The sequence below is a fragment of the Nocardia coffeae genome (assembly GCF_019890715.1).
GTDB classification, from domain to species: domain Bacteria; phylum Actinomycetota; class Actinomycetes; order Mycobacteriales; family Mycobacteriaceae; genus Nocardia; species Nocardia jiangxiensis.
The window spans coordinates 1-230,686 of record NZ_JAINZY010000016.1 but is presented as its reverse complement, the minus strand read 5'-3'; the positions used below and the strand labels follow the sequence as shown (position 1 = coordinate 230,686).

General features: G+C 67.8%; 205 protein-coding genes and 5 pseudogenes (1 of these 210 cut by a window edge). 111 read left to right on the top strand and 99 right to left on the bottom strand.

Annotated elements, in window-relative coordinates:
* The 3 genes and pseudogenes from cofG to dapC all read left to right on the top strand — a co-directional run.
* A pseudogene (cofG, locus tag K7711_RS39745) lies at window positions 1-661 on the top strand (7,8-didemethyl-8-hydroxy-5-deazariboflavin synthase CofG) (its annotated part extends 665 nt beyond the left edge of the window); the annotation flags it as partial.
* A gap of 324 nt (window positions 662-985) precedes the next feature.
* Window positions 986-1,309, top strand: a complete 324-nt coding sequence (fdxA, locus tag K7711_RS39740; protein WP_040827607.1) for a ferredoxin — start codon at window positions 986-988, stop codon at window positions 1,307-1,309.
* Between the two features lie 50 nt (window positions 1,310-1,359).
* Window positions 1,360-2,499, top strand: a complete 1,140-nt coding sequence (dapC, locus tag K7711_RS39735) for a succinyldiaminopimelate transaminase (protein ID WP_222976698.1) — start codon at window positions 1,360-1,362, stop codon at window positions 2,497-2,499.
* Between the two features lie 13 nt (window positions 2,500-2,512).
* On the opposite strand, the gene K7711_RS39730 is transcribed toward dapC, so the two are convergent.
* The 3 genes from K7711_RS39730 to K7711_RS39720 all read right to left on the bottom strand — a co-directional run bounded on the left by K7711_RS39730 (window position 2,513) and on the right by K7711_RS39720 (window position 5,167).
* Window positions 2,513-2,755: a hypothetical protein gene (locus tag K7711_RS39730; RefSeq protein ID WP_040827808.1), complete on the bottom strand. Its 243-nt coding sequence runs from the start codon at window positions 2,753-2,755 to the stop codon at window positions 2,513-2,515.
* Between the two features lie 85 nt (window positions 2,756-2,840).
* Window positions 2,841-4,175 carry a S8 family serine peptidase gene (locus tag K7711_RS39725; RefSeq protein ID WP_222976696.1) on the bottom strand — a complete coding sequence of 445 codons (1,335 nt, stop codon included), beginning with the start codon at window positions 4,173-4,175 and terminating at the stop codon, window positions 2,841-2,843.
* A 125-nt stretch (window positions 4,176-4,300) separates the two neighbouring features.
* Window positions 4,301-5,167: an oxygenase MpaB family protein gene (locus tag K7711_RS39720; protein ID WP_222976695.1), complete on the bottom strand. Its 867-nt coding sequence runs from the start codon at window positions 5,165-5,167 to the stop codon at window positions 4,301-4,303.
* 173 nt (window positions 5,168-5,340) lie between these two features.
* On the opposite strand from K7711_RS39720, the gene K7711_RS39715 reads away from it, so the two are divergent.
* The gene (locus K7711_RS39715) at window positions 5,341-5,973 is read left to right on the top strand and encodes a TetR/AcrR family transcriptional regulator (protein WP_222976694.1); all 633 of its coding nucleotides are present in this window, start codon (window positions 5,341-5,343) and stop codon (window positions 5,971-5,973) included.
* 71 nt (window positions 5,974-6,044) lie between these two features.
* A complete protein-coding gene (locus K7711_RS39710; RefSeq protein ID WP_222976693.1) occupies window positions 6,045-7,472 on the top strand; it encodes an acyl-CoA synthetase in 1,428 nt (475 codons plus the stop codon).
* A gap of 71 nt (window positions 7,473-7,543) precedes the next feature.
* On the opposite strand, the gene dapD is transcribed toward K7711_RS39710, so the two are convergent.
* A complete protein-coding gene (dapD, locus tag K7711_RS39705) occupies window positions 7,544-8,497 on the bottom strand; it encodes a 2,3,4,5-tetrahydropyridine-2,6-dicarboxylate N-succinyltransferase (RefSeq protein ID WP_222976692.1) in 954 nt (317 codons plus the stop codon).
* A 93-nt stretch (window positions 8,498-8,590) separates the two neighbouring features.
* Here dapD and dapE point away from each other — a divergent pair, with 93 nt between their 5' ends.
* The 4 genes from dapE (at window position 8,591) to K7711_RS39685 (ending at window position 13,054) form a co-directional block, all read left to right on the top strand.
* Window positions 8,591-9,718 carry a succinyl-diaminopimelate desuccinylase gene (dapE, locus tag K7711_RS39700; protein WP_308015156.1) on the top strand — a complete coding sequence of 376 codons (1,128 nt, stop codon included), beginning with the start codon at window positions 8,591-8,593 and terminating at the stop codon, window positions 9,716-9,718.
* 186 nt (window positions 9,719-9,904) lie between these two features.
* A complete protein-coding gene (locus K7711_RS39695; protein ID WP_222976690.1) occupies window positions 9,905-10,708 on the top strand; it encodes an LOG family protein in 804 nt (267 codons plus the stop codon).
* On the top strand, window positions 10,705-11,259 hold the full coding sequence (locus K7711_RS39690; protein WP_372460236.1) for an LOG family protein: 555 nt from the start codon (window positions 10,705-10,707) through the stop codon (window positions 11,257-11,259). The genes K7711_RS39695 and K7711_RS39690 overlap by 4 nt, the downstream gene beginning before the upstream one ends.
* 25 nt (window positions 11,260-11,284) lie before the next feature.
* Window positions 11,285-13,054: a long-chain-acyl-CoA synthetase gene (locus K7711_RS39685; protein ID WP_222976688.1), complete on the top strand. Its 1,770-nt coding sequence runs from the start codon at window positions 11,285-11,287 to the stop codon at window positions 13,052-13,054.
* Between the two features lie 239 nt (window positions 13,055-13,293).
* Here the strand turns inward: K7711_RS39685 and K7711_RS39680 are convergent, their stop codons facing one another.
* The 3 genes from K7711_RS39680 to K7711_RS39670 are packed head-to-tail and all read right to left on the bottom strand — an operon-like array spanning window position 13,294 to window position 16,215.
* Entirely contained in the window at window positions 13,294-14,307 is a 1,014-nt protein-coding gene (locus K7711_RS39680; protein ID WP_222976687.1) for a hypothetical protein, read from the bottom strand.
* 16 nt (window positions 14,308-14,323) lie between these two features.
* Window positions 14,324-15,658, bottom strand: a complete 1,335-nt coding sequence (locus K7711_RS39675) for a Dyp-type peroxidase (RefSeq protein ID WP_222976686.1) — start codon at window positions 15,656-15,658, stop codon at window positions 14,324-14,326.
* Window positions 15,655-16,215 carry a hypothetical protein gene (locus tag K7711_RS39670; protein WP_222976685.1) on the bottom strand — a complete coding sequence of 187 codons (561 nt, stop codon included), beginning with the start codon at window positions 16,213-16,215 and terminating at the stop codon, window positions 15,655-15,657. Before K7711_RS39670 ends, K7711_RS39675 begins: the two co-directional genes overlap by 4 nt.
* 78 nt (window positions 16,216-16,293) lie before the next feature.
* Between K7711_RS39670 and K7711_RS39665 the strand changes: the two genes are divergently transcribed.
* From K7711_RS39665 to K7711_RS39655, 3 genes and pseudogenes are all read left to right on the top strand, one after another.
* The gene (locus K7711_RS39665; protein ID WP_222976683.1) at window positions 16,294-16,977 is read left to right on the top strand and encodes a hypothetical protein; all 684 of its coding nucleotides are present in this window, start codon (window positions 16,294-16,296) and stop codon (window positions 16,975-16,977) included.
* Between the two features lie 121 nt (window positions 16,978-17,098).
* Window positions 17,099-17,977 carry a dihydropteroate synthase gene (gene folP / locus K7711_RS39660; protein WP_222976681.1) on the top strand — a complete coding sequence of 293 codons (879 nt, stop codon included), beginning with the start codon at window positions 17,099-17,101 and terminating at the stop codon, window positions 17,975-17,977.
* Window positions 17,974-18,903 (top strand): annotated as a pseudogene (locus K7711_RS39655) (glucosyl-3-phosphoglycerate synthase); the annotation flags it as partial. The gene folP and the pseudogene K7711_RS39655, both read left to right, overlap by 4 nt.
* Before the next feature lie 196 nt (window positions 18,904-19,099).
* On the opposite strand, the gene K7711_RS39650 reads toward K7711_RS39655, so the two are convergent.
* From K7711_RS39650 to sigE, 5 genes are all read right to left on the bottom strand, one after another.
* Window positions 19,100-19,936: a hypothetical protein gene (locus K7711_RS39650; RefSeq protein WP_040827593.1), complete on the bottom strand. Its 837-nt coding sequence runs from the start codon at window positions 19,934-19,936 to the stop codon at window positions 19,100-19,102.
* Between the two features lie 132 nt (window positions 19,937-20,068).
* Window positions 20,069-20,494 (bottom strand): Sec-independent protein translocase protein TatB, encoded by a 426-nt coding sequence (gene tatB, locus K7711_RS39645; protein ID WP_222976677.1) that lies wholly within the window; start codon window positions 20,492-20,494, stop codon window positions 20,069-20,071.
* Between the two features lie 9 nt (window positions 20,495-20,503).
* Window positions 20,504-22,093, bottom strand: coding sequence for a S1C family serine protease (locus K7711_RS39640; protein ID WP_222976675.1), 1,590 nt, complete (start codon window positions 22,091-22,093; stop codon window positions 20,504-20,506).
* Between the two features lie 10 nt (window positions 22,094-22,103).
* Entirely contained in the window at window positions 22,104-22,538 is a 435-nt protein-coding gene (locus K7711_RS39635; RefSeq protein ID WP_222976673.1) for a zf-HC2 domain-containing protein, read from the bottom strand.
* Window positions 22,539-22,611: 73 nt separating this feature from the next.
* A complete protein-coding gene (sigE, locus tag K7711_RS39630) occupies window positions 22,612-23,358 on the bottom strand; it encodes an RNA polymerase sigma factor SigE (RefSeq protein ID WP_372460240.1) in 747 nt (248 codons plus the stop codon).
* A gap of 251 nt (window positions 23,359-23,609) precedes the next feature.
* On the opposite strand from sigE, the gene K7711_RS39625 reads away from it, so the two are divergent.
* The 6 genes from K7711_RS39625 to K7711_RS39600 all read left to right on the top strand — a co-directional run bounded on the left by K7711_RS39625 (window position 23,610) and on the right by K7711_RS39600 (window position 28,434).
* A complete protein-coding gene (locus K7711_RS39625) occupies window positions 23,610-24,248 on the top strand; it encodes an O-methyltransferase (RefSeq protein WP_222976774.1) in 639 nt (212 codons plus the stop codon).
* A 116-nt stretch (window positions 24,249-24,364) separates the two neighbouring features.
* A complete protein-coding gene (locus K7711_RS39620) occupies window positions 24,365-25,072 on the top strand; it encodes a TetR/AcrR family transcriptional regulator (RefSeq protein WP_308015155.1) in 708 nt (235 codons plus the stop codon).
* A gap of 54 nt (window positions 25,073-25,126) precedes the next feature.
* Window positions 25,127-26,062, top strand: a complete 936-nt coding sequence (locus K7711_RS39615; protein ID WP_222976671.1) for an ABC transporter ATP-binding protein — start codon at window positions 25,127-25,129, stop codon at window positions 26,060-26,062.
* Window positions 26,059-27,717, top strand: a complete 1,659-nt coding sequence (locus K7711_RS39610) for an ABC transporter permease (protein WP_222976669.1) — start codon at window positions 26,059-26,061, stop codon at window positions 27,715-27,717. The genes K7711_RS39615 and K7711_RS39610 overlap by 4 nt, the downstream gene beginning before the upstream one ends.
* A 155-nt stretch (window positions 27,718-27,872) precedes the next feature.
* Window positions 27,873-28,109, top strand: coding sequence for a hypothetical protein (locus K7711_RS39605; RefSeq protein WP_235748474.1), 237 nt, complete (start codon window positions 27,873-27,875; stop codon window positions 28,107-28,109).
* Window positions 28,110-28,206: 97 nt separating this feature from the next.
* Window positions 28,207-28,434, top strand: a complete 228-nt coding sequence (locus K7711_RS39600) for a hypothetical protein (RefSeq protein ID WP_040827585.1) — start codon at window positions 28,207-28,209, stop codon at window positions 28,432-28,434.
* Here the strand turns inward: K7711_RS39600 and K7711_RS39595 are convergent.
* Window positions 28,431-28,901: a winged helix-turn-helix transcriptional regulator gene (locus K7711_RS39595; RefSeq protein WP_222976667.1), complete on the bottom strand. Its 471-nt coding sequence runs from the start codon at window positions 28,899-28,901 to the stop codon at window positions 28,431-28,433. The two genes, K7711_RS39600 and K7711_RS39595, sit on opposite strands and share 4 nt — an antisense overlap.
* A gap of 134 nt (window positions 28,902-29,035) precedes the next feature.
* On the opposite strand from K7711_RS39595, the gene K7711_RS39590 reads away from it, so the two are divergent.
* The 3 genes from K7711_RS39590 to K7711_RS39580 are packed head-to-tail and all read left to right on the top strand — an operon-like array spanning window position 29,036 to window position 31,857.
* Window positions 29,036-29,266 (top strand): ferredoxin, encoded by a 231-nt coding sequence (locus K7711_RS39590; RefSeq protein WP_222976665.1) that lies wholly within the window; start codon window positions 29,036-29,038, stop codon window positions 29,264-29,266.
* Window positions 29,256-30,617, top strand: coding sequence for an NAD(P)/FAD-dependent oxidoreductase (locus K7711_RS39585; protein WP_235748473.1), 1,362 nt, complete (start codon window positions 29,256-29,258; stop codon window positions 30,615-30,617). Before K7711_RS39590 ends, K7711_RS39585 begins: the two co-directional genes overlap by 11 nt.
* A 34-nt stretch (window positions 30,618-30,651) precedes the next feature.
* On the top strand, window positions 30,652-31,857 hold the full coding sequence (locus K7711_RS39580; protein ID WP_222976663.1) for a cytochrome P450: 1,206 nt from the start codon (window positions 30,652-30,654) through the stop codon (window positions 31,855-31,857).
* 36 nt (window positions 31,858-31,893) lie between these two features.
* On the opposite strand, the gene K7711_RS39575 is transcribed toward K7711_RS39580, so the two are convergent.
* Together K7711_RS39575 and K7711_RS39570 are read right to left on the bottom strand one after the other, a co-directional pair.
* Window positions 31,894-32,685, bottom strand: a complete 792-nt coding sequence (locus tag K7711_RS39575) for an SAM-dependent methyltransferase (protein WP_222976661.1) — start codon at window positions 32,683-32,685, stop codon at window positions 31,894-31,896.
* A gap of 229 nt (window positions 32,686-32,914) precedes the next feature.
* Entirely contained in the window at window positions 32,915-33,235 is a 321-nt protein-coding gene (locus tag K7711_RS39570; protein WP_222976659.1) for a hypothetical protein, read from the bottom strand.
* Window positions 33,236-33,487: 252 nt separating this feature from the next.
* Here K7711_RS39570 and K7711_RS39565 point away from each other — a divergent pair, with 252 nt between their 5' ends.
* Entirely contained in the window at window positions 33,488-34,633 is a 1,146-nt protein-coding gene (locus tag K7711_RS39565) for an NsdA family TPR-like regulatory protein (RefSeq protein WP_222976657.1), read from the top strand.
* 32 nt (window positions 34,634-34,665) lie between these two features.
* Here the strand turns inward: K7711_RS39565 and glgC are convergent, their stop codons facing one another.
* Window positions 34,666-35,880 (bottom strand): glucose-1-phosphate adenylyltransferase, encoded by a 1,215-nt coding sequence (gene glgC, locus K7711_RS39560; protein WP_222976655.1) that lies wholly within the window; start codon window positions 35,878-35,880, stop codon window positions 34,666-34,668.
* Window positions 35,881-36,084: 204 nt separating this feature from the next.
* Between glgC and glgA the strand changes: the two genes are divergently transcribed.
* Window positions 36,085-37,239, top strand: a complete 1,155-nt coding sequence (gene glgA, locus K7711_RS39555) for a glycogen synthase (protein ID WP_222976768.1) — start codon at window positions 36,085-36,087, stop codon at window positions 37,237-37,239.
* A 6-nt stretch (window positions 37,240-37,245) separates the two neighbouring features.
* Here the strand turns inward: glgA and K7711_RS39550 are convergent, their stop codons facing one another.
* The 5 genes and pseudogenes from K7711_RS39550 to K7711_RS39530 form a co-directional block, all read right to left on the bottom strand.
* Window positions 37,246-38,097, bottom strand: coding sequence for a putative RNA methyltransferase (locus tag K7711_RS39550; protein WP_222976766.1), 852 nt, complete (start codon window positions 38,095-38,097; stop codon window positions 37,246-37,248).
* A 21-nt stretch (window positions 38,098-38,118) separates the two neighbouring features.
* A complete protein-coding gene (locus K7711_RS39545) occupies window positions 38,119-38,286 on the bottom strand; it encodes a DUF3117 domain-containing protein (RefSeq protein ID WP_083895957.1) in 168 nt (55 codons plus the stop codon).
* Between the two features lie 180 nt (window positions 38,287-38,466).
* Complete coding sequence (locus tag K7711_RS39540) at window positions 38,467-39,042, bottom strand: DNA-3-methyladenine glycosylase I (RefSeq protein WP_308015154.1); 576 nt, start codon at window positions 39,040-39,042, stop codon at window positions 38,467-38,469.
* 737 nt (window positions 39,043-39,779) lie between these two features.
* Window positions 39,780-40,046, bottom strand: a pseudogene (locus K7711_RS39535) (DivIVA domain-containing protein); the annotation flags it as partial.
* A gap of 156 nt (window positions 40,047-40,202) precedes the next feature.
* Window positions 40,203-40,391 (bottom strand): hypothetical protein, encoded by a 189-nt coding sequence (locus K7711_RS39530; RefSeq protein ID WP_157186432.1) that lies wholly within the window; start codon window positions 40,389-40,391, stop codon window positions 40,203-40,205.
* Between the two features lie 240 nt (window positions 40,392-40,631).
* Here K7711_RS39530 and K7711_RS39525 point away from each other — a divergent pair, with 240 nt between their 5' ends.
* On the top strand, window positions 40,632-41,918 hold the full coding sequence (locus tag K7711_RS39525; RefSeq protein ID WP_222976653.1) for an NsdA family TPR-like regulatory protein: 1,287 nt from the start codon (window positions 40,632-40,634) through the stop codon (window positions 41,916-41,918).
* 82 nt (window positions 41,919-42,000) lie between these two features.
* On the top strand, window positions 42,001-42,927 hold the full coding sequence (locus K7711_RS39520) for an aminoglycoside phosphotransferase family protein (RefSeq protein ID WP_222976651.1): 927 nt from the start codon (window positions 42,001-42,003) through the stop codon (window positions 42,925-42,927).
* A 34-nt stretch (window positions 42,928-42,961) separates the two neighbouring features.
* Here K7711_RS39520 and K7711_RS39515 read toward each other — a convergent pair whose 3' ends face one another.
* The 5 genes from K7711_RS39515 to K7711_RS39495 form a co-directional block, all read right to left on the bottom strand.
* Window positions 42,962-44,098: an Mrp/NBP35 family ATP-binding protein gene (locus K7711_RS39515; RefSeq protein ID WP_222976649.1), complete on the bottom strand. Its 1,137-nt coding sequence runs from the start codon at window positions 44,096-44,098 to the stop codon at window positions 42,962-42,964.
* Between the two features lie 231 nt (window positions 44,099-44,329).
* Window positions 44,330-45,175, bottom strand: a complete 846-nt coding sequence (locus K7711_RS39510; RefSeq protein ID WP_222976647.1) for a lytic transglycosylase domain-containing protein — start codon at window positions 45,173-45,175, stop codon at window positions 44,330-44,332.
* Window positions 45,176-45,287: 112 nt separating this feature from the next.
* The gene (locus K7711_RS39505; protein ID WP_308015153.1) at window positions 45,288-46,652 is read right to left on the bottom strand and encodes a lytic transglycosylase domain-containing protein; all 1,365 of its coding nucleotides are present in this window, start codon (window positions 46,650-46,652) and stop codon (window positions 45,288-45,290) included.
* A 212-nt stretch (window positions 46,653-46,864) separates the two neighbouring features.
* Window positions 46,865-47,449, bottom strand: a complete 585-nt coding sequence (locus tag K7711_RS39500) for a DUF1003 domain-containing protein (RefSeq protein ID WP_222976645.1) — start codon at window positions 47,447-47,449, stop codon at window positions 46,865-46,867.
* The gene (locus K7711_RS39495) at window positions 47,446-48,786 is read right to left on the bottom strand and encodes a magnesium transporter MgtE N-terminal domain-containing protein (protein WP_222976643.1); all 1,341 of its coding nucleotides are present in this window, start codon (window positions 48,784-48,786) and stop codon (window positions 47,446-47,448) included. The genes K7711_RS39500 and K7711_RS39495 overlap by 4 nt, the downstream gene beginning before the upstream one ends.
* Window positions 48,787-48,863: 77 nt before the next feature.
* Here K7711_RS39495 and K7711_RS39490 point away from each other — a divergent pair, with 77 nt between their 5' ends.
* From K7711_RS39490 to K7711_RS39455, 8 genes are all read left to right on the top strand, one after another.
* Window positions 48,864-49,820 (top strand): HpcH/HpaI aldolase/citrate lyase family protein, encoded by a 957-nt coding sequence (locus K7711_RS39490; protein ID WP_222976641.1) that lies wholly within the window; start codon window positions 48,864-48,866, stop codon window positions 49,818-49,820.
* Between the two features lie 12 nt (window positions 49,821-49,832).
* Window positions 49,833-50,324 carry a YflT domain-containing protein gene (locus K7711_RS39485; protein WP_040827443.1) on the top strand — a complete coding sequence of 164 codons (492 nt, stop codon included), beginning with the start codon at window positions 49,833-49,835 and terminating at the stop codon, window positions 50,322-50,324.
* A gap of 79 nt (window positions 50,325-50,403) precedes the next feature.
* Window positions 50,404-50,976: a suppressor of fused domain protein gene (locus tag K7711_RS39480; RefSeq protein WP_222976639.1), complete on the top strand. Its 573-nt coding sequence runs from the start codon at window positions 50,404-50,406 to the stop codon at window positions 50,974-50,976.
* A gap of 291 nt (window positions 50,977-51,267) precedes the next feature.
* The gene (locus K7711_RS39475; RefSeq protein WP_222976637.1) at window positions 51,268-52,122 is read left to right on the top strand and encodes a PHP domain-containing protein; all 855 of its coding nucleotides are present in this window, start codon (window positions 51,268-51,270) and stop codon (window positions 52,120-52,122) included.
* A gap of 477 nt (window positions 52,123-52,599) precedes the next feature.
* The gene (locus K7711_RS39470) at window positions 52,600-52,866 is read left to right on the top strand and encodes a hypothetical protein (protein WP_222976635.1); all 267 of its coding nucleotides are present in this window, start codon (window positions 52,600-52,602) and stop codon (window positions 52,864-52,866) included.
* A gap of 140 nt (window positions 52,867-53,006) precedes the next feature.
* Window positions 53,007-54,605, top strand: coding sequence for an FAD-dependent oxidoreductase (locus K7711_RS39465; RefSeq protein ID WP_222976633.1), 1,599 nt, complete (start codon window positions 53,007-53,009; stop codon window positions 54,603-54,605).
* Between the two features lie 521 nt (window positions 54,606-55,126).
* Complete coding sequence (locus K7711_RS39460; RefSeq protein ID WP_372460234.1) at window positions 55,127-56,323, top strand: NAD(P)-dependent malic enzyme; 1,197 nt, start codon at window positions 55,127-55,129, stop codon at window positions 56,321-56,323.
* Between the two features lie 39 nt (window positions 56,324-56,362).
* A complete protein-coding gene (locus K7711_RS39455; protein ID WP_308015152.1) occupies window positions 56,363-57,712 on the top strand; it encodes a glycoside hydrolase family 27 protein in 1,350 nt (449 codons plus the stop codon).
* Window positions 57,713-57,738: 26 nt separating this feature from the next.
* Here the strand turns inward: K7711_RS39455 and K7711_RS39450 are convergent, their stop codons facing one another.
* The 4 genes from K7711_RS39450 to K7711_RS39435 form a co-directional block, all read right to left on the bottom strand.
* The gene (locus K7711_RS39450; RefSeq protein WP_222976631.1) at window positions 57,739-58,098 is read right to left on the bottom strand and encodes a hypothetical protein; all 360 of its coding nucleotides are present in this window, start codon (window positions 58,096-58,098) and stop codon (window positions 57,739-57,741) included.
* 126 nt (window positions 58,099-58,224) lie between these two features.
* A complete protein-coding gene (locus K7711_RS39445) occupies window positions 58,225-58,551 on the bottom strand; it encodes a hemophore-related protein (RefSeq protein WP_222976629.1) in 327 nt (108 codons plus the stop codon).
* A 95-nt stretch (window positions 58,552-58,646) separates the two neighbouring features.
* Window positions 58,647-59,966, bottom strand: coding sequence for a sensor histidine kinase (locus K7711_RS39440; protein ID WP_222976627.1), 1,320 nt, complete (start codon window positions 59,964-59,966; stop codon window positions 58,647-58,649).
* A 34-nt stretch (window positions 59,967-60,000) separates the two neighbouring features.
* Complete coding sequence (locus K7711_RS39435; RefSeq protein WP_222976625.1) at window positions 60,001-60,684, bottom strand: response regulator transcription factor; 684 nt, start codon at window positions 60,682-60,684, stop codon at window positions 60,001-60,003.
* Window positions 60,685-60,767: 83 nt separating this feature from the next.
* Between K7711_RS39435 and K7711_RS39430 the strand changes: the two genes are divergently transcribed.
* The 6 genes from K7711_RS39430 to K7711_RS39405 all read left to right on the top strand — a co-directional run bounded on the left by K7711_RS39430 (window position 60,768) and on the right by K7711_RS39405 (window position 66,199).
* Window positions 60,768-62,075, top strand: a complete 1,308-nt coding sequence (locus tag K7711_RS39430; protein WP_222976623.1) for a DUF1800 domain-containing protein — start codon at window positions 60,768-60,770, stop codon at window positions 62,073-62,075.
* Between the two features lie 15 nt (window positions 62,076-62,090).
* Entirely contained in the window at window positions 62,091-63,299 is a 1,209-nt protein-coding gene (locus tag K7711_RS39425) for a DUF1501 domain-containing protein (protein WP_222976621.1), read from the top strand.
* Window positions 63,300-63,540: 241 nt separating this feature from the next.
* Window positions 63,541-64,029 (top strand): hypothetical protein, encoded by a 489-nt coding sequence (locus K7711_RS39420; protein ID WP_222976620.1) that lies wholly within the window; start codon window positions 63,541-63,543, stop codon window positions 64,027-64,029.
* Window positions 64,030-64,034: 5 nt separating this feature from the next.
* Window positions 64,035-65,156: a sensor histidine kinase gene (locus tag K7711_RS39415; RefSeq protein ID WP_222976618.1), complete on the top strand. Its 1,122-nt coding sequence runs from the start codon at window positions 64,035-64,037 to the stop codon at window positions 65,154-65,156.
* The gene (locus K7711_RS39410; RefSeq protein ID WP_308015151.1) at window positions 65,123-65,782 is read left to right on the top strand and encodes a response regulator transcription factor; all 660 of its coding nucleotides are present in this window, start codon (window positions 65,123-65,125) and stop codon (window positions 65,780-65,782) included. Before K7711_RS39415 ends, K7711_RS39410 begins: the two co-directional genes overlap by 34 nt.
* An 18-nt stretch (window positions 65,783-65,800) precedes the next feature.
* A complete protein-coding gene (locus tag K7711_RS39405; protein ID WP_235748471.1) occupies window positions 65,801-66,199 on the top strand; it encodes a VOC family protein in 399 nt (132 codons plus the stop codon).
* Between the two features lie 26 nt (window positions 66,200-66,225).
* Here the strand turns inward: K7711_RS39405 and K7711_RS39400 are convergent, their stop codons facing one another.
* The 4 genes from K7711_RS39400 to K7711_RS39385 are packed head-to-tail and all read right to left on the bottom strand — an operon-like array spanning window position 66,226 to window position 69,720.
* Window positions 66,226-66,918: an ABC transporter permease gene (locus K7711_RS39400; protein ID WP_222976616.1), complete on the bottom strand. Its 693-nt coding sequence runs from the start codon at window positions 66,916-66,918 to the stop codon at window positions 66,226-66,228.
* Entirely contained in the window at window positions 66,915-67,598 is a 684-nt protein-coding gene (locus K7711_RS39395) for an ABC transporter permease (RefSeq protein WP_222976614.1), read from the bottom strand. The genes K7711_RS39400 and K7711_RS39395 overlap by 4 nt, the downstream gene beginning before the upstream one ends.
* 16 nt (window positions 67,599-67,614) lie before the next feature.
* Window positions 67,615-68,766, bottom strand: a complete 1,152-nt coding sequence (locus tag K7711_RS39390; protein ID WP_222976612.1) for an ABC transporter ATP-binding protein — start codon at window positions 68,764-68,766, stop codon at window positions 67,615-67,617.
* 57 nt (window positions 68,767-68,823) lie between these two features.
* On the bottom strand, window positions 68,824-69,720 hold the full coding sequence (locus K7711_RS39385; RefSeq protein WP_235748501.1) for an ABC transporter substrate-binding protein: 897 nt from the start codon (window positions 69,718-69,720) through the stop codon (window positions 68,824-68,826).
* A gap of 243 nt (window positions 69,721-69,963) precedes the next feature.
* On the opposite strand from K7711_RS39385, the gene K7711_RS39380 reads away from it, so the two are divergent.
* From K7711_RS39380 to K7711_RS39370, 3 genes are all read left to right on the top strand, one after another.
* The gene (locus K7711_RS39380) at window positions 69,964-70,956 is read left to right on the top strand and encodes a glycine betaine ABC transporter substrate-binding protein (protein ID WP_222976608.1); all 993 of its coding nucleotides are present in this window, start codon (window positions 69,964-69,966) and stop codon (window positions 70,954-70,956) included.
* 80 nt (window positions 70,957-71,036) lie between these two features.
* Complete coding sequence (locus K7711_RS39375) at window positions 71,037-71,540, top strand: MTB12 C-terminal domain-containing protein (protein ID WP_222976606.1); 504 nt, start codon at window positions 71,037-71,039, stop codon at window positions 71,538-71,540.
* 7 nt (window positions 71,541-71,547) lie between these two features.
* The gene (locus K7711_RS39370; protein ID WP_222976604.1) at window positions 71,548-73,152 is read left to right on the top strand and encodes an MFS transporter; all 1,605 of its coding nucleotides are present in this window, start codon (window positions 71,548-71,550) and stop codon (window positions 73,150-73,152) included.
* A 39-nt stretch (window positions 73,153-73,191) separates the two neighbouring features.
* Here the strand turns inward: K7711_RS39370 and K7711_RS39365 are convergent, their stop codons facing one another.
* Window positions 73,192-73,824, bottom strand: coding sequence for a TetR/AcrR family transcriptional regulator (locus K7711_RS39365; RefSeq protein WP_222976602.1), 633 nt, complete (start codon window positions 73,822-73,824; stop codon window positions 73,192-73,194).
* A 60-nt stretch (window positions 73,825-73,884) separates the two neighbouring features.
* Here K7711_RS39365 and K7711_RS39360 point away from each other — a divergent pair, with 60 nt between their 5' ends.
* The 4 genes from K7711_RS39360 (at window position 73,885) to K7711_RS39345 (ending at window position 79,123) form a co-directional block, all read left to right on the top strand.
* The gene (locus K7711_RS39360; RefSeq protein ID WP_222976600.1) at window positions 73,885-75,453 is read left to right on the top strand and encodes a flavin-containing monooxygenase; all 1,569 of its coding nucleotides are present in this window, start codon (window positions 73,885-73,887) and stop codon (window positions 75,451-75,453) included.
* Window positions 75,450-76,280 carry an SDR family NAD(P)-dependent oxidoreductase gene (locus K7711_RS39355; RefSeq protein WP_222976598.1) on the top strand — a complete coding sequence of 277 codons (831 nt, stop codon included), beginning with the start codon at window positions 75,450-75,452 and terminating at the stop codon, window positions 76,278-76,280. Before K7711_RS39360 ends, K7711_RS39355 begins: the two co-directional genes overlap by 4 nt.
* A gap of 19 nt (window positions 76,281-76,299) precedes the next feature.
* Window positions 76,300-77,208, top strand: coding sequence for an alpha/beta hydrolase (locus K7711_RS39350; protein ID WP_222976596.1), 909 nt, complete (start codon window positions 76,300-76,302; stop codon window positions 77,206-77,208).
* Between the two features lie 124 nt (window positions 77,209-77,332).
* The gene (locus K7711_RS39345; protein WP_222976594.1) at window positions 77,333-79,123 is read left to right on the top strand and encodes an AMP-dependent synthetase/ligase; all 1,791 of its coding nucleotides are present in this window, start codon (window positions 77,333-77,335) and stop codon (window positions 79,121-79,123) included.
* A 74-nt stretch (window positions 79,124-79,197) separates the two neighbouring features.
* On the opposite strand, the gene K7711_RS39340 is transcribed toward K7711_RS39345, so the two are convergent.
* The 3 genes from K7711_RS39340 to K7711_RS39330 form a co-directional block, all read right to left on the bottom strand.
* A complete protein-coding gene (locus K7711_RS39340) occupies window positions 79,198-81,213 on the bottom strand; it encodes a hypothetical protein (RefSeq protein WP_222976592.1) in 2,016 nt (671 codons plus the stop codon).
* Between the two features lie 38 nt (window positions 81,214-81,251).
* Window positions 81,252-82,292, bottom strand: coding sequence for an ATP-grasp domain-containing protein (locus K7711_RS39335; RefSeq protein WP_235748499.1), 1,041 nt, complete (start codon window positions 82,290-82,292; stop codon window positions 81,252-81,254).
* A 674-nt stretch (window positions 82,293-82,966) separates the two neighbouring features.
* The gene (locus tag K7711_RS39330) at window positions 82,967-84,043 is read right to left on the bottom strand and encodes a S1C family serine protease (protein WP_308015149.1); all 1,077 of its coding nucleotides are present in this window, start codon (window positions 84,041-84,043) and stop codon (window positions 82,967-82,969) included.
* A gap of 349 nt (window positions 84,044-84,392) precedes the next feature.
* Here K7711_RS39330 and K7711_RS39325 point away from each other — a divergent pair, with 349 nt between their 5' ends.
* The gene (locus K7711_RS39325; RefSeq protein WP_222976588.1) at window positions 84,393-86,135 is read left to right on the top strand and encodes a molybdopterin-dependent oxidoreductase; all 1,743 of its coding nucleotides are present in this window, start codon (window positions 84,393-84,395) and stop codon (window positions 86,133-86,135) included.
* Between the two features lie 49 nt (window positions 86,136-86,184).
* Here K7711_RS39325 and K7711_RS49450 read toward each other — a convergent pair whose 3' ends face one another.
* The 7 genes from K7711_RS49450 to K7711_RS39290 all read right to left on the bottom strand — a co-directional run bounded on the left by K7711_RS49450 (window position 86,185) and on the right by K7711_RS39290 (window position 100,186).
* Window positions 86,185-88,563, bottom strand: a complete 2,379-nt coding sequence (locus tag K7711_RS49450) for a DHA2 family efflux MFS transporter permease subunit (protein ID WP_222976586.1) — start codon at window positions 88,561-88,563, stop codon at window positions 86,185-86,187.
* 85 nt (window positions 88,564-88,648) lie between these two features.
* Complete coding sequence (locus K7711_RS39315) at window positions 88,649-89,353, bottom strand: PadR family transcriptional regulator (RefSeq protein WP_222976584.1); 705 nt, start codon at window positions 89,351-89,353, stop codon at window positions 88,649-88,651.
* 224 nt (window positions 89,354-89,577) lie between these two features.
* Window positions 89,578-93,399 carry a multifunctional oxoglutarate decarboxylase/oxoglutarate dehydrogenase thiamine pyrophosphate-binding subunit/dihydrolipoyllysine-residue succinyltransferase subunit gene (locus tag K7711_RS39310; RefSeq protein WP_222976582.1) on the bottom strand — a complete coding sequence of 1,274 codons (3,822 nt, stop codon included), beginning with the start codon at window positions 93,397-93,399 and terminating at the stop codon, window positions 89,578-89,580.
* 243 nt (window positions 93,400-93,642) lie between these two features.
* Entirely contained in the window at window positions 93,643-97,506 is a 3,864-nt protein-coding gene (locus tag K7711_RS39305) for an ABC transporter ATP-binding protein (RefSeq protein WP_372460239.1), read from the bottom strand.
* A gap of 178 nt (window positions 97,507-97,684) precedes the next feature.
* Window positions 97,685-98,503: an ABC transporter permease gene (locus K7711_RS39300; RefSeq protein WP_235748470.1), complete on the bottom strand. Its 819-nt coding sequence runs from the start codon at window positions 98,501-98,503 to the stop codon at window positions 97,685-97,687.
* Complete coding sequence (locus tag K7711_RS39295; RefSeq protein ID WP_222976578.1) at window positions 98,500-99,423, bottom strand: ABC transporter ATP-binding protein; 924 nt, start codon at window positions 99,421-99,423, stop codon at window positions 98,500-98,502. The genes K7711_RS39300 and K7711_RS39295 overlap by 4 nt, the downstream gene beginning before the upstream one ends.
* A gap of 43 nt (window positions 99,424-99,466) precedes the next feature.
* Window positions 99,467-100,186 carry a hypothetical protein gene (locus tag K7711_RS39290; RefSeq protein ID WP_222976576.1) on the bottom strand — a complete coding sequence of 240 codons (720 nt, stop codon included), beginning with the start codon at window positions 100,184-100,186 and terminating at the stop codon, window positions 99,467-99,469.
* Window positions 100,187-100,519: 333 nt separating this feature from the next.
* On the opposite strand from K7711_RS39290, the gene K7711_RS39285 reads away from it, so the two are divergent.
* Complete coding sequence (locus tag K7711_RS39285; RefSeq protein ID WP_222976748.1) at window positions 100,520-101,428, top strand: helix-turn-helix domain-containing protein; 909 nt, start codon at window positions 100,520-100,522, stop codon at window positions 101,426-101,428.
* A gap of 4 nt (window positions 101,429-101,432) precedes the next feature.
* Window positions 101,433-101,858, top strand: a complete 426-nt coding sequence (locus K7711_RS39280; RefSeq protein WP_222976574.1) for a VOC family protein — start codon at window positions 101,433-101,435, stop codon at window positions 101,856-101,858.
* Here K7711_RS39280 and K7711_RS39275 read toward each other — a convergent pair whose 3' ends face one another.
* Together K7711_RS39275 and K7711_RS39270 are read right to left on the bottom strand one after the other, a co-directional pair.
* Window positions 101,859-103,127 carry a class I adenylate-forming enzyme family protein gene (locus tag K7711_RS39275; protein ID WP_222976572.1) on the bottom strand — a complete coding sequence of 423 codons (1,269 nt, stop codon included), beginning with the start codon at window positions 103,125-103,127 and terminating at the stop codon, window positions 101,859-101,861.
* 95 nt (window positions 103,128-103,222) lie between these two features.
* Complete coding sequence (locus K7711_RS39270) at window positions 103,223-104,020, bottom strand: enoyl-CoA hydratase/isomerase family protein (protein WP_222976570.1); 798 nt, start codon at window positions 104,018-104,020, stop codon at window positions 103,223-103,225.
* A gap of 68 nt (window positions 104,021-104,088) precedes the next feature.
* Between K7711_RS39270 and K7711_RS39265 the strand changes: the two genes are divergently transcribed.
* On the top strand, window positions 104,089-105,108 hold the full coding sequence (locus K7711_RS39265) for a glutathione S-transferase family protein (RefSeq protein ID WP_222976568.1): 1,020 nt from the start codon (window positions 104,089-104,091) through the stop codon (window positions 105,106-105,108).
* A gap of 13 nt (window positions 105,109-105,121) precedes the next feature.
* Here the strand turns inward: K7711_RS39265 and K7711_RS39260 are convergent, their stop codons facing one another.
* On the bottom strand, window positions 105,122-105,868 hold the full coding sequence (locus K7711_RS39260) for a tyrosine-protein phosphatase (protein ID WP_222976566.1): 747 nt from the start codon (window positions 105,866-105,868) through the stop codon (window positions 105,122-105,124).
* Between the two features lie 396 nt (window positions 105,869-106,264).
* Between K7711_RS39260 and K7711_RS39255 the strand changes: the two genes are divergently transcribed.
* Window positions 106,265-106,744: a TetR family transcriptional regulator gene (locus tag K7711_RS39255; RefSeq protein WP_235748469.1), complete on the top strand. Its 480-nt coding sequence runs from the start codon at window positions 106,265-106,267 to the stop codon at window positions 106,742-106,744.
* 76 nt (window positions 106,745-106,820) lie between these two features.
* Window positions 106,821-107,996, top strand: a complete 1,176-nt coding sequence (locus K7711_RS39250; protein ID WP_372460233.1) for an alanine racemase — start codon at window positions 106,821-106,823, stop codon at window positions 107,994-107,996.
* 39 nt (window positions 107,997-108,035) lie between these two features.
* Here the strand turns inward: K7711_RS39250 and K7711_RS39245 are convergent, their stop codons facing one another.
* Complete coding sequence (locus K7711_RS39245) at window positions 108,036-111,575, bottom strand: bifunctional RecB family nuclease/DEAD/DEAH box helicase (protein WP_222976562.1); 3,540 nt, start codon at window positions 111,573-111,575, stop codon at window positions 108,036-108,038.
* A gap of 288 nt (window positions 111,576-111,863) precedes the next feature.
* On the opposite strand from K7711_RS39245, the gene K7711_RS39240 reads away from it, so the two are divergent.
* The 4 genes from K7711_RS39240 to K7711_RS39225 are packed head-to-tail and all read left to right on the top strand — an operon-like array spanning window position 111,864 to window position 115,060.
* On the top strand, window positions 111,864-112,499 hold the full coding sequence (locus tag K7711_RS39240) for an alpha/beta hydrolase (RefSeq protein WP_222976560.1): 636 nt from the start codon (window positions 111,864-111,866) through the stop codon (window positions 112,497-112,499).
* A gap of 19 nt (window positions 112,500-112,518) precedes the next feature.
* Window positions 112,519-112,929, top strand: a complete 411-nt coding sequence (locus K7711_RS39235; RefSeq protein WP_308015147.1) for a hypothetical protein — start codon at window positions 112,519-112,521, stop codon at window positions 112,927-112,929.
* Window positions 112,922-114,256 (top strand): WXG100 family type VII secretion target, encoded by a 1,335-nt coding sequence (locus K7711_RS39230; RefSeq protein ID WP_222976558.1) that lies wholly within the window; start codon window positions 112,922-112,924, stop codon window positions 114,254-114,256. Before K7711_RS39235 ends, K7711_RS39230 begins: the two co-directional genes overlap by 8 nt.
* Before the next feature lie 45 nt (window positions 114,257-114,301).
* Window positions 114,302-115,060: an ESX secretion-associated protein EspG gene (locus tag K7711_RS39225; RefSeq protein ID WP_222976556.1), complete on the top strand. Its 759-nt coding sequence runs from the start codon at window positions 114,302-114,304 to the stop codon at window positions 115,058-115,060.
* Here K7711_RS39225 and K7711_RS39220 read toward each other — a convergent pair.
* The gene (locus K7711_RS39220) at window positions 115,004-115,702 is read right to left on the bottom strand and encodes a phosphoribosyltransferase (RefSeq protein WP_222976554.1); all 699 of its coding nucleotides are present in this window, start codon (window positions 115,700-115,702) and stop codon (window positions 115,004-115,006) included. The two genes, K7711_RS39225 and K7711_RS39220, sit on opposite strands and share 57 nt — an antisense overlap.
* An 8-nt stretch (window positions 115,703-115,710) precedes the next feature.
* Window positions 115,711-116,610, bottom strand: coding sequence for a carbon-nitrogen hydrolase family protein (locus tag K7711_RS39215; RefSeq protein ID WP_222976552.1), 900 nt, complete (start codon window positions 116,608-116,610; stop codon window positions 115,711-115,713).
* Window positions 116,611-116,672: 62 nt separating this feature from the next.
* Here K7711_RS39215 and K7711_RS39210 point away from each other — a divergent pair, with 62 nt between their 5' ends.
* The gene (locus K7711_RS39210) at window positions 116,673-118,460 is read left to right on the top strand and encodes a DEAD/DEAH box helicase (RefSeq protein WP_222976550.1); all 1,788 of its coding nucleotides are present in this window, start codon (window positions 116,673-116,675) and stop codon (window positions 118,458-118,460) included.
* Between the two features lie 46 nt (window positions 118,461-118,506).
* On the opposite strand, the gene K7711_RS39205 is transcribed toward K7711_RS39210, so the two are convergent.
* The gene (locus K7711_RS39205; protein ID WP_222976549.1) at window positions 118,507-119,235 is read right to left on the bottom strand and encodes a hypothetical protein; all 729 of its coding nucleotides are present in this window, start codon (window positions 119,233-119,235) and stop codon (window positions 118,507-118,509) included.
* Between the two features lie 226 nt (window positions 119,236-119,461).
* On the opposite strand from K7711_RS39205, the gene K7711_RS39200 reads away from it, so the two are divergent.
* Window positions 119,462-120,634 (top strand): acyl-CoA dehydrogenase family protein, encoded by a 1,173-nt coding sequence (locus K7711_RS39200; RefSeq protein WP_222976547.1) that lies wholly within the window; start codon window positions 119,462-119,464, stop codon window positions 120,632-120,634.
* 9 nt (window positions 120,635-120,643) lie between these two features.
* On the top strand, window positions 120,644-121,765 hold the full coding sequence (locus K7711_RS39195) for an acyl-CoA dehydrogenase family protein (RefSeq protein ID WP_222976545.1): 1,122 nt from the start codon (window positions 120,644-120,646) through the stop codon (window positions 121,763-121,765).
* A 27-nt stretch (window positions 121,766-121,792) separates the two neighbouring features.
* Here K7711_RS39195 and K7711_RS39190 read toward each other — a convergent pair whose 3' ends face one another.
* Window positions 121,793-122,302 (bottom strand): hypothetical protein, encoded by a 510-nt coding sequence (locus K7711_RS39190; protein WP_222976543.1) that lies wholly within the window; start codon window positions 122,300-122,302, stop codon window positions 121,793-121,795.
* A gap of 279 nt (window positions 122,303-122,581) precedes the next feature.
* On the opposite strand from K7711_RS39190, the gene K7711_RS39185 reads away from it, so the two are divergent.
* Entirely contained in the window at window positions 122,582-122,833 is a 252-nt protein-coding gene (locus K7711_RS39185; RefSeq protein WP_157186430.1) for a hypothetical protein, read from the top strand.
* Between the two features lie 269 nt (window positions 122,834-123,102).
* Here the strand turns inward: K7711_RS39185 and K7711_RS39180 are convergent, their stop codons facing one another.
* A complete protein-coding gene (locus K7711_RS39180) occupies window positions 123,103-124,725 on the bottom strand; it encodes an FAD-dependent monooxygenase (protein ID WP_235748468.1) in 1,623 nt (540 codons plus the stop codon).
* Window positions 124,726-124,785: 60 nt separating this feature from the next.
* Here K7711_RS39180 and K7711_RS39175 point away from each other — a divergent pair, with 60 nt between their 5' ends.
* Window positions 124,786-125,511: a TetR/AcrR family transcriptional regulator gene (locus K7711_RS39175; RefSeq protein ID WP_222976541.1), complete on the top strand. Its 726-nt coding sequence runs from the start codon at window positions 124,786-124,788 to the stop codon at window positions 125,509-125,511.
* Between the two features lie 28 nt (window positions 125,512-125,539).
* Here K7711_RS39175 and K7711_RS39170 read toward each other — a convergent pair whose 3' ends face one another.
* From K7711_RS39170 to K7711_RS39155, 4 genes are all read right to left on the bottom strand, one after another.
* Entirely contained in the window at window positions 125,540-126,451 is a 912-nt protein-coding gene (locus K7711_RS39170; RefSeq protein WP_222976539.1) for a hydroxymethylglutaryl-CoA lyase, read from the bottom strand.
* Window positions 126,451-127,662: a CaiB/BaiF CoA transferase family protein gene (locus K7711_RS39165; RefSeq protein ID WP_222976537.1), complete on the bottom strand. Its 1,212-nt coding sequence runs from the start codon at window positions 127,660-127,662 to the stop codon at window positions 126,451-126,453. The genes K7711_RS39170 and K7711_RS39165 overlap by 1 nt, the downstream gene beginning before the upstream one ends.
* Window positions 127,663-127,888: 226 nt before the next feature.
* On the bottom strand, window positions 127,889-128,821 hold the full coding sequence (locus K7711_RS39160; protein ID WP_222976535.1) for a TauD/TfdA dioxygenase family protein: 933 nt from the start codon (window positions 128,819-128,821) through the stop codon (window positions 127,889-127,891).
* 97 nt (window positions 128,822-128,918) lie between these two features.
* Window positions 128,919-129,689, bottom strand: a complete 771-nt coding sequence (locus K7711_RS39155) for a deoxyribonuclease IV (protein WP_222976533.1) — start codon at window positions 129,687-129,689, stop codon at window positions 128,919-128,921.
* A 268-nt stretch (window positions 129,690-129,957) separates the two neighbouring features.
* Between K7711_RS39155 and K7711_RS39150 the strand changes: the two genes are divergently transcribed.
* The 3 genes from K7711_RS39150 to K7711_RS39140 all read left to right on the top strand — a co-directional run bounded on the left by K7711_RS39150 (window position 129,958) and on the right by K7711_RS39140 (window position 134,578).
* On the top strand, window positions 129,958-131,214 hold the full coding sequence (locus K7711_RS39150; protein ID WP_222976531.1) for a serine/threonine-protein kinase: 1,257 nt from the start codon (window positions 129,958-129,960) through the stop codon (window positions 131,212-131,214).
* Between the two features lie 77 nt (window positions 131,215-131,291).
* On the top strand, window positions 131,292-132,059 hold the full coding sequence (locus K7711_RS39145) for an ABC transporter ATP-binding protein (RefSeq protein ID WP_222976529.1): 768 nt from the start codon (window positions 131,292-131,294) through the stop codon (window positions 132,057-132,059).
* Entirely contained in the window at window positions 132,059-134,578 is a 2,520-nt protein-coding gene (locus tag K7711_RS39140) for an ABC transporter permease (protein ID WP_222976528.1), read from the top strand. The genes K7711_RS39145 and K7711_RS39140 overlap by 1 nt, the downstream gene beginning before the upstream one ends.
* Before the next feature lie 293 nt (window positions 134,579-134,871).
* Here the strand turns inward: K7711_RS39140 and K7711_RS39135 are convergent, their stop codons facing one another.
* The 4 genes from K7711_RS39135 to K7711_RS39120 all read right to left on the bottom strand — a co-directional run bounded on the left by K7711_RS39135 (window position 134,872) and on the right by K7711_RS39120 (window position 142,442).
* Window positions 134,872-136,029 carry a VWA domain-containing protein gene (locus tag K7711_RS39135; protein ID WP_222976526.1) on the bottom strand — a complete coding sequence of 386 codons (1,158 nt, stop codon included), beginning with the start codon at window positions 136,027-136,029 and terminating at the stop codon, window positions 134,872-134,874.
* A 103-nt stretch (window positions 136,030-136,132) separates the two neighbouring features.
* A complete protein-coding gene (locus K7711_RS39130) occupies window positions 136,133-138,490 on the bottom strand; it encodes a DUF5682 family protein (RefSeq protein ID WP_222976524.1) in 2,358 nt (785 codons plus the stop codon).
* On the bottom strand, window positions 138,487-139,599 hold the full coding sequence (locus K7711_RS39125; RefSeq protein ID WP_040827348.1) for an ATP-binding protein: 1,113 nt from the start codon (window positions 139,597-139,599) through the stop codon (window positions 138,487-138,489). Before K7711_RS39125 ends, K7711_RS39130 begins: the two co-directional genes overlap by 4 nt.
* A complete protein-coding gene (locus tag K7711_RS39120; protein WP_222976522.1) occupies window positions 139,596-142,442 on the bottom strand; it encodes an SWIM zinc finger family protein in 2,847 nt (948 codons plus the stop codon). Before K7711_RS39120 ends, K7711_RS39125 begins: the two co-directional genes overlap by 4 nt.
* 438 nt (window positions 142,443-142,880) lie before the next feature.
* Here K7711_RS39120 and K7711_RS39115 point away from each other — a divergent pair, with 438 nt between their 5' ends.
* From K7711_RS39115 to K7711_RS39095, 5 genes are all read left to right on the top strand, one after another.
* On the top strand, window positions 142,881-145,286 hold the full coding sequence (locus K7711_RS39115) for an AAA family ATPase (RefSeq protein ID WP_308015159.1): 2,406 nt from the start codon (window positions 142,881-142,883) through the stop codon (window positions 145,284-145,286).
* The gene (locus K7711_RS39110; RefSeq protein ID WP_222976520.1) at window positions 145,271-145,711 is read left to right on the top strand and encodes a hypothetical protein; all 441 of its coding nucleotides are present in this window, start codon (window positions 145,271-145,273) and stop codon (window positions 145,709-145,711) included. Before K7711_RS39115 ends, K7711_RS39110 begins: the two co-directional genes overlap by 16 nt.
* Before the next feature lie 364 nt (window positions 145,712-146,075).
* Window positions 146,076-146,480 carry a YchJ family protein gene (locus K7711_RS39105; RefSeq protein WP_222976518.1) on the top strand — a complete coding sequence of 135 codons (405 nt, stop codon included), beginning with the start codon at window positions 146,076-146,078 and terminating at the stop codon, window positions 146,478-146,480.
* Window positions 146,481-146,620: 140 nt separating this feature from the next.
* Complete coding sequence (locus tag K7711_RS39100) at window positions 146,621-146,893, top strand: Rdx family protein (RefSeq protein ID WP_040827341.1); 273 nt, start codon at window positions 146,621-146,623, stop codon at window positions 146,891-146,893.
* A 147-nt stretch (window positions 146,894-147,040) separates the two neighbouring features.
* Window positions 147,041-148,615 (top strand): carboxylesterase/lipase family protein, encoded by a 1,575-nt coding sequence (locus tag K7711_RS39095; RefSeq protein ID WP_222976516.1) that lies wholly within the window; start codon window positions 147,041-147,043, stop codon window positions 148,613-148,615.
* 13 nt (window positions 148,616-148,628) lie between these two features.
* Here K7711_RS39095 and K7711_RS39090 read toward each other — a convergent pair whose 3' ends face one another.
* From K7711_RS39090 to K7711_RS39080, 3 genes are all read right to left on the bottom strand, one after another.
* Complete coding sequence (locus tag K7711_RS39090) at window positions 148,629-149,933, bottom strand: cytochrome P450 (RefSeq protein ID WP_222976514.1); 1,305 nt, start codon at window positions 149,931-149,933, stop codon at window positions 148,629-148,631.
* A gap of 288 nt (window positions 149,934-150,221) precedes the next feature.
* Window positions 150,222-150,938, bottom strand: a complete 717-nt coding sequence (locus tag K7711_RS39085) for a TIGR03089 family protein (RefSeq protein WP_222976512.1) — start codon at window positions 150,936-150,938, stop codon at window positions 150,222-150,224.
* Window positions 150,926-152,395, bottom strand: coding sequence for an LCP family protein (locus K7711_RS39080; protein WP_308015146.1), 1,470 nt, complete (start codon window positions 152,393-152,395; stop codon window positions 150,926-150,928). The genes K7711_RS39085 and K7711_RS39080 overlap by 13 nt, the downstream gene beginning before the upstream one ends.
* A gap of 164 nt (window positions 152,396-152,559) precedes the next feature.
* Between K7711_RS39080 and rfbD the strand changes: the two genes are divergently transcribed.
* The 5 genes from rfbD to K7711_RS39055 all read left to right on the top strand — a co-directional run bounded on the left by rfbD (window position 152,560) and on the right by K7711_RS39055 (window position 157,884).
* Window positions 152,560-153,402 (top strand): dTDP-4-dehydrorhamnose reductase, encoded by an 843-nt coding sequence (gene rfbD / locus K7711_RS39075; protein ID WP_308015158.1) that lies wholly within the window; start codon window positions 152,560-152,562, stop codon window positions 153,400-153,402.
* Window positions 153,403-153,411: 9 nt separating this feature from the next.
* On the top strand, window positions 153,412-154,329 hold the full coding sequence (locus K7711_RS39070; protein WP_308015145.1) for a glycosyltransferase family 2 protein: 918 nt from the start codon (window positions 153,412-153,414) through the stop codon (window positions 154,327-154,329).
* Between the two features lie 194 nt (window positions 154,330-154,523).
* A complete protein-coding gene (gene manB, locus K7711_RS39065) occupies window positions 154,524-155,576 on the top strand; it encodes a mannose-1-phosphate guanylyltransferase (protein WP_372460238.1) in 1,053 nt (350 codons plus the stop codon).
* A gap of 245 nt (window positions 155,577-155,821) precedes the next feature.
* Entirely contained in the window at window positions 155,822-156,394 is a 573-nt protein-coding gene (locus K7711_RS39060) for a TetR/AcrR family transcriptional regulator (RefSeq protein WP_222976506.1), read from the top strand.
* A 23-nt stretch (window positions 156,395-156,417) separates the two neighbouring features.
* A complete protein-coding gene (locus K7711_RS39055; protein ID WP_222976504.1) occupies window positions 156,418-157,884 on the top strand; it encodes a phytoene desaturase family protein in 1,467 nt (488 codons plus the stop codon).
* A gap of 116 nt (window positions 157,885-158,000) precedes the next feature.
* Here K7711_RS39055 and K7711_RS39050 read toward each other — a convergent pair whose 3' ends face one another.
* The 5 genes from K7711_RS39050 to K7711_RS39030 all read right to left on the bottom strand — a co-directional run bounded on the left by K7711_RS39050 (window position 158,001) and on the right by K7711_RS39030 (window position 163,340).
* Window positions 158,001-158,921 carry a cation diffusion facilitator family transporter gene (locus K7711_RS39050; protein ID WP_222976502.1) on the bottom strand — a complete coding sequence of 307 codons (921 nt, stop codon included), beginning with the start codon at window positions 158,919-158,921 and terminating at the stop codon, window positions 158,001-158,003.
* Between the two features lie 93 nt (window positions 158,922-159,014).
* Entirely contained in the window at window positions 159,015-160,229 is a 1,215-nt protein-coding gene (gene manA, locus K7711_RS39045; RefSeq protein ID WP_222976500.1) for a mannose-6-phosphate isomerase, class I, read from the bottom strand.
* Window positions 160,229-161,407 (bottom strand): tobH protein, encoded by a 1,179-nt coding sequence (locus K7711_RS39040; protein WP_222976498.1) that lies wholly within the window; start codon window positions 161,405-161,407, stop codon window positions 160,229-160,231. The genes manA and K7711_RS39040 overlap by 1 nt, the downstream gene beginning before the upstream one ends.
* Window positions 161,408-161,513: 106 nt before the next feature.
* Window positions 161,514-162,890, bottom strand: a complete 1,377-nt coding sequence (locus K7711_RS39035; RefSeq protein WP_222976496.1) for a phosphomannomutase/phosphoglucomutase — start codon at window positions 162,888-162,890, stop codon at window positions 161,514-161,516.
* 57 nt (window positions 162,891-162,947) lie between these two features.
* On the bottom strand, window positions 162,948-163,340 hold the full coding sequence (locus tag K7711_RS39030) for a DUF3499 domain-containing protein (protein ID WP_222976734.1): 393 nt from the start codon (window positions 163,338-163,340) through the stop codon (window positions 162,948-162,950).
* A gap of 130 nt (window positions 163,341-163,470) precedes the next feature.
* On the opposite strand from K7711_RS39030, the gene K7711_RS39025 reads away from it, so the two are divergent.
* Window positions 163,471-163,947, top strand: a complete 477-nt coding sequence (locus K7711_RS39025) for a metallopeptidase family protein (RefSeq protein WP_169541908.1) — start codon at window positions 163,471-163,473, stop codon at window positions 163,945-163,947.
* Between the two features lie 170 nt (window positions 163,948-164,117).
* On the opposite strand, the gene K7711_RS39020 is transcribed toward K7711_RS39025, so the two are convergent.
* On the bottom strand, window positions 164,118-164,351 hold the full coding sequence (locus tag K7711_RS39020) for a WhiB family transcriptional regulator (protein ID WP_040827503.1): 234 nt from the start codon (window positions 164,349-164,351) through the stop codon (window positions 164,118-164,120).
* 597 nt (window positions 164,352-164,948) lie between these two features.
* On the opposite strand from K7711_RS39020, the gene cofD reads away from it, so the two are divergent.
* From cofD to K7711_RS39005, 3 genes are read left to right on the top strand one after another with little or no spacing between them, the layout of a single operon-like run.
* Window positions 164,949-165,962 (top strand): 2-phospho-L-lactate transferase, encoded by a 1,014-nt coding sequence (gene cofD, locus K7711_RS39015; protein WP_308015144.1) that lies wholly within the window; start codon window positions 164,949-164,951, stop codon window positions 165,960-165,962.
* 26 nt (window positions 165,963-165,988) lie between these two features.
* Window positions 165,989-167,341 (top strand): coenzyme F420-0:L-glutamate ligase, encoded by a 1,353-nt coding sequence (locus K7711_RS39010; RefSeq protein ID WP_372460237.1) that lies wholly within the window; start codon window positions 165,989-165,991, stop codon window positions 167,339-167,341.
* Window positions 167,338-167,856, top strand: coding sequence for an NUDIX hydrolase (locus tag K7711_RS39005; RefSeq protein WP_222976494.1), 519 nt, complete (start codon window positions 167,338-167,340; stop codon window positions 167,854-167,856). Before K7711_RS39010 ends, K7711_RS39005 begins: the two co-directional genes overlap by 4 nt.
* A 28-nt stretch (window positions 167,857-167,884) precedes the next feature.
* Here K7711_RS39005 and K7711_RS39000 read toward each other — a convergent pair whose 3' ends face one another.
* On the bottom strand, window positions 167,885-169,246 hold the full coding sequence (locus K7711_RS39000) for a cation:dicarboxylate symporter family transporter (protein WP_222976492.1): 1,362 nt from the start codon (window positions 169,244-169,246) through the stop codon (window positions 167,885-167,887).
* Window positions 169,247-169,372: 126 nt separating this feature from the next.
* Between K7711_RS39000 and K7711_RS38995 the strand changes: the two genes are divergently transcribed.
* The 12 genes and pseudogenes from K7711_RS38995 to K7711_RS38945 all read left to right on the top strand — a co-directional run.
* A complete protein-coding gene (locus tag K7711_RS38995; RefSeq protein WP_222976490.1) occupies window positions 169,373-170,944 on the top strand; it encodes a sensor histidine kinase in 1,572 nt (523 codons plus the stop codon).
* On the top strand, window positions 170,941-171,633 hold the full coding sequence (locus tag K7711_RS38990) for a response regulator (RefSeq protein ID WP_222976488.1): 693 nt from the start codon (window positions 170,941-170,943) through the stop codon (window positions 171,631-171,633). The genes K7711_RS38995 and K7711_RS38990 overlap by 4 nt, the downstream gene beginning before the upstream one ends.
* A 703-nt stretch (window positions 171,634-172,336) precedes the next feature.
* On the top strand, window positions 172,337-173,449 hold the full coding sequence (locus tag K7711_RS38985; protein WP_372460232.1) for an alkane 1-monooxygenase: 1,113 nt from the start codon (window positions 172,337-172,339) through the stop codon (window positions 173,447-173,449).
* Window positions 173,450-173,550: 101 nt separating this feature from the next.
* Window positions 173,551-175,026 (top strand): adenosylhomocysteinase, encoded by a 1,476-nt coding sequence (gene ahcY, locus K7711_RS38980; protein ID WP_222976486.1) that lies wholly within the window; start codon window positions 173,551-173,553, stop codon window positions 175,024-175,026.
* Between the two features lie 300 nt (window positions 175,027-175,326).
* Window positions 175,327-175,974: a dTMP kinase gene (locus tag K7711_RS38975; RefSeq protein ID WP_222976484.1), complete on the top strand. Its 648-nt coding sequence runs from the start codon at window positions 175,327-175,329 to the stop codon at window positions 175,972-175,974.
* Window positions 175,975-176,052: 78 nt separating this feature from the next.
* The gene (gene mtrA, locus K7711_RS38970) at window positions 176,053-176,730 is read left to right on the top strand and encodes an MtrAB system response regulator MtrA (protein WP_040827309.1); all 678 of its coding nucleotides are present in this window, start codon (window positions 176,053-176,055) and stop codon (window positions 176,728-176,730) included.
* 44 nt (window positions 176,731-176,774) lie between these two features.
* A pseudogene (gene mtrB, locus K7711_RS38965) lies at window positions 176,775-178,316 on the top strand (MtrAB system histidine kinase MtrB); the annotation flags it as partial.
* A 608-nt stretch (window positions 178,317-178,924) separates the two neighbouring features.
* Window positions 178,925-180,766: an MtrAB system accessory lipoprotein LpqB gene (lpqB, locus tag K7711_RS38960; RefSeq protein WP_235748465.1), complete on the top strand. Its 1,842-nt coding sequence runs from the start codon at window positions 178,925-178,927 to the stop codon at window positions 180,764-180,766.
* Window positions 180,767-180,861: 95 nt separating this feature from the next.
* Window positions 180,862-181,506 (top strand): ComF family protein, encoded by a 645-nt coding sequence (locus tag K7711_RS48085; protein WP_235748464.1) that lies wholly within the window; start codon window positions 180,862-180,864, stop codon window positions 181,504-181,506.
* A gap of 377 nt (window positions 181,507-181,883) precedes the next feature.
* Window positions 181,884-182,486, top strand: coding sequence for a ribosome hibernation-promoting factor, HPF/YfiA family (hpf, locus tag K7711_RS38955; RefSeq protein ID WP_308015157.1), 603 nt, complete (start codon window positions 181,884-181,886; stop codon window positions 182,484-182,486).
* 159 nt (window positions 182,487-182,645) lie between these two features.
* The gene (locus K7711_RS38950; protein WP_222976780.1) at window positions 182,646-182,789 is read left to right on the top strand and encodes a hypothetical protein; all 144 of its coding nucleotides are present in this window, start codon (window positions 182,646-182,648) and stop codon (window positions 182,787-182,789) included.
* Window positions 182,771-183,151: pseudogene (locus K7711_RS38945) on the top strand (thiolase C-terminal domain-containing protein); the annotation flags it as partial. The gene K7711_RS38950 and the pseudogene K7711_RS38945, both read left to right, overlap by 19 nt.
* 16 nt (window positions 183,152-183,167) lie before the next feature.
* Here K7711_RS38945 and bluB read toward each other — a convergent pair.
* From bluB to K7711_RS38915, 6 genes are all read right to left on the bottom strand, one after another.
* Window positions 183,168-183,827 (bottom strand): 5,6-dimethylbenzimidazole synthase, encoded by a 660-nt coding sequence (gene bluB / locus K7711_RS38940; protein WP_222976722.1) that lies wholly within the window; start codon window positions 183,825-183,827, stop codon window positions 183,168-183,170.
* Between the two features lie 134 nt (window positions 183,828-183,961).
* Window positions 183,962-185,218, bottom strand: a complete 1,257-nt coding sequence (locus K7711_RS38935; RefSeq protein WP_222976482.1) for a fatty acid desaturase family protein — start codon at window positions 185,216-185,218, stop codon at window positions 183,962-183,964.
* A gap of 97 nt (window positions 185,219-185,315) precedes the next feature.
* Window positions 185,316-186,812, bottom strand: coding sequence for a fatty acid desaturase family protein (locus K7711_RS38930; protein WP_222976480.1), 1,497 nt, complete (start codon window positions 186,810-186,812; stop codon window positions 185,316-185,318).
* Between the two features lie 99 nt (window positions 186,813-186,911).
* A complete protein-coding gene (locus tag K7711_RS38925; RefSeq protein WP_372460231.1) occupies window positions 186,912-188,087 on the bottom strand; it encodes a ferredoxin reductase in 1,176 nt (391 codons plus the stop codon).
* A gap of 338 nt (window positions 188,088-188,425) precedes the next feature.
* Entirely contained in the window at window positions 188,426-189,010 is a 585-nt protein-coding gene (locus tag K7711_RS38920) for a DUF6912 family protein (protein ID WP_443678115.1), read from the bottom strand.
* Between the two features lie 22 nt (window positions 189,011-189,032).
* Window positions 189,033-190,445: a WS/DGAT/MGAT family O-acyltransferase gene (locus K7711_RS38915; RefSeq protein ID WP_222976478.1), complete on the bottom strand. Its 1,413-nt coding sequence runs from the start codon at window positions 190,443-190,445 to the stop codon at window positions 189,033-189,035.
* Between the two features lie 171 nt (window positions 190,446-190,616).
* On the opposite strand from K7711_RS38915, the gene K7711_RS38910 reads away from it, so the two are divergent.
* From K7711_RS38910 to K7711_RS38900, 3 genes are all read left to right on the top strand, one after another.
* Window positions 190,617-191,162: an Rv3235 family protein gene (locus K7711_RS38910; RefSeq protein ID WP_222976476.1), complete on the top strand. Its 546-nt coding sequence runs from the start codon at window positions 190,617-190,619 to the stop codon at window positions 191,160-191,162.
* Window positions 191,163-191,353: 191 nt separating this feature from the next.
* Window positions 191,354-194,314: a preprotein translocase subunit SecA gene (gene secA / locus K7711_RS38905; RefSeq protein ID WP_222976474.1), complete on the top strand. Its 2,961-nt coding sequence runs from the start codon at window positions 191,354-191,356 to the stop codon at window positions 194,312-194,314.
* 224 nt (window positions 194,315-194,538) lie between these two features.
* Complete coding sequence (locus K7711_RS38900; RefSeq protein ID WP_222976472.1) at window positions 194,539-195,984, top strand: alpha/beta hydrolase; 1,446 nt, start codon at window positions 194,539-194,541, stop codon at window positions 195,982-195,984.
* Between the two features lie 137 nt (window positions 195,985-196,121).
* Here the strand turns inward: K7711_RS38900 and rsgA are convergent, their stop codons facing one another.
* The 3 genes from rsgA to K7711_RS38885 all read right to left on the bottom strand — a co-directional run bounded on the left by rsgA (window position 196,122) and on the right by K7711_RS38885 (window position 200,077).
* On the bottom strand, window positions 196,122-197,123 hold the full coding sequence (gene rsgA, locus K7711_RS38895) for a ribosome small subunit-dependent GTPase A (RefSeq protein WP_222976716.1): 1,002 nt from the start codon (window positions 197,121-197,123) through the stop codon (window positions 196,122-196,124).
* The gene (gene aroA / locus K7711_RS38890) at window positions 197,120-198,466 is read right to left on the bottom strand and encodes a 3-phosphoshikimate 1-carboxyvinyltransferase (RefSeq protein WP_222976714.1); all 1,347 of its coding nucleotides are present in this window, start codon (window positions 198,464-198,466) and stop codon (window positions 197,120-197,122) included. Before aroA ends, rsgA begins: the two co-directional genes overlap by 4 nt.
* Window positions 198,467-198,571: 105 nt before the next feature.
* On the bottom strand, window positions 198,572-200,077 hold the full coding sequence (locus K7711_RS38885) for an aldehyde dehydrogenase family protein (protein WP_222976470.1): 1,506 nt from the start codon (window positions 200,075-200,077) through the stop codon (window positions 198,572-198,574).
* Window positions 200,078-200,222: 145 nt separating this feature from the next.
* Between K7711_RS38885 and K7711_RS38880 the strand changes: the two genes are divergently transcribed.
* Window positions 200,223-200,993, top strand: a complete 771-nt coding sequence (locus K7711_RS38880; protein ID WP_222976468.1) for an SOS response-associated peptidase — start codon at window positions 200,223-200,225, stop codon at window positions 200,991-200,993.
* Window positions 200,994-201,105: 112 nt separating this feature from the next.
* On the opposite strand, the gene K7711_RS38875 is transcribed toward K7711_RS38880, so the two are convergent.
* The 3 genes from K7711_RS38875 to ybaK form a co-directional block, all read right to left on the bottom strand.
* Entirely contained in the window at window positions 201,106-201,390 is a 285-nt protein-coding gene (locus K7711_RS38875; RefSeq protein ID WP_222976467.1) for a hypothetical protein, read from the bottom strand.
* 121 nt (window positions 201,391-201,511) lie between these two features.
* Window positions 201,512-202,024, bottom strand: coding sequence for a MarR family winged helix-turn-helix transcriptional regulator (locus K7711_RS38870; protein WP_222976464.1), 513 nt, complete (start codon window positions 202,022-202,024; stop codon window positions 201,512-201,514).
* Between the two features lie 178 nt (window positions 202,025-202,202).
* Window positions 202,203-202,706: a Cys-tRNA(Pro) deacylase gene (gene ybaK / locus K7711_RS38865; protein WP_222976462.1), complete on the bottom strand. Its 504-nt coding sequence runs from the start codon at window positions 202,704-202,706 to the stop codon at window positions 202,203-202,205.
* 272 nt (window positions 202,707-202,978) lie between these two features.
* Between ybaK and K7711_RS38860 the strand changes: the two genes are divergently transcribed.
* The gene (locus K7711_RS38860; RefSeq protein WP_222976712.1) at window positions 202,979-203,686 is read left to right on the top strand and encodes a sigma-70 family RNA polymerase sigma factor; all 708 of its coding nucleotides are present in this window, start codon (window positions 202,979-202,981) and stop codon (window positions 203,684-203,686) included.
* A gap of 44 nt (window positions 203,687-203,730) precedes the next feature.
* Window positions 203,731-203,994: a mycothiol system anti-sigma-R factor gene (gene rsrA / locus K7711_RS38855; RefSeq protein ID WP_040827280.1), complete on the top strand. Its 264-nt coding sequence runs from the start codon at window positions 203,731-203,733 to the stop codon at window positions 203,992-203,994.
* Window positions 203,995-204,094: 100 nt separating this feature from the next.
* Here rsrA and K7711_RS49445 read toward each other — a convergent pair whose 3' ends face one another.
* Window positions 204,095-204,169, bottom strand: a complete 75-nt coding sequence (locus tag K7711_RS49445; protein WP_110293457.1) for a 50S ribosomal protein bL37 — start codon at window positions 204,167-204,169, stop codon at window positions 204,095-204,097.
* A gap of 89 nt (window positions 204,170-204,258) precedes the next feature.
* Here K7711_RS49445 and K7711_RS38850 point away from each other — a divergent pair, with 89 nt between their 5' ends.
* On the top strand, window positions 204,259-204,474 hold the full coding sequence (locus K7711_RS38850) for a biotin/lipoyl-binding carrier protein (RefSeq protein ID WP_222976460.1): 216 nt from the start codon (window positions 204,259-204,261) through the stop codon (window positions 204,472-204,474).
* A gap of 7 nt (window positions 204,475-204,481) precedes the next feature.
* On the top strand, window positions 204,482-205,993 hold the full coding sequence (locus K7711_RS38845; RefSeq protein ID WP_040827276.1) for a sensor histidine kinase: 1,512 nt from the start codon (window positions 204,482-204,484) through the stop codon (window positions 205,991-205,993).
* 689 nt (window positions 205,994-206,682) lie between these two features.
* Here K7711_RS38845 and K7711_RS38840 read toward each other — a convergent pair.
* Together K7711_RS38840 and K7711_RS38835 are read right to left on the bottom strand one after the other, a co-directional pair.
* Complete coding sequence (locus K7711_RS38840; protein WP_040827274.1) at window positions 206,683-206,937, bottom strand: WhiB family transcriptional regulator; 255 nt, start codon at window positions 206,935-206,937, stop codon at window positions 206,683-206,685.
* 231 nt (window positions 206,938-207,168) lie between these two features.
* Window positions 207,169-208,128 (bottom strand): diacylglycerol/lipid kinase family protein, encoded by a 960-nt coding sequence (locus K7711_RS38835; RefSeq protein WP_222976458.1) that lies wholly within the window; start codon window positions 208,126-208,128, stop codon window positions 207,169-207,171.
* 172 nt (window positions 208,129-208,300) lie between these two features.
* Between K7711_RS38835 and K7711_RS38830 the strand changes: the two genes are divergently transcribed.
* The gene (locus K7711_RS38830) at window positions 208,301-208,696 is read left to right on the top strand and encodes a hypothetical protein (protein ID WP_222976710.1); all 396 of its coding nucleotides are present in this window, start codon (window positions 208,301-208,303) and stop codon (window positions 208,694-208,696) included.
* Between the two features lie 7 nt (window positions 208,697-208,703).
* Here the strand turns inward: K7711_RS38830 and K7711_RS38825 are convergent, their stop codons facing one another.
* The 6 genes from K7711_RS38825 to K7711_RS38800 all read right to left on the bottom strand — a co-directional run bounded on the left by K7711_RS38825 (window position 208,704) and on the right by K7711_RS38800 (window position 212,460).
* Window positions 208,704-209,312, bottom strand: a complete 609-nt coding sequence (locus tag K7711_RS38825) for a GNAT family N-acetyltransferase (protein WP_222976456.1) — start codon at window positions 209,310-209,312, stop codon at window positions 208,704-208,706.
* 72 nt (window positions 209,313-209,384) lie between these two features.
* Window positions 209,385-210,698, bottom strand: a complete 1,314-nt coding sequence (locus K7711_RS38820) for an RNA polymerase sigma factor (RefSeq protein ID WP_222976454.1) — start codon at window positions 210,696-210,698, stop codon at window positions 209,385-209,387.
* A 78-nt stretch (window positions 210,699-210,776) separates the two neighbouring features.
* Window positions 210,777-211,118: a YciI family protein gene (locus tag K7711_RS38815; RefSeq protein WP_222976452.1), complete on the bottom strand. Its 342-nt coding sequence runs from the start codon at window positions 211,116-211,118 to the stop codon at window positions 210,777-210,779.
* Between the two features lie 96 nt (window positions 211,119-211,214).
* Entirely contained in the window at window positions 211,215-211,691 is a 477-nt protein-coding gene (locus tag K7711_RS38810; protein WP_222976450.1) for a GNAT family N-acetyltransferase, read from the bottom strand.
* Complete coding sequence (locus tag K7711_RS38805; RefSeq protein WP_235748462.1) at window positions 211,688-212,302, bottom strand: acid phosphatase; 615 nt, start codon at window positions 212,300-212,302, stop codon at window positions 211,688-211,690. The genes K7711_RS38810 and K7711_RS38805 overlap by 4 nt, the downstream gene beginning before the upstream one ends.
* A gap of 8 nt (window positions 212,303-212,310) precedes the next feature.
* The gene (locus tag K7711_RS38800) at window positions 212,311-212,460 is read right to left on the bottom strand and encodes a hypothetical protein (protein WP_222976446.1); all 150 of its coding nucleotides are present in this window, start codon (window positions 212,458-212,460) and stop codon (window positions 212,311-212,313) included.
* Between the two features lie 115 nt (window positions 212,461-212,575).
* Here K7711_RS38800 and K7711_RS38795 point away from each other — a divergent pair, with 115 nt between their 5' ends.
* From K7711_RS38795 to K7711_RS38785, 3 genes are all read left to right on the top strand, one after another.
* Window positions 212,576-213,133 (top strand): hypothetical protein, encoded by a 558-nt coding sequence (locus K7711_RS38795; protein WP_222976444.1) that lies wholly within the window; start codon window positions 212,576-212,578, stop codon window positions 213,131-213,133.
* Between the two features lie 92 nt (window positions 213,134-213,225).
* Complete coding sequence (locus K7711_RS38790) at window positions 213,226-215,217, top strand: UvrD-helicase domain-containing protein (protein WP_222976443.1); 1,992 nt, start codon at window positions 213,226-213,228, stop codon at window positions 215,215-215,217.
* A gap of 204 nt (window positions 215,218-215,421) precedes the next feature.
* Entirely contained in the window at window positions 215,422-215,616 is a 195-nt protein-coding gene (locus K7711_RS38785) for a hypothetical protein (RefSeq protein ID WP_222976441.1), read from the top strand.
* Between the two features lie 51 nt (window positions 215,617-215,667).
* Here K7711_RS38785 and K7711_RS38780 read toward each other — a convergent pair whose 3' ends face one another.
* Window positions 215,668-215,931, bottom strand: coding sequence for a hypothetical protein (locus tag K7711_RS38780; RefSeq protein ID WP_222976439.1), 264 nt, complete (start codon window positions 215,929-215,931; stop codon window positions 215,668-215,670).
* A 224-nt stretch (window positions 215,932-216,155) separates the two neighbouring features.
* Window positions 216,156-216,572, bottom strand: coding sequence for a MarR family winged helix-turn-helix transcriptional regulator (locus K7711_RS38775; RefSeq protein ID WP_222976437.1), 417 nt, complete (start codon window positions 216,570-216,572; stop codon window positions 216,156-216,158).
* Window positions 216,573-216,619: 47 nt separating this feature from the next.
* Between K7711_RS38775 and K7711_RS38770 the strand changes: the two genes are divergently transcribed.
* Window positions 216,620-217,306 (top strand): class I SAM-dependent methyltransferase, encoded by a 687-nt coding sequence (locus K7711_RS38770; RefSeq protein WP_222976435.1) that lies wholly within the window; start codon window positions 216,620-216,622, stop codon window positions 217,304-217,306.
* Window positions 217,307-217,474: 168 nt separating this feature from the next.
* Here the strand turns inward: K7711_RS38770 and K7711_RS38765 are convergent, their stop codons facing one another.
* Complete coding sequence (locus K7711_RS38765; protein WP_222976433.1) at window positions 217,475-218,695, bottom strand: Rv3212 family protein; 1,221 nt, start codon at window positions 218,693-218,695, stop codon at window positions 217,475-217,477.
* A gap of 222 nt (window positions 218,696-218,917) precedes the next feature.
* The gene (locus K7711_RS38760; RefSeq protein ID WP_222976430.1) at window positions 218,918-220,660 is read right to left on the bottom strand and encodes a DEAD/DEAH box helicase; all 1,743 of its coding nucleotides are present in this window, start codon (window positions 220,658-220,660) and stop codon (window positions 218,918-218,920) included.
* 453 nt (window positions 220,661-221,113) lie between these two features.
* Here K7711_RS38760 and K7711_RS38755 point away from each other — a divergent pair, with 453 nt between their 5' ends.
* The 3 genes from K7711_RS38755 to K7711_RS38745 all read left to right on the top strand — a co-directional run bounded on the left by K7711_RS38755 (window position 221,114) and on the right by K7711_RS38745 (window position 223,331).
* Complete coding sequence (locus tag K7711_RS38755; RefSeq protein ID WP_235748461.1) at window positions 221,114-222,181, top strand: alpha/beta fold hydrolase; 1,068 nt, start codon at window positions 221,114-221,116, stop codon at window positions 222,179-222,181.
* Between the two features lie 65 nt (window positions 222,182-222,246).
* Complete coding sequence (locus K7711_RS38750; protein WP_222976426.1) at window positions 222,247-222,945, top strand: ferritin-like fold-containing protein; 699 nt, start codon at window positions 222,247-222,249, stop codon at window positions 222,943-222,945.
* Window positions 222,946-223,103: 158 nt separating this feature from the next.
* Complete coding sequence (locus K7711_RS38745) at window positions 223,104-223,331, top strand: DUF3107 domain-containing protein (RefSeq protein ID WP_040827460.1); 228 nt, start codon at window positions 223,104-223,106, stop codon at window positions 223,329-223,331.
* A 69-nt stretch (window positions 223,332-223,400) separates the two neighbouring features.
* On the opposite strand, the gene fasR is transcribed toward K7711_RS38745, so the two are convergent.
* A complete protein-coding gene (gene fasR / locus K7711_RS38740) occupies window positions 223,401-224,072 on the bottom strand; it encodes an HTH-type transcriptional activator FasR (protein ID WP_040827247.1) in 672 nt (223 codons plus the stop codon).
* A 249-nt stretch (window positions 224,073-224,321) separates the two neighbouring features.
* Between fasR and K7711_RS38735 the strand changes: the two genes are divergently transcribed.
* From K7711_RS38735 to K7711_RS38725, 3 genes are all read left to right on the top strand, one after another.
* Window positions 224,322-225,422 carry a DUF3152 domain-containing protein gene (locus tag K7711_RS38735; RefSeq protein WP_222976424.1) on the top strand — a complete coding sequence of 367 codons (1,101 nt, stop codon included), beginning with the start codon at window positions 224,322-224,324 and terminating at the stop codon, window positions 225,420-225,422.
* An 81-nt stretch (window positions 225,423-225,503) separates the two neighbouring features.
* Window positions 225,504-226,688, top strand: coding sequence for an adenylyltransferase/sulfurtransferase MoeZ (moeZ, locus tag K7711_RS38730; RefSeq protein ID WP_222976421.1), 1,185 nt, complete (start codon window positions 225,504-225,506; stop codon window positions 226,686-226,688).
* A 140-nt stretch (window positions 226,689-226,828) separates the two neighbouring features.
* The gene (locus tag K7711_RS38725; protein WP_222976419.1) at window positions 226,829-227,680 is read left to right on the top strand and encodes a TIGR02569 family protein; all 852 of its coding nucleotides are present in this window, start codon (window positions 226,829-226,831) and stop codon (window positions 227,678-227,680) included.
* A gap of 19 nt (window positions 227,681-227,699) precedes the next feature.
* Here the strand turns inward: K7711_RS38725 and K7711_RS38720 are convergent, their stop codons facing one another.
* A complete protein-coding gene (locus K7711_RS38720) occupies window positions 227,700-228,368 on the bottom strand; it encodes a FadR/GntR family transcriptional regulator (RefSeq protein ID WP_222976417.1) in 669 nt (222 codons plus the stop codon).
* 66 nt (window positions 228,369-228,434) lie between these two features.
* Here K7711_RS38720 and K7711_RS38715 point away from each other — a divergent pair, with 66 nt between their 5' ends.
* Together K7711_RS38715 and K7711_RS38710 are read left to right on the top strand one after the other, a co-directional pair.
* Entirely contained in the window at window positions 228,435-229,721 is a 1,287-nt protein-coding gene (locus K7711_RS38715) for a CynX/NimT family MFS transporter (RefSeq protein WP_308015141.1), read from the top strand.
* Between the two features lie 236 nt (window positions 229,722-229,957).
* On the top strand, window positions 229,958-230,686 hold a 729-nt coding region (locus K7711_RS38710), incomplete at its 3' end, for an NAD(P)/FAD-dependent oxidoreductase (protein WP_222976708.1).

The window sequence follows — 230,686 nt, the reverse complement described above, 5'->3', positions numbered from 1 at the left end:
CGGTCAGGCCCACTACGGCAGTCCGGACAAGGATCCGGCGGTCCGGCTGCAAGCGCTGACCGATGCGGGCAGCCTGTCGGTGCCGTTCACCACCGGCATTCTGGTCGGCATCGGCGAGACCCTCACCGAGCGCGCCGAATCGATCCTGGCGATCGGCCGGTTGCAGCGGACCTTCGGGCACGTGCAGGAGGTGATCGTGCAGAACTTCCTGGCCAAACAGGGCACCGCCATGCGCAACACCCCCGACGCCGGTCTCGAGGAGTTCCGCGCCGCCATCGCCGTGACCAGGCTGGTACTCGGGGCGCAGATGCGCATCCAGGCGCCGCCGAATCTGGTCTCGCTGGAAGAGTGCCGCGCGCTGGTCGACGCCGGTATCGACGATTGGGGCGGGGTTTCCCCGCTGACGCCCGATCACGTCAATCCCGAACGGCCCTGGCCGAATCTGGACACTCTCGCCGAACTCACCGCGCAGTGCGGCTATGTGCTCACCGAGCGGCTCACCGCCCATCCGCGATACGTGCTGGCCGGCGAGCCGTGGATCGATCCGCGCGTGGCGGGACATGTTGCGGCCCTTGCCGATCCGGAGACCGGCCTGGCGTTGTCGGTGAATCCGCAGGGCAGCCCGTGGCAGGGAGCGGACGAGTCGTGGGAGTCCGCGGGAGGATCGTCGAGCCCGCAGCACGCGGCGGCCGGAGCCTTCGCGACCGGCTCCCGGCTCTGAAGGAGACCGGAAACCGCCGCCGAACCGGCTGGGATCGGTCATTCGATGTGTGTTCGGACACCATCCTCGGCGAGTCGCAGGACACGATCCGCGTGGTGCCGGTGGCGGTCGAATGAGGCTCGCGCGGTGGCTACGATGTCCCGTGGCGCCGCGTGCGGTAGGCGGCCGAAGTTAGGCAAGGCTGACCAGTAGTAATGTGTAATGCCGGGATACTGTTGCGCGGGCGGAGTATCCCGCAGGCAAGGACAGACTAGGAGAGCGGCAGTGCCGTACATCATCGCTGAACCGTGCGTTGACGTGAAGGACAAGGCGTGCATCGAGGAATGCCCCGTGGATTGCATCTACGAGGGTGGTCGCATGCTGTACATCCATCCCGACGAGTGCGTGGACTGTGGTGCATGTGAGCCGGTGTGCCCGGTGGAAGCGATCTTCTACGAGGACGACACCCCGGATCAGTGGAGCGGGTACGTGAACGCCAATGTCGACTTCTTCGACGACCTGGGCTCCCCGGGCGGTGCGACGAAGGTCGGCAAGGTGGACTTCGACCCGCCGTTCATCGCGGCGCTACCGCCGATGGCGAGCGAGTAACGACGTTGTCGCAGCCCAGCGTCGGGATCGACGGCCCCGGAGAAGGCAGCTTGCGTAACCGCGGAGGGGACCGATCCCGTCGCCATCAGCTCCGCCCTGTCAGCAGTCTGCTACCTGATTTTCCTTGGGACACCATCGCTTCCGCGAAGGCGCGAGCGGCGGAACATCCCGGCGGCATCGTCGATCTGTCGGTGGGAACGCCGGTCGATCCGGTGGATCCCCTGATCCGTTCGGCTCTGGCCGCGGTCGCGGAGGTGCCCGGATATCCGGCCACTCACGGCACGCCGGAACTGCGTGCCGCGGCGGTGCAGGCGCTGGTCCGGCGGTTCGGCATCACGGGTGTGGCGGCCGACGCGGTGCTGCCCGCGATCGGCACGAAGGAACTGATCGCCGGGCTGCCGCGGTTGCTGGGGCTGGGCGCGTCCGATCTGGTGGTCATTCCCGAGGTGGCGTATCCGACCTATGAGGTGGGTGCGCTGCTGGCCGGCACGCGGGTGCTGCGCGCGGACGGCGTGACCCGGCTCGGCCCCGAATCCCCAGCGTTGATCTACCTGAACTCGCCGTCAAATCCGACCGGCAAGGTCCTGGGTGTGGACCATCTGCGCAAGGTGGTGGACTTCGCCCGCCGGCGCGGTGCGATCGTGGCTTCCGACGAGTGCTATCTGGGCCTGGCCTGGGACGAGTCCGCAGTCTCGATTCTGGATCCGCGGGTCTGCGACGGCGACCACACCGGTCTGCTGGCCATTCATTCGCTGTCCAAGACCTCGAATCTGGCCGGATATCGCGCCGGATTCGTCACCGGTGATCCGGCGCTGGTGCACGAACTGCTCGAGGTGCGCAAACACGCCGGAATGATCATGCCGTTCCCGGTGCAGTCGGCCATGACCGCCGCGCTCAGCGACGACGCGCACGAGGCGCAGCAGCGCGAACGTTATCGCGCGCGTCGGGAGATCCTGCGAAAGGCGTTGCAGGAGGCGGGTTTCCGGATTGATCATTCGGCGGCGGGCCTGTATCTGTGGTCCACGCGCGGGGAGAACGGACGCGTCACGCTGGACTGGCTGGCCGAACGCGGCATCCTGGCCGCTCCGGGCGATTTCTACGGCCCCACCGGTGTGGACCACGTCCGCGTCGCACTGACCGCGACCGACGAGCGGATCGCCGCGGCGGCCGAACGGCTCACCGCGGAGTGATCGGATTCCTCTGTCACGCAGGGGAATCCGGGCCAGCGGGTTCGATGCGCGGATCCGCGTAGACCGTGGCCTCGGTATCGGATTCGCTCATCCGCTGCGCTGCCCCGTCGGTGACGCGCAACGTGTACAGCCCCTCGTCGGGATCCAGGCAGATCAGTCCGTAGCCGAGGTCGGCATCGGCCTGGCTCAGGTGCAATTCCCGCAGAGCGTCGTCGAGGGTCGCGCCCTCGGGCAGCCGGACGGTGAGTAGCGGCATGAGTCCACGGTACTGGATTTCCGTGCGGGAAGAAGGGCCCGAGTTCACCGAACTCGGGCCCTGCTCCGAACGATTTGCTTCCGAATCAGGCGCGCGCGGCGTTCGCCTTCTGGAGTTCGGCGAGGATCGCCGACGCGTCGAGCGTGCCGTAACCGTAGTCGTAGTCGAAACCGGACTTGTCGTGGTGGGTTGCGGTGCGCTGCAACAGGGCTCGCAGCTGGGCCGGGGGCAGCGCGGTGGCCGAATGGGTGGTGCGGATGGCCGCGACCAGGCCCGCGGCGACCGGGCAGGCCGCGGAGGTGCCGGTATCGGGATCGTTCGCGCCGAAGACCGTGGAACCCAGGAAGTGGGTGTAGGCGCAGACGTCGGGCTTGCGGTCGCTGAGGCGGCCGGGCCCCTGCGAGGAGTAGCCGACGCGCTGTCCCTTGGTGTCGACGCCGCCGATGCTCAGCACGTTCGGGCTGGAGTTGGCCCCGCCGATCGGGTGGTCGGCGAAACCACACCGCTGGTCCGGGCAGTCCTTACCGCAGTTTCCGGCGGCGAACAGGATGTCCGCGCCCGCGGCGTCGAGCGATCGGACGATCACGTTGAACGGATGGTTGGGGTTGTCGGAGTAGTTCCCGGGCTGGCCGACCGGGAAGTCCCACTGCGGGGAGAACGAGCCCCAGCTGTTGCTGATCACCAGTGCGCGAGTGGCTTCGGGCTGATCGGACAGCACGGTGCGCAGATGGGCGTAGGCGGCCACGGCATCCGACAGCAGCCCGTCCATGGTGGAGCCACCCTGGCGGGTGCTCTTCATGACCGGAATGTCGAGGTACGCGGCCTGCGGTGCGGCGATCAGCGCGTCGAAGGCGCACATGCTGCCGTGGTCCACCGGGAACTGGCCCGCGGTTCCGGTGACGCCCTGGGGATTCCAGCTGCGCTTGGTGTCGATGGTGAACGTCCCGCCGCGCGCCTGGTTGACCCGGTCGGCGTTGATTCCGGTGTCCACGATGGCCAGCGCGACGCCGTTGCCGGTCAGCCCGGCGGCGGTGAGATCGCCGGAGCGCAGCAGGGTTTCGACGTCGTGCCAGGTGCCCACGGCCGGATCGCCGCCGCAGGTGAGTACCGACTCGATGACGGGATCGGCGAAAACCCCTGCGACGGTGGACGAACCGTGCAGGGCCGACAGGACGCTCCGGTCGTCGTCGGGAATCTCCCCGCGCACCACGACCGAACCGTCGGCCGGATGGGCGGAGAAGGTTTCCGCACCGCCGGCGGCGCCCGGGGTGAATCCGGGAATGTGGATCGGATCGTAGGTGTTCTCGAGGGCGAAACCGGGCAGATCCCCGACCACATCGGTCGCCGCGACCTGTGTGCCGGGATCGGCAACGGCGGCAAGAAGTTCGGTGGCGGGGTGAAGCTGGATCACTACGCGCATGGCACCATCCTGCCGCCTGGGCCGGAAGTTCGCTCGGTGGATGCGGAGATTGGTCCGTCCGGTCCGGAAATGCCTGTGCCGCACGAGGAACGTGCGGCACAGTATCCGGGCGACAGCTCGCCGGCTCAGACCAGGGGACGACCGAATCGGCGCTGTAGTCGCATGTAGGACAGGCAGGTGTTGAGCGGAGCGGCGCGGATGACCGCGGGCATCCGGGTCCACACCACCGAGATCGAACGCAGCAGCAGGGTGAAGCGACGTTCGTCCCCGGCGGTCCAGCTCATGCCCATCTGATCGCGAAGGTGTTGCGGCAGCAGGGCTGTCACGCCGAATCGGTGTACACGGGCGAACAGCAGCCGGGGCACGGGGGAGAGCCACTTCAGGTCGATCATCTCGTTGAAGTAGTCCCGCACCGTGTCGTCGATGGTGCGCTTGGCGATGTTCTCCTCCCAATACTGTTGGAAGGCAACACGATCGGCGGGCCACATCTCCGGACGCATCTGCAGGGTGGTGCCCAGCCGCGCGCTGTAGCGATAGAACTCGTCGGCCAGTGTGGGTTCCATCGGACCGCGCATCCGGGTGTACAGGTCGTCGACGCCCCAGTACAGGCAGGCGGCCACCCAGAGCTGCAGATTCGGGTCGAAGGCGTTGTACTTGACCGCGGCGCCCGGCTTCGAATGCACGGCGCGGTGCGAGCCGTTGACGGCCTCGCGGTACGCTGCGCAGTCCTCCTCGGTGCCCATCCAGGCGACCGCGAGGTAGGTCAGCGTGGTGCGCAGTCGCTTGACCGGGTGCAGCGAGGCCTTGCCGCTGTCCACGGTGCTCTCCACGACGCCGTAGCCGACCGGCGGGTGGCTCAGCTGCATGACGACGTTGGCGGCTCCGCCGATGAACGCGGCGATGCCATCGATGTGTTCACGGACCGTTTCCGGGGTAAGTGTCACCGGCGGGGTCGGCTCGGGCTCGGCCCATTGCCGGGCAGCGGCGGTCATCGTTGACTCGACTCCTCGATCTCTCTTCGCGCCACCCGGCGGAAGAAGTGTGAGAAACTTTCCTTCTCACCTTCTCATCGAGATCTGGACCTGTCAAACGCTACGGTCGTAGAGTTGCATGTGAGCGATGATTTTCTTGTCATCGTCTCTTGGCGCAGAGAGAGGATACGGTCGTGACCAAGCTGGCCAAACTGCTGCCGCTCGTGCGTGACGCGGCTCCCGAGGATCGCAACCAGGCGACGGTACTCGACGCCGCGCTGCTGGCCTTCCTCGATTTCGGGATCAAGCGCACCAGCATGGTGGAGGTCGCGCGGCGCGGCGGACTCTCGCTGGCCACCCTGTACCGGCGGTTCGCCGGGAAGTCCGATCTGATCCAGGCGGTCGGCCTGCGGCAGGCGCGGGAGTTCATCGTCCAGGTGGATACGGTCGTGCAGCGGCAGATCGACTCCGAGGCCGATGCCGAGGAGCAGATCGTCGAACTGTTCGTGGCCTTCCAGGATGGACTGCGCAGCAATCGGCTGCTGGATCGGCTGCTGACCACCGAACCGGAGATGGTGCTGCCCTACCTGACCGTGCGCGGTGCGCCGGTCATCGAACTCGGCCGCGACTACCTGGCCGAATTCATCGAACGGCTGCAGCGGGAAGGCAAACTGGCGCAGTACGATCCGCTGCCGCTGGCGGAGATGATCGCGCGTACCGCGCTGTCCATGGCGTTGACTCCGCAGACGGTCATCCCGCTGGACGACGACGCCGCGGTCCGCCGCTTCGCCCGCGATCACGTGGTGCCCGGCTTCCGGATCCCCTGAGTCGCATCGTTTTCCTCGCCGTACCGGCGGAAGGGCGAAACCGCGGGGCGGCGGCTTGATAGGTTGAACCCGTGTCGTATGGGTCGTTACCGCTGCTGAAGTCGTTGAATCCGGCCGCTGTTGCCGCAGGTGCGGATATTCCCGATGCCGTCACGATCGACGGGCATACGCTCTCTCGCAGCGATCTGATCGGTGCGGCCACCTCGGTGGCCGAACGGGTCGCGCAGGCCGAGCGGGTCGCGGTGCTGGCGCGGCCCAGCGCCACGACGGTGCTGGCCATCCTGGGCTGCCTGATCGCCGGGGTCACGGTGGTTCCGGTGCCGCCGGATTCCGGACCGGCCGAGATCGCGCACATCCTGACCGATTCCGGGGCGCAGGCGTGGCTCGGTGAGGCGCCCGAGGGTACCGAACTTCCGGTGATCCCGGTGCGCGCGCACGCGCGATCCTGGCACACCTATCCCGAACCCGGGCCGGGCACAACGGCTTTCATCCTCTACACCTCCGGCACCACCGGTGCGCCCAAAGGCGTGGTGCTGAGCCGTGGCGCGATCGCCGCCGGACTCGACGCGCTCGCGCAGGCCTGGGCTTGGACCTCGAACGACGTTCTGGTGCACGGACTTCCGCTGTTCCACGTGCACGGCCTCATTCTGGGCGTACTGGGCCCGCTGCGGGTGGGCAGTCCGCTGGTGCACACCGGCAAGCCGACGCCCGCCGCCTATGCCGCGGCGAAGGGCACGATGTACTTCGGGGTGCCGACGGTGTGGTCGCGGGTTGTCGAAGATCCCTCCGCCGCACGGGAACTGGCGAATGCGCGACTGCTGATATCCGGTAGCGCACCGCTGCCGGTACCGGTGTTCGAGCGGCTGCGCGAGCTCACCGGTCAGGCTCCGGTGGAGCGCTACGGGATGAGCGAGACCATGATCACCCTGTCCACCCGCGTGGACTCCGAACGCCGTCCCGGCTGGGTCGGCACCCCGGTCGAGGGCGTGCAGACCAGGCTGCGCGACGAATCCGGCGAACCGGTCCCGCACGACGGCGAGAGTATAGGCGGACTACAGGTGCGCGGGCCGATGCTGTTCGGCGGCTATCTGAACCGGCCCGAGGCCACGGCCGAATGCTGGACCGAGGACGGCTGGTTCCGCACCGGCGACGTCGCGGCGATCGGCGCGGACGGCTTCCACCGCATCGTCGGGCGCGAATCGGTGGACCTGATCAAATCCGGCGGCTTCCGCATCGGCGCGGGTGAGATCGAGACCGCCCTGCTCGGACATGCCGCGGTCGCCGAGGCCGCCGTGGTGGGCGTCGCGGACGACGATCTGGGCCAGCGCATCGTCGCCTTCGTGGTACCCCGCGAGGGCGCCCCCCAGGATCTGGAGCCCGCCCTGATCGAGCATGTGGCGCAACAGCTCTCGGTGCACAAGCGGCCGCGCGAGGTGCGTCTGGTGGAATCGCTGCCGCGTAACGCCATGGGCAAGGTGCAGAAGAAGCTGCTCGGTTGAGCGCCGAGTCCCGCGGATCGTCGACGGGTTGAGGAAATGCCTTGGTATTCAAGGCATTTCCCCGAACGACCTCAGTTGGCGTGCAGCGCAGCGTTGAGTTCGATACCGGTGCCCTTGCGGGCGACGACCTCCACCGCGCCGGTCAGCGAATTGCGCCGGAACAGCAGGTTCGAGCGGCCGGTCAGGTCGGCGGCCTTGACGGTGCCGCCGTCGGGCAGTGCGACCTTGGTGCCCGCGGTGAGGTAGAGCCCCGCCTCGACGATGCAGTCGTCGCCGAGGGAGATGCCCAGACCTGCGTTCGCGCCCAGCAGGCAGCGCTCGCCGATCGAGATGACCTGCTTGCCGCCGCCGGACAGCGTGCCCATGATCGAGGCGCCGCCGCCGACGTCCGAGCCGTCGCCGACCACCACACCGGCGGAGATCCGACCCTCCACCATCGACGCGCCCAGCGTCCCGGCGTTGAAGTTCACGAAACCCTCGTGCATGACCGTGCTGCCCTCGGCCAGATGCGCACCCAGGCGCACCCGATCCGCATCGCCGATCCGCACGCCCGAGGGCAGCACGTAGTCGACCATCCGGGGGAACTTGTCCAGGCTGTACACGGTGACCGGGCCGCGGGCGCGCAACCGGGCGCGCACCAGCTCGAACTCCTCCACCGCGCACGGACCGTGGTTGGTCCACACGACGTTGGCCAGCAGGCCGAACTGGCCCTCCAGGCTCAGCCCGTGCGGGCGCACCAGGCGATGCGAGAGCAGGTGCAACCGCAGGTAGACGTCGTGGGCGTCGGCCGGGGCGGCGGCCAGGTCGGCGATGGTGGTGCGCACCGCGACCACCTCCACCCGGCGGGCCTCGTCGACGCCGACGAGATCGGCGAAACGCGCGTATTCGGGATCGGCCGGGTCCAGCTTCTCGGTGCCACCGGTACCGAACTCACCCAGTTCGGGGTACGGGTACCAGGTGTCCAGCACCGTCCCGTTCACGGTGACGGTCGCCAGGCCGACTGCGGATGCTCCCTGAATGCTCACGGTCCCGAGTGTATGGGCAGGCCGGGCGATGCAGGGCCGGTGGGTGCGCCGCGGGCCGGGAGTGCGCGTGCGCGAACAATTAGGCTGGTACGGGTGACCATCGATCTGCGCGCCGACCCCATCACCCTCACCGCCGCCCTCGTGGACATCCCGAGCGTCTCCAAGGACGAGGCGGCGATCGTCGACACGGTGACGTGGGCGCTGCGCGAGCAGACCAGTGGTTTCGAGGTGCTGCGCTGCGGCAACACCGTGCTGGCCCGCACCGATCGCGGCCGGGACACCCGCGTCATCCTGGCCGGGCACCTGGACACCGTGCCGATCGCGGGCAACGTCCCGAGCCGGTTCGAGACGCTCGAGGGTCAGGAGACGCTCTACGGATGCGGCACCGTCGACATGAAATCCGGTGACGCGGTATTCCTGCACCTGGCCGCCACGGTCGCCGATCCGGTGTGCGATCTGACCCTGATCTTCTACGACTGCGAGGAGATCTCCGCGGAGTTCAACGGCCTGGGCCGCATCGAACGCGAACTGCCCGAATGGCTGGACGGCGATCTGGCGATCCTGGGCGAGCCGTCCGGCGGCTGGATCGAGGCGGGATGTCAGGGCACACTGCGGGTCCGGCTCACCGTCCGCGGCACCCGCGCGCACACCGCGCGAGCCTGGAAGGGCGACAACGCGATTCACGGCCTCGCCCCGATCCTGCAGCGGCTGAGCGAATATCGCCCGCGCGAGGTGGACATCGACGGCTGCGTCTATCGCGAGGGTCTGTCGGCGGTGCGGATCGGCGGCGGCGTGGCCGGCAACGTGGTGCCGGACGAGGCGACGGTCGAGGTGAATTTCCGGTTCGCCCCGGACCGTTCGCTCGAACAGGCGACCGAGCATGTGCGCCAGGTGTTCTCGGGCCTGGATCTGACCCTCGAACGCACCGACGGCGCATCCGGCGCGCTACCCGGCCTGACCGCCCCCGCGGCGAAGAACCTTGTCGAGCAGGTGCATTCGCACGGTGGCGGTGGCGTCCGCGCCAAATACGGCTGGACCGACGTCTCGCGCTTCGCCGCCCGCGGCATCCCGGCGGTCAACTTCGGCCCCGGCGATCCCAACCTCGCGCACACCGTCGACGAACACGTCCCGACCGCCCAGATCACCACCGTCACGGACATCCTGCGCGGTTATCTGTGTCCTCGGCCTCCGGTTCGCTCCGGCGGGCCGGGGCCCTACTAACCCCGCTCCCTCCCTCCGCCGCTCAGCCGCTGCGCTCCTTCCCTCGGTCAGTCCAGACCGGGGCGGGCCCCGGCCGGGAGCCGGCGTGTCTCGGGGTGAGCGGAACTCAGGTGACTCGAGGTGTTCTGCCTGCGTTCGGATCCGGGGTGTCAGCGTGGGGGTCGAATGCATGGATAGAGTTGGCTCATGTCCAGCGAATCCGAGCCCGTTGTGCCCCGATCGACACGTTCGGCGCCGAAGTACCAGGGGCCGATCATGTTGCGGGGGGATCGTAAGCAGGGGACCGGTACCACCGATCAACATCTGCTCGACGGGCGCGGGCCGACCGATTGGGTGCACACCGATCCGTGGCGGGTGCTGCGGATTCAGAGTGAATTCGTGGAGGGGTTCGGCGCCCTGGCCGAGATCCCCCGGGCCGTCACGGTTTTCGGGTCCGCGCGCACGCCGGTGGATCATCCGGAGTACCAGGCCGCGCAGGCGATCGGCGGTGCGCTCTCGCGGGCCGGATTCGCGGTGATCACCGGTGGCGGTCCGGGCGTGATGGAGGCGGCCAATCGGGGTGCGCACGAGGCGGGCGGCTATTCGATCGGCCTGGGCATCGAACTGCCGATGGAACAGGGGTTGAACGAGTGGGTGGATCTGGGTATCAACTTCCGCTACTTCTTCGCCCGCAAAACGATGTTCGTCAAGTATTCACAGGCGTTCATCTGCCTGCCGGGCGGATTCGGCACGCTGGACGAGTTGTTCGAGGCGCTGACCCTGGTGCAGACGCACAAGATCACCCGCTTCCCGATCATCCTGTTCGGTACGCGGTACTGGTCGGGTCTGGTCGACTGGCTGCACGATTCGCTGCTGGGATCGGGCAAGATCTCGCCCGGGGACCTGAGCCTGGTGGAGGTCACCGACGACGTGGAAAGAGTCGTCGACATCGTGGTTCGCGCTGCCGAGAGCCGCGGTGAGGATTCGATAGGGACGGAGGACCAGTGGTGAGTGAGCGGCCGTTCGCGGTGTGCGTCTACTGTTCGGCCAGTGCGGGAGATGCGGCGCATCTGCGGCTGGCAGGCCAGGTCGGCACCGAGATCGCCCGGCGGGGTTGGCAATTGGTTTCCGGCGGCGGAAACGTATCGATGATGGGCGCGGTCGCCACCGCGGCGCGCGCCGGTGGTGCGCGCACGATCGGCGTCATCCCGAAACAGCTCGTGCACCACGAGGTTGCCGATGTCGACGCCGATGAGCTGATCGTCACCGACACCATGCGCGAGCGCAAACAGGTGATGGAGGATCGCGCCGACGCCTTCCTCACCCTGCCCGGCGGCATCGGCACGCTGGAGGAGTTCTTCGAGACCTGGACCGGCGGATATCTCGGTATGCACGACAAGCCGGTGGTGGTGCTCGATCCGCTGGGGCACTATCAGGGTCTGTTCGCCTGGATCGAGCAGTTGCTCGAGAGCGGTTTCGTCACCCGGGCCTCGCTCGACCGGATCCGGGTCACACCGGATCTTCCGCAGGCGTTCGACACCCTGGCACCCCTGTCGACCTGAACCCTGAAACCCGTTGGAGGACACCGTGACCGCGGACTTCTCGACGAACGTCACCCTGCTCGATCTGGTGCGCACACTGCCCGCCATGGCCGTGGACGCACCCGGCATGCTGCGCGGCGCCACCGGGATGCTGGTGCGTTCCGGCGACCGGGCCTCGATCGGGTCGTACTTCCAGCGGGCCGCCGAACGCGTGCCGGATCGGCCGTTCCTGCGCTTCGAGGAACGCGAATACACCTACGGCGCAGCGAATCTCGAGGTGAACCGCTATGCGGCGGTGCTGGCCGAGTGCGGCGTCTCGCGCGGTGATGTGGTCGGAGTGTTGATGACCAATCGGCCCGAGACGTTGTTCGTGGTGCTGGCGACGGTGAAGCTGGGCGCGACGGTCGGGCTGCTCAATCATCATCAGCGCGACCGGGTTCTGGCGCACAGCGTCGGACTGCTCGGCAGTGTGGTGAACGTGATCGGCGCGGAGTGCCGCGAAGCGCTGGACTCGCTGTCCGAGCCGCCCGCGAATCTGCTGTTCGCCGAGGAGCTCGCCGACCGCGCGAGCACCGCGCCGACTGCGAATCCGGCTGCGTGCCAGGATGTTCGGGCCAGCGAGCGAGCCTTCCTGATCTTCACCTCCGGAACCACCGGCCTGCCGAAGGCCAGCGTGATGACGCATCTGCGGTGGATCAAGGGGATGGCCGGACTCGGCGGTCTTGGTATTCGCCTGCGCGGCAAGGACACGCTGTACTGCTGCCTGCCGCTCTATCACAACAACGCGCTGACCGTAGCCCTGGGCGCGGTGCTCGGATCGCGGGCGACATTCGCGCTGGGGCGCAAGTTCTCCGCGTCCGGCTTCTGGGACGAGGTGGTCGCGAACCGCGCCACGGCGTTCATCTACATCGGTGAACTGTGCCGCTATCTGCTCAATCAGCCCGAAAAGCCCCAGGAGCGAACGCATTCGGTGCGGCTGGCGGTCGGCAACGGGTTGCGCCCGGAGTTGTGGGACGAGTTCCGGCGACGTTTCGGCATCGGCCGGATCGTGGAGTTCTATGCCGCCAGCGAGGGAAATATCGGCTTCATCAACGCATTCGGCGTGGACCGCACCGCCGGATTTGGGCCGCTGCCGTACGCGATCGTCGAGGTGGACGACGCCACCGGCAAGGCGCGACGTTTCGAGAACGGCCGGGCCCGGCGCGTGCGGTCCGGCGGCACCGGCCTGCTGCTGGCCAAGGTGACCGGACGCTCACCGTTCGACGGTTACACCGACCAGGCCGCGACCGAGGCGAAGTTGGTGCGCAACGCATTTCGCGACGGCGACTGCTGGTTCGACACCGGTGATCTCGTGCGCGACCAGCATTGGCATCACATCGCCTTCGTCGACCGTCTCGGCGACACCTTCCGCTGGAAGGGCGAGAACGTCGCGACCACCGAGGTCGAGGGCGCCTTCGACGGCGTCGAGTGGATCACCCAGGCGGTGGTCTACGGCGTCGACGTCCCCGGAGCCGACGGCAAGGCCGGAATGGCCGCGGTGACCCTGCGCCCCGGCGCGCAGCTCGACGGCACATCCCTGGCCGCCCACCTCTACGATCGTCTGCCGGGTTACGCGGTCCCCCTGTTCATTCGGGTGGTCGACGAACTCGAGACCACAAGCACCTTCAAGAGCCGCAAGGTGGACCTGCGCAAACAGGGCTTCGCCGCCGACGAAACCACCACCCGCTACGTCCTCACCAGCCGCACCGACGGCTACATCCCGTTCTACGAGACCTTCCCGGACGAGGTCGCCGCGGGCGTCAAGCCCGGATCGTGATCATGCGGCACGGCGGGTGGCGCGTACCGCGCGGTCGATCTCCTCGGTCGGCGTAGCGGCGTCGGATTCGTCCGAGGCCCAGGCGATGTAGCCGTCCGGTGCCCAAGAGGGATCGCAGGGCCGTTCCCTGCGGGGTGAAGTTCGTCCAGGAGTTCGTCAGGGCCCAACGGGCATCCACCAGATCCTCGGCCCGGCTTCGCGATAACGCTCAACGGCCAGCGGTATCCGTGGGCAAACCCTCATCTCATGACGGCGAGATTGCGCCAGAGGTTCTCCAGGCTGTCGGTGCCACCGAAGAGGGTGGTGAAGTTGGTGGAATCGATGAGCACGATATCCCCGGCGCGGGCGCCGTCGGGCGGCATCCAGATCAGTGCGTTGAATTCGGTGTTGCCGGCCGCCGTGAACGGGTGCGGCCGAGTCGGATCGACGCGTTGACGGCCGAGGACCCGCAGGGATTCGCTCTCCGGCGCGGTGAGTTCGTAGTGCGGCAGGTGGGGGTGGAAATTGAAGGTGGTGACCTGGTCGAGCAGGTGGGGGCCGTCCAGGTCGGGGAAACGGGTGAGCGGCGCGATCTGGGTGGTGCCGTCGACGACCGCGGGCCGCAGTCCCCACGTGTTGTGCACCGGCACTTCGAGTCCGGTCATCAGCGAGCGGGTGTATCGGCCGAATCGCTGTTGCCGGGGTACCAGCGGGTCGCCGTGATGCTGGTACTCGGTCTGCCGCTGGGTGAAGTCGTCGGTGAAGCCGACGTCGTGATGCGGCGCGAGCAGCAGGCAGGTGCCTTCGCGGCGTAGCCAGTCCTGGATGGCCTCGATCTCCTCGGGCGCGGCCTCCTGTTGGGACAGCAGATGGTCGAGCCCGAAGACCATCAGCGTGTCGGTGTCGGCGAGGATGCGCTCGTCGATCGGCAGCCGGTATCCGGCCTGGTCGATGCGTTGGAACACCGCGACCTGGTGACCGGTCGCCTCGCCGGCGAGGCGCTGGAACGCCAGCGTCGAGCGATGGAACAACTCGAGCGTGCCGGCGATGCCCTGCAGGAAGTGCTCCGGAGCGTACTCGGTGGTCTCGTAGGCGGGCCATGCGACGTTCCGGACTTCGGTGATGGTGGAGAACCGGTTGTAGATCTCGGCGGGATCGCGTTGGGCTTCCCACGGATAACTCCAGGTCCAGTAGATGCTGATCCGCCGCCGCCCGTTCCGCGCGCGGGGGATGTGGTCCTGGTTGTAGGTGCGTGCCGAGGGTGCAGTGTTCACGGCCTCGAACCGCCTTTCACTCGTCGAGTGTGGCCAGGTAGCGCAGTGCCCTGATGCCGGGGAGGAAGAAATACGCGCCGCCTTCGAGGGTGGTGAAAGCGGGCAGGCCCTTGTGCACGGTGCGGATGGGGCGTCGGGGGACGGTGAAGTCCAGGGTGCCGTCCTGCGCGCCGCAGATGGGATCGTGTTCGTTGCCGAGTTCGTGGAAGGTCTCGTCGTTGATCCAGACGTTCTGCGCGAACTCGAATTGCCGGATCAGACTGGCGCAGATGATGAATGCGGCGATGCCGCGGTCGACGCCGTCGTCGGGCGCACCCGCCGGGAGTGCGGGTCCGTAGGTGGCGCCGCGTCGAATCATTCTGCGCCGGTTCATGTTCACGGCCGTGTCACGCGGGTTGAGGCGTCGGGCGTGCGAGCCCAGTGGCGTCGCGTAACCGTGCGGATCCATCTGTCCGTAGTCGAAATCGTTGTTGCGCATGGGATCCGCGCCCAACTCCGGATCGTCGGCATCCGGGGACAGCACCAGCGGCGCACCGCTGCGCCAGCGCCCCATCAGCTTCGCGGCGAGCAGTTCCTGCCCGTCGGGGTCGCCGGCGCTCTCGCGCAGGAAATCCCGGAACGCGCCCACATGCTCCCGCAGCCGCCGGTAGGCCAGATAACTTCCGTTGCGGGACAACACTTCCGGCTGCGGCAGCCCGTGGGGCGGTCCCGCCTCGTCGGGATAGCCGAGGATGAATTCACCGGCTTTGAGCGGCGCTCCCGAACCCGGCGTGGGGACTTCGCCGGACCCCTCGATGACGGGCTGGGACAACCGGTCCCGGAACCCGAAGTGGTCGTGGGCGTAGTCGAACGGCGGTGAGGCGTTGAGATCCAGATACGACAACACCCGCACCCCGGGACAGCGGGCGAGGTGTGCGCGATGTGCGTCGGTGGCGCGCCGGTGTTCGGCGTCGGTGCGCGCGAACAGGATTGCGATGGCGTGCAGGTCCTCGCCCGCGAGTTCGCCGAGCCAGTTGTCGGGGTGATTGGCGCCGGTGTCGCCGAGGATGTCGGCGCGGGCGGCCATTCCTTCGCGGAACTCGTTGGGGAAGCTGTCCAGCGCGGCCGGGGGCACTCCGAGCGCGCGCAGGCCCTGCCAGGTGAAGGCCAGGGTGATCCAGCGCTCGGAGCTGTCCATCGTGGCGCGTGCGTCCGCGGCCGACTGGACCCGGTCCAGCAGACCGGTCAACCAGGCCCGGCCACCGGCGGGGTCGTCGAAGGACAGGAACTCGTAGCGACCGGTCATCGCCGGGGTGCGGGTCAGCAGGATGTGCTGGATGTCGTCGAGTTCCAGTGTCGCGGTGGGGCTCATTGCATCTGGTCGAGCATGTCGGAGAACGCCGACTTCAACCGCAGTGCCTTCTTGATCTCGTCGGCGGTGACGTAGGGGTATTCACCGTATTCGAGAAAGCTCGGGCACTGGTGCGCCCGGACGAACTCGATGAACGCTTCGGGGTTCTCCTTCCAATCCTCCGGGAACCCTTCGAGATTCGTGAATACGGTCGTGATGCCGGTCTGGCTGAACAGCGTCACCGCATCTTCGGTGTACTTGTCGAAATCGGTGTCGAAGATCCCCTGGTATTGGAAATGCAGGCCGGATCCGACATCGAAGAGCACCCATCGCAGGTAGTGCAGACGTAGCGGCGCAAGCACATTCGGACTGTTCGCGACCGCGTCTTCGATCTGCTTGCCGTAGGCCCGAATCGCTTCCTCCCGTCCGGGTTTCACCTTCGCGATGATCGAGAATCCGTAACATGCCGGCGTCCGCGGGTAGAGCGGACCGTACCGGCCCCGCTGCAACTCGAAGTAGCCCTCCTCCGGAATGGCTACCGCCGCTGGTTCGGCCCAGTCGGTATCAGAATCGGACATATCGACGCCCTCCTCGACCGCAGAAGTAAGCCGTACATTAGCCATAATAAGCTTCGGTCCCGTCGACAGGATGCCGTAATGCCCACATCGCCGCACGCCGTCTCTGCGCCGCCGCATCGGCTCTCGACCCCGCGCGCTGCCGCCGTGGCCGGAGTGGTCTTCGCGGTCCTGTTCGCCATCACGCTGATCCTGGTTCGCGTCAGGATGCCCGGCAATGCCGCGGATTCGGCTCGCTGGCTGCAGAGTCAGCACGGGACGATCACGACGGCGACGGTGCTGATGCCGTTCGCGGGCATCAGTTTCCTGTGGTTCATCGGCGTCGTGCGCGATGGGTTCGGGCGGAGCGAGGACCGATTCTTCCTCTCGATATTCCTCGGCAGCGGGCTGCTGTTCCTGGCCATGATGTTCGTCGCCACTGTTGTTGCCGCAGGATTGCTGTCAATTGGGAGCGGCGCCGCGGACCCGGCCGCACATGCCGAGGTCCTCACCTTCGGCAGGGCGATCGTCATCTCTGCGAGCCAGACCTACGCACTGCGGATGGCCGCGGTGTTCATGACTTCGCTGGGGACGATCTGGCTGAAGACGGGACTGATGCCGCGTTGGCTGGCCGCCCTCACATACCTGCTGGCCGTGGCTCTGCTGATCGCCGGGGATACGAGCAGGTGGACGACGCTTGCGTTCCCCGCTTGGGTGTTCGTCGTCAGCATTCTGATCCTGGTCCGCTCCGGCCGCGGCGACGAATTCGAACCGCACACGCCGTAGCACCCGCAGGACCGAGTCGGCCCGCCGACCGTTCGCGGTTCGCTCCCGAGCACGGGTATGTGGAAACCGGGGACCCGATCAGCCCGGAGAGCGGGGGATGCTGGTCCAGTACAGTCTGAGTATGAGTTCCACGCCGCCGTTGCCCACTTTGTGCGGGAAAACGGTGGCGGAGGATCGGGCGCTGGTGATGGCGATCGTGAATCGCACGCCGGATTCGTTCTACGACCGGGGGGCCACCTTCTCGGACGACGCGGCGTTGTCGGCGGTGGATCGGGCGGTCGCGGAGGGCGCCGATCTGGTCGATATCGGCGGGGTGAAGGCCGGGCCGGGGGATGTGGTGGATGCGGCCGAGGAGACGCGGCGGGTGGTGCCGTTCGTCGCGGCGATCCGGGAGCGGTATCCCGAGCTGTTGATCAGTGTGGACACCTGGCGGGGCGAGGTGGCGCGGGCCGCGGTCGCCGAAGGGGCGGATCTGATCAACGACACGTGGGCGGGGGCGGATCCCGATCTGGCCGGTGTGGCCGCCGAGTTGGGCGCGGGGATCGTGTGCAGCCATACCGGGGGCGCTGTGCCGCGTACGCGGCCGCATCGAGTGCGTTATACCGACGTGGTGGCGCAGGTCACCGAAACGGTCGTGCGGGCCGCGGAGAACGCCGCGGCGGCGGGTGTGGCGAAGGATTCGATCCTCATCGACCCGACCCACGATTTCGGCAAGAACACTTACCACGGGCTCGAACTGTTGCGTGCCGTGGACATTCTTGTAAATACCGGATGGCCGGTCTTGATGGCGCTGAGCAATAAGGATTTCATCGGGGAGACTCTGGGTGTCGGCCTGTCCGAGCGATTGGAGGGCACATTGGCAGCAACGGCATGGGCAGCCGCGGCCGGCGCCCGCGTCTTCCGAGTCCACGAGGTCGCCGCGACCCGGCGAGTGGTGGACATGATCGCGGCCATTCAGGGCATCCGTCCTCCCGCACGAACTCTGCGAGGTCTGGTATGACAACCAACCCCGACCGTATTCCCGACAACACCTGGGCCACCAGCAACACCTGGGACCGCCCGGACTGGACCGTCGACGAACTCGTCGCCGCCAAAGCGGGCCGCACCGTCTCCGTGGTGCTGCCCGCACTGAACGAGGAGAACACCGTCGCCGACGTGGTGGCGAGCATCCTGCCGCTGCTGGGCACCCTGGTGGACGAATTGGTGGTGCTGGATTCCGGTTCCACCGACGCCACCGTCGAACGCGCTCGCGCCGCCGGAGCACGCGTGGTCAGCCGCGAACAGGCTGTGCCGGAACTGGATCCGGTACCCGGCAAGGGTGAGGTGCTGTGGCGTTCGCTGGCGGTCACCTCCGGTGATCTGATCGCGTTCGTCGACTCCGATCTGATCGACCCGGATCCGTCCTTCGTGCCCCGGCTGCTCGGCCCGCTGCTGACCGTGCCGGATATGCATCTGGTGAAGGCGTACTACCGTCGTCCGCTCCGGCAGGGCCAGACGGTCGACCACAACGGCGGCGGCCGGGTCACCGAACTCGTGGCCCGCCCCCTGCTGTCGGCGCTGCGCCCGGACCTGTCCGCGGTGCTGCAACCGCTCGGCGGCGAATACGCCGGAACCCGGGAACTGCTCACCGCGGTGCCGTTCGCACCCGGCTACGGCGTCGAGATCGGCCTGCTGCTGGACACCTACGATCTGCTCGGCATGTCCGCCATCGGCCAGGTCAACCTGGGCGTGCGCACCCACCGCAACCGCCCGCTGTCCGACCTGGGCGTGATGAGCCGACAGATCATGGGAACCATGCTGGGCCGCACCGGAATTCGTGATTCGGGTGCCGCCTTGACCCAGTTTCCGCTGGTAGGCGACGAATTCACGGCGTTGACCACCGACGTGTCCCTGGCAGACCGTCCCCCGATGAATACGCTGCGTGCTTGCCCGCCTCCCCGAGACTTCAGCGTGCCTGTGGGTGCCGCGAGGCTCGGTCGTCGGGCTGTCGGCGAGGTGGCTGGTCACCTTCTGGACGTACCCGGTGAGTTACCCGTGTGCTCACGAGATCAGTTGTTGCGCGCCGAGGCCAGTTGAAACCACCGGGTGGGTTGCAGGATCGGTTGTCAGTGCGCGTTCGCCGCTAGCGCTCGTGGCGGTAGATGGGCGTCAGCAGATCCGCCTCGAGCGGTTCGCCCGTGTTGCGGTCGTAGCGGACGCCGACCACGGCCGAGAACGGGTGGGTGCCCGCGCGTTCGTGCAGGGTGGCCAGACGGGTGGCAAGCAGGCGGATCGCGCCGAGCGATCCGGGCGGGTGCAGGCCGTCGATGAGCAGCACCGTGCCGTGGCTGTCGGGGCGGTGCAGGCGGGCCAGATAGGCGATGTCGTAGGGTTCGGTGCCGCCCGGGCGGTAGACGCGGCGGGCGGCGCGGTCCTCGATGCCGCGGCGCACCCGCCCGGCGCGGGCGATGGTGCGGCGTAGTCGCGGATCGGCGGCGGTCAGATAGCGCAGGCTCGGCGAGAGTTCCGGACCGCCCAGGATGATGAGTCCGTCGCGTTCCAGATCCAGCGCCCGGCCGGGGAGGAAACGTTCCACGGTCACCGAGAAGCCCAGTTCACGCAGCAATTCCTCGAGGCGGTGCGGCGCCGTGGCATCGGGTGCGCCGACCAGCGGCGCGGCGCGGGTGGTGCTGCGCACCTCGGGCGTGACGATGGTCAGCGGACCGTGCCCGAAGAACAGCCCCTCCGGCACCGGCCCCTGGGTACTCACCTGATGGATCCGGGCACGCGAAAGCCCTGCGGCCGCACCGATTCTGGCGAAGGTCCACCCTTCGGCATGCAGATCTCGGATGACTGCTCGCCGGATGCGCGTGAGCTCGTTGATGGTCTGCTGCGCCTGGGCGACTCCGTCGGTGGCCGCCTTGAGGCGTTCGACCTTGTCATCGATCGCGAACACCCGTGCCACCTCATCGGCCGACATGTGCGCAGTCTAGATACCTCGACAGTGGTATGTGTCTAGCCCGCTTGACGTGGTATTTCCGATTGAGAACACGCGTCGGCCCGCTACCTTGCCGAACGCTGCTGGGCGACCGGCCGGTCCGGGCCGAAATCGTTATGTTGCGTCGAAATCGATGGGCGGCTTCTCGTTGTGCCCCAGCGGTTTCGGAGCGGGAGTGTCCGTCGGGGTGTACGGCCCCGTCGACTCCGGCGACGTACCGCCCGGCTTGTCGAAATTGCCGGTGAAAATCGAGTCGTCACCGTTCAACAGATGTTTGGTCACCATCGAACGCGGCGACATCCCGCGCAATTCGTCGAGTGGCTTACGCAGCTCGTTGAATTCGTCGAGCGGTTTGCGCAGCTCGTCGAACTCCGGACCGAGTTCACTGCGCAGCTGGCTGGTGGCGCCACTCGCGTAATCGCGTACCTGGCGCAGACTCTGCGCGGTCCAGCGAATAGCCCCGGGCAACCGTTCCGGCCCGAGCACGACCAAGGCGGCAACCACCAGGATCATCATCTCGGGCCAGCCGATATCGAACATGAGACCAGGTTACTGGGGTGGCTTGGGTGCGTTCCGGTCGGATTCCAGCGTCACCGGAATCGTGACCTGCCGACCATCGCGCACAATCTGGAAATCGACCTTCTGCCCGATCTGCTGGGACATCACCGCGACGGTGAGTTCGGCCTGTTCGGTGACCTCGCGATCGCCGACCTTCACCACCACATCGCCCTCTGTCAGACCGGCCTTGGCCGCCGGGCTGTTGGCCACGACGTCGGCGATGGCCGCGCCGCTGAGCGTGTCGTTCTCGACCTGTTTGGTCTTGGCGCTCACGCCCAGCCACGGGTGTTCGATCACGCCGTGGTGAATGATCGTCTGCGCGACCCGCTTGACCAGGTCGACCGGAATCGCGAAACCGAGTCCGACCGAACCGCCGCTCTCACTGCGGATGGCCGTGTTGATGCCGATGAGCCTGCCCTGACCGTCGACCAGCGCGCCACCGGAGTTGCCGTGGTTGATCGCCGCATCGGTCTGCACCGCGTCGAACGCGCCGGCGGTGTCGTCTCCGGCCTCCGGGGTCTCCACCATCGCGCGATGCAGCGCGCTCACGATGCCCGCGGTGACGGTCTTCTGCAGACCCAGCGGGGAACCGATCGCGAGGGTGGCGTCGCCGACCTGCACATCGGCGGATTTGCCGAGGCGGGCGACAGTGAGGTTCTTGACGTTGTCGACCTTCAGGACCGCCAGGTCGGTCTTGGGGTCGCGGCCGACCAGCGAGGCCGGTACCCGGGAGCCGTCGGAGAAGGTCACCTGGATCTTGCCGTGGTTGGTCTTGTCCATCGCGACCATCGAGATCACGTGATTGTTGGTGACGATGTAGCCGCCGCCGTCGATGACCACGCCCGAGCCGAGCGCGCCGTTGTCGCCGACGGTCTCGCGGATCTGCACCACCGAGGGCATCACGGAGTCGACGACCCCGGATACCGAGCCCTGCGGTTTCCCCGATACGGCGTCCTGGGCCAGCGTGACCTTCTTGGAGGTCAGTACCGAGGTGGCCTCGGCGGTGAGCCGGCCGACCAGACCACCGGCCAGACCGATGACCAACGCGATCACGCCGAGAATGACCAGAGCCTTGGGCGCGACGCGGCTGCCGAACAGGACCTCGCGGGCGCTGAGTTTGATGCCCGGACGCAGCCGCGTGGACTGCGGGGTGCCGACCGCGGGTGCGCCGAGCCGGGCACTGGCGGCCGGATCGCGCCACGGGTCGGCGGGCGGGGCGGGGGTGGCGGAGCCTGCGGTGTCGTCCGGATCGCGCTGGAGTAGCTCGTCCGAGCCCTCGGGACGGCCGAACGCCTCGGCCAGTACTGCATCGGGCGGCCGGTTCACCAGTTCGGGTGCGGCGGCCTGCTGCTGCGGTGTCGCGGTGTGGGGAGCGAAGGATCCGCTCTGCCCGTCAGGGCGGCGGAACGCACGTGCGGTGTGCTTGTCGATATCCGGCCGGTAGACCGGCCGCGGGCCCAATACCGGTGCGTCCGACGGCCTCAGGTTCCCCCGATTGGCCGCCGAATCCGACGCGGACGACTGCCCAGCAGCCCCGTCCGCCGCGGATTGTGATCCGGTGTTCGTCGATTCGGTGGTCACGGCTCAAACTCTACTTGCGCCACCAACCGGTCCATCGCCTACTGTCGGAACTCAATTCGCGGTCCGCCGACGAGGCGAAACGGAACGAATCCGTGCGCAGGCCCAGGAAACTCGGGCCGCGGGACATATCTTCGACGCCATTTCCGGTGAGGTCCGCGAGCGGGATCCGGCTCAGCGTGTCGTGTAGATCGTGCGGTGCGGAAATCTGCATCTCGGCGGCCTGGCGCAGGGCGATGCGGGCCTGCTGCTGCGCCTCGACCTCCGCCGCGCATTCGGGGCACCGGGCCAGATGCTCGGCAGCGCGTAGGTAGGGGTTCATCCGTAGCTCGCCGTCGACGTAGGCGGCGATGGCCTCGCTGGCCAGATGTTCGGTCGGAGCGAAGCTGGGTCGGCGTTGGGGCGCTCTACCGGCCGCATTACCCGAATCGCGCTCCTGGCCACTCATACGGTGTACACACCCTTCCGACCTGACAACAGCTGGCACCAACAGAATTTCCGCCGTCGGCGACGGCCGTAAATTACCCGACCTTCTCCGTGGCGGCGAACCGCGGCTGAGATCCATTATGCGCAAGGTACTCCCGCAGCGCTTGACGCCCGCGGTGGATGCGACTGCGCACAGTGCCCAATTTGACGCCGAGCGTGGCGCCGATCTCCTCGTAGGACAGGCCCTCGATATCGCACAGGACGACCGCGGCGCGGAATTCGGGCGCGAGTGCGTCGAGTGCGGATTGCAGGTCGGGATCCAGGCGGGAGTCGTGGTAGGCCTGCTCGGGATCGGGGCCCTCGGACGGCACGCGATCGTAGTCCTCGGGCAGTGCCTCCATCCGGATCCGATTGCGGCGCCGCACCATGTCCAGGAACAGGTTCGTGGTGATGCGGTGCAACCAGCCCTCGAACGTGCCGGGCTGATAGCTCTGCAGCGACCGGAAGACGCGGATGAACGTCTCCTGGGTGAGATCCTCGGCGTCCTGCGGATCGCCGGTGAGACGGTATGCCAATCGGTAGACCCGGTCGGCATGTTCCCGGACCAGCTCGTCCCAGGTGGGCATCATGGTGCGGTCGCCGGTGGCGTCGAAGGCCGCGGTGCCCGACAACGGATCGGACTCGGCGAGTTCGGCCTCGACGGCCTCGTCGGGGTGGGCGGGGAGCGCGGCAGGGTCGCTGCCGTCCGCCGCGGGCAGGGGGTATTCGGCCGAGGTGCCATCGATCGGCACACTCGACTCGGGCAGGGTGGCGAACTCACGCGCCGCATCGACCTTGTGGATGGGGTTACCTCCTACTCGGGACCGCGCCCGGCGCTGCTACGACTCGTGTCGTATATCGGTTACAACCGTCGATGCGTATCAGGTTGTTCCCCGGCGCCGGTCGACGGTCGGTCGGCCTTTGCGTAGTGCTTACTAAACGTGGTCCCGATGTGGCCGTGGTATGGGGAGCCTGAGCGACACCTGAGAAAAACTGCGCTCGCGTCGCCGGGCCGTCCAGGTGATCCGCGATTAGCCTCATACGCGTGAGCGTCATACCCACCGCATCGGCCCTGCAGCGCAACCTCGCGTACGTCGAGGATTCCGTGGTCGAGGACGAGGTTCTCCTCGCCGCCCGGGAACGCGCCACCGAACTGGGCGCCGCGCCCGTCCCGCCGTCGGTGGGTGCGCTGCTGAGTATGTACGCGCAACTGCTGGGCGCGCGGGCGGTGGTCGAGGTGGGCACCGGTGCCGGGATCAGCGGTTTGTGGCTGCTGGACGGTATGCGCGAGGACGGCACGCTGACCACGATCGATTCCGAGCCCGAACATCAGCGCGCGGCCCGCGACGCGTTCCGGACCGCCGAGATCGCCCCCGCGCGCACCCGCTTGATCAACGGCCGTGCCCTGGACGTGCTGCCCCGGCTCGCCGACGGCGCCTACGACCTGGTGTTCATCGATGCCGCCCCGCTCGAACATGCGCAGTACGTGGAACAGGGGGTGCGGCTGCTGCGCGAGGGTGGCGCGATCATGCTGCACAACGCCCTGCTCGGCGGACGGGTGCCCGATCCGGCCCAGCGCGATGCGGGTACCCAGGCGGTGCGCGCGGCCACTCGCGCGATCGCCGAGGATCCACGGCTGACGAGTGTGCTGATCCCGCTGGGCGACGGATTGCTCTGCGCCTCGCGCGGATAATCGCGCAGGTCACGGCCTTGATCGGCAGCCGTGGCGCGAAGGTGTGAATACGACACGCCGGAAGTTCGGGCGAACTCTTGCGTGACGATTGAACGCGTGTTTAGTATATTAAACATGTGTTCAAAGGAGTCGCCGTACCGGAAGGATCCCCCGAGGATCTGAATACTCGCGCCCGCATTCGTGAGGCCGCGATGACAATTTTCGGAGAGCAGGGTTTCGGGGTCGGGGTTCGTGCCATCGCCGCTGCGGCGGGCGTGTCACCCGGCCTGGTCAATCACCATTTCGGCTCGAAGGACGGGCTGCGGCAGGCATGTGACGACAATGTCCGCGAGTTCATCCGCAAGGCCAAGATGGAGTACATGAGCAACCCTTCTCCGAAGGGGCTGCTGCAGGCGATGGCCGAGGTCGAGGAGTTCGCGCCGTACCTGGCCTACCTGATGCGCAGCCTGCAGGCGGGCGGACCGCTCGCGGTCGAGATGTTCGACCACATGGTCGCCGACATGGAGTCCTATCTGAAGGTCGGCATCGAGAACGGCTCGTTGCGGGCGCCGCTGGACGTTAAGGCGACCGCTCGCTACATGGGTCTGCAGAACGGCGGGGGATTCCTGTTGTTCATGCAGCTCTACCTGGCCCAACACGACGGCGTGCCGGACTATCCGAAGATGCTGCGGGAGTACACCGAGGTGATGATGCTGCCCGCGATCGACCTCTACACCAACGGCCTGCTCACCGATTCGATGGCGCTGGACACGCTGCTGTCCGGGCGCGAAAACACTGACGCACAACATATTCCACCCATGAACCCATCCGGCGCGGAGGGCTGATTCCGGGGACGATCCCGCGGAGTCGCGGTCCGTGCCACGAATACAGGAGATCCGATGTCATCGGCAATCGTCGTCCGACAGTTGCACAAGCATTTCGGACAGGTACGTGCCCTCGACGGCCTCGATCTGGACGTCGCCGAGGGGGAGGTGCACGGCTTCCTGGGCCCCAACGGCGCGGGCAAGTCGACCACCATCCGGATCCTGCTGGGAATTCTGGCCCGCACGTCCGGCACCGCGGAGGTCCTGGGCCGCGATCCGTGGACCGACGCGGTCGCGCTGCATCGCGATATCGCTTATGTCCCGGGCGATGTCACGCTGTGGCCGTCGTTGTCCGGCGGGGAGACCATCGATCTGCTCGCCCGGATGCGCGGCGGCCTGGACGCCGATCGCCGGGCCGAGCTGATCGAGCGTTTCGAACTCGATCCGCGCAAGAAGGCGCGCACCTATTCCAAGGGCAATCGGCAGAAGGTCGCTCTGGTCTCGGCCTTCTCCTCACAGGCGCGGCTGCTGCTGCTGGACGAGCCCACCTCGGGCCTGGATCCGTTGATGGAGCAGATATTTCGCGATTGTGCCCGCGAGGCGGCCGAGCGCGGTGTGACGGTGCTGCTGTCCAGTCACATCCTGTCCGAGGTCGAGGCGCTGTGCGATCGGGTCACCATCATCCGCGCCGGAAAGACCGTGGAGAGCGGCTCGCTGGCGGAGATGCGGCATCTGAGCCGCACCTCGATCAAGGCCGAATTGATCGGTGACCCAGGTGATCTGAGCCGGATCGCCGGTGTGGAGGACATCGATATCAGCGATCACACGTTGAGCTGCCAGGTCGACAGCGAACATCTCGGTGAGCTGATCCGGGTGCTCGGCGATGCCGGTGTGCGGAGTCTGGTCAGCCAGCCGCCGACGCTGGAAGAGCTGTTCCTGCGCCACTATTCGCTCGGCGCCGACGGTTCCACCGGCGCGGGTGATCGCGATATGGCGGAGGTGTCGAAATGACCACCGCGACTCTGGCCGGACCGGTCGGCCGCGCCGAAACATCCGGTGGCGCCTCGGAATTCACCGGTACCTGGCGGCTGCTGCGGCTGTATCTGCGGCGCGATCGGATCGTGTTGCCGCTGTGGGTGCTGCTGTTGTCGCTGCCGCTGGGCAGCGTGTACGTCAAGAGCACCGAGAAGGTGTATTCGACCCCGGATCAGTTGGCGCACTTCGCGCATACGGTCAACACCAGTCCCGCCCAGCTGGCCATGTACGGGCCGGTCTACAACACTACCTCCGGTGCGGCGGCCGGGTTGTGGAAGGCCGGGATGTTCTTCACCATCATCGGCATCGCGACCATCCTGACCGTCATCCGGCACACCCGCGCGGAGGAGGAGACCGGTCGCGAGGAACTGCTTGCCTCGACCAGGGTCGGCCGGTTGGCCAATCTCACTGCCGCGCTGCTGGTTTCGTGCATCGGCGCTCTGGCGACCGGGTTGCTCGCGGTGGTCAGCATCAAGGGTGCGGGCGTGGATGGGCACGGGGCCTTGGCATTCGGGCTTGCGCTGGCCGGATCGGGCATGGTGTTCGCCGCCGTCGGCGCGGTGGCCGCGCAGCTGTCCGCGAGCGCTCGCACCGCCCGCGGGATCGCGTTCGCCGTACTCGCGGTGACCTATGTGCTGCGCGCGGTCGGCGATGCGCGCGCTGCCGACGGACCCGCCGATCCGTTCAGCTGGTTCTCCCCGCAGGGCTGGTCGATCCAGGTGCGGGCGCTGTCGGGGGATCACTGGTGGATCCTGCTGCTGCACGTGGCGACCACGATCGTGCTGATCGCGGTGTCCTATTCGCTGTTGCGGCGGCGGGATATCGGGGCCGGGCTGATCGCCGAACGTCCCGGTGTGCCGGTGGCCGCGCCCGCGCTGTCCGGACCGTTCGGGCTGGCCTGGCGGTTGCAGCGCGGCGCCCTCGTGGCGTGGGCCGTCGGGCTCGGGTTGTACGGGCTGGTCATCGGGAGTGTCGTCAACGGCATCGCGAACGAGGTCGGCGGCAGTAAATCGGTGCAGGACATCATCGCTCGCATGGGCGGGGCCAATGTGCTCGAGGACGCCTTCATCACCACCGCGTTCACCCTGCTGGGTCTGGCCGCGGCCGCCTACGCGATATCGGCGACGTTGCGGCTGAATGCGGAGGAATCGGCCGACCGCGCGGAGATCGTGCTGACCGGGGCGGTCGGCCGGATCCGCTGGGTCGCCTCGCATCTGGTGTTCGCGATTGTGGGACCGGTTGTGCTGCTGCTGATCTCGGGTGTTCTGGCCGGTCTGGCGTACGGGATCGCCGCGCACGACGTCGGCGGGAAGTTGCCGCGGGTGCTGAGTGCGGCGCTGGTGCAATTGCCCGCCGTCTGGTTGTTCGCCGGTGCGGCGGTACTGCTGTTCGGAGTGCTGCCGCGCTGGGCCTCGGTGGCCTGGGGCGTGTTCACCGCCGGGGTGGCGCTGTTCCTGCTCGGCTCGATCGCCGGTATGCCGCAATGGGTTCTGGACATCGACCCGTACAGCCATCTGCCGAAACTGCCCGCGGAGCCGTTCGCGTGGACACCGGTCGTCATCCTGGTGGTGATCGCCGCGGCGCTGACCGGCTCGGGACTGTACGCCTTCCGTCGACGCGATCTTCGCTGAGAGTTCGTCCGCCGATTCCACCTGATACGTCCCCGGCCTGCGCCGGGGGCGTATTCTTCGGCGGATCGCTCGGAGTCCTGCGCACCATCCGCCCTATCGCTACCAGTCGAAAACCGCCGCGCAGCCGGTCGAGTGGTCGCGAGGGGTGCTGCAGCATGACCAAATTCGTGGATATCCAGGACGAACTCGGCGAGCACATGCCCGGCGGATTCATCGGCCCACTCCTGATCGCCTTCTGCCTGGTGATAGCCGCCGCGCTCGTGGTCCTGCTGCTGGTCAGCGGCGCCCATTTCAAGGACCAACGATCCTCGGTCCTGACCACCCCCGGCACCTGCGCCCCCTTCTGCGCGGCCGACCCCACCGCCACCCCCACACCCGTACACCCGAGCTGACCAGCATCGTCGATCGATCTCGAGCTGCCGCCCACCCGATTCGCCCCGAACCGATATCATTGGGGCAGTGTGCGATTCGGTTGTGGGGTGATGAGCAGTGGTGATCCAGCGTGCGATTCTCATCGAGGTGTTGCCGCGCGGGTGGATCGTGCTCGTCGGCGTGGTCCTCGGGTTCGCCGTTTTCGTTGCTCTGCTGGTCATGCTTCTGGTGACCGGTGGGTTCGGTGGGCGTCACTCCACGACTCCGACGCCCACCCCGACTCCCGGCACGTGCTATCCGTTCTGCACCGCCGGGCCGAACACGCCTCCGCCGGGCTGGAATTAGCGCCGGGTTCGGGCGGTCGTGGCCGCTTTCTCGTCGGACAGCTCGATGGGCTCGAGGTCGTGGCCGGTGAGGACCTCTCCGCAGTGGTCGCAGGTCAGTTGTGGGTTCACCAGTTCGCCGCAGCCGGTGTGCCGGATGCGGCGGCGGTCGGATCCGCCGGGGTGCAGGTGGGTGCGGCCCCATTGGGTCAGCGCGATCCAGGCGGGCACGAGTTGCCGCGCGCTGTCGGTGAGCCGGTAGTCGTACCAGTCCTTGTCCGGCCGGTAGCGGTGACGCTCGAGTAGGCCGAGCTCGACCAGCGTTGCCAAGCGGCTGGTCAGCGTATTGGGGCCGATTCCCAGGCTGCGCTGCAACGCGCCGAACCGGTGCACGCCCCAGTAGACCTCACGCAGGATCGCGTTGTTCCATCGCTCGCCCAGGAGGTTGAACACCTCCTCGGCCGGGTGTGGTTCGCAGCTGTCCGACATGGCGACCACGATACCTCATACTCTTCTCAGAGAAGTACTCCTAGACAAGATGTACTTCATGATTGATAGTAGTTCTGGGCGTCGCGATGGATCGCGAAGTGCCTCATTCCATTTCGGGGAAAGGAGGGGCGGCGATGAGGGTGATGGTCGATCTGGCGCGCTGCCAGAGCTACGGGCAGTGCGTGTTCGCCGCGCCGGAGGTGTTCGAGCTGACCGGACAGGAGGTTCTGGAGTACGACAGCGCGCCGTCGGACGAGTGGCGGCTGCATCTGGAGCGAGCGCGTGCCGCGTGCCCGGTGCAGGCGATCGTGCTCGGGCCTGCCGCGGGCCCGGTCGAGACCGTCGGAGGCGGACATGGCCGCTGAGATGAAAAGCGAACGCGCACAAAGACTCTTCGGCAACAAGTGCGATGACAGCCCGGCGGACACGGAACACGTCGTGATCGCCGGCGCGTCCCTGGCCGGGCTGCATGCGGCGGAAGCGTTGCGGGAGAACGGATTCGATGGCCGTATCACGCTCGTCGGCGCGGAGCCGCATCCGCCCTACGATCGGCCCGCCCTGTCCAAACGGGTGTTGTCCGGGCGGCTGTCCGCCGACGACACCGGCCTGCCCGGATCGCGAGATCTGCACGCGCAGTGGCGACTCGGCGTCGCGGCACAGAGCCTGGACCGGCGGACCCGGACGGTGCGACTGGCCGACGGCGCCTCGCTGGAATACGACAAGCTGCTGATCGCCACCGGCGCGCGCGCCCGGTCCTGGCCCGACGCCGGCGAGGCCGCCCTCGACGGAGTGTTCGGGATCCGCACCCGCGACGACGCCCGGGAACTGGCGGTCCGGCTGGCCGCGCGGCCCCGGCGGGTGCTGGTGATCGGCTCGGGTTTCGTGGGTTCGGAGACCGCGTCCGTCTGCCGGGAACTGGGTCTGGAGGTCACCGTCGTCGAGCGGTCCTCAGCCCCGTTGACCGGCGCGCTGGGCGTTCCGGCCGGAATCGCGGCCGCCGAGTTGCACCGTCGGCACGGCGTGGACCTGCGCACCGGCACGTCGGTGTTGGCGCTGGAGGGCGATGACGCCGGGCGACTCTGCCGCGCCCGCCTGTCCGACGGGACTGCGCTGGACGTCGAGGTCGCCGTCGTCGCACTGGGCGCGGTCCGCAACGTCGAATGGCTGGACGGCTCCGGCCTCGCGGTCACCGACCGTGGCGTGCACTGCGATCAGTACTGTCGCGCGGTCGATATCCACGGCTGCCCCGACGACGACGTCCTGGTCGCCGGGGACGTCGCCTGCTGGCCGCATCCGCTGTTCGACGACGCTCCGCTGGCGGTGGAGCACTGGGACAACGCGGTCCGGCAGGCCCGCGTCGCGGCCGCGACGATGCTGCACGGACCGGTCCGCGCACACACCGCGCTGCCGACGTTCTGGTCCAACCAGTTCGGCGTGAACATCAAGGTGGTGGGCGTGCCGAGTCGAGCCGATCAGGTTGCCGTCGTGCAGGGTTCGGTGGCTGATGGGGCGTTTGTCGCCGCCTACGGTCGCGGTGGCCGGATCGTCGGCGCGCTGGCGGTCGATACGCCCCGCGCGCTGGACGCCTATGCCGCGATGATCGCCGCCCGAGCGAGCTTCCCGCCCCGGCTCAACGCCTCCGACGGCCCGGATCCGGTCCGGGTCGTCGAGCTGCGGGCTTCCGATGATGACAGTAATTCCCTTGTACTCCAATAATTTTCGCGGAAATTCGTATTCGAGAAGGTGAAAGATGTCCGCACCGACGACAGCACGAACCGAGTTGTTCGCCCGGGTCCTGGCTCCCGAGAACCGCGCGAACCCCTATCCGCTCTACGCCGAGCTGCGTGCGCAGCCGGTATCCCAGCAGGCCGACGGCACCTGGGTGGTCAGTGGTTTCGACGAGATCTCCGCGCTGCTGCACGATCCGCGCATCAGCTCCGATATGGACAACGCGGACCACGCGACGCGCATGGACGTCCAGAAGTCGTTGCTCACGCGAGATCCGCCGAATCACGACCGTCTGCGCCGCGCGGTCATGACCACGTTCACCCCGGCGGTGGTCGAATCGCTGCGTGCGGATGTGCGCCGGATGACCGACCGGCTGCTGGACGCCGTCGGATCCAGGACCAGGGTGGATGTGGTCGACGAGATCGCCTATCCGCTCCCGGTCGCCGTGATCTGCGCCCTGCTGGGCATCCCGGAGCGGGACGAGGCGCGGTTCCACGGCTGGGCCGACACGATCGCCCGCGGCCTCGATCTGGACCCGACGATGTCGCAGTCCGAGCGCGACGCCATCGCGCACGCCTCGACCGAGCTGACCGCGTACCTCGCGGAGCTGACCGCGCAGCGAGCGCAACGCCCCGGATCCGACCTGATCTCCGGCCTGATCTCCGGCGGCGCGCGCAGTGAGTCGCTGACCGGCGAGGATCTGGTGATCACCACGCGCCTGCTGCTGATCGCCGGTCACGAGACCACGGTCAACCTCCTCACCAACGGAATGCTCACCCTGCTACGTCACCCGGATGTCCTGGCGCGCTTCCGCAACGATCCCGAACTGGTCGTGCCGATGATCGAGGAGATCGTGCGCTACGAGCCGTCGGTCCAGTTCCGCTACCGTGCCACCCTGGCCGATATCGAGATCGGCGGCGCCACCATCCCCCGCGGCGCGACTGTGGTCCTGCTGCTGGCCGCAGGCAACCGCGATCCCCGCCATTTCACCGACCCGGACAGCTTCATCCCCGACCGAATCCCCAACGAGCACTTCGGTTTCGGTGGCGGCATCCACTACTGCATCGGTGCCCCTCTCGCCCGCATGGAAGCCCAGATAGTCCTCCCGGAACTGGTCCGCCGCCTCGACAACCCCCGCCTGGTAGTCGACCCGCCGCCCTACCGACCCGCCGCAACCCTGCGCGGTCCCCGGCACCTGTGGGTCGAGGTCGATCGAATCCTGCACTGACCGTGTGACATTCGGTTCGGGAGCCGGAGGGCGGCGCTACGGTTTGCGCGCCACACCCGCGTAGAACGACACCTGCGCGTCCAGATCGTCGCCTTCCGCGCTCGGTGTCTCCGGGTGCCATCGGTGCGGCACTTCGATACCGGGGTCCGCCAGCTCCAACCCGGTGAAGAATCCCTCGAACTCGGCCCGTGTCCGGAATCGGGCGTCGATGCCACCGGACGCGTAGATCTGCTCGATTCTGGCGAAGGCGTCCGGATCGAAGTCCGCTGTCGCCTGGGTCAGCACCAGGTAACTGCCGGACGGGACCGCGTCCATCAGAGTTCCGAGGATCTCGTTCGGATGCTGGCCGTCGGGGATGAAGTGCAGCAACGCCGTCAGGCTTACCGCCACCGGGCTGGACAGGTCCAGCGTGGTGCGCAGGGCGTCGGCGTCCAGGATCGCCTGCGGTGCCCTGACATCGGCGTCGACAAATGCGGTGCGGCCCTCCTGACTGCTGATCAGCAACGTTCGAGCGTGTGTCAGCACCGTCGGATCATTGTCGACGTACACAACCCGCGACTCGGCCGCTGCGGCTTGTGCGACCTGGTGGAGATTCGGCTCGGTCGGAATCCCGCTGCCGAGATCGAGAAACTGGCGGATTCCCCGAGAGGCCAGCCAGCGCGTCGCGCGATGCATGAACGCGCGATTCACCCGTGCGGCGAGACCGACCGATGGGAAGGCCGTCTCCACCCGCGCGGCGTGTTCCCGGTCGGCCTCGTAGTTGTTCTCGCCGCCGAGATACCAGTCGTACATGCGCGCGATGTGCGGCTTGCTCCTATCGATATCCACAGTCGTCAATCTTGGCAGCCGCAGGGTAACTCGGCCAGTGCGACGCCACTTCGCAACAGCGCCAATTGATTCCGTGACACCTGTAGACGCACTGGAATTCCGATGCGGGTACCGACTATTCGATCAACCACAGCCGATGCGGTGGAATCTGTTGCGGGCGTGGCCTGTTCGCTCCAGCGGCGCTCGACGTTCCGGAGCGTCGGTGGCGCTCGATGACGGAATCGGCCGGTCACTCGGGACTATTTCCGCGGCGGAGGTTGTGGGAGCGGGGTTCTCGGCTGTCGAGCTGGTGGGTGAACAGGGGATTCCAGGTGATGATGCTGTGGATGCCCGATTGAGCGGCGTCGGCCAGGAGGGTGTCGAGGTCGGTGACGTCCAGGTGAGCGAGAGTCGGGGTGAAGATCGCTTCCGCGTCGGCGCGGTGGGCCTCGTGTAGGAGGCGTGCCATGCGGTCCGGATCGGCATGACCGAAGACGATCGTTTTCGAATGTACGTAGCCGAATCGTTTTGCCAGCGACCGCAACTGATTCTCGTGCCAGGTCTGGTTCAACTTCGATATATCACGCCTCAGGTACGAAATAGCAATGGGGACAGTCCAATCTCGGTTCTTCGGGAACATGTCGGTGACGTCCTTTCACGTGTCGGATGTGTGACGACGAGAAGAAATACGGTGTGCCGCGCCGCCGGACACCGCTTCAAGGCTGTCGCACAAGGGTTTCCGCATGTGATGGCATAGTGGTGGGATACCGTAGGGGAAGCGTGCGTATGTGCCGGTTCGTGAGCTGGAAACGTAGGTAGGGGAATGGTCAGAGGGCGGGCCTGGACCGGTTTCGAAGCGGTGGCGCTACAGGAGGCCATGCGCAAGTCGATCCGTGAGTACGCGGCTCTGTTGGGGATCGATACGACGACGATCGCCAACTGGCGTAGTGGACTCGGTGCTGTCCATCCCCGGCCCCGGATGCAGGAGATTCTCGATACGACGCTGGATCAGCGAGCCACGCCGGACGACCGAATTCGATTCGAGCAGATCCTTGCCGAGGGGGAACAGGTCTGGCGGCGGCGTCATCCGGGGAACTCACGACGACCCGTGAAAACCGATATCTGCTCGGCTATTTCGTCGGTCGGGATCGGCGACCGGCTTCGGAACGATCGCGAGGGCATTGATGCCGACCGATTGGCCTACGTTGCCGCACATCCGAGGCAGGTCGATCGGACGGCGTTGGACGAACTGTCCGTTGTGTTGGCGGCCATACGTAAGCTCGATGATTCGCTGGGGTCGGAATCGGTTCTTCCCGCCGTGAACGGGACCGTGATCACCGTCGAGCGGCTCGTAAGGGAAGCGCGCGGTTCGATTCGGCCCGCTGTGCTGAATATCGGCGCGCAGTGGTTGCAGATGTCGGGCTGGCTGAACACGACGACCAAGCGGCATACGATCGCGCGGACCGTGCAGGATCGGATGCTGGAATGGTCCGTCGAGTTGGACGATCCGGACCTGATCTCGACAACGCTCGGTGTGAAAGGGCATCGGGCTTGGACTCAGGACGAATTCGGTCCGATGATCGGCCTGTCGGAAGCGGCCGGTCGGTACGGGCGGGCATCCCCGGCGGTGCTGGCGGTGGCGGCGCAGCAGCAAGCGCGCGGTCATGCGCTCGTCGGGGAGGCCGAGGAGACCGAGCGCAAACTCGATCAGGCCGATGACTATGCGGTGTCGGCTACCGTCGATCCCGAGCGCATTCCGCCGTGGTTGTACTTCCACAGCACGGATCTGCTTGTGCTGCAACGCGGTTTGGCGTACAAATACCTCGCCGAATCCGGGCGGCGGACCTATCGGCGCAAGGCGATCGACACATTGTCCGCGGGCTTGGCGGGACTCGATCGGGAGACTCGTGAATCGGATTGGATGCGTTGGTATTTCGACCAACTGGACGAGTTGACTCGCACCTGCTGAATTCGGGTGGTTATCGGTGTGGGCGAATTCGCCTACACCCAAATACCTTTGCCGACGGTCACCACACCGCCGTGGCTCACCGCGAAACGCTGGCGGTCCCGTTCCAGGTCGACGCCGATGATCTCGCCCTCGCCCACCATGACGTTCTTGTCCAGGATCGCGCGACGTACCACCGCGCCACGGCCCACCCGGACGCCGGGTAGCAGCACGCTGCCCTCGACGGTCGCGCCGTCCTCGACGAAAACGTTCGAGCTGAGTACCGAATTGCGGACGGTGGCGGCGGACAGGATGCTGCCGGAGCCGACGATGGATTCCTGGGCCAGGCCGCCCTGAGCGAATTTGGCGGGTGGGAGATTTTCCGCGGCGCCGCGGATGGGCCAGTGGCGGTTGTAGAGGTTGAAGACGGGGTGTACCGAGACCAGGTCCATGTGGGCGTCGTAGAAGGCGTCGATGGTGCCCACGTCGCGCCAGTAACCGCGGTCGCGGTCGGTGGAGCCGGGGACGTCGTTCTCGGCGAAGTCGTAGACGCTCGCCTCGCCCTGGGAGACCAGGGTCGGGATGATGTCGCCGCCCATGTCGTGATCGGAATCCGAATCCTCGGCGTCGGCGCGGATCGCGTCCACCAGCGTCTTGGTGGTGAACACGTAATTGCCCATCGAGGCGAAGGTCATATTCGGATCGTCCGGAATGCCGGGCGGATGAGCCGGTTTCTCCAGGAATTGCGTGATCCGGCCCGATTCGTCGGAATCGATGCAGCCGAACGCACTCGCCTCACTGCGCGGCACCCGGATTCCGGCCACGGTCACCCCGGCGCCGGAATCGATGTGATGCGCCACCAACTGTTCGGGGTCCATCCGATACACGTGATCGGCGCCGAACACCACGATGTAATCGGGATCCTCGTCGTAGATCAGGTTGAGCGACTGCATGATCGCGTCGGCGCTGCCGGTGTACCAGCGCGGTCCCAGGCGCTGCTGCGCGGGCACCGGGGTGATGTACTCGCCGCCGAATCCGGACAGCCGCCAGGTCTGCGAGATGTGCCGATCCAGCGAATGCGACTTGTACTGGGTGAGAACGCATATCCGCAGATATCCGGCATTGACCAGATTGGACAGGACGAAATCGATCAGCCGGTACGCACCCCCGAACGGGACCGCGGGTTTGGCGCGGTCCTTGGTGAGCGGGAACAGGCGCTTGCCCTCACCACCGGCGAGCACGATCCCTAGTACGTGCGGCTGGCTCCTCACGAGTCCAACTTACCGCCCGAGGAGTGGACGGGTGGTGATGGCGAAGGTGAACGATTAGGTTGGACCGGTGAGTTCCCGTGTAGTGAGCGAGCTTGCGAGTGAACCATCAACACAGCGCGGCCCGCGTACGGCGGAGCCGAGCGCCAGCGAGGCGCAGCCGTGAGCGGTAGCGATCCCCAGGAACGCGACCGTCTCCGGGTCGCGATGATGACTCGTGAATATCCGCCCGAGGTGTACGGCGGCGCCGGGGTGCACGTCACGCAGCTGACCGCGAAACTGCGACGGCTGTGCGATGTGACGGTGCACTGTATGGGTATCCCGCGCGACGACGCGGTGGTGCATCAACCCGATCCCATGCTGTACGCGGCCAATTCCGCCCTGCAGATGATGTCGGCGCAACTGCGGATGGCCGATGCCGCCGACGGCGTCGACGTGGTTCACTCGCACACCTGGTACACCGGCCTGGCCGGACATCTGGCCGCCACGCTGCACGGGATTCCGCATGTGCTGACGGCACATTCGCTCGAACCGCGGCGGCCGTGGAAGGCCGAGCAGCTCGGCGGCGGATACCGGTTGTCCTCCTGGTCCGAGCGCAACGCGATGGAGTACGCCGACGCGATCATCGCCGTCAGCGCTGGCATGCGGCACGACGTGCTGGACGCCTATCCGTCCATCGATCCGGACCGGGTTCACGTGGTGCACAACGGAATCGACGCACAGGTCTGGCATCCCGGCGGTCCGGTCCCCGAGGCCCGCGACGTGCTGGACGAGCTCGGGGTGCGCAGGGATCTGCCGATCGTCTCGTTCGTCGGGCGGATCACCCGGCAGAAGGGCGTCGGCCATCTGCTCGCCGCCGCCCGCGATTTCGATCCCGGAATTCAGCTCGTCCTGTGCGCCGGTGCGCCCGACACACCGCAGCTCGAGGTCGAGGTGTCGGCGGCGGTGGCGGATCTGGCCGAACGTCGCGGGGGAGTGTTCTGGGTGCGCGAGATGCTGCCGTCCGAACAGGTGCGCCAGATCCTGGCGGCCTCGGCGGTATTCGTGTGCCCCTCGGTGTACGAGCCGCTGGGCATCGTCAATCTGGAGGCGATGGCCTGCGGTACGGCCGTCGTCGCATCGGACGTCGGCGGCATCCCGGAGGTCGTGTCCGAGGCGACCGGACGGCTCGCGCACTACGACAGCGAGAAGCCCGTGGATTTCGAACACGATCTGGCCGAGGCGGTCAATGCCGTCGCCGGTGATGCGCAACTCGCCGAATCCCTGGGCGTCGCCGGACGCGCCCGCGCTGTCGCCGAATTCGACTGGGCGCAGGTCGCCGAGCGCACCGTGCAACTCTACGAACGCATCCGCAAGAACTGATCTCGCTCACGCCCGGCCGAAGGTCGAGACCGTGACCGAGGCCGTCACCCGGACGATGTCGGGCAGCGCGGCGATCCGCTGAGCACGCTGCTCGGCGGCGTGATGGGCCGAGGGGCCCATGGCGGCGACCGCGGCGATGTCGTCGTGGGTGAGTTTCATCGAGTACTCCACGACGTCGCGGTCACGGAGGGTGAAGTGCGCCGACATCGTCTCGGCGAGGCGATCGTCCTTGGCGGTGTCCACGCCGATCATGGCCAGCGGCTCGATCAGCTCGGACAGGTGGCGCGGCGTCGGGGTGACCACCGTGACCAGACCGTTCGGGGTGAGTGTTCGGGCGATCTCGTCGGCGTTGCGGGGTGCGAACACCGACAGTGCGTGATCGATCCGGCCGGTCCCGATCGGCAGGCCGCGCCAGGCGTCGGCGAGGATCGAGGCGGCGCGGGGGTGTGCGCGGGCGCCGCGCCGGGCGGCGGGCTTGGACACGTCCAAGGCGATCCCGTACGCATCCGGCGCGGCGTCCAATGCCGCGGCGAGGTAATACCCGGTGCCGGCGCCGATCTCGAGAATCGAGAACGGGGACGGTGGGTCGTCCCGGTGAACGGCGTCGGCCACCGCATCGGCAATGGGTGCGAAATGGCGCGCATCCTGAAAGGCGGCCCGTGCGTCGAGCATGGCCGCGGTATCGCCGGACATTTTCGTCGACGCACCCGTCAGCAAGCTGACATATCCCTGCCGGGCGATATCGAAACCATGTCCGCGCGCGCAGAACAATGAACGATCGCGCACGGCCAGAACGTCACCGCATTCGGGACAGGCCAGCAAGAACGCGACCGTGGCGAGCTGTGCCGCCGGATTCACCACTTCGGGCGAGTCGAGCGACTAACTCGTGACTTGGGTGAGCTCTTTGCCCAGAGCCGCCGCCTCGTCGGGCGTGAGCTCGACGACCAAACGCCCGCCACCCTCGAGTGGAACCCGCATGACGATTCCACGCCCTTCCTTGGTTGCCTCGAGGGGACCATCCCCGGTGCGGGGCTTCATGGCCGCCATCCTCTGCTCCCTCCAGATCCGCGCGGTCTTCTGCGCACTTTCTTGGAACTCGTGTTGTTACCAACAGGTAGCCCGCCGAAGCAGCGATCGCCGCGACGAGGGGCTACACCAGGCCCATTCTTCCCTATTGCGGAACTGGGCGGGTACCGGAGTTCCAAAACCGACCAGCCGGGCGTGTACTCACGCGCGCGCGTCAACCCAGCAATCGGCCAGATGATCGTTGACCATCCCGGTCGCCTGCATCAGCGCATATGCCGTTGTCGGACCGACGAAGCGGAACCCGCGTCGCTTGAGTTCCTTTGCGAGAGCGGTCGATTCGGATGTGACGGCGGGCACATCGGATAGCGTGCGCGGGCGCTTACGCGGCGCCGGGGCGAAGGACCAGATCAACTTGTCCAGACTAGTGTCCAGCTCACGGGCAACTTTTGCGTTTGCGATGCACGACACGACCTTGGCGCGATTGCGCACGATGCCCTGATCCGCCAGCAGCCGTTCCACATCCGCGTCGCCGAATTCGGCGACCCGTTCGATCGAGAATCCGGCGAAGGCCGATCGGAAGGCCGGACGCTTGCGCAGGATCGTGATCCAGGACAGCCCCGACTGGAACGCTTCGAGACTCATCCGCTCGAACATGGCGTCGTCACCGTGCAGCGGACGACCCCATTCCTGGTCGTGATAATCCCGATAGAGCTGCGAGGATTCGGCCCAGCCGCAGCGCACCCGGCCGTCGGGTGTCACGGGCCCGTCGGTACTCACAGCTGCCCCCCTGTGGTCTGTCCGGGCTGGCCGGGCCACGGAACGGGCTGGTTGTGCGGGGGCTGGGCGGGTGTCGGGGCGACCGGTGGGAGCGACAGGCTGCCGGTTGCCGGGGCTGTCGGCGGTGGAAAGCCCGCGGACTGGTCGAATGCGGGTTGTCCGCCGGTGTACGCGCCCGGCGCGACCGGATAGCCGTCCGGTCCGGCTGTGCCAGGGGGCGATGTGGCGACGAACGGGACGCTCGGTTGCGGTGGTCCGGCGGGGGCAGCGGCCGGCGGCGCCATGAACGGGCTGCCCGGTTGCGGTGCTGCGGCGACGGCCGGTACCGCGCCGGATGCGGGTGTCGCGGTGACGGGGCTGCCCGGTGGGGGTGGTGTGGCGGGGAGCGGGCCCGTGCCGTTCCCGACGGCCGGGGGTTCCCACGGGCCGGTCTCGGCCGGGTCGTGCCAGGGAATCTGTCCTATTACGTTCCCGGGTGCGGTGGGCAGGTAGCCGATTGTCAGTCCGGCCAGCGACGATTGCATTCCGTCGTTTCGACCGGGCGTGTCGTTCGGCGTTTCGCCGCTCTGCTCGGTCGATTCGCTGCCCTGGGTATTGCCGGGGCGTTCGATCCTGGACTCGCCGTGCGGCTGCGACGTCCCGGTGGCCGGGTGGGCGCCGGTCCACGCGCCGGAGCCGGTCTGCTCCGTGGGCTCGGTTCCCTCGGGACGCTGTGGTGATTCGCTGTGCGCCTGGGCGAGCTGCGCTTCCAGTTCGTCGATGCGGGCGGCGAGCCGGGCCAGTGCCCAATCCACCTCACCCGCCTTGTATCCCCGGAAAACCTGCTGGAAGCGCAGATCTCGGACGTCGGCGCCGCTGATGTCGTGGGCCGGCAGCACGGTCTCGGTCGTTCCCTCGGGCAGCGGACCCAGTTCCTCCGCGCGCCCGAACACCGCGCTCGCGACCAGGAACAGCAGCGCGGCGACCAATCCGACGATCAGCACGTACAGCAGCATCGTGAGCATGCGTTCGAGAATAGGGGGCGGCGCCGACAGGAGCGACGCTGCCGTCGGCGGTCCGGAGCGAGTCCCGATCGCGTCGGGAGCCGCGGGCCGGTGACCGGCCCATCCGGCCGGTTCCCCGCCCAGCGGCCCGATGGACGCGGATCACGAACCGCCGGTTCACCTTTCGCCGGTGCGCCGGAAACAGTAGGCGGAAGCGGCCAGATACTGCCGGCAGCCGCCGCCGTGCCCGGCGTGTACGGCCAGGATGAATCGCGCCAGCTCGTCGGTGAGATCGACGGGCTCGTGCGAACAGTCACGGCTGTTCATCAACCACATGTCCCGGGTACCGGAAGACGGTGTGTTCATGGGAGATACCTCCTGGGCGAGTGGACGCACCCGGCGCCGCTCCGCCGTGGTTCTCAGGATCGCCGACCACGGTGCGCGATGACTCCGGCTGTGAAGGTGACGCTCGACGCCGGGTGCCCCAACTACTTTCGTCGTTTCCGTACCGATGCGAAATCGCGCAGTGTTGGCGTTGGTGTTGGCCTACTGTTGGCATGAAGGTTCGAAACACAGAATTAACACACACTCACAACAGGACTCCCCATGGTGTTGGGTCGGCCGTGGACCGGCTTCGAAGCAGTGGCGCTGCAGGAGGCTACGCGAAAGTCCGTGCGGGAGTTCGCAGCCCATCTCGGCGTCGAGATGACGACGGTCGCCAATTGGCGCGCGGGCTTGAGTGCGGTCACCCCGCGCCCGCTCACCCAGGAGCTACTCGACACCCTGCTGGTGCAGGTAGGGCCGGATGTTCGCGAGCGGTTCGAGCAGATCCTCGCCGAAGGCGAGATGACGCTCGGCGCACGCCGTCTGCCCGCCCGCCGCACCACCGCGCCGATCGTGCCCGCTCCCGGCTACGACGCGACGCTGCTCACCCGGCTCGACGACGCTCGCGCGCTGGTCGACCGGACCGTGGCCGCCTGCACGGTCGGCCCGGTGATGGTGGATCTGATGGAGGAGCGGGCCGCCGGACGCGTGCTGGCCTACACCCGCACCCCGCCCGCGCAGGTACTGGCCACGGTCCTGCCGGACGTGCTCGAGGTCCAGGCGGTCGCGACCCAACGTCAGCCCGCGGCAATCCAATCCCGGCTCTCGGAGGTCACCGCGGTCCTGGGCCTGCTGATCGCGGACGCGCTGATGAAACTCGGCCAGATCGAACGGGCGAACTTCTGGTACGGCACCGCGCGCATGGCCGCCGACGACACCGCCAACCTGCGCTTGCGGGCCCAGGTGCGCGCCCAGCACGCGATGCTGCCGTACTACTACGGCAGTCCCGAGCAGGCGGTGGTGCTCGCTCGGGCCGCGCAGGCGCAGTTGCCCGAAACCGCCGATGACGCAACGGCTCTGGCGGCCGCCGCCGAGGCGCGGGCGCTGGCCCGGCTGGGCGATACCGCAGGTGCGGACCTGGCGCTGACGCGGGCGGTGCACCGGACCGCCGAACTCGGTGACACCGCCACCGACGAGGCGTTCCGATTCGGTGAAAAGCGTTTGCTGCTCTACCAATCCGGCATTCTGACCAATCTCGGGCGTACCGATGCGGCGCGGCGGGTGCAGGAGCAGGCGTTGCAGCTGTATCGGATGAGTCCGGACGTGGTGGTCGATCCCGCGCTCATCGAACTCGACACTGCGATCGGCTATGCGGTCGACGGCGCGGTGGACGAGGCGTGCGAGCTGGCCGCGCAGGTGCTGACCACGTTGCCGCCGGAACATCGCACCACGATCGTGCTGACCCGGGCGGCCGCGGTGGTGGACGCCATCGGGGAACGCGGCCGCGGGCGTCGTCAGGTGGACGAGCTGCGGCATCTGGTTTCCGTCCGAGCGGAGGTCGCGCAGTGATCGAACGGTTCTGTCCTGCTCGCGGATTCGATTCCGTCGACGCACTGTGGCATTCGGTGGTCTTCGAAGGAAGGGGTCCGCGGTGATCACGACGTTCGAACCGGCCGAACCGGTTGCCGCCCCGGCGTTCACTCCGGAGCGGACCCTGTCGATACTCGAACACGCCTGCCGTGCGGTGGGTTTGGATCACGCTGGTGCGCAGCTGATGCGACATCACACCAATGCGGTGTACCGGTTGGTGAGCGCTCCGGTGGTGGTGAAGATCGATCGGCCCTGCCAGGGCCGATCGCCGGTCGACGTGGTCGCGCTGGTGCGCTGGTTGCAGGCCAGGCAGGTGCCGGTGGTGGGGCTCGCGCCGGCGCGGCAGCCGATGAAGATCGGCGGTTCCGCGATCACCTTCTGGCGTTACCTGCCGCAATTTCGCGAGATCGCCGCGCCGGATCTCGCCGCACCCCTGTCGATGCTGCATTCGCTGCGCACCCGCCCACCGCAATGGCTGCCCGCTCGCCATCTGGCCGGAACTTTCACCCGGATCGCGCAATCCATTGCGGCGAGCCGGATCCTGACCCCCGAGGACCGCGCCCTGCTGCGGGCCGAACGAGCCCGCCTGGCCGCCCGCGCCGCCGAAATCAGCTTCGTCCTGCCGCCGGGGCTCATCCACGGCGACGCCCATCACCGGAACATGCTGTGGGACCCGGCCACCGGCGGCGGCGTCCTGTGCGACTGGGAGAGTGCGGCATACGGGCACCCCGAATGGGATCTGGTCACCCTCGAAGTGCACTGCCGCCGCTTCGCCCACCCCGCCGCCGAATACGAGAAGTTCTGCCACGCCTACGGTTTCGACATCCGCACCTGGCCCGGCTACTCCTGGCTTCGTGACCTGCGCGAACTCCGCATGATCACCACCAACGCCTACAAATCCGCCCCCGACACCCCGTGTGCCCGAGAGGTCCTGCGCCGGATTGCAGCCCTGCGAGCAGGTGTCCCATCCCGTTGGAACATCCTGTAGCTCAGCGTCTTTCGTATCGGATATCCGAAGAAGCTCAGAGCTTACGGGTGGTGTCGATGCCCAGGGACATGCCCGCCAGGCCGCGGCGGCGGACGGCGAGCTTCTCGGCGATGTCGAGCAGGGCCTGGGCGGCCGGGTTGTCGGGGGAGCTCAGGACGATGGGGGTGCCCTCGTCGCCTGCCTCGCGGAGTTCCTGGGTGATCGGGATCTGGCCCAGGAGAGGGACGTTCGCGCCGACGGCCTGGGTGAGGCGATCGGCGACGTCCTGGCCGCCGCCGGAGCCGTACAGATCCATCCGGGAGCCGTCGGGCAGATCCAGCCAGGACATGTTCTCCACCACGCCCGCGATGCGCTGACGGGTTTGCAGGGCGATCGCCCCGGCCCGCTCGGCGACCTCCGCCGCGGCCGGTTGAGGTGTGGTCACCACCAGGATCTCGGCATTGGGGATGAGCTGGGCGATGGAGATCGCGACGTCACCGGTGCCGGGCGGCAGATCCAGCAGCAGGATGTCCAGATCGCCCCAGAACACGTCGGCGAGGAACTGCTGCAGCGCGCGATGCAACATCGGGCCGCGCCACACCACCGGCGTATTGCCCTGGGTGAACATCGCGATCGAGATGACCTTCACCTCGTGCGAGACCGGCGGCATGATCATCCGCTCGACCTGGGTGGGCCGCTGATCGGTGCCGAGCATGCGAGGTACCGAATGGCCGTAGATGTCCGCGTCCAGCACGCCCACCGACAGACCACGCGCGGCCATCGCGGCCGCGAGATTGACGGTGACACTGGACTTTCCGACCCCGCCCTTACCGGAGGCGACCGCGTAGACGCGGGTCAGCGAACCGGGCTGGGCGAACGGGATCACCGGTTCGGCGGCATCGCCGCGCAACTGCTTGCGCAGTTCGGTGCGCTGCTCGTCGTTCATCACGTCGAGCTCCACGGTGACCGCACCCGCGCCGGGCACATCGGCGACCGCGCGGGAGACCCGATCGCTGATCTCGGTGCGCAGCGGGCAGGCGGCGGTGGTCAGGTAGATCTCGACGTCGACCCTGCCGTCGTCACCGACCCGAACGTCCTTGACCATGCCCAGTTCGGTGATCGGCTTGCGAATCTCCGGGTCGATCACCTTCGCGAGGGCGCCCCGCACATCCGATTCCGTAACCACTGGCATGAGCCCGAGTCTAGCGACTGTATTTTTGGCCTCCGCTTCGCTGCTCTACCTTTGGCCTCCGCTTCGCTGCGGCGGGTTCGCGGCCCCTGGAGTCTCGCCGTTCGGCCCCGTGTCGGGCACTCGTTCCTCGCACCCGCCACGCGTCCGAACGACGAGACGGGGCGCGAGCCGTGTTGTTGGCGTCCGCGTCCGCGTCTAGACCGGCGCGGACGGCCGAACTCGTCGGCTGTGTCAGATGGTGGGCAGGTCCGCGGCGTGCGGGGTGACGCCGGTGCGGTAGGCGGTCTCCCAGGCCATGACGTTCGCGACGTAGGCCATCGAGTTGTTGTAGCGCATGATGGCCCGCGACTGCTGGGACAGATCCCGCATGTCCAGCCCGCCCTCGCACAGATACTTGCCCGCGGTCAGCGAGGCGTCGTAGATGTTCTGCGGATCGGAGATGCCGTCGCCGCGGGCATCGCCCGCGTACTTGCGGTAGGTGTCGGGCAGGAACTGCATGGGGCCGACCGCGCGGGCGTAGCTCGTCATACCGTCCAGTGCGCCGCCGTCGGTCTCCGGGACGACGTTGTTGCCGTAGAGGCTGCCGTCCAGGACCGGACCGTAGATCGGCTCGATCGGATTGCCGTCGGCGTCGAGCTTGCCGTACGCCTGATGCGATTCGATCTGACCGATACCGGCCAGCATCGACCACGGCATGTGGCAGTTCGGATCCTCCTGGGCCAGGATGTGCTCGGCGTTCTGGTAGGCGGCGTAGGCCACGCCGGGTATGCCCAGCGGACCGGCCGGACCCTGCGCCTGGGCCCGATTCTCCGGCAGCGCAACCGATTCCACGACCGGCGGCCCGGGGTGCTTCGCCAGGTGCATGGTCTCCTCGGAGACCGCTGCGGCGGTGGCGGCCTGGGCCTGCTGTGCGCCCGAATTGTGTTGCGCCGCCGACAAGGCCACGAACTCTCCGGTGTTCAGCTCCGAGGCGGAGGCGGTGCTGACCGTCACGACCCCTGCGGGGACGAGACCAGCCAACGCGATAACAGATCCGCGCCGGAATACTGGCTCCGGCTGCTTGCGGTGACGTCCCACTGTGTGGTGACCCTCCAATGCTCGCTGTGAGCTTTGCGTGACACAACGATTGAAGGTTACCGCATCCGAGATCTTTTCGTTACTCCTTCGTGATGGTCTTCTCGGTTTAGCGTTACCGAGGGGCCGGCGGCAGTGGGATGACGATGCCGAACGGCAGCGTGATTCCCGGCGGAGGCGGCGCGACGGTGGGCGCGGGCGCGGGTGCCGCGGGTTCGGGCGTCTTCGCCGGTGGCGCAGGCTGTTGCGGCGTAGTAGCCGGTGCGGGCGCCGGGGCTTGCTGGACGTCCGGCTTGCCCGGAGCCGCCTGCGGCTGGGCCGGAGTCTGCGGTTGCGTGCAGGCCGTGGGTTGTTGCGGCTGCGGGGCGTTCGGGTCCTTCGGATCGGCCTCGGGCATCACGGCCGGATCGCCGGGTATCGCCGGTGTGCCCGGATTCGCCTGGCCCGCAAGCGCTCCCGGAGCCCACCGCAGGAATCCGGCCAGCGGGTTGCGCGGATCCTGATTCTGCGCCGGGATGGGCGTCGTGGCGGGGTCGCAGGGCTGGGGCTGCTGCGGCGCGGGGCAGAAGACGCCGCACGGAATCGGCGGCAGCCCAGGGACATTGATCATCACCTGCGTCGGCGGCGTTGGCGCGGGCTGGTTGCCGCCCCCGGTGACCGGGGCCTGGGTGGCGGGGCCGGGGGTGGCGGTCACCTTCGAATTCGCCGCCGTCATATCCGATCCCGCGCCTTCGGGCATCGTGCCCGGCGGAACCAGATCAGGGGAGATCGTGACCTGAGTCGGGACGCCGCCGGTCCGGTAGGCGTTGGCCCAGCTCAACACTTCCGAGGCGTAGGCGATGGAGTTGTTGTAGCGCAGCACCGCGCGCAACTGCTGCTGCGGATCGCGCAGATTCAGCCCGCCCGAGCACAGATATTTGCCCGCGGCGAGTGCGGCGTCGAAGACGTTGTTCGGGTCGGGACGGCCGTCGCCGCGGCCGTCCGAGGCGTATTCGGCCCAGGTGCCGGGCAGGAACTGCATCGGCCCGATGGCGCGCACGTAACCGCCGTCGCCGGCTTTGAGCACCTCGTTGCCGGGCAGCGTGCCGTCCAGGGACGGACCGTAGATCACCCCGACGGTGGTGCCGTTGGCGTCGGTGCGGCCGTTACCGGCATGGTTCGACTCGATCTTGCCGATACCCGCCAGCAGACTCCAGTTCAGCCCGCAGCCGGGCTCCGAGGACGCCAGCGCCAGCTCGGCATTGCGATAGGCCGCCAACACGATCTCCGGGATGCCGAACACCCCGGCTCCGCCCGGGAGCGAGATGTCCTGCAGCGGCATCGTGCCGCCGAACAGCGGCAGACCATCGGTCGGCGCGGACATCGCGCGAAGTTTGCGGGCGGGTTCGGGCGCGGCGGGAACGATGCCGAAGGTCTCATCCGAGGGTGCGGCGGACGAATTCGCGGGGTCGGTAGCGGCCGTCAGTTGCGGTTCGGCCACGGTCTGCGAGTGCGAGTGCGCAGCGGTCTGAGCCGCCGAACTCGAAGCTACTAAACCCGCCGCCACCAGCGCCGATACGGTAACCGGTCCAGATATTCGCATCGGCACACCAATCCCCTCTGGTCGTGTGAGCGGCTCGGGCAGCACCCGCCGTTCCGTACAACGTGATCCAGGTTACCTATGGGTCACGTCGATGTTGTCGATATTTGCGGTCAGTTGCCACTCATCTGTGGCGAAATCGGTACCTGGCCCCTCTTTCGATCGGTACTCTTCCTCGTTTTGGGCCCATCTCCCGGATCTTCATCGTCCAGCGGGGCGATGGACTCGATCCGGTTCAGCATGCCCTTGATGTCCTCCAGCTCTCGGCGCAGATAGTCGCGCGTGGCCACCTCCCCGACCGCGATCCGCAACGACGCCAGTTCGCGGGCCAGGAATTCGGTGTCGGCCTTGGTCTGCGCCGAGCGGCGGCGATCCTCCTCGAGCGAGACCCGGTCCCGGTTGTCCTGCCGGTTCTGCGCCAGCAGGATCAGCGGCGCGGCATAGGCGGCCTGGGTGGAGAAGGCCAGGTTGAGCAGGATGAACGGATAGGGATCCCAGCGCAGGGCGATCGTGAAGATGTTCAGCACGATCCACACGAACACGATGACGGTCTGGATCACCAGATAGCGGCCGGTGCCCAGGAACCGGGCGATCCGCTCGCTGGTCCTGGCCATCGCCTCGGCGTCGAAATCGAATCGGAATCTGCTCTCGACCGGGGTCTCCAGGCGGGCACGTGGCTTGTCGGCGCGGTCGGTCACTGCAGTTCTCCTTCGGCCCCGGCCCCCATACCCTTGCCGGCGTGCGCGGCGGGCTGGACGTCGTGTGCCTCCTCGTCGTGTTCTCGCCAGTCCTCGGGCAACAGATGATCGAGAACGTCGTCGACGGTCACCGCGCCCACGAGGTGATTCTCCGAATCGACCACCGGCCCGCAGACCAGGTTGTAGGTGGCGAAGTAGCGGGTCACCGCCGGAAGCGAAGTTTCCGGCCGGAGCTGGGACAGATCGGTGTCGACGATACCGCCGAGCAGGGTAGCCGGTGGTTCGCGCAGTAATCGCTGCGTGTGCACGCAACCCAGATAACGTCCCGTCGGAGTGGCCGTCGGCGGCCGGACCACGAACACCATCGAGGCCATCGCCGCGGGCAGATCCGGATCGCGCACCCGCGCCAGCGCCTCGGCCACGTTGGCGGCCGGGGGCAGCACCACCGGTTCGGGGGTCATCATGCCGCCCGCGGTGTACGGGGAGTATTCGAGCAGGCGGCGCACCGGTTCGGATTCCTCCGGATCCATCTGCGCCAGCAGCGCCTCGGCCTCCCCCTCGGGCAGTTCCCCCAGCAGGTCGGCGGCGTCGTCGGGGTCCATCGCCTCGAGCACGTCGGCCGCGCGGGACACGCCCAGATTCTGTACGACATCGATCTGGTCGGTTTCGGGCAGTTCCTGGACGACGTCGGCGAGACGCTCGTTGTCCAGGGCGCGGACCAGTTCGATGCGACGTTTCTCGGGCAGTTCGCGCAGCAGATGGGCCACATCGGCGGGGCGCAGGCCCTCGAACTGTTCCAGCAGGGCGGTCACGCTCTGTCCGGGCAGGTTGAGTTGTTGCAGATTCAGGCCGCGCACCTCGGTCCAGTCCACGACGTGCACCGCGCTGCGGCGCAGGGCCCGGCCCAGTCCGCGATACCGGCGCACCGCGACGCGCGAGACCACCCAGTCGCGGGTGCGGGTCTGTTCCATACCCAGGTCGGCCACGAAGACCTCGACACCGGCGAGTTCGGGCAGATCGGGGTCCTCGACCTGGACGCGCGAGTCGAGGATCTGGGCCAGGGCGAGCATCTCGCCGGGACGTTTCTGGAACCGGCGCAGGCTGACCGTTCCGGTGTTGAGGCTGACCGAACCGGGCTCGATCGAGGTGACTCGCAGCATGGGCACGAAAATGCGTTTGCGCGTTGGCAGTTCGACGATGAGCCCGAGCACTCGGGGTTGTTGTCGGTCGTAGCGGATGGAAATGGCCGCGTCCCGGACACGGCCGATCGATTCGCCGTCCGGACCCAGGACCACCAGACCGGCGAGCCTGGCCGCGAAAACCCTCGTCGAAGCCATGACTGAAAGGTTAGAGGCACCGCTCCGAGGCCGTATCGATAGACTCACCACCGAACCCAGACGTGGAGGAGTCGCGCATGCCAACCCGCCGTTCGGTGCTCGCAGTTCCCGGCAGCAACCCCCGGATGATCGAGAAGGCCAAGGGTCTTCCGGCAGATGAGATATTCCTGGATCTCGAGGATGCGGTGGCTCCGGCCGCCAAGGCCGCGGCGCGGGGAAATATTGTCGCGGCGTTGAATTCGCCGGGCTGGGGCGATCAGATCCGGGTGGTGCGGGTCAACGACTGGACCACGCCGTGGACCTACGCCGACGTGATCGCCGTGGTCGAGGGCGCGGGCGCGCATCTGGACGCGATCCTGCTGCCCAAGGTGGTCGACGCCGGTCAGGTGCGGGCGCTGGATCTGCTGTTGACCCAGCTGGAGAAGGCGTGCGAGCTCGAGGTCGGCAGTATCGGCATCGAACCGCAGCTGGAGAACGCGCTGGGCCTGCGCAACATCGATGAGATCGCCACCGCGAGCCCGCGGGTGCGGACGCTGGTGTTCGGTCCCGCGGATTTCATGGCCAGTATCAATATGCGCACGCTGGTCGTCGGGGAGCAGCCGGAGGGCTACGACACCGGCGATGCCTACCACCACATTCTGATGACCATCCTGCTCACCGCCCGTGCGCACGGGCTGCAGGCGATCGATGGTCCCTACCTGCAGATTCGCGATCTCGACGCGTTCCGGCGGGCGGCGGCTCGCACCGCGGCGCTGGGTTTCGACGGCAAGTGGGTGCTGCATCCGACGCAGATCGAGGCCGCGAACAAGATCTTCAGTCCGCGGCAGGCCGATTACGACCGCGCCGAGGAGATTCTGGACGCGTACGCCTATCACACCTCGGCCGACGGCGGCGCGCGCGGCGCGGTCATGCTGGGTGAGGAGATGATCGATGAGGCGAGCGCGAAGATGGCGCATGTCATAGCGGAGAAGGGGCGTGCTGCGGGAATGGCGCGAACCACGCGTTTCGTACCCCCGTCGGCCGCCGAGAACTAGCATGATGGAGTTATGACCAACCCACTCGGGAATTCGAACCGCAATCGGCAGGGCCTGCCGACCCCGCCGTCGGGCTGGCCGGTCGGGTCGTATCCGACATATGCCGAGGCCCAGCGCGCGGTCGACTATCTGGCCGACAACCAGTTCCCGGTGGAGAACGTGACCATCGTCGGGGTGGACCTGATGCAGGTCGAGCGGGTGCTCTACCGGTTGACCTGGGGCAAAGTCATTGGCGGCGGCATGGTTTCGGGCGCCTGGCTGGGCCTGTTCCTCGGCCTGCTGCTGAGCCTGTTCACCAGCGGCGGCGCGGTCGGCCCGCTGATCGTCGGCCTGGTGGGCGGTGTGATCTTCGGCGTCATCTCCACCTCGATTCCGTACGCGGCCACTCGGGGCCAGCGTGATTTCGCCTCCACCATGCAGTTGGTGGCCGGTCGTTACGACGTGCTGTGTGAGCCGAAGGCCGCCGAACAGGCACGCGACATGCTGGCCCGGCTGGCGATCTGAGCGGTATGAGCTGTCCGGCACGCGCACCTCGGTGGCGCGCAATCAGACGGTGCCGCGCCGAGGTGGGAGTCGGGTCGGCATGGATGTGATCGAATCGGTCCGAGCGGCGGTGCTCGGGCATTTCGCGGTGTCGAGTGCGGATTCGGCCTCGGTGACATTTCTCGGACTCGAGCCGATCGAGATCCTGCGCATTCCCGACGGTGAGTTCGTGCACTACGTCACGCTCGGCGGCGCGCGGCATCCGATGACCGATCCCGGTGCGGCCGTTGTCGATCCGGAGCGTGGGCCGCGCGCGGAACTGGTGCTGACGCTGCGCGGTGGTGACGCGCACACCGGGTTGACCCGCGCACTGGGTGTGCTGATCGCCTCACCTGCGGTGGAAGGCGTTGTGCTGCAACCGGACGCGCTGCTGGACCTGGGAGAACCGCTGTGGCACAACGCACCGTTCACCGCCGTCCTGCTCGGCCCCGGCGACATCCCCGACCTCGCCCTCCCCGACCCCGCGGAGCCCGTGAGCTTCCTGGCGCTGTCGCCGATCACGGCCACCGAGGCCGCCTGGGTACGCCTGCGCGGCGCACCCGCGCTGCGTGAGGCATGGACCGAGGCCGGTATCGACGTGCGCGATCCAGGCCGAGGCGCCGCAAACCTCTGACAACGCCCACCCCTGACCGTCGCTCGGCAAGCCGCGGTGCCCTCGCCGCTCTCCGGCGTGAAATGGCGCAATCCGAACCAGAGACCGAATCCCAGCGGATAGAACCAGAGACCGAACCATCGCGGACACCTGAGTCTCGCCGACCCGGGAAAACGCCAGCTCCAGGGCCGCGGCCCGGGTCGATTCTGGACTGAGTGGAGCGGAGGAGCGAAGCGGGGGAGCGGAAGGAGGGAAGAATCGGCCCTTGGGGGGCCGCGGCCCGCCGGAGCGGAGCGGAGGCAAAATGACACAGTGCGCATCGACCTTCATACCCACAGCAGTGCGTCCGACGGGACCGACAGTCCCGGTGAGCTGATCCGGAGTGCCGCGGCGGCGGGGCTCGATGTGATTGCGATCACCGATCACGATACGACCGCGGGGTGGGGCGAGGCCGCTGGGGCGTTACCGGCGGGGATGAGTCTGGTGCGCGGTATGGAGATGTCGTGTCAGGGGATGGGGGAGGACGGGTGGCCGGTTCCGGTGCATCTGCTGGCCTATCTGTTCGATCCGACCGATGTCGCGTTCGCCCGGGAGCGGGAGCGGCTGCGTGGTGAGCGGGTGGCCCGGGTGCGGGCGATGGCCGAGCGGATGGCCGCGGACGGTCTGCCGGTCGATCCGGACGAGGTGCTGGCCTCGGCCGGACCCGCGGCGGGCCGACCGCATCTGGCGCGCGCTCTCGTCGCGGCCGGTGTGGTGCCGACGGTGGACGCGGCCTTCGCGGAACTGCTGGCTCCGCGTGGCCGCTACTACGCGGAGAAGGCCGACACCCCGCTGCATGCTGCGGTCGAAATGGTCACCGCGGCAGGCGGAGTCGCCGTGGTGGCTCATGCTCGCGCCCGCACGCGCGGTCGGCTGCTGGCTCTCGACGAGATCCGCGATCTGGCCACCGTCGGCCTCGGCGGCCTGGAACTCGACCACCCCGACCACAATCCGTCCGACCGCGCGGTCCTGCGCGATCTGGCCGCCGAACTCGGTCTGCTCACCACCGGCTCGTCGGACTACCACGGTGCGAACAAGGTCATCGAATTGGGTGAATGCACTACGGACCCAGTGCAATTCGAGAAGCTCGTCAGCAAGGCGACCGGCGTCCCGGTGATCACCGCATGACGCCCGGACCATGCGTCATCACACAGGGCCGCAGTTTGCACTGCCCGGAACTCGACCTCGCCCGCGTGAGATCGGGTGGCACGGGTACTCGGTGGCGGTCATATTCCTTGGATGACTGCGACATGTCATCGCATCGGCCGTATTTCGACGACAGGTCGGTGATATCGACCGGCGTGACGGCTCATGGTTGGGCGAATCCCGATGTGGGCGGCTGCTTTCGGGGAGACGCTGATGACCGCGGTACGTCATCGGAGGGCTCGGCTCTCGATCGGGGTGGTCCGAGGATGCGTGCTGTAGCCGACGGGTATCGGGTTTGTCCGATGGTGGGCAAGAACTTTCGAGCAGGGGCCCGGGGTGCGGCATGTCATCGCGCCGCACTCTTCGGGTGCTGTGGTCGAGCACGGGAGGCGATGTGAGCGTATCGGGGCAGGAGATACGGGGGCGTGCGGTGGATCGGTGTGGGACGGAGTGCGTGGCGTGAGGGTTCTGCGGGCGATCAGCGGCGCGGTGGCGGCGGGGATGGTGGTTCTGGCCTTGGTGGTGGCCGGCTCGGCGATCGTGGGCGAGGTGCGGGGGTATCCGGGGCCGGGCGGGAAAATGGTGGGCTGGCATATCGGGTTGGCGGCGGCCGCCGTGGTTGGGCAGGTGTTTGCCGACCGGCGTCGAGGTTTGCCCGCTTTTTCCGGATCGCTGGTTGTTTTTGTGGCGGCAGGTTATCTATTGGTTACGCAATGGTGGAATTGAACTCCGTGTAATGGTTGCCAACGGGTGAATTGTGCCCGAACCTTATTCTCTGTGAGCAAGATCGCGAGCGAATCTTCGAAGCAGTCCGCGGCGCTGGCAGGCCTGTACCGGGTGGAGTCGGGTAGCCGCGGGAGGCGGCCGTGATCGACCTCGAGGCCGACGTCCTGGTGCTGGGCGGCGGCCCGGCCGGAGTATGGGCGGCACTGGCCGCCGCGCGGGCCGGAGTCCGGGTGGTGCTGGTCGACAAGGCCCGCTGCGGGCACAGCGGTCCGACCGCGAAAGGCTTTGTCTCGCTGTGGAATATCCCGCCCGGCCCGCTCCGTGACGCGGCGGTGCAGCGCGGCTTGGCGGACGGCGGCTGCCTCGGCGATCCGGAATGGATGGCGCGGATGCTGGCCGAGACCCATCGGCACGCGGGCCGGCTCGCCCGCTGGGGGCGGCGCGACCCGGGGGAGCGCGCGGCGCGCGCCACCCGGGTCCGGCTGGACGGTGCGCAGTATCTCGCCCGGATGCGTCGTGCGCTGGTGCTGGCCGGGGTGCGGATCCTGGATCACCACCCGGCGCTGCAACTGGTCGTGGACACCGAGGGGGTGGTGTCGGGCGCGGCGGGCGTCGCGCTGCACGAAGGTTTCCGATCCTGGTCCGTGCGGGCCGGGTCGGTGGTGCTGGCGACGGGCGGATGCGCGTTCCGGTCCGGCGGCGCCGGGACCGACGTCGACACCGGCGACGGGATGCTGATGGCCGCCGAGGTCGGCGGCGAGCTGTCCGGTATGGAGTTCTCCAGCGCGTATTCCCTGGCTCCGGTGCTGGGGCCGCATCCGGCGGGCGCGGAACGGCGCGCGGTCGCTGCTCGGGCGGCGCTGCGAACGGCCACCCTCTGCGACGAGTCCGGCACGGTATTCGGCAGTGCGGGAGAGGGATTCGGCGCACAGGCGCTCACCGCGCTCGCGGACGGCCGACGCGTCTATGCCTGCTGGGAGGCCGATCCCCGTGACGCCGTGCCGGGGCGGCGGGTGAGTGGTGATCTCGCGCGCATGCCGGTGCGCGCGGTGCTGGAGGGCACCGTGCGCGGCGCGGGTGGTGTGCATCTGATCGGATTCGACTGCGCCACAACGGTTCCGGGATTGTTCGCGGCCGGTGAGGTGGCCGGGCGCGAACCGATCACCGGCGCGGTCGGCGGATTCGGCGGGCAGGGTGGGGGCTGGGCGATGTCCTCGGGTGCGTGGGCGGGTGCGGGTGCGGCCCGCTTCGCGACCGGACGTGGTCGCCGGGGGCCGGTGCGGCTGGTTCCGGGTGCGGGCTTGCACGGTGGTTCCGGGCTCGATCCGCGTGCGGTGATCGGTCTGGTCCAGGAGCACACCCTGCCCATGCGGCGCAGTTATCGACGCAGCGCGGACAGTCTGCGCAACAGCATCGCCGAACTCGACGCCCTGTGGCCCGCCACCGAATTCGCGCTCGGTGGCAGCGGTGCGGATCGATTGCACGCCCGTGAGGCCGCGGCGCTGCTGGCGGTGGCGCGCTGGACCAAATACAGCGCGCTGGCCAGGACCGAATCCCGCGGTATCCATCGGCGCACCGACCATCCCCAGATCGTCGACCATTGGTGCCGCCGTCTGCTCAGCGGCGGCGTGTCCACGGTCTGGGTGCGTCCACAGGCGTGCGAGCCGGTCGTCCCGGTGCCGCAGCCGCAGGCCGAGCCGGTTTCCCAACTCGAGCCGACGGATCTGGCCACCGCCTGATCGGGCGGGCCGGATCGTCCGCACCTCGCCGCCCTGATCCCGGTGCGACAGTTCACCGATCCTTCGCGCGGAAGGTCGGTCTTCGGTGACCCGGGGGTAATTTGCGCCACGTAGCCTCGGGAAATGGCACATCCCAGCGGTTCTGGACCCGCCACCGTGCGGGGGGATTTGGCAAGTCCCGGGGCTGCTGGCAGAATGTTCGGGATCCCGGCCGACGCCACCGCCCGGCCCGGGGAGGTTGGTGAACGGCGATCCGTGACGCACGGCTCCGGTCCGCGGATCACCACCGTAGTGCATTGCCCGGACAACCATCCGGCTCCGGCTCGACGGATCTGTGCAGCGATACGTGAACCGCGTCTCGTAATACCCCTTGCGGCTTGCCGCGATGTAACTACTGAACGGTATTGCGAGACATGCGTGAGCGTATTCGGCGCACCCTCGAGTAACCCGAAAAATCCCTTATTTCCATACCCGACGGTAACCGTTCCCCGGTTTAGTCCGCATCGAGCAGGAGTGAAATCGTGTCATCTGTGACTGACGCACCGAATGCAACTGCCAGCCTGTCCGAGATCACACACGAAGAGATTTTCGCCGGCCATCTCGGAGGCAAGCTCTCGGTGGAACTCAGCGCGCCGCTCGACTCGCAGCGTGATCTGTCCATCGCCTACACCCCGGGTGTGGCACAGGTGAGCCGGGCCATCGCGTCGGACGACGCATTGGCCAAGCGCTACACCTGGACCGACCGCCTGGTCGCGGTGGTCAGCGACGGCACCGCGGTGCTGGGGCTGGGCGATATCGGCCCGCGCGCCTCGCTGCCGGTGATGGAGGGCAAGGCGGCGCTGTTCAAGAAATTCGCCGATCTGAACTCGATTCCGATCGTCCTGGACACCAAGGACGTCGACGAGATCGTGGAGACCCTGGTCCGGATGCGGCACAGCTTCGGCGCGGTCAACCTCGAGGACATCTCGGCTCCCCGCTGCTTCGAGATCGAGAAGCGCGTGATCGAGGCGCTGGACTGCCCGGTCATGCACGACGATCAGCACGGCACCGCGATCGTGGTGCTGGCCGCGCTCAACGGTGCGGCAAGCGTGCAGGGCCGCGACATCAAGGACCTGAAGGTCGTGGTGTCCGGCGCCGGTGCGGCCGGTGTGGCCTGCACCAACATCATGCTCGCCGCGGGCGTGGCCGATGTGGTCGTGCTCGACTCGAAGGGCATCGTCGGCACCGATCGCGCCGACCTCAACGAGGTCAAGGCCGAACTGGCGCAGCGCAGCAACCCGCGGGGGCTCAGTGGCGGCGCGGCCGAGGCACTGGCCGGTGCGGACGTGTTCATGGGCCTGTCCGCGGGCACCATCGCCGAGGAGTTGATCGCGTCGATGGCCTCGGACGCGATCGTGTTCGCCATGTCCAACCCGGACCCGGAGATCCACCCCGACGTCGCGCAGAAGTACGCGCAGATCGTGGCCACCGGACGCAGTGACTTCCCGAACCAGATCAACAACGTGCTCGCCTTCCCGGGCGTGTTCAAGGGTGCGCTGGACGCGGGCGCGCGCCGGATCACCGAGGGGATGAAGGTGGCCGCCGCCAACGCGATCTTCGGTGTGGTGCGCGACGAACTCGCCGTGGACAAGATCATCCCGAGTCCGCTGGATCCGCGGGTCGCCCCGGCGGTGGCCGAGGCCGTGGCCGCTGCGGCGCGCGCGGAAGGCGTTGCGTAACAGGTGGTTTCGAAGGTAGGACGCCCCATCCCGGGTCGGGTGGGGCGTTCTGCGCTGTCCGGTGACGCCTACGGCGGACGGCCGGGCGCGCGGCACGGTGTGGTGGTGGCACTGGTGGCCGCGCTGACGGTGGCGCTGGTGCTGATCGGCGGTGTGGCCTCCGCGCCGTTCGCCGATACCGTGCACCTGGGTGACACCGCGATCGCGATCCCCGGTGTGGCGCGGACTCCGCCGATGGGCTGGAATTCCTGGAACGCCTACGGCTGTTCGGTGGACGAGCACACGGTGGAGCAGGCGGCCGACGCGCTGGTGGCCAGCGGAATGCGTGAGGCCGGTTATCGATACGTCGTGGTGGACGACTGCTGGTTCGCCTTACAGCGCGCGGCTTCCGGTGCGCTGCAACCGGATCCGACGCGTTTTCCGCACGGGATCGCGGCCCTGGCCGCTTATGTGCACGCGCGTGGATTGAAATTCGGTATTTACGAGAGCCCGAATTCTCGCACCTGCGCACAGATTTCCGGAACTTATCCGGGAAGTACCGGAAGTTCCGGACACGAGGCACTCGACGCGCGCACATTCGCTTCGTGGGGTGTGGATTATCTCAAATACGACTGGTGCTCACCAGATTCCAATATCGACCGCCAGGTATCCGCATTCACGAGAATGCGAGACGCGTTGCGTGCCACCGGACGTCCGATCGTGTACAGCATCAATCCGAACAGCCGGGTGTCCGGTGCGCCGCCGGGCGGGATCTACGACTGGTCCGGTATCGGCACGCTGTGGCGTACGACCAACGATCTGCTGCCCGGCTGGGCACTGCACCAGGGCCCGGCCGGTGATCAGGGGGTCAGCGAAATCCTCTCCAGCACCGTGGCGTCGGCGAAGCGAGCCGGTCCGGGGCATTGGGCCGACCCGGATATGCTCGAGGTCGGCGTCCCGGGTGTGCTCGGCACCTCCTATCCCGGGCTGACCGAGGTCGAGCAGCGAACCCAGTTCGGCATGTGGGCCATGCTGGCCGCACCACTGATCGCCGGAAATGCCCTGTCCTACATGAACGAGACGACCTGGCGGCTGCTGACCGATCCGGAGATCATCGCGGTGGACCAGGATCCGCTCGCCGCACCGGTCACCGTGGTGCCCGGGACCGACGGAAAGGTCTGGCGCAGAACGTTGTCGGACGGTTCGGTCGCGGTCGCGTTGTGGAACAACGGCGATTCGACCGCCACGATCTCGATCCCGCTGGCGAGCCTGGGCCTGCCCGCCGCCGATGGTTTCACCGCCCGCAACCTGTGGTCGGGGGCGCACGCGACCGTGCGTACCGCGGTCGGCGCGCAGGTGGCCGCACACGACACCGTGCTACTGCGGATCAGCCCGTCCCCGCTGACCTGATCGGCAGTAGCACGGCGGACCGGCTGCTAGTTGTTGTCGTTGTACTCGTTGTTCAGCAACTGCTGATAATCGGTGATGCCCGAGGAACCCCACAGAATCGGATGCGCGCCGGGACCGCAATCGCGGACCATGGTCTGCGTGGAGGTCGGGCCGATCCGCTCGGTGTGGTACCACTCGAACACCAGATTGGTGCACAGCAGTGAGTAGTTCATCGTGCCGGGTCCGAGATCGGTATTGGTGCACGTGGTTACGAGCTTGCTGCCCGTGGGGACCGAGCCGCAGTTGACGGTTCCGATCGGAGTCGCCTGTGCCGCAACCGAACCCAGTGCAGCGACGCCGCCGAGGATACCGCTCGTGAGTACTGCCGCCGTGATGATTCTCCGCATGTGTGCCACTCCCCGTTTAGATTTCGATCCGAACGAGTCAGTTCTATCGCACGGTGCGCTGGAAAACGAGGGTTGCCAGCTGATTTCGAGCAGGGAGCCAGCCGATTCTCGAGAGCGAGATGTCGGCTACCGATGGCAGGCGTGCCGGTAGTCGATCACCGGCTGGCGTGCGCCGCGCAGGCCCGCGATCAGATCCGGATGGGCCTGGCGGTAGGACTGGCGTTCGGCCTTGCGCTGATCCTTCGGCAGGGTCCTGATGTGGGCGAGTTCGGCGGAGAGGTCGGGGTGGGCGGCCAGGTAGGCGGCGACCTTCGGTGCGGCGGCGGCGTGGGCCGCGGCGCGGTTCTGCACGGTGCACTGTGCGGGATCCGCGGAGGCGGTCGCGGGCAGGGCGATCGCGAGGGTGGCCAGACCCGCGGTGGCGGTGAGCAGGGCGGCGGCGATGCGTTTCACAGGGGAACTCCGTTCGGTCGATTCGTGCTGTCGAACCGAATGTGCCCGGCGTAGCTGAGGACGCGCTGAAATTCCGGGGTTCGACCCGCGTACCTTCAGGTGATCTTCAGGGTCAGCACGAATCGTGCTCCGCGACCGTCCTCGGATTCGGTGCAGTTCAGGTCGCCGCCGTGGGCTCGGGCGATGCCGCGGGCGATGGGCAGGCCCAGGCCCGAACCACCCGAACGGGTTTCGCGGGCCTGATCCAGGCGCACCAGCCGGTCGAAGATGCGTTCGCGGTCGTCCGGTGCGATGCCGGGGCCGGTGTCGGCGATCGTGATCCTGGCCAGGTCGTCGCGGGCCTCGACACGCACGGTGACCACCCCGCCCTCGGGCATGGCCTGACACGCGTTGCTCAGGATGTTCACCAGGATCTGCCCGATGCGTTCCGGATCGGCGATCGTGCGCACCGCCCGGCCGTCGAGCCGGAATTCCACGTCGGGGTGCAGCATCCGGACGCGATCGAGCTGAATTCCGCTGAGCTCGTACAGATCCACCGGTTCGGTGTGCAGTTGCAGGCCCGCATCGATCCGGGCCATGTCGAGCAGATCGTCGACCAGCCGCCCGGCCCGCTGCGCCTCGCGGGCCAGCAGCAGATACATGCGCTGGCGTTCCTCGGGATCGGCATCGGCCGGTTGATGCAGGACGGCCTCGGCGATGGCGCGGATGCCCGCGACGGGGGTGCGCAACTCGTGCGCGGCATCGCCGACGAAGGCACGCAACTGCTGCTCGGAACCGCGGGCCCGCGATTCGGCGCCTTCGAGCGCGTCCAGCATTTCATCGAAAGCGCTTGCGGTGCGGCCGAGTTCGGTATCGGTGCGGTCCGGGGACAGTCGGCTGCCACGGTGACCGTGGGCGATGTCGCGGGCCAGGCGCGTCATCGAATCCAGGGGTGCGAGGGCGCGGCGCACTCCGAACCAGAGTCCGCCCGCGATCAGCAGCAGCGCCGCGGCGATCGCGGCGACCAACACCCAGACCAGCCGGGAGCCGATCCGGGCCAGCAGCGGCTCGTCGATCTGCACGGTGAGCCGCGAATGATTGAGCTGACCCGGTCCGGTCAGGATCACCCGTCGTGTCTTGGCGACGTTCTCGGCCTCGCGACGCGGCGTCAGGCTCCCGTAGGTCTGGCCGTCCGCGAGCACCAGGCTGGCCCGCACCGAGCGATTGTCGACCCGGGCGATCAGCACCCGCGGCGGGGTCTTCTGCATGGCGAGCTGACGGGCCAGCTGCACCCGGTCCGTCAGGGTGGTGTCCTCGCTGCGGGAGACCACGACCGCGAACAGGCCGTGCACCACGACCGCCACGACCACCAGTGCGATCCCGGAAACGATTGCGGCGGTGAGGGTTACCCGGCGGCGCAGCGATACGGTCCTCATGACGCGCTCGCCGGGACAGTCGGCCGCCGCGTGTTCATCGGTCCCCGGCCCGCAGCGCATAACCCATACCGCGCACCGTGTGCAGCAGCCGTGGCCCGTGCTCCTCGAGTTTGCGCCGGACCGCGCTGACGTACACCTCCACCAGATTCGGGTCGTAATCCTCGTACCCCCATACGGCGGTGAGGATCTGGGTCTTGGTGACCACCTGGTCGCGATGTGCGGCCAGATAGGTCAGGAGTTTGAACTCGGTGGCGGTCAGGGTGACGGTCTCGTTGCCGCGCAACACGATTCCTGATTCGATGTCCACCACCAGATCCGCGATCGTGATCTTGTTCTGCAACTTGCCCATTCGCCGCAGCAGCGCCTCCACCCGGGCCACCAGCTCGGTCAGGTCGAACGGTTTGACCACGTAGTCGTCCGATCCGGCGCGCAGTCCGCGCACCCGATCCTGCACGCCGTCCCGCGCGGTGAGCATCACCACGCCCGCCGCGCAGTGCGCGCGCACCGATTCCAGCAGGGCGAAGCCGTCGCGTCCGGGCAGCATGACGTCCAGGACCACCACGTCGGGGCGGAACTGCGCCAGATCCCGTTCCAGCTCGCCGCCGTCCGGGCGCGCGAGGGTCTCGTGACCGGCCGCGCGCAGCCCGGACGCGACCGCCGCCCGAATGGCCTCGGCGTCTTCGATGACCAGGATTCGCCCGTTCTGCACACCCGACATTGTGGCCGTTGCCGGCTGAGGATTGGCTGAAGGTAGCCCGTGCGGGTCCTGCGGAAGGGCTGTGCACCGCCGATACTCGGAATATGGCCAGCCAATCAGCACAGTGGATGCGCAGCGCTCGGGTGCTGCGCCGGTCCGGATTCGGTGCGGCGGGCCCGGAGATCGACGCGGTGAGCGATCCGGCGGCGTATCTGCGCGCGGCGCTGGCGGCCGATCCGGAGGCCGATCCGGGGGCGCGCGCCACGCCGATGCCACAGTTCGCCTTCGTCGCGGCGCCCGGTCGCAAGGCCACCGCCGACCAGCGCCACCGCTACAACACCGAGATCACCGCACAGCTGAACGAGCTCACCGTGTGGTGGTTGCGACGGATGGCCGCCGTACAGGTGCCCGTGCGGGAGAAGCTGACCCTGTTGTGGCACAACCACTTCGCCACCTCTGCGGTGAAGGTGCGCAGCGCGGCGGAGATGGCCGGACAGAATCGGACGTTGCGCGCCATGGGCGTCGGGGATTTCTCGACCCTGGCCTACGCGATGCTCACCGATCCGGCGATGCTGCGCTGGCTCGACGGCCAGACCAATACCGCCAAGGCCCCCAACGAGAATCTGTCCCGCGAATTCATGGAGCTGTTCGCGCTCGGGCACGGTAACGGCTACACCGAAACCGATGTGCGCCAAGGGGCTCGGGCGTTGACGGGGTGGACGATAAAGAACGGCGCGGCGGCATTCGATCCGAAACGCCATGACGCGGGGACGAAAACCCTTCTCGGCGTGACGGGTCCGCTGGGTGTGCGGGAATTCTGCGATGCGGTGCTCTCGCGTCCGGAGTCGGCGCGGTATGTCGCCGGGCGGATGTGGCAGCAACTGGCCTCGGACGATCCGCCCTCGCAGGCCGCGCTGGAGCGCATCACCACCGCCTACGGGCCCGATCGTGATCTGGGGGCGATGATCACCGCGATCCTCACCGATCCCGAGTTCGCCGGCGCCCGTGACACCGTCGTGCACGCGCCGGTGGAATGGCTGATCGGCGCGGTGCGGGCGTTGCGGGTGCCGCTGAGCAGCGATGCGGAGGCGCATCGGGTGATGGGGGTGCTGCGCACGCTGGGGCAGTTGCCGTTCTATCCGCCGAATGTGGGTGGTTGGTCCAGTGGGCAGGCGTGGATGTCCACCGCGGCGGCCCAGATTCGGCTGACCGCGATCACCGCACTGCTCAAAGGCGCTGACCTGTCCCCGATTTCGTCCGCGAGCAGCAACGATCGGGTGGATGCCGCCGGACATCTGCTGGGTGTGGGCGCGTGGTCCGACCGCAGCGCGAAGGTGCTGCGCACCGCGGTCGGCAATCCGGCGCGGCTGGCCGCGATCGCCGTGAACACTCCCGAATACCTGACGAGCTGAGAGACGGAAAACGCCATGCCATCTGTGAGTCGCAGACAATTCCTCGTCGGTTCCGGCGTGTTGGGTGCGCTCGGGGTGCTCGGGGCTTCGGCGATCACCTGGGACGAGTTGCACCATGCGGCGAGCACCGGTCCGCTGCCCGCCGGATCGGGAATTCTGGTGGTGCTCACCATGTACGGCGGCAACGACGGCATCAATACCGTGATTCCCTACGCGGACAACGCATATCACGACGCACGTCCCGAATTGTCCTATCGCCCGGAGGAAGTGCTGCACCTGGACGGGCAGCTCGGGCTCAATCCGGCCATGAAGGGACTGGCCCAGTTGTGGGGGCAGCACGATCTGGCGATCGTGCGCGGCGTCGGGTATCCGAAGCCGGACCACAGCCATTTCCGGTCCATGGACATCTGGCAGACCGCGGTGCCCGACGAGCCGTCGCCGACCGGTTGGGTCGGCCGCTGGCTCGACGCGACCGGCGACGATCCGCTGCGCGCGGTCAATATCGGCTCGGTCCTGCCGACGTTGGCGATCGGCGCGAAACACACTGCCTCGGCACTGGATCCGTCCTCGGCTCCGCTGTCGGCGCAGCTGAAGGCCGAACTCGCCGGGCTGGCCGCAGCCGATCCGCACGACAGCGCCGCCCAGGGTTTCGTGTGCAGCGGATATCGCTCGGAACAGACCGTCTCACAAGCCTTCTCGTCGATCGAGACGGGCAAGAAGGCCGAAGCCAAGTCCGAGTCCGGTGGCAATCCCCTCGCGACGCAACTGGATCTGGTCTCGCAGTGCATCAAAGCCGGTGTGCCCACCCGCGTCTACTCGGTCGGTCTGGGCGGCTTCGACACCCACGCCGACGAACGCCACACCCAGGAACAACCGCTCGGCAGGATGGACCAGGCGGTGTCGGCCTTCCTGCGCGATATGGCCGGACATCCGCGCGGGCGCGACGTCGTCCTGTTGGCGTACAGCGAATTCGGCCGTCGCGTGACCGCCAACGCCTCCCAGGGCACCGACCACGGCACCGCGGGCCCGATCTTCATCGCGGGCTCCCAGGTCGTCGGCGGTTTCCACGGTGAAGAACCCAGCCTCACCGACCTCGACGACGGCGACCTCAAATCCACCGTCGACTTCCGCGACGTCTATCACGAACTTCTGCACCGAGTAGTCGCCACCGACCCCACCCCCGTCCTCGGCCCCGGCCGCCGCGACCTGGGGCTGATCACCTGAGAGACAACGGATCTGCTCGGGCGTTCGACTACTGCGCTGATCTCTGCCGCGAAACGCTGATCATCGACGAGGACCCGGTTCTCGGTCCGGGCCACCATGCTGTGTCCTCGGTTCGGACCCGGTGGCCTCGGCCGGCATGTGTGAAATCCGCGTGGCGGTGGACTTCCCCGGCCGCAGATCTCCACCTCGGGTCCACCCGCGGGTGGTGGGGTGACGGGCCCGTCTGATCGACGCTGGAGGCATGAGCTTGCAGAATGCGGTACTCGAGGGTGTCCTGGTCGTCCTGGTGCTGGGGTGGATCATCTATCGGCAGACACGGTGGCAGGTAGTGGATCTCACGCGGGTGTGGCGCGGGCCGATCATTCTGGCGGTGGTCGGGGTGCTGGTGTCGCGGTCGGCGGTGGCCGGGGCCTCGATCGGGGGGTTGGCGGTGGCGCTGTTGGCGCTCGAGGCGGTGCTGAGTGTGGGGATCGGTCTCGGGATGGGGATGTTGTCGCAGGTGCGGCGGGTGGACGGGGAGTTGCAGGCGCGGACGGGACTGGTCGGGTCGCTGCTGTGGTTCGTCATGCTGGCGGTGCGCCTGGGCGTGGACGTGTGGGCATCGGCCAGCGGGGCGAAGATCGTGGCCTCCGCCGGGATCATCCTGCTGATGCTGGCGTTGAACCGGGCCGGGCGCACGGTGATGTTGCTGCGCCGGACCAAGCAGCCGCACCAGGTTGCGGCACACTGAACGCGATGATCGCTGCTGTCTCGCCGACGAGCCTGTCCAGGCTGCTTCGCCTGGTCGGGCTCGTCGCCGTGCTCTTCTCCTCGCTGCACGCGCACCTGTGGTCCCATCCCTGGATCGCGGCGGGTGCGGTGCTGTCCTGGCTCGGCTGGGCGGTGTGGATCGCCGAACCCCCGGGAACGGCGTGGCCGGGGTGGATCTGCCTGTGTGCCATGGCGATCGGCGGCGGGCTGACCGCCGCGTGGGTGGTGGGATCGGCGATCACCGCACTGGCGACGGTCTTCGCGGCGTTGTCCCTGGCGACCTCGCCCGTGACGATCGGACTCGCTATCGCGGCCCTGTCCGCGGTGTGTGGCTGTGTGTCGATGCTCGGCGTCGCGGGGCATCCGCGCGATCTGCTCGGGTTTCTGGTGGGAGCGCTGGTATTCGGGCTGCTGGGCTGGAGTCGTAGCCAGTCACGCCGGGCGGCGGACCAGAATCTGCTGCTGCTCGAGCAGAACCGGATCATCCGCGCCGAGCGGGACCGGGCCGCCGCGCTCGCCGAACGCGGCCGGCTGGCCCGCGACATCCACGACGTGCTGGCACACACCCTGGGCGGACTGGTGCGTCAGCTCGACGCCGCGGACGCGTTGCTCGAGGCGGGCGAGGTGGATCGCGCGTCCGAGCGGGTGAAGGCCTCGCACGAGCTGGCCCGGTCCGGATTCGAGGACGCCCGGCGTGTGGTGCACGCGATGCGCGCGGACGGTTTCGACCTGGGCACGCAGGTGCGCCGTCTCGCCGGCGACGAATGCGCCTCGGGCGGCCGGGTGGAGTTGCACCTCGACGCGGATCTGCGCCGGTTGGACGAGCAGACCGCCGTCGCGGTCGGCCGCGCGGTACAGGAGGCGTTCACCAACGCGCGCAAACACGCTCCCGGACAACCGATTACGCTCACCATCGAGGACCGGGACGAGGGTCTGGAGGTGGTGGTCGGCAATCCGCTCACCGCTCGGCTCGGCGCGCTGCGGCATTCCGGTGCGGGCGCGGGCCTGCTCGGCATGACCGAACGGATCGCGGCCGTGGGCGGCACGGTGCGCGCGGGAAGGGAGGAACAGCAGTGGACGGTTCGCATTCTGGTGCCGCGCAGATGATCTCGGTCGTGGTGGCCGATGATCAGACCACGGTGCGCGACGGCCTGAGCACCGTGCTGTCGCTGCTGCCCGACGTCGAGGTGGTCGGCGAGGCGCGCGACGGCGCGGAGGCGGTCGAGCTGGTGCGCACACTGTCTCCGCAGGTGGTGCTGATGGATCTGCGCATGCCCGGCGTCGACGGCGTGGCCGCGACCACCGCGATCACCGCCGCCCATCCTGGAACCGCGGTTCTGGTCCTGACCACCTACGCCGACGACGCGTCCATCGCCGGGGCCCTGCGCGCGGGCGCGCGTGGCTACCTGACCAAGGACGCCGGACGCGCCGAGATCGCCGCGGCCGTCCGCTCGGTCGCCAGCGGGCACACCACCCTCGCCGCCGACGTCGGCGCGCGCCTGGTCTCGGCACTGGGCGCGGCCACCCGGCCCGCGCGGGCCGATCTCACCGACCGCGAGCTGGACGTGCTGCGCCTGATGGCGCAGGGGCGCAACAACGCCGAGATCGCCGCGGAGCTGTACATCGGCCTGAGCACCGTCAAGAGCCATATCAATTCGCTGTTCGCCAAGCTCGACGTCCGCGACCGAGGACAGGCCATCGCCTACGCGCATCGCACCGGACTCGCTCACTGACATGTCATGATGGGCGCCATGGCGGATCAGAAAATCACCACGCAGCTGATGTTCGAGGGTGCCGCCGAGGCGGCCATGACCTTCTACACGAGTCTTTTCGAAGACGGTGCGGTGCTGGAGATCGAGCGGTTCGCCGCCGGTGAACCCGGACCGGAGGGCACCGTCAAACGTGCGGTGTTCGCGCTGGCCGGTCAGCAGTTCAGCTGCATCGACAGTTTCGTTCATCACGAATTCGGTTTCACCCCCTCGATGTCGCTGTTCGTCGAATGTTCCTCCGATGCGGAACTCGAGCGGCTCTACACGGCGCTGTCCGAGGGCGGCGGGCAGCTGATGCCGTTGGGCGAGTACGGATTCAGCAGGCGCTTCGGCTGGGTGAACGACCGGTTCGGCGTCTCCTGGCAGTTGAACCTCAAGTAGCGCAAGGCTTTTCGAGCGAACCGGGCTCACTGGGCATCGGGAATCGTTGCGCTGCGGCGCAATCGGCCCGTGCCCGGTGCGCTGGCCCATACCGCCACGGCGAGCAGCGCGTCCAGCGCCAGCGCCAGCACGGCCACCAACAGCGCCCCGACCAGCACCCGGTCGTACTTGTACAGGCTGATGCCGTCGAAGATGTAGCGGCCGAGCCCGCCCAGGTTGACGTAGGCGGCGATGGTCGCCGTCGCCACCACCTGCAGTGTGGCCGAACGCAATCCGGTGAGGATCACCGGCATCGCATTGGGCGTCTCCACGCGCAGGAGTATCCGACGTTCGGTCATCCCCATCGCGCGCGAAGCGTCCACCACGGTCGGATCGACATTCGCGATGCCCGCGTAGGTGCCCGCGAGCAGGGGCGGGATGCCGACGGTGAGCAGTGCCAGCAGCGGCGGCAGCAATCCCAGTCCCAGGCCCAGCACCACGATGGTCAGCACACCGAGCGTCGGCAGGGCGCGCATCGCGTTGGCGAAGCCGACGACCATGCCGCCGCCGCGTCGGGTGTGCCCGATCAGCAGTCCGATCGGCACCGCGATGACCGCGGAGATCGCGATCGCCAGGAAGCTGTACCACAGGTGTTGCAGCAGACGATTGCCGATTCCGGCCGGTCCGCCCCAGTTCGCCGCGGTGCTGAAGTAATGCCAGGCGTCTATGAAAAGGTTCATGCGCCAACCCCTTTCGCCGAGCGCAGCCGTTGCGCGAGCCTGGGCCTGCTCGCGCGCAGCCACGGCGTGGCCCAGCGTCCGAGGGCGAACAGCACCCGGTCGACCACCAGGGCCAGGATCAGCACCACGATGATTCCGGCGATGATCTCGTCGGGATAGTCGCGCTGATATCCCTGGGTGAACAGTTTGCCCAGCCCGCCGACGCCGATCAGTGCGCCGACGGTCACCATGGAGATGTTGGTGACCGCCACCACTCGTAGATTGGCCACGAAAACCGGTATGGCCAAGGGGAATTCGACCGTCAGTGTGCGGCGCAGCCGGGTGTGGCCGAGGGCGTCGGAGGCGTCGAGCACCTCGGCGGGCACCGAATCCAGCGCCGCGGGGACCGCGATGATCAGCAGCGCCACCGAATAGATGCTCAGCGCGATGACCACGTTCAGCGGATCGATGGTCGCGATGCCCGCCAGCGGCGGAATGATCACCAGCAGTGCCAGCGACGGAATCGTGAAGGCCAGGCTCGCCACGGTGATCGTGATCCGGCGCAACCACGGCACCCGCCGCACCGCCGCACCCGCGGGAATCGCGATCACCAGTCCGACCAGCAGCGGGACCAGCGCCAGATACAGGTGCGTGCGGGCGAATCCGGCGATCTCGGCGAAATTGTCGATCAGATATCTCATCGGGTCGTATCCGGTCTCACTGCGCCTGCTCCGGTGCGAAGAAGTGGCGATTGCGTGCGGCGTCCTCGTCCGACCGTTGCGCGGCCAGTCGATCGATGACCTCGGTGGCCAGCAGGCCGCCGGTCACCGCGCCCGAATCATCCACGGCCACACCGATTCCCGAGGGCGAGGAGATCGCGGCATCCAATGCCTGGCGCAGATCGCCGCCGGGGGAGAACAGCGAACCACCCGCGGACATGCTCTCGGCCAGTGCGTCTCCCGCTCGCACGCGCTCGACGGCGGTGACGTCGACCCAGCCGATCGGGCGGCGCGAATCGTCCACGACCAGCACCCATTCCCCGGCGTCGAGCCGCAGTTCGGGAACCTCCGATCCGGTCACGGTCCGGATCTCGTGCAGCACGACGTCGTCGGCGGTGCGGAAGGACAGCCCACGATAGCCGCGGTCCCGCCCGGCGAAATCGGCCACGAAATCGGTCGCGGGCTCGGCCAGTACCCGCTGAGGCGAATCGTATTGCTGCAGAACGCCGCCGCGGCCGAAGACCGCGATGCGATCGCCGAGTTTGATCGCCTCGTCGATATCGTGCGTCACGAACACGATCGTCTTGTGCAGATCCGCTTGCAGCCGTTGCATTTCGGCCTGCAGCTCCTCGCGCACCACCGGATCCACGGCGCTGAACGGCTCGTCCATCAGCAGGATCGGCGGATCGGCCGCCAGCGCCCGCGCCACACCCACCCGCTGCTGCTGCCCGCCGGACAGCTGCGCCGGATATCGGCTCGCCAGAGCGCGATCCAGCCCGACGCGATCGAGCACCTCGAGGGCGGCCCCGCGCGCGGCGCGCCGGGATTGCCCGCGCAGCACCGGAACCGTGGCCACGTTGTCCAGCACCGTGCGATGCGGCAGCAGCCCGGCGTGCTGGATGACGTAGCCGATACCCAGTCGCAGCTGCACCGGATCGACCGTCGAAATATCCTGGCCCGCCACGGTTATCGTGCCCGCGGTCGGCACGATCATCCGATTGATCATCCGCATGGACGTGGTCTTGCCGCAGCCCGACGGGCCCACGAATACGGTGAACGACCCGGATTCGATCCGCAGATCCAGATCGGAGACCGCGGTCGTACCACCGGGGTAGGTCTTGCTCACACCACTGAATTCGATCTCACTCACGACCGCACCCCGCCGACATTCGGTTCCCTCCGCCGATATTCGTGCTCACCGGCAAACCTATCCGATCGGCTTGTCCAGTCCCTGCGCGGCGACCCACGACTTCGCGGCGGCCGCGGGCTCGGTCTTGGTGGCCCCGGACACCTGCTCGTTGAGTGCGATCAGCTGATCGGTGGTCAATTTCGCGGAGATCGCGTCGAGCACCTTCAGCGCCTTGTCGGACTTCTTCTTCGCGTTCAGCACCGGCACGACGTTCTGTGCGGCGAAATTGTGCTGCGGATCGGCGAGCACCACCAGGTTGTTCTCCTTGATGGCGGGGGAGGTGGTGAAGATGTCGGCCGCGGTGACCTGACCGGTCGTCAGCGCGCGCACCGTCGCGGGTCCGCCCTCGTCACTGATCGGGACGTACTTGTTCGTCGGAATATCCAGGTTGTAGTGCTTCTTCAGGCCAGGCAGGCCGTCGGGGCGCTCGGCGAATTCCGGCGACCCGCCGAAGCTCACCTCGGACGAGTGCGCGGCCAGGTCCGCGATCGAATGCAGATTCCACTTCTGCACGGTTTCCTGGGTGACCACCACAGCATCGGAATCCTCACCCGATGCGGGCGTGCCGGCGACCAGATCATTGCCCAGCGCCTTGGTCAGCGCCTGATTCACCGCGTCCGCATCGGTCGCGGTCGTCGACTTGTCCAGGTACTGCAGCAGATTGCCGGTGTAATCGGGAATGACGCCGATCGAACATTCCCGCAGCGCCGGGATGTACGCCTCGCGACTGCCGATATTGAGTTTGGTGTCGACGGTGAACCCGTTGGCGCGCAACGCCTCGGCGTACACATCGGCCACGGTCTCCGATTCGGGGAAATTGGCCGAGCCGACGGTGAGCTTGTTGACGTCGCCATCGCATTTACCCGATCCCGAGGCCAGCGGATCGGAACTGCCGCCGCAGGCGGACAGGGCCATCGCCGCGGCCAGCGCGACGGCCGTGGCGACGAACCGGACGGCGGTGAATGCGGGGCGAAGTCCGCGCCGACGCGCGGAGACAGAGATCGTGGATTTCACTGCAGTCCTTCCGAGGGCCCGGCGCTGCCGGGTGAGGTGCGGCGCGGCCCGGCTACCATTCGTCGTCGGGACGGCCGCGGTCTGGCTGTCCATCCTTGCAGCCGGGTGTCGTTCTGACTATCTAACGGGAGTAGGTGTCGCCGGATGGAATTGGCAGCGTCGCTGCGAACGGCGGCTCGCGCGGTACTCGCCGTGACGGCGTTGACGCTGGTCGTCTCGTGTTCGCACAGCGAATCCGGCGGGACGATCACGGTGGGCGCGGGCAGTTCGGCGCAGTCGGATCTGATCGCCGAGATCTATGCCGGAGCGCTGGCGCGCACCGGCGCGCACACGGTGGTGAGCGCGCGGCTGGGCGGGCGTGCGGACCTGCTGGCCGCGCTGGACGCGGATCGGGTGACGCTGGTCGGCGACGACAGCGGCGATCTGCTGACCGCGCTGGATCCACGCTCGACCGCGCGCATCCCCGATCCGGAGTCGGCCGCGGCCCAGGCGAGCGAGGCGACCGGAACGACCGTCGCGCAGGCCGAACCCGGTTCCTCGGTCTCGGATGCGCTGAGCCGGGCCCTGCCCGAGGGACTGGCGATCTCCGATATCGCCGACGGGACCGATCTGCGCCCGGACTTCGTCCTGTCCGCGGCGCAGGCCGCCCGCCTGCCGCATTCGCTGAAGGATCTGGCCGCGCACTGCGGTGAGCTGACGGTGGGCATCGCCACGGGCAGCGAGCTGGATCCGCTGCGCCCCGGCCCGAACCCGCAGCGCGACGTGCTGACCCCGCTGCGACAGGTCTACGGCTGCGATATCACCCATTACACGATCTACCACAGCGATACCGCACTGCGGGACGCGTTGCGGGGCGGGCGGATTCAGGCCGGAGTGCTGACCGCCCCGGCGACGCTGCTGCCCGGCGGCCCGGGTGACCTGGTCGTGGCCGCTGATCCGGACTACGCGTTCCGGGCGCAGAACATCGTCCCGCTGTTCCGGCAGGGCTCGCTGACCGGAACCCAGATCAAGAAGCTGAACTACGTTGCGGGCGAACTCACCACCGCCGACCTGACCACGCTGACCCGTCGTCTGCGCGACGAGCACGCCTCGGCCGCGGATCTGGCGCGCGGCTGGCTGGACGAGCACGACCTCTAGGACGATCCGGGCACATCGGCCGGTTCCGGCGAGTAATCTCAGGTGGGTTGATCAAGCAGCCACCCGAGGGAGGCGCGAGCATGTTCAATCGGACGATCGCGGCCCGCACACTCACCGTCTGCACGCTGGCCGCACTGCTGAGCACCACCGCCGCATGCGGCGGGTCGGATGACAAGTCCAGCGGTACGCCCTCCAGCGCTCACCCGGCCAGCGTGACCGAGGCCGTGACGACGACCTACAAGCGCTTCTTCGACGGATCCACCACGGCCGATCAGAAGATCGCGCTGTTGGAGAACGGCCAGGCGTTCGCGGACACCATCAAGGCCCAGGCCGGCTCCTCGATGGCCAAGAGCACCACCGCGACGGTGTCCAATGTGGCCAGTTCGGCCACCGATCACGCCGATGTCACCTTCACCATCCTGCTCAACGGCAAACCGGCGCTGGCCGGGCAGTCCGGTACGGCGGTCCGGACCGACGGCACCTGGAAGGTCACCGCGGCGACGTTCTGCGCGCTGCTGACCCTCGAGGGCAACCCGCCGCCGGTGTGCGCCGCGGCGACCCCTGCGCCCGCGCCGACGCCCTGAGCCGGACATGGCCTCCTCGGACGCACCGAAATCGTTGTGGCGCACCGTGATATCGCGGGACCCGACCCGCGGCGGCGCCGAGCGGCCGCGGCTCGCGCTGACCGTCGTGACCGCGGTGCTGTTCGTGACGTTCCTGGACACCACGATCGTCAGCGTCACCCTGGGCAACATCCAGTCCGATGTGCACGCCGGGGTGGTGTCGCTGCAATGGGTGGTCAACGCCTACACGCTGGTCTTCGCCAGCCTCATGCTGACCGCGGGATCGCTGGGCGACCGGTGGGGCCGCAAACGGGTGATGATCGCCGGACTGGTGATCTTCTGTGCGGGATCGGTGCTTTCGGCGCTGGCCGGCTCGGTGGCGGTGCTGATCGCCGGGCGCGCGGTGATGGGGCTGGGCGCGGCCGCCTCGGAACCCGGGACGTTGTCGCTGATCCGGCACATCTATCCGGATCGGCGCGCACGAGCCAAGGCGCTGGGTGCGTGGGCGGCGGTGTCGGGGTTGGCGCTGGCCGCCGGACCCGTGGTCGGGGGTCTGCTGGTCGGCGCGTTCGGCTGGCGATCGGTGTTCTGGTTCAACCTGATCGTCGGCGTGGTGGTGTTGGTCGCCGCGTTGCGCTATGTCCCCGAGAGCGCCGATCCGCAGCCAGGACCGGTCGACGTGCCCGGATTCGTCCTGGGCGCAACGTTTCTCGCGTGCGTGATCTACGCGGGCATCTCCGGTGAGCAGGTCGGTTACAGCGCCGCCTCGGTGATCGCGCTGTTCGTGGTGGGCGGTATCGCCGGAGTGGGATTTCTGGTCGTGGAGACCAGGGCCCGCAATCCGATGTTCGACTTCGCCTATCTGCGTAGCCCTCTGGTGCGCAGCGCGCTGATCGTCGCGTTCGCGGTGTATTTCGGCATCTTCTCGATCTTCTTCTTCACCGCGCTGTATCTGCAGGAGGTGGTGAGCTATTCGGGCTGGCGGATCGCGGCCGTCTTCGCGCCGATGGCGGTGGCCATCATCCTGGGCTCGCTGATCTCCGGATTCTGGGTGGCCTCGCGCGGTTCGCGCACGCCGATGATCGTGGGCTGTGTACTCGGCGGTGCGGGAATTCTGCTGACCCGCCAATTCCTCGGGGTCACCGTGCATTTCACGCCGTTGGCGCTGTCGCTGATGCTCGCCGGGATCGGCTTCGGCATCGCGGTGGTGCCGCTGACCTCGGCGGTGCTGTCCGGTGTTCCCGCCGAACATTCGGGTATGGCGGCCGCGGCCACCAACACCATGCGCCAGGTCGGCGCGGTCGTCGGCGTCGCGGCCCTGGGCTCGCTGGTCAACTCGTTCCTCAACTCCGACCTGACCTCCCGGCTGAATCAGTTGCAGATCCCGGCCAACTTCCAGGCCATCGTGATCGACGCGATCGAGACCGGCAACGTTCCCGCGGGCGGTGATCAGGCCGCCTCGGCGGCCTACGGGCCCATCGTCGACAAGGTCATCACCGCCACCTATGCGGCGTTCCATCGCGGACTGGATGTGGCGCTGCTGGTTTCGGCCGTCATGATTCTGCTCGCGGCGGTGCTGACCGCGATCTCGCTGCCTCGATTCGATCGCGCGGGGTACGAGTACGACACCTGATCGACCGGACTGCCGTTCGCCGGGCCGGAAGGCTCGGATTCAGTTGCGCAGCAGAGCGATCAGCGTCGGATCGGCGGCGAGTCCGGGCAGCGATTCGACGAGCATGTCGATCAACTGCTCGCGGGCGATCGTCTCCGCGGTGAGCCAGCTCAGCGTGACCTCCTCGACGAAGGCGATCCAGCCGCGCACGGCCAGCTCCAGCCGGGGCCGGTCCGGATGGTCCGGGGGCAGCGGGATCTCGGCCATGATGCGGTCGGCCTGCGCGCCTCGGGTCGCATCGACCAAGGCCATGAGTTCGGTCCCGGCGGGACGGCGCAGCAGGGCCAGGTACGAGGTGCGGTTCTCGCTGACGTAGTCCACGTAGCGGCGCACCGCATCGCGCAACATATCGCCCAGCTCGAGGCTGCGGTCGGGTGCGGTGCGGGTGAGCAGTTCGGCATTCGCGTTGGCCACGATCGCCAGCTGGAATTCCTGCTTGGAGGAGAAGTAGTGGAACAGCAGGCCGCGGGAGATCCCGGCCTGTTCGGCGACATCGCTGATCGAGATGTCCTCCAGCGCGCGATCGCGCAGCATCCGGGTGCCCAGGGTGATCAGCTGCCGACGGCGTTCGTCGGGGCTCAGGCGCACCCGCTTCCCGTTCTTGGCGGCAGTTTTTCCGTTCACGGGAACCATCCTACTGAACGCGAGTCAATACTGTTGACTCCGGCTCAATAAGCGCTTAGGCTCGGATACATGAGTCGCAAGGTTACAGACAGTGGTGTCGGTGATCAGGGGGAACCTGCCCGCCACGTCCACGTCCTGATCGTCGGCAGTGGCTTCTCCGGACTGGGCATGGCCATCCGGCTCAGCCAGCAGGGGGTGCAGGACTATCTGGTGCTCGAGCGCGGCGGCGACGTCGGCGGCACCTGGCGGGACAACACCTATCCCGGTGCGGCCTGCGATGTGCCCTCGCACCTGTACTCGTACTCCTTCGCGCTCAACCCGGAGTGGTCGCGGTCGTTCTCCAGGCAGCCCGAGATCCAGAGCTACATCCAGGGCGTGGCACAGCGGTACGGCGTGCGCGACAAGCACCTGTTCGACTGTGAGATGACCGGCGCGAGCTGGAACGAGGAGCAGGCCCGCTGGGAGGTGCACACCAGCAAGGGCGAGTTCACCGCCGACATCCTGATCTCCGCGGTCGGCGCGCTGTGCGAGCCGAATCTGCCGGATATCAAGGGCATCAACACCTTCGAGGGGCAGATCTTCCACTCCGCGCGCTGGGATCACGATGCGGATCTGGCGGGTAAGCGCGTCGCGGTGATCGGCACGGGCGCCTCGGCGATCCAGATCGTGCCATCGATCGCGCCGAAGGTCGCGCACCTGGATCTGTACCAGCGCACCGCGCCGTGGCTGCTGCCGCGAATGGACCGGCCCTACACGCTGCCCGAGCGGCTGGCCTTCAAATACGTTCCGGGCGTACAGAAGTTGTCCCGCGCGGCCATCTACGCCGCCCGCGAGACCCAGGTCGTCGGCCTGGCCAAATTCCCGCCCGCGATGCTGGCGCTGGAGACCATCGCCCGCGCCAAGCTGCGCTTCGAGGTGCGCGATCGCGCACTGCGCGAGAAGGTCACCCCGAACTTCCGCATCGGCTGCAAGCGCATGCTGATCTCCAACGAGTACTACCCGGCGCTGGGCCGCGACAACGTCGACGTGGTCACCGACGGCATCGCCGAGATCCGGCCCGGATCGGTCGTCACCAAGGACGGCGCCGAGCGCGAGGTCGACGCGATCATCGTGGCCACCGGTTTCCACGTCACCGATTCGCCTGTGTACGAGACGATTTCGGGTCGCGACGGACGCACCCTGACCGAGGTCTTCGACGAGGGCGGTCAGCAGGCGTACAAGGGTTCGGCGATCGCCAACTTCCCCAACATGTTCTTCCTGCTCGGCCCGAACGTCGGCCTGGGGCACACCTCGATGGTGTACATGATCGAATCGCAGATCAACTACGTCGCCGACGCGGTCGCCACCTTCGATCGGATGGAGCTGCGCACCGTCGAGGTGCGCAAGGACACGCAGGACACGTTCAACAGCGCACTGCAGGACAAGCTGGTCGGCAGTGTGTGGAGCACCGGCGGCTGCGCGAGCTGGTATCTGGACAAGCACGGCAACAACACCACGCTGTGGCCCGATTTCACGTTCCGATTCCGTAGGTTGCTGGAAAACTTCGATGTCGCGGCCTATCGGACCAGCGCCGCGGCGAACTCTGAAACATCCGGGGCCCAGGGGCGGCCCGAAGCGAAAGTGGTGGCAGGACAGTGAGCAACGACGCGTACTTCACCGGCAAGGTCTGTGTGATCACCGGCGCCGGATCGGGCATCGGGCGCGCGCTGGCGGAGAATCTGGCTCGCCGCGGCGCGAAACTCGCTCTCTCCGACATCGATTCCGAGGGGCTGGCCGAAACCGTCCGCCGCTGTGAGGCATTGGGCGCGCAGGTTCGATCCGATCGGCTCAACGTCGCCGAGCGCGAGGCCGTACTGCTCTACGCCGACGAGGTGAAGAAGCACTTCGGCGTCGTCCACCAGATCTACAACAACGCCGGTATCGCCTTCCACGGCGAGGTGATCGACTCGCAGTTCAAGGACATCGAGCGGATCATGGACGTCGACTTCTGGGGAGTCGTCAACGGCACCAAGGCATTTCTGCCGCATCTGGTCGAATCCGGTGCGGGGCACGTGATCAACGTGTCCAGCCTGTTCGGGCTCATCGCGGTTCCCGGTCAAAGTGCTTACAACGCGGCGAAGTTCGCGGTGCGCGGCTTCACCGAGTCGCTGCGCCAGGAGATGATGGCGCGCAAGCAGCCGGTCAAGGTCACCTGTGTGCATCCCGGCGGCATCAAGACCGCCGTCGCGCGCAACGCCACCTACGCCGAGGGGATCGACGCCAAGCAGTTCGCCTCGTTCTTCGACAAGCAGCTGGCCCTGCACACTCCGGAGATGGCCGCGCAGACCATCACCGACGGTGTCGCCAAGGGGCACGGCCGGGTGCTGATCGGCTGGGAGGCAAAGGCTCTGGATCTGTTCGTGCGCACCACCGGCTCGTATTACCAGCGGATCGCCACTCTGGTGAACCGGCGGTTCCTGCCCTGATCGTATGAGGATTCCCGCGATGCCCGCTGTTTCGCTGCCGCTGCCGATCGCCCGCGCGGTACTGCACCCGATGTTCCGATATGCGATGCACGCCCGCCTGCCGTGGGGTGTGCAGCGCGCGCTGCTTGATGCCGGTTCGGCGCTGCAGGTGCTGCCGCCGGGCACCCGGGTGGACCGGTTGCGCCTGGGCGGCCGTCCGGCCGAGCGGATCACCTCCGGTTCGAGTACCGGTACGGGGGCGCTGCTGTATCTGCACGGCGGCGGCTACACCATCGGTTCGATCGCCACGCACCGCTCGCTGGCCGCGCACCTGGCCCGCGAACTCGGCCGTCCGGTGTATCTGCCGGACTATCGGCTCGCGCCCGAACATCCGTATCCGGCCGCCCTCGACGACGCCGAGGCTGCCTACCTGGAGTTGCTGTCCACCGGGTTGCAGCCGGAAAACCTTGCGGTAGCGGGTGATTCGGCCGGTGGCGGGCTGTCGTTGGCGCTGGCTCGCCGCCTGATCGACGAGCACGGAATCCGGCCCGCCGCACTGGGCCTGATCGCGCCGTGGTCCGATCCGAACGAATCCGCGCCGCGCGAGCGCGATCTGGTGGTCAGCCGTCCGTGGTCGCGGGCCTGCGCCGAGGCATACCTCGGCGCCGGTGACGGTCTGGATCCCGGCTACGCACCGCTGCTGGGTGAGCTGAGCGGACTGCCGCGGACCTACGTCCAGGCAGACCGGGACGAGATGCTGTACACCCAGTGCACCCGTCTGGTGGTGGCGTTGGACGAGGCCGGTGTGCCGACGAAGTTCTCGGTGACCCGCGGACTGTGGCATGTGGCCCAGCTGCAGGCTTCGCTGGTCGCCCCGGCGGCGGCCGCGGTGCGCGAGCTCGCCGACTTCCTCGACGAATCGCTGCAACCTGCGCAAACCCGACCATAGGATGAGGTGCGGACGATCCGGCGCCGCAAGACGGCCCGGTCGTGGCCGATGCGGCGGTCCCGCGTCGGCCGTTTGCGGCGGCTAGCGTAAATTACTGGTGAGTAAACCACGTGGAAGGGCACCGATGCGAGAGTTCGAAGTCCCGGCTACCTACACCATCCCCGAAGACATCAACGTCTCCGACGGCGTCTTCCGGCATGCCGAGCGCACGCCCGGCCTGGTGGTGTTCAACAGGCCGGACGGTAAGGGCGGCTGGACCGATGTGACTGCCAAGCAGTTCGCGCAGGCCGTCACCGGCGTGGCGAAGGGGCTGATCGCCACCGGCATCGAACTCGGCGATCGCGTCGCGATCCTGGCCTCGACCCAGTACGACTGGGTCGTCCTGGATTTCGCGATCTGGGCCGCGGGCGGTTGCACCGTCGCCATCTTCGACAGCTCCTCGGCCGAGCAGGCCAAGTGGATCCTGCAGGATTCGGCGACCAAACTGCTCGTCGTCGAGACGCCCAAGCAGCGCGCGACGATCGGCGAGATCGAGTCGGCGCTGCCGGATTTGAAGGAAACACTGCTGCTGAGCGAGGGCGCGGTCGAGGAATTCACCCGTCGCGGTGCGGATCTCGACGATGCGGTCGTGCACGAGCGTCGCGCACAGGTCAAGGCGGCCTCCCCGGCCACCCTGATCTACACCTCGGGCACCACCGGACGCCCCAAGGGCGTCATGCTCTCGCATTCGAATCTCTATGCCGAGTCCGCCGCGGACCGCGCGGTCATGCCGCAGGATCTGCGGCCGGGCAAGCGTTCGCTGCTGTTCCTGCCGCTGGCCCACGTCTTCGCGCGGGCGGTGGCGCTGGCCGCGTTCGACGCCGGTGTCACCGTCGCGCACACCGCGGACTGGTCCACCCTGGTCGAGCAGTTCGGCCAGTACAAGCCCGATTTCATCCTCTCGGTGCCGCGCGTATTCGAGAAGGTGTTCAACGGCGCGAAGCAGAAGGCGCACGACGGCGGCAAGGGCGGGATCTTCGACGCCGCGGCCGATACCGCCGTCGCCTACAGCCAGGCCCTGGACAACGGCGGGCCCGGTCTGGTGCTCAAACTCAAGCACGCGGTCTTCGACAAGCTGGTCTACGGCAAGCTGCGCGAGGCGATGGGCGGACGGTGCGATTCCGCGGTCTCCGGCGGCGGCCCGCTGAACGCGCGCCTCGGACATTTCTTCCGCGGCGTCGGGGTCACCATCCACGAGGGCTACGGCCTGACCGAGACCACCGCCGCGGTCGCGGTGAACACCCGCCGGCACACCCGCATCGGCACGGTCGGCCGCCCGCTGCCCGGTCACGGTGCGAAGGTCGCCGAGGACGGCGAACTGCTGCTGCGCGGCCCGGTCGTATTCTCCGGCTACTGGGGTAACGACGCGGCCACCGAGGACGCCTTCGCCGACGGCTGGTTCAAGACCGGCGATCTGGGTGCGATCGACGCCGACGGTTTCATCACCATCACCGGCCGCAAGAAGGAAATCCTGGTCACCGCGGGCGGCAAGAACGTCTCCCCGGCCATGCTCGAGGATTCGCTGCGTGCGAACCCGCTGATCAGCCAGGTCATGGTCGTCGGCGACAGCAAGCCGTTCATCGGCGCGCTGATCACCCTCGACGCCGAGGCGCTGCCCGGCTGGAAGGAACGCCACAACCTGCCGGCCGACACTCCGATCGAGAAGCTGATCGAGAACCCGGATCTGGTCGCCGAGATCGACGCCGCGGTCGCGGACACCAACAAGCTGGTCTCGCATGCCGAGGCCATCAAGAAGATCCGCATCCTGCCGATCGACTGGACCGAGGAGGGTGGCGAACTCACCCCCAAGATGTCCCTCAAGCGCGCGGTCGTGATGAAGAACTACGCCTCCGACGTGGAGGCCATCTACGGCTGAGCCCAGCTGTCGGGCAATGGATTTCCGAACGAACGGCCCATCCGCGTGTTGCGGGTGGGCCGTTCGTTCGTGAATCATGTCGCGGTCGGCGCGCCTTCGGCGACCGCGCCCGTTCCCATCCGGTCCGCGCCCCAACTGCGCTGGATGTATCCGGTGACGCGGTCGAGTTCGTCGGGGGCGACCGAGGCCGACTCGCCGTGCTCGAGCGGGTCGAAATGGAAGATGTACAGACGTGAGGCGAACTGCTCGAACGGCAGAGACGCTTCACCCGGACGCTCGCCGTGCCCGGCGGTGCCGACGACCACGCCGTCACCCCAGTCCTGTCCGCTGTCGTTGTTCGGGTTGTAGAAGTAGACCCGCATCTGTTCCTGGGGGTCGAGATTGACTCGCAGGATGGTGATCGCATGCCACCCGACGAAGCGGGCCGCGCTGTCGGTGACGGCGATACCGGCGGGCTGCGGGTGGACCAGCGGCTGGTTGCCGTTGTAGTACGGGTGATAGCTGGCGTAGAAGTGCCGCAGGAACTCCTCGAGATCGGTCAGCGCGCCGGTGGCCACATCGACGTTGATCCGGAACCCGCGGCCGGACCACCAGCCGTGGAACTCCGGGTTGATCCAGCGGTGCGGATCGCCCTCGCGGCCGATACAGCGCCGTCCCATCTCCGCGTAGATCCGATCCAGATGCGGTACCACCAGTAGCGATACCGGGTCCAGATCGAACGCCAGCGTGGCCGCGACACCCGTCGCGATCTCCTGCGAGGAGATCGGCTGCCCTTCGAAGTGCATGACGATCGCGTCGTCACGCGCCGCCCAAGCCACCGTCTGCAACAGGTAGTCGGGATCGTTGTAGGCCCACACCGATAGCGCCCGCGCGGACTGGCATGTCGGATTGTCGCCCTGCCCGACTCCCAGCGGCAGGCCCAGGATCGACAGCACACCGGACAGTAGCCAGGCTCCCGGATCCGGGCTGGGGCCGAACATCCGGTTCAGCCGGGCCTTCGAGTCGGCCGACAACTCCAGTCCGAGTTGCCGCCACATCGCGGGTGCGACCGGCGGCTGATACAGAATGCCGCGTTCGAGCAGCGACGCGAGACCGTAGACGCACTGGGCCGTCTCGGGATGTACTGCTCGATCGATCAGTGCGCGCACCAACTCGTGGTAGCAGAGCAGGCAGTCACGCCCGGTGCTGGACAATCCCATCGCCTCACCGAGGAGATATTCGCCCTTGCCGAGCAGATGGCGCAGCAGTGTCGCGTGATACGGCGAAACCAGACCGGTGTCGTGCATGGATCGCGCGAATCCCGTTGCCTCGGACTGCAATGCGGCGTCGTCCATCGCCTCCAGCCGGGCCTGGTAGATCTCGACGCCGGGGTCCTCCCGGCACGCGTCGGTGGTGCTGTAGAGGCTGCTGATCAGCCGGTCCGCGCCGAGTGCGCCCGCGCCGAGATCGATATCCGGATTGGCCCGCGCCACGGCGATCTGCGTGATCATCCGCTTGACCGAGTCGACCTGGATCGGACGCTGGCGCAGGATGCGCCAGATCTCCTCGATCAGATTCTCGAGTACCTTCTCGTACCCGATCTCCTGGACCAGCAGCCGCAGCAGTTCGCGGGAGGCCAGCGACATCCGGCCCTGCTGTGCGCGCTCGGCCTCGCCCGGTGGGGTGAACAGCAGGGACAGGTTGGTTGCCAGGACTTGCGAGAGGTGGTTGTGCGCGTACTCGGCGGACACCGTGGGGTGCACGTATTCCCCTTTCGCGACGGCCAGCAGACGCAGGTCGCTGACCGTCTCGAGGACCACGGTGTCCGGGTTCGAACTGTGCAGGGAACCGGTGCTCAGCGCCGGTATCAGGATCTCCGGACTCGCCCAGTCCGTTCCGAGGAACAGTCCGGCGGACTCGAGTCCGGCCGCGCGTGCGCGAACCGCGGCGCAACCGCCGGGGAGGGGCAGCACCCGCCGCAGTGTGCCCAGAACCCTCGTCAGCTTGACCTGCTTACCGAAGTCGGCAGCGGCCGCGAGGGATCCGGTGGCATCGTCCAGCGCAGCGAGACGTCTGTCCAACGTCGTGCTGTCGCTGCTTAGTGGACTCAATCAGGATCCTCCCCGTGAGCCGTTACCGTCGAACGGATTCAAATGTAGAAGTCGAGTTCTTCCTGGCGCTTCAACAGATTTCGGAGAGTGTACGGGTCCTCTCCGAAGAAGTACAGTACGCCCCAATGGTTTCCGAACGCAGTGCGCTTCGTCACCATTTCTTCCAGGGGCGGAGTGAGTTCGTGTGAATCGAAGTAGTCGTGCTCCTCGGTCTCTTCGGGCATCGCCAAGCGGCTTACCACGCGCCGCCGCGGATAAACCCCGAAGCAGCCCGCATGTCCTTTCGCGTCCACCACCTCCTTCGGGAAGAAGGCCTCGATCTCCTCGGCGGTGGTCTTCGGGTCGAAGGCCAGAACCAGCGCATGATACGCGTTGAATCCGTAGCATCGCTCGAGCAGTTCGAACACCTTGAATCCCGGTGGCCGGTAGGCGACCTCGCCGAAATACATCTCGCCGTCGCTGGTCACGAAATATTCGGGATGGACGAATCCGAAATCGATGTCGAACGTCTTGATCAATTTCTCGATCTGCCGGGTGATCTCCGGCCGGTACTGTTCCAGCTCCGGCGTCGCCGGAACGAATACCGAATATCCGAGAGTCACATATTCGGAGATGTTCAGGAAACAGATCTTGCCGTTGTGGATCCACGCCTCGACCGCGAATTCCCAACCGTCCAGGTGAGATTCCATCAGGACCGGGAATTCCTCGTCGGGAATCGAATCGATCTCGTCGGGTGTGCGGATGACCCGATGCCCGAGACAGCCCGCCTTGTCGAAGGCCTTGAGGTGGATCGGATCGTTCAGGTCGCCGTCGAGTTTGAGCAGAGTCTGGTTGACCCGCTTGAGGAAGCGGATGACGTCGTCGCGCTCGTGCGCCTCCTCGAAGATGCCCACCCGGATACCGCCGAGTTGCGCGCGGCGCTTCATCAGCGACTTGTCGCGCAGCAGCATCGCCTGCCCCAGCAGACGCGGATTGTCCAGCAGGACGGAGTTGATCGCCCCGGCCCACTCCACGGTCTCCTCGAAGATCGGAATGGCGACGTCGACGCCCTTGGCCTTCAGCGTCTCGGCGATCTCCATCGAGCGATCGTTGAGACGCTCGAAATCCCAGAGAATATAAGGGATCTCGTGTTCATTACAGTATTCCTCCGCCCATGCCGGAGCCACCACGACATAGCGCCGGTCGAAACGATCCACCGCTTCGACGGCGTTCAGACTCCAGCCCAGCAGGGCGATGTAACCTTTGTCCGGGTTTCGGATCGTCGATTCGGGTGTTGAAGTCGACAAGACCTGTCTCCTCTCGACCCCTGGATCCAGCGTATCGATTCGGGGCCGTCATCGCGGATATCGCTGTGCGGTCGGTGTTCTGCTATGCGCTATCCGTATCTCTTGCCGCTGGCGGAGTGTCCCGATATCCTCGTCGATACGGGTGTCCGGCGGTTACGTGATCGAAACGGCTTTCGGGCGTTGGCAATTGGAACAGACCCCGTTTTGCCGTCATTGTGTCCGAGTACCCATGCGGGCATCACGTCAAACAGAAGTGGCTCATCGGGGCCGGGATGGCGGAAATTTCGACGCACGGGGGATGACGTCGATACCGCAGTAGCTCGAAAAATGTTGCAGTAGTGGAAGATCGACTCAGCGGTCGATGTCGGGCGAACAATCGGATTGTCGACATTCTTCGAGAATCGTTCGAACGCAAACGGACCGGCACCGAATGTGCGGTGCCGGTCCGTTCGCGTGCCGGTGCTCGATCAGCCGACCGGGCCCTGGGCGAGTTTCGTCTTGGCCGACTGGGTCTGCCCGGACTGGTCGGCGAACTTCAGCGTCACCGTGTCGCCGGGGTGGTGCTGGTCCATCGCGTCGGTGAGTTCCAGAGCCGAACCGATGGTGGTGCCGTCGACGCCGGTGATCACGTCGCCCGGGGTCAGGCCCAGTTGTTCGGCGGGACCGTCGCTGACGATATTGCGGACCAGTGCACCGCCGTCGGCATCGCTCACCGTGACGCCGAGGAAGGCGGACCGACCGATGTGGACGGTGCTCGAGCCCTTACCCGCCTGAATCTGCTTGGCGATCGTCAGCGCCTTGTTGATCGGGATGGCGAAGCCCTCCCCGCCTCCCTGCGTGCTCACGGTGCCGAATCGGAAGCCCTGGGAGGCGGCGGTGTCCACGCCGACGACCTGTCCCGCACTGTTGATCAGCGGACCACCCGAATCGCCCGGCTGGATGTTCGCCGCGACCTGGATGAGTCCGGTCAGCTTCTCCGAGGCGCCGGCCGCCTCGTCACTCGCGGTGATCGACCGGTCCAACCCGGTGACCTGCCCGGCGGCCGCGGTCGGGCTGCCGGTGCCGCCCGCATTGCCCAGACCGACGATGGCGTCGCCGACCGCTACTCGATCCGAATTGCCCAGGGGCGCGGTCTGCAGGCCCGAGGCGCCGGACAACTTCACCACCGCGAGGTCGTCGGAGCGGTCGTAACCGACCACCGTCGCGGGATAGGTCCGGCCATTGCCCAGGTCGGTGACCGAGATCTTGGTGGCGCCCTCCACGACGTGGTTGTTCGTCAGGATCTCGCCGTCGGAGGTGAGCACGATTCCGGTGCCCGCGCCCGCACCGTTCTGCAGGCCCAGCTGGGTGTCGACGTTGACGATTCCGGGCACGACCTTGTTCGCCGCCGCGGTGAGATCCGCGGCACTGGTCTGCGAATCGACCGGCTGCGACACGATGCCCGGCGACTGCGCCATCGGCGATCGCGTGACCGCGCCGTTCGTGGTCAGACGTGCCGCGACCATGCCGATGGTGACCGCCAGGGCCAGCACGATCGCGGCCACGACGGTGAGACCAAGCCCGTGACGCGGCCGAGGGGCCTGCGGTGGACGGCCACCCTGCGGCGCATACGGGCCATAAGGTGCTCCGTACGGGCCCGGCTCTCCGGGCCTGCTCCCCTGATTCGGATACACGGTCATCACGTCCTTTTGGTCAGGAACCTCTCAATCAATTAAGCGCGCTGTTCCTGAGAGCGGGCTGGGGAGATGCCGTGGAACCGCCACGGTGAGCGCCGCCATATCCGAACCGGTCCCGGTGGACCGCACGCGCCGTATTTCTGACGAATCCGTGACGGTGCGGATTTCGGGCTTCTCGGCCGGTCACCAGGGCCCGAACCGGCAGTACGCTCACGATATGAGCTCTTCGGGCACGCGCGGAACCGCTTCGGATATCGGTGGGACGCAGCGCGGCGACATCCGGCCCGGGAACGATCCCGCAGCCGCCGGCTCGGGGTTGCGCACGGCCGCCGGCATCCTCACCGCAGGGTTCGCCCTGGGGGCGGCGGAGTTGGTGGCCGCCCCGATCGGATCGGGTAGTGCGCCACTGACCGCACTGGGCGGAACCGTGGTGGACCACACCCCCGACAGTGTGCGGGAGTGGGTGATCGGCCTCGTCGGGACCAACGACAAGCTGGTGCTGTTCATCCTGATGGCGGCCGTCGCGGTCATCGTGGCGGCCTTCGCCGGGCGAATCGAACAATCCCGTCGCCCGGCCGGTTCCGTGCTGTTCGCCGTATTCGGGCTGGTGGCGGCCGGGATCGCGGTGACCAGACCGGGGGCGTCCTGGACGTGGGCGCTGCCCTCGGTGATCGGGGTCGGTCTGGCGATCGTGGTGTTGCGGGGGCTGACTCGGCGGATCGAGGCGTACGAGTCGAAGGTGGCGGCCCGCGAGATGGCTTCGGGTGCAGCGGTTTCCGGTTCACCGGAAGGGGCGAGCGAGGCGGCGCGGACTGCGTCGGCAGCATCCGGCCAGGCGGCTGCGGGGGACGAGATTACCTCTGGTGCAATGACTTCCGGTTCGTCCGCCGAGATCGATCGACGAGGTCTGATGCGCGCCCTGGTCGGCGTCGGAGCGCTGGCCGCGGCGGCCGGGGTGGCGGGCCGGTTCATCGGATCCAAGCTGCACAGTGTCTCCGCCGAGCGTGCCACGGTGCAGCTGCCGGTCGCGCCGTCGCCGGAGCCGCCCATCGATCCTGCGGCCGATCTGCGGATTCCCGGCTTGACCCCGTACCTCACCGCCAACCGCAATTTCTATCGGATCGATACCGCGCTCACCGTTCCGCAGGTCAGTACCGAGACCTGGACACTGCGCGTGCACGGCATGGTCGATCGCGAAATCCGGCTCGGCTACGCCGATTTGAAGGCGCGCCGCCCGATCGAACGTCTGGTGACGTTGACCTGCGTCTCGAATCCGGTAGGTGGCGACCTGGTGGGCAACGCCCGGTGGCTCGGCTACTCCCTGGCCGATCTGCTCGCCGAGGCCGGACCCCACCCCGACGCCGATATGGTGCTCTCCCGCAGCGTCGACGGATTCACCGCGGGCAGTCCGCTGGCCACCCTCACCGACGGCCGCGACGCCATGCTGGCCATCGGGATGAACGGCGAACCGCTGCCCATCGAACACGGCTACCCGGTGCGGCTGGTGGTGCCCGGTCTGTACGGCTATGTCTCGGCGACCAAATGGGTGACCGATATCGAGATCACGAGATTCGATCGCGCCCAGGCGTATTGGACCCAACGCGGCTGGTCCGAGCGCGGCCCGATCAAGACCGGCACCCGCATCGACACCCCCAGGGACGGTGCGTCGGTGGGCGGGAACCGGATCTCGGTCGCGGGCGTCGCCTGGGCCCAGCACCGCGGCATCAACGCCGTCGAGGTCCAGATCGACGACGGCCCTTGGCAATCCGCCCGCCTGGCCGCCGAACCCACCATCGACACCTGGCGACAGTGGGTCTACGACTGGACCCCGACCGCGGGCACGCACACCCTGCGGGCCCGCGCCACCGACGGCGCCGGCCAGGTGCAGACCGATGTGGTGCAGGACGTCGTTCCGGATGGCGCCACCGGCTATCCGTCGGTCACCGTTCGGGTGGGCTGAGTTCGGGTGGCATGGCCCGGCGTACCGCGGCGGGCCATGCCACCGCGGCTCACGACCGATCCGCGCCGTTGTAGCTGATGGCGTTGCTGTACTCGGCGGGCCGCGCCTCGGGGGCGGGCTCGTACCCGAGATTCACATCGTGGGTGCGGTTCGCTCCGTCGATCCACACCCGGCTGCTGACCGCCGGATATCCACGCGCCACCACGGTGTAGTCGCCTGCGGGCAGATCCTCGATGCGGTAGTTGCCCTGGGCATCGGTGAACACCGAGCCCACCACCCGACCGGTCGAATCCAGTACCGACACCTGGGCATCGGCGACCACGTCCGAATCCGTGCGGGCCCGGCCGGTGAGTACCCCGGTCGACGACAGCTCGATGTCGTAGCGCAGCGTGCCCGACTCCGGAATGGTCAGGGTGGTGGCGTGCGGCTGCCGGCCCTCGGCCACCGCGACCAGGGTGTAGGTCCCCGCGGTCGTGCCCTGGCAGGCGTAGGCGCCGTCGCCGCCGGTCACCCCGGCCGTGGCGACCTCGCCGCGCGAATCGGTCAGGGTGATCGTGACCCCGGCCAGCGGATGCCCGTCGCTCGTGGTGACCACGCCCGACAGCTCACCGTTACCGCTCAGGGTCAGTTCCCACGGCCCGCTGCGGTCACCGGTGACGACGGTGACCGCCGCAGGCTGATGCCCGCTCGCCGCCGCGATCAGTACGTACTGCCCGGCAACCGGCGCCGCGATGCGGTAGACGCCGTTGTCGCCACCCGTGGCACGGGCGACCTGCTGTCCGCGTTGATCGATCAGCGTGAGCGCCGCGCCCGCCACCGGACGTCCGTCCTCCCGGTGCACACGAACCGACAGCGGTTGTTCGCCGCCGACGGCCGCGGTGGCGAGCTGATAGGTGCCCGCCCGGTCGACCGGGGCGACTCGTGCAGGCGTGACGACCGCGTTCGGTTCCTCGTCGACCGGCAGCTCTGTGGTCGCGTCGGTCTCGGCGGCGCCGGGTGCGGGCGCTTTGTGCTTGCCCGTGAACAGGGCCGAGGCCACGACGCCGATGAGCAGGATGGCGGCGGGCAGATACATCGACTGGCTCAGCGCGGTGCTGAACGGGTGCAGGATGAACGCCGGGAGCTTCGCCGGGCCCGAACCCTCGGAGAACTGACCGCCGCCGAGGTGCTGGGCGGTCATCCGGTTGGAGACCAGGGCGGCGATCACCGCACTGCCCAGAACCGAGCCGATCTGCCGGGTCGTGTTGTACACACCGGCGCCGGCGCCGGCCAGCTCCATCGGCAGATCGTGCGTCGCGGTCGAGGCCAGCGGCGCCCAGATGCAGGAGTTCGACAGACCGGCGACACCGCCGATCACGATGAACAGCACGATCGAGCTGTCCGGCTTCATCAACGTCGCGAATCCGAAGATCGACGCCGCGAACAGCGCGAAACCGATGGTCGGAATGATCCGCGGCGGCATCCGGTCGGAGATCTTGCCGATGAACGGTGCGGTCAAACCGGTGACGATCGCCATCGGCGCGAAGACCAGCGCCGCCCGCGTCGGCGAATACTCCCGCACCGCTTCGAGATAGAAGTAGGCGGGCACCATCAGGGCGGTGATCGCCGCACCCATCGCCGCGATCGCCACGCTCGACAACGCGAAGTTCCGGTCGCGGAACAGGCTCATCGGCACCAGCGGCTCGCCCTTGTTGAGTGCCTGATTGATCACGAACAGGACCAGTATCACCGCACCGGCGATGATCATCGTCCAGATCCAGGCGTCCCAGTTCCGGGTGTTGCCCTCCTGAATTCCGAAGACCAGCAGGAAGATTCCGATAGCCGAGAGCACGACGCCGACCAGATCGAACTTGTGCTCATGCCGCGGCAGCGACGGCACCAGCCACACCGCCAGCGCGAAGGCCACGATGCCGATCGGGACGTTGATGTAGAAGATCCAGTTCCAGCTCAACTGGTCGACCAGCACGCCGCCCAGGATCGGGCCGACCAGGGTGGCCAGTCCGGCGACGCCGCCCCACAGGCCCATCGCCGCACCGCGCTTGTCCGGCGCGAAGGTGCGGGTGATCACGGCCATGGTCTGCGGCGTCATCAGCGCCGCGCCCAGACCCTGCACCGCGCGCGCCGCGATCAGCATCTCGATGCCGCCGGACAGGCCGCACCACAGCGAGGCGAGGGTGAACACCGTCAAGCCGATCAGGTAGATGTTCTTGGGACCGAAGCGATCGCCGAGTCGCCCGGTCACCAGCAGCGGCACCGCGTAGGTGAGCAGATACGCGCTGGTCACCCAGATGACCTTGGTGATGTCGGTGTTCAGGTCGTGCATGATGGTCGGATTGGCCACCGCGACGATGGTCATATCCAGCAGAATCATGAAGAATCCCACGACCAGCGCGTAGAGCGCCAGCCATGGACTGCGTTGGGTGGTCATGGTTGCGTCCTATCCAGCAGGTGACGATCGCTGCGAACGATCGATGAAACGTCGAGTGAAGTTGGCGCGCCGCGCGGGGCGCGCCTCATTGGTCGGCAGGGATCGCACCGCCCTTCCGCAACTGAGCGAGCACGTCGTCGGTGACGGCTGCGCCCCAGCCGGGACCCAGATCCTTGTCGGTCTCGCAGGTAGCGATCCGCTCGCCCTCGGGAGTGAACTGCTCCCATTCGAGGGTGCCGTCGCGCAGTTCGGCGACGATGCGGCGCAGCCAGGTGATCTCGGCATCGGTCTGCGCGCGGATGTATTCGATCACCATCCAGTACCGGCGCGGTACCCGGTTCGTCGTGACCCATTCGTGGACCGCGTCGAGTTCGGTGAGGTCGTTGTCCAACAGGCCGATGCGTTCGGTGACCAGGTCGATCACCTCCTGTGCGGGCATATTGTGCGCCTCGGACATCGCCAGCGGGAAGATCGGATATTCGCGGATGGGCGTGCGGATGATGTCGGTGATCCGGGCGCGCAGGGCGGCGCTGCCGGATCGGGTGATGCGGTAGGTGGTGCGCTCGGGCCGGTTCCCGGCGCGGTCGGTGCCCTCGGCGTGCACGAGATCCTGCTCGGCCAGCCGGGTGACCGAGTGATACAGCGAACCGGGCCGGACCTTGAGCAGATAGTCCTCGCGGCGTTGCAGCAGTAGTTGATACATCTCGTACGGATGCATCGGCCGCTCTTCCAGCAGCGCGAGCACCGCGATCGCCAGTGGCGTCAGCGTGGCACCCGACTGCTTGGTCATCGTGATCACTCCTCTGTAGCCCCTGAGAAATATTCCACGCCGAATATACGACGCGGAACATGGATGGGACAAGGTAGATGATCACCGTCACAGCAAGAGATCCGGCCCCGTCGGGGTACAGGCCGCGGAGAAACGACCGCGCCGGGCCGGAGCCGCTCGGTGGGAGCGATTCCGGCCCGGCGCAGTGGTCGGGATTGTTCGGTTGAGCCGTAGGGCTTTTACGGCTAGGCCGTCGGCGAGAACGCCTCCGCGACGATCTCGGCCTGCTCGACGGCGTGCACCTTCGACGAACCCGAGGACGGGGCCGACATGGCGCGACGCGAGATGCGGCGCAGCTTGGTGAACCGGTCCGGCAGGATCTCCGGCAGGTTCAGCCCGAAGAACGGCCAGGCGCCCTGGTTGGCCGGCTCCTCCTGCACCCACGCGATATCGGTCGCGTTCGGGTAGGTCGAGAGCTTGTCGTTGAGCCGGTAGGACGGGATCGGGTACAGCTGCTCGATACGCACGATGGCGACGTCCTCGCGGCCCTTCTTGCCCTTCTCCGCGACCAGCTCGTGGTAGAGCTTGCCACTGGTCAGCAGGATGCGCTTGACCTTGGCGCGGTCGCCGTCGCCGCTCTCGTAGGTGGGCTCCTCGAGCACCGAGCGGAACTTGTTGTCCGTGAAGTCCTCGATGTTGGAGACCACGGCCTTGTTGCGCAGCATCGACTTCGGGGTGAAGACGATCAGCGGGCGGCGGATGCCGTCCAGCGCGTGGCGGCGCAGCAGGTGGAAGTAGTTCGACGGGGTGGAGGGCACCGCCACCGTCATCGAACCCTCGGCGCACAGCTGCAGGAACCGCTCGATGCGGCCGGAGGTGTGGTCCGGACCCTGACCCTCGTGACCGTGCGGCAGCAGCAGCACGACCTCCGAGAGCTGGCCCCACTTGGCCTCACCGGAGGAGATGAACTCGTCGATGATCGACTGCGCGCCGTTGACGAAGTCGCCGAACTGCGCCTCCCACAGCACCAGCGCGTCCGGGTTGCCCAGCGAGTAGCCGTATTCGAAGCCGACCGCGGCGTACTCCGACAGTGCGGAGTCGTGCACCGCGAACCAGCCCGGGTTCGCACTGCCGATGTTGTGCAGCGGGGTGTACTCCGCGCCGGACTTGCGGTCGATGACCACCGAATGGCGCTGGGTGAACGTGCCGCGGCGGGAGTCCTGACCGGTCAGGCGCACCGCGCGGCCCTCGTCGATCAGCGTGCCGAAGGCCAGCAACTCGGCGAACGCCCAGTCGACCTTGCCCTCGTAGGACATCTCGCGACGACGCTCCAGCACCGGCTTGACGCGCGGGTGCACGTTGAAGCCCTCGGGCACGTTGAGGAACGCGTCACCGATGCGCTGCAGCACGGTCTTGTCGACCGCCGTGACGACGGTGCCGGGAACCTGCTCCTCCTCGACCGATTCGCTCGGCTCCGGCGGATACTTCTCCAGTTCGCGCACCTCGTTGAAGACCCGCTCGAGCTGGCCCTGGAAGTCGCGTAGGGCGTCCTCGGCCTCCTTCATCGAGATGTCACCACGGCCGATCAGCGCTTCGGTGTAGGACTTGCGGACGCTGCGCTTGGTGTCGATGACGTCGTACATGTACGGCTGGGTCATCGACGGGTCGTCGCCCTCGTTGTGGCCGCGACGGCGGTAGCAGATCAGGTCGATGACCACGTCCTTGTGGAACTTCTCACGGAAGTCGGTGGCCAGTCGGGAGACCCAGGTGCAGGCCTCGGGATCGTCGCCGTTGACGTGGAAGATCGGCGCGCCGATCGACTTGGCGATATCGGTGGAGTACTCGGTCGAGCGGCTGTTCTCCGGCGCGGTGGTGAAACCGATCTGGTTGTTCACCACGATGTGCACCGTGCCGCCGACGCGGTAACCGCGCAGGCCGGACATGTTCAGCGTCTCCGCGACCACGCCCTGACCGGCGAAGGCGGCGTCACCATGCAGCATCAGCGGCACGACCGAGAAGGTGCGCGCCTCCTCGCCCTTGGTGACCAGGTCCTCCTTGGTGAGCAGGTCCTGCTTCGCGCGAACCAGACCCTCGAGCACCGGGTCGACGGCCTCGAGGTGCGACGGGTTGGCCGTCAGCGAGACCTCGATGTCGTTGTCGCCGAACATCTGGATGTAGGTGCCGTGCGCGCCGAGGTGGTACTTCACATCGCCCGAGCCATGGGTGGCGGCCGGGTTCATGTTGCCCTCGAACTCGGTGAAGATCTGCGAGTACGGCTTGCCGACGATGTTGGCCAGCACGTTCAACCGGCCGCGGTGCGGCATACCGATGACGACCTCGTCCAGGCCGTGCTCGGCGCACTGGTCGATGACCGCGTCCATCATCGGGATGGTGGACTCGGCGCCCTCGAGCGAGAACCGCTTCTGGCCCACGTACTTGGTCTGCAGGAAGGTCTCGAACGCCTCGGCCGCGTTCAACCGGGACAGGATGTACTTCTGCTGAGCGACGGTCGGCTTCTCGTGCTTCTGCTCGACCCGCTGCTGAATCCATTGCAGCTGTTCGGTTTCCAGGATGTGGGTGTACTCCACACCGACGTGGCGGCAGTACGCGTCGCGTAGCACCGAGAGCACGTCGCGTAGCTTCATCCGGTCCTGGCCGTGGAAGCCCGCGACGTTGAATTCGCGGTCCAGATCCCACAGGGTCAGCCCGTGCTGGGTGACATCGAGGTCGGAGTGGCTGCGGAACTTGTCCTTGACCAGCCGCAGCGGGTCGGTGTCGGCCATCAGATGACCGCGGTTGCGGTAGGCGGCGATGAGCTCCTGCACACGCACGCTCTTGTCGACGCCGCGCTCTTTGATGTCCTTGCGCCAGCGGACCGGCTCGTACGGCACACCCATGCCGTGGAAGATCTCGTCGAAGAACTCGTCGGAGATCAGCAGGTTGTGCACGGTGCGCAGGAAGTCGCCGGACTCCGCGCCCTGGATGATGCGGTGATCGTAGGTCGAGGTCAGGGTCATCAGCTTGCCGATGCCCATCTCGGCGAGCTGCTGATCGCTCATGCCCTGGAACTCGGCCGGGTACTCCATCGCGCCGGCACCGATGATCGCGCCCTGCCCCGGCATCAGCCGCGGCACCGAGTGCACGGTGCCGATGGTGCCCGGGTTGGTCAGCGAGATGGTGACGCCGGTGAAGTCGTCGGTGGTGAGCTTGCCGTCGCGGGCGCGGCGCACGATGTCCTCGTACGCGTTGTGGAACTGCGCGAAGTTCATCGTCTCGCAGTTCTTGATGGCTGCCACGACGAGGGTGCGCGAGCCGTTCTTGCCCGGAAGGTCGATGGCCAGGCCGAGGTTGGTGTGCGCCGGGGTGACCGAATTGGGCTTCCCGTCGACCTCGGCGAAGTGCCGGTTCATGTTCGGGAAGGCCTTGACGCCCTGCACGATCGCATAACCCAGCAGGTGGGTGAAGGAGATCTTGCCACCGCGGGTGCGGGCCAGGTGGTTGTTGATCACCAGGCGGTTGTCGACCATCAGCTTGGCCGGGATGGCGCGCACGCTGGTCGCGGTCGGGATGGTCAGCGAGGCCGACATGTTCTTGACGATCGCGGCGGCGGGACCGCGCAGCACCTGCGACGCGTCGGCTGCCTCGGCGGATTTGGGCGCGCCCGAGGTGGCGGCGGCGTTGGAGGCCGGGGCCGGGGTGGTCTGCGGGGTGCGCGCCTGCGGCGGGGCCGCCGCGGCGGAGGTTGCGACGGCGACCTTCGGGGCGACCGGGTTCGGCGCGGCGGCAGGGGTGGCGGCCGGGGCGGGTGCTACCTCGGGGGCCGGGTTCGCCGCGGGAGCGGGCGCGGGGGCTGCGGCTGTGGTCGCGGTGGCGGCGGCAGTCGGGGCCGTGGCGTTGCTGGCACCGTTGTCGGACGGACCCTCCGGCGTGTAGTCGGCGAGGAACTCGTGCCAGCTCTCATCGACCGACGACGGATCTTGCTTGTACTTCTGGTACATCTCGTCGACGAGCCACTGGTTCTGTCCGAACTGGGATGTTGAGCTGCTCACAGCAGGTGTTCGCCTCATTTCGTTCTTCGCGCTGCGACGTTTGTGACGTGCTGGCACGGGTTTCGGCTATGCGCGCCGATGCGCCCTTTCTGAGGATAGGCCCAGCCCTGAACCGGCGCTTCACGGCGGTCCCCGCGGGTCGCTGCCTGATTACACAAGCTGCCTCCTTCGGGTCCGTCCCGATCTCCGCACCCCGCTGGCGCGAATCCACGCTGCCAGGAAATCTGCCGGACGTACCGACCTCATAAATGACGACTCGTCCTAGGTCGAGAATATTCCCTCATCTGCCCCTGCCGCTTCCCATAGTCGGCTGTAGATGCCGTTCGCCGCGACGAGCTCGGCGTGGGTGCCGATCTCCGCGATCCGCCCGGCGGCCACGACGGCGATCCGATCGGCTCGCGCCGCGGTGGCGAGCCGATGCGCGACGATGACCGCGGTGCGTCCCGCGGTCATCGCGGCGCTGGCGGCCAGCACCTTCTCCTCGCTGACCGGGTCCAGTACGGCGGTCGCCTCGTCCAGCAGCAGCAGATCCGGATCGACCAGTTCGGCGCGGGCCAGCGCGATGAGCTGGCGCTGTCCGGCGGACAGGCCGCGCCCGCCCTCACCGACCGGCTGCCGCATGCCGCGCGGCATGGACGCGATCATGTCCAGTGCGCCGACGGTTTCCGCGGCCCGCTCGATCTGCGCGGTGGTCGCGGACGGTCTGCCGAAGCCGATATTGGCGGCGATATCGCCGGTGAACAGGTGTGCCTCCTGCGGGACAACGCCCAGGCGGGCGCGGAAATCCGCCAGGCGGTAGTCGCGCACGTCCGCGCCGTCGACCAGGATCGCCCCGGTGGGGGCGGCGCCGCCGTCGTGGGCCGGTTCCGGGTGCGTGGTCTGCTCGGGCGGCAGGTCGTAGAGGCGGGCGAGGAGTTTGACGATGGTCGACTTGCCCGCGCCGGTCTCGCCGACCAGCGCCAGGCTCGAACCGGCCGGGATGTGCAGGCGCAGCCCGTCCAGGGCGGGGGAGGCCGCGCCCGGATATCGGAAGTGCACCGTGTCGAATGCCACATCGGCGGCGCGGCCCGCGCCTGCCGGGGCCGGCTCGGCGGGGTCGGGCGAGATGGATGACGGTGTGCGCAAGAGTGTTTCGATGCGGCCGAGCCCGACGCGGGCCTGCTGGTACCCGTCGAACACCTGCGACAGCTGCACGATCGGGTTGATCAGCAGGCTCAGATACAGCACGAAGGCGACCAGCGTGCCGGGGGTGCTCACCCCGTGCGCGATATCGCGGGCGCCGACGTACACCACCGCGGCCTGGGCCAGATCGGCCCAGGCGACGATGAAGCCGAAATACACCGCGATCGCCTTCTGCGCCCGCATCCGGGCGGTGCGGTACGCGTCGGAGTAGCCGGTGAAGCGCAGTGCCGCATGCGGTTCGGACCGGTACGCCTGGGTGGTGCGCAGTCCGGCGATGTTCTCCTGGAAGTCCGCGTTCACCGTGGCCACGCGCTCGCGGGAGGCCGAATACGCCGAGGCGGAGATCTTGCGGAACACCAGCGTCGCGACGGCCAGCGGTGGCAGCGCCGCGAAGACCACCAGCGCGAGCCCGGCATCGCAGATCACCAGCGCCACCATGACCCCGGCGACGGTGGCGATGCCGATCAGCGCGGTACTCAGGCCGGTTTGCAGGAAGGTCGACATCGCATCGATGTCGGTGGTCATCCTGGTCATGATCCGGCCGGACAGCTCGCGCTCGTAGAAGTCGAGCCCGAGCCGCTGCAGATGCGCGTAGCTGCGAATGCGCAGTCCGTAGAGGATCCGTTCGCCGCCGCGGGCGGACAGCATCGTGCCCACCGACTCGTCCAGCCAGCTCAGTAGGGCCAGCACCAGCGCGCCCAGTGCCGCGGCCACCAGCGCCGCACCGCTGTGCGCGGCCACGCCGTGGTCCAGGGCGTAGCGGGTCAGCATCGGGAAGGCCACGCCGATGGCCCCGTCCAGGGCCAGCAGAACCACCACGGCGACGAGTAGCCAGCGCACCGGCCGCAGCAGACGCAGCAGCCGGAAGTTCGGATCGGGACGCTCGTGCTCGCTCGGATCGATACGGGGTGGTTCGTTCGCCGAGGGCAGCTGTGCGAGCGTGGCACGCAACTCCGGGGGCACGTCGACATCGGGCACTTCGATCTGCCGCGACCGGCTTGCTGCGGAATCCGCGACCGTAGAGCCTTGTTGCGAATTATTTGCCACGGATCCGGCAGGCGCTGAAATCGGCTGACTCGCTGCGGATCCGGTGAGCGCCGGAAGTTGTTGTGGCGCGGCAGGATCGATGTGCTGATCTGCGGTGGCCGTCGGGAGCGCGGCGACCGGGTCACCGGCGGAGGAGTTCGCGATCGGGTGGGTATTGCTGCCGGAATTCGTTGTGGCAGTGGCAGTCTCGACCGGATCGGGCCAGAGGTCCGTGACCTCGTGGCGGGGCGGCGCAGGTAGGCGGATGACGCGGTCGGCGTGGGCGAGGGTGGATTCGCGGTGGGCCAGGATGACGGTGGTGCGGCCGGTGTCGTCGGCGAGGCCGTCGAAGATCGCGGCCTCGGTGACGGCGTCGACGGCGGAGGTCGCGTCGTCGAGGATCAGGATGCGCGGGTCGGCCAGCAGGGCGCGGGCCAGGGCCAGGCGTTGACGCTGGCCGCCGGACAGAGTCAGGCCGCGCTCGCCGACGACGGTGTCGTAGCCCGCGGGCAGGGCCGTGATGAACTCGTGCGCCGCGGCGCGTTCGGCGGCGCGGCGGATCTCCTCGGTGGTCGCGCCGGGACGGCCGAGGGCGATATTGGCCGCGACGGTGTCGGAGTACAGGAACGGCTCGTCGAAGACGACGCCGATCGCCGCGCGCAGATCAGCGGCCCGCAACCGTTCGACATCGGTGCCACCGTTCGTGCCGTGCAGGACGATCTGCCCCGCATCGGGGTGGTAGAAGCGCGGCAGCAGCATGGCCAGGGTGGATTTACCCGAACCGGCCGGCCCGATGATCGCGACGGTCTCACCGGGACGCACGGTCAGGTCGAAATCGTGCAGCACCGGACGGTCGGCGTCGAATCCGAAAGTGAGGGAGTCGATCTGGATGCCCAGCGGTCCCTCGGGCAGCGGCTGCGGCTCGGGTTCGTCGACGGTGTCGGGTGCGTCGTCGATCACGGCGAACACTCGCTCCGCGGCCGCGCGGGTGAGCTGCGCCATCACGATGACGCTCGCCACCACACGGGTGCTGCCCGCGAGCATCGTGACGTAGGCGGCGAAGGCCAGGAAGGTGCCGACGCCGATCGTGCCGTGCAGGGCGAGCATGCCGCCGAGCGCGATCACCGCGACCATGCCGATCTGCGGGATCGCCGCCACGGTGGGCGCGAAGCGGGAGTCGATACGCGCGGCGCGCATCCGTTCGCCGAACAGCCGGCGCGCATGCCCCTCGAGCACGCCCACCATGCGGGCCTCCTGGCCGAACCCCTTGACCACCCGCACGCCGGTGACCGTCTCCTCGACGTGCTGCGCCAGATCGGCCGCGCGCTGCTGGGCCGACCAGGTGGCCGCGTGCAGGCGCGGGCGGGTTCTATACACCACCAGCATGAGCGCGGGCACGGTCAACAGTGAGACCAGCGCCAACGGCGGAGACAGCACGATCATCACGATCGCGGCCAGCACCGCGAGCAACAACTGCATCGCCGACATCGGCGCCATCGCCAGGAACCCCTGCACCAGCTGCAGATCCGAGATCGATCGGGACACCACCTGCCCGGTGCTCAGCCCGTCCTGCCCGCGCCCGTCGTATCGGTGCAGTGCCGTCAGCAGTGATACCCGCACCTCGTGCTGTACGTCCAGGGCCAGCCGACCGGCCAGCCACCGCCGCCCGGTCGCGGTGCCGAACCGCACGATCGCCAACGCCACCAGAGCCCCCGTGACGCCGGTGATGGCCCGCATATCGCCGACCCGGGCGCTGTCCAACGCCTGCTTCGCCGCCACCGGAACCGCCGCTTCGGCCACCGCGCCCAACACCAACGTGAGAACTACCGCGAGCAGCAACCGGGGCCGTGCCCAGCATGCCGCCCACAGTCGGCGTAACCACCCGATCTCGCGGTTCCGTGCCACACCCGCCCCCATTTCTACCGAGCTCCTCATCGGCCTCCGACAGTACCGACCGGAACCGACAACCCCTCCCGCCCGCAAATCCTTCCCTGGTGATGCATATGTGCAGCCCTATCGGCCGACCGAGCGCTGGAACGAGGGGGCCGGGCGAGCCCGGGACGGCCGGAGGCGGATCCCCGGGCAGTGGTGCGGTCTACAGGTCGCGCTCGCGAAGTTTCCACCAGGTCAGCGCGCCGACGGCGGCGGTCCAGATGATCAGGACGACGGCGGACACGGCGCCGGGAGCCAGGAACGGGCTGTGCGAGAAGGAACCGACGGCGGCCACACCGATGGTGGCCGAATCGGGCAGCAGGACCGCGATCCCGGCGATGCCGATACCCCGGACGATCAACCACAGCAGCGGTTCGGCGACCAGGCACCAGCCGATCATGGCGGTCACGGCCAGGCCCGTGGAGCGCAGCAGCAGACCCAGACTCGCGCCGGCCACGCCCCAGCAGACGGCCGCGAGCAGACCACCGAGCAGCACACCCGTAAGCCGCAGGCCGAACTGGACCTCCGAATGCCCCAGTATCGCCAAGCCGATGCCCGCGCCGATCTCCGCGGCCAGTCCGAGTGCCAGCGAATACAACGCTGCCACACCGAGTTTCGCGCCGAATCGCACATCGCGATCCGGGACGAACAGCGCTGTCAACGACATGCTCTCGTAACGGTATTCCGCACCGGTGGCCGATGCGCCGCTCACCGCCGCGGCCACGACCGCCACCAGTACGGCCAGATACAGCCCGACAGTGGCGGTTCCGGTGGCGATCTGCCCGCCGTCCTGCGGTCCGCTGCCGGTTCCCGCGCTCACCAGGCCGGTGACCAGGCCGATCGCCGCGCAGAACGCCGGCAGCAGCCACCCCGGACGTTCTGTGGTCACCCGCCGGATCTCCGAGTACGCGGCGCGGCGCACGGGGAGCGGAATCTGCGACAGGGTGGGCAGCTTCGGCAGCCTGGGCATGGTCAGATTCATTGCGGCATCCCGTACGGTGTCGTCGCGGTCCTGGTCAGAGCGGTCAGAACCCGGTCCGGATGCACGGGCTCGGGGATCATCTCGGTCAGGCGTACCCGCGCGCGACCGGCGGCGGCCTCGATCTCGGCGCGACCGGCCTCGGCGATCGCGAGCCGCCCGTCCGAGCGCATGACCGTATCGGTGAAGCCCTCCGCGGCCAGCATCGTGGCCAGCGCGATCGGACTCGAGGCGGCGACCACGAGGCGGTCGGGGTGGCTGCGGCGCAGCGAGCGCGGACTGCCCTGATACACCACCGAACCGGCGCTGAGTACCACCAGATTGTCCGCGACCGGCAGCACCGCCGACAGACTCTGCGAGGTCAGCAGCACGGTGCCACCGCGGCGCGCGTGCCGGTGCAGGCGGTCGAACAGCCAGGCTCGTTCGGGGCCGTCGAGTCCGGTCAGCGGATCGTCGAGGATCAGCAGCGGCGGATCGCCCAGCAGCGCGATCGCCAACGCCAGCCGCGTGGTCATATTCGGCGGCAGCGTCCGCACTCTGTTCCTGGCGACCGCATCCAGGCGGGTCAGGGCGAGAATCCCGTCCGCTTCGGCATCGGAGACACCCGCGGCCGCGGCATAGACGAGCAACTGCCCGCGCACCGTCCGCCCCGGCTGCAGCCCGTGCGGCTGCAACATCGCGCCGATGGGCCGGTTCCCGCGCACACCCGAGCCCGGTCCGCCGACCGACGCGGTTCCGGACGAGGGTTTCAACTGTCCCAGCAGGATCTGCACGAGCAGCGACTTCCCGGCTCCGGGCGGTCCGACCAGGGCGGCGGTCGTCCCGGCCGGCACCGAGAAATTCACCTCGCGCAGGACCGTGACGCCGTCGAACTTCATGGTCAGTCCGCTGACGCCGAGGGCAAGCGGTCGTGCCGCGTTCATCGTTCGCTCCTGCGGGCCGGGGTCGTCGGGCGGTGCGGGACGGTCACCGCGGCTCCTCCCGCAGCTTGTCCAGGGCAGGCAGGGGATCCGCGTCGATCACCACCGGAGTGTGCCAGACCAGCGGGGCCGGGCCGTATGCCCGGTGTGCGTTGGCGATGGTCTGTTTACCCAGCGTCCGATTGCCGAATCCGCCGATGGCCGCGCCGATTCCGGCGGGAAGTACCTTGCCGAACATCAACGGGCTGCGCTTGGCCAGGAAGCGCAGGATGAACCGTCGCATGAGCGTGTCGTTGAGGCTGCGGATCCCCGGAATCCGCTCGGTCAGCAGGCTGGCCCAGTTCTGTGCCGAGCGGCCGACGTTCTTCTCCACGATCTCCATCCCGCTCTCGCCGAGCACGACCGCCAGCACCAGCGCGCGGCGGCGTTCGGCGTCCTCGGGCGCGATGCCGTGCACGGCCGCGACCGCGAGGGTGTAGACCGCGGAGGCTTCCAGGAAGAACGTGGTTTCCGCGCTGACGGCCGCGAGCGCGGCGAGGGTGCCGACCGCGGGTACCGCGGCGGTCGCGCCGACGGCGGTGCCGCTGCCGGTGACGGTGGTGAGATACAGCGTCTCGATCCGCCCGATGATCTGTGCCGGGGATTCCTCGGGATGTGTGCGCCGGAAACGGTCCACGTACTTGGCGACCGCGGGCGCCTGCAACTGCGCGCCGTTGTCGAGTACGGCCCGGATCGCCTTCTCCACCCCGGCCTTGAATATCGGCATGTCACCCCTCTCGTCCGCGCCGAGTCTAGTGCGGCCGACCGCGATGCAGCGGTTCCGGCGAATCCGGTTCGCCCGCACGATGCCGGTCGGCCGGCGGTCACCGAAAATTGTCGGTGGTCCGGCCTACCGTGGAGGCGTGAGCGAGCTCACCGGTGAGTTCCCTGCTCCGCATCGATTCGGCTGCGGTGTGGGTGCCCGCGGTCGGAGGTCCTCACCGCACGGACACGGAACTGTTCAGGGGGTGGACGCGTGACTGCGATATCGGTGGCGGACCGGGCCGGGTTCCGGCGGGACGCGAGCGTGAGCGAGCTGGTGGACGAGTTCTCGGCGCGGCTGCGAGCCGAGGGCGCCGCGTTCGCGTCCGATGGCGGCGTTTCCGAAGGGGCTCGGGCCGCACCGGATCCGCGATTGCGGCCCTATCTGGGGGATTACGTCGGCTATCGGCTGCGTGGTTTCGCGCCGGGCGTGCACATCGGGATGCCGTCCACCGCGCTGACGGTGATCGTGACGATCGATGAGCCGATCGAGCTGCCCGTCAGCTGTCATCCCGCCCAGTGCGGCGGCCGGTGGGATGCGCTGGCCAGCGGGCTCACCGTGCGACCGTGCCTGATCGGGCATCACGGATATCAGCACGGAGTGCAGCTCGCGTTGACGCCGCTGGGCGCGCGGGTGTTGTTCGGTGTGCCGACCGCCGATCTGGGATCGTGGGTGGTCGACCTGACCGACGTGCTGGGTCCTCGGGCCGCGGAGTTGCGCGAGCGGATGGCGGCCACCGCCGACTGGTCCCGCCGGTTCGCGATCCTGGACCAGATCCTGCTCGAGCTGATGTGTGAGGCCACGATCGAACCGGAGCTGCGGCGGGCCTGGCAGTTGCTGACCGGCTCGGCCGGGCGCGCCCGCGTGGGTGCGGTGGCCGAGGAGATCGGTTGGAGCAGAAGGTATCTGGGTGCCAGATTCGCCGCGGAGTTCGGGATCACTCCCAAGGATGCCGCGCGGCTGGCGCGCTTCGAGTCCTCGCACCGGCTGCTGCGCACGGTGGCCACCGAAGCCGCGAGCGCTACCGCCGCCCAGCCGCGCGCGGGCACGACCCTCGCCGAAGTGGCCGCCGCGACCGGTTACTACGACCAGGCGCACATGGCACGGGAATGGCGGGAACTGGCCGGACTGCCGCCCTCGCGATGGCTGGCGTGCGAGGTGTTCCCATTCGTCCAAGACCCGGTACCCGACCTGTTGGAAGGCTGATGGCATGACAGAAACAACCAGTGAAATCAGCGCCCGCGTCGCGACCCCGGTGTGGCCGTGCCTCACCTACCGAGACGCCCCCGCGGCGATCGAGTTCCTCTGCCGTGCATTCGGTTTCGTCGAACGTGCCCGCTACGGCGAGGGTGATGTCGTCCAGCACGCGGAGCTCGGCGGGCCCGGTGGCGGCGGCATCATGCTCGGCTCGGTCCGTGAGGACTCGGTGCACAGCGAACTGCCCACCGCCAGCGGGTCGGTGTACGTCGTCGTCGACAACCCCGACGAGCTGTTCACCCGGGCGGAGCGAGCCGGAGCGATCATCATGCGCGGGCTGCGCGACGAGGATTACGGTTCCCGGGGGTTCACCTGCCGTGATCCCGAGGGCGTGATCTGGAGCTTCGGCACCTACGCCGGAGCGCCGGGCGGAGAGTGATCATTCGGCGCGGTGGACCAGGCCGTCCGCATCGATGTCGACCTGATTGCCGGTGTGGAACCAGCTTCCGGTGAAACGGGATTCGGTGGTCTGGGGGTCGTTCCAGTAGCGCGGGGTGACGTTCGGCCCGCGGCACAGCAGCTCGCCGTGACCGGATTCGGCGCGCGGACCCCACAGAGCCAGTTCCGTTCCGCCGAACGGCAGCCCGAGCAGGTCGTGGCGGTGTGGTTCGCCACTGTCGGCCACTGCGAGTCCGATCCCGCTGGTCTCGGTCGCACCCCAGACCGACCATTGCCGTGCCAGCGGGAACACCTCGCGCAGTGCGGCGGCGACGACCTCGCAGGTGCCGGGATCGGTTGCGGCCAGTTCGGCGCGATGTCCGGCGCTGCAGACCTGCCGCACGGCCTCGGCGTGCAGTCCGGCCAGATCGGGCAGGAGTCCGGCGAAGATGCGCGGTGTCGCGCAGACCGCGTCGATGCGTTCGGCCACAATGGTTTCCGCGATCAACGCCGGGTCCGGCGACAGTACGACGGTGCCGCCGACCGCGAAGGTCGGCAGCATCTGATCCACACACCCGCTGGCGTGGGCCAGGGGCATCAGGACCAGATTGCGAAGCCCGTCGGTGGGCAGGTCGAGTGCGCCTACCATCGAGCGAACCGCCGAGAGCAGATTCTCGTTGGTCAGCTCCACCCCTTTGGGATCGCCGTGTGCGGGCGAACCGTCCGGGCAGACCCCGCCGCTGGTGTAGCACAGCAGGGCCAGCTCACTCAGGGACGCGCCGTCGTCGATGAAGGCCGCACCGTCGGGCAGATCCGCGTAGTGCGCCTCGGCCCCGCCACCGTCCAGGACGAAATCCGCGGAACTGTCCGAGAGCAGTTGGGCAGCAAGCGCATCGGGCAGCGGATCGGGTACCAGCACCGGCACCGCGCCGGACAACAGTGCACCCAGGAAGGCTTGTACCCAGCGCGCTCCCACGGGCATGCGCACCGCGACCCGGTCGCCGTAGCCGATGCCGTGCTCCTGCAATCCGCCCGCGATCCTCGACGCGCTGTGCCACAGCTGCCGGTAGGTCAGGCGTATCTCGTGCCCGCCCGCACCGCCGATCTCCACCACGGCCTCGCGGTTGCAGAACGCGTGTACCTGGACGTCGAGTAGTTCGGTGAGGGCCGGATTGAGGTTCCCGTATCGCAGAACGCCGTCGGCGCCGCGGGCAAGAGGGTTGGTACACCACGGATTTCGTGTCTGTGGATATTCGACGAGCTGTGGCATGCGTCCCTCCGAGTGCCTCGTATCCGGCAGCCACCTGTGACTATATGACTCAGCTCACAATCGTGGGTTGATTGTCGGCAAACGTGTCTCCGACGTCATCGTCCGGAGAATTTCGCCTTGCCCGGACCGACGTCCAGGAAGCTGCGCACCGCACCGCGCAGATCCTCGGTCGCGAACAGTTCGCCCGAGACCCGCGGCGTCACCGAATCCGCGTGCGCCACACCGCCGGACCGCCACGCCTCGATGATCTGCTTGGTTGCCGCGTGTGCACGGGTCGGGCCGTCGGCCAGCCGGGCGGCCAGGGCGCGAGCTGCGGTGTCCACGTCCTCGTGCAGGGCGTTGACCACACCCCAGTCGGCCATGGTGGCCGCGTCGTACAGATCGCCGGTCATGACGAATTCGCGGGCGCGGCCCGAACCGGCGCGTTCGGCCAGCCGCTGGGGCCCGCCCATGGACGGCGTCAGCCCGACGACCGTCTCCACCAGCCCGAATTTCGCCTTCGGCGCGGCGAGGATGATGTCGCAGGCCAGAGCGATTTCGAAGGCGGCGGTGAGGGTCAGCCCGTGCGCGGCGAACAGCACGGGGCACGGCAGCGCCTCGATCGGATGGATGATGCGGCCGAACAGGTTCTCCCACAGTTCGGCGCCCTGTTCGATCGACAGCCCCTCGAAGACGTGCACGTCCACGCCCCCGGAGACGACCTTGCCCTCCGCGCGCAGCAGCACGGCGCGCGGTGGCGCGGCGGTCAGTTCGGCCACATTCGCGGCCAGCGAGTCCAACAGGGCCTGGTCGAACAAATTCAGCGGCGGATGGTCGATGGTGATGGTCGCCAGCTGTGCCCCGGCGGCCGTTTCGGTGCGGTCCAGGCGGGTGGGTTCGGGGAGCTCACTCATGGGCCGAATCTAGCCATCCGAGGCCGCGAAGGGGAGAGGGGCCCGGTGCGATCTGCCAGACTCGGGGTATGAGCGGCACTTCCGAGACGGCCGGTTATATCGAGCCCGGCGGATACGAGCGGGACACCAACTACATCACCACCCGCATCACGGCCGACGGCCGCGACGGGTATCCGGTCGAGCCGGGCCGTTATCGGCTGGTCGCGGCGCGGGCATGCCCGTGGGCGAATCGGACGTTGATCGTGCGACGACTGCTGGGCCTCGAGGATGTGCTCTCGCTGGGGTTGTGCGGTCCCACGCACGACCAGCGCAGCTGGACCTTCGATCTGGATCCGGGCGGTGTCGACCCGGTGCTGGGCGTGCACTTCCTGCGCGATGCGTATCTGGCGCGTTTCCCGGACTATCCCCGCGGTATCACGGTGCCCGCGGTGGTGGATGTGCCGACCGGGCAGGTCGCCACCAACGACTACGCGCAGATCACCCTCGACTTCTCCACCGAGTGGGCGCGGTATCACCGGCCGGGTGCGCCGCAGCTGTATCCCGAAGCACTGCGCGCCGAGATCGACGAGGTGAACCGGCGCGTCTACACCGAGGTCAACAACGGCGTCTACCGGTGCGGGTTCGCCGGTGACCAGGACTCTTACAATGCGGCCTACGACCGGCTGTTCACCGCGCTCGATTGGCTTTCCGAACGGCTGTCCGACCGGCGCTATCTGGTCGGCGAGGCCATCACCGAGGCGGATGTGCGGTTGTTCACCACACTGGCTCGCTTCGATGCGGTCTACCACGGGCATTTCAAATGCAATCGGACCAAGCTGACCGAGATGCCGGTGTTGTGGGCCTACGCCCGCGATCTGTTCCAGACCCCGGGTTTCGGCGACACCACCGACTTCACTCAGATCAAACAGCACTACTACATGGTTCACACCGACATCAATCCCACTGGGATCGTGCCCAAGGGCCCCGCGCTGTCCGGCTGGCTCACCCCGCACGGCCGCGAGAGCCTGCCCGGCACCCCGTTCGGCGACGGCACCCCACCGCCCCCGCCGCGACCCGCCGAGCAGGTTCCGGACCAGTTCGCGATCTGAGCCGATCGCCGGCTCACTCGAGCAGTCGCTCGCTCAGCCGGGTGCGCACGTCCTCGGTGAGGCCGATGGCGGTGAAGTAGCCGTTCAGGTCGGTGTGCAGGTCGTGCATCGAATCCGTGCCGGCGGCGAGGTATTCCGGTCGGACGCCCAGCACCTCGGGCGGAAGGCGAAGGCGGCCACCGGAATTGTGGTGCACATCGGCAGCCAGGGCCTCGGCCGCATGATTGCTGAGCAGGAAGTCGGCCAGGATGTCGGCTTCGGCCACACCGATCGCGCGCAGCAGGGTGGCGATCGCCCAGCCGGTGCGATCCTTGCCCGCTGCGCAGTGCACCAGCACCGCGCCGTCACCGCGCAGGATCGATTCGGCGATGGCCAGCAGGGCCAGATGCGCCTCGGACATGCCGGGGAACGATCGGTAGACCTCGAGCATCTCGGCGAGTCCGTCGCGCTCCGCGGCCGCCTCGTGCGGCGGCTGTCCGCCGATGGCCGAGTCGAACGGGGTCAGCCGCAGGCGCACGCCCTCGGGCAGGACATCGGCGCCCAGATGGTCGATCTCCTGTGGTCCGCGCAGGTCGTGGACGGTGCGGACACCGAGTTCACGCAATGTTTCCCGGCCCTGCGCGTCGACCCGGCACAGATGTGCCGAGCGCAACAGCACCCCGCTGCGTAGTTTGCGTCCGCGCGCCGTGTGAAGTCGACCCACGTCGCGGTAGTTGAAGGTACCGGAGATCAGGAAGTGGTCTGGACGCGCGGTATTCATCTGTCAAGGCTACGGTCGGGCCGGTTGCCCCTGGGTGTCGTTCATTGATCGAACCGGCGAATCTCCGGGGGCATGTGGGATCCGCCACAGAGATTCGGAGCCGAATCCGTGGTTCACTGGAACTTCGGCCCGATCACCGACTCGTCTCATTTTCCGGCGGGATGATGGGACTGATGTCCATTGGATCGCAGCCTGGTTCCAAGGGGGTAACAAAACATTCCGTCAGTCCGTAAAACCGCGCTGAACTCGGTCGCCACCCCTGGAAACCTTCTATATTGAGGAAGGTTGAACGGGTCGACCGGGCACGGGTCCGGTCCGATCAGCGAGGATCCGTAACCCGTTGAGCGGCCCGCGCAGGCGAGGCGCGTGTGTTCAATTTGCCCAAGGGAGTCTTCGTTGAGCGCTAGTGGAGAGATGATCGAGCTCCGGCCCAGGCCGGCGCTCGCCGATGCGGTGGAACGGGCGTGTGCCGAGCTCGACTTTTCCGGTACGCGTGCGCTGCGGGTGCTGTTGCATGCCGGGGTGAGTGCGTTGTGGCCCGCGATCACGGCCGCGCCGGAACGTCAGGTGCGCATCTACGAGGCCACCATCGCGGCATTGCGACGCCGGTGGGACGGGCAGGGCGAATGTGCGGTCGACCAGTCGGCGGTCGCCTTGTTCCAGAATCAGGAAGCCGAGGTCACGGCGTTTCTGCGGCTGTGCGCGGAGCGGTCCGGGACCGAGTGGATCGAGCCGGTGGAGGCGATCGCGGCCTACGCCGTCGCGGTGGTGCAGGGCACGGTGCTGCGCTGGCTCGCCGACTGTGACGACGAGACGACCGTGGTAGTGCTCGACGATCTGGTGTCGAGTCTGTCCACCAAGGCCGTGGACAAGTAGTCACTGCCGCGAGGGGTCCGGATGTGCGCTGCCACTTAACTGGACGTATGTCCAGTTTCATGGTTCAGTGGAGTATGTGACAGACGTGTCCATCGCCGGGCTGCATGCGGCCACCGCCGACCTCGATCCGCCTCTGGCCGCGCTGGATCAGGCCGCATTACAAGCGAACGCCGCGGATCTGGTCCGCCGCGCGGCGGGTGTGCCGATCCGCGTGGCCAGTAAATCGGTGCGTTGCCGCGCGATCCTGGAGGAAGTGCTCGGCTCCGGCCTGACCGCGTCCGGCGGATTCTCCGGAATCATGGGTTATTCACTGCCCGAGGCGATCTGGCTGGTCCGGCAGGGCGCCCGGGACGTTCTCCTGGGATATCCGAGCGTCCATCGCGCCGCGCTCGCCGAACTCGGCGAGGACGATCTGCTGCGCGAATCGGTCACGCTCATGGTCGACGACACCGCACAGCTCGAGCTGATCAAAACCGCCGTCGGCACCGACCGGGTGCGTCCGCGCATCTGCCTGGACGTGGACGCCTCGCTGCGGATCGGCCCGCTGCATCTCGGTGTGCGCCGCTCGCCGATCCGCACCCCGGACCAGGCCGCGCGCCTGGCTCGTGCGGCACTCGATCGCGGCTTCGAGGTCGTCGGGGTGATGACGTACGAGGCGCAGATCGCGGGCCTGCCCGATACGAATCCCGCTGTGCGCCTGGTGAAACAGCTCTCGGCCGCGGAGATCGCCACCCGCCGCGCCAAGGTGCTGGACGCGGTCCGGTCCGTGGTGGGTGATCTGCAGATCGTGAACAGCGGCGGCAGCGGTTCGATCGAGGTGAGCGTCTCCTCACCCGGCGTCACCGAGGTGACCTCCGGTTCCGGACTGTACGTGCCGACGCTGTTCGACGGATACCGCAGCTTCACTCCGCGTCCGGCCCTGTACTTCGCCGAGCCGGTGCTGCGCCGCCCCGCGCGCGATATCGCCACGGTCTTCTCCGGCGGCTACATCGCCTCCGGTCCGGCCGGTAAGTTCCGCGTGCCGAAGCCCGTGTGGCCCAGCGGATTACGCCTCATCGGCACCGAAGGTGCGGGTGAGGTCCAGACCCCGCTCGCCGGAGCCGGTGAGCTGGCGATCGGCGACCGCGTCTGGTTCCGTCACGCCAAGGCTGGCGAACTGTGCGAACGTTTCGACACCCTGCAGATCGTCGCCGCCGACGGCACTCGCACTACCGTCCCCACCTACCGAGGCGAGGGACAGAACTTCGGCTGAGGGCTACGGCCGAAATCGGTTGCCCCGGCGGTGTGCTCGCTAGGACCGGGCGAGTTCCAGGAAAGCGGCCAGATCGGTGACCTGTTCCGGAGTGTCCGGGAGGTACTCGGTGAGCAGGGCCGAGTGGACGATGACGGCGGTCCACATGGCGCGCGAGACGGCTGTGGTGATCCAGTGGCGGGACAGCAGGGTGTGGATGCCGTGCGGGGCGTCGCTGGGGGAGGAGGTGGTCATGGAGATCAGCACCACCGCGGCCTCCCGGCCGGCCAGGCGTTCGGGAGTGCCGACCAGGACGTCCTCGATGCGGGCCCGGGACAGCAGGGTGCGGATGCGCGCGACCTGCGCGTGATACGGGGTGACGACCAGGATGTCGTGCGGATGCAGGCGTCGGGTCACCGCGCCCTGATGCCACGGCAGACCCAGCAGATTCCGCACCCGGCGGACGATCTCGCGGGCCTCCTCGGCGGATTCGGTGCTGTTGCCGTGATGTTCGATCGGCTTGGTGCGCACACCCGGCGCGACGCCTTCGAGATCGCGTGCGAGAGTGACGGTTTCGCTCGAACGTAGCCGCCCGCCGTACCGCAGCCGGGATACCGGCCCGCACAGCTGCGGATGCATCCGCCAGGTGCGATCCAGGAAGTAGCCGAATTCGACCGGCAGCGTGGGCAATTCGCCGAGCAGACGCCCCAGCGTCGAATCGTGCACCGGCTCGGGATGAATGCCGTGTCCGGGCAGCGGGGCCGGATCGCCGAGTAGCAGCAGATTGTGCGCGCTGCCCGAGACCGCGATCGCATCGGCGAGCGAGAAATGCCCGGCATCGACGATCAGCAGCAGATCCAGCGCGCCGGGCGGCACCTGCGCGGCGTCGGCGAAATCGCCTGGCAGACCGCCGATCACGCAGCCGTTGACGGCGTTGTCCAGGAAACGCGGGTAACGGCCCGGCTCGATGGTCAGCCATTCCGGGGCCACCGCGTGGGTCTCGGATTTGGCGACCAGTTCCGGCAGTACGCCGACCCGCACGAGCGCGTCCAAGACCTGCTCGACCGCCCAGTGCGACCGGGCGACCACTCCGACGCGCCACTTGTACCGGGTGACCAGCCGCTCCACCACGCGGGCGGCGGTATCGGTCTTGCCGGTCCCCGACGGCCCCTGCACCGCGACATAGGAATCGTCCAGATCGAGCACCGCCGCGGTGACGGCCGCGGCGTGATCGCCGAACACCTCGGGCAGCGCCGCACCCGAACGCAGGCGCGGCCGACGCCGCAGCAGCAGGTCGAACGCGGCTGTCGCGGGCACCTCGGGCAGGCTCACCAGCAGCTCGTGCGCCGCGGATTCGAGTGCGTCCGCGATGTTCTCGTCCTGGCCGGGCGGGCCCGGCACGATCGCGACCGGGAGCTCGTCGTAGGGTTCGCAGCCCTGCGGCAGCAACTCCTCGACCCGTAGGGCGTCGTCGAAATTGGCATCCAGCGAACAGCCCAGGATGGTGGCCTGCGCGGTGGTGCGGCGGCCGGGGGAGCTGGTCATCCCGGGGACCGGCCGGTCGTAGACGGTGAGCACCGGCGTCCCGGGACGTGGTGCGGCACCGGTGCCCAGACGTCCGGTCAGCGTGAGGTAGCGACGCATCGGCAGGTCACCGGTGCTGTGCCACTTGGTGTCCACGGTGCCCCAGTCCGCGATGAGCACACCCGGAGCGTCCTCCCATTCGGCGATCGGCCGCCGCAGGCGATCCTCGTGTGCCCAGTGCAGCGGCTGCCGCTCGCGGCGGTGATAGGCCAGGGTCGCGGCGGTCAGCGCCGCGGCCCGCTGTGCGGCGCTGCGGGATTCGTCGAAGTCGAAGGCGAATTCGCGCAGGGCCGCCTCGACCGCGGGCAGCGGTTCGGTCTCCGGGCGAGGGGCCTGTGCGGCGGGGCGAACACCGTGCTCGGCGGCCAGCCCGCGCAGCCACTCGCGCAGCCGCAAAGTATGCGCGCACTCCGATTCGAGTGCCTCACAACGGATTTCGGTCCCCGCGTCGAACAACTCGGCCAGATCGGTCAGCCGATAGGAACGCTGCCCGATGATCAGCGCGGAGCGCAGGATCGGGTACAGGTCCACCAGGGATCCGAGCAGGTCATCGATGATCTGCTCATCCGCGCCGTACCGGACGCACAGTCGGGCCAGCAACTGCCGGACCGGCGAACGGTAGTGGTAGATCCGCATACCCGGGTGGTGCTCCTGGCGGTCCAGGAGATATTCCAGCAGATCGGGCGTCTCGTCGGCGGCGTCGAAACCCTCGTCGGCCGAATCCGTTCCGGCGATGGCGAAGGCGTGGAACAGCACCACCGGATCCTCGCCGCTCTCGGAGTGATGGGCCGGGGCCACGCCGACGCCCACCGCCGTGGCGGGCGTGTCCGTCACGGCCAGGAAGACGTCACCGGGCGAGGGGAGCGGCAGCGCACCCAGTGCCCCCGCATCGGTCACCGTATAGACCGCCGCGCCGGTGCGCTCGTGCTGCAGCTGTACCTCGGCCTGTCGGGACAGCGCGGAAAAGGTATGTGCCGCAACGCCGGTGACCGCGGAATCGGCGGCCGCGAGGCGATCGACGGTGGTGATACCGGCATCGCGCAACTGCGCCCGCACCCCCGGGCGCATACCGGCCACCAGCAGCAGATCGCGACCGGCCACCAGTTCCGCGGTGCAGGTCGGGCAGTGTCCGCAGGCCAGATAGCGGCGATCGCCCCACTGCACATGCAGCAGTTCGTTCTGTTTCCCGGCCAGGATCGTGGCCAGCCGTGCGCGCCGGGCCCGGAACACCGCGGCGGCGGTGTCCAGGTCGTGGATCATCTCCGAGCCGTCGGACAGTCGCAGCCGCAGGCGCGGATCCACCCGGAAACCCCGCTGCTGCATCGCATCTGCGCAGCCCGCCAGTTCGATCAGCGCGCCGATGGGGGAGTTCGAACCTGCCACGCCGTGGATCGAGTACGTGTATTCCAGCGGATCGGCTGTCGCGCCGCGCGGCGGGTCCTCGGCAGCGCGTGCGGTATTCGGGCTCACGCCTACCGGGAACTGCCCGGTGGTGGACATGTGCATGCCCGGGGAGAGTTGCGCGGACGGTCCGTTCGTGGCGATCATGTTCGCGCCCAGGGCGTCGCCGTCGACCACGGAATCGTCGTTGTCGTCGAGGACCGTCGAGGCAGGGCGGGGTTCCTCGTGTTCGCCTCGGACCAGCAGGGCACAACCGGTGGTGAACTCGCCGTCGAAGAACCGTGCGCCGGCGATCACCGGCGCGCCGGCGCGCAGGGCGGCAACCGTCCGTCGATCGGCGCGATCCAGGGCGGCGACCATCGCGGCGGGGTCGTCTCCAGCGGACGGATCGATGCGGACCCCCGCGTCGGCCAGGCGGGCCGGGAGGCTGTCGAGTTCGGCGTCCACCGCACGGATGTCGGTCAGGAACAGCGAATCGGGCGATGACCCGGTGCCCGCAACCGGCGGCACCAGGCCCAGTTCGGCATCGAGCGCGCGCAGCAGCGCGAACTCGCAGCGCGCCGCTTCCACCAGGTCACTGGTGCTGCACACGACGCGATCACCGAACAGAATCAATCGTGGCCCTCCTGTGTCTCGGGACACCCGAAGCCCCGGGCGACGCACCGTTGCGTGCCGAGTCGCGCAACAGCGTAATCATTCGAGGTCGCACGGCGTGGCGTACGCGGCGCGTGTCGTCACGTGAAGTGAAACGCAGCCAGCCGTGGGGACCGGCCCGCACCCCCGCGTGACGGAAGGCCCGGTCCCGAGTGTATGGGACGCGGGCCCTCGCGCGTGGTCAGGTGGGCTTTTCACAGGTGCAGGGGGTGCCGCGCGGACGGGTGCGACCGGTGAAAGGATTGCGGTATGCCGTTTTTCGAGGGCTCGCGCGGGCGGCTGCACTATCGGCGCTGGCCGGTGCGGCAACCGCTGGCCGTACTGGAATGGCTGCCCGGCTCGGGGCAGCACACCGGGCACTATCACCGATTCGCCCGCGCGCTGGGCGCACAGCACATCGAGGTGTGGGGGCTGGACACCGCGGGGCAGGGGCTGAGCGAGGGCGATCCGGCCGCGCCCGGCTCCATCGACGAACTCGCCGCCGACGCGCTGAGGCTGGCCGCCCTGATCCGCCGGGAACTGCCCGACGCGTCGTTGATCGTGGCGGGCCACTCGCTCGGTGCGGCCACCGCGTTGACCGCACGTGCGGCCCTGCCCGATTGCGCCGGGCTCGTGCTCACCGGCACTCCCACGCGTGCGGCGACTCCCGATGCGCTTGTGCCCGAAGGACTACCGGTTCTGGCCCTGCACGGTGTCGACGATCGTCGCGCACCCATCGATCCGATTCGCGACTGGACCGGGCGTCAACAATCTGTAGGGTTGCGTGAGTACACCGATGCCGGGCACGATTTGCTCCACGAACCGGTGCACGCGCGGGTCACCGCCGACATCGCGGAGTGGGTACGGGGTGTGGTCGCGAGCGCGGTGCGCACACCTGTGGAGTGAGCTCGAGAAAGGGGGACCGGTGCAATCACAAGAGACCGGGGACCTGCGCAGCGATGTGGCAGCCCTGACGCAAGCGGTCGACGACGGCGAACTGTGGATGGACGGTGTACTGGTCACCGAGGGCGTCCACGAACGCTGTGCGCGCCGCTACGAAACCCTGGCCGAGCAGGTGGAAGCGCAGATGAAGGTGTTGCACGCGGCCACCGCGATGCCCGGCTTCGGCGGTTTCGAATCCGGCGGCTCACTGCAGCGCGGATTCGAGGGCAAGGCCGCCGACGCACTCGAGCATCTGCGACAGTACGCCGACGCTGCCCGCCAGCTCGCGCAGACGCTGCGCACCGCGGGCGCGGCCTACACCCAGCACGACGCCGATATCGCTGCGGCCCTGGGCAAGACCAACAGCGATGTGGTGGGGGCCGGGCATGCATAAGATCAGCGGCGACGGCACCACGGTCGAAACCACGCACTCCGACCCGGATTACGCGCCGAACGTCGAAGTCTTCGACCACCTGACCTACGACGAGATCCACCGCGGCGTCATGGCGCTCAAGCCGGAGGTGCTCACCGCGGGCCGCCAGACCTGGCAGAGTTCGGGCAGCGCGATGAGCGATGCTGTGCAGCAGGCACATGCGGAGATTCGCGCGGCCATCGCCGACGGCTGGCGCGGCAGTGCCGCGCAACTGGCCGCCAATGCCGTGCAGGCGTTCGAATCGCTGGGACAGAATCTGGCCGATGTGATGTCCGAGGTCGGACATCGTCTCGGACAGGCCAACGACGCAGCCGAGACGTTGCGTTCGTCGGTATCGCACCCCGCTTCGGCTGCCATGGATCTCGATGCCGCACTGCTGGATCCGAAGCATGCCGCCGCCAATGCCGAGACGCAGAAGACCACGGAGAACGTCCGCCTGGATGTCGTGCGGGTGATGAATTCGGTCTATGTCGGGGCCTTCATCCCGACCGGCAACAACGTGCCGGGCTTCCCCGTCGGCGGCATGTACCCGACGCAGCAGCAGACCACGCCGCAGCCCGGCGTGACCGCCCCGGGCACCAGCGTGGATACCGCGAGCCCGACCACATCGCACGGGCCGAATTCGAATCTTGCCGGGACGCAGTCGGATCCGACCATCCACCAGCCGTCCCAGCAGCAGGCCGCGCAGCCCGACCAGGCTCGCACCGATGCCGCCGCCGCGGTGACACCGGCCTCGGTGACCGCCCCGGCGACAGCGCCCGCCGCGGCGACGACGCCCGCTGCCGTGCACCCCGCGTCCACCGCCACTCCGGTGAATACCGTTGCGCCGCAGGCAGATCGGGCAGCTCCCGTGACATCGGCGCCCGCTTCGGCGGTAGCGTCCGCTCCGGCTGCCGCCACGCCGCGCGGTACGTCGACCAAACCGCAGAACACCTCCACGAAACCGCAGAGCACCGACGGCGACGGCAAGCGCAAGGACCAGTCCGACGGTTCCACCAGCGGTGACGGTTCCGGCGGCGGTGACGTCTCGTCCGGGATGGGTGCCGGGATCGTCGGCGGACTCGCGGGTGGCGCATTCGCCATGGGCGACGCGACCCGGCCGGGCAACACCGTGCCGGCTCCGCCGCGGCGCTCTCCGGAGGACGAGTACGAGGACGACGAGGACTACTACCCCGAGTTCGACGATCCGACCTTCCTCGAGCCCGCCGAACCCGGCACCGAGCTGGTCGGGCATCTGGACCCGACCACGCCGCCGGTGGTCGGCGAGTGGGTCGACGATGAGGAGTGAGCCGACAATCGCGTCGGTAATCGAATCCGTGGTGGGCCGCCGCCGGTGAAATGGACGCTCACGCCCGACCAGTTCGCACTGGCCTGGGAGCGCACCGACGGCGACCGGATTCCGTATCCGCTCGCCGTTCGACTGTCCGCTCGCGACAGCGGTGAACGTGCCGCACAACTGCCCGAATTGAACGAATGGTGTTCGCGCACACTCGATCCCGATCTGGAAGGGGCGTTGCGGGTGTTGGCCCGCCCCGACGTGCGGGTGGAGGTGTTCGGCAGGCAGGGGCCCGAACCCGACGCGCCGCCGGTGCGGGTGCTCGGCGCGGGCTCCGGACATGTCACCGTGGTGGCCGCGCAGCGTGCGGGTGAGTTGCCGGACCGCGGTTCGGATATCCGGCTGTTCGTCGGTAATCCGAAATCCCTTGCACCCCGGGTGATCTCGATGCTTCCGGAGAACGTCGCGGGCACCGGGCCACGCTACAGTGCCCCGGTGGGCCGGGTCCGCGAGGACAGTCGCGATCTGGTCACCGTGCCGATCTCCGGGCCGTCCGCTCCCGCCCGCATCCGCCGCCTGCTCAAACAACCGCGCGACGGGATCGGGCAGATCATCGTCTCCGCGCGCCGCAGCAACGGTGAACTACGCCCGTTGGGCGTACTGTGCTGGATCGACGTCGCCGGGGACGGCCGCTATACCGTGCACACCCGCACCGAGGTCGACATCGTGCCCGCGAGCGCGGAGGCGTTCACCACCGCGCTACGTCCGATGCTCACCGCCGCCGAACGCATCGTCGCCGAGGCCGGAGTCTGGTGATTCGCCCGGCGCGGCGCAGGTACGCAGCAGGTCGATGACCTCCTCGTCGGTGAGCTGGTGGAAATCCCGATACGCCCCGCCGACGCCACCGAGCACGCGGGGGACCAGCGGACAGATGAGTTCGTCGGCCAGTTCGCCGACCCGGCGCAGCGCCTCGATCGAGGAGACCGGCACCGCCACCGTGAGCCGGCGCGGCGCGCAGATATCCGCGACCTGACAGGCGACCGCGACCGTGGCGCCCGTGGCCATCCCGTCGTCCACGATCACCACACAGCGGTCGGTGAGCGGCACGCGTGGCTTTCCGCCGCGCAGAATCCGTTGTCGCCGTGCGAGTTCCGTGCGTTCGCGATCCTCGATGGCGGCCAGTTGGCCGGGACCGACGCCGGTCTGGCCGATGACGTCGTCGTTGATCACCCGCGCCCCGCCCTCGCCGATCGCGCCCATCGCCAACTCCGGCTGCCACGGCACTCCGAGCTTGCGGACCAGCAGGATGTCGACCTCACCGCCGATCACCGCGTGCACGCCCGCCGCGACCGGGACTCCGCCCCGAGGAAGTCCCAGCACCAGCGGATCCGACGCTCGCAGGTGCATCAGCGACCCACCCAGCGAGCGACCGGCGGCGATCCGATCGGGATAGATCATGGTGTCTGTCAGTCTAGTTCGCCGACACCGAATCTCCGCAGGTTCAGGCTCGGGTTCGTGGCCCGCACCTTGTCCAGGTGATCGGGTTCGATGCGGGCGGTGGCGAATCCGGTGCCCTCGCCGAGTTCGGCGAGCACCATGCCCGTCGGATCGACGATCATCGACCAGCCCGCACCGCGCGGCGCGGCGTGATCGGCGGCCGCGACGTAGGCGGTGTTCTCGATGGCGCGCGCCCGCAACAGCGTCGACCACTGTTCGACCTTGTCGGGTCCCGGAATCCATTGCGCGGGCAGCAGGAGCACCTGCGCACCGGCCGCGGCCAGCCGCCGGAACCCCTCCGGAAAACGCAGATCGAAGCAGGTCTGCAGGCCGAATACGACGCCGTCCGCGGTGAACGTCGCCGGTTCGGTGATCGGGCCCGGCAGGACGATGTCCGATTCGCGGAAGCCGAATGCGTCGTAGAGGTGCACCTTGCGGTAGACGGCCGCGAATTCGGCGTCGGGTGCGGCGGCGACCAGTGTGTTGTAGACCAGGCCGGACGGTCCGCCCGCCTCGACCACACCCGCGACCAGGTGCACGCCGAATTCGGCGGCCAGTCCGCGCAGCCCGGTGACGTATCGTCCGGTGAGCGGTTCGGCCGCGTCGATCACCCGCTGATCCAGCCGGGTCACCGCGAACATCGAATACTCCGGGGCGACCACGACCCGCGCGCCGCGTTCGGCGGCGGCGCGCACGTGCTCGCGCAGCATCGCCAGATTGGCGTCCTTGTCGGTGTAGGGGTCGAACTGCACCACCGCGACGTCGAGTGCCTTCGCCGGCGGCGAGGCATCGGAGCTGCTGGTCGGTCGCGCCGCGGGGTCTGCGGCGGTGACGGTGACGGGCGGCACGGGCGGCTGCTGCGGTTGCATACGTCTCACCGTATTGGGCCGATGGTCGGGGTGACCACCAGCACGCAGTAAACTGCTGGTCAATGAATACCTCAGAGGTCGACAGCGATTCCCAGTCCGACGAGAGGGACGCCGCCGACCCGTCCTTCGCCGATCTCGGCATCGATGACCGCATTCTGTCGGCCATCGCCGACGTCGGCTATGAGTCGCCGTCGCCGATCCAGGCCGCCACGATTCCCCCGCTGATCTCGGGGGCCGATGTGGTGGGCCTGGCGCAGACCGGCACCGGTAAGACCGCCGCCTTCGCGATCCCGATCCTGATGGGTCTGGCCAACGCGGAGGGCCGCCCGTCCAAGAGCCCGCGTGCGCTGGTGCTGGCGCCGACCCGCGAGCTGGCGATCCAGGTGGCCGAGGCGTTCGGTAAGTACTCCGCGCATCTGCCGGGTGTGCACGTGCTGCCGATCTACGGCGGCCAGAACTACGCGGTGCAGTTGTCCGGGCTGCGGCGCGGCGCGCAGGTCGTCGTCGGTACGCCGGGCCGTGTCATCGATCACCTCGAGCGCGGCACGCTGGATCTGTCGCAGCTGCAGTATCTGGTGCTCGACGAGGCCGACGAGATGCTGAAGATGGGCTTCCAGGAGGATGTGGAACGCATCCTGCGCGATACGCCCGCCGAGAAGCAGGTCGCGTTGTTCTCGGCGACGATGCCGACGGCGATCCGCAAGATCTCCAAGCAGTATCTGCACGATCCGGTGGAGATCACGGTCAAGGCCAAGACGGCCACCGCCAGCAATATCACCCAGCGCTGGGTGCACGTGTCCTATCAGCGCAAGCTCGATGCGCTCACCCGCATCCTCGAGGTCGAATCCTTCGAGGCGATGATCATCTTCGTGCGCACCAAGCAGGCCACCGAGGAGTTGGCCGAGAAGCTGCGCTCGCGCGGTTATTCGGCGGCCGCGATCAACGGTGACATCGCGCAGAATCAGCGTGAGCGCACCATCGGACAGCTCAAATCCGGTGCGGTGGACATTCTGGTCGCCACCGATGTGGCCGCGCGCGGCTTGGACGTGGATCGCATCTCGCATGTGCTCAACTACGACATCCCGCACGACACCGAGTCCTATGTGCACCGCATCGGACGCACCGGTCGCGCCGGCCGCACGGGTGAGGCGTTGCTGTTCGTCGCGCCGCGCGAGCGCCGCCTGCTCGATGCGATCGAGCGCGCCACCCGCCAGCCGCTGACCGAGATGCAGCTGCCCAGCGTGGACGATGTGAACGCGCAGCGGGTGGTGAAGTTCCAGGACGCCATCACCGAGAATCTGTCCTCGGACAATCTGGCCTTGTTCCGCAAGCTGATCGAGGACTACGAGGCCGAGCACAACATCCCGCTGGTCGATATCGCCGCCGCCCTGGCGGTCGCGTCGAACGACGGTGACAACTTCTTCATGGAACCCGAGCCGGAGCCGGAAAAGCAACGGCGCGAACGGGCCCCGCGCAAGTTCGACGAGCGTGAGGACCGCCGCCCGGCCGGGCCGAGCAAGCATCGCAGCACCGGCGCGGACATGGTGACCTACCGGATCGCCGTGGGCAAGCGCCACCGCGTGGTGCCCGGTGCGATCGTCGGCGCCATCGCCAACGAGGGCGGCCTGCGCCGCAGCGATTTCGGCCACATCAGCATCCGGCCCGATCACAGCCTCGTCGAGCTACCGGCCGACCTGTCCCCGGAGACTCTGGAAGCATTGCGCCGCACCAGAATCAGCGGCATCCTCATCCAGTTACAACCCGACCAGGGCCCGCCCGGACACCGTTCCCTGACCCGCGGCCCCCGCCGCGAGCCCAAGCGCTTCGACCGCCGCAAGCCGCGTACCTAGCGACGGAAAATGCCGCCCCGGGAGAATCACTTCTCTCGGGGCGGAACTAGTGGGCGCTGCGCGGGCCCGAGGGGACGCCGCCGGGGACCGCCTGGCCGGGGGCGGGCTTCGGGGCCGCCGGGGTGGTGGGGTCGGGGATGGGGGCGTTGAAGTTGGGGCCGGGCGCGTTGTAGACGGTGAAGGCGCCGACGGTGGGTGCGATGACGCAGGTGCCGCCCGGATAGCCGATGGTGCCCCACAGGGCCGCGACGACGGTGCCGGGGCCGGTCGCGACCGTCTTGGACAGGCCGGGCAGGTGGTACTGGGTCATGTCGTCGAGCGCGCTGACGCCGCTGCGGCCGTTGCCGGTGTTGAGCCACGCGACGTTCAGGCCCGAACCGGTGGCGTAGCCCGGGGTGGCGGTGGTGGCCTGGAAACGCAGGGTGCCGTAGCCGCCGTGCAGGCCGTTGTCGGCCCCGTTGGATCCCGCGACGCCCGAAGACACCGTCATGGTGACCGGGTTGCCGGGGCAGCCGAAGGTGGGGGAGGAGAACCAGAACGGCTGGAACGCGCCCGCGATGTGATCGAGCTTGGCGGCGGTGAGCAGATGCGTGGACTTGGCCAGCTTGCTCACCGCGTTCTTCGCCGCCGCATCGGAGCCCACGGCCGTGGTGAGGTGATCGATCGCGGTGTCGGTCGCGCTCGGCGCGGCGTCTGCGGTGCCGAATGCGGTCGCGGTGCCGATTGCGGCACAGGCCGAGAGCGCGGCCAGACGCGCGAGGATCCTGCCGTTCACTCGTCGTACTCCTTGATCGTGAACCGGTCGGCCACCGAATTCGTCCGATTCGCCGGACGGCCGCAGCCTGCTTCCGGAGCAACCTACCAGTTGGCAGCCGGTCGAGTGGGGTGGACCGGGCGTGCTGCGCCGGCCGGGGCGAATGCGCTGGTGTGATCCATCCGACAGGTCCGGATTACCGGGGAGTAGGTTTGAGCCCGGAAATCCAACACGGTGGGAGACGCCCATGAAACTTGCTTTGGCACCCGATGCGGTGGCCTTCCGGGACGAACTGCGTGAGTTCTACCGGACCAAGATTCCGGCCGAGATTCGGGACAAGGTGAAATACGGCCGGGAACTCTCCCGCGACGATATCGTGACCGCGCACAAGACCCTGCACGCGAACGGTCTCGCGGTGCCGAACTGGCCCGCCGAATGGGGTGGCAAGGATTGGACGCCGCTGCAGCGTCACATCTGGGAAGACGAGATGCAGCTGGCCTGCGTGCCCGAGCCGCTGACCTTCAACGCGAACATGATCGGCCCGGTGATCGCCCAGTTCGGTTCGACCGAACTGAAGCAGCGCTTCCTGCCGCCGACCGCCTCCCTCGACATCTGGTGGTGCCAGGGCTTCTCCGAGCCCGACGCCGGTTCGGACCTGGCCTCGCTGCGCACCACCGCGGCGCGCGACGGTGACTCGTACATCGTCAACGGCCAGAAGATCTGGACCACCCTGGCTCAGTACGCCGACTGGATCTTCTGCCTGGTGCGCACGAATCCGGACGCGCCCAAGAAGCAGGCCGGCATCTCGATGCTGCTGTTCGATGTGAACACCCCCGGTGTGACGATCCGCCCGATCAAGTTGATCGACGGACATCACGAGGTCAACGAGGTCTTCTTCGAGAACGTCCGGGTGCCCGCCGATCAGCTGGTCGGCGAGGAGAACATGGGCTGGACCTACGCGAAGTTCCTGCTCGGCAACGAGCGCACCGGCATCACCGGTGTGGGGCGCACCAAGGTCAAGCTCGCGGTCGCGAAGGAGTATGCCGCGCAGACGAAGATCGGCTCGGGCACGCTGCTCGAGGATCCGGTGTTCGGCGCGCGGGTGGCCGAGCTGGAGAACGAACTGCTGGCCCTGGAGCTGACCCTGCTGCGCGTGGTGGCCAATTCCGCCGAGGGCAAACCGAATCCGGTCTCCTCGGTGCTGAAACTGCGTGGTTCGGAACTGCAGCAGGCCGCGACCGAACTGCTGCTGGACATCGCGGGCCCGGACTCCCTGCCGGTGAACGCCGAGGCCATCGCCTCGCCCGATTGGGCGCAGCGCAGCGGTCCCGGATACCTGAACTTCCGCAAGACCACCATCTACGGAGGATCGAGCGAGGTGCAACGCACCATCATCGCCTCCACCATCCTCGGATTGTGAGGCGCAGCCATGGATTTCGAACTCACCGATGAACAGGGCATGCTGCGCGACACCGTCCGCGATCTGCTGGCCCGCAGCTACGACCCGGAGTACCGGCTGAAGGTGATCGACACCGAACTGGGCTGGAACCGCGACGTGTGGGGCCAGCTGGCCGAATTGGGTGTGCTGGGACTGAGTTTCAGCGAGGAGGACGGCGGCGTGGGCGCCGGTCCGGTGGAGACCATGGTGGTCATGGAGGAGATCGGCCGCCGGCTCGCGCCCGAACCGCTGCTGGATGCGGTGCTGCTGCCCGGCGGGTTGATCGCCCGGGTGGGCACCGCCGAACAGCGTGCTCGGGTGTTGCCCGAGGTCGTCTCCGGCGCGACACTGCTCGCCTTCGCCCATGACGAGCCCGGAACGCGCTGGCCCGCAACCGGTTCGGCGGTCACCGCGACTGCCGACGGCGACGGCTACCGGATCACGGGTGTGAAGAATCCGGTGTCGCACGGTGATTGCGCCGACCTACTGGTCGTCAGCGCGACGCTGCCCGGTGGCGGGATCGGATTGTTCCTGGTCGCGGCCGACGCCACCACCCGGATGCCGTATCGCACCTTCGACGGTCTGCGCGGCGCGCAGATCGAGTTCGACGGCGCGGCGGCCGAACTGCTCGGCGAATCCGGTGACGCCTCGGCGGCCATCGCTGCGCAGATCGTGCAGGCGCAGGCGAGCCTGTGCGCGGAGTCGGTCGGTGCGATGGCCGAGGCGTTGCGGCTGACCACCGATTATCTGAAGACCCGCAAGCAATTCGGGGTCACCCTGTCCAAGTTCCAGACGCTCACCCAGCGTGCGGCGAACATGTACGTCTCCCTGGAACTGGCCCGGAGCATGAGCGTGTACGCCACCGCGTCGCTGACCGAGGGAGAACCCGATCCGGCCGTGGCCTCGCGGGCTCGCCTGCAGGTCGGCCGGTCCGCCCGGCACATCGGTCAGGAGGCGGTCCAGATGCACGGCGGTATCGGCATCACCACCGAATATCCGGTCAGCCACTACGTCGCGCGACTCACCGCCATCGAGCACACCTTCGGCGGCGGATTCGAGCATCTGCGGGTGCTGACCGATCGCCTCGGCGAATACGACCTGGTCGAGCTGTAGCGCGACCGCGGTGACGGCCGTTCCCCGTCAGTTGTCGCCCTCCTCGGACGGCAGCCGATGGTGGGGGTACTGCGGATCGGTCGTCACCGAGGTGGGCGCGGTGGTGGTCGTGTCCCCGCCGTACGGGTCGGTGGTACTCGTCGGCGGCGTGGTGTTGCCCGGGGGATCGAAGCTCTGCTCGTCGAACGGATCCATGGTCGGCGTCGCGGCCGGAAAGGACGGATCGGAGGGGAACGGCGAGGTGGTCGAGGTGGGGCGGGGCGTGGTCCTGGCCGCGATATGCCAGGACGGCGACGGCGGGATGACCACGACGTAGGACGTCGCACTCGCGGCGCGGGTGCCCGTGACGACGTGTCCGTCCGCACTGAGCGGCGGCGGAGCGACATAGACGTCGTGTTGTCCGAGTCCGCAGGCTCCGATCAGTACCAGCCCCAACGAGATTGCGCCCGCCGCGATCGCCGGGCCTGCCACCTTGGCGGTCAGGCGGTGTGGGATGTCCTCGGCGTTATCCCCCAACTCCGCCTTGCTGCCGTGCATTGGTGACTAGCTCCTCAATTGTCCCGAACCGGCCTCACATTATCCGAGTGCCGGGGTCGGGGGCCAGATGAGCGTGCTGGTCGACAAGATACCGACCCGTCATGTCAAACACCTTTGGTTCAGATAACGGATCGATAACTTCGGCGTGTCATACGCGTGTCGGGTGGAGATTTGACAACGGAGACGTAGCGTGTGGGCAAAGTTACACGTGAGACGCCTTCAATATGCCGGGGGAAACCGTGAAATTCACGGCTCCGGCGGCGTCATCGAGGAGTGGTGATGGGAGCTTTCTCGACGACCCCCCTGGGCGCGGCGCCCCAGAGTGATTCGGCCGCAGCCGAATCCTCGCGTCCCGTCTGGGCGATCGTCTCGCGCCTCGTGGCCTGGGTGATTTTCGCAGGCGGCATGGTGGGAGCGGTGATGGGCATTGTCGATCTACGCGTCCTGGTCACCGTCGCAGGCCTGATCCTCGCCAGCACCGCCGGTTTGGTGCTGTTGAAGCTTCGGGCCGATGCGCACGGATCGGCCTGAACGCGCGGGTCGGTGAACGCCCGCGGAAATCCGCTGGGCGATAAGGAATTACGTGCCCGACCTCGTCGGGTATGCGGTTCGAGCCGATCTGTGGACCTCGTGCGGGTCCGGCAATCCACGATGGACGCCCTCGGTGATCCATTGCGACACACGACGATTACCGCTGTGGTCAGGTGCTGTCCGATGCGGTGATCCGGCTGATCTCGCGCCGGGTGGGACGTTCGGCGCATCGGCTGTGGATTCGCATGCTGCCGGTGAATCGGTGGCGCTCAGCGCTTTTGCGGTTCGGCCAGGATTCGATCGAGTGCGGAGTCCAGTGCCGTCGCGGGGTCCGCGGGCGCGGTCGGCGTGCGCCAGGCGACGATCTGATCGGGACGTAGCAACAGTGCACCCGATCTGGTGATACCTGCTGCTACGCACCACTTTTCGTCCAGGGTGTGGACGTATGTGCGCGGTCTCGGCGGAATACGGTGATCTGCCCGGCGTTCGGTCGAGGATGCATCCGGTGGTGTTGCTGCACAGCCGGTTTCGCGCAGCGCGTCGGGCAGTCGCTTCGACAGCTGCCAATGGTCGGCCTGCGGGCCGGTGAGCAGGGCGAAGCCGGGGCCCGGGAGGTCGAGGGTGGAGCGGCCGTCGGGCAGGGGCAGATGTGGCACTCGGGTGCCGGGCTGGCCGGTGAGATCCAGGTGAGTCAGGGTGTGTGGGCTGTCATCGTCGATGAAGGCTCCGGACGGGTAGCGCTGGCCGAGAATCATGGCGATGGGGTCCGCCAGTGGCGTGCCGTCGGTCGAGCGGTGGGCCAGGGTGCGCAGATCGGCTGTGCGGACGCTGGATTGGTCGGCGGTGAACCAGCCGACCGGGTGGCGTTCGGTGTGGTAGGTGTCCAGCAGACCGGGCCCGGCGGCGCCGCGCAGTACCGCGGCAAGCTTCCAGGCAAGGTTGTGCACGTCGTGAATGCCGGTGTTCGCGCCGGCGGCCGCATACGGCGGCATGACATGGGCGGCGTCCCCGGCCAGGAAGATCCGGCCGTCGCGATACCGGTCGGCGACGAACATGCCCGGCTCCCAGGGCAATACGCTCACCACCTCGAGGTCGACATCCGGTTCGCCGATCGCGATCCGTAGCGCGCGCGGCCAATCCCGCACCGGGCGGTCGATATCGTGCGAGGTGCTGAAGATCCATCGGCGCGCGCCGTCCACGGACATGAATGCCCCTGGTGCGCGGTCGTTCTCGATCTGACAGAGATTGAATTCGCGGCCCCGCACCAGATTCGACAACTCGGCGTGGAAATAGACGTTCACCGCTCGGCCCAGGGTGCCTCGACCACTGCGGGTGATACCCAGGCGCTCGCGGATCGGGCTCGCGGCTCCGTCCGCGGCGATCAGATAGCTCACCCGCATCCGCCGGGGATCGCCGTCGGCGCTGCGTAGCGTCGCCGTGACGCCCGTTGTGTCCTGGGTGAATTCGGTGCATTCGACACCGAAGCGGATATCGCAGCCGCGCTCGGTGGCCAGGGTGCGCAAGGTCGGTTCGAGCAGATCCTGTGCGCACAGGCAGGCCGTGGACGGGGTGATCGCGGCCCAGTCGGGCATGCCGCCCGGCAGTGTGAACGGCAGGCGGGTGGCGCGGGCCAGGGTCGGCCCGGCGGCCATGGCCTGGTGGGCGGACAGATCGCGCGCCGCGTCCAGGACCGTCTCGCCGATGCCGATCTGGTCGAACAGTTCCATGGTGCGGATGTTGATCCGCCGGGCCTTGGGTTGTGGGGATGTGGTCGCGCGCCGTTCCACCAGCAGCGATGGCACACCGTGGTACCGCAGGAACAGGGCAGCCGTCAGGCCGACGAGTCCGCCGCCGACGATCAGTACCCGAGGTTCGTGTACGTCGTACATCATATGTACGTTGTACACCAATGGTTGAATGCCCGGCAAGGGACGGATTTTCGAGGAGGTGCAATGACCGAGGAGGCTCCGGGACCGCTGATCTGGACCCTGCCCGAACCGCCCGGACGGCCCACGACCAGTCTCAGTCGCGCGGGCATCCTGCACGCGGCCCTGGCGATCGCCGACGCCGAGGGAGCGCCGGCGCTGACCATGCGTCGCGTCGCCGCGGCCGTGGGCGCGTCGACCCCGATGTCGCTGTATCGCTACGTCGGTAGCAAGGACGGTCTGGTGGATCTGATGATCGACGCCGTCTACGGTGAGATACCGCTGCCGGAGGAGCCTGCGGCACACTGGCGTTCGGGTCTCGAGCACCTGGCACGGGAAACCTGGGCGGTACTGCTGCGCCACCTCTGGTTCGGGGAGCTCGTGCACACCCGCCCACCGCTGGGGCCGAACGCGCTGCGCTACTTCGATTTCCGGTTCGCGATGCTGGAGCCGCTGGGTCGCACCGCCGATGAGCTGTCACTGATCACGAGCGCGGTGGACGGGCATCTCTTCGGCGCGGCACTGCAATTGGCGCACGAGCAACGCATGCGCACGCGCGTCGGCCTGCACACCGACGACCAGCTGGCCGCGGCCGCCCGCCCCTTCGTGGAGCCGATTCTCGCCGAAGGCCGCTATCCGGCTTTCAGCCGATGGTTCCAGGGGCGTACCGGCGCGGGCCCCGACGAGCCGGTCGAATGGACCCTCGGTTGTATCCTCGACGGCCTCACCCTCAGGCTCGGTCTGCCGGCGTGAACCGTCCGGCGGCTGCGTGGCGGACCGATCAGTTCTTTTCGTGCACAACCCATTCGAAGGCGTCGGCCTCGGATCGGGCGCCTTCGGCGGTACGGGACCGATTCGGTTCGCCGAGTTCGCCGAGCAGGTCGCGGGACAGGCCGACCAGGGTTGCCAGCGTGTCCGGGGTGAACCAGTCCGGGCGGGTGGCGAACAGCAGATCCTCACTCGAGGTGTTGCCGCTCGCGCCGGGGGCGAACGGGCAGCCGCCCAGCCCGCCGAGCGAACCGTCCACCATGGTGGCTCCGGCATCGAGTGCGGCCAGCGAATTCGCCACGCCCATACCCCAGGTGTCGTGGCCGTGGAAGATGATGCGGCGCTCGGGAGTTCGGGCCCGCACGGCAGTGATCAGATCGCTGACCTGCCGCGGATGCGCTTGGCCGAGAGTGTCGGCGACGACGATATCGGTCGCACCCTCGGCGCGGGGATCGTTCGCGATGTCCAGCACCCGACGTGGATCGACGGGACCGTCGAACGGACAGGTGAACGCCGTGGCCAGGCACAACTGAATCGATCCTCCGGCCTCGTGCGCCAGGGTGATCGCCTCGGGCATGGCCGCCAGGCTCTCCTCGGTGGTGCGCCCGATATTGGCCTTGTTGTGCGCGTCGGACGCCGAGAAGCAGTACTGGAAATTGCGCACACCGGCCTCGGCGGCTCGGCGGACATGCCGGGGCGTGGCCACCCATACCCAACAGTGCTGCAGCTCTTCGGGTTCCAGAGCGGCGATCAGATCCATCGTGTTCGCCATCGGCGGCACCAGATCCGGCCGCGCCATCGAACCGATCTCCAGCGTGGGCACGCCCAGACCGAGCAGGGTGCGCACGAGTTCGACCTTGCGATCGGTGGGTAGCACCTTGCCGGTCAGTTGCAGGCCGTCACGTAGCGTGACATCGCGCAGCATCAGTCCACCTCCAAGTCGCGGATCTGCTCCTGCGACATGCCCAGCAGTCCGGCGAGCACCTCGTGGGTGTGCTCGCCCAGATCCGGGCCGACGTTGCGGATCGGCAGCGACGCCTCGCCGATCACCGGCACGATGCCCGGGAAACCCACCTGCTTCGGCTCGGATTCGCCGACGTCCACCGGAAAGTGCTGAATCATGTTGCGCGACAGGTACTGCGCGTCCGTGGTGATATCGGCCGCGGTGTAGATCGGGCCGGACGGGATGCCTGCGCTCTCCAGAATCGCCAGCGCCTCGTCACGGGTGTGGCCGCGCGTCCACTCGGCGATGGCGGCATCGAGGCGTTCGCGATGTTTCCAGCGACCGGCGTTGTCGGCCAGTTCCGGATCCGCGGCCAGATCGGGCCGCTCGATGACCTGCATATAGCGCTGGAAGATTGCATCGCCGTTACCGCCGATGATGATGCTGAACCCGTCCGAGCAGGGGTAGGCGTTACTGGGGGCGATGCCCTCCATCCGGCCGCCGACGCGTTCGCGGGCGATGCCGTAGGCGTAGTAGTCGGGCACCAGCGATTCCATCACCGACAGGATCGATTCGTTCAGCGCGACGTCGATCATGCGGTGCGGCAAGGGAATCGACTCGTTCGACCGCTCGCGCCGGAACAGGGCCATCACCGTGCCGAAGGCCGCGTAGATCCCGGCGATCGAATCGCCGATGGACACGCCCACCCGTACCGGCGGTCGATCCGGATCGCCGACCAGTTCGCGCAGACCGCCCACGGCCTCGGCCACCGCCGCGAAGCCGGGTCGCTGGGACATCGGTCCGGTCTGACCGTAGGCGGAGATCCGGGTGAGGATGAGATCCGGATTGGCCGCGTTCAGCTCCTGCGGGCCCAGCCCCCACTTCTCCAGCATGCCGGGCCGAAAATTCTCCAGCAGGACATCGGATCGGGAGACCAGATCGAGCACGATCGCCCGGCCCGCCTCGGACCGCAGATCCAGGGTGATGGACTTCTTGTTCCGGTTCACGGTCCGGTACAGCATCGAGGTGTCGCCACCGTACAACCGCCAGTTACGCAGTTCGTCACCGGTTTTCGGCCGCTCGACCTTGATCACCTCGGCGCCGAAATCGCCGAGGATCCGCCCCGCGGTCGGCGCCGCGATGTAATTGCCCAGCTCCAGTACCCGCACTCCGTCGAGCGGCCGAATCTCCATGGAATCGATTCAACCAGTCTCGGCGGGAGTCCTGTAGCCCGCGCCTGCGCCGGAGAGGCGGACGGCCATGCCGACACTCTGCGGTATAGCAACTCGGCCGAACTGCGGCAGCCGGCTCGGTGTCGGTGCGACCCGAATGGGCGATCGGTCCGTGAGGGGCATCGAGGCAGCCGAAAGTCTCGGTCGCGGAGGGAATCGGCGACGGGGACCTTCGGCTGCGGCGCGATCAGGCGGCGGCCTGCTCGACCACCGAATAGTGCTCGGCGTTACCGGCGATCACCGTGCTGGTCCGGCCGTCGACGCCGACGGGAATATCGCCCGCGAGGGTGATGCGGGTGAGCTTGCGGTGCTCGGCGCCGTCGAAATCATCGATGGCGTAGTGCTGGGTGGCGCGGTTGTCCCAGATCGCGACGTCGCCCAGCGACCAGTTCCAGCGGGTGGTGTGCTCGAGCCGGGTGACCCGGTCCTGGAACAGCCGGAACAGCGCCTGGGACTCGGAGTTGTTCAGTCCTGCGAAATGCTTCACGAAATGTCCCAGCAGCAGGGCGCGTTCACCGGTTTCGGGGTGCACGCGCACCACCGGGTGCTCGGTCTCGTAGTAGCTGGAGACGAACTCGTCGCGATAGGACTGGTACTTCGGATCCGAATCCTTGCCGTGACCGGCGGCGTAGTCGTAGGCGTTGGTGTGCACCGCGCGCAGACCCTCCGCCAGGCGCTTGAGCGGGTCGGGCAGCGAGTTGTAGGCCGCCACGGTGGAGGCCCAGGTGGTCGAACCGCCGTAGCTGGGCAGCGTGACCGCGCGCAGGATCGATGCCTTGGGTACCCGGTCCACGAAGGTCACGTCGGTGTGCCAGCTGTTGGCCCGCCCGGTCTCGGAGTCGATGGCCAGCGATCGGACACCGCGGGAGGTGACCGTCGGATGCGGTGTGGTCGGGGTGCCCAGCAACTCCGCGAACGCGTACTGGCCGTCCTCGGTGAGGTGGTCCTGACCGCGGAAGAAGATCACCTTGTGTTCGTTGAGCGCCGCGCGGATCGCCTCGACGGCCGGCGCGGACAGGTCACCGCCGAGCCGGACGCCCTCGATACGTGCGCCGATGTGGGTGCCGAGCTTGACGACCTGCACGGCTGTCTCGGTTTCTACTGCGTGATCGACGGACATGAAGCGCCTTTCGCTCGGATCTGTGGTGCATGAGCAGCACATCACCGGCGAGCGGGACGAACCATATTTGCGGTCAGGAGGATCCGAACGCTCGCGCTCAGCCCAGATGTTCGCGCAGATAGGCCAGATCCTCGGCGACGCCCTCCGCGGGGGTTTCCAGGACCACCGGCGCACCGGCGGTGCGGCAGACCTCGGCCAGCAGTTGCGGGTCGATGGTGCCCTCGGCGAAGTTGGCGTGCCGATCCGCGCCCGAATTGAACTCGTCGCGTGAGGAATTCAGATGGACCAGATCGATCCGACCCGTGATGGCCTTGATCCGATCCACGACGCCGATGAGCTCCTCGCCGCCGGCCCAGGCGTGACAGGTGTCCAGGCAGAATCCCGCGTCGTACTCGCCGACGACGTCCCAGAGTTTGGCGATGGAGTCGAAATACCGGGCCATGGCGTGATTTCCGCCCGCGGTGTTCTCGATCAGGATGGGCACCGCGAACCCGCCCTTGTCCTGCTGGCGCTCGAACAGCTTGCCCCAGTTGGTGATACCGGCCTCGATCTCCGCATCCGAGCGCACATGCCCGCCGTGCACGACGAGGCCGAACGCCCCCAGATCGGCTGCCGCCTGCGCCTGCAGCGCCACCGCCTGCCGCGAGGGCATGCGCAGGCGATTGTTGGTGCTGGCCACGTTGATCTGATACGAGGAGTGCACCACCAACTCGATCGGGCTGGCCTTGATCTGCTCGGCCAGCGGATGCGGCTGGGGTTTGTCCCAACTCTGCGGATCCACCACGAACATCTGGATGACCTCGGCGCCCAGTTTCTCGCCGAAGCCGATCGGATCACTGTCTTGTCTGACGTGTGCTCCAATGCGCATGGGACCGAGCGTATCGGTACCCACCGACAGGTTCCGCCGGGGCGCGGAACAGGCCGTTTCCACCGGTCCTTCCGGGGCGATCAACCCGCATGGGATCGGTGCGCTGGGGGCGCGGCGGCGTTCGCGCCACCGCGGGTGCGGATTCCTCCGGGCTGCTATGGTTTCGGTGTTTCCCGTGGTCGGCTCGTAACGACGACGGAGTTCATGCGGTACACGGCCGTGCGCTGGCGGGTCCCGGTGCGCGGCACGGGAAGTGGGAGCGGACATCATGGTGGCCAACGGTGAGATCTTCGCCGGATATCTCGTCGAGCAATTGCTCGGCCGCGGCGGCATGGGTTCGGTATATCTGGCCAAACATCCCCGTCTGCCGCGCAAGACCGCGCTCAAGCTGCTCAACCGTGAAATGGTATCCGATCAGGAGATCCGTGCCCGCTTCGAGCGCGAGGCCGATCTGGTCGCCCAGCTGGACCACCCCAATATCGTGACTGTCTACGACCGCGGTCTCGAAGACGGTCAGCTGTGGATCTCGATGCAGTACATCGACGGTATCGATGCCGCCAGTGTGGACCCCACCAAACTCCCGCCCGAGCGAGCGGTGCAGATCATCGGCGAGGTCGCCGAGGCATTGGACTACGCGCACGGCAACGGCGTCATGCACCGCGACGTCAAACCCGCGAACATGCTGCTGGCCCGCTCGACGGGTGGTAAGGGCGAGCGCGTCTACCTCACCGACTTCGGCATCGCCCGGCTGCGTGACGACGGCGGCCACCTCACCCAGACCGGCACGTTCACCGCGACGCTGGCGTACGCCTCGCCCGAACAGCTCACCGGGGCCAACCTGGACGGCCGCGCGGATCAATACTCGCTGGCCTGCAGCCTGTTCTGGTTGTTCACCGGGACCGGGCCGTTCGCCGCGTCGAATCCGGCCGCGGTGATTCGCGGACATCTGCAGGAGCCCGCGCCGCCGCTGAGCAAGATCCGGCCCGGCCTCCCGCCCGCGATGGACAGCGTGCTGGCCAAGGCCATGGCCAAACGCCCGGACGACCGGTTCGTCTCGTGCGCGGAATTCGCCGCCGCGGCCCGCCGCGCCCTCGCCGCGCCCAGCTCCCCGGGGGTTCCGCTGTCGCCGCCGCGGCAGTTCACCGGCCCGGGTATGCAGACCGTCGGCCCGCAGACCCTGGGCCCGCAGACGGTAGGGCCGCAGACCGTCGGCCCGCAGATGGGCCTCACCGGAACCGGCCCCGGCAATCCCGTGGTGCCGCAGCGGACCGGCCCCGGCATGCAGAACGCCGGACCCATGCCCACCGCCGGGCCCGCACCTGTGCCGATGCCGGTGCGTTCGCCTACGCCGCCCCCGCAGCAGATGTATCCGCAGAATTCGCCGTATCAGCAGACCGGTTACGGCTATCAGCCCACGCAGATGCCGCCGCAGCGCAAATCCAACACCGGCCTGATCATCGGCATCATCGTCGGCGCGGTCGTCATCCTGCTGGTCGTGCTGGCGATCATCGGTTCGCTGGGCTAGCCGGTCCGGTATACCCCCGAAGTATTGGGGGGCATTCCTGATGGCGCAGACGTGCGGGTCAGGCAACACTGGAGAACATGACTGCCGATGCCCTGGGCACCGAAACCACTGCCGACACTACGATCGCGGCCCGCGCTACCGATCTGGTCAAGCTGTACGGAACTGGAGACACCCAGGTCCGGGCACTGGACGGGGTGAGCGCGGAATTCGCCACGGGTGAGTTCACCGCCATCATGGGTCCGTCGGGCTCGGGCAAATCCACCCTGATGCACTGCCTGGCCGGGCTCGACGCGGCCACCTCCGGCGCGGTGCACATCGGCGGGACCGACCTGACCGGCCTGTCCGACAAGGAGATGACCGCACTGCGCCGCGACCGGATCGGTTTCGTGTTCCAGGCGTTCAATCTGGTCCCGACGTTGACCGCGCTGGAGAACATCACGTTGCCGCTGGACATCGCCGGCCGCAACGCCGATCAGGACTGGCTCGACACGGTGATCAAACGCCTGGGCCTGAACGACCGGCTCGCCCACCGGCCCAGCGAACTGTCCGGCGGCCAGCAGCAGCGCGTGGCGTGCGCCCGCGCCCTGGCCGGAAAACCCGAGATCATCTTCGGCGACGAGCCGACCGGAAATCTGGACTCGCGGTCCTCCGGCGAGGTGCTCTCGATCCTGCGCGCGGCCGTCGACGAATTCGGGCAGACGGTCGTCATCGTCACCCACGAGCCGCACGCCGCCTCCTACGCCGACCGGGTGATCTTCCTCGCCGACGGCCGCATCGTCGACGAATTGCGTGATCCCACAGCCGAATCCGTGCTGGACCGGATGAAAAAGCTGGAGAACGCCTGATGGCCGCGAGCCCGATGCGCAAGGTGGCCTTGCGCAATCTCGCCGCGCACAAGGTGCGCCTGGCGCTGACCGTACTGTCGGTGATTCTCGGAACCGCCTTCATCGCAGGGTCTTTCGTGTTCACCGACACCCTGCAGAGCACCTTCAACGGCATCTTCGCCGATCAGGCCAAGGGCGTGGACGTGCGGGTGCAGCCCGAGGAACGTACGTCGCTGGGCGTTCCGCTCGACGTGATCGACAAGGTCACCGCGACCCCCGGCGTGCGGGCGGTCGCCCCCGCGGTGCAGGGGCCGGTCGTGCTGCTGAAGGACGGTCACGCGGTGCAGACCGGTGGTGCGCCCAGTCTCGGGCAGTCCTATCTGCCGCCGGACAAGGCCGTCGCCGAACCGCAGAAGATCGTCGCGGGCGTCGCGCCCACCGGCCCCGGACAGGTCGCGATCAATTCCGGTGGGGCGCAACGCGCCGGGTTGTCGGTCGGGGATCGCACCGAGATCCTCATCCCGTCCAAGGGCAATATCGTGGTGACCGTCAGCGGGATCTACACCATGAGCTCCGATTCCGGCGGATTCATCGGAATTCTGTTCGACGACGCTCAGGCGCGCGAACTGTTCACCGACGGACAGCACGTGGGCTACGTCGACGTGGCCGCGGCGCCGGGCGTCTCGGCGGATACCGTGCGCGACAGGCTGTCCCGGGTTCTGCCGGGCTACAAGGTGCTCGACGGCGATCAGGTGCGCGCGGATCTGAAGGCCCAGGTCGGCAACGCGCTCAAATTCGTGAACTACTTCCTGCTCGCCTTCGGTGCGATCGCGCTGCTGGTGGGCACGTTCATCATCTACAACACCTTCTCGATGATCGTGGCGCAGCGGCTGCGGGAACTGGCGCTGCTGCGTGCGGTGGGTGCGAGTAGACGGCAGGTGGGGCTGTCGGTGGTGGCCGAGGCGGCGATCATCGGATTGATCGGCAGCGCACTGGGTCTGGCCTGTGGCATCGCGTTGGCGTTCGGGTTGTCCGGGCTGCTCAATGCCTTCGACCTGGGATTGCCCACCGGGGCCATGCAGGTGCAGGTGCGTACCGTGCTGGCGGCGCTGGGCATCGGTCTGGTGGTGACGGTGGGCAGCGCCTATGCGCCCGCGCGCCGCGCGGCCAAGATTCCGCCGGTGGAGGCCATGCGCGAGGAGTTCGCCTCGACCGGCGAATCGTTGCGGTTGCGCACGGGCATCGGCGTGGCGCTCGCGGTCGTCGGTGTCGTGCTGGTTGTGCTCGGGGCTCGCCACACCGGCGGCAATGCCGCGTTGACCGTCGGAATCGGTGCTGCTGCACTGATTTTCGCGGTGCTGTTCGCCTCGCCGTCGTTGTCGCGGCCGGTGCTGGCGGCGCTCGGCGTGCTGGTGCGACCGTTCGGGCCGATCGGGCATATGGCGCGCAACAACGCGGTCCGCAATCCGCGGCGCACCGCGGCGACTGCTTTCGCGCTCACCCTGGGGTTGATGCTGGTCTCGGCGATCGGCATGCTCGGAGCCTCGGCGAAGGCGAGTGTGAGCGACGTGGTCGACCAGGGCGTCAAGGCCGATTACGTCCTGACCGGTCCGCAGCTGATCGGTGTGCCCGTCGGCGCGGGGCAGGCCGTGAGATCCGTTGCGGGAGTCCAGGATGCGGTGGCCTTCCGCGGCGTGCAGATGAAGATCGGCGAGGATCCGCTGTACGGCATCTCACCGGATGCGGCGATGAGTCCCGTCCTGAACTACGAGATTCGCAGTGGCGACAAGACACTCGGCGACAACGATATTCAGGTCTCGGAAACCGAAGCCGGGAAACACAATTGGCACGCCGGTCAGCAGGTGCAGCTGACCAGCATGGACAACAAGAAGTTCACCGTCACGGTGGCCGGAATCTACAAGGACACCCAGTTGCTCGGATCCTTGGTGGTGTCCTCGGCGCTGTACGACCAGGTGATGCCCGTCGCGTTCCGCGCCGATGTGATCGTGCTGATCTCCGCCGCGCCGGGGGCCGATCTGACGCTCATGCGGCAGAACCTGGTCAAGGCGACCGCGCCGTTCGTCGTGGTGCAGGTGGAGAACCGGCAGGAATTCAAGGGCACGCGGGGCCAACAGATCGACACCATGCTCGCGATCCTCTACGGGCTGCTGGCCTTGGCGGTGGTGATCGCGGTGCTCGGCATCGTCAACACGCTCGCACTGTCGGTGGTCGAACGCCGTCGCGAGATCGGCATGTTGCGGGCGGTCGGCATGCAGCGACCGCAGGTGCGCCGGAGCATCTATCTGGAGTCGATGCTGATCGCGGTGTTCGGTGCGCTCGTGGGCGTGGTGCTCGGGCTCGGACTCGGCGTCGGATTCCTGCGGACCCTCAGTGATCTGGGCATCAGCACGATCACCGTGCCGTGGATCCAGATCGTGCTGATGCTGGTCGGCTCCGGCGTGGTGGGTGTACTGGCCGCCGTGTGGCCCGGGATCCGGGCCGCGCGCACGCCACCTCTGGCCGCCATCGCCGATCTGTGAGCACGGCGGGCGTCGAGCATCCGGCGGTCTCGTCGGCGAGTTCCCCGGGGCGACACGGTCGTCGGGTGACGCGCAGGCGAGATACCGGGTCCGGGGGTGTGCGGATCGTATGATCTGCATCTGTCCGGTTCGCCCGCTGGTCCACATGGTCGGTGAAGGAGTCTGGAGATGGATCTCTTCGGCACGCTCGGTGGCGCGTTGGGGGTTCTGAATGCAGGTTTGGGACTGGCACAGTCGTTGATGGGATTCCTGAGCGCGCTCGGCAGCAGCGCGCCGGGGACGTAGCGTCCGGCTCACCCCGCGTGGTTGTTCGCCCAGGTGCGTACGTCGCCGCGGTCGAGGGCCACGGCCAGTAGATCCGGGAATTTGTCCGGGGTGCAGGCGAAGGCGGGGACGCCAAGTCCGGCCAGTGCGGCGGCGTTCTCGTGGTCGTAAGCGGGTGCGCCGTCGTCGGACAGCGCCAGCAGGACCAACACCTGGACGCCGGATTCCCGCATCGCGGCGATCCGGCGCAGCATCTCCGCGCGGATCCCGCCCTCGTACAGGTCGGAGATCAGGACGAACAGCGTGTCGGCCGGACGCGTGATCAGCTGCTGGCTGTAGGCGATGGCGCGATTGATATCGGTGCCGCCGCCGAGCTGGGTGCCGAACAGGACGTCGACCGGATCCGAGAGCTGATCGGTGAGATCCACGACGGCCGTATCGAAGACGACCATCGAGGTCTTCAGCGAACGCATCGAGGCCAGGACCGCACCGAACACCGAGGCGTACACCACGCTCGAGGCCATCGATCCGGACTGGTCGATCGCCAGCACCACATCGCGCCGCACCGCCTGCGACTTGCGGCCGTACCCGATCAGCTGTTCGGGTACCACCGTGCGGTGTTCGGGCAGGTAGTGCGCGAGATTGCGGCGGATGGTGCGATCCCAGTCGATATCGCGCAGCCGTGGACGCGTGGTGCGCGCGGCGCGGTTCAGCGCGCCGGACACCGCGGCAACGGTCCGCGCGGCGATGCGCCGCTCGATCTCGCGCACCACCTTCTCCACCACCATGCGTGCCGTGGACCGGGTGGTCTCGGGCATCACCCGGTTCAGGCTCAGCAGGGTGCCGACCAGGTGCACATCGGGCTCGACGGCCTCGAGCAGTTCCGGTTCGAGCAACAGCTGCGTCAGATCGAGCCGCTCCACCGCATCACGCTGCATCACCTCCACCACGGTGGACGGGAAATAGCTGCGGATGTCACCCAGCCATCGGGCTACCTTGGGCGCCGATCCGCCCAGCCCGCCCGTCCGCTTCTCCGACGGCGTCAGCTCCTCGGCGTTGTACAGCGCCGAGAGCGCCCGATCCATCGCCGTGTCACCTCCGGAACCGAGCCCGCCCAGGCAGGACTCCGCGGGCGCGCCCAGCACCAGACGCCAACGGCGAGACTGTGTTCGATCGATGTCGGTCATCGGTGGTAATGCCTCCTCGTAGCGCTGCGGTTGAATCCGCAGCGTGCAGGTTTCGTCGTCAGGTCGGTGATCGGCCGGTGCACGGCGGGTGAGTTTCCGGGCATTACGCGACTGCCAGGATTCGGGTGACGGCGTGCAGGGCCAGTGCGCCGCGGTCGGGGTCGAAGCCGCCGGTTCGGGTCGGGGCGACCGGGACGGGGCCGCCGTCGCGGACGGCCTGCGCGATTGCCTGCCGTTCACCGGATTCGAAGGCGCCGAAGGTTCTGCGGAGGAGCGGTAGAGTGGCGACGAACTGGTCCTCGTCCAGGCTGCGGAGCCAGATGTCGATGCGGTGCAACAGGTTCCGGTCGTGCACGAGGAGCAGGCCGCGGCCGCCGAGGAATCCGTCGATCCACGCGGCCTTCTCGGCGGGATCGTGACCGACCGACAGCGCCGCGGACAGGCGACGGGCGGATTCGGCGTCGTCCAGGATGCCCGCGTCGCACAGCAGCCGGACCGCACGGCCGACCAGGCTGCCGTGCACATCGCCGCGGTCGGCGAGTTTGCCCAGGGCGCTGTGCCATTCGCGGGTCGACCACTCGTCGTCGCGGGTGGCCAGGGCCAGGTGCGCGTCGTCCAGCAGGACGCGCAGGGCGGCCGCGGCGTCGGCATCCAATCCGGTGACGGCACTGGGCAATCCGGCGCAGATGCGCACCAGCATCCCGTTGGCGACACGGGCCAGCGCCGCGACGTCGGTACCGCGCACATCGCCGTACCGCAGCGTGCGGATCAGCCCCGGCAGAGCCGCGAGCAGACGGGTGACGTCGTGATCCACCGCGGCCGCGGATTCGAGCCGGGCCACCAGTCCCGGCACCGCGCCGCCGAGATCGGCCAGCAGGGCCTGTTCGAGGGCGCCGCCCAGATCGGCGACGGTGGCATCGGGTGCGGCGGCGGAGTCCAGGATCTTCGCCTCCGCGGCGGACAGCAGGGTGGTGCCCCAGCGGGATGCCTCGATGACGGCGATGGCGAGTTCGGGCTCCCAGACCAGCGTCCACGTCTCCCGGAAGGTTCCGGTATTGCGGACCTCGCTCGATGTCGGTGTGCCCCAGCCGATTGCGAGCAGTCCCAACCGGTGCAGCAGGTGTGAGCGCGCGACGTCGCGATCTTTGCGCAGGTCCAGATCCAGCTGGCGGGACAGGGCTTGACGCGTCAGCCGCAGCGAACGCGCCTGTGCGCGCAGATCCGCCTCGAGCGGAACCGCTGGGGTGTCCTCCGGTACCGAGCCGAGCGCCTCGCCGACGACCAGCTCCCCGGTGACCAGGCGCAACATCGTCTCGTCGCCCTCGCACAACACCGCTCGGGTGGCCTCGGTGACTTCCGAGAGCCCCGGCAACGGTCGCTCGCGCAGGATGGCGAGGGTGTTCGCGAGCCGCACCGATTCGATGATGTGCGCACTGGATACCGGCAGGTCGTGTGCCCGCAGGGTTCCGGCGACCTTGGTGAGCCAGCGCACGATCGGCTGATCGGTCTCGGTGAACAGGTGGTGATACCACCCCGGCGAGGTGACTCCCGCGCCGTAACCCGAGGAACCCGCCAGGCGCGAATGTGTCCAGGGCACCCATGTCGAGGTCGCCTTCACCTTCGGCAATCCCTTGAGCATGCGCGCATCGGCTGCCGCGGGCCCGAGCGGCCCCACCAGCGCCGGAGCATGAAAAGCGCCGCACACCACGGCGAGTCGCACGGCCCCGCCCTTCAATGCCTTACGCATCGTCTGGCGCATGTATGCCTCGCGCCGCAAGGTATGCGGATCCACCGAGGATCCGATCAGCTCAGCGGCCTCGCGTGCCGGATCGATCGCTGTCGGTGGGTCGATCTCGTGATCGGCAGCGGCGTGGATATCGTCGCCCGCGCCGACGGTCTCGGCCGGCGAACCGCTGGGCTCCGAGGTCGGTTCGCGCAGGGCGGCCATGGCCTCGGTGACGGCGTCGAAAACGTCTGCGTCGGCGCTGGATTCGATGACCGCGTCCCACCAGCGTTCCGGGTCGTCGTAGCCCGCGGTGGCAGCCAGGACGGCGAGGGGGTCGGTGCGGTCGCCGGGTTCGTCGGTCGCGGCCAGGGCGTGGGTCGCGGGCAGGTCGCAGAAGCCGACGCTGACCTCATGCTCATGGGCGTAGCGCAGGGCCTGCCATTCGGGGGAGAACACCGCGAAGGGCCAGAATGCGGCGCGGGAGGGGGTATCCGGGACATAGGCCAGCAGTGCGACCGGTGGCGTCATGTCCGCGGCGGCGATGTGGGCGATCAGCGGATCGGCATCGGCCGGGCCCTCGATCAGGATGGCATCGGGCCGGAACTGCTCCAGCGCCAGGCGAAGTGAGCGCGCCGATCCCGGGCCGTGATGGCGGATGCCGAACACACGGGTCTGTGGCGCTTCGGCGGCCGGGGCCGATTCCGGTGGTGAGTCGGCTGTGTGGTGTGGGCTCATGCGTGGACCTCGCGGCACGCCCGGTAGAAGTCGGCCCAGTCCTCCCGTTCGCGGACGACCGCTTCCAGATATTCGGTCCACACCACGCCATCGGCCACCGGATCCTTCACGACCGCGCCGAGCACCGCGCCCGCGATATCGGCGGCGCGCAGGACACCGTCGCCGAAATGCGCCGAGAGCGCGAGTCCGTTGGTGATCACCGAGATCGCCTCGGCGGTGGACAGCGTGCCGGACGGGGATTTGAGTTTGGTCCGGCCGTCGGCGGTGATTCCGGATCTCAGCTCGCGGAAGACCCGGACCACCCGGCGCACCTCTTCCGCGGCGGCGGGCACCGCGGGCAGTTCCAATGCGGCGCCGAGCTGTTCGACGCGGCGGGTCACGATCGCGACCTCCTCGTCCTCGTCGGCGGGCAACGGCAGAACGACGGTGTTGAAGCGCCGCCGCAGTGCCGAGGACAGTTCGTTGACGCCGCGGTCGCGGTCGTTGGCCGTGGCGATGACGTTGAAGCCCTTGGTGGCCTGCACCTCCATCCCCAGTTCGGGGACCGGCAGGGTCTTCTCCGAGAGCACCGTGATCAGCGCATCCTGTACATCGGAGGGGATGCGGGTGAGCTCCTCGACGCGGGCGATCGAACCCAGGCGCATGGCCGTCATCACCGGGGAGGGCACCAGCGCGCCCTCGCTGGGGCCCTCGGCCAGGAGCCGGGCGTAGTTCCAGCCGTAGCGGATCGCCTCCTCCGCGGTTCCGGAGGTGCCCTGCACCAACAATGTCGACTCACCACACACGGCCGCCGAAAGATGTTCGGACACCCAGGTTTTCGCGGTACCGGGCACACCGAGCAGCAACAGTGCGCGGTCGGTCGCGAGCGTGGCGACCGCGACCTCCATCAGCCTGCGCGGCCCGACGTATTTGGGGCTCACCACGGTGCCGTCGGACAGGGTGCCGCCCAGCAGGTAGGTGACCACACCCCACGGCGACAGTCGCCACGAGGGCGGGCGGGGGCGGTCGTCGGCCGCGGCCAGTGCGCGCAGCTCATCGGCGAAGGCCTGTTCGGCGTGCGGACGCAGCAGGCTGTTCGATGCGGAATCGGTGGTATCCGTCGTGGTCATTGCAACTCCTCGAGCATGGTCGTGCGCTGGATCAGGTCATGGGCGAGCTCGTTGAAACAGGTCTCCCAGTAGGGATCACCGCAGCGGCGGGCAGCGATCTCGACCGCGGCGGTGGCCTCGATCGGGAAGTGCACCGCGGCAGTGCGGAACAGGGTGCGATAGGACGCGGGGGACAGGCCCGGCGCGCCGGGACGTGCCGCGGCGAGCTTGGCGCGGTCCAGCAACAGCCGGATCAGGTACTGGGCCAGCGGGACGGGCCACGGCCGCGGCACCGCCTGCACCAGCAGTTCGATCTCGGCGAGCCAGCTGCTGTCCAGTGTGCGCAGATACTCCACCCGCCGGTCGAGCGGAAGCAGGGCGAACAGCTGCCGCCGCACATCGGGGTCGGCCCCGAGCGTCGGGGTGCCGGTCAGCACCTCGAACAATGTTGCGGCCCAACGGCTGTCGTGCTGGGCGAGTGCGGCATCGGCCCATCCGGCAGTGACCGGACCGAGCAGATCGGCGCGCATACCCACCCGGGCAGCCGATCCGGGAGCGCCCAGCAGCGCGTCCCAGTGACGCATCGGGGTCGCGGCGATCACCCGTCGTAGCCACTCCGCCGTGACGTGCGGCGCTCCGTCCAGCCGGTAGGCGGTGTGCGCGGTGCGGTCCGCGATGCCGTCGCGGCGGGCCGAATCCTCCAGCCGGTGGGGCAGATCGGCGACCAACTGCTTGCCGTCGAAGGTGAGCCAGCGCGAGGCGCGTTCGGTCATCCGCGCGGCGAAGGCCGAATCCGGCAGGCGGGCGAGCAGATCGGCGGCGACCCGGCGGACCTCGGCGCGTGAGTCGTCGAGCGCGGATTCCAGGAGCGGCTCGTCGGCCAGGGTGAGTCCTTCGGCGAGGACGGCCAGCAGATCCGCGCGTACCGGACCGGGTTCGGAATGCCAGGTGCCGGTGAGGGTTTCGCGGGCAGCGCAGGAATCGTGCGCCCGCAACTGAGCCAGCCAGGCGCGCCGCTCGGCGGGGCGGCCGTGCGACCAGACGCTCCGATCGTCGGGACTGGCGCGGGCCAGGGTGTGCCACGGCGCGTGGTGTTCGGCCAGCCAGCGGCCGCGTTCCCCGGCCAGACGCAGCAGTGACTCACGCAGGGGCGTACGGGATTTCGCCTGGTCCAGCAGCAGGGTGCAGATCGCGTCGGGTGCGCGGAAATCGTGCGGTTCGGCGACCTCGAACCATTCGGTCAGGAACGGCGACGCCTCGCTCAGCAGGCGCACGAGGCGAGTCGCGGCCGGAGCGGGCAGGATCGGGCGCTGGTCGGTCTCTGCGGGTTCGGGCGGCTCACCCGTGCCGGGCAGGACCGCGCCGCGGGCGAAGACGTCCTGTAGCGCGGCGGCCTCGAGCAGAATCTGTGCCGGATCGCCGGACAGGCGACCGGCGGCCTCGGCCACCGGTTCGGGCAGTACGGCCGGATCGACGCCGCGACGTGCCGTACCCAGCAGGGCGACCGAGGCCAGTTCGTCCGTCTGCGCCCGGGATCCACCGATCGCCTCCGCGTCGATGGCGGCCATCTCACCGCCCGCCCACGCCGACACCGGCACGAGACCGTCTGCGGTCCATTCCCCGACCACCGCGACCGGATGTCCACCCGACAGACTCATCAGCTGCCAGGGCTGGCGGGCCAGTCGTGCCAGCGGGAGTGCGGAGCCCGCGTGGTCGACGACGGACCAGGCATCGCCGGACACCACCGGAACGACATCGCTGAGCAGCACCGGCCACGATCGCAGCCACGGATCCGTGCCGAGGGCACGGGCGTGCGCGGTCAGCGCGTCGGTGATACCGCCCGGCTCCGCGCCGGGGGTTTCCGGCGCGGTGGCGAACGGCCGGGGGATGGGCTCAGGAACGTCGTGCCGTTCGCCCCACAGCGCACGCAGTGCGGCGGCTCCCGGATAGAAATGCAGGTCGGCATCGACCATCGAGCCCGGCACCGGCAGATCCGCGGGAAAGGCCGGAGTACCGAACGAGTGGTCGAGGATCAGTGCCCAGCGCCCACTCGTCCGCCCGCGTACCCAGACCTTGCGGGTATGTACCCGTTCCTCCTCGGTGATCCGCAGGCCCAGCACCATCCAGTGATCGCGGACGGCGGATTCGCTGCGGACCGACTCCGCGGTGACCGGATAGCCGATGTGCGTGCGCGCACTGGCGGCCAGCGCCGGTTCGAGATCGTCGAGGCGGCGATGTGCCGTGGCGAGCAGGTGTAGCCGGGCGTACTCGCGCAGCAGGACCGCCGGCCAGTCCTCCCGGCCGACAACATTGCGTGGAAGTTGCCGCAGCACGGATGCCACGCCGGGAACCTGTGCGTCGACCATCCGCGCGGCGACCGATTCGAAAGCGCCGAACGAGCGATCCGCCTGGGCCAGCCCGGTGCGCACCTGATCGCACAACCACACGTCCAGATCCGCGAGTCCGGCCGTGACCCGGTCGCGGCGCTGTGCCGCCGTGGCTGCCGATGGCGTCTTCTGCTGTGCCGCAGCGGTTTTGGCTTCTCGCTGCGCGCGGGCGCCGAGCCATTCCGCAGCGTGGTCGGCGGGTGCGGCGGCCTCGGACACCATGCCGTCGGACCAGATCAGCAGGAGCGACAAGGCGTGCTTACAGGGGAATTTCCGGCTGGGGCAGGAACATTTGTAGGCGGGCCCGGACAGATCCACGATCGTCTGGTACGGCTTCGCGCCGCTGCCCTTGCACAGCCCCCACAGTGCGGTGGCACACCATCCGGCAGAGTTCCACCGCCCGTGCAGTTTTCGCGCGGCGGTGAGCGATGCGGCATCGGGTGCCAGCGCGGCGACCTGCTGTGCGGTCCATGTCATCGATTCGGTTCCCACTGGTGTCGTCGGCACTGCCGTCCCCCGTTCATTCGGTTGATCGGATTTCTACCCCACCCCACCGACAGGAATCGCCCGACGGGTTCGGCGACCGGGTTCGCGGTGGGTTTGCGAGACCAATATCGCTGGGGCGGTGAGTAATTGAAACTTCATGCGCTCTTGTGCTGGAGATCGAACTCTGTCATTCTGTTCTGTTCGGTTGATCCGAACCACCCGAATTCGGGTGAGACCCGTAGAACTGCCCGGTCGGGGACGGCCGAGGGGTGGACATCGGGCGGATCACCGCTCGATGGCCATAAGCACCCCGTCCGGGACGGTTCGCGGCCTCCGGCATACGCGAGTGCGCGGCGCATCCGGTAGCGTCGGCATGTCGGTAGTCCGAACGCGCTATGGCGTTTGCGGAGGGAGTGGCAGTTGGGGGACGTGTCCACCGGCGTCGCGCAACGCCTGTCCGATCTGGTGCTGCACCGCCTGGATGCCGATCCGACGATCACCCCGCAGGTATCGAGTGCGGTGCTGGCCGCGCTGGACGCCGAACCCGACCCGTCGCCGAGCCTGGGGATGAACGGAATCTTCCTGCGCACCATCCGAGTTCGCGGTTTTCGCGGTATCGGCCCCGAGGCGTCGCTTCGTCTGGATCCGGGCCCGGGGCTCACGCTCGTGGTGGGGCGCAACGGATCCGGTAAATCGAGTTTCGCCGAGGCCGCCGAGCTGGCCCTGACCGGTGATACGCGCCGCTGGGCGGGCCGGGCTTCGGTCTGGCGCGAGGGATGGCGAAACCTGCACGACGGCAATACCTCCCGGGTCGAGGTGGAGCTCACCGCAGCCGCTCCGGACGGCGCGCTGACGATCGCCCGCGAGTGGCCCGAGGGCGCCGATCTCGCCGGCGGCACCTGGACGCAATCACGAAAAGCAAGCGACCCCACCGAATTTCGCGTCGATCGATGGTCTCGTGCACTCGAGCTCTACCGGCCGTTCCTGTCCTACAGCGAACTCGGCGCGCTGGTCGACGGCCGCCCCAGTGATCTGTTCGACGCCCTGCATCGGCTGCTGGGCCTGGACGATCTCACCGCGGCGCAGGAGCGCACGCGCGTGCGCCGCCTCGAATTGGAGCGTGCGGCAAGACAATCCCGCGACGAACGCAACGAGCTGCTCGTCGCTCTGGATTCCGTCGCCGACGACCGCGCGGCACGGGTCGCACAGTTGCTGCGGGCCGCCGATCCGGATCTGGCGGCCATCGGCGGCGAGGTGTCGGGCGCCCGGCACGATCCGGCGGGCACCGCCGCATTGCAGTCGATGCTCCGGCTGCGATTGCCGGATGCGGAGTCGGTGGCGGAGGCCGCCGCGGCGGTCGAGGCGAGTGCGCGGCGGCTGAGTGAGCTGACCACCGGCGATACCGAGGCCGAATTGCGGGTGCTGGAGCTGCTCACCCGCGCACGCACACATGCGCTGGCCGCGGGCACGTGCGCCTGCCCGGTGTGTGGGGCGGGCGCGCTCGATGCGCAGTGGTTGCACGAGACCGAGACCCAGATCGCCCGGCTGACCGAGCGCGCCGCCGCGGTCACCGCTGCTCGCGACGCTCTCCTCGCCGCCGCCGAACGTGCCCGTGCCCTGGTGCTGCCGGTGCCCGCCGAACTGGATCCGCCTCCGCCGCAGGCGCCCAACGTGGACACCGGACCGGCGCGGCGTGCCTGGTCCGCATGGGCGATGCTGGCGCAGGCGGAACCGGATGTGGAGTTTCCGGCGCGGTTGCGGTCCGCCCACGCGGATCTGGCTCGGCTGCTCGCGGCGTTGCGCGGTTCGGCTCGTAAGGAATTGGATCGGCTCGACGCGGTGTGGGTGCCACTGGTTCCGCGCATCGCCGCCTGGCTGCAGGGTGCACGGACGGTCGCGGCCGCCGAATCCGAGCTGCACACCGTCCGGCGTGCCGAGGACTGGCTCAAATCGGCCGCCGCCGGGCTGCGCGAGGAGCGGATGGCTCCGCTGGCCGAGCACGCCCGCGGTATCTGGCGCGGATTGCGCCAGCAGAGCAATGTGGACCTCGGGGTGATCCGGTTGCAGGGCAACGCCGGAGCCAGTCGCAAGGTGCTGTTGGACGTCACCGTCGACGAGGCGGGGAGCAATGCGCTGGGGGTGATGAGTCAGGGCGAGCTGCACGCCCTGGGCCTGGCGTTGTTCCTACCGCGCGCGACGGTGCCGGAGAGTCCGTTCGGCTTCGTCGTCATCGATGATCCGGTGCAGGCGATGGATCCGGCCAAGGTGGACGGCTTGGCCCGGGTCCTGGCCGCGGCGGCGCGCAGCGGACGTCAGGTCGTGGTGTTCACCCACGACGAGCGGCTGGCCGAAGCGGTGCGCCGATTGCGGCTGGATGCAACGGTTCTGGATGTGCAGCGTCGGGAACGCTCGGCCGTGGAGGTGCGCGTCGCTGAGGATCCGGTGCGGCGCTATCTCAGCGATGCCAACGCCCTGGCGCGCACCAAACAGTTGCCCCGTTCCATCGCGGACGAACTGGTGGTGACCTGCTGCCGGTCGGCGATCGAGGCCGCCGCACTGGCCAGGTCCCGGCGCACGCTGCTGGCCGAGGGGATCGATCACCGCGAGGTGCAGCGCCGGGTCGACGCCGCGCGCACCACCTGGGAGAAGGTGTCGCTGGCCGTCTTCGGCGATCCGGATCGGGTGGACGATCTGAACGATCTGCTCGACCGTGATGCGGCCTGGGCGCGGGCGGTGCTGCGGGACGCGGCCGCCGGGGCGCATATCCGGATCGATCGCCGTACTCGCGAATTGATCAGCGGGACCAGGAAATTCGTCAAATGGCTGAATCCGTAGCGCCGGAGTCGCAGCCGCCGACGGTCGCGCAGCGCCTCGCCGCGGCGGATGAGCTGCTGCGCGGCACCGTGACCGATGCGGGCGGGCTGTGGTCGCGGGCGACGGTGTGGATCCTGCGTCTGGCGCTCGAACAGTCCATCGACCGGCTGTGGCTGGTGGTGGCCCCACCGTTGGCCCGGTGCAGCATGCGGGCCCAGCTGCTGGCGCTGGATTCCTATGCCGGCCAGGAGACCTCGGCCCGGATCTCGGCGCTGTGGGCGACGTTGTCCCGAGTGGGGCATCACCAGGACTACGAGCTGGCCCCGACCGTGGTCGAGCTGCGGCGGTGGTTCGACGAAACCGCCCGGCTCGCCGACGAATTGGCGGCGCTGGCCGAATCCGATGATGTGGCTACGCACAAGCAACCACGTACCGGCCGGTCGTAATGGCCCGTATTGTCCGGCAATTCGGTGACTAACGGCCCAATATCGCTATCAACATGGGGATTTCGGTGATGCGGATGGCCTATGGCCAGTACTGTGTGCTTGCTGCTCGGTTTGCGGCGTGAATGCGGTTGTACACGGTCGGGTTTCATCTGTCTCGATGAAAGAGAGCTGCATCATGGATACGCTCAACCTGCTCAACTCCGGTTCGGCACTGGTGGCCAACGCCAGCTCGGCGCTGGCCAGCGTCCTCAACCTGCTCAGCATGCTGTGAACCGGACGGGTGCGGCGCCGATGACCCGGCGCCGCACCCGCGTCGGTGACCGGGCGGTCCGTACGCGGGCCGCCCGGATCCGATAATCGAACGATGCACAGCGAATCTCCGGCCGGCGCCGATCGGTGTCCCTGCCGCAGTGGTGAATCGTTCGAGCAGTGCTGCGGGCCGCGCTTGGACGGCACCCGGCCCGCACCCACTGCCGAGACGCTCATGCGGTCGCGGTACACCGCGTTCGCCGTAGGCGACACCGCATATCTGCTCGCGTCCTGGCACCCCCGGACCCGGCCGCGTCGGCTCGAGCTGGATCCGGGGCAGCGCTGGATGTTCCTGGAGATTCTGCGCACGCAGGCCGGCGGTCCGTTCGACGACAACGGTGTCGTGGAATTCCGCGCGCACTACCGCAGCGCGGCCGGACGAGGTGTGCTGCACGAGTGCAGCAGATTTGCCAGGGTCGAGGGCGTGTGGCGCTACCTGGACGGAGATGTCGAGATGTAACGATTCGGGTGCGGCTTTCTCGAGTTATTGCCCGGTGCCGGGGACGCTCATACCGTTCCCACTACAGACGCACCGAGGAAGCGGAGGAGTTGCTACAAGTTTTTCCATGGGCATATCCGCCGTCGACGTAGGGTGCGGATATGCCACGAGTCGCGATCGAGTACTGCACCCAATGCCGCTGGCTGTTGCGAGCGGGTTGGATGGCTCAGGAGCTGTTGAGTACCTTCGCCACCGAACTGTCGGAGGTGGCGCTGGTCCCGGGGGACGGGGGTGTCTTCCGCATCACACTCGACGGAGACCAGATCTGGGAACGCAGGTCCGACGGCGGATTCCCCGATATCGCGCTGCTCAAACAGCGCGTTCGCGACCGGATTGATCCCGGTCGCGATCTCGGTCATATCGATCGCGGCTGACGTGCGAGCGCTCGGGCTTCGCCGTCGGACATGATCTCGGACGTACTCTCGTTACAGAGAGTTGAGGAGGTGCCGCATGGGCCAGCGAGTGATAGGCGCAGCTACCGCGGTGGTCGTACCGGAGTCGAGCACGAGCGAGGCACGGGAATGAGCACTCAATTCTTCCAGGAGGCTCCCGGTGTGGATACCCGTGGCCCCGAACCCGTAGCCCGCACCGCCGCGGGTGCGGTGCGTGGATTCCACGACGGATCGGTGCACGTCTGGCGCAGTATTCCGTATGCGGCGTCCCCCGCCGGGCCCAATCGGTTCAGCCGCCCGCAACCGCCGGTCCCGTGGGACGGGGAGCGGGACTGCACCGAGTTCGGTGAGATCGCCCCGCAGACGATGGGCACCATGGTGCCGGTCGATTCCGGTCTGCGGATGGGGGAGGACTGCCTGTGGGTGAACGTATGGGCTCCCGCCGCAGCACATTCGGAGCCGCGTCCGGTGATGGTCTGGTTGCACGGCGGGGCGTACTGCCTCGGGACCGCCGCCCAGGGCATCTACGACGGGCGCAAACTCGCCGAGACCGGCGATGTCGTCGTGGTCGGGGTCAACTATCGGCTGGGTGCGCTGGGCTTTCTGGACCTGTCCTCACTCGGTCGTGAGTTCGTGCCGAATCTGGGCCTGCACGATCAGATCGCGGCACTGGAGTGGGTGCGTGACAATATCGCCGCGTTCGGCGGTGATCCCGGCAATGTGACGCTGTTCGGCGAATCCTCGGGTGCGGGATGTGTGACCGCCCTGCTCACCTCGCCTCCGGCGGCCGGGCTGTTTCATCGGGCCATCGCCCAGAGTCCGCCCGCCACATCGGTTTTCGGGCCCGAACGAGCCATCGGTGTGGCCGGTCGATTCCTGGAACTGATGGATCTGCCGCGGCAGCGGGTGAACGAACTGCTCGAATGTCCGATCGATCGGATCGTCGAGGCGGCCGGGATCCTGCTGGACGAGGTGCCGCTGCAATCCCCGGGCCGGTTGGCCGCCGCACCCGTGGTGGACGGCGATCTGCTGCCCACCTATCCCACCGACCGCTTCCAGCAGGGACGCTCACATCGGGTGCCCCTGATGATCGGCACCAACCGGGACGAGGCATCGCTGTTCCGGCTGTTCCGCTCGCCGATCATGCCGGTCACCCCGGATGCGGTGAACGCCATGCTCAAGGGAGTCGCCGCCGATCACCCCGAGATGTCGCCCGAGCGGATCGCCGAGATCACCTCTGCTTACCCGGATCTGAGCAAACCCCGTGGCGCCCTGGCGATGTCCACCGACGCCGCGTTCCGGATGCCCGCGCACTGGGTCGCCGATGCGCACTCCCGGCACACCCGCACCTGGATGTACCGATTCGACCAGGCCACTCCGATGCTGAAGGCGGCGCGGGTCGGCGCGGGACATGCCACCGAATTGCCGTATGTCTTCGGCAATTTCGGCACCCTCAACCATGATCCGACGTTCTGGCTCGGTGGCCGCAAGGCGGCCATGGAGGTCTCGGGCCGGATGATGCGGCGCTGGCTGGCATTCGCCGAGCACGGCGTACCCGCGGCGCTGGACGGATCCAAGCACTGGCCGCCGTACCGCGAGTCCACCCGGGCCACACTGCTTATCGACGTCGCGGACCGGATCGTGGACGATCCGGACCACGACCTCTACACCGCGTGGGGCGACCAGGTCGTCGGCTTCAGCTGAGCCGGAGCGTCCGTCAGACCGGCGTGGTGTGGTCGGCGTGGCGGCGGCCGAGGTTCGCTCGCATACGGCTGTAGCCGTGCAGGGTGAACAGCGGGCGCCGCTCCGGTGGGCCGTCCAATCGCAGATCGGGGAAGCGGTCGAACAGTGCCCGCAGGGCGTGCACCGCCTCCATCCGCGCCAGGCTGGCGCCCAGGCAGACGTGGATGCCGGAGGAGAAGGTCAGGTGGTCCTTGGCGTTGGCGCGGCCGACGTCGAAACGGTCGGGCGCTTCGAAGACCTTCGGATCGCGATTGGCACCGGCCAGCGACAGCGCGATGGTCGTACCCTTGCGCATCGGGATGCCCTCGTACTCCACCTGCTCCAGGGCGACGCGTCCGGTGTTCTGCACAGGGGCGTCGAAACGCAGCACCTCTTCGACGGCGTTGGGCCACAGGTCGGGCTCCTCGCGCAGTCTGGCGAGCTGGTCGGGATGGGCGAGCAGTTGTACGACGGCATTGCCGATGAGGTTGACCGTCGTCTCGAATCCCGCGCCCATCAGCAGGCTCGCGGTGGCCTTCAGATCCTGGTCGTCGAGTTCGCCCGCGGTGACCAGGCTCGACAGGATGTCCTCGCCGGGGGTGCGGCGTAATTGCGCGATGTGCTCATCGGCGAATTCGTCCATCTCCTCGATGGCGGTCACGGCACTGCGGTACGAGCGCCACGGGATGCCGATATCCAGCAGCGGGCTGATCGCATCGCCCCAGCCCAGGAAGCGGTCCTTCGTGTTGTGCGGGAAGCCGAGCATCTCGGAGATGATCGCGATCGGCACCTGCGCGGCGAAATTGGCCACCAGATCGGCCGAACCGTTCGAGGGCAGCGCGTCGAGCAGTTCCTCGGTGACCGATTCGACGCGATCGCGCAGTCGGCCGATGGCCCGCGGGGTGAATGCCGCCGAGACCGATCGCCGCAGCCGGGTGTGCTCGGGCGGATCGATGACCAGCATGGACGGCGGTTCCATCGGATTCGGCGGGAGCGGGGCCAGTGCGGTCAGCTTGCGCAGCGGGCGCGGAATGTCGAAGCTCTCCGCGCTGACCACGCCCATCGCGTTGTCGCGCAGGATGTTCCGGCACAGATCGTGTTCGGCGGTGACCCAGGCGAACGGCGTCCGGACCAGCCGCCCGCGTGCGCGGATCGACTCGAGCAGCGGGTACGGATCATGAGTGACCGCGGGATCGCCGAACAACTGCGCGAGCGGATCACCGCGCCGGGCGTACGCCTTCAGCGCCAGCCGGGGCACACCCTGCACCGACATCCACCGCATCCAGTACAGCGGCCCCATAGCTACCCCCAAATCGTCGTTGTCGTCCGGTCGGCATCCACGGTACGCACGCGTACTGCTCGCGGAAACGTCCTGCGGTCGGACTCGAACCCCTACCGCGGTAGGACTGCCACGCCCCATGCTACGAGCGCGATACCAGCGCGTACACACTTCTGTCCCAGGCGCACCCGCTACCGGTAACCGCACTCCCAGCCGCTTTCGAACCGTGTGCGGATGTACGAACGGGGTGCGTCATCGAGTCGATTCGGATCGCGATGCCGAACCCGTCCGGATGGCGATGCCGATCGATCAGGATCGCGACACGGTGACGTGCTCGGTGCCGACGCGCGGCGCACGCTTCGCGGGATCGGCATTGTCCACCTGCACCAGCGACGCACCCGCCGCGTACACCGCGAGCAGACCGTCGATCACCTCGGCGGAGGTGTCCCACGGCGCCTCGGACAGCACCCGGTCCTTCTCCGAGATTCCTTGCCGGGCAGCCGATTCGCGGGATTGCGCCAGAACGTCGGCGACGGACGTGCCGTCCAGCGCGAGATCCGCGCCACGCGAGTGGAACTGATCGCCGTGGGTCCGCACCGACGTCGCGAAATCGGTGACGCCGAGCGGCAGATCGCGCACCGGACCGCCCATCGCGTCCAGCGACAGCGCCACCACCTCGGCGATGTGGTCGACCTCGTCGAGTCGGCCCGCGGTGGTCAGCGCGAGTTCCGCGTCGTCGTCGGGGCGCAGCACCACTTCCGCACCGGCCCACCAGCAGCCCAGCAGCACCGCGGCGGTCTGCCAGTGCGCGGGCAGCAGCACCGCGACGCGCGCGCCGGGGGTGAGGCCGAATTCGTCGCGGAGCAGGTTCGCGGTCTTGGCAGCCCAGTTGGCCAGGGTGAGGGCGGACAGTTCGATGCGTGCGCCGGTGGCGTCGTCGTAATAGGTGATCCGCGGTCCGGCCGGGTCCCGGGCCAGGATCGGCTCCAGGAGCGCATCGGTGAGAGTCCGGTTCAGTTCACGCATTTCGGTCCGTTCTGGCCTGCGTCGATGGGAGCCGCGGGCGGGACCGGAGTAGCGGTGGTCGAACTCCCCGACCCCGACGTATCGAACAGTTCGCCCGCCGCCGAGCCCGGACCAGAGTAGTCACCGGCCAGCACCACCCGCACGGCCCCCTCCGGCGTCCCCGGCGCGGCCCGCACCGGCAGCCCGCCCAGTGCCTTGGCCACCGCCTCGGCTTTGGCGTCGGAAGTGCTGGCCGCCAGCACCCGGCTCGTCGACACCGGAGCGCCCGACCAGTTCTCCACCGTCCCGGTGCGGAATCCCTTGCTCGCCAGGGCCTGTGCCACCTGTGAAGCCAATCCCGAGGTATCGCTGGCGTTGTACACGTCCGCGGTCACCTGCGAGGGGGTGACACCGCCCGAGCCGGAACGGCCGACCAGGGAGGCGACATAGGCGTGGACCGCGGACGGATCCACCCGCACCACCGATTCGCCGTCGTCGGTGCTGCCGTTGATATCGGCCACCGGGATCGTCTCGAATCGCACCTGCCCGCCCGAGAGGTCCTGCAACTGCTTCATGAAATCGAGTGCGTTCCACTTGTCGTCCAGCACGATCGTGCGGCCCACCGCCTTGCTGAGCGCATCCAGCTTGGACGGATTCGCCAGGATCTTCGCACTGAGCGCCTGATGCACCAGCGAGGCCATGAACACCTGCTGGCGCACGATCCGGTCCAGATCCCCGCGCTGCAGATCGTGACGCTGACGCACGAAACTAAGTGCCTGCGCACCGGTGAGCCGCTGCTCGCCCGCCGGGAAGTTCGCACCCGACATCGGTTCGTCGACCGCGTTGTTCAGGCAGACCTGCACCCCGCCCACCGCATCGGTGAGCAGGACGAATCCCAGCAGCCCCACCTCGGCGTAGTGGTCGACGGTGATACCGGTCAGATCGGCCACCGTCTTGATCAGCGCCTCGCGCCCGGCCTGCGTGGACCGCTTGTCCGCCTCGGCATCCGAGACGCCCTTCGCGGTGAGTTTCTGCCGGGTCATTTCCTTCGTCGCGCCGTACGCCGAGTTGATCTTGCCCTTGCCGATGCCGGGAATGTCCACGTAGGAGTCGCGCGGGATCGAGATCGCCGTGGCCGAACGGCCGTTGTTGGGTATGCGGATCAGGATGATGGTGTCGGTGTTGGTGCCGACCTCGTTCCCGGCGTGCAGCATCGCCCGTTCGGCGGAGCTGAGCGGATTTCCGTGCGCATCGGTGCGGCTGTCGACGCCGACCATGAGAATGTCGGTGGCTCCGTCGCTGCCGCCGCCCAGGCCCAGATCGCCGATCCGCTCGATGCCGGAGATCAGTCCGTCGACGCTGTGCCAGCCGAAACCGGTCACGATGAAGATCAGGGCCGCGAGTGCCGCGACCAGCAGTCGGCCCGGACGGGCGGCAGGCGGTCGTCCTGGCCGAGCGGGAGACAGCTTCTGCGGCAATGCTCTGATCCTTTCGGCCACGCCCTGAAGAAAACTCTTTGCACGCTCTTTCCACGCATCGACCCCGTGAATCGAGGCTAGCCAACACAGTCGCGGGCACCCCTCAAGCGCGACGGGCGTGGCGTGCCAGACTGGCCCGCGTGTGCCCAGAAAATTCCAGGCGTGTGGTGGTGACCGGCGCGGGTGGCCAACTCGGTCGAGCCGTGCGTGCGCAGGCTCCCGACGTCGTGGCATTGCGCCGCGAGGATCTCGACATCACCGACGACGCAGGTGTGCGCGCCGTTCTCGAACCCGGTGACGTGGTGCTCAACTGCGCCGCCTACACCGCCGTCGACGCCGCCGAATCCGATGTGGCGGGCGCGTTCGCCCGCAACGAGACCGGACCGGCGGTACTGGCCGCGGCCTGTACTGCGGTGGGCGCCACCCTGATTCACATCTCCACCGACTACGTCTTCGACGGCACCGGGACCCAGCCGTACGAGCCCGGCGACGCGACCGGGCCCACCACCGTCTACGGACGCTCCAAACTGGCGGGTGAACAGGCGGTGCTGCGTCTCGCGCCCGAGGCGCACATCGTGCGCACCGCCTGGGTCTACACCGGTGATCAGCGCGATTTCGTCGCGACCATGCGTCGGCTGGAACGCGAACGCGAGACCGTCACCGTCGTGGACGACCAGATCGGCTCGCCCACCTTCGCCCCGGACCTGGCCGCGGGTCTGCTCGAACTGGCTCGATCGGTCGCTGCCGATGTGCGGAGTATCGCGCCGATCCTGCACGCCACCAACGCCGGTCGGGCCAGCTGGTTCGAATTGGCTCGCGCGGTCTTCGCGGGGGTCGGCGCGGATCCGGAACGGGTGCGTCCGTGCAGCAGTGCGGAATATCCGAGTTCCACACCGCGCCCGGCATATTCGGTGTTGTCGAACCGTGCCTGGACCGACGCGGGACTGACCCCGTTGCGTGATTGGCGGCTCGCACTCGACGACGCGCTGGCTCGCCCGGACCAGTAGGCTGCACCGGTGAACTCTTCGGATGCAGTAGAACGGCACGACGGTGAGACGACCCCTCGGCCCCGTCTGGTCGTGGTCACCGTGACCTATTCGCCCGGCGAGCACCTAGAGCATTTCATCAGTACCCTGGCCACCGCGACCGGCGAGAAGCCGCAGGTCATCCTTGCCGACAACGGTTCGAACGACGGCACCCCCGAACTCGCGGCCGAGGCGAACGAGCATGTTCGGCTACTGCGGACCGGCGGCAATATCGGTTACGGCGGCGCGATCAACCGGGCCGTGGCGGAGATCGATCCGGAGATCGAGTTCGTCGTCATCGCCAATCCGGACATTCGCTGGGGTACCGATTCGATCGACACCCTGCTCGAGGCCGCGCAGCGTTGGCCGCGCGCCGGGGCGATCGGCCCGATGGTGCGCGAACCCGACGGCAGTGTGTACCCGTCCGCGCGATCGGTGCCCGGCGTGCTCGACGGCGCCGGTCACGCCGTTCTCGGCAGTATCTGGGCGGGAAATCCCTGGACACGGCGTTACCGCCAGGACAACGAGCAGATCGCCGAGCGCACCGTGGGCTGGCTCTCGGGTTCGTGCCTGCTGGTGCGCCGCGCCGCGTTCGACAGCATCGACGGTTTCGACTCCCGGTACTTCATGTACATGGAGGACGTCGATTTCGGTGACCGGATGGGCCGCGCGGGCTGGCACAACGTTTTCGTGCCCTCGGCGGAGGTCACGCATGCGAAGGGCCACGCGGCGGGCCGCCATCCCGAAACGATGTTGCCCGCCCATCACGCGTCGGCGTATCGTTTTCAGGCCGATCGGCATCCGCACTGGTGGCAGGCACCGTTGCGGTGGGCTCTCAAGGCCGGACTTGCGATTCGCTGCAGGCTTGCGGTTCGATCTGCGCTGCGCGAACGTGACGCACAGCGTTAGCGCGACGACTTCCACCCACGCCCGCGTGGACCGAACCTGACAAGGGGAGATTGATGGCGGACAACGCTGAGTCGACGAACCGTACCGCCGGGCCCTCCGTGGTTACGCAGGCTGCCGCCTCCGGGCCTGACGGCGGTACGGCGGTGTCGACCAACCGTACCGCCGGGCTCGAGCCCGGCGCGACGGCCGACGCGGTGATCCTGGTGGGTGGTCAGGGCACCCGGCTACGCCCCTTGACACTTTCCGCGCCCAAACCGATGCTTCCCGTCGCTGGTCTGCCGTTCCTGCACCATCTGCTGGCCCGGATCGCCGATGCGGGTATCACCCACGTGGTGCTGGGCACCTCGTTCAAGGCCGAGGTGTTCGAGGAGCACTTCGGCGACGGGTCCGAGCTCGGGCTGGATCTGGAGTACGTCACCGAGACCGAGCCGCTGGGCACCGGCGGCGGTATCCGCAACGTGCTGCCCAAACTGCGCGCGGACACCGTGCTGGTGTTCAACGGTGATGTGCTCGGCGGTGCGGATCTGGGCGCGGTGCTCGACACTCATGCCGCGACCGAGGCCGATGTGACCTTGCACCTGGTGCGGGTGAGCGATCCGCGTGCCTTCGGCTGTGTGCCCACCGACGATTCGGGGCGGGTCACCGCCTTCCTGGAGAAGACCCAGGATCCGCCGACCGATCAGATCAACGCCGGTTGCTACGTGTTCCGCCGCGAGTACATCGAGAAGATCCCCACGGGGCGTCCGGTGTCGGTGGAGCGCGAGGTGTTCCCGTCGCTGCTGGCCGAGGGTGCGCACATCCAGGGCCACGTGGACGTCTCGTACTGGCGCGATATGGGCACTCCCGAGGATTACGTGCGCGGTTCGGCGGATCTGGTGCGCGGTATCGCGCCCTCGCCCGCGCTGCCGGGCCAGCGTGGCGAGTCGCTGGTGCATCCGGGGGCCGGTGTTGCTCCGGGTGCGCTGCTGATAGGCGGTACGGTCGTCGGCCGCGGCGCGGAGGTCGGCGCGGGCGCGCGCCTGGACGGCGCGGTCCTGTTCGACGGCGCGCGCGTGGAAGCCGGTGCCACAGTGGAACGTTCGATCATCGGCTTCGGCGCTCGGATCGGCCCGCGGGCTCTGGTCCGCGACGCCGTGATCGGTGACGGCGCGAGTGTCGGGGCCCGCTGCGAACTCCTGCGCGGCGCCCGCATCTGGCCCGGCGTCGATCTGCCCGACGGCGGGATCCGATTCTCCACCGACGTCTAGGAATTCTCGGCAGGCCGCTGCCGATTCCTGCTGTGCCGCAGCGGATCTCGCCGGTCTTGTTCGGGCGATGGTGACTCCGGCCGGGGCGGGAGTCGGCGCAGTCCGGCTTTCGTGGATGAAGCAGTGCGCTGGTGGCGATGCGGGCCGATCTCATGGCCTCGGCGCCAGAATCTAGCAGCGCTAACTGATGTGGCGAATGCTAGATTGTGCACGGCTACATTGTCTAGCGATGCTAGGATTCAGATATGAGCACCCAGACGCGACGCGAACGGCAAAAAGCCGAGCGGCATCAGATGATCATCGATGCCGCTCGGGAGATCGCCGAGACTCAGGGCTGGGAGGCGGTGACCGTGCGGCGGCTGGCCGAGGCGATCGAATACAGCCAGCCGGTGCTCTACAGCCATTTCAGCGGGCGTGATGCGATCGTGGCCGCCGTCGCCGAACAGGGGTGCGCCGAGATAGCGGTTCGGTCCCGAGAATTGCGGGCCGCGGCGCAGACCCCCGAAGCCGCCCTGACCGCCGTCGCGACCGGCTATCTGGACTTCGCCCGGGACAGTCCCGCGCTGTACGACGCGATGTTCGTGCAGAAGGTGAATCTGACCTTCGGTGAGGGTGCGCCCCAGGCGCTGCAGGACGCGTTCGCCGAGCTCGCGGCCGTATTCGCGCCTTTCGCCGCGGGGCACGACGTGGAGACCTTCACCGAGGTCGGCTGGGCGGCGTTGCACGGGCTGGCGACGCTGGAACAGCACGGCCGGCTGCGTCCGGCGTTTCGGGACCAGCGCCTGGCCGTCCTCGTCGACCACTGGACACGCCGCTGAGATCTGCCCCTACCATGGTGATCATGGACGTCGCCGTTGTCGGATCCGGGCCGAATGGTCTTGCCGCGGCGGTGATCTGCGCCCGCGCGGGACTGAATGTGCAGGTGTTCGAGGCGGCGGACACGCTCGGCGGTGGATGTCGCACCGCCGAGACGACCCTGCCCGGTTTCCAGCACGACGAGTGTGCGGGCGCGCATCCGATGGCGGTGGCCTCCCCGTTCTTCCGCGCCTTCGATCTGGCCGCGCACGGTGTGGAGCTGCTCACCCCCGAGATCTCCTACGCCCATCCGCTCGACGGTGGCGCGGCCGGATTGGCCTGGCGCGACCTGGATCGCACGGTGTCCGGGCTGGGCCGCGACGGCGCGTCGTGGCGAGGGTTGTTCGGTCCGCTGGTGCGCGAATGGCCGGAACTCGTGGCCCTGGCGATGTCCGACACCCGTCATCCGCCGCTGGACGCGATCACCGGCGTGCGTTTCGGCCGCCGGTTGCTGGAACAGGCATCGCCGCTGTGGAACGTGCGTTTTCGAGAGGAAGCCGCCGCCGCGCTGTTCACCGGGGTGGCCGCGCACGCGATCGTCCCGCCGCGCGCATTCTCCGCCGCGGGCGTCGCGCTGCTGCTGGGCACCCTTGCGCACGTGGGCGGATGGGCGATTCCGCGGGGCGGCAGCCGAACCATCGTCGACGCACTGGCTCGCGGACTCGAACGGTCCGGCGGAAGTATCGTGACCGGTTACCGGATCGACTCGCTCGACGAATTGCAGGGCGCGGAGGCAATTCTGCTCGATACCGCACCCGCGGAGCTTTTGCGGCTGGGCGGCGATCGCCTGCCGGCCCGCTACGCCGCCCAACTGTCCCGGGTCCGCTACGGCGGGGCGGCCTGCAAGGTGGATTTCGCGCTGTCGGGGCCGGTGCCCTGGCGGACGCCGGAATGCGCGTTGGCCGGGACACTGCATCTGGTCGGCACCCGAGCCGAGGCGCTCGCGGTCGAGCGGGACGTCGCCGCCGGACGTCATGCCGATCGGCCGTATGTACTGGTCATCCAACCCGGCGTCGTCGACGATTCCCGTGCGCCGCAGGGCAATCACACGCTCTACGCCTACGCGCACGTCCCCAACGGCTCCTCGCGCGACGTCAGTGCCGAGGTGATCGCCCAGATCGAACGTTTCGCACCGGGTTTCCGCGATCTGATCCTCGCCCAGCACGTCCGCACGGCCGTGCAGATGCCCGCGTACAACGCGAACTACGTCGGCGGCGACATCTCGGCGGGCGCGATGACCTTGCGCCAGACCCTGTTACGTCCCACTCCACGCTGGAACCCGTACTCGACTCCGCTTCCCGGGGTCTACCTCTGCTCGGCATCGACCCCGCCCGGCCCGGGCGTGCACGGCATGTCCGGTCTGCACGCGGCCTCGCACGCCCTGCGCACCCGCTTCGGCATCCGCACCGATCCACTCACCCTCGCCGCCGGAACCGCCGCGATCCCCGGCTGACCGCCGGGCGAGCAATTCTGTTGCACGACAACCGATCGCTGTTCGGTGCGTCATCTCGCGGCGGACGCCATGATCACGCTGCGACCGGAATGCGGCCCGCCCGCGCGGTCGCGGTGCTAGGCGGGCTGGGTGCGGTAGAGATCGGGCTCGATGTACATGAGGCGGGCGATGGGGACCGCGGTGCGGACGCGCTCCTCGGCGGCGTCGATGGCAGTGGCGATATCGCCGATCTCCAGACCGGGCACGATCGCAACCTTGGCGGCGACCAGGAGTTCCTCGGGACCCAGGTATTCGGTACGCAGGTGGATGACCCGATCGATGTGGGTGCTGTCGACGAGGTTCTCCCGGATCGCGCGGATCTGCTCGGGAGTCGCGCCCTCGCCGATGAGCAGGCTCTTCATCTCCACGATCAGCACGACGGCGATGACGCCCAGCAGGATTCCGATGCCGAGAGTGCCGATACCGTCCCAGACCGGATTTTCGGTGAGCATGGTCAGCACGACCGCCAGCAGTGCGATCAGCAGGCCGACCAGGGCCCCGCTGTCCTCGAGCATCACCACCGGAAGTTCGGGATTGCGGGAATTGCGGATGAACCGCCACCATCCGGTGCTGCCGCGCAACGCCGCGGACTCCTTCATGGCGGTGGCGAAACTGAAGCCCTCCAGCACCGCGGCGATGGCCAGGATGACGACCGCCACGATCGGTGAACTCAGCTCCTCCGGATGCTGGATCTTGTGGATGCCCTCCCAGATCGCGTACATCGAGCCGAGCGTGAACAGCACCAGCGCCACGACGAAGGAGTAGAAGTAGCGATTGCGCCCGTAGCCGAACGGATGCAGCTCGTCGGCCTCCTGTTCGGCGCGCTTCTGACCGAGCAGCAGCAGTCCCTGATTTCCGGTGTCGGCCAGCGAGTGCACGGCCTCGGCCAGCATCGATCCGGATCCGGTGATCAGCGCACCGGCGAATTTGGCGACTGCGATGCCCGCGTTCGCGCTGAGTGCAGCGAAGATCGCCTTCTTACCGCCACTCGCAGACATACCCCTCGCCCCTACCCTTTCGTCGCCCTGCTCGATCAGTGTCCGATTTGTCCGCAACCCTAGCGGAATGGTCCGACATCGGGTCGGGGAGCACTACTCACCACCCACGCAGGCGCAGAACAGCTGTGCCGCCCCGTCGACCGCCTGCGCGCGAATATTGGTGTCCGCCGCGGAGATCCAGGCCGCGCCGCCCGGGGTGATCTCCAGGTCGTCGACCCCCTGCAGCAGCCGCACCGTCCCGGCCGTGCACAGGATGATGCCCGGCCCGGTGCGCGGAATCGGCGTCGGGTCGGCCCCGGCCTCGAGTTCGAAGCGGCGCAGCGCGAATTCCGTTGCGGGCGTGCAGTATCGGAACGAATGCTCGTCGACCGGCTCCGGGGTGATGATAGGCAGGGCGAGCGGTTCGAAATCCAGCACGCGGAGCAGTTCGGGAACGTCGACGTGTTTGGGGGTGAGCCCGCCGCGCAGGACGTTGTCGGAGTTGGCCATGATCTCCACTCCGACCCCGTTCAGATAGGCGTGCAGATTCCCGGCCGCCAGGAACAGACCCTGGCCGGGTTCGAGGGTGATCCGGTTGATCAGCAGCGCGGCCAGCACACCGGCATCGCCCGGATACGCCTCGGCGAGTTCGAGAACGGTGCGCGCCTCGGGGGTGAATTCCTCGTTGCCGTCGGCCAGATAGCGCACACAGCCGTCGAGCACCTTGGGCAGCAGCGTGTCCAGCATGGCCTGCGGCAGCGTGATCCAGGTGGTGAAGACCGTCCGCAGGCCCGACGAATCCGGTTGCGCGGCAAGCAGTTCGATATAGTGCTTCAGCTCCGGAACGGCCAGGGCGGTCAGCAGCGCGACGGTGCGGTGCGGATCACGGAATCCGGCCAGCGCCTCGAATCGGTTCAGCGCCACCACCAATTCGGGTTTGTGGCTGTCGTCCCGGTAGTTGCGCATGGGCGAATCCAGCGGCACCCGTTGCAGATTCTCTCGCTCGAATCCGGCGCGGGCCTGATCGGCGCTGGGATGCGCCTGCAGCGACAGCGGCTCCTCGGCCGCGAGAATCTTCAGCAGGAACGGCAGCCGTCCGCCGAATTCCGGTGCCACCGCGCCCAATTGACCTTGCGGATCCGCCGCGACGAACTCGAGCAGCGATTCGGTGCGTCCGTCGACGCGCACCTGCGCCGGGTCGGCGGGGTGCGCGCCGAACCACAGTTCGGCCTCGGGATGTGCCGATGGCACCGGACGTCCGCACAGCTGAGCCAGAACGGTGCGTGAGCCCCAGGCATAGGAACGCAACGCACCCACGAGTTCGTGCACTAGAAAGGGCCCCCGTCGTAGTGGGCAGAACGATCGGCCGGTGTCGCGGGACCGCCGAGCAGGCGCAGGTAGGCCGCGGCCGTCTCCAGCCGCAGCACGAGCACCGCGAGCTGCTCGAGCTCGCTGCCGGGGCGTACGGCTCGCGGACTCTGCTCGCCCGGCTGTCCGGCGATCAGTTCGGCGTCGACGTTCACCAACTCGGCGTCGATCAGGCCGGATCCGGCGCCGAAGATGGTTAGGCGACGATGCGCGGCGAGCTGATCGGCGTCCGCGCTCACCACGAACAGGCCCACCCGTTGTACGGGGGCCGGGCCGTCGAGTTGCTCGTCGTGGAACAGCGGATCGAAACCGGGTGCGGCGGCGCCGGCGGCCTCGGAGATCAGGTTGTGCGCGGCCGCCACCTGAGCCAGTTCGGCGGCGGTCCCGATCTGCCCGGCCGCTGACAGCAGCACCTCGGAGATGTGCGCGGCCACCTGCGTCGCGGCAGGGGAGTCCCCGGACAGCACGATGCTGCGCTGGTGCATCCGCGCGGCCAGCATCTTCGCCGGGTTGTGGAAGACCTCGTTGGTGGGTCCGTCGCGCAGGGCCTCGGCGTCGAGTGCGTCGGCCAGCGCCTCCAGATCCGGTGTGAGCGGACCGATATGCGTCGGATCGATGGCCTGCAGGACGGCGATGCCGATGGCCAGATAGCGCAGCAGGCGATTGTGGTCCAGCACCGGCACCCGAGGCGGCAGCATGGCCGCGCGTCCGGCGGCGGCGGTGCGCAGCGGACCCTCGTCCGGTGCGGCCACCACGACCTCCGCACCACGATGCAGCGCCCGATCGATCGCGCCGATCACCCGCGGATCGCCCGCATCGTCCGCGGCGACGAGCACCACGTCCAGCGGGCCCACCCACTGCGGGATCGCCGTGACGGGCACGATCGGCAGTGCCGCGCGATCGCCCAGACAGGCCACCAGCAGGGCGGCCGCCCGCGCGGCACGACCCGCGCCGGTCACGATCACGAGGCTGCGCGGCCGCATATCGCTCAGCCGTGTCAGCACGCCTTCGCCGATGGCCGCCGCGGTGGCGCGCACCTGGGCGCCACCGGATGCGGCCGAACGCAATGTCCCCCCGGAATCGGCGGCCTCCAGTGAGGCGACGTCATCGAGGTCGAGAACAGGTGTCCCTGCGATCATCGGGCGTTGCCACCTCCCCTCATCGAGTCACCAGGCCGGGAGAACCTGTCCGTACGGAGTGAAAAGTCCGGGGGCGAATACACACCCTGTGATTCCACTATTCCAGTCAGCCGCGCACGATGCTCAGGATCTCGGTTACGAGTGCGTCTACTTCCTCGGTCGAACGAGCCTCGACGTTGAGACGCAGCAGCGGCTCGGTGTTGGAGGCGCGCAGATTGAACCACGCGTCCTCGGGCAGCTGCACGGTCACCCCGTCCAGCCGGTCCACTGCGACGGCCCGATCCTGGAATGCCGTGAGCACGGCCATCGTCCGCTCCTTCGCATCGGCCACCGTCGAATTGATCTCGCCCGAGGCCGCATACGTCGAATAGGACGACGCCAGTTCCGACATCGGACGGCCTGCGCCGCCGAGCGCGGCCAGCACGTGCAGGGCGGCGAGCATGCCCGAGTCCGCACCCCAGAAATCGCGGAAGTAGTAGTGCGCGGAATGTTCGCCGCCGAAGATCGCTCCGGTCGCGGCCATCTGCTGCTTGATGAACGAGTGGCCGACGCGGGTGCGCACCGCGGTGCCGCCGAGTTCGGTGACCAGCTGCGGCACCGACTGCGAGGTGATCAGGTTGTGGATGACGGTCGCGCCCGGCTCTTTCGCCAGCTCGCGCTCGGCCACCAGGGCCGTGATCGCCGACGGCGAGACCGGTTCGCCGCGCTCGTCCACCACGAAGCAGCGATCGGCGTCGCCGTCGAAGGCCAGGCCGATGTCCGCGCCCGAGGTGCGGACCAGCTGTTGCAGATCGACCAGGTTCTTCGGATCCAGCGGATTGGCCTCGTGATTGGGGAACGAGCCGTCGAGTTCGAAGAACAGCGGATCGATGGTCAGCGCAGGCACCGCGCCCAGCACCGCGGGCACGGTGTACCCGCCCATGCCGTTGCCCGCGTCGACCGCGACCTTCAGCGGGCGGATGCCGCCGAGATCGACCAGCCCGCGCAGGAATTCGGCGTAGGCGTCGAGCAGGCTCTCCTCGGTGGCGGTGCACGGTGCGCCGTCGTGCGCCGGGACGCCCTCGACGAGTTCCTCGGCGATCGTCGCCAGTCCGGTGTCCTGGCCGACGGGCAATGCGTTGGCGCGGCACAACTTGATGCCGTTGTAGCGAGCGGGATTGTGGCTGGCGGTGAACATCGCGCCGGGGCAGCCCAGATGTCCGGAGGCGAAATACAGCTCGTCGGTGGAGGCCAGGCCGATCTGCACCACGTCCAGGCCCTGCGCCAGGACTCCGGCGGCGAAAGCGGCGGACAGCGTGGGGGAGGAGTCGCGCATATCGTGGCCGATGACGACCCGGGTCGCCTGCTCCGCGCGCATCAGGCGGGCGAAAGCCCCGCCGACGTCGCGCACGAAATCCTCGTCGATCTGCTCTCCGACCACACCCCGCACGTCATAAGCCTTGACAACTGCTTGAACCGATTCGGCAGACCGAGCGACCGTCATGCCCAACACCCTAGTAGGGCCCATGCGCCAGGACATATTCCGTCCCGGATCCGCCACTCAGTTCGGCGGGTCGGGCAGCACACGCAGGTGCCCACGGCGGCCGGTGCGCGCCGGACGGGCCGGGCGCTGCGGTGCGGGCTGGTACTCCGCGGAGTAGCCGCGCTGTTCGGGTTCGCTTGGGCGGCGGCGCATCCCGGCCTCGCGCACGGCCTCGGCCAGCGCGGTCAGATCATCGTCGTCGGGAGTGGCGGAGGAGAAGCTGCCTTCGTGGCGGACCATGTCCCAGCCCTTGGGAGCGGTGATCCGAGAGGCGTGGGTCTCGCACAGGTCCCAGGAATGCGGTTCGGCGACGGTGGCCAGCGGGCCGACGACGGCCGTCGAATCCGAGTAGACGTAGGTCAGCGTCGCGACGGCCGGGTTCTTGCAGCCGGGTCGGCAGCAACGACGCATGGGAATCACGCAAAGGAGAGTAACCCTCCCGGGGCCCGCGCGCCGAGGAGACACGCGCGAATGCGGCATACCAGTTTGTCGCGTTCACCTCCTCGCCCCGGTGCCGGGCGGAGTGACTAATCTCGTGGTTATGACGCGTTCACGGAAGCGGCGACCGCCGACGGCACGGTCGGTGATCCGTCGCGGGCGGGGGGTACGCGGCCCGATGCTGCCGCCGACGGTTCCGGCCTGGCGCACACGCGGGCAGCAGTTCGACCGACTGGTGCTCGAGGCGTTCGCGCCCCTGGACAGCCGCTGGCACGACCGGCTCACGAAGTTGGATATCGCGGTCGACGACGTGCCCAAAATCCGTGCCCTGCACCCGGATTCGGTGACCTGGCCGGACGAGGTGGTGGCCGACGGCGCGGTGCCGCTGTCCCGGCTGATTCCCGCGGGGGTCGATTCACGCGGCGCGGCCACCCGCGCCCGCGTAGTGCTGTTCCGCAAACCCCTCGAGCTGCGCGCCAACGACCCGGACGACCTGGTCGACCTGCTACGCGAGGTACTGGTCCAACAAATCGCGACCTACCTGGGCGTGGAACCGGACGTCATCGACCCCGAGGAATGACGCCATCGCCTCCGATGCGAAGCGAGGCGGACAACGAAAAGCAAGAACTGATCTCGCACGTACATCGGTAACTCCCCGGGAACGCCCAGAACCCGAGGATCCACCCAACCGTCGGCCCGAAGCCCAAGTCTCGCGGCACCCACGACCCGCTGAAGTCGCGGAGAGGCGGGTCAGCCGATGCCGCGCTTGAGGCGGCGGCGTTCGCGTTCGGACAGGCCGCCCCAGATACCGAAACGCTCATCGTGGGCGAGTGCGTATTCCAGGCACTCGTCCCGGACCTCGCAGCCCATGCAGATCCGCTTCGCCTCGCGCGTCGAGCCGCCCTTCTCGGGGAAGAACGCCTCCGGATCGGTCTGGGCGCACAGGGCCCGTTCCTGCCACTGCTCCTCGATGGTGTCGAACATCGCATCGAAGTCGGTGACGATGAGGCTCAGCTGTGGCGGCTCGGGCTTGCGCTGTGTGCGTGCCCACTGGCCGCCCTGCTGCGTGTGACCGTCCAGCTGTACGGGTGTGTCCGACTCGATTCCGGTCACCATGCTTCCCCCCTCTCGTTCATCGATCCAGCGGTCGGTGCAGACGCCTGGAACTGCGCCTGCCGTGGAATCGGTTTGCGATACACCACCCGGAATGCCCGACGGGGCCAGCTCCTCGGCCATCGCTCCGCCTCCTCACTGTGTGTTAGCGCAGAAAGATTTATCCGTCGGACCCGATGTGCAAACCGACGGCCCAACACCGCGACGTTGTCCCGCGGACATCCCCGAGCTCGTCATTCCTGTTCGAACATTTGTTCGAAACCTGGTCTGCGCCTTGTGCTCTCGCGCATGCCCGGAATGACATGCCTGTGATTAGACACGCCGGACGGCGCGGTGGTCAAGCTGCCGACACAATTCCGTTACTATCCGCGACCCGGTTCTAGGCCGTTCGGTGACCGTCTAGTAGCAAATGAGCAGCAAATATGCTCCTCGGCGAGCCCTTCGAAGCAACGCATAGGCTATGCGGATGTGACTGGAGAACAAGCGGACATCGCGCCCGCTGCCGAGTATGCCGGTCCCCGAACCAGTGTTGCCGTTCTGGTCGGCGGAGTCGGCGGCGCACGGTTCCTACAGGGCGTGCGTGAACTACTGCCCGATGCCGATATCTCGGCCATCGTGAACGTCGGCGACGACGTCTGGATGCACGGTCTGCGCATCTGCCCGGACCTGGACACCTGCATGTACACGCTCGGTGGCGGCATCGATACCGAACGTGGCTGGGGCCGGGTCGGGGAAACCTGGCATGCCAAGGAGGAGTTGGCGAAATATCACGCCCAGCCCGATTGGTTCGGGCTCGGAGATCGCGATATAGCGACACATCTGGTTCGCAGTGAAATGCTGCGTGCCGGATACCCGCTCTCCGCGGTCACCGAAGCGTTGTGCAACCGATGGCAACCCGGTGTGAAACTTCTTCCCGCGACCGACGACCGATGTGAAACGCACGTCGTCATCAGCGAGCCGGAGAACGCTGGCGAACGTCGCGCGATTCATTTCCAAGAGTGGTGGGTACGCTATCGCGCCGACGTCGAGACCCATGGATTCGTCACAATCGGGGCGGATCAAGCCGCTCCGGCGCCAGGTGTGACAGAGATCATAGAGCGGGCCGATGCGGTTCTGCTGGCTCCGTCGAACCCCGTGGTGAGCATCGGCGCGATCCTCGCGGTCCCCGGAATTCGCGGCGCGCTGCGCACCACCACGGCCAAGGTCGTCGGCCTGTCACCGGTGATCGACGGAAAACCGTTGCGCGGTATGGCGGACGAATGCCTCGCGGTATTGGGTGTGGAGACCAGTGCCGAGGCCATCGGCAGGCATTTCGGGGCGCGCTCGGACACCGGCATCCTGGACGGCTGGCTGGTGCACTCCACCGACACCGCGGACGTCCCGGGTGTGGAGGTGCGCAGTGTGCCGCTGCTGATGACCGATCCGGCCGCGACCGCCGAAATGGCCCGCGAGGCACTGGATATCGCGGGGGTGAAACCGTGAGCGAATCCTCGACACAGCGCGCACCGGTGCTGTCGGACACCGGCGATCACGCGCCCGGTGGTGAGCTGCGGATCATCCCGGTGGACGGCCTGCCGGAATTTCGTCCCGGTGACGACCTCGCCGAACATATTGCGGCACAGGCGTCCTGGCTCGCCGACGGTGACGTGCTGGTGGTGACCAGCAAGATCGTCGCCAAGGTGGAGGGCCGGATCGTCGCCGCGCCACAGGATCCCGAGGAGCGCGACGCGCTCCGCCGGGAGCTGGTGCGCTCGGAGTCGGTGCGGGTGCTGGCGCAGAAGGGCCGCACCCTGATCACCGAGAACAAGCTCGGCATCGTGCAGGCCGCCTCCGGCGTGGACGGCTCCAATGTCGAACAGGGCGAATTGGTGTTGTTGCCCAGCGATCCCGACGCCAGCGCCGCGGCCCTGCGCCGCGCGCTGGCGCAGCGCCTCGGCGTGGACGTCGCGGTGGTCGTCACCGACACCATGGGCCGTGCCTGGCGCAACGGCCAGACCGACGCGGCGATCGGCGCGGCCGGGTTGCGGGTGCTGCACGACTACGCGGGCTCGGTCGACGGGCAGGGTAACGAACTGCAGGTCACCCAGGTCGCGGTCGCCGACGAACTCGCCGCCGCAGCCGATCTGGCCAAGGGCAAACTCGGTGGCGTCCCGGTCGCGGTGGTGCGCGGGCTCAGCCCGCACGACGACGGTTCGCGCGCCGCGGATCTGCTGCGGGGCGGCGAGGACGATCTGTTCTGGCTCGGCACCGCGGAGGCGATCGAACGGGGGCGGCACGAGGCGCTGCTGCTGCGTCGATCGGTGCGCCGATTCGCCGACACCCCGGTCGAGCCCGGGCTGATCCGGTCCGCGGTCGCGGTGGCGTTGACCGCGCCCGCGCCGCATCACACCCGGCCGGTGCGGTTCGTCTGGGTGCGTGATCGGGCGTTGCGGGCGCGGCTGCTCGAGACGATGGCCGATCGGTGGCGCGCGGATCTCACCGGTGACGGGCGCAGTGCCGAGAGTGTGGAGCGCCGGGTCGCGCGCGGGCAGATACTGTTCGACGCACCCGAGGTGATCATTCCGTTCTGCCTGCCCGACGGTGCGCACGACTATCCGGACGAGCGTCGCCGCGCGGCCGAATCCACCATGTTCACCGTGGCCGTCGGCGCGGCGGTGCAGGGACTGCTGGTCGCCTTGGCCACCGAGGGTGTGGGCAGCTGCTGGATCGGGTCGACCATCTTCGCCCCGGAGACGACCCGCGAGGTGCTCGGCCTGAGCGCGGAGTGGAATCCGTTGGGCGCGATCGCCGTCGGCTATCCGGACGAGGAACTCACCCCGCGCGAGCCGCGCGATCCCGGGATCGGTCTGGTCGAGCTGTGAGCGCGAGTTCGCTGCACGAGTCGGCGACCGAACTGCTGGAAACCTGGCCTGCGGCAACGGGTCCGGAGCAGTCGCTGCGTCAGGCCGTGCTCGCCTTCCTGGGCTCGGCTCCGCGCGGGTGCCTGCGCGAGCACGCTGCCGGACACATCACCGCGTCGGCGATGGTCTTCTCGCACGACGAACGTGCGGTCCTGTTGACCCTGCATCCGCGCGTGGGCCGCTGGATCCAGCTCGGCGGGCACTGCGAGGAATCCGACGACACCGTGCAGGCCGCGGCCCTGCGCGAGGCCACCGAGGAATCGGGCATCCCCGATCTGCGGATCGAGCCCGGCCTCTACGGCCTTCAGGCGCATCCCATCACCTGCTCGCTGGGCCGCCCCACCCGGCACCTGGACCTGGTGTTCAAGGTCCGCGCGCCGAAGGACGCTGTCCCGGTGCGCAGTTCGGAATCCACGGACCTGCGCTGGTGGTCCGTGGATTCCCTGCCCGACGATTCCGATCTGCTGTTGCGCTGACTGCCTGCGCCGTGCGCGGCGCGGGCTCTCAGGCCGTGATCAGGTCCTTCTGCCCCGAGGCAGGCGTGGCGGGAGATTCGGCCGGCTGTTCCTCGGCCAGTGCCGATTCGTCGAACGGCAACTCGCGATTCAGCACCGACCGGGCGCGATCCGGATCGATGGTGCGGGTCCAGGTGCCGACCAGGACCGTGGCCACGGCGTTGCCGGAGAAGTTGGTGATCGCGCGGGCCTCGGACATGAAGCGGTCGATGCCCACGATCAGCCCGACGCCGCCGAGCAGGTCCGGACGATGGCTCTGCAGGCCGCCCGCGAGCGTGGCCAGTCCCGCGCCGGTCACTCCGGCCGCACCCTTGGAGGCGATGACCATGAAGGCCAGCAGGCCGATCTGCGCGCCCAGCGACATCGGCTTACCCGTGGCGTCGGCGATGAACAGCGACGACATCGTCAGGTAGATCGCGGTGCCGTCCAGGTTGAACGAATATCCGGTCGGCACGACGATGCCCACGGTGGAACGCTCCACGCCCAGATGTTCCATCTTGGCGATCAGCCGCGGCAGCGCCGACTCCGAGGAGGAGGTGGAGAAGATCAGCAGATATTCGCGCGCCAGATAGCGCACCAGCCGGAAGATCGACATCCCGGCGGTGAGCCGCATCGTCAGGCCCAGGACGCCGAAGACGAAGATCAGGCAGGTCAGATAGAACGCGAACATCAGTGCCGCAAGCTGTTTCACCGCGCCGAGTCCGGTGTCGGCCACCACGTTGGCGATCGCGCCGAACGCGCCGATCGGCGCGAGCCACAGAATCATGGACAGAATCCGGAACACCAGCTTCTGCACGAGTGTCACACCGCGCAGGATCGGTTCACCCGAAGCGCCCATCGCCTGGATCGCGAATCCCACCAGCAGCGCGACGAACAACGTCTGCAGCACGCTGCCCGCGGTCAACGCGGACAGCAACGAGGTCGGGACGATGCTCTCCAGGAAATGCCAGGTGCCGCCCGCGCCCGCGGCCTGCTTGGTGTAGATCGCGGCGTCGGCGGCGTGCGCGTGGATGTTCAGTCCGCTGCCCGGATGCAGCAGATTGCCGACCGCGAGTCCGATCGCGAGCGCCACGGTCGAGGTGATCAGGAAGTAGGCGACGGCGATCCCGCCGATTCGGCCGACCCGCGCGGCCGCGCGCACCGAGCCGATACCCAGCACGATCGTGCAGAAGATGACCGGCGAGATCATCATCTTGATCAGATCGACGAATATGGTGCCGAGACTCCCCACCGACTTCCCGAAACCCGGTGCGAGCCATCCGGTCAGGACTCCGGCCACCACCGCCGCTATGACGGCGAGGTAGAGCCAGTGGGTACGGTCGCGACGGTGCGACCCGGTCGAGTTGCTCATGACGATCGTGCCTCCGGTCCGGCGTGAGCTGGGCCACGCGTTGGTGGAGCCAATCCTGGCGGCTACCGTGACGGCGGTCACTATTGCGTACATTTCGTTCACGGAATTCGGTTCACGGGAGGTGTCGTGCGGGCGAGCGGCTGGGCCGGGTTCCGGCGCGGCCGGGGAACGACCCTGGCCGGTCAGGTCTTCGTCGTACAACTGGTCGCGCTGATCGTGGTGATCGCGGTCGGTTCCGTGCTGGCGGTCTGGGAGGTGCGTCGCGAACAGGACGATGCGACGCGACAGCGGGTGCTCGGCATCGCCGTGGCGCTCGCGCAGTCTCCCGCGACGGTGGCAGCGGTGCGCGCGCCGGACCCGACACGGGAGTTGCAGCCGCTGACCGAACGCATCAGGCTGCGGACCGGGGTCGATTTCATCGTCGTGATGGCTCCGGACCGCACCCGATACACCCACACCAATCCCGAGCTGATCGGAAAGCCGTTCAGCGGCAACATAAATCGGGCGTTGGATGGCGAGACGTTCACCGAGACCTACGTCGGGTCGCTGGGTCCGTCGATCCGCTCGGTGACCCCCGTCCAGGACGACGGTGGTCACGTCGTCGCGCTGGTCTCGGCGGGTGTGACCCGGTCCCGCGTCGTCGATCAGGTGATCGAGCAGGTGCCGTTGATCCTGGGCGCGGCGGCGGCCGGACTGCTCCTGGCCGTGCTCGGGGCGCTGCTGCTACGGCGACGCCTGCTGCGGCAGACGCACGGGCTCGGCCCCGGCGAACTGCGTACCCTCTACGAACATCACGACGCGGTGCTGCACTCGATCCACGAGGGCCTGGTGGTGTTCGAGCGGGACGCCGAGGAGGCCACGGTAGTGAACGACGAGGCGCGGCGGTTGCTCGAACTCCCGGCCGGACCGGTGCGCCGCGCCGACCTGCCGGTGTCGTTGCAGCACCTCGACCCGACCGTGCTGCGGGACGAGATGCATGTGACCGCGGAACGGGTGCTGGTGGTGAATCAGGACCTCGTCACCTGGTCGGGACGGAGCCTGGGCACCGTGCTCACGATCCGCGACCACACCGAATTGCGGGACATCATGGGCGAATTGGATTCCGCCCGTGGATTGTCCGCCGCGCTGCGTGCTCAGGCGCACGAGTCCGCCAACCGGCTGCACGCGGTGATCACCATGGTGGAACTGGGGCATTTCGGGGAGGCCGTGGAATTCGCGACCGCGGAGCTGCAGCTGTCCCAGGCCCTCATCGACCGGCTGACCGAGGCGGTGCGCGAACCCGCGCTGGCGGCGTTGCTGCTGGGCAAGGTGGATCAGGCGATCGAACGCGGCGTGGAGCTCACCGTCGCGCAGGACACCGCGCTGGACTCCACCGCGCCGCTGAGCGCGCACGACATGATCACGCTGGTCGGCAACCTCATCGACAACGCTATCGACGCGGTCGCCCAGGACGCCGATGCCTGGGTGGAGGTCACCGTGCGCGCCCAGGAGTCGGAACTGTTCGTGCGGGTCGCCGACAGTGGTCCCGGCATGTCGCAGGAGGCGTTCGCCCGCGCCGTGGAACGAGGGCATTCCACCAAGTCCGATCACCACGGGCTCGGGCTCGCACTGGTGTGGCGGCTGGTGACCCGTCACGGCGGCGTCCTGCATGCCGAACGAACTCCCGAATCGGCTGTCGTGGTGCGGATTCCGCGATGATCCGGGTGCTGATCGTGGAGGACGACGCGCGTATCGCCCAGGCCCACGACTCCTATGTGCGGCGGGTGCCCGGTTTCACTCCCGTCGGTATCGTCCACACCGGCCGGGACGCGATCCGCGCCGCGACGCAGGCGGCGGCCGAGGGCGAGCCGATCGAGCTGGTGCTGCTGGACATCGGACTGCCCGATATCGGCGGCCTCGAGGTGAGCGCGGCGCTGGCCCGGCTGAATCCGCGCCCGGACATCATCGCCATCACCTCGGCCCGGGATCTGGCGATGGTGCGCGCCGCGGTGGCTCACGGTGTGGCGCTGTACCTGCTCAAACCCTTCCCGTTCGCGGCGTTCCGGGACAAGCTCGAGCGCTACCTGGAATTCCGGGCGGCGCTGCCCGCCGAGGAATCGGCGCTGACCCAGCACGACATCGATCGGGCGTTCGGCGCCTTGCGCACCCCGGATCCGAAGGCGTCGGTGCCCAAGGGCATCTCCCCGCCGACTCTCGACGAGATATCGCGGGCGCTTCGGGCAGCGCCCCAAGGACTTTCGGCCACCGATGCCGGACGGGCGGTGGGCGTCTCGCGGGTGACGGCCTGGCGTTATCTCGAGCAGTTGGCCACCGCGGGCGCGGTGGAGCGGCAGACCGACTACGGCCGCGCCGGACGGCCGCAGGTGCGGTACGTCTGGCGGAGATGAGCGCGTGCGGCGTGAGGGACGGCACATTTCGGGTTCGCATCGTTCGGGTTGCGTTCGACGTGCGGTTGCGGGCGGGCCCGGACAGGGTCGGACGGGGCGGCCCGGGTCGGTCGAAGCGTGTTCGGCCTCGGGGGACGCCGGGCGGTCCGCCGCGCGGCCGGAGGTTGCCGGAAGCGTGGTCGGGGGACCGGGCGGCTATGCCGCACGACCTCATGTTGTGTCGTGGCTCTCCGGCGGAGGCGTCGGGCTCCGGGTGCATCGGGCGGGGCGGCCTCGAATGTGATATTTCTGGCGGCGGAGAGTACTGACTTTCGTGCGAAGTTCAGTCGGCCGGTTCGTTGCGACCGCCTCGGAGTTATCCGAATTGTGTTGTGTTGTATAACGATTGCGTCGACTCGCCCGGTGTGTGCTCCCAGGCGGAAACTTACGATCTGCAAGGCTCGAACGAGAGGACGACGCATCGTGCGAGGGTGGGTGTGGTGTTTGCCTGCCGTATGCGGTCACTGCCGGAACATGAGTAACGGCTGAAAAATGGACCGAACCGTATGTAACGGTTGCCACTTACGGCTCCCGAAACTGTGTGTAACGGTCCTAATGTCTGTACCTATCTACTGGCAATAGTCCAGAGGAATCAATTAGCGGGGCAAACGTGCAATCGGTTGGCAATCGCTCGGGTAGGCCTGACCCGAAGCGATACCTGTGGGTGCTCGGGCTCATCGCCCCCGGCTGTGCCCTGTTGCCGTCACAGTTGGTACTGCACACCGGGTTGCGGGTGTTCTGGTGGATCGGCCCGATCATCGTGCTGATCGCCATTCCGGTGCTGGACTGGGTCGTCGGCGAGGACGGCACCAATCCGCGCGACGAGGACTACGAGGTCCTGTCCAAGGATCGCTACTACCGCTGGTGCACCTACATGTTCCTGCCGATCCAGCTGTTCGGGCTGGGGATCGCGGCGTATCTGTGGTCTCGCGACGAGCTCGGTGTCGTCGACAAGATCGGGCTGGCAACCACATTGGGTCTGGTCAGCGGGATCGGCATCAACGCCGCGCACGAACTCGGACATCGGGTCGAACGGGCCGAGCGGTGGCTGGCGAAGGTCGCGCTGGCGCAGTCGGGGTACGGGCACTTCTACGTCGAGCACAACAAGGGGCACCACGCCCGGGTGGCCACCCCGGAAGATCCCGCCAGCGCCCGGCTGGGGGAGTCGCTGTGGGAATTCCTGCCGCGCAGTGTGCTCGGGGGCTTCCACTCGGCCGTGCGCATCGAAGCAGAACGTTTGCAGCGCAAGGGATTGCGTTGGTGGAGTTGGCAGAACAACATCCTGCAGGCGTGGTCGATGACGCTGGTGCTCTACCTCGGGCTGCTCCTGGCGTTCGGCCCGACGATGCTGCCGTACCTGTTCCTGCAGGCGGTGATCGGGGCCGGGCTGCTGGAGACGGTGAACTACGTCGAGCACTACGGCCTGCTGCGCGGTAAGCGCCCCAACGGGACGTGGGCCCGCTGTTCGCCCGCCGACAGCTGGAACAGCGACCGGCTGGTCACCAACATCTTCCTGTTCCATCTGCAGCGGCACAGCGACCACCACGCCAACCCGGGGCGCCGCTACCAGACGCTGCGCAGTTCCCAGGAGGCCCCGCAGCTGCCTGCGGGCTATGCGGGGATGATCCTGCTGGCCGCGGTGCCGCCGCTGTGGCGGCGGGTGATGGATCCGAAGGTGTTGGCGCACTACGGTGGTGACGTCGGCCGGGCCAATATCGCCCCGCGCAAGCGCAAGCGGATCCTGGCCGCCCACCACGGTCGCGCGGCTGCGGCCTGAGGCTGCTGCGGCTCTCGATTTCGCAGGTGAACGACCATGCGTACCGTGTACGCAGGATTCGTACTAGTCTCTTCTGCGTACACGCCGACCAGGAGAGGCAGATGACGACCGCAGTGAGCAGCATGATGACTGCCGACAGCCGCAACGGGATCGATTACAAGGTCGCGGACCTGTCGCTGGCCGAGTTCGGCCGCAAGGAGATTCGACTCGCCGAGCACGAGATGCCCGGCCTGATGGCGCTGCGTCGCGAATACGCGGAGGTGCAACCGCTGAAGGGTGCGCGCATCTCCGGGTCGCTGCACATGACCGTGCAGACCGCAGTGCTGATCGAGACGCTGGTATCGCTCGGCGCGCAGGTGCGCTGGGCTTCGTGCAACATCTTCTCCACCCAGGACCATGCGGCCGCCGCCGTGGTCGTCGGCGCGCACGGCACCGTCGACGAGCCGCAGGGCGTGCCGGTGTTCGCGTGGAAGGGCGAGAGCCTCGAGGAGTACTGGTGGGCCGCGGAGCAGATGCTCACCTGGCCCGGTGAGCCCGCGAACATGATCCTCGACGACGGTGGCGACGCCACCATGCTCGTGCTGCGCGGCGCGCAGTTCGAGAAGGCGGGCCTCGTCCCGCCGGCCGACGAGGAGCACTCGGCCGAATTCACCGTGTTCCTGAACCTGCTGCGCGACCGTTTCGAGGGCGAGAAGCACAAGTGGGGCGTGATCGCGGACAGCGTGCGCGGCGTCACCGAGGAGACCACCACCGGCGTGCTGCGGCTGTACCAGTTCGCCGCCGCGGGTGAACTGGTGTTCCCGGCGATCAACGTCAACGACTCGGTCACCAAGTCCAAGTTCGACAACAAGTACGGCACCCGCCACTCGCTGATCGACGGCATCAACCGCGGCACCGACGTGCTGATCGGTGGCAAGAAGGTGCTGATCTGCGGTTACGGCGACGTCGGCAAGGGCTGTGCCGAGTCGCTGGCCGGCCAGGGCGCGCGCGTGCAGGTCACCGAGATCGACCCGATCAACGCCCTGCAGGCGCTGATGGACGGCTTCGACGTGGTCACCGTGGACGAGGCGATCGGCAACGCCGACATCGTGATCACCTCCACGGGCAACAAGGACATCATCCTGCTCGACCACATGAAGGCCATGAAGGACCAGGCCATCCTGGGCAACATCGGCCACTTCGACAACGAGATCGATATGGCCGCGCTGGAGCGTTCGGGCGCGACCCGCCTGAACATCAAGCCGCAGGTCGACCAGTGGACGTTCGGCGACTCGGGCAAGTCCATCATCGTGCTGTCCGAAGGCCGGCTGCTGAACCTGGGCAACGCCACCGGGCACCCCTCGTTCGTCATGTCCAACAGCTTCTCCAACCAGGTCATCGCGCAGATCGAGCTGTGGACCAAGCCGGAGCAGTACGACAACGAGGTCTACCGCCTGCCCAAGCACCTGGACGAGAAGGTGGCTCGCATTCACGTCGATGCTCTGGGTGGTCAGCTGACCAAGCTCACCAAGGACCAGGCCGAGTACATCGGCGTCGACGTGGAGGGCCCGTACAAGCCGGAGCACTACCGCTACTGATTTTCTGGCCTCCGCTTCGCTCCGGCGGGTTTTCGGCGCTGTAAGGCTCGTCGTTCACCCTCGAGACTCGGGCTTCGCCCGTGCGCTTCGAGGGGTGAACGACGAGCCCGCGCCGAAAACCTTGGAGTGTTCTCGCTGAGCCTTTCGCTTCGCGGGCGATTTCCAGCGGGACGGAGACGCTTCGCCGCTGGGTGTGTTGGTGGTGGAGATCGAGTGGGAGCTGCTGGACGAGGCGATCCGCTGAGGGCCCTTGGGTGGGGTGGGGATTTTTCGGTGGTGTGGCGCGGTAATCTGCAGCTTATGGGTGTTCTGGTGGCGGTTGAGGGCCTGGATGGGGCCGGAAAGCGCACGCTCATCGATGCGGTGGTCGGTGAGTTGGTCGGGGGTGGGGTCCGGGTGGGCACTATGGCCTTTCCACGGTACGGGAAGTCGGTGCATGCGGATCTGGCGGCGGAGGCGTTGCGGGGGCGGCACGGTGATGTGGCGGGGTCGGTGAACGCGATGGCGTTGCTGTTCGCGCTGGATCGGGCCGAGGCGCGCGATGAGTTGTCGAAGTTGTTGGCGGACAACGATATCGTGCTGCTCGATCGGTACGTCGCGTCGAATATCGCCTACAGTGCGGCCCGGACCGGCCAGTCCGCGGACGGTGAGATCGCCTCCTGGATCGAGGAATTGGAGTTCGGGCGCTTCGAGTTGCCGGTGCCCGACGAACACGTGCTGCTCGCCGTGCCGGTCGAGCTCGCCGCCGAACGTGCCCGCCGCCGCGGTGAACTCGACAGCGATCGCTCGCTCGACGCGTACGAGCGCGACAAAGGGCTGCAGGAACGCACCGGAGAGGTCTATCGTGTGATGGCCGAATCACACTGGCAGGGTCCGTGGTGGCGCCATGCACCGCACGACGATCCGGCGAAACTGACCGCGCGTCTGTCGAAAATTATTGGCCGATAGGGTTGGATGTGCGTCGGATACGTACCAGTGTTGGCGTGGTTGCCCGTTCCGAGCCGGAGAGATGACACCATAGTAGTTATGAAGCCGAAGATTCTGGTCGTCGACGACGATATGGCGCTCGCGGAGATGCTCACGATCGTCTTGCGCGGCGAGGGTTTCGACCCTCACACCGTCGGCGACGGCACACAGGCGCTGACCGCGGTCCGGGAGCTACGCCCGGATCTGGTGTTGCTGGATCTGATGCTGCCCGGCATGAACGGCATCGACGTATGCCGTGTGCTGCGAGCCGATTCCGGTGTGCCGATCGTCATGCTGACGGCGAAGACCGACACGGTCGACGTCGTATTGGGGTTGGAGTCCGGCGCGGACGACTACATCGTCAAGCCCTTCAAGCCGAAGGAGCTCGTCGCGCGGGTGCGCGCCAGGCTGCGGCGCACCGAGGAGGAGCCCGCGGAGCTGTTGTCCATCGCCGACATCGTCATCGACGTCCCGGCACACAAGGTCACCCGCGCCGGAGCGCAGATCTCGCTGACTCCGCTCGAATTCGACCTGCTGGTGGCGCTGGCCCGCAAGCCGCGTCAGGTGTTCACCCGCGAGGTTCTGCTGGAGCAGGTCTGGGGATATCGGCACGCCGCCGACACCCGACTGGTCAACGTGCATGTGCAGCGGTTGCGCGCCAAGGTCGAGAAGGATCCGGAGAATCCTGAGATCGTGCTGACCGTCCGCGGTGTGGGTTACAAGGCCGGACCGCCGTGATCGATCGCTCCAGAAACCGCATCGAGCGGTTACTGGCAGCGATGATGACGTGGTTCAAATCCGTCGGCGAGTCGCTGGGACACGTGTGGCGGCGTTCGCTCCAATTGCGCGTCGTCGTGTCCACGCTGACGTTGTCGCTGATCGTGATCACCATCCTCGGGGTGGTGCTGACCAGTCAGATCACCGATCGCCTCCTCGACGGCAAGATCGCCGCGGCCGTCGAGGAAATGGGTCGTGCCCGCGCGACGGTCGAGAATCAGCTGGCGGGAGCGCATGATTCGGGCAGCCAGCTGACCAGTCTGCAGGCCGCGCGCAACGCGCTGTCGAGCGGTAACAGCGGCCAGTCCGGCGGCACGGCCGGCAATTTCAATTCCGCGCTGGAGATGGTCGGCGAGAACATGCAGGACATCTCCGTCGGGCCGGTGCAGGAGGTGCCGGCCGAACTGCGGCGCTTCGTACAGCAGAACCAGGTCAGCTACCAGTTCGCCACGGTGTCGGACCCGGACGGCTATCGCGGCCGGGCGCTGGTCATCGGCAGTCCCAGCACGCAGGTGCCGACCCTCGAGGTCTACCTGATCTTCCCGCTGACCAACGAGGACCGCAGCCTCGGACTGATGCGCGGGACGATGTTCATCGGCGGCGCCGTACTGCTGGTGCTGCTCGCGGCGATCACCGCGCTGGTGACCAGGCAGGTCGTGCTGCCGATCCGGTCGGCGGCCCGGATCGCGGGCCGATTCGCCGACGGGCGGCTCCGGGAACGCATGCTCGTGCGAGGTGAGGACGATATGGCGAAACTGGCCATATCGTTCAACGCGATGGCCGAGAGCCTGTCGAACCAGATCACCCAGCTCGAGGAATTCGGTAATCTACAGCGCCGCTTCACCTCCGACGTCAGCCACGAGCTACGCACACCGCTGACGACCGTGCGCATGGCCGCGGATCTGATTCACGGTTCCAGTGACGAACTGGACTCCGCGCTGGCCCGAAGCGCCGAACTCCTGGTCACCGAGCTGGACCGATTCGAGGGTCTGCTCAACGATCTGCTGGAGATCAGCCGTCACGATGCCGGTGTGGCCGAACTGCAGGTCGAATCGCTGGACGTGCGGATGTGCGCGCGGGCCGCGATCTCCACGGTGCGTCATCTGGCCAAGGAATCCAGCGTCGAGCTGGTCGTGGATCTGCCGGAGGAGCCGCTGGTCGCCGAGGTCGATCCGCGACGCGTGGAACGCGTGCTGCGCAACCTGCTCGCCAACGCCATCGACCACAGCGAAGGTAAGCCGGTGCTGATCCGGATGCGCGGCGACGTCGACGCCAATGCCGTCGGGATCGTGGTGCGCGATCAGGGCGTCGGTTTGCGGCCGGGCGAGGAGAAGCTGGTGTTCAACCGGTTCTGGCGCTCGGATCCCTCGCGGATGCGGCGTTCGGGCGGGACCGGTCTGGGCCTGTCGATCAGCGTCGAGGATGCGAATCTGCACGACGGCAAGCTCGAGGCATGGGGTGAGCTCGGCGCGGGCGCCAGCTTCCGGCTGACCTTGCCGCTGGTGCGCGGGCGCAAACTGGGGCCGAGTCCGTTGTCGCTGGAGCCGCCGCCGCGGCGCGGCGCACCGCGTGAACTGCTCGCCGCGCCTTCCGATGCGGCGCAGGATGTGCCGCGGTCCGAGACGTCGGCCGAGTCGGTCACCGAGGGTTCGGATGGGCTTTCCGATACCGGAGGCCGAACGGATCCTGCCGCGGATACCGATGCGGATCCGGCCGAGGTGATCGAAGCGGATTCCTTTGCCGCCGGAGTGGATGCACCGGTCACCGAAGCGGAACTCTCCGCCGCCGAGGCGGAGATGGCCGAGACGGAGTCGAGTGTGTCCGAGGAGGAATCGAGTTCGGCGCACGCGTCGGCGGATGTTTCCGGGGCCGAGAGTGATTCGCGCGCGGCAGCAACGGATGTGCCTGCGGGCGGCGTGAATTCGGCTGCCGACGAGACGGATGTGGCCGAGCCGGGCGCGAGCACCGCCGAGGCGAACGAGCCGGTGGCCGAGCGGGATTCCGCGGCATCGGACGCGGCAGCGGATTCTTCCGACGACGAGTCGAATGTGGTTGGGGCGGGGAAGAATTCGGATGAGCGGTCGTCGCAGGGGGCCGGTGAGAGCTCGGGGGCGGGGGAGCAAACCGTACTGAGCGATACCGGAGACGGGACGAAATGAGTCGAGGTCCTCGCACCTGGCACCACGCCGGGGTGAGCCGATTACGCGTGATGATCGGTCTGTTGCTGGTGTCGGTGCTGGCGGTGAGCGGATGTGCGAATCTGCCGGATTCTTCGGCGCCGCAGGCACTCGGGACCATCGATCACGCGCCCACCAGCGTCGGTCCGGTGACACCGGTCGCCGGGCACGATCCGGATCTGCTGGTCCGCAATTTCCTGACCGCCACCGCGAATCCGGCCAACCGGCATCAGCAGGCGCGCGAGTATCTGTCCCCGGCCGCGTCGTTGAACTGGGACGACAGCGCCGGGACCGCGATCGTGGAGTCACCGGACACGCTGCGCGAATCCCTGACGGGCGATACCGCTACCTATCGGATCCGCGCGCGCAAACTCGGCGAGCTGGGTGCGGACGGGTCGTTCCGGGCGCAGGACAACACCTACGAGACCAGGGTCGAGCTGACCAAGGTCGGCGACGAGTGGCGGATCAATCAGGTGGAGCCGGGTGTCGTCGTGGACAGCGCCGCGTTCTACAAGGCGTACCGCCGCTATTCGCTGTATTTCGCGAACACCTCCGGTACCAGCATGGTTCCGGATCTGCGCTGGATCTCCACGAGTAAGGACCAGCTGACGCAGCGGTTGTTGGCGCTGCTGTCCGAGGGGGCGCAGCCGTCCCTGGCGCCGGCCGTGCGCAATGTGCTGGCCGCGCCGATCAGCCTGCGCGGGGGCATCACCAAGGCCAACGGGTCGGCCGACGGGGTCGGCATGGGCCTGGGCGGGGTGCGAATCGACTTCACCGGCGCCTCGACGCTCGATGCGCGAAGTAAGGAGCTGCTGGCCGCGCAGGTCGTGTTGACGCTGGCGGGTGCGGACATCCTCGGTCCGTACGTCCTGCTCGCGGACGGGAAGCCGCTCGACGACCGATACGCGAACACCGGCTGGTCGCTGGACGACGTCAACGCGATGAATCCGAAGACGCCCACCGCCGATCGCACCGGTCTGCACGCGCTGCGGGACGGCACGCTGGTCACGGTGGATACCGCCAAGGGGCACGTCACTCCCACGCCCGGATATTTCGGTACGGCACACAATCTGCAGTCGGTCGGCCTGTCCGATGACGGGCAACTGGTCGCCGCGGTCGCCGACAGCGGCGAGCCCGCTCCCAAGCCCAAGCGCACCCTGGTCATCGGCAGTTACGACGGTTCCACCACGTTCTCGGTGGTGCAGGGCGACACCTTCACCCGGCCGTCGTGGACCTCCGACGGCGGGGCGGTGTGGACCGTCATCAACGGCACCAAGGTCGTTCGGGTGGTGCACGATCGCGCGACCGGCAACGTCTCGCGGCAGGACGTCGACAGTTCCACGTTGACGGTGGGCGAGCCGAACAGCACCGATCCGGTGCCGCGTCTGCCCATCACCGATCTGCGGATCTCCCGGGACGGCACTCGCGCGGCGATCATCGCCGGCGGCAAGGTGTACCTGGCGGTCGTGGTGGCCCATCCGGACGGTAAGTACTCGCTGGTCTCGCCACAGCCGGTCGCGGTCGATCTGAGTACGACCGCGGTGTCCATCGACTGGTCCAGTCCCGACACGCTGGTCATCGCCCGGGAGGGCGATGTGAACCCGGTGGAGTCGGTGTACATCGACGGTTCGGATCTGACCCAGTTGTCGAGTCAGAACCTGACCCCGCCGGTGCGGCTGGTGAGCGTCGCGTCCGACACGTTCTACGTGGCGGATTCGCGTGCGGTCATGCAGCTGCAGTCCACCGATCCGGCCGCGGACCGATTCTGGCGCGAGGTACAGGGATTGGGCACGAGCGCGCTACCGGTGCTGCCGGGCTGAGTTCCGAACGATCTCCGGCGGTCGTCCGCACTCGTTGCACGTGCGCGAACGCCGAACCCGTTGGCGCCGCTGGAGATGACCGGCACACTGGGCCGATGCGGATGCTGCTGGATCTGATCCTGCCGCGAACGTGCGGGGGATGCGGGGCGCACGGGGATGTGTGGTGCGCCGGATGCGCGCGGAGTCTGTCCGGTATGCCGGTGCGGGTTCGGCCGCGCACTGATCCCGGCGTGCCGTGCTGGGCACTCGGTGGGTACGCCGGCGCGGGACGCCGGGCGGTGATCGCGGTCAAGGAGCATGGACGCCGGGATCTGGCGCCGCCGTTGGGGTTGGCATTGGCCAGGGGGCTGGCTACACTTCGGGATCCACGGCGGTCGCTGGTATTGATTCCAGCGCCGACCAGAAGGTCGGCCGCGCGCCGTCGCGGAGGTGATCCGGTAGCCCGGGTCACCAGGATCGCTGCGGGTTTGCTACCCGATTGCCGCGCTGCTGCGGCGTTGCGAATGCACCGTGCTGTACGGGATTCGGTCGGCCTGGGCCCGAGGGAGCGCAGAGCCAATCTGCACGGGCGGATCACGGCCCGTGCCGAGTCGTTGCATGCTGCCGTCTCGATGGCAAATGCCGAGGTAGTACTGGTCGACGACGTTCTCACGACGGGAGCGACGGCCGGTGAGTCGGTCCGTGTGCTGGCAGCCGCGGGTATCGGGGTCCGGGCTGTCATGGTGACTTGCGCCGCGTGAGTGGGCGAAATTTGCGTGAACACTGGCGGACAGGTCGCTGGCGTAATAGCGTGGCCATCAGAGCGATCTGACACCCCGTACCAGAGGTTGGAGGTGGCGCCTCGAGCGACTTTCGTGTCGAGTTCTCCAGTGTGTGCAACCATTCTCGCGACGCCGCCAGTGTCAGCTGATCGCCTGCCGCACGCACCTCTCGACACGGTCATTACCCGCCGCACACGACTCGTGTGTGTGGCCAGATCCGGGAGGTACGCGTGACGACTTCACGACCTTCAGTGAAAGAAGCAGACGCCTCGGCTCGCTACGGCGCGACAGCTGACTCCACCGCTTTCGACCGAGCCGAACCCGAGGAACAGGCCAAAGTCCCCAGTGCCGACGTCGTGGTGAAGGGCCGCAACGTCGAGGTTCCCGATCACTTCCGAATTCACGTGGCGGACAGGCTCTCCCGGCTCGAGCGTTTCGACCCGTCGATCTATCTGTTCGATGTCGAACTATTCCACGAACGTAATCGTCGGCAGCGCAAGAGCTGTCAGCGGATCGAGATCACCGCACGCGGCAAGGGGCCGATCGTGCGCGCAGAGGCATGTGCGGAGAGTTTCTACGCCGCCCTGGAACAGGCGGCCGACAAGCTGGAGAGCCGACTGCGCCGCAGCAAGGACCGTCGTCGGGTGCACTACGGGGAGAAGACCCCCCTCTCGGTGGCCGAGGCGACCGCGGATCTCGTGGACGAATCGCTGAGCCGGGCGGCCGCGAACGGCACCGCAGTCCGCGATCAGGAGATGGACCCGGGCGATTACGCCGGTCCCGGTCATATCGTACGGACCAAGGTGCACCCCGCCGCTCCGATGTCCGTGGACGACGCCCTCTACCAGATGGAACTCGTCGGCCACGATTTCTTCCTCTTCCACGACCGGGAGTCCGACCGACCCTCGGTGGTGTACCGCCGTCACGCCTTCGACTACGGACTGATCAGACTCGCATAACGGGCGGGTCCCCCGACGGTGGTTTCCAGGGGCCGACGACTTCGAGTCGTCGGCCCCTCGCCATGTCCGGTCGCGAATTTTTCTGTGACATCGCGTATCGCTTTTCTTCTTACCTTGGAGTAGGTTCGGTGCCGGATGCTTCTGTCGAAAGGAAATCGCATGGCTACCAGCGCAACTCGCCGTGCCGTGATCGTCTCCGGGGTGCGGACGCCGTTCGTGCGGGCCTTCACCGATTACATGCGGATGGATTCCATCGACCTGGCCGATACGGCGGTCGCCGGGTTCCCCGCGATCAGGTGTTGATCGGTCCTGCCATCTCGATGCCGCGCGCCCTGGACAAGGCCGGAATGTCTTTGGGCGATGTGGATTTCGTCGATATCCACGAGGCGTTCGCCGCGCAGACCCTGTCGGTGCTCGCGGCGTTGGGCAGTGACGAGTGGGCTAAGACCCGGCTCGACCGCGACAGCGCCGTCGGGGAGATCGACCCGGACGTACTGAATGTGCACGGCGGATCGGTCTCGCTCGGACATCCCTTCGGTGCGACAGGTGCGCGCATGGTCACCACGATGGCCAACGAACTGGCCCGCTCGGACAAGAGCGCTGCGCTGCTGGGGATCTGCGCGGCCGGCGGCATCGGAGCCTCCGCGGTGCTCGAGCGGGTGTAGGCCGGGCGAGGCCGGTTCAGCCGGGGAACTTCTCCCAGTGCACGGCCTCGCTCAACGGGCGGCGCTCGCGCCAGCCGAAGCGTTCCAGATCGGGGGTCTCCTGGAATTCGTGTACCGGACCCACACACAGCCAGGCGACCGGGCGGATCCCGGGCGGCAGCTGCATCAGGTCGGTGAGGAAGGGGGCGTCGTAGAAGCTGACCCAGCCGACGCCCACGCCCTCGGCGGTCGCGGCCAGCCACAGGTTCTGGATCGCGAGAATCGTGGAGTAGAGCCCGGTTTCGGGCACGGTGGCCCGGCCCAGGATGTGCGGGCCGCCGCGGCTGTCGTCGTGGGTGACCACGATGCCGGTGCGGCTCTCGGTGATGCCCTCGATCTTGATCGGCTCGAAGGTCCGGGCGCGTTCGGGCGGCAGCGACTCCCGGAATTCGATGCGCTTGTCCGCGACGTGCGCGGCGAAGCTGGTCAGTGTGGCCGGGTCGCGCACGACGATGAAATCCCACGGCTGTGAATTGCCGACGCTCGGCGCGCGGTGCGCCGCATCGAGGATCCGCATCAGCGCGGCGTCGTCGAGGAGTTCGCCGGTGAACTCGGCGCGCACATCGCGCCGCCGCCGGATCACTTCGTAAATGTCGTGCTCAGTAACCACACCATCGCCAATCTTGCCCGCGTCCATCGAGTCGGGACCAGTCAACCAGAGGTAAATAATCCGGCAGCGCCGAACCTTGCCCGACGCACCCGCACCGATGGACAAGTGCACCCCGCCCGGGATGTCGGACGGGGTGCACTCGGGTATTTGCGGCGGCGAACTCAGCCGATGGGCACTGCACGCCTGGCTTCGGCCAGGAGGCGGCGGCGGCCCTGCTTCAGGGCCGTGCGCAGACCCTGGCGACGTCCGGTGACCGGATCGATCTCGGCGACGCCGCCGAAGGCGCGCTCGGACCTGGTCTCGGGGGCGTCGTCGGTGGAACGGCGCAGGTATTTGTTCGGCAGCGAGAGCTTGATGATGGTGCGCCACGACTTGCCGTACTGCACCGGCAGCGAACCGGTGGTGTAGGGCAGATCGTATTTATCGCACAGCGCGCGGACCCGCACCGCGATCGAGGCGAGCCGGTTGCTCGGCAGATCCGGGAACAGGTGGTGCTCGATCTGGTGCGAGAGGTTACCGCTCATGAAATGCAGCACCGGGCCGCCGGAGATATTGGCGCTGCCCAGCATCTGGCGCAGATACCACTCGCCCTGCGTCTCACCGTCGATATCGGCCTTGGTGAATTTCTCGGCGCCGTCGGGGAAGTGGCCGCAGAAGATCACCGCGTTGGTCCACACATTGCGGATGATGTTGGCCGCGACATTGGCCGAGAGCGTGGAAAGGAACGCCGGGCCGGTCAGCAGCGGGAAGATCAGATAATCCTTGGCGACCTGCTTGCCGACCTTCTGCAGCACCGCGCGGCGGTCCTCTTCGAACTGCTTGCGCTCGGGGCTGTCGGCGGCCCATTTCTTCTTCGCGACCTTGCCCAGTTCCAGATGCTGGATCGCCACGCCGTATTCGAAGAACATCTGCAGCAGCAGGTTGTACACCGGCTGGCCGAGATAGAACGGCGACCAGCGCTGGTCGCGCGTGACGCGCAGCAGACCGTAGCCGATGTCGTCGTCCATACCCAGGACGTTGGTGTACTTGTGGTGCAGGAAGTTGTGCGTGATCTTCCAGTGCTCGGACGGGCCGACGTTGTCCCATTCCCACGACGCGGAGTGGATTTCCGGATCGTTCATCCAGTCCCACTGGCCGTGCATGACGTTGTGGCCGATCTCCATGTTCTCGATGATCTTGGCCGAACCCAGCAGGGCCACACCGGCGAGCCACGCGGGCGGGAGGAAACTCGCGAACAGCACCGCGCGTCCGCTGATCTCGAGCGCGCGCTGGAGCCGGATCACATTGCGGATGTAGCGGGCATCACGCTGTCCGCGGGAGGCTTCGATTTCACGCCGGATGGCATCCAGCTCGACACCGATCGCTTCTACGTCCTCCGGGGTGAGGTGCGCGTATTCCTTGACATCCGAGATCGCCATGCGGGTTACACTACCGTAGGTTACGGGTCCGTAGGTTATCTCGGGATTGATTCACAACTGTGGCGTACGCCGCATTGTGAATGAGACCAGGATATGCTTACCGACCCCGTCGCGACCGCTGCCGACGACGCACCCGCCACAGCGCGCGCTCGCGCAACGCGCGTCGCCGCAACTGCCGCCGTTCGTCGCGGGCCTTGTCCTGCAGCGCCTGGGTTGCCTCGAGCAACGCCTGCTGCTCGGTGCGGGCCTTGTCCTGCCAGGCCCGGGTTGCCTCGCGCAATGCCTGTTGTTCCTGGCGGGCCTTCTCCTGCAGAGCCAGCTTGGTCTCGCGCAGGGCCTGCTTCTCCTGCCGGGCCCGCTCGCGCAACGCCACCTTCGCCTCGGCCATCGCCGATCGCAGACCGCGACGTTCGCCCGTCTCCGGATCGACGACGGCTTCCGCGCTGGGCCAGTACAGGGACAGCGCGGCGAATTTGCGCTCGGACGAGGTTTCCGGTGCGTCGTCGGCGGTGCGGCGCAGATATTTGTCCGGCAACGCCAGCTTGTGAATGGTCCGGAAGGCCAGCAGATACTGTTTGCCCAGCGAGCCGGTCGTGTAGGGCAGATCGTATTTATCGCAGAGCTCGCGCACCTGGACCGAGATCTCCGGATAGCGGCTGCTCGGAATGTCCGGGAACAGATGATGTTCGATCTGGTAGCAGAGGTTGCCGCTCATGAACGCCATCGCGGGGCCCGCGGTGAAATTCGCGCTGCCCAGCATCTGCCGCAGATACCATTCGCCGCGGGTCTCGTTGGCGAACTGTTCCTCGGTGAATTTCTCCGCGCCGTCCGGGAAATGGCCGCAGAAGATCACCGCGTACGCCCACAGGTTGCGGATCAGATTCGCGGTCGCATTGGCTTGCAGGGTGCGCTTCCAGCCCGGGCCGGTCAGCGCGGGATGGATCACGAAATCCTTGACCACCTGCCGCCCGGCCTTGCGGGCGAACGCTTTGTTCGGCTCCGACAGTACCTGCATGGCCGGCACGCCCAGCTGATCTTTCTCGGCCTTCAGATCGTGCAGGGCGATACCCCATTCGAAGGTGGCGGCCAGCAGCAGATTCGCCAGCGGCTGAATCAGATGGATCGGACGCCACTGCTCGTCGCGGGTCATCCGCAGGATGCCGAAACCCAGATCGTCGTCGCGGCCCAGCACATTGGTGTAGATGTGGTGCGAATAGTTGTGCGCGCGCTTCCACTGACCCGAGGTGCCCGTCATATCCCACTCCCAGGTGGTGGAGTGGATCTCCGGGTCGTTCATCCAATCCCATTGCCCGTGGCTGATGTTGTGCCCGAGCTCCATGTTCTCGATGATCTTGGCAATCGTCAGCATGGCCGTCCCGGCCAGCCACGCCGTGCGCCGCTTACCAGCGAACAGGGTGACCCGTCCCGCGGTCTCCAGGATGCGCTGCGCGCGAATGGACCGCCGGATGTACTTCGCATCGTTCTCGCCCAGCGATGATTCGACGGTGCGCCGGATACTGTCGAGCTCCTGGCCCAGAGCCTCGATATCCGTCTCCGTCAGATGGGCGAACGCCTTGATATCGGTGATTGCCACTGTGCTGAGTTGCCTCGATTCGCTCCACGCGTCATGTGTGGGGGTGCGCGGTGCACCGGGATGCCGTCACCGAGGGTATCCGGTTTCGGTGAATAGTGTTCACACGTCGAGTGTGCAGTCGCCTGCCGCCACGGAAATACAGGTCTGGATTTTCTCCCCGGCCTGATGCTCGGTGCCGTTGCGCAGATCGCGCGCATGTCCGTCGGTGATGGCGACCACGCAGGTCTGGCAGATGCCCATCCGGCAGCCGAACGGCATCTGCACGCCCGCGTCCTCACCGGCCTGCATCAGCGTGGTGGCCCCGTCGACCTCGACGGTGCGGCCGGTGCGCGCGAAGGTGACCGAGCCGCCCTCGCCGACCGCCGAGCGTTCCACCTCGAACCGCTCGACATGCAGGTTGTCGCTGACATTCGCTGCCGCCCAATGACTCTCGATGTCGTTGAGCATCTGTAGCGGGCCGCACGCCCAGGTCTGCCGCGCACGCCAGTCCGGGTACAGCTGGTCCAGCGAGGCCAGATCGAACTTGCCCTGCGCACCGGTCAGGTTCACATGCGAGGTGAAACCCGGGTGCTGGTCGTGCATCCGGCGCAGTTCCTCGCCGAACATCACGTCCTCGGCCGTGCGGGCGGAATGGATGTGCACCACGTCGGGCAGGGCGCCGCGCCGATCCATCGTGCGCAACATCGCCAGCACCGGGGTGATGCCGCTGCCCGCGGTGAGGAACAACACCTTCGGCGGGAGCGGCTCGGGCAGCACGAAACCGCCCTGCGGTGCGGCCAGCCGCACGATCGTGCCCTCGGGAACGCCGTTGACCAGATGACTGGACAGGAACCCCTCGGGCATCGCCTTCACCGCGATGGAGATCAGCCGGCCGCGCGGGCCACGACCGTCGGCGGGGGCGTCGCTCCAGTCGGGCGGGCAGGTCAGCGAGTAGGACCGCCAGTGCCAGCGGCCCTCGACCAGGACACCGATGCCGATGTACTGGCCCGGGGTGAATTTGAAATCGAATCCCCAGCCGGGCTTGATCACCAGCGTGACCGAATCGGCGGTCTCCTTGCGCACGTCCACGATGCGGCCGCGCAGCTCGCGCGCGGACCACAGCGGGTTGATCAGATGCAGATAGTCGTCCGGCAGCAGCGGCGTGGTGACGCGGGCGGCCACGCCGCGCAGCGCGTTGAGCCGGGTGCGACCGGCCATCTTCGCCTCGGCGACCGGGGCCTCCAGCCATGCCCGAACGCCCTGTACCGATTTCGAGACCATCGTGCGAATGCTCATTTCCCTGTGGTCATGGTGGTCATGCGCCCCGCGAGGGCATCGTCGCGCCTGCGGAAAACATCCGTCGAGGCAAGGTTACGGCATCGTAGGTTAGAGCTGTATTTTTGGCCTCCGCTTCGCTGCGGCGGGTTTTCGGCGCTGTAAGGCTCGTCGCTGCGCCCTCGAGACTCGGCCTTCGGCCATGCGCTTCGAGGGCGCAGCGACGAGCCCGCGCCGAAAACCTTGGAGTGTTCTTGTTGAGCCTTTCGCTTCGCGGGCGATTTCCGGCGGGACGGAGACGCTTCGCCGCTGAGCACGTCTGGGATCGATGGTTCGTTGCTGGGCCTGGCCTGATTGCTCTACAGCAAATCGAGGAGGAACGGGAGTTCCTGGGCGGCGTACCAGGCGAGCTGATGGTCCTCGGCGTCGCCGAGGACGAACTCGGCGTCCTCGTCGCCGATGTCGGCGGCGTCGATGACGTCCACCGCCTTGGCGATCGCCGGTTCGGCCTCGGCCAGGTCGACGTGCACCGAGGCGATCTGGCTGTAGGTGACCGGGGCGGTCAGGCGAACCACGGCGTCGTCCAGGTCGGGGCGCAGAGTCGCGCCGGTGATGTCGGCGGCGATCACCGCGCGGCGGTAGACCGGGGCGGAATAGTCGCCCACGTCGTCGCCATCCGTGTCGTCGCCGGGGGTCGAGCCGCTCGGGTCGGGGGCGGCCTCGTCGGCGAGCAGCGCGGCCTCGCGCTCCTGGGCGAGCAGGCGCAGTGCGGCGCGGCCGGCCTCGATCATCGCGACCTCGGCCAGTTCCTCGTCGTCACCCGAGGCGTACGCCTCGCGCAACGCCGGTGTGACGGCGAACGCGGTGTCGTTGATCGCCCGGATCTCGCGGTCGGTCACCAGCTCTCGCAGCATCGGGACGGTCGCCGGGATGTAGACCCGCAGTTTGCCTTTTCCGGCCGCGGCTTCACTGGACGCAGGCACCGAGCATCTCCTCCATGGATTCGTGCACCGCCGCGGACAGTACGCCGATGTCGGCCATCGCATCGCGGTCGGCGTTGAGACCGTAGAACACCCGTCCGTCGTACGAGGTGATTCCGATACTCATGGCCTGGTTGCGCAGCAGTGGCGACACCGGATACATCTCCAGCATCCGCGCGCCGCCGATGTACATCGGCTGCTGTGGACCCGGTGCATTGGTGATCACCAGATTGAACGTGTGTTCGGCGAACGTACTCGCCGATCGCACGCTCATCGCGTGCAGGCTCGCCGGGGCGAAGCCCGCCATGTGCACGAGCGTACGCGCCTGCACTCCGCGCCGGTGCCGGGAATTCGGCTCGTTGGCGTGCGCGATGTGTGAGAGCCGGATCACCGGATTCGGTTCGCCCACCGGCAGATCGACCAGGAACGAGGAGACCTCGCTGGTCGACGGCGGCCGTTCGCCGTACTGCCCTTCGACGTAGACCGACATCGGCACCACCGCCCGCAGCGCCGCCGATTCGATGAGCACCTCGCCGCGGGACTGGATGAAGATGCGCAGTGCGCCGGTGACCACCGCCAGGATGGCGTCGTTGATGGAGCAGTCGAAGCTCCTGCGAATGGTGCGGTAGTCGTCGAGATCGGTGGACACCACCTCGAAGCGCCGATCGCGGGACGTGGGCGCGTTGAACGCGCTGTCGGGCGTCCCGCTCGCGGCGGTGCGCACGGCGGTGACCACCCGGCCGGCCGCCTTGCCCGCGGCATCGATGAACGAGAAGGCCTCGGTTCCGGCGCGGCGCAGCACGTCCAGCGCCTCGGCGGGCTGGGTGGCCAGGTCGATCACCGCCATGGCCAGCAGTTCGGCATCGCCCGGCTCGTGCCGGGTGACCCACGCCTCGGTGGCGATCTCCCGCGGCGAGGGGGAGTTGTCCAGGATGACGTGCCCGATCTCTAGCGCCGAACTGCCGTCCACCAGCGCCGAATGGGTTTTGGTGAAGATGGCGCAGCGGTCCTGCGCCAGGCCCTCGATCAGGTACATCTCCCACAGGGGACGGGTCTGATCCAGCGGGCGCGAGGACAACTGCGCGACCAGTTCCAGCAGCTGCGCGTTCGAGCCCGGTTCGGGCAGCCGTGCGCGTCGCACGTGGTAGGTCGGGTCGAATCGGCTGTCCTGCACCCAGACCGGGCGGCCGAGTTCGAAAGGGACCTCACGCACCTTGCGCCGGTAGCGCGGCACCAGCGGCAGGCGGCCGGCCACCAGGTCCAGCAGCCGGTCGTAGTCCAGCCGTCCGCACGGCCCCTCGCCCGCGCGCAGGATCGCGAGCGAGCCGATGTGCATCGGGTTGCTGCTCGTCTCGAGTCGGTAGAACGCCGCGTCCTGCGGTGACAGTCTCGTGATCACGCTGACCGATACCCCTTTCGATGCTCGCTCCATTGTGATCCGCACCCAATCTTTCGTGGCCGTGTGTGGGACATGTCGCGATACCGAGAGGAAATCCTGTATCAGGGGCGGGGCGCGTGGCATGCTGTTTCGATCCGTGTCCAGGGGACCCGACAAGCAGGGGGAAGCGGAATGCTCGGATCTCGGAACGACGCCGATCCGGCCGGTTCGGGCCGGTCGCTGGCGAAGGCGCCGGCCTTCGAGCCGCCGCTGGAGTGCGCAGGGGGCATTCCGGCGCGGTCCGGCGGTTCGGTCGGACGGGTGGCGGCGCCGTGCGCGGGTGGTGCCCGCCGGCACGGCGCACCTCGTCGCTCCCCGCACGACGGGCGGTCCGCGGCGCCGGTTCGTGTGGATGAAAACCATTCGGCAGCAAAACAATTCGCCGAGCGAGCGCTGCGGTCGGTACTCGAGGTGCTGGACGGCCGCCGCAGTGCGACACAGCTGGCTCCACTGGCCGAACCCGCCGTGATCGCCGCGGTGCAGACGCTGGTGCGCACTGGCGGCGGTGATCGCAGACTGGGTGCGGCCGTGCTGGTCAACGTGCGCGTCGCCCTCGACGGAACGGGTGCCGCGGAGGTATTCGGCGGTTACGAGCGCGGTGGCCGTCGATTCGCTGTCGCGGCCCGGATCACCGTGAAACGCGGCGACCACCGGCTGACGGCGCTGCGGCTGCGCTGACATCTCGCACTCCCGGGCGCACGTCCCGGACCGGCGGGTCCTCTCCACTCCGCCGCGCGACGCATACCATGGGCCGCGCATTACCATGAACCTTGCTGCGCATCCGCGCATCGGGGATCCCGCCCGCGCGGGGTACTACAGGATGTAAGCAACGCAAGACGACAACACCGACCAGAGGACTGACGAGACCCGTGCCTGCGCTGACACTGACGAGGTTGCTACGTTTTGGTGAGGGCCGCACCGTCAAGCGGCTCTCCAAGTTGGCAGACGAGGTCCTGGCGCTGGAAGAGGAGTTCGCCGATCTCAGCGACGCCGAGCTGCAGGCCAAGACCGACGAGTTCCGCGACCGCCTCGCCGACGACATCACCGACGCCCTCGACGGCGTCGAGGACGAGGAGCAGCAGGAACGCGTCGTCGAGCGGGTCAAGCAGGACTTCCTGGATCAGACTCTGCTGGAGGCGTTCGCGGTGGCCCGCGAGGCGTCCTCGCGGGTGCTGAACCAGAAGCACTACAAGGTGCAGGTGATGGGCGGCGCCGCACTGCACATCGGCAACGTCGCGGAGATGAAGACCGGTGAGGGCAAGACCCTGACCTGTGTGCTGCCCGCCTACCTCAACGCCCTCGTCGGCGACGGCGTGCACGTCGTCACCGTCAACGACTATCTGGCCAAGCGCGACTCGGAGTGGATGGGCCGCGTGCACCGGTTCCTCGGCCTCGAGGTCGGGGTGATCCTGTCCGGCATGACCCCCGCCGAGCGCAAGGAGGCCTACGCGGCCGACATCACCTACGGCACCAACAACGAGTTCGGCTTCGACTACCTGCGCGACAACATGACGCACTCGAAGGACGATCTGGTCCAGCGCGGGCACAGCTTCGCCATCGTCGACGAGGTCGATTCCATCCTCATCGACGAGGCCCGCACGCCGCTGATCATCTCCGGCCCGGCCGACGTCACCGCGTCCAAGTGGTACACCGAGTTCGCGCGCATGGCGCCGGAGATGAAGGGTATCGACACCACCGCGATGACCAGCCAGGAGCGGCAGAGCCGCGCGGCGGAGATCGAGGGTCGGTACCACTACGAGTTCGATCTGAAGAAGCGCACCGTCGGTGTGAGCACCACCGGCGTCGCGTACGTCGAGGATCAGCTGGGCATCGACAATCTGTACGAGGCGGCGAACTCGCCCCTGATCAGCTACCTGAACAATGCCCTCAAGGCCAAGGACCTGTTCGTCCGGGACAAGGACTACATCGTCCGCAACGGCGAGGTCATCATCGTCGACGAGTTCACCGGTCGCATCCTGGTGGGTCGCCGCTACAACGAGGGCATGCACCAGGCCATCGAGGCCAAGGAGGGCGTGGAGATCCAGCCCGAGAACCAGACGCTGGCCACCATCACGCTGCAGAACTACTTCCGCCTGTACGACAAGCTGGCCGGTATGACCGGTACCGCCGAGACCGAGGCGGCCGAGCTGCACCAGACCTACTCGCTCGGTGTGGTGCCGATTCCGACCAACAAGCCGATGGTCCGCAAGGACCAGGCGGATCTGATCTACAAGACCGAGGAGGGCAAGTTCTCCGCGGTCGCCGACGACATCACCGAGCGGTACGAGAAGGGTCAGCCGGTGCTGATCGGTACCACCTCGGTGGAGCGGTCGGAGTACCTGTCCGAGCTGCTGACCAAGCGCGGTATCCCGCACAACGTGCTGAACGCCAAGTTCCACGAGAAGGAGGCCGAGATCGTCGCGGAGGCGGGCCGGCCGGGTGCGGTCACCGTCGCGACGAATATGGCCGGTCGTGGTACCGACATCGTGCTCGGCGGCAACCCGGACATCCTGGCCGACCTGCTGCTGCGTCGGCAGGGGCTGGATCCGGTGGAGACCGCGCAGGAGTACGAGGCGCACTGGCACTCGGCGCTCGAGCAGGTCAAGCAGGAGGTCGACGAGGACGCCGAAGCGGTGCGCGAGGCCGGTGGTCTGTATGTGCTGGGCACCGAGCGGCACGAGTCGCGGCGTATCGACAATCAGCTGCGTGGCCGCTCCGGCCGTCAGGGCGATCCGGGCGAGTCGCGGTTCTATCTGTCGCTGGGTGACGAGTTGATGCGGCGGTTCAACGGCGCGACGCTCGAGTCGATCATGACCCGCCTGAATCTGCCCGACGACGTGCCGATCGAGGCCAAGATGGTCTCGCGCGCGATCAAGAGTGCGCAGACCCAGGTCGAGCAGCAGAACTTCGAGATCCGCAAGAACGTGCTGAAGTACGACGAGGTGATGAACCAGCAGCGCACCATCATCTACGACGAGCGCCAGCGCATCCTGGGCGATGAGGATATGGACGGCCAGGTCCAGGAGATGATCACCGATGTGGTCACCGCCTACGTCAACGGCGCCACCGCCGACGGCTACGTCGAGGACTGGGATCTGGACAAGTTGTGGACGGCCCTGAAGTCGCTGTATCCGATCACCCTCGACTACAAGGATCTGACCGGCGAGAACGAGCACGACGAGATCGGTGAGCTGGGCCGCGAGGAGCTGCTCGACGCCGTGCTCGATGATGCGCATTCCGCCTACGAGCAGCGCGAGAAGGAGATCGACGATCTGGTCGGCGAGGGCAGCACCCGCACCCTCGAACATCAGGTGCTGCTGCAGGTGCTCGATCGCAAGTGGCGTGAACACCTCTACGAGATGGACTATCTCAAGGAGGGCATCGGCCTGCGCGCGATGGCTCAGCGCGACCCGCTCGTGGAGTATCAGCGGGAGGGTTACGACATGTTCTCCGCGATGCTCGAGGGTCTGAAGGAGGAGTCGGTCCACTACCTGTTCAACGCGAAGTTCGAGTTCGAGGCGCCGCAGCAGCCGCAGGGCGCCGCCGCGATCGATCAGGGCCTGCGTTCCCCGGTCGGCGCTCTGGTCGACGCTCCGCAGACCAACGGCACCGCGGCTCCGGCTCCCTTGCGCGCCAGGGGAATCGACAACTCCAGCCCCCGCGGCCTGAGTTACTCGGGGCCGGACGAGGACGGCCATGCCGCCCGCCGCAGCGATGCCCAGGAGTACGGCACCGCCGAGGACACCGGTATGACCCGACGCGAACGTCGCGAGGCCGCCCGCAGCGAGGGTCGCGCCGACCGCGGACCGAAGTCCAAGCGCCGCCGGTAGTTTCGCGCATCTCGCAAGACGCCCGCTCCGGTCCGGAGCGGGCGTTTTCGTTTCGCGGTATCCCGCCGAGGGCTCCGGATTCCGGTAAGCTCCGCGAGGTGTCGAGGTTCAGGGGGGCACGCCGTGGTGCGTGTATCGCCGTTGTCGCCGTGATCTTCTGGTCGGTCGTTTCGGCTACGACTGCTGTTGCCGGACCGGTGTCGGCAGTGAAATGGAAACAGTGCGTGGATGATTCGCGGCTCTCATGTGCCGCGCTGGATGTTCCGCTCGATTACCGGGATCCGGGCGGTCGGCGGATCGGTATCGCGCTGGCGAAGCTGTCGGCCCGTGAGCCGGGTGAACGGGTCGGGACGCTGGTGATCAATCGTGGGGGACCGGGCTACTCCTCGATCGAATACCTGAATCAGATTGTGGCCGGGCAGGTTCGGGCACCGTGGGACGACCAGGTGCGAGACCGGTACGACGTCGTCGCGGTGGACCAGCGAGGTGTCGGCAGGGCGACGCCCGCGGTGACGTGCTTCGATTCCGATCAGGCCGCCGCCGCATTCGGTGCTGGTGTGCCGCTGGTCCCGGACAATCCGGTGGAGATCGCGCAGCGTACGGCGAAGGATGCGGAATTCGCCGCCGACTGCCGAGCGCACAGCGGCAATCTGCTCGACCATCTGTCGACGGCGACCGTGGCCCGCGATCTCGATACCGTGCGAGCCGCGCTGGGGGAGCCGAGGCTCAACTACCTGGGGCAGTCCTACGGCACCGCGCTCGGGGCGGTCTATGCCTCGATGTTCCCGCAACGGGTGGGGTCGTTCGTGCTGGACAGCATCGAGGATCCGGTGCAGACGACTGACGCCTCGGCCGGTTCGACGTTGTCGGAGCGGATGGGGTCCGACGTCAGTAGCCAGGAGGTCGCGCACGAATTCCTCCGGCTGTGCGCCCGGAGCAAGAACTGTGCTTTCGCCCAGGACGACCCGTGGAAGGCGTTTCCAGCGGTGTTGGCTTCGCTGCGTGCGAAACCTGTCACCTCGAGTGGTCCGAACGGAGCCCCCTTCTCGATAACTTACGGGCAGCTCATCTACTCGCTCGGTGAGTATGTGTATCAACCGGTGTCGTGGCCGGTATTGGCGCTCGCATTGCACAGGATATATCGGGCTCAGCTGGCTGCCGGGCCCACGACGGCACACCTCGGCCTGATCCCCACGGCTGCCGAGGATGAGTTCGACACCCCCTATACGAGCAGTATCGCGCCTCCCTTCTACGCGTTCACCTGCAACGACACCGCACTGCCCCACTTCGCTCCCGCGTGGTGGGCAGCGAGTGCCCAACGGGCAACGCTCGCACCGGATTTCGCCGCCCTCCGCGCCTACGAAACCAGCCCCTGCGCCTTCTGGCAGGCATCATCCACCGACCGCTACACCGGCCCCTGGAATATCCACACCGCGACCCCGATCCTCCTGCTCAACAACCGCTTCGACCCCGCAACCCCCTTGCCCGGCGCAATCGACCTGGCCGCCCACCTACCCGGCAGCCGCCTCCTGATCAACGAAGGCTGGGGCCACATGGTCACCGACAAGTCCACCTGCGCACTACGAGCCGCATCGAACTACCTTGTATCAGGCCAACTCCCGCCCCCCGAAACTCACTGCACCCCGGACACCATCCCGTTCGCATCCTGAGCAGGACTGCGACACAACGCTGATCGTGGCGAGGTGCGGCCGCAGCGCGGTGCACCGGCGTCGCACTGACGGAATGTGCTGCGCTGGTCTGGAATCGGGCTGCGAGCCGACGGATCGGGGGCGTGGTCGCCGGTCGATCAGCCGTTCCCCACGACCCACGGGTCGTTGGAGTTGAGGGCTACCAGTAGGAGGCGGATGGCGGCTACTCGGCGTTCCTTGCCGGGGAGTTCGTCCAGGGCGCATTCGGGGTCGGCGGGTGGGCCGAGGTGGGTGCAGCCTCGGGGGCAGTCCTCGATGGCTTCGGCCAGGTCGGCGAAGGCTTGGATGACGTCGTCGGGGGTGATGTGGGCCAGGCCGAAGGAGCGGATGCCGGGGGTGTCGATGATCCAGCCGCCGTCGGTGAGGGGCAGGGCCAGGGACTGGGTGGAGGTGTGTCGGCCCTTGCCTACACCGGAGACGTCGCCTACGGCTCGATCTGCTTGTGGGACAACACGATTGACCAGGGTTGATTTACCCACGCCGGAGTGGCCGAGCAGGCAGGTGAGTGTGTCGTGCAGGAGGTCGTGCACCGCGTCGAGGGGGTCGTCGCGGCCGCCGTAGACGATGGTCAGGTCCAGATCGTCGAAGGCGGCGGCGAATTCGGATTCGGCGGCCAGATCGTGTTTGGTCAGGCACAGGATCGGTTGCAGCCCACCGGCATACGCCGCGGCCATGGCGCGTTCGACGAAACCGGTGCGCGGCGGGGGATCGGCCAGGGCCACGACGATGAACAGCTGCTCGGCGTTGGCGACCACGATCCGCTCGAACGGATCGGTGTCATCGGCGGTGCGCCGCAACACCGTTGCGCGATCGGCCACCCGCACGATGCGGGCCAGGGTGTCGGGTTTGCCGGACAGATCGCCGACCACGTCGACCTGATCGCCCACCACGATCGGGGTGCGGCCCAACTCGCGCGCCCGCATCGCGACGATGGGCTGATCCGGATCCCCGTCCAGCACGCAGCTCCATCGCCCGCGATCGACCGAGATGACCATCGCCGTGCGCGCGTCCCGGTGTTCGGGGCGATTCTTGGTGCGCGGACGCGAGCCCCTGCCCGGACGCACCCGGACGTCGGACTCGTCGTACTCGCGCCGCTTCAGTGCGCCGACTCCGCCGTGTCGTCGGCAGGCCGCGCGCCGTCACCGGAAAGCATCGTCTCCCACAGGGATACGAAATCCGGCAGGGTCTTCGCGGTGGTGCCGACATCCTCGACATGCACGCCCGGCACGCGCAGTCCCAGAATCGCTCCGGCGGTGGCCATCCGATGGTCCGCGTAGGAGTGCCACGGGCCGCCCCGCAATGGCGTGGGCACGATGCTCAGCCCGTCCTCGGTCTCGGTGACCTTGCCGCCGAGCCGGTTGATCTCGGTGGACAGCGCCGCCAGCCGGTCGGTCTCGTGCCCGCGCAGATGTGCGATCCCGCGCAGCCGCGACGGCGAATCAGCAAGTGCCGCAAGGGCGGCCACCGTCGGGGTGAGTTCGCCGACGTCGTGCAGATCGATATCGATCCCGGCCAGCCGATCGGGCCCGCGCACGACGAGTTTGCCGTGGGCACGGCGCGCCTCGGCGCCCATGCGCACCAGGATCTCCCGGATGACGTCCCCCGGCTGGGTGGTCAGCTGCGGCCAGTGCGGAATGGTCACCTCACCGCCGGTCACCGCGGCCGCGGCCAGGAACGGCGTCGCATTGGACAGATCGGGTTCGACCTCCCAGTCCACACCGTGGATCGGCCCCGGCGCGACCGTCCATACCTGCTCCCTGCGCGGATCGGTGGGCGCGGTGACCTCGACGTCGGCCTGGCGCAGCATCTGCACGGTCATCTCGATGTGCGGCATCGAGGGCAGCGGCGCACCCTTGTGGTGCACGGTCAGTCCGTCGGTGAAACGGGCCGCGGACAGCAGCAGCCCGGAGACGAACTGCGAGGAGCCCGACGCGTCGATGGTCACCGATCCGCCGCGCAGCGCACCCCCGCCGTGCACCGTGAACGGCAGGGTGTCGCCGTCGATGCCGGCGCCGAGTCCGCGCAGCGCGTCCAGGATGGTGTGCAGCGGCCGCAGCGCGGCCTGATCGTCGCCGAAGAACGCGACGTCGCCGTGGGCCAGCGCCGCCACCGGCGGCAGGAAGCGCATCACGGTCCCCGCGAGCCCGCAGTCGACGGTCGCGCCGGTCAGGGAGGCCGGGGTGACGGCGAGAGTGTCGGCGTCACCGCTGATCTCGGCGCCCATCGAGCGCAGCGCCGCGATCATCAGGTCGGTGTCGCGGCTGCGCAGCGCCCCGGTGATCGTCGAGGGGCGATCGGCGAGCGCGGCGAGGATCAGGGCCCGATTGGTGATGGATTTGGACCCGGGCAGGGTCACGGTCGCGTGGACGGGGTGCTCGGTATGGGGCGCTGGCCAGAGACTCACCCCACCATCTTCGCCTATCGACTGATTCGGGATGCGCATGGTCATGAACTCGCAGTAAACGCACAAGCCCGCGACGTGGAATTCGTCGCGGGCTTATGAGACTTCACCAGGTGGCCGGTGATTTTCCACCGGCACCCGACGCTGCTACTTGTGCCGTCCGTGCAGGATCGGCACGACCCGGCGCAACAGCTTCATGGTGCTCGCGGTGCGCGAGTAGCTCAGCAACGCCATACCCGGAATTGTGAAGCGCTGCACCGCGATCGAATGCGGCACCGTGAACTCCAGCATGCCGGGCGCGCCGTGGATCCGGCCGATACCCGAGTCCCGCCCGCCGCCGAAGGGCAGCGCGGAGATCGCCGCGAAGCCGAGCACCGCGTTGACCGAGGTGGCGCCCGCCTTGATCCGGCGGGCGATTTCGAGCCCGTGCTTGCGGGAGAACACCGTCGAACCCAGCGAGTAGGTCGAGTTGTTGGCGAGTTCGATCGCCTCGTCGATGTTGTTCACGGTGCGGATGGTGACCGTCGGGCCGAAGGTCTCCTCGCGCACGGCCGCCGAGTCCTCGTCCACGTCGACCAGCACGACCGGCTCGATGAACGCGCCCTTGATCGAGTCGAGGCCGCCGAGCACCGCGGTGCCGCCGTTGTCCAGCGCGTCCTGGATGTGGCGGCGCACGATGTCGATCTGGCTGGGCATGGTCATCGGGCCGTAGGCGGCCTTGCCGTCCGAACCCGGGTGCACGTCGGACAGGATTCGCTTGACCTCGGCGACGAACTTGTCGCGGATCGAGGCGTCCACGTAGACGCGCTCGACGCCCGCGCACGTCTGGCCGCTGTTCATGGTCGCGCCGTAGGCGACCGCGTCGGCCGCGGCGGCGACGTCGGCGTCGGCCGCGACGATCACCGCATCCTTACCGCCGCATTCGAGCAGCACCGGGGTGAGCCGCTCGGCCGCGGAGGCCATGATCTTCTTGCCGGTGGCCGCGGATCCGGTGAACGCGATCTTGTCGATGTCGGCGCGCACCAGCGCCGCGCCGGTCTCGCCGTACCCGTTGATGGTGGTGAAGATCCCGTCGGGCAGTTCGGGATTGGCCTCGGCGAATGCCTGGGCGACGAAATTGCCGATGCCGGTGGAGAATTCGCTCGGCTTGTAGACAACGGCGTTACCCGCGGCCAGGGCGTAGGCGATCGAGCCGTTGGGGGTGTAGATCGGGTAGTTCCAGGGGCCGATCACACCGATCACGCCGAGCGGGCGCTGCTCGATGTACGCGCCGAAGTTGGACATCAGCGCGCCGGGGGAGACCTTCTTGGTCTTGAGCACCTTCTCGGCGTTCTTGGCGGCCCAGGAGATGTGTTCGAGGGTCAGCAGCAGTTCGAGGAATGCGTCGTCGCGGGTTTTGCCGTTCTCGGCGTGGATCAGATCGCAGAGCTCGTCGGATTTCTCGACCAGCCGGGTGGCCCACCGCAGCAGATACCGCTTGCGGTCGGCATAGCTCAGCGCACCCCAGCTCCCGGCGGCGGTGCGGGCCTTGGCGACGGCCGCGGCCACCGCCTCCTCATCGGCGATCGGATGCGTGTCGATGACCTCGCCCGTGGCCGGGTTGACCGAGGTCAGCACGGTCCGTCGGGCGGTTGTCGGCTCGGTGGTGGACATGGTTTCGGCGACCCCTAGTGAGAAAGTGATTGCATGAAGTTCTCATAGCTTAGATATGAACAGCTTAGATATGAAGTCACCCGCCATCACATGGAATTCCGGCCAATCTGAACGGCCGTTGCGGCAGCTCTTTAGCATGGTTCACATGTGCGGCAGATATGCGACCACGGTGAATCCGGGCCGTTTGGCGGCCGAGCTCGATGCGATCGATGAGACGAGTGATGCGCCCGTCGAGCCCAATTACAATGTCGCGCCGACGAATCAGGTGCTGACGGTCGTCGAGCGACACGATCGTGACCACCCGGACGACGACGCGCGGCTGCGGATCCGGCGCATGCGCTGGGGCCTGATCCCGGTGTGGACCAAGGCTGCCGAACCCGGTGTGCCGGTCAAGGGGAAACCGTTGTTCAATGCGCGCGCGGACCGTGCGGCCGAGGCGCCGTCCTTCCGGGACGCGGTGAAGAAACGTCGGTGTCTGGTGCCGATGGACGGCTGGTACGAGTGGGTCGTGGAGGGGGACTCGACGGCCAAGGGCAAGGCCGTCAAACGTCCCTACTACATGTCCCGGGCCGATGGAGCACCGCTCTACATGGCCGGTCTGTGGTCGATCTGGCGCGATCGCGACCAGCGCGAGATGGATCCGCTGCTGTCCTGCACGATCCTGACCACCGATGCGATCGGCGACCTGACCGCAATTCACGACCGGATGCCGCTGATGATGCCGCGCGAGCAGTGGGCGGCCTGGCTCGACCCGGACCACCCCGCACCGCACGAACTCTTGGAAACCCCTGCGCTGGAACGGGTTTCGGATATCGTCGTGCGGGAGGTCCCGTCGCTGGTGAACAGCGTGCGCAACAACGGGCCCCGATTGCTCGGACCGGTCCAGGAGCAGCCGGGGCAGATCAGCCTGCTCTGAGGTCTGTGGTCCCCCGATCGGCACCGTTCGATGAGCTGCCATGTCGTGCCGGAGGTTTGCGGCGTCCGGATGGCCCGTTCGCCGCAAATCCGTTGTGCTGGTTCGGGTTCGGCTAGCCGCAGGACACGCTGGGAGTGACGAGGCTGACCACGCATTTGGTCAGGTTCGCGCTCGTATCGATGATCTGGGTGACGATTGCGCCGCCCACGTCCTCGGCTCGCTCGGCCCATGAGTCCGCGTCCCCCGTCTCGGGGTGACCAGGCGCCTCGTTCTGGGCGCCGAGCGGGTAGTCGGGATTTCCCTGTGGTTCCGCGACGGCGGTGGCGGCGCCGAGGGTGAGGATCACGCCACCGGACAGGGCGATGATCAGGGTGCGAACGGACTGCCGGTGGAACATGCGCATCACATCCTCGAATCGACGGAAAGGGCCCGTCAAGTAAACGCACTCCGAGCAGCGCCGCAGATGATTTGCGCGATTCGTCCCCGTGGCTCTGCGTGTTCTCGCCGCCCGGTGATCGCTATGCGTCTTCGGTGTGGTTCGCGGTCTTGTCGGGCGCGGGATCCTTCGGGTGCAGGGTGAGGATGGTTTCGCGGGCCTGCTCGTAATCGTCGACGAAGCGGCGCATCATCTGCCCGAGCGTCGCGCGTTCCGCATCGCTCCAGTGCTGCAGGACGTTGTCCAGCATCGCGTTGCGACGCTGCCGCAGCGCTGCTGCCAATTCCCGGCCGGCGTCGGTGACGGCCAGGACGCTGGCCCGGCCGTCGGCCGGATCGGCGCGACGTTCGATGAGCCCGCGTTTGACCAGTGCGGCGGCCTGGCGGCTGATCGTGGAGGCGTCGGAGTAGAGCAGTTCAGCCAGTGCGCCCGAGCGCATCGGGCCGTCGTAGAGCAGCCGGAAGATGATCGAGTAAGCTGCAGCCTCGATCTCGCCCCCGGATGCGGCCGCGATCTGAGCGTTGGTGCGCTCGCGGATTCGGCCCAGACGGATCAACTGCAGGGCGATCACGTCGATCGCCTCGTCGTGGTCCATGGACACCCTCCTCGGGGAACCGCAACACTGGTCAACACAGTCAATTGCTTGAGTTTTCCAACTAGTTGTACTTGGCAAGTATGTGTCAGGGTGCGGGGGATATGCAAGGTGACCGACGCGACGTTCTACCGCCGCAGGTCAACGTACTCGATGTCCGGGATGTCCGTATTTCGGGTCCTCAGGCGGCGGTGACCGCAGCGGTGACGGCCGAGGTGAGTCGCACCAGATCTCGCGGGGCGAGTTCGATCTCCAGACCGCGTCGTCCGGCGCTGCACAACATCCGATCCCACTCCAGGGCCGAGGCGTCGATCACCGTCGGCAGCGCCCGCTTCTGTCCCAGCGGGGAGATGCCGCCCAGGACGTAGCCGGTGGTCCGCTCGGCCTTGCTCTTGTCGGCCATGACGGCCTTCGACGCACCCAGCGCGGCCGCGGCGGCCTTGAGCGAGAGCGTCGCGGGGACCGGCAACACCGCGACCGCCAACCCGTGGGCTCCCGACCCGCCGGACAACTCGATCACCAGCGTCTTGAAGATCTGCCCGGCCTGCACGCCCAGCCGTTCCGCCAGCGCGGAGACCGCCTCGGCGCCGAACGAGTCGTTGCGCGGGTCGTGTGGATAGGTGTGGACGCGATGGGCCACCTCGGCCTGGGTCGCAGCGCGGATCGCGGGGGTCGGGGCAGCCATGCCGGTCACCCTAGGACGGGCCTCCGGGCCCGGCCAAGCGCTGTGCCCGGCGCTGCGGGAACACAGTGGCCCCGGCGCATGTTGCACGCCATACGACACGCATCCCATTCTGTGAGAATCGAAGGAGTCTGCCGGTGACGGTTCTGATCGACGAACGTCCGGTGCGCACCGTGTTGTCCGCGGAGTTCGCCCCGACCTCGGTGCCTCCCGTCACCGGATTCCCGCTGCCCACATCGCTCACGGTAGATTCTGTGACTACGGCGATCGAAGGGATGGGCGTGACGAGCGACGACGATTTGGCGGCCGATCGCCTGAACGGCGCGGCCGAGAACGGGGATTCCGGCGGTGACGCCGCGGCGCGGGAATCGGCCGCGCCCGCGGATCCCGCCGAGTTGGCGCAGCGGTTCGAGCGTGATGCGCTCCCGCTGCTCGACCAGCTCTACGGTGCGGCGCTGCGGATGACCCGCAACCCCGCCGATGCCGAGGATCTGGTGCAGGAGACCTTCGCGAAGGCGTACCAGGGCTTCCGGTCCTTCCGCGAGGGCACCAACCTGCGGGCCTGGCTGTACCGGATCCTGACCAACACCTACATCAACTCCTACCGCAAGAAGCAGCGGCAGCCTGCCCAGTACCCGACCGACGAGATCACCGACTGGCAGCTGGCCGCCACGGCGGAGCACACCTCGACGGGTCTGCGTTCGGCGGAGATGGAGGCGCTCGAGGCACTGCCCGACGACGACATCAAGGCCGCGCTGCAGGAACTTCCGGAGGAGTTCCGGATGGCGGTGTACTACGCCGACGTGGAGGGCTTCCCCTACAAGGAGATCGCCGAGATCATGGGCACTCCGATCGGGACGGTCATGTCGCGGCTGCATCGCGGTCGCAAGCAGCTCAAGGGGCTGCTGGCCGGTGTGGCCCACGAGCGGGGGTTCGATCGAAACCAGGCGGGGGACGGGGCGCGTCAGGAGGTCACCCAGTGAGTGGGCACCAGCACAGCGAGCGGGAGACCGAAGGGGATGCGGATATGAAGCTGGACTGTACGGCGGTGCTCGCCGATGTCTGGCTGATGCTCGACGGCGAATGCGATCAGGCCACCCGCGAGCGGTTGCAGCACCATCTGGAGACCTGCTCGCCGTGTATCGACGCGTACGGCCTCGAGGAGAAGCTCAAGCGGCTGCTCAATCGCAAGTGCGGCGGCGACCGGGCCCCGGATTCCCTGCGCGAGCGACTGACCGTGGAGATCCGGCGTTCGATCACCGTGACCGAGAGCACGATCGACAACCCGTGAACAGCAGAGCGGCACGCCTTGACGAAAAGGCGTGCCGCTCAGTGCATTTCATCGGCGCGCAGGTTATCGGCACGCGGCGCCGGGCGAAGCTGCGAACAGCTCAGCTGTTCGGACGCTTGCCGTGATTGGCGGCGTTGCCCTTGCGGCTGCGCTTCTTACGACCACGCTTTCCCATGATTTCTCCCTTCTGATCGAAAGACATTGTTCCACGTGTGGTTGGCTATATCGTCAGCTGGTCGTCACGTCGAACTCCGGAAGGGTGCCATGGCTGAGGAAGTGCTCGCGGAGATGGTCTCCACCGTCTTCCAGATCGTCGCGCGGGAGGGCGCGGCCGTGGTCGAGGGCGACACCCTGGTGCTGCTGGAGTCGATGAAGATGGAGATCCCCGTCGTCGCCGAGGGGCCCGGGACGGTCACCTCGATCAACGTCAAACCGGGTGATGTCCTGCAAAAGGGCGACCTGATCGCAGTGATCTCGTAGTTCCGCCATGTCCACTCTGAGTGATCTGCTCGCCGAACACACCGACCTACCGGGTGCGGCCGTCGACCACCTGCAGCGCGTCGTGGGCGACTGGCAGCTGCTGGCCGATCTGTCGTTCGCGGACCTGCAACTGTGGGTGGGCGTGGGCCCGGTCGCCGAAGGCGCCGACGTGGTGTGCGTGGCCCAGTGCCGCCCGACCACCGCGCCCACCGTGCACCCCGAGGATCTGGTCGGCTCACTGGCCTCCCGCGCCGATCACGCGCAGATCTTCCAGGCGCTGCGCAGCGGTGCGATCGTGCGGGTCGAGACCGACGACGAACAGACCGGCGTCTACCACCCGAACCCGGTGCACGTGATCCACGAGGCGATTCCGGTGCGCGTCGGCGAGGACGTCATCGCGGTGCTCGGACGCGATATCGAGGTGCAGCGCACCAAGATTCGCGGCAATCTCGAAATCGCCTACATGGCCTGCGCGGACGATCTGTGCCAGATGATCGCCGACGGCACCTTCCCGACCCTGGAGGATCGCACCGGATCACACTCCAGCCCGCGCGCCGGGGACGGATTCATCCGGCTCGACACCGACGGCATCGTGCGATACGCCAGCCCCAACGCGCTGTCCGCGTACCACCGCATGGGCCTGCAAGCCGATCTGGACGGTCAGGATCTGGCCCAGACGACGCGCTCGCTGATCACCGACCCGTTCGACGCCCAGGAGGTCGTCAGCGATATCCAAGCCGCGCTGGCGGGCAAATCAGGGCGCCGGATGGAGGTCGAGGCGCGCGGGGCGACGGTCCTGCTGCGCACCCTGGTGCTGCGCCCGCACGGCGAGCTGGCCGGAGCCGCGGTCCTGGTGCGCGATGTCACCGAGGTCAAGCGTCGCGATCGCGCGCTGCTGTCCAAGGACGCCACGATCCGTGAGATCCACCACCGCGTGAAGAACAACCTGCAGACCGTGGCCGCGCTGCTGCGGCTGCAGGCGCGTCGCACCGAGAACGAGGAGGCGCGGCTCGCGCTCACCGAATCGGTGCGACGGGTCACCTCGATCGCGTCGGTGCACGAGATGCTGTCCATGTCGGTGGACGAGGAGGTCGATCTCGACGAGGTCGTGGACCGCCTGCTGCCGATCATGGCCGACGTCGCCACGGTCAACACCGCGCGGATCAAGGTGCGCCGGGAAGGCTCCCTGGGCGTGTTCTCCGCCGAACGAGCCACGCCGTTGGTCATGGTGCTGACCGAACTGGTGCAGAACGCCATCGAGCACGCCTTCGACGCCGGGGAGAACGGCACTGTGACGATCCGCTCGGAGCGTTCGGCGCGTTGGCTGGATGTGATCATCGGTGACGACGGTCGTGGGTTGCCCGACGGTTTCAGCCTGGAGGGTTCGGACCGGCTGGGCCTGCAGATCGTCCGTACGCTCGTCACCGCCGAACTCGGCGGTTCCATCGGCCTGCATCCCGGCGCCGATGTCGGCACCGACGCAGTGCTACGAGTCCCCCTGGGCCGCCGCACGCGGTAGCTGTGTCTTTGGCCTCCGCTTCGCTCCGGCGGGTTTTCGGCGCTGTAAGGCTCGTCGCTGCGCCCTCGAGACTCGGCCTTCGGCCATGCGCTTCGAGGGCGCAGCGACGAGCCCGCGCCGAAACCTTGGAGTTGGTGTTGTCGAGCCTTTCGCTTCGCGGGCGATTACCAGCGGGGAGACGCTTCGCCGCTGAGCACGTCCCGAGGGGGTCGGGTCACGTGGAACCTCGCTACTCGGGCGGGGCTCACCGGGGGCACCGCTGTCGGGCCCGACTCGACTCCGGCGCCGACGGTTGGCTGGGGTGGCCTCTCCCCCGGGGCCGGGTGTGTCGGGCACGTCGCATGGTTGCTCGGCGTGCGCTTGGGGTGGTCACAGGGCATTTCGTGTTTACCGGACTTGTCGTGCGTCACATAAGCGTGATGCTTTTCGCATTGACGCATTGCCGGGCGGAATTTCCACCTGGTTGTTTTGTGCAGCACGGAATCCGCTATTCGGTGCACAGCTGGTCGAAATGTACGGATTGGTGTGTCGCCGGAGTCCGTCGAATGAGCATCCGGATGTGTGTCCGGACCGGCGATATCCGTTCCGGAGACAATGAAGCCCGGCACCTCACGGGTGCCGGGCCGAAGTGCGCTACGTGCCGGGGCTGATGCGAGCGATCGCGATGGCCGTAACGCCGACCGTCATCCTCAGACGACGGCCCGGGTACGCGTCCGCGCATTACGACGCTTCAGCGCGCGCCGCTCGTCTTCGCTCATACCGCCCCATACGCCGGCATCCTGCCCGGACTGAAGGGCCCAGGACAGGCAGTCAGCAGTGACGGGGCAGCGGGCGCAGACCAGCTTGGCATCGGCAATCTGCGCGAGCGCAGGACCGCTGTTACCCACCGGGAAGAACAGCTCGGGGTCCTCATCGCGACAGATGGCCTTGTGGCGCCAGTCCATTCCTCTGCTCCTTTGCTGGGCGCCGCAAGGCGCCGTGAGTTTGTGGTTCGTTCACTTGTGCGACTCGAATGTTTCCGCACGGTTGCTTGTGAATGCTTTCACGAACACCGTAGATGTCAATAGCTTTGTGGTGCACCGTGGGGAAGCTCACGCCTAAGACCCCGGTAACGGGGACTGCGGAGTCCTTTCTACCCGCTCGACCCGGTTTTCGCAGCACAACCGGGATGATTCTCAGTTGTGTCGAGTCACACGTGGCTGCGGCGCCACGACATCGAGGACCTGCGGTACAGCCGTGAAATCCACCACGTTGCGCCGGCCGATGAAATCGCCATCGATTTGCAAGCCGATGGGCGTGTCGGCTTCGATCCGGACGGACGGCACATCGTCGTCCCGAAACAGGCTGCGGGCCTGCGGGTTTCCCTCGGCCGCCAACAGTTGCCGGGTGATCAGCAGGGTCGGCAGCACTCCCATGGTGCGCATGGCAAACACTCCGAGACCCGTTTCGAACGTCGTACCGGGATTGGTGTGTACCGGGGTGGAGTCGAGATAGGTCCACGGAGTCGTGTTGGTCACGAACGCGTAGTGGACGTCGCGGACGGGTTCGTGCCCGGGAATGTGCAATGTCACCGACGGCTCGGCACGCCGGTGCCGGAAGAACTCCCGCACGGTCGTGCGGACGTAGCGGGCCGGGGTCGCGGCGTGGCCCTTGGCGCGGCTCTCGTCGATCGCCTCGCACACGTCGGCGTCCAGGCCGACGCCCGAGGTGAAGGTGAACCAGCGATCGTCGGCCAGGCCCAGACCGATCCGGCGATCCTTGTCCAGCGACAACAGATCGATGAGCTGGTTGGTCGCCGCGACCGGATCGGGTTTGATGCCCAGTGATCGGGCGAAGACGTTGGCGGACCCGCCGGGGATGACACCCAGACGCGGTTTCCACGCCTGCCCGTCATCGATCTGCGGCAGCGGCAGGAATCCGTTGATCGTTTCATTGACCGTCCCGTCGCCGCCGTGCACGACGATCAGGTCCATCTCGTTGGTGGCCGCCCACTGCGCGAGTTCAGCGGCGTGTCCGCGGTGCTGGGTGTGCGCGACGGTCAGCTGGGTCCGGCTCTCCAACGCATGGGCCAGCAGATCGCGCGTGGCCGATGTGGTGGAGGTGGCATTCGGATTCACGATCAGCAACGTCCGCACGCGAAGAGCCTACTGACCGCCGGTCCGAAATCTGTGCCCCGGCCGTGCGTCCGGTCGGATTCCCTGGTCGTGGTCCATCTCGGCCGGGTCGTAGGCTGGGCGCGTGGCGAACCAGAACTCGGACGGGCACGACGACGACCCGGTCGTCGAGCAGGGTGACGCGCGGCCGGCGGTGCCGGGCACGGTGCGCGGTGCGGGCGCGCTGGCGGCGCTGGAGGGCGCGGTCGGTGTGATCGTCGCGATCGTGCTGGTGGTGCGCGGTCTGTCGGGGGCGGATCAGAGCAAGGTGAGTGCGTACGGGACCGCGGCGTGGTTCCTGATCCTGGGCGGTGCGGTGTTGGCGGCCGGGATGGGGTTGTTCCTCGGACGTCGCTGGGGCCGGGCGATCGCGGTGATCGCGCAGATCCTGCTGCTACCGGTGTCCTGGTACATGATCAAAGGCGACCAGTTGCAGTTCGGCATTCCGCTCGGGCTGGTCGCGCTGGCCGGACTGGTCCTGCTGTTCGCGCCGTCGTCCTCGCGCTGGATGGCGCAGGGGTACGACTCCTCGATCGGTTCGGCGGACTGATCGCGACTCAGCGCGGGGTGCGCCACATCGGCCACATCGGCGGGCCGCCGTCGGTGACGTTCAGTTCGCCGGTGAGGTCGAAGCCGAAACGCTCGTAGTAGGCGATGTTCTCGGATTTGCTCGATTCCAGGTAGGCCGGGCTGCCGGTCTCGTCGCAGCGCGCCAGACGCGGGGCGAGCAGGGCGTGGGCGAAACCGTGTCCGCGGGCGTCGGGATGGGTGCCGATGAACGCGAGATACCAGTGCGGCTCGGTGGGGTGATGCCGGGCCATCTGGTCGGCCATCTCGCCGCCCGCTCGCAGCCGCCCGCGGAACGCGCGCACGATTCCGGGCAGCATGCGCAGCTGGGCCGCTCCGGAGGTCCGCCAGCCGCCCGGCGGCGCCCACACCGCCGCGCCGAGCATCCGGCCGGTCTCGTCGAACGCCGCGTCCACCGCGCCGCCGGGCAGGAACTGGTGCCGGATCATCGTGGCGAACATGTATCCCGCGCGCCGGGGCCGGGCGCGCGAATCCGGAATGAGCCAGCTGATGATCGGATCGTCGGCGAATGCGACGCCCAGCACGCGTGCCAGTTCGGGGACGTCGGACGCGGTCGCCGGGCGAACGGTGATCGTCATTCGTTCACGATAGGACCGCCGTGCTCAGCTGGGTCATAACGACCCCTGAGCGCCTCGTGGCCGCACTTTTGGTCACCTGCCCAGTTCGGCTGCGCGGGCGGTGAGGAAGGCGCGCTCAGCGGCGTTCTCGGTGAGCAACAGCGCCTCCTCGTAGGCGAGCCGGGCCTCGCGGGTGCGGCCCAGTTCGGCCAGGAAGTGCGCGCGGGCGGCGGGCAGATAGCCATAACCCGCCAGCTGCGGTTCGGCGGACAACTCCGTCAGCGCGCTCAGCCCCGCCTCGGGCCCCTCGGCCATCCCGACCGCCACCGCCCGATTCAGCGCCACGACCGGAGAGGGCCAGACCTGGATCAGCACGTCGTACAGTCCGGCGATTTCGGGCCAGTCGGTGTCCGCGTAACCGGCTGCCTCGGCGTGCACCGCCGCGATGGCGGCCTGCAGCGCGTAACGGCCCGGCGTGCCGTTCAGGGCAGCCCGCACCAGTGCGATGCCCTCGGAGATCTGCGCGCGATCCCATCGGGTGCGATCCTGCTCGGACAGCCGCAGCATCGTCCCGTCCGCCCCGGTGCGCGCGGCGCGGCGTGCGTCGGTGAGCAGGATGAGTGCGAGAAGTCCTGTCACATCGGGATTTTCGGGCAGCAGGGCGTGCAGCATCCGGGCCAGGTCGGTGGCGCGTTCGGTCAGGTCGCGGCGGATCAGGTCCGCGCCCGCGGGTGCGGTGTGACCGGTGGTGAACAGCAGATGGACCACCGTCAGCACCGCATCGATGCGGTCGGGGAGTTCGGCCGGGCCGGGCACCCGATACGGGATGCGGGCCGCGGCGATCTTCTTCTTCGCCCGGGTGATGCGGGCGGCCATGGTCGGCTCGCCGACCAGGAAGGCGCGGGCGACCTCGGCGGTGCTCAGCCCGCAGACCAGGCGCAGGGTCAGCGCCACCTGCGCCTCGCGGGACAGGGCCGGATGGCAGCAGGTGCAGATCAGCCGCAAGCGGTCGTCGGGGATCTGCGTCAACGCCGTGACCGCGGAATCGGCGATGTCCTCGGTGTGATCGTCCTCGATCAGCAGCGGCAGCGTCCGGCGCATCGTCGAGTGGTGGCGCACGAGATCGAGGGCTCGATTGCGCGCCACCGTCGTCAACCAGGCGACCGGGCGCGCCGGGACGCCGTCTCGGGTCCAGTGACCGAGGGCCTGGGCGTAGGCGTCCTGCACGCACTCCTGTGCCAGATCCAGATCGCGGGTGACCCGGACCGTCGTCGCGAGGACGAACGCCCACTCGCGGCGATGCGCCTCGGCGACCGCCGCCGCGACCTGAACGTGCGGCGTGCGTGAATCGGTCGCCTCCGCGGTCACGGCGGATTCGGTCCCCGAGTGGTCCCGCGACTGCGTCATCTGCGGGACCTCCCGGAAACTCGGTGAATCATGTGACAGTGCAACATAATTCGTGATCGGTGTGTCGCCTCGGCCGACTCAGCTCAACACGAGCAGGGGCCGCACCTCGACGCCGCCCTCGGCCATCGGAACCTGCTTGGCGACCTCGAGCGCGGCGTCCAGATCGTCCGCTTCGATCAGGTAGTAGCCGCCGAGTTGCTCCTTCGTCTCGGCGAACGGCCCGTCGGTGACGGTGAAACCGCCCGCGCCGTCGGGGCGGATGCTGGTCGCGCTGTGGCTGTGCGCGAGGGCGTTACCGCCCCGCAGGGCCGACTCGTTGGCCTGCATGAACCGCTGATGACCGGCCATCGTCGGGTTGCCCGGCCCGGGTTCGGTGACCTGACGTTCGTCCTGGTAGATCAGGACCAGATACTGCGACATGGTGATCGTCCTTCGAACAGTGTGGCCCGCCTTTCGGACCATTCAACTCTTCGACGGACGGTCTCCGGCGAAATCGACAACGCCGCGAAAAAAATTTCAGCGGGCGGCCAGGCGGGTGAGCGCCTCGCCGGTCAGGCGGTAACCGGTCCACTCGTCCTGGGGATTCGCACCCAGTGCGTCGTAGAACTCGATCGAAGGGGTGTTCCAGTTCAGGACCGACCAGTCCACGCGGCGGTAGCCGTTGGTGACGGCCTCGCGGGCGAGTTCGGTGAGCAGCGCCTTGCCCAGTCCCAGGCCCCGCGCCTCCGGTGTGACGTAGAGGTCCTCGAGGTAGATACCGTGGGTGCCCGTCCAGGTGCTGTAGTTCAGGAACCAGATCGCGCAGCCGAGCACCTCGCCGCCCGAATCACGTTGCGCCACATGGGCGAACACCTTCGGATCGGGGCCGAACAACGAAGCGTGCAGTTGCTCGTCGGTGAGGGCGCATTCGTGCCGGGCCTTCTCGTACTCGGCCAGGTCGTAGACGAGCCCGACCAGTGCGGGCACATCCTCGGGTGTGGCGCGGCGGATCATCGGGCTCCTTCCGGGGTGGTCGGGACGAGGTTGTGCGCGAGGATGGTGCGCGTGCCGTGCTCGTGGCCCAGCACGCTGATCCCGGCGGTGGACAGGTAGAACCGGCGGGCCTCACGCACCTCGAATTCCGCCCACCGCGCGATCAGGCATCGCGAGAAATGCCCGTGCCCGACCAGCACCGCATCGCGCACCTGCAGTTCCGGCGCCACCTTCGCCAGCACCCGATCGGCCCTGGCTTGCACCTGCTCGGCCGATTCGCCGCGCGGCACCGGATCGGTGAAGATCGTCCAGCCCGGTACCGACTCCCGGATCTGCGGTGTGGTCAACCCCTCGTAGTCGCCGTAGTCCCACTCGACCAGGTCGTCGTCGATCCGCACATCCGTCAGCCCGGCCAGCTCGGCTGTCCGCACCGCTCGCTGCCGCGGGCTGCACAGCACCAGCGGATCCACCAGCCCGAGCCCCGCGAGCACCTGCCGCGCCGCCGCTGCCTGTTGCTCCCCGGTTGCCGTCAGTGCGATATCGGTCCGCCCCGTGTGCTTGTGCGCCTTGGACCACTCGGTCTCCCCGTGTCGCAGCACCACCAACCGGAACTCACCCGCGGAACCACTCATGGGCTCGATCATGCCGGACCGGGGTGGGGCGTGGCATCCAGGACCCACCGGCGGTAGCCGGGGTGCGCGTCGGCGACCGGGACGGCCAGGACCTCCAGGGGTGTCGCAGGGGTGGTCCCGTTCGCTCGAATCCGCACCACGAGGGTATCGAGCGACATACCATCGGTCTTCGAAGTCTGTTCAGACGTATACGTCTCGTGAAATCTCGTGAAGGTGGGGTGCCGAGGTGGACAGATGGGTGCGGGTGGGACGTTCCGGGTGCGGTGCGGCGGGATGGAACGGCGACCGAACGCGGTCGTCGTGAACGGCCCGGGGGACGCCGGTCTGCCGTATCGTCCCCGCGGCCTTCCGCACGATCCGGACTGTGCCACGGCGGCGTCGGGAGAGGTTGTCACACCGCAGGATTGGGCCGCATCCTACCGATCCCTGTTCGGTCTGCCCCGAGTGCACGTCACCGCACCGGGTTTCGTCGTACTACCTCTCACCGACTCCATCGCCGCAGTCAATACACCTGAGCCACTGGGTGTTTCGATCCTCGGTGAACTGATCGACCGAGGCATTCCCGGCCCGGTCCTGGTACGCGCCCGCCCGCCGCGCCGCACCTTCCTGGTGGTGGCCGACCGCCACCCGACTCCCGAGCGCCTGACCCGCCTGGAACGTCGCGGCATCGACATCGGCCCGCACCGCGGAAATGTCGTGCTACCCACAGGTTTCGGCCGCCACACCCCCGAAGGCCGCTGGTGGGCCCGCCCTCCTCGCCGCGACGAATCCCTCCCCCTGCTCTCCGAACTGGTCTCCGCCGCCATCGCCGTCCTGTACGGCCTGCGCTGATATCCCTACCGGTCGGTACTTGCGGACCTGAATCCGTTGCGCCACTCTGGTATTCATCGGTCTACCGGATATTCGGCATCGAGGGGCGCGCGATGGCACGGACAGGCGGTTCGAACGGAGAAGGTCGGCGCCTGCGCGCACAGCAGGCGCTCGCGCCGCTGGGGCCGATGCCGTCGAGACAGCGGAATGTGTTGTGCGGCTTGCTGGTCGAGAGCCGCAATGCCTGGCGCCTGCTGGTCCGGGACCGGCAGCAGCAGGGCGAGGATCGAGCGGACGCCCTGCTGATCGGTCCCGCCGGTGCGTTCGGTCTGGTCTTCGGTGACCAGCCGCTCCAGGACAGCGCGTCGAGGAGGCTGCGCGTGCACCTGGAACAGCTTTTCGCCGGATTGTCCGCAGCGAACGGGCGTGATGTCTTCGTGCCGGAAACCGTCGAGGTCGTGCTGGTCGCCGCGCCGCACAGTGGATTCGCCGGCGATGGGCGATACCAGGTGGTGAGTGAACTCGACTATCGGGTTCTCACGGCCGGTGCGGCGCGGATGAGCCGTCGGACAGCGGAGATCCTGGCACAGGCTGCCGCACAACGAGATCCGATCTATCGATCGGTATCCGTCGACGACGAACCGGTCGCGGTGATCGATGACGTCCTGGTCGACCGCGAGGATCTGCTCGACCGCGATCGTCTGCGCGCGTTGCGGGCCCCGCTGCCGACCTGGATGTCCTTCCTGGACCCTGAGCAGCACGGCCTCGTCGGCCGGAACCACCACGGGCCCGCGCGCATCGCGGGCCCGGCCGGAACCGGGAAAACCGTTGTGGCACTACACCGTATGGCCCGCCGTGCGCGCGTCACGACCGGTCGGCTGCTGTTCACCACCTTCGTGCGCAATCTGCCGCCCTGCCAGGAGCGGGCGTTCGCGGAACTCGCGCCGTTCGCGGCGCATCGCGCGCGATTCGTGACGATGCACTCCTGGGCGGGCGAATTGCTCGCCCGACGCGGTTCGCCTTACCGGATGGACCTGAGACAGGCGGACAACGCCTTCGGGTTGGCCTGGTCGAGGGTCGGGCAGCACGGCCCCTTGGCGAAGATCGAGATCGACAGTCGCTACTGGCGCGAAGAGATCGATCGGGTGATCAAGGGACGAGGTTTCAGGGTCGGGGATTTCACCGGGTACGCGAAGCTGGTGCGTCGAGGACGGCGTGGTCGGCTCCATCAGGGGGCCCGAGCCGAGGTCTGGAAGCTCTACCGGGAATACGAGAAGATCCGGCTGGAACGCGGCTTTCTCGACGCCAACGATCTGATCACCGCGGCACTCGAAGAATTGGCCCGGGTACCGCTCGTCGAGCGGTACGACATGGTCGTCGTCGACGAGATGCAGGACATGTCCCTGCAAGGGCTACGGCTGGCACACGCCATCGTCGGCGACCAGGCCAACGGATTGCTGCTCGTCGGTGATGCGCAGCAGAAGATCTACGCCGGTGGTTGGCGAATCTCCGATGCCGGTATCCGCATCGTCGGGCGAGGTGAAATCCTGCGGGTGAACTATCGGAACCGCCGCGACATCCTCCAGCTGGCGGCCTCGCTCGAGCAGCGGAACACCGTCGACGATCTGGACGGAGTCGCCGCGGTGCCGCTGGGGCGTGTGGAGGCGGCGCTGCCGGGCGGTGTGGCGATCACCTGGACCGGTCCCGATGCCGAGATCGAGGACGAGCTTCGTCGTCGGTTGCGCAGTATTCGGGAGCACGGGATCCCGCTCGGGGCAACGGCTCTGGTCACGCGCACCAACAACGAGGCGGATCGGTTCAAGAGTGCGCTTCGTCGATGGGGGCTCGAGTTCCGGGACCTGGAGGAGTACACGGGCGCGGACGAGGAGCTGATCAAGATCGGAACGGTATTCCGAGCCAAGGGACTCGATTTCCGGGCCGTCCTGCATCCGTGTTTCATCCGGAGCGGTGCGGACCTGTACGCGACGGGCGAGCGCGACGGCAGCGACGCCGAGCGTGACCATGCGGAGTTGGAGGCCAATCAGCATTTCGTCGCGGTCACCCGGGCGCGCGACTACCTCTGGCTGGGCATCGTCGAGAAGTGAGCGGCATCGAAAATCCGTGTCGTGGTGTCTGTCTCGCGGTGGTGGAGGTGGATCGCCGCGGTCGTGCGCCGGGCTGACTCGGGTCGCCCGTGAGCGGTATGCGGAAGGCCGGGGAATCATCCTGCGGGGTGATGTGCCGCGAATGCGCCGTCCGGCAGGCTGAATGTCCGGGGGTCGGGGCTTTTCGGCGAACAGGAGGGTGAGATGGGATTTCTCGAAGGTCGGCGGCGGCGCCAGGAGGCGCGCGAGGAGAAGGTCAGGACCGCGGCCTACGACGAGGCCGTCGGTGCGGGCGCATCGGCCGAGGATGCGAGTGCCACGGCCGAGCAGGCGGTGCAGCGCGCTCGCCGTCGTCGACGCCTGCTGCTCATCGCGGGTGCGAGCGGCGGTTCGAGCTGACAGTCCCCCCGGTTCCGGCGAACCGGCCGGAACCGGGGGATTGCCGAGGATTTACCAGGCGCGGCAGCGCTGATCGCGGTGGCCCTGGTTGTCGTGCTCGTTGTTGTGCCAGTTGCCGTGCCGGTCGCAGTGCCAGTCGTTGCGGAACGGATCCTTCGGATCGTGGTAGCCGGGGCGGTTGAACCCGCCCCAGTCGTTGTTCTGGTGCGAGAGCCCAGGGAACACCGGGTTGGCGGCGGCCGAGCCGATGACGGGGCCGACGAGCAGCGCGCCCGCGGCGATGGCGACGAACGATGCGGACAGTGTCCTCTTCATTGTGACCTCTCGTAGGAAGTGGGGGTCCCGACCTCGGATGTCATTGCATGCTCCGCTGGTCCGGGATGCAACGACCTGGAGCAGATACACAGCAGACTCATATCTCGGACAGAACTTCGCCCGGCGGTCGGGAACATCGCCCAGGCGATTGCTGGACGATAGCTAAATTACTTCACGTGGGTCGCTGATCACGGATCCACGCCCGTCGGTGATCTGATGGCAGGTCAGCCGACCGCGGCCAGCAGGCGACGGAACTCGCGGCGATCCTCGGCGCTGAGTTTGGCCAGGACATGTGATTCGGCCGCGAGCACCAGCGGATCGAGCCGTTCGAGCAGGGCGAGACCCTCGCGCGTCAGGCTGGCGGGCAGCGATCGGCCCGTCGGCACCGATGCCGGCCGCGTCACCAGGCCGCGGTCCTGCAATTCGCGGATCACCTTGTTCATCGCCTGTGGCGAGACGGTGGCGTCGCGGGCCAGCTGTGCATTGGACCGACCGGGTGATTGGGACAGCAGGCGCATGCAGAGGTATTGCGGGAACGTGAGTTCCAGCGGATCCAGTGCGGTGGCGACCACCTCGGAGCGCAACGCCGCGGCAACCCGGTACAGAAGGTATCCGAGAGGCCTTTCCTCGAGACCTTCCATGTCAACTATATTGACATATATCAACCAGGTTGACATAGAATGGGGCCATGACGAGTTCATCGAATGACGCGATGTTCGAATCCGCCTACCGTGGTGAGGCCCCCGAGATGGGGCAGGGAAATCGGCCGCCGTGGAGTATCGGCGAGCCGCAGCCCGAGATCGCCGCACTCATCGACGCCGACAAATTCCACGGCGAAGTCCTCGACGCGGGCTGTGGCGAGGCCGAGACCTCGCTGTATCTCGCCGAACGAGGTTTCACCGCCGTCGGCCTGGACCAGTCACCCACCGCGATCGACCTCGCCCGCGCCGCGGCCGCCGAGCGCGGCCTGAATGGCGCCGCCAGCTTCGAGGTCGCCGACATCAGCGCGTTCACCGGCTACGACGGCCGGTTCGGCACCATCGTCGACAGCACCCTGTTCCACTCGATGCCGGTGGAATTGCGCAAGGGTTACCAGGAGTCGATCGTCCGGGCGGCCGCGCCCGGCGCGTCCTATTTCGTTCTCGTCTTCGATCGCGCGACCATGCCCGCGGGCCCGGTCAACGCCGTGAGCGAGGACGAGTTGCGCGAGGCCGTCGCCCCGTACTGGACCATCGACGAGATCCGCCCGGCCCGCATCCACGCCAACGTCCCCGACGACTTCCCGGGGTTCCGTGATTTCGCCGGATCCATCAAGGACGAAGGTCCGGGTCGCAAGTCGGTACCGGCCTGGCTCCTGTCGGCCCACCTGGGCTGACCCGAAAGGGTTACAGCGCAACAGTTTCCGAACGCCCGTGCCGGGTCGACGACTCGGCGCGGGCGTTCTGCTGATCGGCGTTCGTACCGCTCCGTAATGTTCGGTCACGGAAGCTGAACGGGCACAAGGGTTTCGAACGTCCCGATGACCTGTGACCGATTCGATCGGTTACTGGCCGACGCCGTAGATGTGGCCGTCGCGTTGTTCCAGAATGGTCGACCCGATAACGGCGAGGGATATAGGGCCGTTGTGATAGCCGGTGCGCTGCACGGGGATTCGGGTGGTTTCTGCGCCGGTCTCGGGGTCGAGTGCGGCGATGGCGCCGTCGACCGGGATGAGAATCCGACCGGCCATGAGGACCGGGGAGCCGAGCGCGTCGGGGGCGGTCCAGAGCGGGTCGAACGTGGCGGCGTTCAGTGCGATCACGCTGTTTCCGGAGTAGATCAGATAGGCCGAGCCGATGCGGGTGGTGGTCGTCGTCGGCGGGAGGGGAGCGTTCAGGCGCTCGGTGGAAAGCAGGTTCGCGGTGCCGTCGAAGATCGCCAATTCCGGTGCGGTGGTGGCGGTTCCGGGGAGATACAGCAGAACCCGGTTGTCCGCCACCGCGAGGACCCGCGCGCCGTCGACGTTCGCACCGGGGTTCGTGAGCACGTGCGAGCCGTACTCCTCGGGCACGGTGCTGTCCTTGGGAGCCGGGTTCAGCACGCTGAGCCGGTCCGCGCCGTCGCCGGGGCAGTGTTCGAGCACCGCGAGACGGCTGCTGCTGGAGACCGAGGACAGCAGCGTGCAGCCGACGCGCGGCTGGGTCTTGATGTTCACCGGCGCGTCCACATAGCCGTATTCGAGGGTGCGCACCAGATCCGAACGCCACACCTCGAGCCGGTCCGAACCCTGGGCCAGGAAATAGGTGCCGTCCGCGGTCAACGTGATCGCGTGGTCCATATAGCTGCTGCGCGCGGTGCGGCGGGCGCCGCTGTCGGCCGAGAGCATCGTGGTCTGGCTGCAGCCGCGCTGATCGCGATAGGTGGCCACGACGGTGCCGTACTGCGCCTCCACTCCGCACAGCGGCATATCGCGCTGGTATTTCCACACCTGCTTACCGGTCGCCGGGTCGTATCCGGTGACCGTGCCGCCGTCGGCGGCGACCGCCACCCCGGCCACGGTCAGCGCCCGCAGCGCGGCCCCGTCGGGCGCGTGCCACAGCTCGTGCAGGGATTGCGGCAGCTGGTCGGCGGCGGCGGGCTGTTCGGCAGCGTGTGCGGCGGGCTCGGAAATCGTGCCGCGCGCATCACTGATCCACCACACGACGGCTATCGCGATCACCACCACGACGGCGATCGCGACTGCGGCAAGGAGATCGGCGCGCGTCCGCCGCTCGGGTGCGAGCACGTCAGCGAGCGTAGTCGATCCGCCGGGCCCGCCCGATGGTGACATCGCGGCGTCCGGTGTGACCGCCGGATTCACCCTCGGCGACTACGCATTTCGACCGCGGCGGGGCTGCGCGGGGGCGGCCGGAGACCCTGCGCGTGTGTGTGCAGTGCCGGAACAGGCCGAGGGGCCCCGTGCCGGTCGGCAGCGGGACCCCTCGGTCCGTGGATGTCGTTACGGCGCTCAGGCCGTCGCGGAGATCGGCGCGTCGGTCGCCTCGGCGGAATCCGCGTTGGCGGGCCTGCGGCGGCGACGACGGCGACGGGCCGGTTTGTCGGCCTGCTCGTCCGACTCGGCGGCCGGTTCGTCCGAGGAGTCGGCCGACTCCTCGGAGGTGCTCTGCGCATCGTTCTCGGCCGCGGCGCTCGCACCGGGGGACCGACGCCGCCGACGGCGACGCGCGGGCTTGGCGGCGTCGTCCGACGCGGTCGAATCCTGTTCGTCCGCAGACGAATCGGCGGACGATTCACCGGCTTCGGTTGCCACCTCGGCGCTTTCGACACCCTCGGCCGGCTGACCGGCCCGGGTGCGGCGACGGTTGCGCTTGCGCGGAGTGCGCGCCTCACGCTCCACCACGACCGCGTCGTCATCGCGTTCCACCTTGCGGCGCAACGTACCTGTCACGCCCTCGGGGATGTCGAGGTCCGAGAACAGGTGCGGGGAGCGGGAATAGGTCTCCACCGGCTCCGGAATGCCCAGTCCGAGTGCGGAATCGATGGTGGACCAGCGGTTCAACTCGTCCCAGTCCACCAGGGTGACCGCGACGCCGGTGCGGCCCGCGCGACCGGTGCGGCCGATGCGGTGCACGTAGGTCTTCTCGTCCTCGGGGCACTGGTAGTTGACGACGTGGGTGACATCGTCGATATCGATGCCGCGGGCGGCGACGTCGGTGGCGACCAGGACGTCGATCCGGCCCTTGCGGAACTTGTCCAGGGCCTTCTCGCGCTGCACCTGGCCCAGATCGCCGTGCACCGCGCCGACGGCGAATCCGCGCTCGGCCAGATCGTCGGCGACCTTCTGCGCGGTCCGCTTGGTGCGGGTGAAGATCATCGTCGCGCCGCGTGCGGACGCCTGCAGGATGCGCGCGACCAGTTCGCTCTTGTCCAGCGCGTGCGCCCGGTAGACGAACTGCGCGGTGCGATCGTGCACCGCCGAGTCGTGCGGCTCCTCGGCCCGGATGTGGGTCGGCTTGTGCAGGAAGGTGCGCGCCAGGGTGATGATCGGGCCGGGCATGGTCGCGGAGAACAGCATCGTCTGACGCTTGTCCGGCACCATGTTCAGAATGCGCTCGATATCGGGCAGGAAGCCCAGATCGAGCATCTCGTCGGCCTCGTCCAGCACCAGCACGCCGACCTTGCCCAGGATCAGATGCTGCTGTTCGGCCAGATCCAGCAGGCGGCCCGGGGTGCCGACGACCACGTCGACGCCCGAGCGCAGCGCCGCGATCTGGGTCTCGTAGGGGCGTCCGCCATAGATCGAGGTGACCTTCAGCGGACCCTGGTGATTGGTCAGGTATTTGCTCGCATTCTCCAGGTCCTGGGTGACCTGGATGCACAATTCCCGCGTCGGCACGATGATCAGTGCGCGCGGTGTTCCGTCCAGTGCGGTGGTGCCCGAATCGCCACTGGAAATGCGGTGCAACAGCGGCACGCCGAATCCGAAGGTCTTACCCATACCGGTTCGTGCCTGGCCGATCAGGTCTTCACCGGCCAGTGCGAGCGGCAGGGTGAGTTCCTGGATTGCGAAAGTACGTTCGATTCCGATCTCGGAGAGTGCGCGGACGATTTCCGGGCGAACTCCCAATTCGGTGAATGTGGGGGCGGTGTGTGTGGGATCGAGCTCTGCTGTCACCAGGTTGTCGCTCAACCCGGGTTCCTGTTCCACGGTGATCTTGCTCAGGTTCTTGCCTTCCTCGCGGTATCGCATCTCGCGCGCACGAGGTGTGGGGCGGTTGGTCCGCTCTCGGCCACATATCCGGCGGTGTTTCCCACCTCGGCCGCTGCGGGATGCCGGTGGCGGCATCAACCTGGCGCGGCGCATCGGTGTTGCGGATCTGGTGCGCGCACATTTTCCGTTAGGGCTGCGGTACTTCTGCTCGGCCACGCGTGTAGGTCACGCACGATGTCACGAGTCGAATTTTCCGTTGCCCATGCAGATTGTAGCGTGATATCTTCCGCCGCTCGAGATGTGCGGTGGTAAATGCGCGGTTCGGCCGCGCGGAAGTTCGCCGGATTTATTGTGTTACCGCGTGGCGTGCGGTGTGGCACAGGATAATTCACGAATCGCGTCGAATTGGCGTACCGCTGCCACGATCGGGCCGCGACACCGGGAGAGTGGCCTATCCCACATATGTGTGACGCCGTGTCACACGATAGCTTGATGCCTGTGAGTTTGGCAGACACCGTGACCCTCGCCGCGCGCAACGCCTGGGCGCTGACCCTCGGCGACGGTATCGAGCGGCCCGCCCCGACGCCGTACACGATCCTGTGGGACCAGCCGCACCGGCGACTCCAGCGCTTCGAGCGCATCGGCGAGGCGGGCGCGGGTGACGCCGGTTCCGCGGTGCTGCTCGTTCCGCCGCTGGCGGCCCCGGCGACCTGTTTCGACCTGCGTCCCGATCAGAGCCTGGCGCGCTTCCTGCTCGACTCCGGCCATCAGCCGTACCTGGTCGACTACGGCGAGATCACCTTCGCCGACCGGCGGATGGGGTTCGAGGACTGGATCGAGGACATCCTGCCCGAGGCGATCCGGCGGGTGTCCGCCGATCGTGACGGTGCGCCGGTGGATCTGGTCGGCTGGTCGCTGGGTGGTGTGCTCGCGCTGCTCACCGCGGCCGCCGACGTGGCCCTGCCGATCCGCTCGATCACCGCGATCGGTGCGCCGCTGGACTACGACCGGGTGCCCTTCGTGCCGCAGGTACGCGCGGTGGCCCGGCTCACCGGAGGAATCGGCGCGTCCACTCTGATCAGGCTCGCGGGCGGCGTTCCCGCGACGCTGACCCGGCTGGCCTATCGCGCGACGTCCTGGGAGCGCGAACTGCGGCGTCCGCTGTTCGTCGCCGCGCACCTCACCGATGCCGCCACGCTCGGCCGGATGGAGACCATCGACCGTTTCCAGGCCGGCATGCCGGGATATCCAGGGCGGCTCTACAACCAGCTGTGGGGCCGCTGCATGCTGGCCAACGACCTCGGCAAGGGTGAGTTCCGGCTCGGTGCGCGCCGGATCGAGCTGTCCGAGGTGACCGCACCGGTGCTGCTGGTGGGCGGCCCCGACGACGTGATCACCCCGGCCGCGGCCGTCGAACACGGCACCCGCACCCTCACCGGAGCCGCCGAGGTTCGCTTCGAGACCGCACCGGGCAGCCACCTCGGCATCCTCACCGGCCCGGCCGCCCGCACGACGACGTGGATGTACCTGGAGAAGTTTCTGGCGGATGCCACGGCGTGAGCGGGACCGTGAAATCCCGGTGACCTGGTCACAACCGCACCGGGCTCGATACTAGGGTGTAGGGCATGGGAGCAAACCCGCCTGCCGCGCTGGATGATTCGACCGAATCCACTGTTCGCATTCCCGCCGATCATCCCGGCGTCACCGACCTGTTCGCCGTCCTCGCCTACGGCGAGATCTCGGCGTTCTACCGGCTCGCCGAGGAGGCGAAGCTGTCGCCCTCGCTGCGGGGCAAGGTGTCCGTCGCGACGATGGCCGCCGCCGAGATGGGCCATTTCGAGACCTTGAACCGGGCCCTGGCCGATCGCGGTGTCGAGGTGTTCGACGCGATGGCGCCGTTCGTGCGCGCCTTGGACGCGTACCACAATTCGACCGACCCCTCGACGTGGCTCGAGTCGATGGTGAAGTTCTACGTCGGCGACGGTATCGCCGCGGACTTCTACACCGTGCTGGCCACTGCGCTGGCCCCCGAGGTGGCCGCGGTCGTTCGTGACGTGCTGGCCGAGACCGACCATTCGCAGTTCGTCGTCGAGGAGGTTCGCGGCGCGGTCGCCGAGAGTCGTTCCGAGCGCGATCGGCTGACCCTGTGGGGCCGCCGGCTGCTCGGTGAGGCGATCACCCAGGCACAGTGGGTGATGGCCCAGCGCGACGAGCTGACCGAGCTGGTTCTGATGGCCACCGGTGATCTGAACGGTGTGGCCGCGCTGTTCGAGCACATGCAGACCAGCCACGCCGAGCGCATGCGCGTGCTCGGCCTCGGATAGAGCGGAGATCGCTTGTCGCGCCGCGATATTCGAGAGCGGTCGCGACGCATGCGGTGCGGCGGGTGCGCCGCGGACGGCGTTTCGCTCAGAGCGTTACGTGCGCTCACCCGCCCTGCATTAGCCTGATCGAGACGACAAAAGACTCTAGGAGGTTGGCCGTGGAGGTCAAGATCGGTATCTCGGATAGCCCGCGTGAGCTCGTGATCAGCAGCTCGCAGACCCCCGAAGAGGTCGAGGCGCTGGTTTCCGGTGCGTTGACCGGCAAGGACGCCGTGATATCGCTGACCGACGAGAAGGGCCGCAAGTACCTGATCCAGGCGGCCAAGGTGGCCTATGTGGAGATCGGCACCGCCGCCACCGGCCGGGTGGGCTTCGCCGCGGTCTGAGCGGCCGCATACGTTTTCGGGCCCCGGCAGATACTGCCGGGGCCCGAAATGTATGAGTCCGTGTCCTGGTTACGCCGAACTTCCCGGCAGCCGGGGCACGTGCTTCAGGCCACCCCAGCACAGCGAGACGGTGGTGTCGACGGCCTCTTCCTTCGGGATGGGGCGGTCGGCCTCGAGCCAGTAGCGGGCGGTGATCTGGCTGGCGCCGACCAGGCCGACGGCCAGGATGCGGGCGCGGTAGGGATCCAGGCCGGAGTCGTGGGCGACCAGGTCGAAGACCGCGTCCACGCAGGCCTCGGTGGCCTGCTCGACCCGGCGCTGCACCTGCGGCTCGCTGGTCAGATCGGATTCGAAGACCAGGCGGAAGCCCTGGGTGTCGTGGTCGACGAAGTCGAAGTAGGCGGCGACCGCGGCGCGTACGCGCTGCTTGTTGTCGGTGGTGGAGCGCAGCGCCTGGCGCACGCTGGACACCAGTGCGTCGATGTAGTTCTGCAGCACCGCTAGATACAGTTCGAGCTTACTCGAGAAGTGCTGGTAGAGAACGGGTTTGGAGACACCTGCGCACTGGGAGATCTCGTCCATGCCCGCCGCGTGATATCCGCGTAGCACGAAGACCTCACTCGCTGCCGCGAGTAGTTGCGCCCGGCGGGCGTCGCGGGGCAGGCGAGTTCCACGTTTGTTCGGCACCATGGTCTCGGACGACAGTCGAGACGACGTCATCCGGTCCACGAGGTCTGTCATTTCGGCATCTCCCAATCAATTCCCGGCGGAAAAGGTGTGCACGGGTATCCCACGAACGATACTCGCTCCGATTGTCCCTCGCTGGGCTCGGGCCAACTCGGAGGTCGGTACGCGCAGCCGATCCCGGTAGCTATTGGCAACTTGTCAGTAAATGGTCTACATAAGCAATCTCGCACAGTGGTGAGATATCTCGCAACCGATCCACTGTTCCCGGTCCTGCACTGTGCGCGTCGCGGTTGTGAGAGTCTGATGATCGTGACCGACCAAGAGGACGGATCATTCGACGGCAGTGCCCCGCGCGGTCGCGTCGGCACGGTAGGACCTGATCCGGGCGTCGCGGACGATACGGATATTTCCGCCACGGACCGCGATCGGCAACCGTTGCAGGCGCGGTGGGATCCGACGAATTCTCCGGATCACAATTCCCACGAGTGGGAGCCCGACGACGTGTCGGGCGGTGCGTCCGTGCCTGGACGCGCGAAGAGTAAGCGGGCCGCGGCGCGCCGCTTCGTCTCCACCTACGGCTGGCGCGCCTACGCGCTGCCCGTGCTGATCGTGGTGACGATTCTGGTCGTGGTGAACGCCGTGCGGGACAGCGGGAACTCCAGCGGATCCGGGGTGCCCGGGGTGGGACGGCTGAGTCCGCGATCGGATCGAGGCGGCATCATCGGCGTACCGCCCAAGGGCGACGGCAAGTTCGCGGCCGACCTGCCGACCGGCGCGCTGCCCGCGGGCGGACCGTTCAGCGAGGGCGGCACGGGCAACTGGCATATCGTGCCCGGCACTTCGGCCAAGGTGGGCACGGCGCAGGAACACCTGTTCACCTACACCGTCGAGATCGAGGACGGGGTGGACACCGCCGGTTACGGCGGCGACGAATCGGTCGCGCACATGGTCGATGCGACGTTGTCCAATCCGAAGAGCTGGATTCAGGACACCCGCTTCGGATTCCGCCGGATCGATTCGGGCGAACCGGATTTCCGCATCTCGGTGACCTCACGCAAGACCACCGAGGCCGACTGCGGATTCGACATCCCCATCGACTCCTCCTGCTACAACTCCGATCTGGGCCGCGTGATCCTGTCGGAGGTGCGCTGGGTGCGCGGCGCACCGGCCTTCGAGGGCGATATCGGCTCGTACCGCCAGTACCAGATCAATCACGAGGTCGGTCACGCCATCGGCTATCACGAACATCAGCCCTGCGCGGTGGACGGCGGTCTGGCCCCGGTGATGATGCAGCAGACCTTCGGTACCCGCAACGACGACATCGCCGCCCTCGACCCGCAGGGCGTGGTCCCCAAGGACGGCAAGAAATGCCGCTTCAACCCGTGGCCCTACCCGCGCGGGTAGCGAGCTCACCCGGGGAACAGTGACCCCGCCGACGGTGTTGCATACTTCGTTACTGCGAATTCGATACAAGGAGTCCAGGACGTGTCATCACCGAAGCCCCTGCCGCCGCTGGTCGAGCCGACCGGTGAGCTGAGCCGGGAGGAGGTTGCCCGCTACAGCCGCCATCTGATCATTCCGGATCTGGGCGTGGACGGGCAGAAACGGCTGCGCAACGCCAAGGTGCTGGTGATCGGTGCGGGCGGGCTGGGCTCACCGGCGCTGCTCTATCTGGCCGCCGCCGGAGTCGGCACGCTGGGCATCGTGGAATTCGACGAGGTGGATTCGTCGAATCTGCAGCGCCAGATCATTCACGGCGAATCGGATATCGGCCGCAGCAAGGCCGACAGTGCGCGCGATTCGATTCTGGAGATCAATTCCGGAATCGACGTGGTGCTGCACAAGTTCCGCCTCGACAACGACAATGCGGTCGAACTGTTCTCCGGTTACGACCTGATCGTCGACGGCACCGACAATTTCGCCACCCGCTACCTGGTCAACGATGCCGCGGTGCTGGCCCGCAAACCGTATGTGTGGGGCTCGATCTACCGGTTCGAAGGCCAGGTGTCGGTGTTCTGGGAGGACGCCCCCGACGGCCGCGGCATCAACTACCGCGACCTGTACCCCGAGGCCCCGCCGCCGGGCATGGTCCCCTCCTGCGCCGAGGGCGGCGTGCTGGGCGTGCTGTGCGCGTCGATCGGCTCGATCATGGTGACCGAGGCCATCAAGCTGATCACCGGCATCGGCGACCCGCTGCTGGGCCGGCTGATGGTGTACGACGCACTGGACATGAGCTACCGGACCATCAAGCTGCGTCGCGATCCCGAACGTCAGCCGATCACCGAACTGATCGACTACGACGCGTTCTGCGGTGTGGTGTCCGAGGAGGGCCAGGCCGCGGCCGCGGGCTCCACGATCACCGCGCGCGAGCTCAAGGACATGCTCGATGCCGGTAAGGATGTCGCCATCGTGGACGTGCGCGAGCCCGTCGAGTGGGACATCGTGCGCATCGAGGGCGCGCAGCTGATCCCCAAGGACCGCATCCTGTCCGGTGCGGCGCTGGCCGAACTGCCGCAGAACCGCCCGATCGTCCTGCACTGCAAGACCGGTATCCGCTCGGCCGAGGCGCTCGCGGCGCTGAAGCAGGCCGGATTCGCCGACGCTACGCACCTGCAGGGTGGAATCATCGCCTGGGCCAAGCAGATCGACCCCTCGCTGCCCGTCTACTGAGATGGTGAGCGTCGCGTCGGCCCTACCAACCGTCGGCCCGAGGTGAAAGTCTCGGGGCGCCCGACGACACGCTGAAGTTGCGGGGAGGTGGTCCCGCGCGGCGCGCGGGGTGGTTCACCCGGCGGGAGTACGGTACGGCCGTGACTTCTGTGGAACCCCCCGAGCATGTGCGGGCCACATTCGGTCTCCGCGAGGTGACGCCGATCGCGCTGGGGGACTGGGACGGCGGATGGCGGTGCGGAGATGTGGTGCTGTCACCGGTCGCCGATCACGCGCGTGCCGCGTGGTCGGCGAACGTCCGCGAGACGTTGTCGGTGGACGGGCTGCGTCTGGCGCATCCCGTCCGCGCGACCGACGGGCGGTACGTCGTATCCGGTTGGCGCGCGGACACATTCCTCGAAGGCACGCCCGAACCCCGGCACGACGAGGTGGTCTCGGTCTCGCTGCGGCTGCATCGGGCCACCGCCAGGCTGGAGCGCCCGCGGTTCCTGGCCCAGCAGCCCATCGCGCCGTGGATGGACGTGGACGTCTTCGTCGCCGCCGACCGCGCGGCCTGGGAAACAGTGCCGCTGCGCAGTCTCAAGGCCGGTGGCATGACGCCGGTGACCTCGCCGGACGGGCAGCGCAGTCTCGAGATCCTGACTCAGCTGTCCACCCTGCGTAAGCGGGTGCAGGCGGCCGCGCAGCTGGTGCACGGCGACCTGTTCGGCACGGTGTTGTTCTCCGGTACGGCCACCCCGGGCCTGACCGACATCACCCCCTACTGGCGGCCCGCGTCCTGGGCGGCCGCGGTGATCGTGGTCGACGCGCTGTCGTGGGGCGGTGCGGACGAGGGGCTGCTGCACCGGTGGGCGGATCTGCCGGAATGGCCGCAGATGATGTTGCGCGCGGTGATGTTCCGGCTCGCCGTGCATGCCCTGCATCCGCGTTCGACGCCCGAAGCGTTTCCGGGACTGGCGCATACGGCCGATATGGTCCGCCTGCAGCTCTGAGGCCCGACTCGGCGGACGCTCATCGGCTCGGGAATTCGGCGATGAGCGAGCCGAGGAAGCAATTCGCCGCTCGCGCTGCGCGTTCGGGGTCGCCCGCGATCACCGCGTTCACCAGCTCGGCGTGTTCGGTGTGATAGGAACCGCCGGATTTGGATGTGCGAGAACGGATTCCCTGTTCCATCACCGGCAGCAGTGAATCGTAGAACTCCAGGTAGACCGTGTTGTGGCTGGCGACCACGATGCCGCGGTGCAGTTGGACGTCGGCGTGGATGGCGCCGGGATCGTCGTCGTCCCAGGCCTTTCGGCGTTCGTCGAGCAGATGCTGCAGGGTGGCGATGTCGTTGTCGTCGCGACGTTGCGCGGCCAGGCGCGCGGCCTGGGTGTCCAGCGCCTGACGCAGTTCGAGGATGTCGCGTTCGACGGCGTCGGCGAAATACTTCGCCAGGGTGCCGCCGAGATCGGAGATCGCGATCACATAGGTGCCCGAGCCCTGCCGACGCTCCAGCATGCCGGCGTGGACCAGCGCCTGCACCGCCTCGCGCACGGTGTTGCGGCCGGTTCCTGTGAGTTCGGTCAACTCCGGTTCGGTCGGGATGCGGGAGCCGACGGGCCACCGGCCGGAACGAATTTCGGAACGGAGCTGGTCGGTGACCTGAGCGATGAGGCTGGTGCGCCGGACTTGTTGCACGCACAACAGAGTACCCCGGGAGTAATCCATTGCCTCCCATCATCCGGTCATCCTATGATTCAGTGCGTGTCACCGACCGCCCCTGCCGATATCTCGCCCGCCGCCCCCATCACGTCCGCCGAACTGCCGGACGTGGACGTCCGCACCACCGCCGAACGTCGCCGCTCCCTGCTGGAAGGGCGGCTGCTGGTCTTCGCCGCGATCGCCGTCTCGGCGTTCACGCTGCGACTGGCGGTGACGGCGTTCACCCCGCTGGCCGAGCGGATCGGCGCGGATGTCGGTTACTCGACGACCGTCGTGGGTGTCTTCGGCATGATTCCGACCGTGATGTTCGCCGCCGCGGGCGTGCTCACCCCGATTCTGGTGCGCCGGCTCGGGCTCGAGCGCACCGCGCTGGTGGCCATGCTGGCCGCGGCGGTGGGGCAGGCGGTGCGTGCGCTGGTTCCGGCGACCTGGGAGCTGCTGGTGTTCTCGGCGCTGGCGCTGGCCGGTATGGGTATCGGCAACGTCGTCGTTCCGCCGCTGGTGAAACGGTATTTCTCCGACCGTCTCGCGACGCTCAGCGCGGTGTACATCACGATGGTGCAGCTGGGCACCGTGGTGCCCGCCCTGATCGCGGTGCCGGTCGCCGATGCGGACGGCTGGCGCGTCTCGCTGGGCGTGTGGGCGTTGTTGCCCCTGGTCGCCGCGGTGCCGTGGCTGTGGGTGTTGCGCGATCGCCGCGGCCGGGACGTCGTCGATCGGACCGCGGTGCCCGAGCCGGGCGTGGACGGTAGGGCGTGGAAGTCACCGGTGGCGTGGGGGATGGCCGGAATGTTCGGGATGACCTCGCTGACCACCTATGCCATGTTCACCTGGCTGCCCAAGATCTTCACCGACGCCGGGGCGAGTCCGGCCTTCGGCGGCACCATGGTCGCGGTGTTCTCGTTCATCGGATTGGGTGCGGCGCTGGCCGCGCCGAGTGTGACCGCCCGGGTGCGCAATCCGTTCCCGATCGTGATCGGTTGTGCCGTCTGCTATTTCGTGGCGTTCGCCGGACTGCTGTGGGCACCGATGAGTGCGCCGGTGCTGTGGGTGCTGCTGCTGGGCCTGGGGCCCAGTACCTTCCCGATGTCGTTGACGCTGATCAATCTGCGAAGTCGCACGCAGGCCGGTTCGGCGGCGTTGTCCGGATTCGGCCAGGGCGTCGGATACAGCGCCGCCTGTGTGGGGCCGCTGCTGTTCGGTGTGCTGCACACCGTGACCGGCGGCTGGACCGTGCCGTTCGCCCTGCTCGGTGTGGCGGTGCTGGTGATGCTGGCCGGCGCCTGGCAGGCGTGCAAGCCGCGGATGCTCGAAGACACCTGGAGCTGATCGAACCGGTTGCGTGGCCGGGACCACAGGGGTTTCGATGATGCTGTGGCCGGGAACACTTCGGCCCGAACGCATTCGCGAACGCACATCCGGTAGCTGGGCGCGGAGCGGTATCTCACGAGGTGATCGCCACGCACGTGAGCAACCGTTGATTTGACGGTCATTTCGCGCAGCATCGCCGCAATACCCGTTTTCTACCGTGGGGACATCCGGAATTCAGGAGGTTCCCCGTGAGCATGCCGCGCATCCCCGCCCAGCGCACCGTTGTGGTCGTCGGCCACGGCATGGTCGGCCATCGCTTCGTCGAGGCGCTGCGGTCGCGTGACGCCGAGAACCAGTGGCAGATCGTGGTGCTGAGCGAGGAGCCGCGCGCCGCGTACGACCGCGTCGCCCTGTCCTCCTACGTGGGCGTCTGGGATCCGTCGACGCTGGCGCTGCCCGGTAACGAGTATGCCGGTGACGAGCTGGTGGATCTGCGGCTGGGCGTGCGTGCCGAGTCGATCGATCGCGGCGCGGGCAAGGTCTTCACCTCCGACGGCGATGCCATCGCCTATGACGCGGTGGTGCTGGCGACCGGCTCGTACGCCTTCGTCCCGCCGGTGCCGGGCCACGATCGGCCGGAATGTTTCGTGTATCGCACCATCGAGGATCTCGACGGCATCCGGGCGGCGGCGCAGGGGGCCGGGCCGGGAGCGGTGGGTGTCGTGGTCGGTGGCGGTCTGCTGGGGCTCGAGGCCGCCAACGCGCTGCGTCTGATGGGGGTGACTCCGCACGTGGTCGAATTCGCGCCGCGGCTGATGCCGGTGCAGGTCGACCAGGGTGGTGGCGCGATCCTGGAGAAGCTGGTCACCGATCTGGGGCTGCAGGTGCACACCGGGGTCGGCACGTCGGCCATCGAGCCGGCGGAAGACGGTGCGGGAGTTCGGGTTTCGCTGTCCGACGAATCGGTCATCGATGCCTCGCTG

Coding starts and splice junctions, on each gene's coding strand:
- K7711_RS39730 (WP_040827808.1), bottom strand. CDS start 2,755: ATGCCGCTACTCACCGTCCGGCTGCCCGAGGGCGCGACCCTCGACGAC.
- K7711_RS39725 (WP_222976696.1), bottom strand. CDS start 4,175: ATGCGCGTAGTGATCCAGCTTCACCCCGCCACCGAACTTCTTGCCGCC.
- K7711_RS39720 (WP_222976695.1), bottom strand. CDS start 5,167: ATGACCGCCGCTGCCCGGCAATGGGCCGAGCCCGAGCCGACCCCGCCG.
- K7711_RS39695 (WP_222976690.1), top strand. CDS start 9,905: ATGTCCAGCGAATCCGAGCCCGTTGTGCCCCGATCGACACGTTCGGCG.
- K7711_RS39675 (WP_222976686.1), bottom strand. CDS start 15,658: ATGAGCCCCACCGCGACACTGGAACTCGACGACATCCAGCACATCCTG.
- K7711_RS39670 (WP_222976685.1), bottom strand. CDS start 16,215: ATGTCCGATTCTGATACCGACTGGGCCGAACCAGCGGCGGTAGCCATT.
- K7711_RS39665 (WP_222976683.1), top strand. CDS start 16,294: ATGCCCACATCGCCGCACGCCGTCTCTGCGCCGCCGCATCGGCTCTCG.
- folP (WP_222976681.1), top strand. CDS start 17,099: ATGAGTTCCACGCCGCCGTTGCCCACTTTGTGCGGGAAAACGGTGGCG.
- K7711_RS39650 (WP_040827593.1), bottom strand. CDS start 19,936: ATGTCGGCCGATGAGGTGGCACGGGTGTTCGCGATCGATGACAAGGTC.
- tatB (WP_222976677.1), bottom strand. CDS start 20,494: ATGTTCGATATCGGCTGGCCCGAGATGATGATCCTGGTGGTTGCCGCC.
- K7711_RS39635 (WP_222976673.1), bottom strand. CDS start 22,538: ATGAGTGGCCAGGAGCGCGATTCGGGTAATGCGGCCGGTAGAGCGCCC.
- K7711_RS39615 (WP_222976671.1), top strand. CDS start 25,127: ATGTCATCGGCAATCGTCGTCCGACAGTTGCACAAGCATTTCGGACAG.
- K7711_RS39610 (WP_222976669.1), top strand. CDS start 26,059: ATGACCACCGCGACTCTGGCCGGACCGGTCGGCCGCGCCGAAACATCC.
- K7711_RS39605 (WP_235748474.1), top strand. CDS start 27,873: ATGACCAAATTCGTGGATATCCAGGACGAACTCGGCGAGCACATGCCC.
- K7711_RS39595 (WP_222976667.1), bottom strand. CDS start 28,901: ATGTCGGACAGCTGCGAACCACACCCGGCCGAGGAGGTGTTCAACCTC.
- K7711_RS39590 (WP_222976665.1), top strand. CDS start 29,036: ATGAGGGTGATGGTCGATCTGGCGCGCTGCCAGAGCTACGGGCAGTGC.
- K7711_RS39585 (WP_235748473.1), top strand. CDS start 29,256: ATGGCCGCTGAGATGAAAAGCGAACGCGCACAAAGACTCTTCGGCAAC.
- K7711_RS39580 (WP_222976663.1), top strand. CDS start 30,652: ATGTCCGCACCGACGACAGCACGAACCGAGTTGTTCGCCCGGGTCCTG.
- K7711_RS39565 (WP_222976657.1), top strand. CDS start 33,488: ATGGTCAGAGGGCGGGCCTGGACCGGTTTCGAAGCGGTGGCGCTACAG.
- glgA (WP_222976768.1), top strand. CDS start 36,085: ATGATGACTCGTGAATATCCGCCCGAGGTGTACGGCGGCGCCGGGGTG.
- K7711_RS39545 (WP_083895957.1), bottom strand. CDS start 38,286: ATGGCGGCCATGAAGCCCCGCACCGGGGATGGTCCCCTCGAGGCAACC.
- K7711_RS39530 (WP_157186432.1), bottom strand. CDS start 40,391: ATGAACACACCGTCTTCCGGTACCCGGGACATGTGGTTGATGAACAGC.
- K7711_RS39525 (WP_222976653.1), top strand. CDS start 40,632: ATGGTGTTGGGTCGGCCGTGGACCGGCTTCGAAGCAGTGGCGCTGCAG.
- K7711_RS39515 (WP_222976649.1), bottom strand. CDS start 44,098: ATGCCAGTGGTTACGGAATCGGATGTGCGGGGCGCCCTCGCGAAGGTG.
- K7711_RS39495 (WP_222976643.1), bottom strand. CDS start 48,786: ATGGCTTCGACGAGGGTTTTCGCGGCCAGGCTCGCCGGTCTGGTGGTC.
- K7711_RS39490 (WP_222976641.1), top strand. CDS start 48,864: ATGCCAACCCGCCGTTCGGTGCTCGCAGTTCCCGGCAGCAACCCCCGG.
- K7711_RS39485 (WP_040827443.1), top strand. CDS start 49,833: ATGACCAACCCACTCGGGAATTCGAACCGCAATCGGCAGGGCCTGCCG.
- K7711_RS39480 (WP_222976639.1), top strand. CDS start 50,404: ATGGATGTGATCGAATCGGTCCGAGCGGCGGTGCTCGGGCATTTCGCG.
- K7711_RS39450 (WP_222976631.1), bottom strand. CDS start 58,098: ATGCGGAGAATCATCACGGCGGCAGTACTCACGAGCGGTATCCTCGGC.
- K7711_RS39440 (WP_222976627.1), bottom strand. CDS start 59,966: ATGAGGACCGTATCGCTGCGCCGCCGGGTAACCCTCACCGCCGCAATC.
- K7711_RS39435 (WP_222976625.1), bottom strand. CDS start 60,684: ATGTCGGGTGTGCAGAACGGGCGAATCCTGGTCATCGAAGACGCCGAG.
- K7711_RS39430 (WP_222976623.1), top strand. CDS start 60,768: ATGGCCAGCCAATCAGCACAGTGGATGCGCAGCGCTCGGGTGCTGCGC.
- K7711_RS39425 (WP_222976621.1), top strand. CDS start 62,091: ATGCCATCTGTGAGTCGCAGACAATTCCTCGTCGGTTCCGGCGTGTTG.
- K7711_RS39420 (WP_222976620.1), top strand. CDS start 63,541: ATGAGCTTGCAGAATGCGGTACTCGAGGGTGTCCTGGTCGTCCTGGTG.
- K7711_RS39415 (WP_222976618.1), top strand. CDS start 64,035: ATGATCGCTGCTGTCTCGCCGACGAGCCTGTCCAGGCTGCTTCGCCTG.
- K7711_RS39405 (WP_235748471.1), top strand. CDS start 65,801: ATGGCGGATCAGAAAATCACCACGCAGCTGATGTTCGAGGGTGCCGCC.
- K7711_RS39400 (WP_222976616.1), bottom strand. CDS start 66,918: ATGAACCTTTTCATAGACGCCTGGCATTACTTCAGCACCGCGGCGAAC.
- K7711_RS39395 (WP_222976614.1), bottom strand. CDS start 67,598: ATGAGATATCTGATCGACAATTTCGCCGAGATCGCCGGATTCGCCCGC.
- K7711_RS39385 (WP_235748501.1), bottom strand. CDS start 69,720: ATGGCCCTGTCCGCCTGCGGCGGCAGTTCCGATCCGCTGGCCTCGGGA.
- K7711_RS39380 (WP_222976608.1), top strand. CDS start 69,964: ATGGAATTGGCAGCGTCGCTGCGAACGGCGGCTCGCGCGGTACTCGCC.
- K7711_RS39375 (WP_222976606.1), top strand. CDS start 71,037: ATGTTCAATCGGACGATCGCGGCCCGCACACTCACCGTCTGCACGCTG.
- K7711_RS39370 (WP_222976604.1), top strand. CDS start 71,548: ATGGCCTCCTCGGACGCACCGAAATCGTTGTGGCGCACCGTGATATCG.
- K7711_RS39365 (WP_222976602.1), bottom strand. CDS start 73,824: ATGGTTCCCGTGAACGGAAAAACTGCCGCCAAGAACGGGAAGCGGGTG.
- K7711_RS39360 (WP_222976600.1), top strand. CDS start 73,885: ATGAGTCGCAAGGTTACAGACAGTGGTGTCGGTGATCAGGGGGAACCT.
- K7711_RS39350 (WP_222976596.1), top strand. CDS start 76,300: ATGCCCGCTGTTTCGCTGCCGCTGCCGATCGCCCGCGCGGTACTGCAC.
- K7711_RS39345 (WP_222976594.1), top strand. CDS start 77,333: ATGCGAGAGTTCGAAGTCCCGGCTACCTACACCATCCCCGAAGACATC.
- K7711_RS39335 (WP_235748499.1), bottom strand. CDS start 82,292: ATGGAGATCGCCGAGACGCTGAAGGCCAAGGGCGTCGACGTCGCCATT.
- K7711_RS39325 (WP_222976588.1), top strand. CDS start 84,393: ATGAGCTCTTCGGGCACGCGCGGAACCGCTTCGGATATCGGTGGGACG.
- K7711_RS49450 (WP_222976586.1), bottom strand. CDS start 88,563: ATGACCACCCAACGCAGTCCATGGCTGGCGCTCTACGCGCTGGTCGTG.
- K7711_RS39315 (WP_222976584.1), bottom strand. CDS start 89,353: ATGACCAAGCAGTCGGGTGCCACGCTGACGCCACTGGCGATCGCGGTG.
- K7711_RS39310 (WP_222976582.1), bottom strand. CDS start 93,399: ATGAGGCGAACACCTGCTGTGAGCAGCTCAACATCCCAGTTCGGACAG.
- K7711_RS39305 (WP_372460239.1), bottom strand. CDS start 97,506: ATGGGGGCGGGTGTGGCACGGAACCGCGAGATCGGGTGGTTACGCCGA.
- K7711_RS39300 (WP_235748470.1), bottom strand. CDS start 98,503: ATGAATCTGACCATGCCCAGGCTGCCGAAGCTGCCCACCCTGTCGCAG.
- K7711_RS39295 (WP_222976578.1), bottom strand. CDS start 99,423: ATGAACGCGGCACGACCGCTTGCCCTCGGCGTCAGCGGACTGACCATG.
- K7711_RS39290 (WP_222976576.1), bottom strand. CDS start 100,186: ATGCCGATATTCAAGGCCGGGGTGGAGAAGGCGATCCGGGCCGTACTC.
- K7711_RS39280 (WP_222976574.1), top strand. CDS start 101,433: ATGACAGAAACAACCAGTGAAATCAGCGCCCGCGTCGCGACCCCGGTG.
- K7711_RS39275 (WP_222976572.1), bottom strand. CDS start 103,127: ATGCCACAGCTCGTCGAATATCCACAGACACGAAATCCGTGGTGTACC.
- K7711_RS39270 (WP_222976570.1), bottom strand. CDS start 104,020: ATGAGTGAGCTCCCCGAACCCACCCGCCTGGACCGCACCGAAACGGCC.
- K7711_RS39265 (WP_222976568.1), top strand. CDS start 104,089: ATGAGCGGCACTTCCGAGACGGCCGGTTATATCGAGCCCGGCGGATAC.
- K7711_RS39260 (WP_222976566.1), bottom strand. CDS start 105,868: ATGAATACCGCGCGTCCAGACCACTTCCTGATCTCCGGTACCTTCAAC.
- K7711_RS39240 (WP_222976560.1), top strand. CDS start 111,864: ATGCCGTTTTTCGAGGGCTCGCGCGGGCGGCTGCACTATCGGCGCTGG.
- K7711_RS39230 (WP_222976558.1), top strand. CDS start 112,922: ATGCATAAGATCAGCGGCGACGGCACCACGGTCGAAACCACGCACTCC.
- K7711_RS39220 (WP_222976554.1), bottom strand. CDS start 115,702: ATGATCTATCCCGATCGGATCGCCGCCGGTCGCTCGCTGGGTGGGTCG.
- K7711_RS39215 (WP_222976552.1), bottom strand. CDS start 116,610: ATGCAACCGCAGCAGCCGCCCGTGCCGCCCGTCACCGTCACCGCCGCA.
- K7711_RS39210 (WP_222976550.1), top strand. CDS start 116,673: ATGAATACCTCAGAGGTCGACAGCGATTCCCAGTCCGACGAGAGGGAC.
- K7711_RS39200 (WP_222976547.1), top strand. CDS start 119,462: ATGAAACTTGCTTTGGCACCCGATGCGGTGGCCTTCCGGGACGAACTG.
- K7711_RS39195 (WP_222976545.1), top strand. CDS start 120,644: ATGGATTTCGAACTCACCGATGAACAGGGCATGCTGCGCGACACCGTC.
- K7711_RS39190 (WP_222976543.1), bottom strand. CDS start 122,302: ATGCACGGCAGCAAGGCGGAGTTGGGGGATAACGCCGAGGACATCCCA.
- K7711_RS39185 (WP_157186430.1), top strand. CDS start 122,582: ATGGGAGCTTTCTCGACGACCCCCCTGGGCGCGGCGCCCCAGAGTGAT.
- K7711_RS39180 (WP_235748468.1), bottom strand. CDS start 124,725: ATGATGTACGACGTACACGAACCTCGGGTACTGATCGTCGGCGGCGGA.
- K7711_RS39175 (WP_222976541.1), top strand. CDS start 124,786: ATGACCGAGGAGGCTCCGGGACCGCTGATCTGGACCCTGCCCGAACCG.
- K7711_RS39170 (WP_222976539.1), bottom strand. CDS start 126,451: ATGCTGCGCGATGTCACGCTACGTGACGGCCTGCAACTGACCGGCAAG.
- K7711_RS39165 (WP_222976537.1), bottom strand. CDS start 127,662: ATGGAGATTCGGCCGCTCGACGGAGTGCGGGTACTGGAGCTGGGCAAT.
- K7711_RS39160 (WP_222976535.1), bottom strand. CDS start 128,821: ATGTCCGTCGATCACGCAGTAGAAACCGAGACAGCCGTGCAGGTCGTC.
- K7711_RS39155 (WP_222976533.1), bottom strand. CDS start 129,689: ATGCGCATTGGAGCACACGTCAGACAAGACAGTGATCCGATCGGCTTC.
- K7711_RS39150 (WP_222976531.1), top strand. CDS start 129,958: ATGGTGGCCAACGGTGAGATCTTCGCCGGATATCTCGTCGAGCAATTG.
- K7711_RS39145 (WP_222976529.1), top strand. CDS start 131,292: ATGACTGCCGATGCCCTGGGCACCGAAACCACTGCCGACACTACGATC.
- K7711_RS39140 (WP_222976528.1), top strand. CDS start 132,059: ATGGCCGCGAGCCCGATGCGCAAGGTGGCCTTGCGCAATCTCGCCGCG.
- K7711_RS39135 (WP_222976526.1), bottom strand. CDS start 136,029: ATGACCGACATCGATCGAACACAGTCTCGCCGTTGGCGTCTGGTGCTG.
- K7711_RS39130 (WP_222976524.1), bottom strand. CDS start 138,490: ATGAGCCCACACCACACAGCCGACTCACCACCGGAATCGGCCCCGGCC.
- K7711_RS39125 (WP_040827348.1), bottom strand. CDS start 139,599: ATGACCACGACGGATACCACCGATTCCGCATCGAACAGCCTGCTGCGT.
- K7711_RS39120 (WP_222976522.1), bottom strand. CDS start 142,442: ATGACATGGACCGCACAGCAGGTCGCCGCGCTGGCACCCGATGCCGCA.
- K7711_RS39110 (WP_222976520.1), top strand. CDS start 145,271: ATGGCTGAATCCGTAGCGCCGGAGTCGCAGCCGCCGACGGTCGCGCAG.
- K7711_RS39105 (WP_222976518.1), top strand. CDS start 146,076: ATGCACAGCGAATCTCCGGCCGGCGCCGATCGGTGTCCCTGCCGCAGT.
- K7711_RS39100 (WP_040827341.1), top strand. CDS start 146,621: ATGCCACGAGTCGCGATCGAGTACTGCACCCAATGCCGCTGGCTGTTG.
- K7711_RS39095 (WP_222976516.1), top strand. CDS start 147,041: ATGAGCACTCAATTCTTCCAGGAGGCTCCCGGTGTGGATACCCGTGGC.
- K7711_RS39090 (WP_222976514.1), bottom strand. CDS start 149,933: ATGGGGCCGCTGTACTGGATGCGGTGGATGTCGGTGCAGGGTGTGCCC.
- K7711_RS39085 (WP_222976512.1), bottom strand. CDS start 150,938: ATGCGTGAACTGAACCGGACTCTCACCGATGCGCTCCTGGAGCCGATC.
- K7711_RS39060 (WP_222976506.1), top strand. CDS start 155,822: ATGAGCACCCAGACGCGACGCGAACGGCAAAAAGCCGAGCGGCATCAG.
- K7711_RS39055 (WP_222976504.1), top strand. CDS start 156,418: ATGGACGTCGCCGTTGTCGGATCCGGGCCGAATGGTCTTGCCGCGGCG.
- K7711_RS39050 (WP_222976502.1), bottom strand. CDS start 158,921: ATGTCTGCGAGTGGCGGTAAGAAGGCGATCTTCGCTGCACTCAGCGCG.
- K7711_RS39040 (WP_222976498.1), bottom strand. CDS start 161,407: ATGATCGCAGGGACACCTGTTCTCGACCTCGATGACGTCGCCTCACTG.
- K7711_RS39035 (WP_222976496.1), bottom strand. CDS start 162,890: ATGACGGTCGCTCGGTCTGCCGAATCGGTTCAAGCAGTTGTCAAGGCT.
- K7711_RS39030 (WP_222976734.1), bottom strand. CDS start 163,340: ATGCGTCGTTGCTGCCGACCCGGCTGCAAGAACCCGGCCGTCGCGACG.
- K7711_RS39025 (WP_169541908.1), top strand. CDS start 163,471: ATGACGCGTTCACGGAAGCGGCGACCGCCGACGGCACGGTCGGTGATC.
- K7711_RS39020 (WP_040827503.1), bottom strand. CDS start 164,351: ATGTTCGACACCATCGAGGAGCAGTGGCAGGAACGGGCCCTGTGCGCC.
- K7711_RS39000 (WP_222976492.1), bottom strand. CDS start 169,246: ATGAGCAACTCGACCGGGTCGCACCGTCGCGACCGTACCCACTGGCTC.
- K7711_RS38990 (WP_222976488.1), top strand. CDS start 170,941: ATGATCCGGGTGCTGATCGTGGAGGACGACGCGCGTATCGCCCAGGCC.
- ahcY (WP_222976486.1), top strand. CDS start 173,551: ATGACGACCGCAGTGAGCAGCATGATGACTGCCGACAGCCGCAACGGG.
- K7711_RS38975 (WP_222976484.1), top strand. CDS start 175,327: ATGGGTGTTCTGGTGGCGGTTGAGGGCCTGGATGGGGCCGGAAAGCGC.
- mtrA (WP_040827309.1), top strand. CDS start 176,053: ATGAAGCCGAAGATTCTGGTCGTCGACGACGATATGGCGCTCGCGGAG.
- lpqB (WP_235748465.1), top strand. CDS start 178,925: ATGAGTCGAGGTCCTCGCACCTGGCACCACGCCGGGGTGAGCCGATTA.
- K7711_RS48085 (WP_235748464.1), top strand. CDS start 180,862: ATGCGGATGCTGCTGGATCTGATCCTGCCGCGAACGTGCGGGGGATGC.
- K7711_RS38950 (WP_222976780.1), top strand. CDS start 182,646: ATGGCTACCAGCGCAACTCGCCGTGCCGTGATCGTCTCCGGGGTGCGG.
- bluB (WP_222976722.1), bottom strand. CDS start 183,827: ATGGACGCGGGCAAGATTGGCGATGGTGTGGTTACTGAGCACGACATT.
- K7711_RS38935 (WP_222976482.1), bottom strand. CDS start 185,218: ATGGCGATCTCGGATGTCAAGGAATACGCGCACCTCACCCCGGAGGAC.
- K7711_RS38925 (WP_372460231.1), bottom strand. CDS start 188,087: ATGAGCATTCGCACGATGGTCTCGAAATCGGTACAGGGCGTTCGGGCA.
- K7711_RS38910 (WP_222976476.1), top strand. CDS start 190,617: ATGCTCGGATCTCGGAACGACGCCGATCCGGCCGGTTCGGGCCGGTCG.
- aroA (WP_222976714.1), bottom strand. CDS start 198,466: ATGCGCATCCCGAATCAGTCGATAGGCGAAGATGGTGGGGTGAGTCTC.
- K7711_RS38885 (WP_222976470.1), bottom strand. CDS start 200,077: ATGTCCACCACCGAGCCGACAACCGCCCGACGGACCGTGCTGACCTCG.
- K7711_RS38880 (WP_222976468.1), top strand. CDS start 200,223: ATGTGCGGCAGATATGCGACCACGGTGAATCCGGGCCGTTTGGCGGCC.
- K7711_RS38875 (WP_222976467.1), bottom strand. CDS start 201,390: ATGTTCCACCGGCAGTCCGTTCGCACCCTGATCATCGCCCTGTCCGGT.
- K7711_RS38870 (WP_222976464.1), bottom strand. CDS start 202,024: ATGGACCACGACGAGGCGATCGACGTGATCGCCCTGCAGTTGATCCGT.
- ybaK (WP_222976462.1), bottom strand. CDS start 202,706: ATGGCTGCCCCGACCCCCGCGATCCGCGCTGCGACCCAGGCCGAGGTG.
- K7711_RS38860 (WP_222976712.1), top strand. CDS start 202,979: ATGGGCGTGACGAGCGACGACGATTTGGCGGCCGATCGCCTGAACGGC.
- rsrA (WP_040827280.1), top strand. CDS start 203,731: ATGAAGCTGGACTGTACGGCGGTGCTCGCCGATGTCTGGCTGATGCTC.
- K7711_RS38850 (WP_222976460.1), top strand. CDS start 204,259: ATGGCTGAGGAAGTGCTCGCGGAGATGGTCTCCACCGTCTTCCAGATC.
- K7711_RS38845 (WP_040827276.1), top strand. CDS start 204,482: ATGTCCACTCTGAGTGATCTGCTCGCCGAACACACCGACCTACCGGGT.
- K7711_RS38840 (WP_040827274.1), bottom strand. CDS start 206,937: ATGGACTGGCGCCACAAGGCCATCTGTCGCGATGAGGACCCCGAGCTG.
- K7711_RS38825 (WP_222976456.1), bottom strand. CDS start 209,312: ATGACGATCACCGTTCGCCCGGCGACCGCGTCCGACGTCCCCGAACTG.
- K7711_RS38820 (WP_222976454.1), bottom strand. CDS start 210,698: ATGACGCAGTCGCGGGACCACTCGGGGACCGAATCCGCCGTGACCGCG.
- K7711_RS38815 (WP_222976452.1), bottom strand. CDS start 211,118: ATGTCGCAGTATCTGGTCCTGATCTACCAGGACGAACGTCAGGTCACC.
- K7711_RS38810 (WP_222976450.1), bottom strand. CDS start 211,691: ATGATCCGCCGCGCCACACCCGAGGATGTGCCCGCACTGGTCGGGCTC.
- K7711_RS38805 (WP_235748462.1), bottom strand. CDS start 212,302: ATGAGTGGTTCCGCGGGTGAGTTCCGGTTGGTGGTGCTGCGACACGGG.
- K7711_RS38800 (WP_222976446.1), bottom strand. CDS start 212,460: ATGTCGCTCGATACCCTCGTGGTGCGGATTCGAGCGAACGGGACCACC.
- K7711_RS38795 (WP_222976444.1), top strand. CDS start 212,576: ATGGAACGGCGACCGAACGCGGTCGTCGTGAACGGCCCGGGGGACGCC.
- K7711_RS38790 (WP_222976443.1), top strand. CDS start 213,226: ATGGCACGGACAGGCGGTTCGAACGGAGAAGGTCGGCGCCTGCGCGCA.
- K7711_RS38785 (WP_222976441.1), top strand. CDS start 215,422: ATGGGATTTCTCGAAGGTCGGCGGCGGCGCCAGGAGGCGCGCGAGGAG.
- K7711_RS38780 (WP_222976439.1), bottom strand. CDS start 215,931: ATGAAGAGGACACTGTCCGCATCGTTCGTCGCCATCGCCGCGGGCGCG.
- K7711_RS38775 (WP_222976437.1), bottom strand. CDS start 216,572: ATGGAAGGTCTCGAGGAAAGGCCTCTCGGATACCTTCTGTACCGGGTT.
- K7711_RS38770 (WP_222976435.1), top strand. CDS start 216,620: ATGACGAGTTCATCGAATGACGCGATGTTCGAATCCGCCTACCGTGGT.
- K7711_RS38760 (WP_222976430.1), bottom strand. CDS start 220,660: ATGCGATACCGCGAGGAAGGCAAGAACCTGAGCAAGATCACCGTGGAA.
- K7711_RS38755 (WP_235748461.1), top strand. CDS start 221,114: ATGCCTGTGAGTTTGGCAGACACCGTGACCCTCGCCGCGCGCAACGCC.
- K7711_RS38750 (WP_222976426.1), top strand. CDS start 222,247: ATGGGAGCAAACCCGCCTGCCGCGCTGGATGATTCGACCGAATCCACT.
- fasR (WP_040827247.1), bottom strand. CDS start 224,072: ATGACAGACCTCGTGGACCGGATGACGTCGTCTCGACTGTCGTCCGAG.
- K7711_RS38735 (WP_222976424.1), top strand. CDS start 224,322: ATGATCGTGACCGACCAAGAGGACGGATCATTCGACGGCAGTGCCCCG.